Source organism: Pseudomonas sp. MDT1-85 (assembly GCF_054898065.1).
The window spans coordinates 797020-1027705 of sequence record NZ_CM142715.1; the positions used below are offsets into that span (position 1 = coordinate 797020).

At 59.3% G+C, this 230686-nt stretch carries 182 protein-coding genes, 2 tRNA genes, 1 pseudogene and 1 riboswitch (1 of these 186 cut by a window edge); of the genes and pseudogenes, 101 read left to right on the forward strand and 84 right to left on the reverse strand.

Annotated features, from left to right (window positions below; translation table 11 throughout):
• Positions 1 to 28 precede the first annotated feature (28 nt).
• The 8 genes from glnE (at position 29) to ACYZT2_RS03670 (ending at position 10222) form a co-directional block, all read left to right on the forward strand.
• On the forward strand, positions 29 to 2968 hold the full coding sequence (gene glnE, locus ACYZT2_RS03635; RefSeq protein ID WP_461970199.1) for a bifunctional [glutamate--ammonia ligase]-adenylyl-L-tyrosine phosphorylase/[glutamate--ammonia-ligase] adenylyltransferase: 2940 nt from the start codon (positions 29 to 31) through the stop codon (positions 2966 to 2968).
• Positions 2969 to 3263: 295 nt separating this feature from the next.
• Positions 3264 to 4298 (forward strand): lipopolysaccharide heptosyltransferase II, encoded by a 1035-nt coding sequence (gene waaF / locus ACYZT2_RS03640; protein WP_461970201.1) that lies wholly within the window; start codon positions 3264 to 3266, stop codon positions 4296 to 4298.
• A gap of 1 nt (position 4299) precedes the next feature.
• A complete protein-coding gene (gene rfaC, locus ACYZT2_RS03645) occupies positions 4300 to 5361 on the forward strand; it encodes a lipopolysaccharide heptosyltransferase RfaC (RefSeq protein WP_461970203.1) in 1062 nt (353 codons plus the stop codon).
• On the forward strand, positions 5361 to 6482 hold the full coding sequence (locus ACYZT2_RS03650) for a glycosyltransferase family 4 protein (RefSeq protein ID WP_461970205.1): 1122 nt from the start codon (positions 5361 to 5363) through the stop codon (positions 6480 to 6482). Before rfaC ends, ACYZT2_RS03650 begins: the two co-directional genes overlap by 1 nt.
• Positions 6482 to 7288: a lipopolysaccharide core heptose(I) kinase RfaP gene (gene rfaP / locus ACYZT2_RS03655; RefSeq protein WP_461970207.1), complete on the forward strand. Its 807-nt coding sequence runs from the start codon at positions 6482 to 6484 to the stop codon at positions 7286 to 7288. The genes ACYZT2_RS03650 and rfaP overlap by 1 nt, the downstream gene beginning before the upstream one ends.
• On the forward strand, positions 7288 to 8022 hold the full coding sequence (locus ACYZT2_RS03660; protein ID WP_461970209.1) for a lipopolysaccharide kinase InaA family protein: 735 nt from the start codon (positions 7288 to 7290) through the stop codon (positions 8020 to 8022). The genes rfaP and ACYZT2_RS03660 overlap by 1 nt, the downstream gene beginning before the upstream one ends.
• Positions 8019 to 8771, forward strand: coding sequence for a lipopolysaccharide kinase InaA family protein (locus tag ACYZT2_RS03665; RefSeq protein ID WP_461970211.1), 753 nt, complete (start codon positions 8019 to 8021; stop codon positions 8769 to 8771). The genes ACYZT2_RS03660 and ACYZT2_RS03665 overlap by 4 nt, the downstream gene beginning before the upstream one ends.
• The gene (locus tag ACYZT2_RS03670; RefSeq protein WP_461970213.1) at positions 8771 to 10222 is read left to right on the forward strand and encodes a lipopolysaccharide kinase InaA family protein; all 1452 of its coding nucleotides are present in this window, start codon (positions 8771 to 8773) and stop codon (positions 10220 to 10222) included. Before ACYZT2_RS03665 ends, ACYZT2_RS03670 begins: the two co-directional genes overlap by 1 nt.
• Positions 10223 to 10318: 96 nt before the next feature.
• Here ACYZT2_RS03670 and ACYZT2_RS03675 read toward each other — a convergent pair whose 3' ends face one another.
• Positions 10319 to 11131 (reverse strand): hypothetical protein, encoded by an 813-nt coding sequence (locus tag ACYZT2_RS03675; protein WP_461970215.1) that lies wholly within the window; start codon positions 11129 to 11131, stop codon positions 10319 to 10321.
• A gap of 546 nt (positions 11132 to 11677) precedes the next feature.
• On the opposite strand from ACYZT2_RS03675, the gene ACYZT2_RS03680 reads away from it, so the two are divergent.
• From ACYZT2_RS03680 to ACYZT2_RS03710, 7 genes are read left to right on the forward strand one after another with little or no spacing between them, the layout of a single operon-like run.
• Entirely contained in the window at positions 11678 to 13435 is a 1758-nt protein-coding gene (locus ACYZT2_RS03680; protein WP_461970217.1) for a carbamoyltransferase family protein, read from the forward strand.
• Positions 13419 to 14549 (forward strand): glycosyltransferase, encoded by a 1131-nt coding sequence (locus ACYZT2_RS03685; protein WP_461970219.1) that lies wholly within the window; start codon positions 13419 to 13421, stop codon positions 14547 to 14549. The genes ACYZT2_RS03680 and ACYZT2_RS03685 overlap by 17 nt, the downstream gene beginning before the upstream one ends.
• On the forward strand, positions 14549 to 15445 hold the full coding sequence (locus ACYZT2_RS03690) for an antimicrobial resistance protein Mig-14 (protein WP_461970221.1): 897 nt from the start codon (positions 14549 to 14551) through the stop codon (positions 15443 to 15445). Before ACYZT2_RS03685 ends, ACYZT2_RS03690 begins: the two co-directional genes overlap by 1 nt.
• Positions 15446 to 15453: 8 nt before the next feature.
• The gene (locus ACYZT2_RS03695) at positions 15454 to 16887 is read left to right on the forward strand and encodes a PIG-L deacetylase family protein (RefSeq protein ID WP_461970223.1); all 1434 of its coding nucleotides are present in this window, start codon (positions 15454 to 15456) and stop codon (positions 16885 to 16887) included.
• A 52-nt stretch (positions 16888 to 16939) separates the two neighbouring features.
• Complete coding sequence (locus ACYZT2_RS03700; protein ID WP_461970225.1) at positions 16940 to 17824, forward strand: DUF6625 family protein; 885 nt, start codon at positions 16940 to 16942, stop codon at positions 17822 to 17824.
• A complete protein-coding gene (locus ACYZT2_RS03705; protein ID WP_461970227.1) occupies positions 17821 to 18975 on the forward strand; it encodes a glycosyltransferase family 4 protein in 1155 nt (384 codons plus the stop codon). Before ACYZT2_RS03700 ends, ACYZT2_RS03705 begins: the two co-directional genes overlap by 4 nt.
• A complete protein-coding gene (locus ACYZT2_RS03710) occupies positions 18972 to 19856 on the forward strand; it encodes a glycosyltransferase (protein ID WP_461970229.1) in 885 nt (294 codons plus the stop codon). Before ACYZT2_RS03705 ends, ACYZT2_RS03710 begins: the two co-directional genes overlap by 4 nt.
• Positions 19857 to 20004: 148 nt before the next feature.
• Here ACYZT2_RS03710 and ACYZT2_RS03715 read toward each other — a convergent pair whose 3' ends face one another.
• Positions 20005 to 21726 carry an O-antigen ligase family protein gene (locus ACYZT2_RS03715; RefSeq protein ID WP_461970231.1) on the reverse strand — a complete coding sequence of 574 codons (1722 nt, stop codon included), beginning with the start codon at positions 21724 to 21726 and terminating at the stop codon, positions 20005 to 20007.
• Between the two features lie 18 nt (positions 21727 to 21744).
• Between ACYZT2_RS03715 and ACYZT2_RS03720 the strand changes: the two genes are divergently transcribed.
• The 3 genes from ACYZT2_RS03720 to hldE all read left to right on the forward strand — a co-directional run bounded on the left by ACYZT2_RS03720 (position 21745) and on the right by hldE (position 25521).
• Positions 21745 to 21993: a hypothetical protein gene (locus tag ACYZT2_RS03720; protein WP_461970233.1), complete on the forward strand. Its 249-nt coding sequence runs from the start codon at positions 21745 to 21747 to the stop codon at positions 21991 to 21993.
• 33 nt (positions 21994 to 22026) lie between these two features.
• On the forward strand, positions 22027 to 23829 hold the full coding sequence (gene msbA, locus ACYZT2_RS03725; protein WP_461970235.1) for a lipid A export permease/ATP-binding protein MsbA: 1803 nt from the start codon (positions 22027 to 22029) through the stop codon (positions 23827 to 23829).
• A gap of 267 nt (positions 23830 to 24096) precedes the next feature.
• Complete coding sequence (gene hldE / locus ACYZT2_RS03730; RefSeq protein ID WP_461970237.1) at positions 24097 to 25521, forward strand: bifunctional D-glycero-beta-D-manno-heptose-7-phosphate kinase/D-glycero-beta-D-manno-heptose 1-phosphate adenylyltransferase HldE; 1425 nt, start codon at positions 24097 to 24099, stop codon at positions 25519 to 25521.
• 108 nt (positions 25522 to 25629) lie between these two features.
• On the opposite strand, the gene ACYZT2_RS03735 is transcribed toward hldE, so the two are convergent.
• From ACYZT2_RS03735 to ACYZT2_RS03750, 4 genes are all read right to left on the reverse strand, one after another.
• On the reverse strand, positions 25630 to 26598 hold the full coding sequence (locus ACYZT2_RS03735) for a metal ABC transporter ATPase (protein WP_461970239.1): 969 nt from the start codon (positions 26596 to 26598) through the stop codon (positions 25630 to 25632).
• Positions 26599 to 26630: 32 nt separating this feature from the next.
• A complete protein-coding gene (locus ACYZT2_RS03740) occupies positions 26631 to 27443 on the reverse strand; it encodes an aldo/keto reductase (protein WP_461970241.1) in 813 nt (270 codons plus the stop codon).
• Positions 27440 to 28615: an NAD(P)/FAD-dependent oxidoreductase gene (locus ACYZT2_RS03745; protein ID WP_461970243.1), complete on the reverse strand. Its 1176-nt coding sequence runs from the start codon at positions 28613 to 28615 to the stop codon at positions 27440 to 27442. Before ACYZT2_RS03745 ends, ACYZT2_RS03740 begins: the two co-directional genes overlap by 4 nt.
• Positions 28616 to 28749: 134 nt before the next feature.
• Positions 28750 to 29082, reverse strand: a complete 333-nt coding sequence (locus tag ACYZT2_RS03750; RefSeq protein WP_008004867.1) for a DMT family transporter — start codon at positions 29080 to 29082, stop codon at positions 28750 to 28752.
• Between the two features lie 103 nt (positions 29083 to 29185).
• Between ACYZT2_RS03750 and ACYZT2_RS03755 the strand changes: the two genes are divergently transcribed.
• Together ACYZT2_RS03755 and waaA are read left to right on the forward strand one after the other, a co-directional pair.
• Positions 29186 to 30076, forward strand: coding sequence for a LysR family transcriptional regulator (locus ACYZT2_RS03755; RefSeq protein ID WP_461970245.1), 891 nt, complete (start codon positions 29186 to 29188; stop codon positions 30074 to 30076).
• A 22-nt stretch (positions 30077 to 30098) separates the two neighbouring features.
• Positions 30099 to 31376, forward strand: coding sequence for a lipid IV(A) 3-deoxy-D-manno-octulosonic acid transferase (waaA, locus tag ACYZT2_RS03760; RefSeq protein WP_461970247.1), 1278 nt, complete (start codon positions 30099 to 30101; stop codon positions 31374 to 31376).
• Between the two features lie 107 nt (positions 31377 to 31483).
• Here waaA and ACYZT2_RS03765 read toward each other — a convergent pair whose 3' ends face one another.
• Complete coding sequence (locus ACYZT2_RS03765) at positions 31484 to 32923, reverse strand: TolC family outer membrane protein (protein ID WP_461970249.1); 1440 nt, start codon at positions 32921 to 32923, stop codon at positions 31484 to 31486.
• Positions 32924 to 33116: 193 nt separating this feature from the next.
• Positions 33117 to 33222, forward strand: a riboswitch (TPP riboswitch).
• A 166-nt stretch (positions 33223 to 33388) separates the two neighbouring features.
• Here ACYZT2_RS03765 and thiC point away from each other — a divergent pair.
• Positions 33389 to 35278 carry a phosphomethylpyrimidine synthase ThiC gene (gene thiC, locus ACYZT2_RS03770; RefSeq protein WP_123721515.1) on the forward strand — a complete coding sequence of 630 codons (1890 nt, stop codon included), beginning with the start codon at positions 33389 to 33391 and terminating at the stop codon, positions 35276 to 35278.
• Between the two features lie 136 nt (positions 35279 to 35414).
• Here the strand turns inward: thiC and ACYZT2_RS03775 are convergent, their stop codons facing one another.
• Positions 35415 to 36161 carry an RsiV family protein gene (locus ACYZT2_RS03775; RefSeq protein WP_461970252.1) on the reverse strand — a complete coding sequence of 249 codons (747 nt, stop codon included), beginning with the start codon at positions 36159 to 36161 and terminating at the stop codon, positions 35415 to 35417.
• A 252-nt stretch (positions 36162 to 36413) separates the two neighbouring features.
• On the opposite strand from ACYZT2_RS03775, the gene ACYZT2_RS03780 reads away from it, so the two are divergent.
• The 9 genes from ACYZT2_RS03780 to ACYZT2_RS03820 all read left to right on the forward strand — a co-directional run bounded on the left by ACYZT2_RS03780 (position 36414) and on the right by ACYZT2_RS03820 (position 45865).
• A complete protein-coding gene (locus ACYZT2_RS03780) occupies positions 36414 to 37031 on the forward strand; it encodes an NUDIX domain-containing protein (protein ID WP_253546810.1) in 618 nt (205 codons plus the stop codon).
• Positions 37022 to 37474 (forward strand): DUF1249 domain-containing protein, encoded by a 453-nt coding sequence (locus ACYZT2_RS03785; protein ID WP_008004854.1) that lies wholly within the window; start codon positions 37022 to 37024, stop codon positions 37472 to 37474. The genes ACYZT2_RS03780 and ACYZT2_RS03785 overlap by 10 nt, the downstream gene beginning before the upstream one ends.
• Positions 37475 to 37572: 98 nt before the next feature.
• Positions 37573 to 38388, forward strand: coding sequence for a 3',5'-cyclic-AMP phosphodiesterase (gene cpdA / locus ACYZT2_RS03790; RefSeq protein ID WP_461970255.1), 816 nt, complete (start codon positions 37573 to 37575; stop codon positions 38386 to 38388).
• Between the two features lie 186 nt (positions 38389 to 38574).
• On the forward strand, positions 38575 to 39183 hold the full coding sequence (locus ACYZT2_RS03795; protein ID WP_461970257.1) for a YqiA/YcfP family alpha/beta fold hydrolase: 609 nt from the start codon (positions 38575 to 38577) through the stop codon (positions 39181 to 39183).
• 99 nt (positions 39184 to 39282) lie between these two features.
• Complete coding sequence (parE, locus tag ACYZT2_RS03800) at positions 39283 to 41187, forward strand: DNA topoisomerase IV subunit B (protein ID WP_461970259.1); 1905 nt, start codon at positions 39283 to 39285, stop codon at positions 41185 to 41187.
• Positions 41187 to 42176: an esterase-like activity of phytase family protein gene (locus ACYZT2_RS03805; RefSeq protein WP_461970261.1), complete on the forward strand. Its 990-nt coding sequence runs from the start codon at positions 41187 to 41189 to the stop codon at positions 42174 to 42176. Before parE ends, ACYZT2_RS03805 begins: the two co-directional genes overlap by 1 nt.
• Complete coding sequence (locus ACYZT2_RS03810) at positions 42173 to 42694, forward strand: retropepsin-like aspartic protease family protein (protein ID WP_461970263.1); 522 nt, start codon at positions 42173 to 42175, stop codon at positions 42692 to 42694. Before ACYZT2_RS03805 ends, ACYZT2_RS03810 begins: the two co-directional genes overlap by 4 nt.
• 10 nt (positions 42695 to 42704) lie before the next feature.
• Positions 42705 to 44972, forward strand: a complete 2268-nt coding sequence (gene parC / locus ACYZT2_RS03815) for a DNA topoisomerase IV subunit A (RefSeq protein WP_461970265.1) — start codon at positions 42705 to 42707, stop codon at positions 44970 to 44972.
• Positions 44973 to 45148: 176 nt separating this feature from the next.
• Positions 45149 to 45865, forward strand: coding sequence for a PqiC family protein (locus tag ACYZT2_RS03820; protein ID WP_461970267.1), 717 nt, complete (start codon positions 45149 to 45151; stop codon positions 45863 to 45865).
• Positions 45866 to 46224: 359 nt separating this feature from the next.
• On the opposite strand, the gene ACYZT2_RS03825 is transcribed toward ACYZT2_RS03820, so the two are convergent.
• Positions 46225 to 47754, reverse strand: coding sequence for an AhpA/YtjB family protein (locus tag ACYZT2_RS03825; RefSeq protein ID WP_461970269.1), 1530 nt, complete (start codon positions 47752 to 47754; stop codon positions 46225 to 46227).
• 134 nt (positions 47755 to 47888) lie between these two features.
• Here ACYZT2_RS03825 and serB point away from each other — a divergent pair, with 134 nt between their 5' ends.
• On the forward strand, positions 47889 to 49103 hold the full coding sequence (serB, locus tag ACYZT2_RS03830) for a phosphoserine phosphatase SerB (RefSeq protein ID WP_461970271.1): 1215 nt from the start codon (positions 47889 to 47891) through the stop codon (positions 49101 to 49103).
• Between the two features lie 119 nt (positions 49104 to 49222).
• Here serB and ACYZT2_RS03835 read toward each other — a convergent pair whose 3' ends face one another.
• From ACYZT2_RS03835 to ACYZT2_RS03850, 4 genes are all read right to left on the reverse strand, one after another.
• Positions 49223 to 51013: a molecular chaperone gene (locus ACYZT2_RS03835; protein WP_461970273.1), complete on the reverse strand. Its 1791-nt coding sequence runs from the start codon at positions 51011 to 51013 to the stop codon at positions 49223 to 49225.
• A gap of 252 nt (positions 51014 to 51265) precedes the next feature.
• On the reverse strand, positions 51266 to 52126 hold the full coding sequence (gene asd, locus ACYZT2_RS03840) for an archaetidylserine decarboxylase (RefSeq protein WP_461970275.1): 861 nt from the start codon (positions 52124 to 52126) through the stop codon (positions 51266 to 51268).
• Between the two features lie 18 nt (positions 52127 to 52144).
• Entirely contained in the window at positions 52145 to 52960 is an 816-nt protein-coding gene (locus ACYZT2_RS03845; protein ID WP_461970277.1) for a rhodanese-like domain-containing protein, read from the reverse strand.
• Positions 52961 to 53257: 297 nt separating this feature from the next.
• Positions 53258 to 54790: an HDOD domain-containing protein gene (locus tag ACYZT2_RS03850; RefSeq protein ID WP_461970279.1), complete on the reverse strand. Its 1533-nt coding sequence runs from the start codon at positions 54788 to 54790 to the stop codon at positions 53258 to 53260.
• Positions 54791 to 54955: 165 nt separating this feature from the next.
• Here ACYZT2_RS03850 and motA point away from each other — a divergent pair, with 165 nt between their 5' ends.
• From motA to ACYZT2_RS03875, 5 genes are all read left to right on the forward strand, one after another.
• Positions 54956 to 55807, forward strand: a complete 852-nt coding sequence (motA, locus tag ACYZT2_RS03855) for a flagellar motor stator protein MotA (RefSeq protein WP_038978700.1) — start codon at positions 54956 to 54958, stop codon at positions 55805 to 55807.
• Positions 55808 to 55810: 3 nt separating this feature from the next.
• On the forward strand, positions 55811 to 56839 hold the full coding sequence (motB, locus tag ACYZT2_RS03860) for a flagellar motor protein MotB (RefSeq protein ID WP_461970281.1): 1029 nt from the start codon (positions 55811 to 55813) through the stop codon (positions 56837 to 56839).
• A gap of 399 nt (positions 56840 to 57238) precedes the next feature.
• Entirely contained in the window at positions 57239 to 57508 is a 270-nt protein-coding gene (locus ACYZT2_RS03865) for a hypothetical protein (protein ID WP_461970283.1), read from the forward strand.
• Between the two features lie 812 nt (positions 57509 to 58320).
• A complete protein-coding gene (locus ACYZT2_RS03870; RefSeq protein WP_461970285.1) occupies positions 58321 to 59301 on the forward strand; it encodes an ImmA/IrrE family metallo-endopeptidase in 981 nt (326 codons plus the stop codon).
• A complete protein-coding gene (locus ACYZT2_RS03875; RefSeq protein WP_461970287.1) occupies positions 59302 to 59994 on the forward strand; it encodes a hypothetical protein in 693 nt (230 codons plus the stop codon).
• A gap of 250 nt (positions 59995 to 60244) precedes the next feature.
• On the opposite strand, the gene ACYZT2_RS03880 is transcribed toward ACYZT2_RS03875, so the two are convergent.
• The 4 genes from ACYZT2_RS03880 to rsgA form a co-directional block, all read right to left on the reverse strand.
• On the reverse strand, positions 60245 to 60730 hold the full coding sequence (locus ACYZT2_RS03880; protein WP_461970289.1) for a toll/interleukin-1 receptor domain-containing protein: 486 nt from the start codon (positions 60728 to 60730) through the stop codon (positions 60245 to 60247).
• Positions 60730 to 61689 (reverse strand): caspase family protein, encoded by a 960-nt coding sequence (locus tag ACYZT2_RS03885; RefSeq protein ID WP_461970291.1) that lies wholly within the window; start codon positions 61687 to 61689, stop codon positions 60730 to 60732. The genes ACYZT2_RS03880 and ACYZT2_RS03885 overlap by 1 nt, the downstream gene beginning before the upstream one ends.
• A 3-nt stretch (positions 61690 to 61692) precedes the next feature.
• Positions 61693 to 62100 carry a TIR domain-containing protein gene (locus tag ACYZT2_RS03890; protein ID WP_123721499.1) on the reverse strand — a complete coding sequence of 136 codons (408 nt, stop codon included), beginning with the start codon at positions 62098 to 62100 and terminating at the stop codon, positions 61693 to 61695.
• Positions 62101 to 62313: 213 nt separating this feature from the next.
• The gene (gene rsgA / locus ACYZT2_RS03895) at positions 62314 to 63345 is read right to left on the reverse strand and encodes a small ribosomal subunit biogenesis GTPase RsgA (RefSeq protein WP_007902636.1); all 1032 of its coding nucleotides are present in this window, start codon (positions 63343 to 63345) and stop codon (positions 62314 to 62316) included.
• A gap of 107 nt (positions 63346 to 63452) precedes the next feature.
• On the opposite strand from rsgA, the gene orn reads away from it, so the two are divergent.
• Positions 63453 to 63995 carry an oligoribonuclease gene (gene orn / locus ACYZT2_RS03900; RefSeq protein WP_461970294.1) on the forward strand — a complete coding sequence of 181 codons (543 nt, stop codon included), beginning with the start codon at positions 63453 to 63455 and terminating at the stop codon, positions 63993 to 63995.
• Between the two features lie 193 nt (positions 63996 to 64188).
• On the forward strand, positions 64189 to 64800 hold the full coding sequence (locus ACYZT2_RS03905; RefSeq protein WP_461970296.1) for a trimeric intracellular cation channel family protein: 612 nt from the start codon (positions 64189 to 64191) through the stop codon (positions 64798 to 64800).
• Positions 64801 to 64907: 107 nt separating this feature from the next.
• Here ACYZT2_RS03905 and queG read toward each other — a convergent pair whose 3' ends face one another.
• Positions 64908 to 65972, reverse strand: a complete 1065-nt coding sequence (gene queG, locus ACYZT2_RS03910; protein WP_461970298.1) for a tRNA epoxyqueuosine(34) reductase QueG — start codon at positions 65970 to 65972, stop codon at positions 64908 to 64910.
• Between the two features lie 63 nt (positions 65973 to 66035).
• Between queG and ACYZT2_RS03915 the strand changes: the two genes are divergently transcribed.
• The 12 genes from ACYZT2_RS03915 (at position 66036) to ACYZT2_RS03970 (ending at position 81037) form a co-directional block, all read left to right on the forward strand.
• Positions 66036 to 67535, forward strand: a complete 1500-nt coding sequence (locus tag ACYZT2_RS03915; protein ID WP_461970300.1) for an NAD(P)H-hydrate dehydratase — start codon at positions 66036 to 66038, stop codon at positions 67533 to 67535.
• The gene (gene tsaE, locus ACYZT2_RS03920) at positions 67523 to 67993 is read left to right on the forward strand and encodes a tRNA (adenosine(37)-N6)-threonylcarbamoyltransferase complex ATPase subunit type 1 TsaE (protein ID WP_461970302.1); all 471 of its coding nucleotides are present in this window, start codon (positions 67523 to 67525) and stop codon (positions 67991 to 67993) included. The genes ACYZT2_RS03915 and tsaE overlap by 13 nt, the downstream gene beginning before the upstream one ends.
• Positions 67994 to 69421, forward strand: a complete 1428-nt coding sequence (locus ACYZT2_RS03925) for an N-acetylmuramoyl-L-alanine amidase (RefSeq protein WP_461970304.1) — start codon at positions 67994 to 67996, stop codon at positions 69419 to 69421.
• Positions 69418 to 71328 (forward strand): DNA mismatch repair endonuclease MutL, encoded by a 1911-nt coding sequence (gene mutL, locus ACYZT2_RS03930; RefSeq protein WP_461970306.1) that lies wholly within the window; start codon positions 69418 to 69420, stop codon positions 71326 to 71328. Before ACYZT2_RS03925 ends, mutL begins: the two co-directional genes overlap by 4 nt.
• Entirely contained in the window at positions 71328 to 72299 is a 972-nt protein-coding gene (gene miaA, locus ACYZT2_RS03935; RefSeq protein ID WP_461972985.1) for a tRNA (adenosine(37)-N6)-dimethylallyltransferase MiaA, read from the forward strand. The genes mutL and miaA overlap by 1 nt, the downstream gene beginning before the upstream one ends.
• Before the next feature lie 94 nt (positions 72300 to 72393).
• Positions 72394 to 72654: an RNA chaperone Hfq gene (gene hfq / locus ACYZT2_RS03940; protein WP_007902656.1), complete on the forward strand. Its 261-nt coding sequence runs from the start codon at positions 72394 to 72396 to the stop codon at positions 72652 to 72654.
• Positions 72655 to 72666: 12 nt separating this feature from the next.
• The gene (hflX, locus tag ACYZT2_RS03945) at positions 72667 to 73968 is read left to right on the forward strand and encodes a ribosome rescue GTPase HflX (RefSeq protein WP_008009827.1); all 1302 of its coding nucleotides are present in this window, start codon (positions 72667 to 72669) and stop codon (positions 73966 to 73968) included.
• Positions 73969 to 74064: 96 nt separating this feature from the next.
• Entirely contained in the window at positions 74065 to 75237 is a 1173-nt protein-coding gene (hflK, locus tag ACYZT2_RS03950; RefSeq protein ID WP_461970308.1) for an FtsH protease activity modulator HflK, read from the forward strand.
• Complete coding sequence (gene hflC / locus ACYZT2_RS03955) at positions 75237 to 76106, forward strand: protease modulator HflC (protein ID WP_038978712.1); 870 nt, start codon at positions 75237 to 75239, stop codon at positions 76104 to 76106. Before hflK ends, hflC begins: the two co-directional genes overlap by 1 nt.
• 315 nt (positions 76107 to 76421) lie before the next feature.
• Positions 76422 to 77609 carry an ATP phosphoribosyltransferase regulatory subunit gene (locus ACYZT2_RS03960; RefSeq protein ID WP_461970310.1) on the forward strand — a complete coding sequence of 396 codons (1188 nt, stop codon included), beginning with the start codon at positions 76422 to 76424 and terminating at the stop codon, positions 77607 to 77609.
• Positions 77610 to 77663: 54 nt separating this feature from the next.
• Positions 77664 to 78953 carry an adenylosuccinate synthase gene (locus tag ACYZT2_RS03965; protein ID WP_007902666.1) on the forward strand — a complete coding sequence of 430 codons (1290 nt, stop codon included), beginning with the start codon at positions 77664 to 77666 and terminating at the stop codon, positions 78951 to 78953.
• Between the two features lie 149 nt (positions 78954 to 79102).
• Positions 79103 to 81037 (forward strand): methyl-accepting chemotaxis protein, encoded by a 1935-nt coding sequence (locus ACYZT2_RS03970; protein ID WP_461970312.1) that lies wholly within the window; start codon positions 79103 to 79105, stop codon positions 81035 to 81037.
• 92 nt (positions 81038 to 81129) lie between these two features.
• Here ACYZT2_RS03970 and ACYZT2_RS03975 read toward each other — a convergent pair whose 3' ends face one another.
• The 4 genes from ACYZT2_RS03975 to ACYZT2_RS03990 all read right to left on the reverse strand — a co-directional run bounded on the left by ACYZT2_RS03975 (position 81130) and on the right by ACYZT2_RS03990 (position 84380).
• The gene (locus tag ACYZT2_RS03975; RefSeq protein ID WP_461970314.1) at positions 81130 to 82695 is read right to left on the reverse strand and encodes an ABC transporter permease; all 1566 of its coding nucleotides are present in this window, start codon (positions 82693 to 82695) and stop codon (positions 81130 to 81132) included.
• Positions 82695 to 83705: an iron ABC transporter substrate-binding protein gene (locus tag ACYZT2_RS03980; RefSeq protein ID WP_461970316.1), complete on the reverse strand. Its 1011-nt coding sequence runs from the start codon at positions 83703 to 83705 to the stop codon at positions 82695 to 82697. The genes ACYZT2_RS03975 and ACYZT2_RS03980 overlap by 1 nt, the downstream gene beginning before the upstream one ends.
• A gap of 336 nt (positions 83706 to 84041) precedes the next feature.
• Positions 84042 to 84128 (reverse strand) — tRNA-Leu (locus ACYZT2_RS03985).
• A 165-nt stretch (positions 84129 to 84293) separates the two neighbouring features.
• Positions 84294 to 84380: transfer RNA gene (locus ACYZT2_RS03990), tRNA-Leu, on the reverse strand.
• Positions 84381 to 84606: 226 nt separating this feature from the next.
• Between ACYZT2_RS03990 and rnr the strand changes: the two genes are divergently transcribed.
• The 7 genes from rnr to dnaB all read left to right on the forward strand — a co-directional run bounded on the left by rnr (position 84607) and on the right by dnaB (position 91942).
• Positions 84607 to 87237 carry a ribonuclease R gene (gene rnr / locus ACYZT2_RS03995; RefSeq protein WP_461970318.1) on the forward strand — a complete coding sequence of 877 codons (2631 nt, stop codon included), beginning with the start codon at positions 84607 to 84609 and terminating at the stop codon, positions 87235 to 87237.
• Positions 87234 to 87995 carry a 23S rRNA (guanosine(2251)-2'-O)-methyltransferase RlmB gene (gene rlmB / locus ACYZT2_RS04000; RefSeq protein ID WP_461970320.1) on the forward strand — a complete coding sequence of 254 codons (762 nt, stop codon included), beginning with the start codon at positions 87234 to 87236 and terminating at the stop codon, positions 87993 to 87995. Before rnr ends, rlmB begins: the two co-directional genes overlap by 4 nt.
• A 338-nt stretch (positions 87996 to 88333) precedes the next feature.
• Entirely contained in the window at positions 88334 to 88756 is a 423-nt protein-coding gene (rpsF, locus tag ACYZT2_RS04005; RefSeq protein WP_095052890.1) for a 30S ribosomal protein S6, read from the forward strand.
• Positions 88757 to 88784: 28 nt separating this feature from the next.
• On the forward strand, positions 88785 to 89015 hold the full coding sequence (gene rpsR / locus ACYZT2_RS04010) for a 30S ribosomal protein S18 (protein WP_002551829.1): 231 nt from the start codon (positions 88785 to 88787) through the stop codon (positions 89013 to 89015).
• Between the two features lie 36 nt (positions 89016 to 89051).
• Complete coding sequence (locus tag ACYZT2_RS04015; RefSeq protein ID WP_461970323.1) at positions 89052 to 89945, forward strand: hypothetical protein; 894 nt, start codon at positions 89052 to 89054, stop codon at positions 89943 to 89945.
• A 19-nt stretch (positions 89946 to 89964) separates the two neighbouring features.
• Entirely contained in the window at positions 89965 to 90411 is a 447-nt protein-coding gene (rplI, locus tag ACYZT2_RS04020; protein WP_461970325.1) for a 50S ribosomal protein L9, read from the forward strand.
• 136 nt (positions 90412 to 90547) lie between these two features.
• The gene (gene dnaB / locus ACYZT2_RS04025) at positions 90548 to 91942 is read left to right on the forward strand and encodes a replicative DNA helicase (RefSeq protein WP_007902695.1); all 1395 of its coding nucleotides are present in this window, start codon (positions 90548 to 90550) and stop codon (positions 91940 to 91942) included.
• 50 nt (positions 91943 to 91992) lie between these two features.
• Here the strand turns inward: dnaB and ACYZT2_RS04030 are convergent, their stop codons facing one another.
• The gene (locus ACYZT2_RS04030) at positions 91993 to 98367 is read right to left on the reverse strand and encodes an NEL-type E3 ubiquitin ligase domain-containing protein (protein WP_461970327.1); all 6375 of its coding nucleotides are present in this window, start codon (positions 98365 to 98367) and stop codon (positions 91993 to 91995) included.
• A 179-nt stretch (positions 98368 to 98546) separates the two neighbouring features.
• Between ACYZT2_RS04030 and ACYZT2_RS04035 the strand changes: the two genes are divergently transcribed.
• The 4 genes from ACYZT2_RS04035 (at position 98547) to ACYZT2_RS04050 (ending at position 107893) form a co-directional block, all read left to right on the forward strand.
• Positions 98547 to 100850, forward strand: coding sequence for a YgiQ family radical SAM protein (locus ACYZT2_RS04035; RefSeq protein WP_461970329.1), 2304 nt, complete (start codon positions 98547 to 98549; stop codon positions 100848 to 100850).
• Between the two features lie 302 nt (positions 100851 to 101152).
• Entirely contained in the window at positions 101153 to 104428 is a 3276-nt protein-coding gene (locus ACYZT2_RS04040) for a transglutaminase family protein (protein ID WP_461970331.1), read from the forward strand.
• A gap of 88 nt (positions 104429 to 104516) precedes the next feature.
• Complete coding sequence (locus tag ACYZT2_RS04045; RefSeq protein WP_461970333.1) at positions 104517 to 107003, forward strand: circularly permuted type 2 ATP-grasp protein; 2487 nt, start codon at positions 104517 to 104519, stop codon at positions 107001 to 107003.
• Positions 107003 to 107893, forward strand: coding sequence for a transglutaminase family protein (locus tag ACYZT2_RS04050; RefSeq protein WP_461970335.1), 891 nt, complete (start codon positions 107003 to 107005; stop codon positions 107891 to 107893). Before ACYZT2_RS04045 ends, ACYZT2_RS04050 begins: the two co-directional genes overlap by 1 nt.
• Before the next feature lie 222 nt (positions 107894 to 108115).
• Here the strand turns inward: ACYZT2_RS04050 and ACYZT2_RS04055 are convergent, their stop codons facing one another.
• Positions 108116 to 108304, reverse strand: coding sequence for a hypothetical protein (locus tag ACYZT2_RS04055; RefSeq protein WP_007902706.1), 189 nt, complete (start codon positions 108302 to 108304; stop codon positions 108116 to 108118).
• 68 nt (positions 108305 to 108372) lie between these two features.
• Positions 108373 to 108960 (reverse strand): LOG family protein, encoded by a 588-nt coding sequence (locus tag ACYZT2_RS04060; RefSeq protein ID WP_461970337.1) that lies wholly within the window; start codon positions 108958 to 108960, stop codon positions 108373 to 108375.
• Between the two features lie 345 nt (positions 108961 to 109305).
• On the opposite strand from ACYZT2_RS04060, the gene azu reads away from it, so the two are divergent.
• Complete coding sequence (gene azu / locus ACYZT2_RS04065; RefSeq protein ID WP_038978723.1) at positions 109306 to 109752, forward strand: azurin; 447 nt, start codon at positions 109306 to 109308, stop codon at positions 109750 to 109752.
• Positions 109753 to 109943: 191 nt separating this feature from the next.
• Here the strand turns inward: azu and nadE are convergent, their stop codons facing one another.
• The 5 genes from nadE to ACYZT2_RS04090 form a co-directional block, all read right to left on the reverse strand.
• Entirely contained in the window at positions 109944 to 110771 is an 828-nt protein-coding gene (gene nadE / locus ACYZT2_RS04070) for an ammonia-dependent NAD(+) synthetase (protein WP_461970339.1), read from the reverse strand.
• A gap of 4 nt (positions 110772 to 110775) precedes the next feature.
• On the reverse strand, positions 110776 to 112002 hold the full coding sequence (gene pncB, locus ACYZT2_RS04075) for a nicotinate phosphoribosyltransferase (protein ID WP_461970341.1): 1227 nt from the start codon (positions 112000 to 112002) through the stop codon (positions 110776 to 110778).
• A 166-nt stretch (positions 112003 to 112168) separates the two neighbouring features.
• Positions 112169 to 112330 carry a hypothetical protein gene (locus ACYZT2_RS04080; protein ID WP_461970343.1) on the reverse strand — a complete coding sequence of 54 codons (162 nt, stop codon included), beginning with the start codon at positions 112328 to 112330 and terminating at the stop codon, positions 112169 to 112171.
• A 3-nt stretch (positions 112331 to 112333) separates the two neighbouring features.
• Positions 112334 to 112591, reverse strand: coding sequence for a hypothetical protein (locus ACYZT2_RS04085; protein ID WP_461970345.1), 258 nt, complete (start codon positions 112589 to 112591; stop codon positions 112334 to 112336).
• 131 nt (positions 112592 to 112722) lie between these two features.
• Positions 112723 to 114180, reverse strand: coding sequence for an alanine/glycine:cation symporter family protein (locus tag ACYZT2_RS04090; RefSeq protein WP_461970347.1), 1458 nt, complete (start codon positions 114178 to 114180; stop codon positions 112723 to 112725).
• A 177-nt stretch (positions 114181 to 114357) separates the two neighbouring features.
• On the opposite strand from ACYZT2_RS04090, the pseudogene ACYZT2_RS04095 reads away from it, so the two are divergent.
• Positions 114358 to 115165: pseudogene (locus ACYZT2_RS04095) on the forward strand (helix-turn-helix domain-containing protein).
• 97 nt (positions 115166 to 115262) lie between these two features.
• On the opposite strand, the gene ACYZT2_RS04100 reads toward ACYZT2_RS04095, so the two are convergent.
• Entirely contained in the window at positions 115263 to 116174 is a 912-nt protein-coding gene (locus ACYZT2_RS04100; RefSeq protein ID WP_461970349.1) for a LysR family transcriptional regulator, read from the reverse strand.
• A 183-nt stretch (positions 116175 to 116357) separates the two neighbouring features.
• Between ACYZT2_RS04100 and amaB the strand changes: the two genes are divergently transcribed.
• The 8 genes from amaB to ACYZT2_RS04140 all read left to right on the forward strand — a co-directional run bounded on the left by amaB (position 116358) and on the right by ACYZT2_RS04140 (position 126366).
• Positions 116358 to 117848: an L-piperidine-6-carboxylate dehydrogenase gene (gene amaB, locus ACYZT2_RS04105; protein WP_461970351.1), complete on the forward strand. Its 1491-nt coding sequence runs from the start codon at positions 116358 to 116360 to the stop codon at positions 117846 to 117848.
• A gap of 171 nt (positions 117849 to 118019) precedes the next feature.
• On the forward strand, positions 118020 to 119303 hold the full coding sequence (gene amaA / locus ACYZT2_RS04110) for an L-pipecolate oxidase (protein WP_461970353.1): 1284 nt from the start codon (positions 118020 to 118022) through the stop codon (positions 119301 to 119303).
• 365 nt (positions 119304 to 119668) lie between these two features.
• Positions 119669 to 120802, forward strand: a complete 1134-nt coding sequence (locus ACYZT2_RS04115; protein ID WP_461970355.1) for a branched-chain amino acid ABC transporter substrate-binding protein — start codon at positions 119669 to 119671, stop codon at positions 120800 to 120802.
• A 170-nt stretch (positions 120803 to 120972) separates the two neighbouring features.
• A complete protein-coding gene (locus ACYZT2_RS04120; RefSeq protein WP_030128310.1) occupies positions 120973 to 121887 on the forward strand; it encodes an ABC transporter permease subunit in 915 nt (304 codons plus the stop codon).
• Between the two features lie 3 nt (positions 121888 to 121890).
• Positions 121891 to 123174 carry a high-affinity branched-chain amino acid ABC transporter permease LivM gene (gene livM, locus ACYZT2_RS04125; RefSeq protein WP_461970358.1) on the forward strand — a complete coding sequence of 428 codons (1284 nt, stop codon included), beginning with the start codon at positions 121891 to 121893 and terminating at the stop codon, positions 123172 to 123174.
• Positions 123171 to 124046 carry an ATP-binding cassette domain-containing protein gene (locus ACYZT2_RS04130; protein ID WP_461970360.1) on the forward strand — a complete coding sequence of 292 codons (876 nt, stop codon included), beginning with the start codon at positions 123171 to 123173 and terminating at the stop codon, positions 124044 to 124046. The genes livM and ACYZT2_RS04130 overlap by 4 nt, the downstream gene beginning before the upstream one ends.
• Positions 124043 to 124759, forward strand: coding sequence for an ABC transporter ATP-binding protein (locus ACYZT2_RS04135; protein WP_030128307.1), 717 nt, complete (start codon positions 124043 to 124045; stop codon positions 124757 to 124759). The genes ACYZT2_RS04130 and ACYZT2_RS04135 overlap by 4 nt, the downstream gene beginning before the upstream one ends.
• 839 nt (positions 124760 to 125598) lie before the next feature.
• The gene (locus ACYZT2_RS04140) at positions 125599 to 126366 is read left to right on the forward strand and encodes an SDR family oxidoreductase (RefSeq protein WP_030128306.1); all 768 of its coding nucleotides are present in this window, start codon (positions 125599 to 125601) and stop codon (positions 126364 to 126366) included.
• 120 nt (positions 126367 to 126486) lie between these two features.
• On the opposite strand, the gene ACYZT2_RS04145 is transcribed toward ACYZT2_RS04140, so the two are convergent.
• From ACYZT2_RS04145 to ACYZT2_RS04175, 7 genes are all read right to left on the reverse strand, one after another.
• Positions 126487 to 127614: an AGE family epimerase/isomerase gene (locus ACYZT2_RS04145; protein WP_461970363.1), complete on the reverse strand. Its 1128-nt coding sequence runs from the start codon at positions 127612 to 127614 to the stop codon at positions 126487 to 126489.
• 186 nt (positions 127615 to 127800) lie between these two features.
• Positions 127801 to 128373 carry a HupE/UreJ family protein gene (locus tag ACYZT2_RS04150; RefSeq protein ID WP_461970365.1) on the reverse strand — a complete coding sequence of 191 codons (573 nt, stop codon included), beginning with the start codon at positions 128371 to 128373 and terminating at the stop codon, positions 127801 to 127803.
• A 28-nt stretch (positions 128374 to 128401) separates the two neighbouring features.
• Complete coding sequence (gene ureG, locus ACYZT2_RS04155; protein WP_038978736.1) at positions 128402 to 129016, reverse strand: urease accessory protein UreG; 615 nt, start codon at positions 129014 to 129016, stop codon at positions 128402 to 128404.
• A gap of 23 nt (positions 129017 to 129039) precedes the next feature.
• A complete protein-coding gene (locus ACYZT2_RS04160; protein ID WP_461970367.1) occupies positions 129040 to 129714 on the reverse strand; it encodes an urease accessory protein UreF in 675 nt (224 codons plus the stop codon).
• Positions 129711 to 130211, reverse strand: a complete 501-nt coding sequence (gene ureE, locus ACYZT2_RS04165) for an urease accessory protein UreE (protein WP_461970369.1) — start codon at positions 130209 to 130211, stop codon at positions 129711 to 129713. The genes ACYZT2_RS04160 and ureE overlap by 4 nt, the downstream gene beginning before the upstream one ends.
• Before the next feature lie 246 nt (positions 130212 to 130457).
• Positions 130458 to 131090 carry a TetR family transcriptional regulator gene (locus tag ACYZT2_RS04170; RefSeq protein ID WP_217855625.1) on the reverse strand — a complete coding sequence of 211 codons (633 nt, stop codon included), beginning with the start codon at positions 131088 to 131090 and terminating at the stop codon, positions 130458 to 130460.
• Between the two features lie 157 nt (positions 131091 to 131247).
• On the reverse strand, positions 131248 to 131676 hold the full coding sequence (locus ACYZT2_RS04175; protein ID WP_461970371.1) for a hypothetical protein: 429 nt from the start codon (positions 131674 to 131676) through the stop codon (positions 131248 to 131250).
• A gap of 386 nt (positions 131677 to 132062) precedes the next feature.
• Between ACYZT2_RS04175 and ACYZT2_RS04180 the strand changes: the two genes are divergently transcribed.
• On the forward strand, positions 132063 to 134138 hold the full coding sequence (locus ACYZT2_RS04180; RefSeq protein ID WP_461970373.1) for an AsmA family protein: 2076 nt from the start codon (positions 132063 to 132065) through the stop codon (positions 134136 to 134138).
• Positions 134139 to 134276: 138 nt separating this feature from the next.
• Here ACYZT2_RS04180 and ACYZT2_RS04185 read toward each other — a convergent pair whose 3' ends face one another.
• Positions 134277 to 135221: a LysR substrate-binding domain-containing protein gene (locus tag ACYZT2_RS04185; RefSeq protein ID WP_461970375.1), complete on the reverse strand. Its 945-nt coding sequence runs from the start codon at positions 135219 to 135221 to the stop codon at positions 134277 to 134279.
• A gap of 122 nt (positions 135222 to 135343) precedes the next feature.
• On the opposite strand from ACYZT2_RS04185, the gene ACYZT2_RS04190 reads away from it, so the two are divergent.
• The 3 genes from ACYZT2_RS04190 (at position 135344) to ACYZT2_RS04200 (ending at position 137285) form a co-directional block, all read left to right on the forward strand.
• Positions 135344 to 135982, forward strand: a complete 639-nt coding sequence (locus ACYZT2_RS04190) for an FMN-dependent NADH-azoreductase (RefSeq protein ID WP_461970377.1) — start codon at positions 135344 to 135346, stop codon at positions 135980 to 135982.
• A complete protein-coding gene (locus tag ACYZT2_RS04195) occupies positions 135983 to 136288 on the forward strand; it encodes a DMT family transporter (RefSeq protein WP_461970379.1) in 306 nt (101 codons plus the stop codon). It begins immediately after the preceding gene.
• Positions 136289 to 136394: 106 nt separating this feature from the next.
• Positions 136395 to 137285 (forward strand): alpha/beta fold hydrolase, encoded by an 891-nt coding sequence (locus tag ACYZT2_RS04200; RefSeq protein WP_429375487.1) that lies wholly within the window; start codon positions 136395 to 136397, stop codon positions 137283 to 137285.
• Between the two features lie 103 nt (positions 137286 to 137388).
• On the opposite strand, the gene ACYZT2_RS04205 is transcribed toward ACYZT2_RS04200, so the two are convergent.
• Positions 137389 to 138276 carry a DMT family transporter gene (locus ACYZT2_RS04205; RefSeq protein WP_461970382.1) on the reverse strand — a complete coding sequence of 296 codons (888 nt, stop codon included), beginning with the start codon at positions 138274 to 138276 and terminating at the stop codon, positions 137389 to 137391.
• 97 nt (positions 138277 to 138373) lie between these two features.
• Here ACYZT2_RS04205 and ACYZT2_RS04210 point away from each other — a divergent pair, with 97 nt between their 5' ends.
• The 3 genes from ACYZT2_RS04210 to ACYZT2_RS04220 all read left to right on the forward strand — a co-directional run bounded on the left by ACYZT2_RS04210 (position 138374) and on the right by ACYZT2_RS04220 (position 140720).
• Positions 138374 to 139162 (forward strand): AraC family transcriptional regulator, encoded by a 789-nt coding sequence (locus ACYZT2_RS04210; RefSeq protein ID WP_461970384.1) that lies wholly within the window; start codon positions 138374 to 138376, stop codon positions 139160 to 139162.
• Between the two features lie 72 nt (positions 139163 to 139234).
• Positions 139235 to 139540 carry a PsiF family protein gene (locus ACYZT2_RS04215; protein WP_038978747.1) on the forward strand — a complete coding sequence of 102 codons (306 nt, stop codon included), beginning with the start codon at positions 139235 to 139237 and terminating at the stop codon, positions 139538 to 139540.
• A gap of 166 nt (positions 139541 to 139706) precedes the next feature.
• Positions 139707 to 140720 carry an AI-2E family transporter gene (locus ACYZT2_RS04220; RefSeq protein ID WP_063341719.1) on the forward strand — a complete coding sequence of 338 codons (1014 nt, stop codon included), beginning with the start codon at positions 139707 to 139709 and terminating at the stop codon, positions 140718 to 140720.
• Positions 140721 to 140839: 119 nt separating this feature from the next.
• Here ACYZT2_RS04220 and ACYZT2_RS04225 read toward each other — a convergent pair whose 3' ends face one another.
• On the reverse strand, positions 140840 to 142114 hold the full coding sequence (locus ACYZT2_RS04225; RefSeq protein ID WP_461970387.1) for an Hsp70 family protein: 1275 nt from the start codon (positions 142112 to 142114) through the stop codon (positions 140840 to 140842).
• A 298-nt stretch (positions 142115 to 142412) separates the two neighbouring features.
• On the opposite strand from ACYZT2_RS04225, the gene ACYZT2_RS04230 reads away from it, so the two are divergent.
• Both ACYZT2_RS04230 and ACYZT2_RS04235 read left to right on the forward strand, forming a co-directional pair.
• Positions 142413 to 143360 (forward strand): DnaJ C-terminal domain-containing protein, encoded by a 948-nt coding sequence (locus ACYZT2_RS04230; RefSeq protein ID WP_461970389.1) that lies wholly within the window; start codon positions 142413 to 142415, stop codon positions 143358 to 143360.
• 24 nt (positions 143361 to 143384) lie between these two features.
• Positions 143385 to 143693 carry a chaperone modulator CbpM gene (locus tag ACYZT2_RS04235; RefSeq protein WP_461970391.1) on the forward strand — a complete coding sequence of 103 codons (309 nt, stop codon included), beginning with the start codon at positions 143385 to 143387 and terminating at the stop codon, positions 143691 to 143693.
• 180 nt (positions 143694 to 143873) lie between these two features.
• On the opposite strand, the gene ACYZT2_RS04240 is transcribed toward ACYZT2_RS04235, so the two are convergent.
• Positions 143874 to 145001, reverse strand: a complete 1128-nt coding sequence (locus ACYZT2_RS04240) for a sensor histidine kinase (RefSeq protein WP_461970393.1) — start codon at positions 144999 to 145001, stop codon at positions 143874 to 143876.
• Positions 145002 to 145246: 245 nt separating this feature from the next.
• Between ACYZT2_RS04240 and ACYZT2_RS04245 the strand changes: the two genes are divergently transcribed.
• Positions 145247 to 150337, forward strand: a complete 5091-nt coding sequence (locus tag ACYZT2_RS04245; RefSeq protein ID WP_461970395.1) for a dermonecrotic toxin domain-containing protein — start codon at positions 145247 to 145249, stop codon at positions 150335 to 150337.
• Between the two features lie 61 nt (positions 150338 to 150398).
• Here the strand turns inward: ACYZT2_RS04245 and ureC are convergent, their stop codons facing one another.
• From ureC to cbiE, 25 genes are all read right to left on the reverse strand, one after another.
• Positions 150399 to 152099 carry an urease subunit alpha gene (ureC, locus tag ACYZT2_RS04250; RefSeq protein ID WP_461970397.1) on the reverse strand — a complete coding sequence of 567 codons (1701 nt, stop codon included), beginning with the start codon at positions 152097 to 152099 and terminating at the stop codon, positions 150399 to 150401.
• Between the two features lie 139 nt (positions 152100 to 152238).
• A complete protein-coding gene (locus ACYZT2_RS04255; protein WP_030128285.1) occupies positions 152239 to 152544 on the reverse strand; it encodes an urease subunit beta in 306 nt (101 codons plus the stop codon).
• Positions 152544 to 153077, reverse strand: coding sequence for a GNAT family N-acetyltransferase (locus ACYZT2_RS04260; RefSeq protein WP_461970400.1), 534 nt, complete (start codon positions 153075 to 153077; stop codon positions 152544 to 152546). The genes ACYZT2_RS04255 and ACYZT2_RS04260 overlap by 1 nt, the downstream gene beginning before the upstream one ends.
• Before the next feature lie 5 nt (positions 153078 to 153082).
• Positions 153083 to 153616 (reverse strand): GNAT family N-acetyltransferase, encoded by a 534-nt coding sequence (locus ACYZT2_RS04265; protein ID WP_461970402.1) that lies wholly within the window; start codon positions 153614 to 153616, stop codon positions 153083 to 153085.
• Between the two features lie 9 nt (positions 153617 to 153625).
• Positions 153626 to 153928 (reverse strand): urease subunit gamma, encoded by a 303-nt coding sequence (gene ureA / locus ACYZT2_RS04270; RefSeq protein WP_461970404.1) that lies wholly within the window; start codon positions 153926 to 153928, stop codon positions 153626 to 153628.
• A 143-nt stretch (positions 153929 to 154071) separates the two neighbouring features.
• Positions 154072 to 154911 carry an urease accessory protein UreD gene (locus ACYZT2_RS04275; RefSeq protein ID WP_461970406.1) on the reverse strand — a complete coding sequence of 280 codons (840 nt, stop codon included), beginning with the start codon at positions 154909 to 154911 and terminating at the stop codon, positions 154072 to 154074.
• Positions 154912 to 154941: 30 nt separating this feature from the next.
• On the reverse strand, positions 154942 to 155640 hold the full coding sequence (gene urtE / locus ACYZT2_RS04280; RefSeq protein WP_461970408.1) for an urea ABC transporter ATP-binding subunit UrtE: 699 nt from the start codon (positions 155638 to 155640) through the stop codon (positions 154942 to 154944).
• Between the two features lie 155 nt (positions 155641 to 155795).
• Positions 155796 to 156665: an urea ABC transporter ATP-binding protein UrtD gene (gene urtD, locus ACYZT2_RS04285; RefSeq protein ID WP_461970410.1), complete on the reverse strand. Its 870-nt coding sequence runs from the start codon at positions 156663 to 156665 to the stop codon at positions 155796 to 155798.
• A gap of 10 nt (positions 156666 to 156675) precedes the next feature.
• Positions 156676 to 157755: an urea ABC transporter permease subunit UrtC gene (gene urtC, locus ACYZT2_RS04290; protein WP_461970412.1), complete on the reverse strand. Its 1080-nt coding sequence runs from the start codon at positions 157753 to 157755 to the stop codon at positions 156676 to 156678.
• On the reverse strand, positions 157755 to 159257 hold the full coding sequence (gene urtB / locus ACYZT2_RS04295; RefSeq protein WP_461970414.1) for an urea ABC transporter permease subunit UrtB: 1503 nt from the start codon (positions 159255 to 159257) through the stop codon (positions 157755 to 157757). Before urtB ends, urtC begins: the two co-directional genes overlap by 1 nt.
• A 165-nt stretch (positions 159258 to 159422) precedes the next feature.
• A complete protein-coding gene (gene urtA, locus ACYZT2_RS04300; protein WP_461970416.1) occupies positions 159423 to 160688 on the reverse strand; it encodes an urea ABC transporter substrate-binding protein in 1266 nt (421 codons plus the stop codon).
• A gap of 325 nt (positions 160689 to 161013) precedes the next feature.
• Positions 161014 to 161385, reverse strand: coding sequence for a DUF6124 family protein (locus ACYZT2_RS04305; protein ID WP_461970418.1), 372 nt, complete (start codon positions 161383 to 161385; stop codon positions 161014 to 161016).
• Between the two features lie 518 nt (positions 161386 to 161903).
• Positions 161904 to 162914, reverse strand: a complete 1011-nt coding sequence (locus tag ACYZT2_RS04310; protein WP_461970420.1) for a FecCD family ABC transporter permease — start codon at positions 162912 to 162914, stop codon at positions 161904 to 161906.
• Complete coding sequence (locus ACYZT2_RS04315; RefSeq protein ID WP_461970422.1) at positions 162911 to 163858, reverse strand: ABC transporter substrate-binding protein; 948 nt, start codon at positions 163856 to 163858, stop codon at positions 162911 to 162913. Before ACYZT2_RS04315 ends, ACYZT2_RS04310 begins: the two co-directional genes overlap by 4 nt.
• A complete protein-coding gene (locus tag ACYZT2_RS04320) occupies positions 163855 to 164643 on the reverse strand; it encodes an ABC transporter ATP-binding protein (protein ID WP_461970424.1) in 789 nt (262 codons plus the stop codon). The genes ACYZT2_RS04315 and ACYZT2_RS04320 overlap by 4 nt, the downstream gene beginning before the upstream one ends.
• A 236-nt stretch (positions 164644 to 164879) precedes the next feature.
• Positions 164880 to 166259, reverse strand: a complete 1380-nt coding sequence (locus ACYZT2_RS04325) for a PepSY-associated TM helix domain-containing protein (protein ID WP_461970426.1) — start codon at positions 166257 to 166259, stop codon at positions 164880 to 164882.
• Positions 166260 to 166384: 125 nt separating this feature from the next.
• Positions 166385 to 168502 carry a TonB-dependent copper receptor gene (locus tag ACYZT2_RS04330; RefSeq protein WP_461970428.1) on the reverse strand — a complete coding sequence of 706 codons (2118 nt, stop codon included), beginning with the start codon at positions 168500 to 168502 and terminating at the stop codon, positions 166385 to 166387.
• Positions 168503 to 168691: 189 nt separating this feature from the next.
• The gene (locus ACYZT2_RS04335) at positions 168692 to 169117 is read right to left on the reverse strand and encodes a DUF2946 domain-containing protein (RefSeq protein ID WP_461970430.1); all 426 of its coding nucleotides are present in this window, start codon (positions 169115 to 169117) and stop codon (positions 168692 to 168694) included.
• Between the two features lie 21 nt (positions 169118 to 169138).
• A complete protein-coding gene (locus tag ACYZT2_RS04340) occupies positions 169139 to 169618 on the reverse strand; it encodes a copper chaperone PCu(A)C (protein WP_461970432.1) in 480 nt (159 codons plus the stop codon).
• 48 nt (positions 169619 to 169666) lie between these two features.
• On the reverse strand, positions 169667 to 170065 hold the full coding sequence (locus ACYZT2_RS04345; protein ID WP_123718994.1) for a DUF2946 domain-containing protein: 399 nt from the start codon (positions 170063 to 170065) through the stop codon (positions 169667 to 169669).
• 99 nt (positions 170066 to 170164) lie between these two features.
• Positions 170165 to 170455 carry an addiction module antidote protein gene (locus tag ACYZT2_RS04350; protein ID WP_461970434.1) on the reverse strand — a complete coding sequence of 97 codons (291 nt, stop codon included), beginning with the start codon at positions 170453 to 170455 and terminating at the stop codon, positions 170165 to 170167.
• A gap of 3 nt (positions 170456 to 170458) precedes the next feature.
• Positions 170459 to 170761 carry a type II toxin-antitoxin system RelE/ParE family toxin gene (locus tag ACYZT2_RS04355; RefSeq protein ID WP_461970436.1) on the reverse strand — a complete coding sequence of 101 codons (303 nt, stop codon included), beginning with the start codon at positions 170759 to 170761 and terminating at the stop codon, positions 170459 to 170461.
• Positions 170762 to 170967: 206 nt separating this feature from the next.
• On the reverse strand, positions 170968 to 171684 hold the full coding sequence (locus ACYZT2_RS04360) for a cobalt-precorrin-6A reductase (protein ID WP_461970438.1): 717 nt from the start codon (positions 171682 to 171684) through the stop codon (positions 170968 to 170970).
• Positions 171681 to 172778 carry a cobalt-precorrin-5B (C(1))-methyltransferase gene (locus ACYZT2_RS04365; RefSeq protein ID WP_461970440.1) on the reverse strand — a complete coding sequence of 366 codons (1098 nt, stop codon included), beginning with the start codon at positions 172776 to 172778 and terminating at the stop codon, positions 171681 to 171683. Before ACYZT2_RS04365 ends, ACYZT2_RS04360 begins: the two co-directional genes overlap by 4 nt.
• Positions 172771 to 173982 (reverse strand): precorrin-6y C5,15-methyltransferase (decarboxylating) subunit CbiE, encoded by a 1212-nt coding sequence (gene cbiE, locus ACYZT2_RS04370; RefSeq protein WP_461970442.1) that lies wholly within the window; start codon positions 173980 to 173982, stop codon positions 172771 to 172773. The genes ACYZT2_RS04365 and cbiE overlap by 8 nt, the downstream gene beginning before the upstream one ends.
• A 144-nt stretch (positions 173983 to 174126) precedes the next feature.
• On the opposite strand from cbiE, the gene cobG reads away from it, so the two are divergent.
• The 6 genes from cobG to ACYZT2_RS04400 all read left to right on the forward strand — a co-directional run bounded on the left by cobG (position 174127) and on the right by ACYZT2_RS04400 (position 193456).
• Entirely contained in the window at positions 174127 to 175428 is a 1302-nt protein-coding gene (gene cobG, locus ACYZT2_RS04375) for a precorrin-3B synthase (RefSeq protein ID WP_461970444.1), read from the forward strand.
• The gene (locus ACYZT2_RS04380) at positions 175428 to 176054 is read left to right on the forward strand and encodes a precorrin-8X methylmutase (protein WP_007937188.1); all 627 of its coding nucleotides are present in this window, start codon (positions 175428 to 175430) and stop codon (positions 176052 to 176054) included. Before cobG ends, ACYZT2_RS04380 begins: the two co-directional genes overlap by 1 nt.
• Positions 176054 to 176785 carry a precorrin-2 C(20)-methyltransferase gene (locus ACYZT2_RS04385; RefSeq protein ID WP_052965857.1) on the forward strand — a complete coding sequence of 244 codons (732 nt, stop codon included), beginning with the start codon at positions 176054 to 176056 and terminating at the stop codon, positions 176783 to 176785. The genes ACYZT2_RS04380 and ACYZT2_RS04385 overlap by 1 nt, the downstream gene beginning before the upstream one ends.
• Entirely contained in the window at positions 176785 to 178488 is a 1704-nt protein-coding gene (gene cobJ, locus ACYZT2_RS04390; RefSeq protein ID WP_461970446.1) for a precorrin-3B C(17)-methyltransferase, read from the forward strand. The genes ACYZT2_RS04385 and cobJ overlap by 1 nt, the downstream gene beginning before the upstream one ends.
• Positions 178489 to 179214: 726 nt before the next feature.
• Complete coding sequence (locus ACYZT2_RS04395) at positions 179215 to 186300, forward strand: TcdA/TcdB pore-forming domain-containing protein (protein WP_461970448.1); 7086 nt, start codon at positions 179215 to 179217, stop codon at positions 186298 to 186300.
• A 76-nt stretch (positions 186301 to 186376) separates the two neighbouring features.
• Complete coding sequence (locus tag ACYZT2_RS04400; RefSeq protein ID WP_461970450.1) at positions 186377 to 193456, forward strand: TcdA/TcdB pore-forming domain-containing protein; 7080 nt, start codon at positions 186377 to 186379, stop codon at positions 193454 to 193456.
• A gap of 70 nt (positions 193457 to 193526) precedes the next feature.
• Here the strand turns inward: ACYZT2_RS04400 and ACYZT2_RS04405 are convergent, their stop codons facing one another.
• On the reverse strand, positions 193527 to 194123 hold the full coding sequence (locus tag ACYZT2_RS04405) for a MarC family protein (RefSeq protein WP_253552080.1): 597 nt from the start codon (positions 194121 to 194123) through the stop codon (positions 193527 to 193529).
• A gap of 268 nt (positions 194124 to 194391) precedes the next feature.
• On the opposite strand from ACYZT2_RS04405, the gene ACYZT2_RS04410 reads away from it, so the two are divergent.
• From ACYZT2_RS04410 to ACYZT2_RS04420, 3 genes are all read left to right on the forward strand, one after another.
• Positions 194392 to 195183: a hypothetical protein gene (locus ACYZT2_RS04410; protein WP_461970452.1), complete on the forward strand. Its 792-nt coding sequence runs from the start codon at positions 194392 to 194394 to the stop codon at positions 195181 to 195183.
• Between the two features lie 66 nt (positions 195184 to 195249).
• Complete coding sequence (locus ACYZT2_RS04415; protein WP_461970454.1) at positions 195250 to 195978, forward strand: hypothetical protein; 729 nt, start codon at positions 195250 to 195252, stop codon at positions 195976 to 195978.
• Entirely contained in the window at positions 195975 to 196613 is a 639-nt protein-coding gene (locus ACYZT2_RS04420) for a hypothetical protein (protein WP_461970456.1), read from the forward strand. The genes ACYZT2_RS04415 and ACYZT2_RS04420 overlap by 4 nt, the downstream gene beginning before the upstream one ends.
• Positions 196614 to 196641: 28 nt before the next feature.
• Here the strand turns inward: ACYZT2_RS04420 and ACYZT2_RS04425 are convergent, their stop codons facing one another.
• The 13 genes from ACYZT2_RS04425 to gcbA form a co-directional block, all read right to left on the reverse strand.
• Complete coding sequence (locus ACYZT2_RS04425) at positions 196642 to 199416, reverse strand: hybrid sensor histidine kinase/response regulator (protein ID WP_461970458.1); 2775 nt, start codon at positions 199414 to 199416, stop codon at positions 196642 to 196644.
• A 99-nt stretch (positions 199417 to 199515) separates the two neighbouring features.
• On the reverse strand, positions 199516 to 200811 hold the full coding sequence (purD, locus tag ACYZT2_RS04430; RefSeq protein WP_461970460.1) for a phosphoribosylamine--glycine ligase: 1296 nt from the start codon (positions 200809 to 200811) through the stop codon (positions 199516 to 199518).
• A 185-nt stretch (positions 200812 to 200996) separates the two neighbouring features.
• Positions 200997 to 202604 carry a bifunctional phosphoribosylaminoimidazolecarboxamide formyltransferase/IMP cyclohydrolase gene (gene purH, locus ACYZT2_RS04435; RefSeq protein ID WP_461970462.1) on the reverse strand — a complete coding sequence of 536 codons (1608 nt, stop codon included), beginning with the start codon at positions 202602 to 202604 and terminating at the stop codon, positions 200997 to 200999.
• A gap of 81 nt (positions 202605 to 202685) precedes the next feature.
• Positions 202686 to 203006 carry a DNA-binding transcriptional regulator Fis gene (gene fis, locus ACYZT2_RS04440; RefSeq protein ID WP_007907419.1) on the reverse strand — a complete coding sequence of 107 codons (321 nt, stop codon included), beginning with the start codon at positions 203004 to 203006 and terminating at the stop codon, positions 202686 to 202688.
• Positions 203003 to 204013, reverse strand: coding sequence for a tRNA dihydrouridine synthase DusB (dusB, locus tag ACYZT2_RS04445; protein WP_367374022.1), 1011 nt, complete (start codon positions 204011 to 204013; stop codon positions 203003 to 203005). The genes fis and dusB overlap by 4 nt, the downstream gene beginning before the upstream one ends.
• A gap of 184 nt (positions 204014 to 204197) precedes the next feature.
• Positions 204198 to 205418, reverse strand: coding sequence for a DUF3426 domain-containing protein (locus ACYZT2_RS04450; protein ID WP_461970465.1), 1221 nt, complete (start codon positions 205416 to 205418; stop codon positions 204198 to 204200).
• 30 nt (positions 205419 to 205448) lie between these two features.
• A complete protein-coding gene (prmA, locus tag ACYZT2_RS04455) occupies positions 205449 to 206327 on the reverse strand; it encodes a 50S ribosomal protein L11 methyltransferase (RefSeq protein ID WP_461970467.1) in 879 nt (292 codons plus the stop codon).
• 326 nt (positions 206328 to 206653) lie between these two features.
• On the reverse strand, positions 206654 to 208012 hold the full coding sequence (gene accC / locus ACYZT2_RS04460; RefSeq protein WP_461970469.1) for an acetyl-CoA carboxylase biotin carboxylase subunit: 1359 nt from the start codon (positions 208010 to 208012) through the stop codon (positions 206654 to 206656).
• Between the two features lie 17 nt (positions 208013 to 208029).
• Entirely contained in the window at positions 208030 to 208494 is a 465-nt protein-coding gene (accB, locus tag ACYZT2_RS04465) for an acetyl-CoA carboxylase biotin carboxyl carrier protein (RefSeq protein ID WP_253552104.1), read from the reverse strand.
• A 48-nt stretch (positions 208495 to 208542) separates the two neighbouring features.
• The gene (gene aroQ, locus ACYZT2_RS04470; protein ID WP_007937215.1) at positions 208543 to 208995 is read right to left on the reverse strand and encodes a type II 3-dehydroquinate dehydratase; all 453 of its coding nucleotides are present in this window, start codon (positions 208993 to 208995) and stop codon (positions 208543 to 208545) included.
• A gap of 132 nt (positions 208996 to 209127) precedes the next feature.
• On the reverse strand, positions 209128 to 210867 hold the full coding sequence (locus ACYZT2_RS04475; protein WP_461970472.1) for a protein-disulfide reductase DsbD: 1740 nt from the start codon (positions 210865 to 210867) through the stop codon (positions 209128 to 209130).
• A gap of 176 nt (positions 210868 to 211043) precedes the next feature.
• On the reverse strand, positions 211044 to 212993 hold the full coding sequence (locus ACYZT2_RS04480; RefSeq protein ID WP_461970474.1) for a methyl-accepting chemotaxis protein: 1950 nt from the start codon (positions 212991 to 212993) through the stop codon (positions 211044 to 211046).
• A 48-nt stretch (positions 212994 to 213041) separates the two neighbouring features.
• A complete protein-coding gene (gene gcbA / locus ACYZT2_RS04485) occupies positions 213042 to 214712 on the reverse strand; it encodes a diguanylate cyclase GcbA (protein ID WP_461970476.1) in 1671 nt (556 codons plus the stop codon).
• A gap of 289 nt (positions 214713 to 215001) precedes the next feature.
• Here gcbA and ACYZT2_RS04490 point away from each other — a divergent pair, with 289 nt between their 5' ends.
• From ACYZT2_RS04490 to ACYZT2_RS04515, 6 genes are all read left to right on the forward strand, one after another.
• Positions 215002 to 216069, forward strand: a complete 1068-nt coding sequence (locus ACYZT2_RS04490; RefSeq protein WP_008011254.1) for a DUF2333 family protein — start codon at positions 215002 to 215004, stop codon at positions 216067 to 216069.
• A gap of 15 nt (positions 216070 to 216084) precedes the next feature.
• Positions 216085 to 216642: an NUDIX hydrolase gene (locus ACYZT2_RS04495; protein WP_461972987.1), complete on the forward strand. Its 558-nt coding sequence runs from the start codon at positions 216085 to 216087 to the stop codon at positions 216640 to 216642.
• Between the two features lie 182 nt (positions 216643 to 216824).
• A complete protein-coding gene (locus tag ACYZT2_RS04500; RefSeq protein ID WP_461970478.1) occupies positions 216825 to 217196 on the forward strand; it encodes a translation initiation factor Sui1 in 372 nt (123 codons plus the stop codon).
• A gap of 223 nt (positions 217197 to 217419) precedes the next feature.
• Positions 217420 to 219333 (forward strand): arginine decarboxylase, encoded by a 1914-nt coding sequence (gene speA, locus ACYZT2_RS04505; RefSeq protein WP_007907445.1) that lies wholly within the window; start codon positions 217420 to 217422, stop codon positions 219331 to 219333.
• A 233-nt stretch (positions 219334 to 219566) separates the two neighbouring features.
• The gene (locus ACYZT2_RS04510; RefSeq protein ID WP_461970480.1) at positions 219567 to 220889 is read left to right on the forward strand and encodes a contractile injection system protein, VgrG/Pvc8 family; all 1323 of its coding nucleotides are present in this window, start codon (positions 219567 to 219569) and stop codon (positions 220887 to 220889) included.
• Complete coding sequence (locus ACYZT2_RS04515) at positions 220886 to 221683, forward strand: DUF4123 domain-containing protein (protein ID WP_461970482.1); 798 nt, start codon at positions 220886 to 220888, stop codon at positions 221681 to 221683. Before ACYZT2_RS04510 ends, ACYZT2_RS04515 begins: the two co-directional genes overlap by 4 nt.
• Before the next feature lie 23 nt (positions 221684 to 221706).
• On the opposite strand, the gene ACYZT2_RS04520 is transcribed toward ACYZT2_RS04515, so the two are convergent.
• Both ACYZT2_RS04520 and ACYZT2_RS04525 read right to left on the reverse strand, forming a co-directional pair.
• On the reverse strand, positions 221707 to 223047 hold the full coding sequence (locus ACYZT2_RS04520; protein WP_461970484.1) for an MATE family efflux transporter: 1341 nt from the start codon (positions 223045 to 223047) through the stop codon (positions 221707 to 221709).
• Between the two features lie 161 nt (positions 223048 to 223208).
• On the reverse strand, positions 223209 to 223502 hold the full coding sequence (locus ACYZT2_RS04525) for a hypothetical protein (RefSeq protein WP_008011267.1): 294 nt from the start codon (positions 223500 to 223502) through the stop codon (positions 223209 to 223211).
• A gap of 271 nt (positions 223503 to 223773) precedes the next feature.
• Here ACYZT2_RS04525 and ACYZT2_RS04530 point away from each other — a divergent pair, with 271 nt between their 5' ends.
• The 5 genes from ACYZT2_RS04530 (at position 223774) to ACYZT2_RS04550 (ending at position 228276) form a co-directional block, all read left to right on the forward strand.
• Positions 223774 to 224076 (forward strand): MazG-like family protein, encoded by a 303-nt coding sequence (locus ACYZT2_RS04530; protein WP_461970486.1) that lies wholly within the window; start codon positions 223774 to 223776, stop codon positions 224074 to 224076.
• Positions 224076 to 224825 carry a methyltransferase domain-containing protein gene (locus ACYZT2_RS04535; RefSeq protein ID WP_030128232.1) on the forward strand — a complete coding sequence of 250 codons (750 nt, stop codon included), beginning with the start codon at positions 224076 to 224078 and terminating at the stop codon, positions 224823 to 224825. The genes ACYZT2_RS04530 and ACYZT2_RS04535 overlap by 1 nt, the downstream gene beginning before the upstream one ends.
• Before the next feature lie 12 nt (positions 224826 to 224837).
• A complete protein-coding gene (locus ACYZT2_RS04540; protein WP_461970488.1) occupies positions 224838 to 225455 on the forward strand; it encodes a DUF4136 domain-containing protein in 618 nt (205 codons plus the stop codon).
• A gap of 52 nt (positions 225456 to 225507) precedes the next feature.
• Positions 225508 to 226068 (forward strand): DUF4136 domain-containing protein, encoded by a 561-nt coding sequence (locus ACYZT2_RS04545; protein ID WP_461970490.1) that lies wholly within the window; start codon positions 225508 to 225510, stop codon positions 226066 to 226068.
• A gap of 225 nt (positions 226069 to 226293) precedes the next feature.
• The gene (locus ACYZT2_RS04550; RefSeq protein WP_461970492.1) at positions 226294 to 228276 is read left to right on the forward strand and encodes a pilus assembly protein TadG-related protein; all 1983 of its coding nucleotides are present in this window, start codon (positions 226294 to 226296) and stop codon (positions 228274 to 228276) included.
• Here ACYZT2_RS04550 and ACYZT2_RS04555 read toward each other — a convergent pair.
• On the reverse strand, positions 228246 to 230686 hold the 3' portion of the coding sequence (locus ACYZT2_RS04555) for an ATP-binding protein (RefSeq protein WP_461970494.1). 328 nt of this gene lie beyond the right edge of the window; the window shows 2441 of its 2769 coding nt (coding positions 329–2769); its start codon lies beyond the right edge, outside the window — the gene reads right to left on this strand; the stop codon is at positions 228246 to 228248. The genes ACYZT2_RS04550 and ACYZT2_RS04555 overlap by 31 nt on opposite strands.

Below are 230686 nucleotides of genomic sequence, written 5' to 3' on the forward strand. Positions count from 1 at the left end.
CCCTTCACACGCCGATCAAGGATAGACCATGAGCCTCCCTTCGCTTGCCGAACTGCCCGGCGTACTCCTGCCCTTTGTCACCCGTGCCGAGCAGTCGTTCCGTACGGCCGTCGCGGCGCTGGCCGATGATCATGGCCTGTCTGCCTGGACGCCTGAGCGCTGGGCGCAATTTGCCCGCGTCACCGCGGCCAGCGACTTTGTCATTGAACAGAGTGTGCGTGACCCTTTGATGTTGCTTGCGCTGGTGCAGTCCGGCGAACTGGACCGCGTCTTTGCGCCGGGCGAGTTGTGCGCACAGATTGCGACGGCAGTGAGCACCGCCGAAACCGATGACCAACTTGGCCGCGCCCTGCGTCGCCAGCGCGCCCGTCAGCAGGTGCGGATTATCTGGCGAGACCTGACTCGCCAGGCCGATCTGATCCAAAGCTGTCGCGACCTCTCGGACATGGCCGATGCCAGCATCGATCAGGCCTATCAGTGGTTGTATCAGCGCCATTGCCAGCAGTTCGGCACGCCCACCGGGCGACGTAGCGGCGAACCGCAGCAGATGGTCATCCTCGGCATGGGCAAGCTCGGCGCCGTGGAGCTGAATCTGTCGTCGGACATTGACCTGATCTTCGCCTACCCCGAGGGCGGTGAAACCGTCGGCGTGAAGCGGTCGCTGGATAACCAGGAATTTTTCATTCGCCTCGGCCAGCGGCTGATCAAGGCGCTGGACCCGATGACCGTCGACGGTTTCGTGTTCCGCGTCGACATGCGCTTGCGGCCGTATGGTTCGTCCGGCGCGCTGGTGCTGAGCTTCAATGCACTGGAGCAGTATTACCAGGATCAGGGCCGCGACTGGGAGCGCTACGCGATGATCAAGTCGCGCGTGGTGGCCGGCGATCAAGTGGCGGGCGCGCAACTGCAAGAGATGCTGCGCCCGTTCGTTTACCGGCGTTACCTGGACTTCTCGGCCATCGAGGCGCTGCGCACCATGAAGCAGCTGATTCAGCAGGAAGTCCGGCGCAAGGGCATGGCCGACAACATCAAGCTCGGCTCCGGTGGCATTCGTGAAGTCGAATTTATCGCTCAGGCCTTTCAACTGATTCACGGTGGCCGCGACCTGAGCCTGCAGCAGCGTCCTCTATTAAAAGTACTGAGCACCCTCGAAGGTCAGGGTTACCTGCCTGCGGCGGTGGTCAGCGAGTTGCGCGAAGCCTACGAATTTCTGCGCTACACCGAACACGCGATCCAGGCCATCGCCGACCGCCAAACCCAGATGCTGCCGGATGGCGAACAAGATCAGGCGCGCATTGCCTTTATGCTCGGGTTTGCCAACTGGACGGCATTCCACGAACAGCTGATGTACTGGCGTGGCCGGGTGGCCTGGCACTTTGCTCAGGTGATCGCCGATCCCGATGAAGAGGACGGCGCCGAGAGTGAAGTGGTGGTCGGCGGGGAATGGCTGCCGCTGTGGGAAGAGGCCCAGGACGAGGAGGCCGCCTGTCGTCAGCTGGAAGAGGGTGGTTTCGCCGATGCCTCCAAAGCGCTGAAAGCCTTGGCCAGCTTGCGTGGCAGTCCGCAATTGCGCGCCATGCAGCGCCTGGGGCGTGAACGCCTCGATGCTTTTATTCCGCGCTTGCTGGCTCAGGCTGTGGAGCACGCCAATCCCGATCTGGTGCTGGAGCGGGTGCTGCCGCTGGTGGAAGCTGTGGCGCGTCGTTCCGCCTATCTGGTGTTGTTGACCGAGAACCCCGGGGCCCTGCGCCGCTTGCTGACGCTGTGCGCCGCGAGCCCGTGGATTGCCGAACAAATCACGCGCTTCCCGCTGCTGCTGGATGAATTGCTCAACGAAGGCCGGTTGTTCAAGCCACCACTGGCGCCGGAATTGGCCGCCGAATTGCGTGAGCGTTTGACGCGAATTCCCGAAGATGACCTCGAACAACAAATGGAAGCCCTGCGGCATTTCAAGCTGGCGCACCGCTTGCGCGTCGCCGCCTCGGAAATCGCCGGCAGCCTGCCCTTGATGAAGGTCAGTGATTACCTGACCTGGCTTGCCGAAGCGATCCTCGAACAAGTGCTGGCCCTGGCCTGGCGCCAGACCGTAGCCAAGTACGGCACGCCGCTGCGCACCGACGGCAGCTTGTGCGACCCTGGTTTCATCATTGTCGGTTACGGGAAAGTCGGCGGTCTGGAACTGGGGCACAGTTCGGACCTGGATCTGGTGTTCATCCACGACGGCGATCCGCAGGCGGAAACCGACGGGCCGAAGCCTATCGACGGCGCACAGTTTTTTACCCGGCTCGGGCAGCGCATCATTCATTTGCTGACGGCGCAGACCAACTCCGGCCAGTTGTATGAAGTGGACATGCGCCTGCGGCCGTCCGGTGCATCCGGTTTGCTGGTGAGTTCCCTGGGGGCCTTTGCCCGGTATCAGGAAAACGAAGCCTGGACCTGGGAACATCAGGCGCTGGTGCGGGCGCGGGTGCTGGTGGGCAGTCAGGATGTCGGTCAGGCATTCGAGAAGGTTCGCGCGGCGGTATTGGCCAAGCCGCGGGACCTGCCGACCTTGCGCCAGGAGGTCAGCGAGATGCGCGCCAAGATGCGCGACAATCTCGGCAGCAAGAGCACGGGGGCGGGCACGGCGGCAAATGCCTTCGAGGCCACGGCGCCGTTCGATCTCAAGCAGGATGCCGGAGGTATCGTCGATATTGAATTTATGGTGCAATACGCGGCTCTGGCATGGTCTGAGGCGCATCCGTCGTTACTGCGCTATACCGACAATATCCGCATTCTGGAAGGGTTGGAGGAGGTCGGGCTGATGCCCGCCGAAGATGCCAGCCTGTTGCGTGAAGCCTATAAGGCCTACCGCTCCGCCGCTCACCGGGAGGCCTTGCAGAAGGACGCCGGCGTAATACCGGGCGACCAGTTCGTGGATGAACGACAGCAGGTAATGCGGATCTGGCGCGAGCTGGGGTTAAGCTGAGACGGATATTTGTAGCACCTGATACCCCTGTGGGAGCGAGCCTGCTCGCGATGAGGCCGTCACATTCAACATTTATGCTGACTGTCAGGCCGCCATCGCGAGCAGGCTCGCTCCCACACTGGGTCTGCGGTGTCAGGTAGATTGAAGGCGCTAAGCTGTATTGCATGGATGTGCACAAAATTGATCCGACGAGCCCCAATCGGCTCGTCCAAATGACCTGAGGGTTCACCCCCGCAGGTGCTGGATTCTCGAGGCGGGGAGGCGTATGCCTCCCCTGCTCGTTTTTGGAAACCACATGAAAATTCTGATCGTTGGGCCCAGTTGGGTCGGTGACATGGTGATGGCGCAGACACTTTTTCAGTGTCTCAAACAGCGCCACCCGCAGTGCGAAATCGACGTGCTGGCCCCCGAGTGGAGCCGGCCGATTCTCGAGCGCATGCCCGAAGTGCGCCAGGCCTTGAGCTTTCCACTGGGCCACGGCGTGCTGGAGCTGGCGACGCGTCGGCGCATCGGTAAATCCCTGGCCGGTCAGTACGACCAGGCCATCCTGCTGCCCAACTCCCTGAAGTCGGCGTTGGTGCCATTTTTCGCCGGTATCCCGAAACGCACCGGCTGGCGTGGCGAATTCCGCTACGGCCTGCTCAATGACGTGCGCACGCTCGACAAAGAACGTTACCCGCTGATGATCGAGCGCTTCATGGCTCTGGCCTTTGAGCCCGGCGTCGAGCTGCCGAAGCCGTATCCACGGCCGAACCTGCAGATCGACCCGGTGACCCGCGACGGCGCACTGGCCAAGTTCGGTCTGGCCCTCGACCGTCCGGTGTTGGCGCTGTGCCCCGGCGCCGAGTTCGGCGAATCCAAGCGCTGGCCGTCCGAGCACTACGCCAAGGTCGCCGAAGCGAAGATCCGTGAAGGCTGGCAGGTCTGGCTGTTCGGCTCGAAAAACGATCACGCGGTGGGCGAAGACATTCGTGCACGGCTGATTCCCGGTCTGCGTGAAGAGTCGGTGAACCTCAGTGGCGACACGTCTCTGGCCGAGGCCATCGATCTGCTGTCCTGCGCCGATGCGGTGGTCTCCAATGACTCCGGCCTGATGCACGTGGCCGCCGCGCTGAACCGCCCGTTGGTGGCAGTGTACGGCTCGACTTCGCCGGGTTTCACACCACCACTGGCCGAGCACGTCGAAATCGTGCGCCTGGGCATCGAATGCAGTCCATGCTTCGATCGCACCTGCCGTTTCGGTCATTACAATTGCTTGCGCCAGCTCATGCCGAAAGCGGTGAACGAAGCCTTGCAGCGGTTGCTGGGCACTGTGGTCGAGGTCAAATAGTTTGCGGGTACTGTTGATCAAGACTTCTTCGCTGGGCGACGTGATTCACGCGTTGCCAGCGTTGACCGACGCGGCGCGGGCGATTCCCGGCATCACGTTCGACTGGGTGGTGGAAGAAGGCTTCGCCGAGATTCCGACCTGGCACCCGGCCGTGGACAAGGTGATCCCGGTGGCGATCCGTCGCTGGCGCAAGAACATCTGGCAGACCATCAAAAGTGGTGAGTGGAAGCGCTTCAAACAAAGCATTCGCGCGACCAAATATGACTTGGTGATCGATGCCCAGGGCCTGCTGAAAAGCGCGTTGCTGACTCGCTACGCCAAAGCCCCGGTGGCCGGGTTGGACAAGAACTCGGCCCGCGAACCGATCGCCGCGCGTTTCTACTCCCGACGTCTGGCCGTGGCCCGTGGGCAGCACGCGGTAGAGAGAGTGCGTCAGCTGTTCGCAGTGGCATTGGGTTACGACCTGCCCAAAGGCCTGGGCGACTATGGCTTGAACGTCGAGCGACTGGTGGAGTTGCCACGCAAGAATCCGTACGTGGTGTTTCTCCATGGCACCACCTGGGACACCAAGCACTGGCCCGAAGCCTATTGGCGCGAGTTGGCCGAGCGGGTGGGTTACCTCGGCGTGGCGGTGAAGCTGCCGTGGGGTAATCCGATCGAAAAGGCCCGCGCCGAGCGCATCGCCCAAGACATGCGACACGTCGAAGTGCTGCCCAAACTGAACCTGGCGGGTGTCGGCAAAGTCCTGGCCGGAGCGCAAGCCTGCGTAGCGGTGGACACCGGTCTCGGTCACCTCGCTGCGGCGCTGGACGTACCGACCCTGTCGCTGTTCGGTCCGACCAACCCGGGCCTGACCGGCGCGTACGGCAAGTCGCAGATTCACATCGCCAGCGACTTCCCCTGCGCGCCATGCCTGCAAAAGAAATGCACCTATCAACCGACGGCCGACGATGCCCGTCGGTTCGACCTGAAACGCGAGTGGCCCCTGTGCTTCACGCGTCTGAATCCCGAGCGTGTGGCCAGCCGACTGAGCACGTTGTTACTGGCTGAGGAGCTGCGCTGATGCAATTGGCATTTGTCCTGTACAAATATTTTCCGTTTGGTGGCTTGCAGCGCGATTTCATGCGCATCGCCCTCGAATGCCAGCAGCGCGGCCATCAGATTCGCGTCTACACGCTGATCTGGGAAGGCGATGTTCCGCCGGGTTTCGAAGTGCTGGTAGCGCCGGTCAAGGCGTTCTTCAATCATCGGCGCAACGAGAAACTCACCGAATGGATGGAGGCCGATCTGGCCAAGCGTCCGGTGGACCGCCTGATCGGTTTTAACAAGATGCCCGGCCTGGACGTTTACTACGCCGCCGACGGCTGCTTCGAAGACAAGGCGCAAAACCTGCGCAACTCGCTGTACCGTCGTTGGGGTCGCTATCGGCACTTCGCCGAGTACGAGCGCGCGGTGTTCGCCAAGGATGCCAAAACCGAAGTGCTGATGATTTCCGAAGTGCAGCAGCCGCTGTTCATCAAGCATTACGACACGCCGCTTGCGCGCTTCCATTTGCTGCCGCCGGGTATCTCTGCGGATCGTCGCGCGCCGGCCAATGCCGCCGAGATCCGTGCCGGGTTTCGTCGCGAATTCAACCTGAAAGATGATGAGCTGCTGCTGGTACAGATCGGCTCCGGGTTCAAGACCAAAGGCGTGGATCGCAGCCTCAAGGCGCTGGCCGCCTTGCCCGCCGAGCTGAAAAAACGTACCCGGCTGTTTGTAATTGGCCAGGACGACCCCAAAGTATTCCAGTTGCAGAGCGCCACATTGGGGCTCGGTGACAACGTGCAGTTCCTCAAGGGCCGCAGCGATATCCCGCGTTTCCTGCTCGGTGCCGATCTGTTGATCCACCCGGCGTACAACGAAAACACCGGGACGGTGCTGCTTGAAGCCGTGGTAGCCGGCTTGCCGGTGCTGGTGAGCGCGGTGTGCGGCTATGCCCATTACATCGCCGAGGCCGATGCGGGGCTGGTGCTGAACGAACCCTTCGATCAGGCGCAACTGACGCAGTACCTGACCGGTATGTTGAACGACGCAAATGCACGTGCGGCCTGGAGCCGCAACGGTCTGGCTTTCGCCGAGACGGCCGACCTCTATAGCATGCCGCAGCACGCGGCCGATGTGATTCTGGCGGAGCACGCTTAATGAAGTTGATGCTGGCTGAACCGTTCAAGAGCCTCTGGGCCGGACGCGACCCGTTCGCCGAAGTCGAGGGCCTCAAGGGCGAGGTGTACCGCGAGCTTGAAGCGCGCCGGACACTGCGTACTGAAGTGGACGGTCACGGGTTCTTCGTGAAAATCCACCGGGGCATCGGCTGGGGTGAGATCTTCAAAAACTTGCTGACCGCCAAGCTGCCAGTGCTTGGCGCGGGCCAGGAGTGGAAGGCCATTGCGCGCCTGCAAGAAGTCGGTGTGCCGACCATGACCGCTGTGGCTTACGGCGAAAAGGGCAGCAACCCGGCGGACCAGCATTCGTTCATCGTCACGCAAGAGCTGGCGCCCACCGTCAGCCTCGAAGATTTCAGCATCGACTGGATCAAGCAGCCGCCCGAGCCAAAACTCAAGCGCGCCTTGATCGCCGAAGTCGCGCGCATGACCGGCATGATGCACCGCGCCGGGGTCAACCATCGCGACTGCTACATCTGCCACTTCCTGCTGCACACCGACAAACCGGTAACAGCCGACGATTTCAAGTTGTCGGTGATCGATCTGCACCGTGCTCAGACCCGTCCGACGATTACCCAGCGCTGGCGCAACAAGGACTTGGCGGCGCTGTATTTTTCGGCGCTGGATATTGGCCTGACCCGTCGCGACAAACTGCGTTTCCTCAAGGGGTACTTCCAGCAGCCGCTGCGCCAGATTCTGGCTGAAGAAGCGGGACTGCTGGCATGGCTCGAAGGCAAGGCCAACAAGCTCTACGAGCGTAAACAGCGATACGGGGATGCGCTCTGATGTCGGGTTGGACACTGGAACCTGCTTACAACGATCTGGCAGAAGACTTTGGCAGTCTTGACGCGGTGTTCGCGCTCAAGGGCGAGCGACTGACCCGCGATCCACTGTCCGAGGTCATTCGCGTCCAGCGCAATGGCGTCAACTATTACGTCAAGCGCTACGTCGGCGCCGGCAAAGGCCTGCGCCGTTACCTGGGCAAGCCGCGGGTGAAAGCTGAGTGGCAAAACCTCAAGCGTTTCGCCAAATGGGGCATTCCCACCGCCGAAGTAGTGGCCTGGGGACTGGAGCGGCGCGGTGTGGCATACGACCGTGGGGCGATGATCACACGCGAGCTGCCCCATACCGAAGATTTGTCGGCCCTGGCTGATCGGCATGATCCGAAGCTGGCGGACCGCGCCTGGGTCGACAACATCAGTCGACAGCTGGCGGGCTATACCCGGACGATGCACGACCACCGGTTTACCCATAATGATTTGAAGTGGCGCAATCTCCTGATCGACGATGAGGCGCGGCTGTTTCTGATCGACTGCCCCAACGGTGATTTCTGGAGCGGCTTCTGGCTCAAGTACCGGATCACCAAGGACCTGGCTTGTCTGGACAAAGTTGCCAAATATCACCTGTCGGCCACCCAGCGCCTGCGCTTCTACCTGCAATACCGCCAATGCACCCGGCTCGATGCCGCCGACAAGAAACGGATTCGGCACGTGGTGAGATTTTTCGAGGGACGCGAATGACTGATTTTCTGGCTGCTGAAGACCGTGCGCTGCTTGAGCGTCATGGCCTCGGCAACTTCGATGCACTCTGGGCCAAACAACTCGAGGCGGTGGATGAACCCAACATCGTCGGTGATGGCTGGAGCAGCGTGTTTCGGCTGGAGCTGGAGGGTCATGGCTACTACCTCAAGCGCCAGAGCAACTACCTGATGCATACATGGCATTCGCCCTTTGGCGAGCCAAGTTTTGCCCGTGAGTTTCGCAACATCAGTCGTTATCGGAAACTGGGTGTTCCGGCGCTGCAGGCGGCGTTCTTCGGTGAGCGCAAGGTCGGCGGCGAAGTCCGGGCGATTCTGCTGACCCGCGCGCTGGACGGTTGGGATGATCTGGATTCACTGTTGCAGCGTTGGTCCGACCTGAGCGCGGCGCAGCACTCGGCGATTCTGAAAGCCTGTGGGCAACTGGCGCGACGTCTGCACGAGGTGCGTCAACTGCACGGTTGCTTCTATCCCAAGCATATTTTTCTTCAGGCCACCGGTGACGGTTATCAGGCTCAGTTGATCGACCTGGAAAAAACCCGCCCGCTGTTGTTCGGCCAGCGTGATCGGGTCAAGGACCTGGAGCCGTTGCTGCGTCGGGCGCCGGAATGGAGCGAAAGCCAGCTGCGCGAATTGTTGGCGGTTTATCTGGCTCAACCATTGAACAGTTCGCTGGTGGACAGTTGGGTATCGCGCCTGAGTGCGCGACGCAGTCACAAGGAGACGCGTTGATGCGTTTGTCCGAGCTGAAAAACGCGGGCCGCAGCCCAAGCCTGCCGCTGAGCATTCCACTGGCCGATGCCGCGGGGCCTGCAGAGTTGCAATTGCTGAGCCTGCTGCGGGTATTGCCGGGTCAGCGTTATGTGGGCGCCGGCGTCTGGCGCGGCCGGCCGGTGCTGGCCAAATTGCTGGTCGGCGGTAAAGCGGCACGGCACTTTAAGCGTGAACTGGACGGCGTGCGTTTGCTCGCCGCTCAGGGGCTGACCACACCGTTGTTATTGGCTGATGGCCTGAAGGACGGCGAGGGCGGCTGGTTGTTGTTCGATTTTCTTGAAGGTGCCGAGAGCCTGGGAGACGCCTGGAAACAGGTCGAACACTTGCCCGTATTGGCGGATGAACAATCCGCGGTGCTGGCCGAGGCGTTGGGCGCGATCGGTCATCTGCACAGCAAGGGCCTGTGGCAAGAAGACTTGCACCTGGACAACCTGTTGCGCCATGGCGGTCAGTTGTATTTGATCGATGGCGCCGGGATCTGTGCCGAGACGGCTGGCAAGCCACTGTCGCAGCAGAAAGTCCTGGAAAACCTCGGGGTGTTTTTCGCCCAATTGCCTAAATCGCTGGAACCCTTCACCGAAGAATTGCTGGTGTATTACCTGCTGGGGAACGGCGAGCATGCCTTGCCCATGGAAGCGTTGCAGAAGCAGATCGACAAGGTCCGTCGCTGGCGTTTGAAGGATTTCCTGATCAAGGTCGGCCGCGAATGCACGTTGTTCAGCGTCCAGCGCGGAGCGTTCGGCTTGCGGGCGATTCGCCGTGAGGAAGAGGCGGCGATGTTGCCGGTGCTGGAGCAGGCCGATGCCTTGCTCGATCAAGGCCATCTGTACAAGACCGGCGGCGCGGCGAGCGTCGGCAAGGTCGAGGTGGCGGGTCGTACATTGGTGGTCAAGCGCTACAACATCAAAGGCTTTGCCCATTGGCTCAAACGTTTCTGGCGCCCGAGCCGCGCCTGGCACTCATGGCGTGAAGGCAATCGCCTGGCATTCCTGGGGATCGCCACGCCCAAGCCGTTGGCGTTATTGGAGAAGCGTTTTTTCTGGCTGCGCAGCCGGGCGTATCTGGTGACCGAGTATTTGCCTGGGCCGGACATCATCGAGCGGTTTGCACCTTATGTTGAAAGCGGTGAGGCACCGGAAGCCGAGTTGCAGGCGCTGGATCATTTGTTTGCCGAGCTGATTGGCGAACGCATCAGCCATGGCGATTTCAAGGGGCATAACCTGTTCTGGCAGCAGGATCGCTGGGCGCTGATTGATCTGGATTCGATGTGTCAGCATGGTTCGGTGAGTAGCTTTGCCCCCGCGTATGCGCGAGATCGGGCTCGATTCATGCGCAATTGGCCGGAAAACAGCGCTCTCTATCAAGTCATTGATCAGCGTTTGCCCAAGACAATTGATCAGGTGTCGTGACCCCGTAAGTCGGGCGTTGTCCGGTCAACATATAAATGCAGAAGCCCGCTGAGTGCGGGCTTCGGCTTTTCTGGCACAGCAATAAAGCGTCTGATATCACTTCAAAACGAGCTCGGTAATTCCCGTACTCCATATCAATCGTTCATCCATTTCTGCACCGAGCCAGATGGACCATTGAAAAAACGCCGAATAGCCGGGGTAATCCAAATAGTTATCAGGAGTAAGGGTGAAAATGTAGTCTTTATCAGGGTTGCTGAGGCGCACCGTCTTGGAAAACCAGACTACCCGCTCATTTGTATCTGGGTTGAGCACCCCCCAGATGATTTGTAGGGCATTGTATTCGCGGTAATTGGTGATAGGCGGGATGGTTATTTTTAACCCGTCGGGATAGTCAGAAACGTTGAGCTCCCCGTTGACCACGCCTTGGATAATGGCAGGTTGGTAGATAAGCTTCGGCGCGACCGCGATTTTTAGTGTCGGTGAAATTTCTACCTTGTCGTTCAGGGCAATTTGATAGGTGACGTTCACTGTTTTGTCGCTGAATCTCTTGGTTTCTTGCTCGGGTATGGGGACAAACTCCACGTTGCCCGGTTCTGAGATGGGGATCAGTTCGGAGGTGTATTCGGTGGGGTCTTCAATGGCACGCCAGGTAATCTGGATGCTGGCGCCTGCATCTGATTTACGGGTGCTGATCGGCATGATGATTGGGCTATCGGCGGCCTCTTCCGGAATGACCACCCCCCACTTTTCCGATCCCCAAAACAAACGAATCTCGCCCGTAAAGAATGCCCTGTAACCCAGAATCGGAGTGTTCAGTTGGGTCGACGGGGTGCCCCTGACTCTAGGTAGGAACAGTTCCTGGGTGGCGGAAAAGCCATCTTTTTTTTTGCTATAAAACATCGATTTCATACGAAGCTCCAATTTATAGTACTTGTGAGGTGCTTCATTTGAATTGAACGGAGGTTTTTTTACACCTGTCAGAAATGATAGTTATTTAGATCGGTTGCGAATAAAAGGCATGGTCTTAATGTATGCGGTGCGGTTTGTCGGCAGGAGTATGGTCTCGTGAAGTTGTGTGAGTGCCCTACGCAATCTTAGGAGGCCCTGAAGTGTGATCTGAATTGCCACGATCTAGTTTTCCTGACGTGCTCGGAGGGCCGATTTTGATGATGGAAATGGCTGTTGCGGGATCTGACCCTTTCAGGTGTCTCCGACAGTTTCATTTATCGGCAGGCTACGGACAGTAATATCATTATTTGCTGGAGAGCCGGTCGTGGCTGAGCCTTGCCGCGAAGCGTTCGCCTGCTTGATCTTTACAGGGGTAATAACCACTGGGTCATTCCCGCCATGTTTACGCTATAATCCCGCCCTTTAGCTGTCTCTCGCCCCTTGCGAGGGCACATTAATTTTTGAGGCGCCTTGCGCCTGCATGCAGACTAAAGAGGCTAGACCCCTGTGGCATTGACGATTCTTGGCCTGTCCGGCGCCCTTAGCCATGATCCTTCCGCAGCGTTGTACATCGACGGCAAGCTGGTCGCGGCGGCTGAGGAAGAGCGCTTTGTGCGCGATAAACATGCAAAGAACCGCATGCCTTACGAGTCGGCGAAGTTCTGCCTCGAGCAGGCCGGCATCAAGCCATCCGACGTTGATGTGGTAGCGATTCCGTTCGCGCCGATCAGCCTGTTCGGCAAGGCTCGCTGGCATTACGCCAAGCGTTACTGGTACGCCCCGGACCGCGCGCTCGACGCGATCCTGATGGGTAACCGTCGCTACAAGCGCTATCGCAACAAGATTGTCTGGTGTCTCGAGCAATTGGGTTTCGATCCGAAGAAAATCAAGATCGAGCCAGTCGAGCATCACCTGGCCCACGCCTCCAGTGCTTACCACTGCTCCGGTTTCAAAGAGAAAACCGCGATCCTGGGGATCGACGGCAAGGGTGAGTACGCCACGACCTTTTTCGGTTACGGCGAAAACGGCAAGATCCACAAGATCAAGGAATTCTTCGATCCGGACTCCCTCGGCGGCCTGTACGGCGCGATCACCGAGTTCCTCGGTTTCGAGATGCTCGACGGTGAGTTCAAGGTCATGGGCATGGCGCCGTATGGCGATGCCAGCAAATACGATTTCTCGCGCCTGGCTTCGTTCGAGAACGGCGAGTTGGTGATCAACACCGAATACGCCAACGTCATCGGCCTGCGTCGCTATAAAGAGAAGGGCAAGGGTTTCTACTTCTCGCCGAAGCTGATCGAGTGGCTGGGACCGAAGCGCGAAGGCGACATCGCCGACGAGCCGTACATTCATTACGCCGCGAGCATGCAAGCGCTGTTCGAGAAGCTGGCGTTGCAGATGATCGACCACTATCTGGGCGACGTGCTCAAGGAAACCGGCAAACTGGCCTTCGCCGGTGGCTGTGCGTTGAACGTCAAGCTGAACCAGAAAATCATCGCCCGTGACGACATCAAAGAACTGTTTGTTCAGCCTGCGTCCGGCGACGCCGGTACCGCGGTTGGAGCTGCGGCTTACGTGTCCCACGCCCGTGGTGTACCGGTCGAGAAGATGGAACACGTCTACCTCGGCCCGTCCTACAGCAACGAAGACGTGATCGCCGCCTGCGCCCGTCATGCGAACAAACCTGCGTGGCGCAAGCTCGACAACATGCCGGAGCAGATCGCCAAAATCATGGTCGACGGCAACCCGGTGGCCTGGTTCCAGGGCCGCATGGAATTCGGTCCACGCGCCTTGGGCGGTCGTTCGATCATCGGTTGCCCGAGCGCTGTCGGCGTGGCTGACCGGATCAACCACCAGATCAAGTTCCGTGAGCGCTGGAGGCCTTTCTGCCCGTCGATGCTCGACACCGTTGCGCCGCAGATGATCAAGATCGATCACCCGGCACCGTTCATGACCTTTACCTTCGAAGTGGCTGAAGAGTGGAAGACCCGCGTGCCGGAAGTCGTCCACGAAGACGGCACATCCCGGGCCCAGGTACTCAAGCGCGAATACAACCCGCGCTACTACGACATGATGAAGGCGCTGGAAATGCTGACCGGTAACGGCGTGTCGCTGAACACTTCGCTCAACCGTCGTGGCGAGCCGATGATCTGCTCGCCGACCGACGCCTTGAATATGTTCTTCGGTTCCGACCTGCAGTACCTGATCATGGAAGACATTCTGGTGGTCAAAGAAGGTGCGGACGCTTATGACACGCTCGGCTGAACGCCATGTGCTGCAGTTCTGTCACGGCTATGACGGCCCGTTTCTGGACTGCGCCCGGCAATACGCCAGTCTGTTCGCGGGGACCGGTTATCGAGTGACCACGGTGTTTCTGACGGGGGCTGCAGATAGCCAAGTCGCGGCGAGCTGCGCTTCCGATGAAGTGCTGTTCATGGAATACAGCTCCAAGGCCATTCGTGGCCTGAAGCTGGGCGCCATCGGCGATCTGCGCAAGATCGCCGCCTCGCGCAATTTCAGTTTCTGCATTGCTCACCGTTTCAAACCGATCTACATCGCCTTGCTCGGCACTTCGTTGCCGGTCATTGGCGTGCATCACGCGTTTGGCGATTACCAGCGCGGCACCCGCAAACTGTTCGCGAATATTTTCCGCAAGCGCCTGAGCCTGCTCGGGGTCTCCGATGCCGTGCGTGACGACATGCGCCGTTGTTTGCCGAAATGGCCGGTCGAGCGGGTTCAGACGCTTTATAACCGTGTCGATGTGCAGGCGCTGCAGACCAGTCAGGTATCGGTTCGCGAGGCCCGGGAAACCCTCGGTCTGTCGATGGATGCCTGGATTGTCGGCAACGTCGGGCGCCTGCATCCGGACAAGGATCAGGCCACGCTGCTACACGGTTTCGCCGCGGCATTGCCGGGGTTGCCGGCCAACAGTCAATTGGTGATCCTTGGCAGCGGTCGGTTGGAACAGGACCTCAAGGGCCTGGCGCGCGAACTGGGTATCGGCGATCGCGTGCTGTTCCTCGGCCAGGTGCCCGAGGCGCGTCGTTACTTCCGCGCTTTCGATGTGTTTGCCCTGAGTTCCGATCACGAACCGTTCGGCATGGTATTGCTGGAGGCCATGGCCGCCGGTGTGCCGTTGCTCGCGACCGCGTGCGGTGGGGCCTGGGAAGTGGTCGAAGGCGTAGGCATTCTGTTTCCGTTGGGCGATGCCGAGCATCTGGCTCAAGGGTTGCAACATCTGGCCGCGATGGACGAACAGCAACGTCGCCAGTGTGCCGAACTGATGTTCGACCGCTTGCGTGAGCGCTTCTCCGATCGCGCGGTACGCGATGCTTTTTGGCATTTGCCGCACGTCACCGAACTGGCACCGAGGGGCTGATGCTCAACCGATTTCAAGGCTGGCGCGAACGTGGCTGGGCGCAGGTCGACGCCTCGACCTATGCACAAGCCTGGCAACGTTTTGGCGGCAGCGTCGCGACTCATCCTCTAGTGGTTGAGCGTCTGGCACAGTTGGCGGATATTGCGGTGCGCTATCTGGCCTGGGAACAGAACGGCGAAGTGAAAGCCGCCATCCCGACCTGGGGTCGCGACCTGGCGCTGTCCAAGGACGTGCTCAAGCGCAGTGGTAAAAAGGGTCTGTTCGACCTCGGCAATGCCGAGTTGATCCTGCCGGCCGCTGCGGGTGCCCAGGCACCGTTGCGCCATCGCGGCCGTTACTTGTCGGCCTTGAACGAAGGTCATTTCACCGGAATGAAACTGCAGGTCGAACAGCTGGCTATGGCGCGAACGCCTGAAGAGCTGTCGAAGAAGTTTCGCTACAACCAGCGCCGCGAATTGCGCCTGCTGGAAGAGGCGGGCGGTGTGGCGCGGCCGGTTACCGAGTTCTCCAGCAGCGAGCTGGCGGCTATCTATTGCGACTTGTTCCAGCGTCGCTGGGGTTTCCCGGCCACTGGTGCCGAGCGCATGGGCGAGGTGATCGAGCTGTTGCGCGAGTTGCTCATCGGCTCGGTGATTTTCCTCAATGACGCACCGATTGCGATTCAATTGGTGTACCGCGTCGAGGCGCCGGAGTGGATCAGCGTCGAGTACGTCAACGGCGGCGTCGATCCCCAGACCCGGGAATTCAGCCCCGGTAGCGTGCTGAGTTTTCTCAACACCCAAAGTGCCTGGGAACATGCACGCGCGCTGAATAAGCCCCTGCGGTTTTCCTTTGGTCGGACCGACCGTGAGTACAAGGATCGTTGGTGCAACTCTGTGCCGGTCTTCACCGTATGAGCCAACCAATGAGTCGCAAACAGCAACTGCTCAAGCGCCATCGGCGCAACAAACGCATTGGTCTGTTGATCGCGCTGATACTGTTGATCGCTATTGGCGTGCTGGTCGCCTGGTGGCTACCGCTGGTGCTTGCGGTGCTGGGCTGGATTGCCCATGAGGCGTGGTTCGCCGATCATCTGTTTTATTCGCCCAAAGACAATTATCAATACAGCTTCCCGCCGTATACACAGCAGCCAAAAGTTCATCTCGACGGTGAGCGACTGCGGCTGGACGAGGGTGTCATGCTTGTCGATGACGCTACGCTGGTGCTGGCTTTACGAGTGAAAAGCACGTGGCTGGGGCGCTTTATCGATCCGGTGATCGAGTTGTCGGGTGGCGATAATCCCGACCGGCAAACCTTCGAGCGCGGTGTAAATGGCCTGCGTTATCTGAATCTCACGGGTCAGGCGCAGGTACTGTCGCAAGGTGAGTTGCGTTTGCGCGGGCGTTTCTGCCGATTGCTCGGCGAGCCTGTGCTCTGGACGTTCGAGTATCCGGACTACCGCCGTCAGCGGGTGATGGTGATCGCGCCTCACGCCGACGATGCTGAATTGGCCGCCTACGGTTTGTACAGCCAAGCCGCCGAAACCTGGATCGTCACCCTGACTGCGGGCGAAATCGAAGCCGAACGTTATCAACAATTGGGCCTGAACCAGGCCGAAGCGGCTCGCCTCAAGGGGCGTTTACGTGCCTGGGACAGCATCGCTGTGCCGCGCTGGGCCGGGGTGCCCGAGGCACATTGCGTGCAGTTGGGGTATTTTTGTCTGCAATTGGCAGCGATGCAGGCCGCGCCGGGCACTCCGGTGGGTTCGCGGGAAGCGGATTTGAGCGACACCCGCTTGTTCCGTCAATTGAATCCATGTGTCCTGCCGGGTGACATCGACGGTGTGCCGAGCTGGGATAATTTGCTGGCCGATCTGCGTGAACTGCTGCTGCGAGCCCGTCCGGAAGTGATTGTGCTGCCACACCCGACCCTCGATCCGCACCCTGATCATATCTGTGCCCAGCAAGCGGTTCTTGAAGCGTTGAAAGGGTTGGAATGGCAGCCGACCACCATCCTGGGCTATGCCAATCACCTGCACGACAATGATCGTTGGCCAATGGGTGGCGCGGGTCATGGCATCGCTCTGCCACCAGCGTTCGATTCGGTAGCGCCGATGCAGCCATGCTGCCTGCCACTCTCTTTGGAGCGTCAGCGCGATAAAGCGATGGCGTTGGGCATGATGCACGACTTGCAACCACAGCTTCCGTTCAAACGGCGCCTGCGGCGGTTGTTGCAGTGGCTCTTGGCTAGTAGAGTGCCGTCCGTCTACGGTGAGAACGATTTCTTTCGCAAGGCGGTCAGACGCCATGAGTTGTTCTGGGTTTTGAAGCATGATGAAACATCTGCACGGCAGAAATGAAATGTCACGCGGCCTAGCATGGCTGCGTATTTAAGCTGCAATGAGTATTTTTGTGATCAATCCATGCCCGCGTATTCTTTTCCTCATCCCGTATTTCGGTCATTGGCCGTTCTGGATGCCGTTTTTCCTCGAGAGTTGCCGGCGCAACCCCGATATCGATTGGTTGCTGTTCAGTGACTGCGGTACGCCCGAGAATCTGCCGCCCAACGTAACGGTCGAGGCCATGAGCTTCAATGAGTACTGCGCGCTGGTGTCGCGGCGACTGAATATCGACTTTGCGCCTGATGCCGCGTACAAGCTCTGCGACATCAAGCCGGCGCTGGGGCATATCCATGTCGACCGCCTGCAGGGCTATGATTTCTGGGCGTTCGGCGATATTGATCTGGTGTATGGTGACCTGCGAAGTTATTTCACCTCGACTCGGCTGGCCAGTTATGACCTGTTCTCTACTCATGAGCGGCGAGTAGCGGGACACCTTTGCCTGATGCGCAACACCGCGCGCAAGCGTGAGTTGTTCATGCAGATCAAGGACTGGCAAACACGCTTTACCGACCAGGCACATCACGCGCTGGACGAGGGGGCATTCAGTCGAATTTTCCTCTGGCGCAAGAATTTCCCCGAGCCTTTGTTCTCTCTGGTAGGCAAGTTCAATCCTTGGCGCCGCCGCAGCGAGTTCACTGAGGCGTTCAGCACACCAGGTGGTTGCATCAAGTGGCACGACGGCACGGATGACTTTCCGCGTCACTGGTATTGGCGCAATGGCTGTTTGACTAATGATCGCGATGGCGATCGCCGGTTTCCGTATTTCCACTTCGTCTGCTGGAAACGCAATGAATGGTCACGGTTGCCTCCACCCGATCCGGCCGAGGTCAGGCGCATCGCCGCCGAACCGGCCTGGATCATCGATGCGACTGGTTTTCACCGGGGAGAGTTATGAGCCAACGGTCAAAGGTTCTGCAATTGCAGCCTGACTACAACGTCAAAGCCCACGATTTTGCCGACCTTGCGGAGCAGATCGTAAAGGCTCTGCCAAGCGATCGCTATGAAGTGACCGCGGCGTTTTTGCGTGGCAAACCGGGGCCTGGCGAAGCGGTGAGCCGCGCCGACCGTTCGGTGTATTTCGAGTTTTCCGACAAGTCCCTCAAGGGCATGCGCCTGCGGGCGATGTGGCAGGTGTACAAGTTCTGCCGTGCAGAAAAATTCGATGTGGTGATTTGCAACCGCTTCAAACCGGTGAACATGATGCTGGCGCTCAACCGTTGGTTGAAGGTACCGCTATGCATCGGCATCTCCCATGGATTTGGCGAGTACGACCGGTTTTACCGGCGTCGCCAGACCCAGCGCCTGGTCGATCGCCATTGGCGCTTCGTCGGTGTGTCGCCGGCGGTCAAACAGTACCTGCTTGATTGTGACTGCGGCTTCACCGACCAGAATACCTACGCGATCACTAACGCCATCGACATTGAACAGGCAGAGGGTTTGCAGCACAGCCGCGAACAGGCTCGCGAGCTGCTGGGCATTGATCCGTCGGTGCGCTTGATCGGTGCATTGGGCCGGTTGGTGCCAGTCAAGGGGCACACCTATCTGCTGCAGGCCTTTGCCGCCCTCAAGGACAAATACCCCAATACTCAACTGGCAATCATCGGTGCAGGGCGTGAAGAGTCGCCCCTGGCCGGCGAAATCGAGCGCCTTGGCCTGACCGGTCGCGCGCATTTGCTGGGGTTCAAGGAAAACGCTTTGCAGTATGTTCGAGCGTTCGACATCTGGACCATGCCATCCCTGGCTGAAGGCTTGGGGTTGGCGTTGCTGGAGGGCATGAGCGGACACCTGCCGGTGATCGCCTCGAACGTGCCGGCAATGTTACCGCTGATTCAGGGCGCAGGTGGTCTGACGATTACCCCGGCAGACGTGCCGACCCTGGTCGCAGCGCTGGATAACTACCTTGGGCTGTCGGATGACGAGCTCAAGGCAAAGGGCGAACAGGCCTACCGTTATCTCCAGGAACAACACGATATCGAAGTGTTCCGGCAGCAATACCTGGACCTGATCGAATCCGGCTTGAATCAAGCCCACAAGGAACAATCATGAGCGACGCGCAACCCCTCGTCACGATCATCATCGCGTCGTACAACCACGGCCGCTATATCGAGGAAAGCATTCTCAGCGTCCTCAACCAGACCTATAAAAATATCGAGTTGCTGGTCGTCGATGATGGCTCCAGCGATGACAGCGTCGAGCGGATCAACGCCTTGCAGGCGCAGCACGGTTTCGATTTCCGGGTTCAACAAAACCAGGGGCTGACCAATACCCTCAACGGCGCCATCGCTCGTTCGAAGGGCAGCCTGATCGTGCCATTCGGCTCCGACGACGTCATGCTGCCGGAGCGTATCGCCACCCAGGTAGCGTACATGGACGGCAAGCCCGAGGTCGGGATTTGCGCCGGCAACATCGAGCTGATCGACGCCGACGGCAATCTGTACCCGGAGAAACGTCAGAACCGCGATGTGCCTTTCCGTCGCCTGGATTTCGATGACATGTTCCTGGAGCGCAAGCCTTATCCGCCGGCACCTACCCTGATGATCCGCCGCGAAGCGCTGGACAAGGTGGGTGGCTTTGATCCGAACATTCGGCTGGAGGACTTGTTGATCGAGTTGAAGGTGACCCGCGCCGGCTACTTCATCGATGGCCTGAATGTGCTGATGGCGCGCTATCGCAAGCACGCCACCAACTCCTACAAGAATCATCGCTTCATGATTGATAACATCCTGCGCTCCTACGCGCTGTTCAGCGATCATCCGCTGTACGACGAGGTGCGCTACAAGTTTCTCAGCTCGATGTTCCTGAAAACCGCCAATCGCGATCGCAATCTAGCGCGGGAACTGCTGGCGCAGATACCGTTCAAGGCCTGGAACAAGAAGACCTGGCGCGGTCTGGGGCGGCTGTATTTCTCGCCACTGGAAAAAGACTGATTCAGCCTTGACGCGTTCGATGCAGCAGCTGGCGAACCGCTGCTGCATCGAGTGCATTATCAAGCTTTGGCGAGCGATCCTCTCGGTCAGACTCTTGCCGGCCTATCGGTCCAGGCCACCCGCGCAACGAATGGGTTGGTCTCGGACATTAATGAATCCGTGCCGGGTGCCCTCCGGCCAGCACTTGCCTGTGCAGATTGTCAACGGCGGCTTTCGACGCCGTCACGGCATATCCCTGAAGCAGCGCGTCAAAATGATCCTCGAACAGCCAGCGCCGATCCTCGGTGTAACGCTGCATATGGCGCAGATTGCGCTGACGCAGGGACAGGCTCAGTGATGACGGATAGATGCGCATGTCCGCCAGATCGATCAAGCCGAATTCTCCGTCGTTCAGTACCAATACATTCCCCAGGTGCAGGGAGCGAAAGTAGACGCCTTGCTCATGCAGCTGCGCCATGAATTTGCCGAAACGCTCAACCAGTGCCTGACGCACCGCCGGCGCGGTAATGCCTTGAAGCACCTGACGCAAGGTGTTGCCCGGCAGTGGCGAATAGTGCACGGCACTGCTGCCGTCATCGAGTCGGTACAGATCCAGAATCTGTGGGGTCGGGATCCCTTTGTTACGTAGTTGCTCGCTGTTGGCGGCAAAACGTTCGGAATAGGGGTTGAAGCTGCCCGAGGTGTACCAGCGGCGCCGGCGGAACAGCTTGAGGAAGCTGCCATCGGTCAGGCGCAGGACTTTGGGGCCCAGGCCATCTTCTTCGATCACCTGGGCGCTGGCGGTCAGCTGTTGCAGGGCTGTCGAGGTCAACATCTTGACCGGCATCGCCAACAGGCGCCGGGCTCGCTGGTTGATGCTCAGCGCGGCGATCAGTGCCAGTGGAATCCACAGCAGGAACCAGTGCTCCTTGGGTCGAGAGATGATCCCGCCGCCTTCGGTCAGGCCTGCCCCAATGCCGAACATCAGCCAGGTCGAGGCGATGATGAACAGCGGTTGCAGACGATTGCGCCAGCTGCTCAGCAAACCCCAGGCCTGAAAAAACAACCATGGCAGCAAGCCGAAGATGCCTACGTAGTAAAGCACGCCCAAGGCGAAGCTATGAGGCTCCCCCAAGGTGTAACCAATACCCGGGTCGAGGATCAGGCTGGCGTTGTAGCCATGACCTATCCACGGGTGATCGGCAATTTTTTGCAGGACCATCTGCCAGATTTCGAAGCGATAGGAGTCGCCGCGCAGGATGATCATCTGTGAAAACAGCACGGCAACCGCCGCGGTGCTGATCAGTAGGACCCCCAGCAATACGAAAGAACGACGGTTCCAGCAAATGAAACTCAGCCAAAGGGCGGCCAGTGTCAACGCAACCAACGGCGTTCTTGACCCGGTAGCGATCACAGAGGCGAACATGATCGCCATCGCCGGAATGCTCAGCCAGAGCATGTGACGACGCTTGCAGGTCATGCTCAGGCATAGCCAATAGGTACAAAAGAAACCGAATACATGGGAGCTGAGCAGCGGATTGTCGAATGCGCCACCCCCAATCAGGCGCATGCCCGGCTCGTAGATGCGGGCAAACATGAACAAGTTGTAGACCGAAGCGATCAGCCCGATCATTGCGGCGCTGAACAGAAGCGGCTGGACGATCTCGGTGCGGTAGCGCACCAGCAGGTAGCAGCCGGCGACCAGCATCAGGGTATGCAAGGAGGGCTTGATCTGACGTATGACGCCATGCTCTATCGGTGGCCCCCAGCTCAGGCTGAGCATGGCCCAGGCGGCGAATAGCAGTATCGCGACGAAGATCGGTTCGCGGAGCAGTTCCTTGAATTCACGGGGGCGCAAGCACAGCGCGATCAGCGCTGGAATGCTGAACAAACCATAAAAAAGCTTGTGATGCAGGCTGCGGCCCGGGAGAAAGAACAGCGCACACAGAAGCAGAAAATAGCCGAGTGGAAGAATCCAGAGGCAAATGAAATCGAAGATTCGATTGGACGTGCTGTTGAAACCGCTGAGTTGCATGCTGAGAGATTCAATCCTGAAGTTGATCGGCCATTTCGGCGTGATGGCTATTTGATGCTTGATGCGACGCTTAACAATAACAGCCTTTATGCGATTGCCAGAACCCTGAAGAAGCTGTGCTAAAGTCAGCGTCCTTTTTATCGACATTCGCGTGATATGACCGACTCCAGTCCCGCTGCAAGCCCATCGAGCTTGAAAATCTACTTCCGCCTGCTCGGCTATGTCCGGCCGTACATCAGTCTCTTCCTGATCAGCATTGTCGGTTTTCTGATTTTCGCTTCGACTCAGCCAATGCTCGGCTACATCCTCAAGTACTTTGTCGATGGCCTGTCCAACCCCCAAGCAGTGCTGTTTCCAAGCGTACCGTACCTGCGGGACCTGCAACTGCTGCAGGCGGTGCCTTTGCTGATCATCCTGATCGCTGCGTGGCAGGGGCTGGGATCTTATCTGGGCAACTACTTTCTGGCCAAGGTTTCTCTCGGGCTGGTTCACGACTTGCGCGTGCAGTTGTTCAACAATCTGCTGGTCTTGCCCAACCGTTACTTCGACAAGCATAACTCGGGGCATCTGATTTCGCGCATCACCTTCAACGTGACCATGGTCACGGGGGCGGCCACGGATGCGATCAAGGTCGTAATCCGTGAAGGCATGACGGTGATCTTCCTGTTCGCCTCGCTGCTGTTCATGAACTGGCGCCTGACGCTGGTCATGGTCGCGATCCTGCCGTTGATCGCCTTGATGGTGCGCACCGCCAGCAAGAAATTCCGCAAACAGAGCAAGAAGATCCAGGCCGCCATGGGCGATGTAACCCACGTGGCGTCGGAAACCATCCAGGGCTATCGCGTGGTGCGCAGCTTCGGCGGCGAAGTTTACGAACAGAAGCGCTTCTACAATGCCAGTCAGGGCAATACCGACAAGCAACTGCGCATGACCCGTACGGGCGCCATCTATACGCCGCTGTTGCAATTGGTGATTTACAGCGCCATGGCGGTGCTGATGTTCCTGGTACTCTACCTGCGCGGTGATGCATCCGCCGGTGACATGGTCGCCTACATCACCTTGGCGGGCCTGTTACCCAAGCCGATCCGCCAATTGTCCGAAGTGAGCTCGACCATCCAGAAAGGTGTCGCCGGCGCCGAGAGTATCTTCGAGCAACTGGACGTCGAGCCCGAACTCGATAAGGGCACCGTTGAGCGTGAGGCCGTCAGCGGTCGTCTGGATGTGTGCCACCTGAGCTTCACCTACCCGGGCACCGAGCGCCAGGTACTGGATGACATCAGTTTCACGGTAGAGCCGGGGCAAATGGTGGCGTTGGTGGGGCGTTCGGGCAGCGGCAAGTCGACCCTGGCCAACCTGATTCCGCGCTTCTATCACCACGACAAGGGCGAGATCCTGATCGATGGCGTTGAGGTGGAGCAGTACAAACTGCTGAACCTGCGCAAGCATATTGCTCAGGTGACCCAGCATGTGACGCTGTTCAGCGACACCGTGGCCAATAATATTGCGTATGGCGATCTGGCCGGCGCTCCCCGTGAAGACATCGAAAAAGCGGCAAGGGATGCCTACGCGATGGACTTCATCGCGCAGTTGCCCGAAGGCCTGGACACTCAGGTCGGCGAGAACGGCGTATTGCTGTCCGGCGGTCAGCGCCAGCGTCTGGCGATTGCCCGGGCCCTGCTGAAAAATGCGCCGTTGCTGATCCTCGACGAAGCCACTTCGGCCCTCGATACCGAGTCCGAGCGGCATATTCAGGCCGCGCTGGATCAGGTCATGAAAGGCCGGACTACTCTGGTCATCGCTCACCGTCTGTCGACCATCGAGAAAGCTGACCTGATTCTGGTCATGGATCAGGGCCGTATTGTGGAACGCGGCACCCATGCCGAGCTTCTGGCGCAAAACGGTTATTACGCTCGCCTGAACGCCATGGGCCTCGATGCCCCGGCTGAAGACATCGCCTGATCGTTGCGAGGGTGAGCCCGGCTCACCCTCGCGTTCACCAGCGTGCAACGCGTCTGGTGTTTGTATCCAAGGCAACGCTGACAGCGGAGTGCGAGATCGATCCCCCAGGATCAGCAACTCGCGGACGCTTGCCGTCGGCTATCAGTATTCCTGCTCAATAAATGAGCAGGGACCTCCGCCGATTCATCCTGTTGCAGCCGTCACGCAAGCCATCGCCAACCCTGTGCTAATATCGCGTCCCTGTTCATTTTGTATGTGGGTTGCTCCATGAAGTTGTCCATGCCGCGATTCGATCAAGCCCCTGTCTTGGTGGTCGGCGATGTCATGCTCGACCGTTACTGGCATGGTGGTACCTCACGGATTTCCCCTGAGGCGCCGGTACCGGTAGTCAAGGTCGAGCAAATCGAGGACCGCCCGGGCGGTGCCGCCAACGTTGCCCTGAACATTGCCGCGCTCGGTGCGCCGGCTTCGCTGGTCGGTGTGACCGGCGACGACGAAGCGGCCGACAGCCTGGTCAATAGCCTCAAGGGTGCCGGTGTGCGGGCGTTGTTCCAGCGCATTGCGCACCAGCCGACCATCGTCAAGCTGCGGGTCATGAGCCGTCACCAGCAATTGCTGCGTATCGACTTTGAAGAACCTTTCTCCACCGACGCTTTGGCGTTGGGTGAGCAAGTCGACGAACTGCTCGAAGGCATCAAGGTGCTGGTGCTGTCCGACTACGGCAAAGGCGCGCTGAAAAATCATCAGGTGCTGATCCAGGCCGCCCGTGCCCGTGGCATTCCGGTGCTGGCCGATCCCAAGGGCAAGGATTTCTCGATCTACCGCGGCGCGAGCCTGATCACCCCCAACCTCAGCGAGTTTGAAACCATCGTCGGCGGTTGCGTCGATGAGCACGAACTGGTGAGCAAGGGCGCGCAGCTGATGCACGACCTGGATCTCGGCGCCTTGCTGGTGACCCGCGGCGAGCACGGCATGACCTTGCTGCGACCGGATCATCCGGCGTTGCACCTGCCGGCCCGTGCCCGCGAAGTGTTCGACGTGACCGGTGCCGGCGACACGGTGATTTCTACCCTGGCTGCGGCAATTGCCGCTGGCGAAGAACTGCCCCACGCGGTGGCCCTGGCCAACCTGGCGGCGGGCATCGTGGTCGGCAAGCTCGGTACGGCGGCAATCAGCGCGCCGGAACTGCGTCGCGCGATTCAGCGTGAAGAAGGTTCCGAGCGTGGTGTGTTGGGGCTGGAGCAGTTGTTGCTGGCGGTCGACGACGCACGTGCGCACAACGAGAAGATTGTATTCACCAATGGCTGCTTCGACATCCTGCATGCCGGCCATGTTACCTACCTCGAGCAGGCACGGGCCCAGGGTGATCGTCTGATCGTGGCGGTCAACGATGATGCGTCGGTGAGCCGCTTGAAAGGGCCGGGTCGGCCGATCAACAGTGTCGACCGTCGTATGGCCGTGCTGGCCGGTCTTGGCGCGGTGGACTGGGTAATCAGCTTCGCTGAAGGCACCCCGGAAAACCTGCTGCGCGAGGTTAAGCCGGATGTGCTGGTCAAGGGCGGCGATTACGGGATCGACCAGGTGGTCGGAGCGGACATCGTCACTGCTTACGGCGGGACTGTGAAAGTGCTGGGGCTGGTGGAAAACAGCTCGACTACCGCGATTGTCGAGAAAATCCGCCAATCCGAGTGAAGCCTAAAAGATCGCAGCCTCGTTTCACTCGACAGCTCCTACAGGGAATCGCATTCCAATGTAGGAGCTGTCGAGTGAAACGAGGCTGCGATCTTTTGACCTTTTGCTTTAAGAGCTGACTTTCTTGCGCGGCACGATTCTTTTAAGCAGTTGCTTTGCCTTTCCGTGCAAGCGGGCCAAACCGGAATCTTTCTCCGGCGGGCTCAAACCCTGTTGCCGCACCCAGTCTTTCCAGCGAATCCGCTCATCCTTTACCAGCCACCCTTCCTGCCGGGCAAAACTCTCCGCCAGGTACAACCCGCGGGTGCTCGCCGGGTACAGCTGATCCTTTTTCAAGGTATAGAGCTCAGCCAGCGGCTGGCCGTCCTGCAATGGCATGAGATACAAATCGGGACGTTTGCGATCAAGCCGGGCCACCAGTTGATCGCCCTCCAGCCGTTCGTCAACATGGAACAGGCTCAAGGACTTGGCTTCCTTGGGCACGTCCAGGCGCAAGTCATAGATCAATTGCAACGACGCAGTCGGCAAATGCACATAAGCCCGTGGGCGCTCGATCAGCGGTCTGTTGGCGCACCGCACCGGCCGCGCCGAGCCAGACAGCGGCGTCAGGCGAAACGGCAGGGCTTCGCGGTAATGCAGGGCGGACGAGTAGGGCGCCGGCAGCCAGGTGTCATTGAAACGCCCGCTGAGCCAGCCTTCCGGGGTTTCCAACAGGCACTCTTCGGCAATTTCCTGGGTCGCCGTGTGCAGTGGCAGGTTCAGCTCATGGGCCGGCACATAACCGGAGATCAACTTGAGCACCACATCGCCGCGGTCCTGCCGACGCTGACGCACCAATACCCAGTAATCGCGATTCTGCCAATGCAGGGTCAGGCGCACCGAAACCCCAAGGTTCGCCAGCTCCAGGGCAAACCGCTCGCTATCCGGCACCGTCACCGGGCGGCGACGTTGCAGGGTCTGGGAGAAATTCAGCGGCATCCCGACGCTCTGATAACTCAGGCCTTCGGGCGTTGCTTCGACGAATAACGGCAGGGTCTTGAAGTTGCTCGGGTTCTTTCTGATCAGCGTACGCGGCATGTCGACTCCTGCTTAAGGCCGCGTGAGCGGCATCAATGGCTACGAAGGACCTGGGCAACGGTCGCGACGTTGTGGGCGAGGTGCAGCGGATTGATGGTCCCGACAATAGCACTGGCCACACCCGGGTGTTCAAACAACAACTCGAAACTGGCGCGCACCGGGTCCACGCCCGGGCTCAAGCAGACGTGGCCGCTGGCCAAGGCCTTTTTGACCAGGATCGCTTTGCCGTGAGCAGCAGCATAGTCAATGACCGGCTTCTCGTTCTGTTCGTTCAGATTGTAGGTGACCATCGCGCAATCACCTTGTTCCAGAGCCTTCAAGCCGCCCTCGACGGTTTTTCCGGAAAAACCGAAACCGCGAATCTTGCCTTCGCGCTTGAGCTCGGCGAGGGTCGCGTAGACCTCGCTGTCATTGAGGATCGCCAGGTCGTTGCCGTCGGAATGCACCAGCACCAGATCAATAACATCCGTTTCCAGACGTTGCAGGCTGCGTTCCACTGACAGGCGAGTATGGGCGGCGCTGAAATCGTGACGCGACTGGCCGTCGGCAAACTCTTCGCCGACCTTGCTGACGATCACCCAGTCTTGACGCTGACCACGCAGCAATGGGCCAAGACGTTCTTCGCTGCGGCCATAGGCCGGTGCGGTGTCGATCAGGTTGATGCCCAGATCGCGCGCGAGTTTGAGCAGCATGCGCGCGTCGTCATCGTCAGGGATCTGGAAGCCATTGGGGTATTTCACCCCTTGATCGCGGCCAAGTTTCACCGTGCCCAGACCCAGAGGCGATACCAGCAGGCCGGTGCTGCCCAAAGGACGATGCAGATCGTGCAGGGTGGGTTGGCTCATGGCAGCAGTTGCTCCCAGACAGGGACACCCATTGGCGGTTTCGGCAGTTCCGGCAGCGGCACCGGATGGCTCGGCTGAATTCCGTCGCGTTGCAGTGCGGCGAGGACGCGGTCAGCGAAGTCCGGCGCCAGGGCCAGTTTGGTCGGCCAACCCACCAGCACGCGATTCTGCTCGGCGAGGAAGGCATTGTCCGGGCGAGTCAGGCCCGATTGCAGCGGCTCTGCGCGTTCGACCCGCAAGGTCGCCCACTGTGCGGTGCTCAAATCGATCCATGGCAGCAGGTTGCCGAGTTCTTTTTGCGCGCTGGCGATCTGCGCCGCAGGGTCGCGGGCCACACCTTCTGCTTCGGCGATGTCGCCTCCCACGTACCAGACCCACTGGCCATCGGCGGCCGGGTGAGTGGTCACGGTGATGCGCGGCTTCGGCCCTCCACCCAGGCAATGGGCGTACAGCGGTTTAAGGCCCGGGCCTTTGACGATGATCATGTGCAGGGGACGCCGCTGCATCGCCGGTTGGCTCAGGCCCAGCGCCTTGAGCAGGTCGGTGGTGCCGGCACCGGCGCTGAGGACGATGCGCTGGGCGCGGATCTCGCGTTCGTCGATTTTCAAGCCGACCAGTTCGCCGTTTTCCAGCAGCGGTTCGATGTGCTGACCGGCCAGCAGACCATCGCCCGCCAGATCGGCCAGGCGCTGAATCACGCTAGGTACGTCGACCACCAATTCCGCCAGGCGATAGACCTTGCCCTTGAAACGCTTGTCTTGCAGGGCTGGTGGCAGTTGCTCGCCCTTGACCTGATCGACCCGTCCGCGCACGGCTTTGCTGGCGAAAAAACTGGTGAGATTGCCGGCGAGGGTACCGGGGGACCAGAGATAGTGAGCATCAGACAACACGCGTACACCCGACAGGTCCAGTTCGCCGTCGCCGGCCAGCGCTTCACGCCAGCGCCGCGGCATGTCGGCGATGGCTTCCGAGGCGCCGGTCAGGGCACCGTGCAACGCATACTTGGCGCCACCGTGGATGATCCCTTGGGACTTCAGGCTCTGCCCGCCACCGAGGCTGGCGCTTTCCACCAGCACGGTTGAAAAACCTTGGCGGCGCAGGCGCGCATTCAGCCAGAGGCCGGCGACACCAGCGCCGACAATCAGAACGTCGGTGGAAATAACAGATGGCATGCAGCGACCTCAGTGTTCAAGACGAGGGCGCAGTATACAGACTCGAAGAAAAGGGGATTGTTGGAGATCAATCGGATGGATGCAAGACCGCTATCGCGAGCAGGCTCGCTCCCACAATGGATCGTGCTTCGGCTTTAGTGTCCGGCGGTCTTCGAGAACAGCTGGATTACAACCACACCCAGCACAATCAGCGCCATCCCCAGCATCGCCGGCACGTCCAGCTTCTGCCCGTAGATAAACAGCGCCGCGACGCTGACCATCACGATCCCCATGCCGGCCCACACCGCGTAGGCCACGCCCACCGGCACGCTGCGCACCACCAGGGTCAGCATCCAGAACGCAATGCCGTAACCGACGATGACCAGCAGCAGCGGCAGTGGCGTGCTGAAACCCTTGACCGCTTTCATCGATACGGTAGCGATCACTTCGGCGCAGATGGCGATGGCCAGGTAGTAGTAAGCGGTCATGGGTCAATCCTCGTGTGAAGTGTTGCTTTCTGAGGTCGGCATTCTAGAGATTCGCCAGATGCGGTAAAGTCATTACCTATCTGTTATGAAGATGGGTTTGGCCATGAACATGCAATGGAATCTGGAACAGCTGCGCTTGTTTGTCAGCGTCGCGGAACAGCGTTCGTTTTCCGCGGTGGCGCGGGATCAGCGCAAGGCACAGTCGGCGGTCAGTAGTTCGATTGCGCTGCTGGAAGAGGACTTGGGCGTCAGCCTGTTCGATCGCAGCAGTGGTCGTCAGCCGAAACTCACCGAAGCCGGCAATGCCTTGCTGGAGGAGGCGCGGGAGGTTTTGCGCCAATGCGAACGGCTCAACGGCAGGGCACTGGCGATGATGCAGGGCCAGGAAGCGCGCCTGCGTCTGGCTCAGGATGAGGCGATGCCTTTTCAACCGATTATCGACAGCCTTGAAGCAATGGCAGAGCAGTTTCCCAGCCTGGAGGTTCAGCTGTCCAACGGTGCTCAAGGTGATGTGGCGCGCAAACTGGTAGAGCGTAAGGCCGACCTGGGGTTGCTGTTCTACCACGATCAGATCCCTGAAGCCCTTGAACGGCGAGTGTTGGGCAGCATTGAAATGGTCACGGTCTGCGGTGTCGACCATCCTTTGGCGGCCCAGGGTAGCGTCAACTGCCAGCAAATGGCCCAGCATCGGCAGCTGTTGATGGCCACTCAATCCAGTGTCTATCCCGGCAGCGAGCCGGCCAGTCCGCAGGTCTGGCGGGCCGATAGCTTTTACGTGATGGCCGAATTGTTGATGCGCGGCCTCGGGTGGGCCTGGTTGCCGAGAAACGTGGTGCAGTACCCGGCCTATCAGAATCAAATGGTCGAACTGGTCAGCGAATGGACCCCGCCGGCGTTGATCGTGGAGCTGGTCTGGCGCCGCGACGAGCCCCTCGGCCCGGCGGCTCGTTGGCTGGCGGAACGTTTTGCCGTGCACTTGCAGGCGATCGGCTAAAAAACCGATAAACTCCGCCGCCATGAATAGAACTCTCTACACCGCGCTGTTTTACCTGGGGCTGCCATTGGTAGCGATTCGGCTTTGGTTGCGGGCGCGCAAGGCGCCGGCGTACGCCAAACGCATTGGCGAACGTTTCTCCCTCGCGCTGCCCGTGATGAAGCCGGACGGCCTCTGGGTGCACGCGGTGTCGGTGGGCGAAAGCATCGCTGCGGCGCCGATGATTCGTGCCTTGCTGCAACGCTATCCGACGCTGCCGATCACCGTCACCTGCATGACCCCGACCGGGTCCGAGCGCATCCAGGCACTGTTCGCCAACGAGCCGCGCATCCAGCACTGCTATTTGCCTTATGACTTGCCTTGCGCCGCGGCGCGATTCCTTGATCGGGCCCGGCCGAAACTGGCGGTGATCATGGAAACCGAACTCTGGCCCAACCATATCCACCAATGCGCCAAGCGCGGGATTCCCGTGGCCCTGGCCAATGCGCGACTGTCTGAGCGCTCAGCCAAAGGCTATGGCCGCTTCCATAAACTGACCCGGCCGATGCTCGCCGAGATGAGCCTGTTCGCGGTGCAGACCGAAGCCGAGGCGCAGCGCTTCCGGGATTTGGGCGCGCGCCCGGAAACCGTCGAAGTGACCGGTTCGATCAAGTTCGACCTGACCATCGACCCGCAACTGCTGCAGCGTGCGGGCGAATTGCGCGCGCAGTGGCAGGCGCAGGATCGCCCGGTGTGGATCGCCGCGAGTACCCATGAAGGCGAAGACGAGGTGGTGCTGGCGGCCCATCGTCGGCTGCTGGCCAGTCATCCCGATGCCTTGCTGATTCTGGTGCCGCGTCATCCGGAACGTTTCAACCCGGTGTTCGAATTGTGCCAACAGCAGGGTTTCGCCACGGTGCGGCGTTCGACAGGCGAGCCGGTTACCGCAAGCACTTCGGTGCTGCTGGGCGACACGATGGGTGAGTTGCTGTTTCTCTATGCGTTGGCCGACAGCGCGTTCGTCGGTGGCAGTCTGGTGCCGAACGGCGGTCATAACCTGCTGGAGCCGGCGGCCTTGGCCAAACCGGTGCTCAGTGGGCCGCACCTGTTCAACTTCCTCGAAATCGCCGCGCAGTTGCGCAGTGCCGGGGCGTTGGCCGAGGTCGATGATGCCGAAGGTCTGGCGCTGGCGGTGCAGCGGCTGTTCGAATTGCCAAGCGATGCGCAGCGGATGGCAGAGGCCGGGCTGAAAGTGATGCGCACCAATCAGGGTGCGTTGCAGCGGTTGCTGGATGGGTTGGGGCGGTTGATCGAGCGTTAAGACCGAGCTGCGCAAAAAAAGATCGCAGCCTTCGGCAGCTCCTACGGGGTGTACATCAATCCCAATGTAGGAGCTGCCGAAGGCTGCGATCTTTTGACTTTTTGCTGTTATTGGGAAGGATTAGCCCGTAATTGCTCCGCCGCAGTCTTGGCCAGATCCGGTGGCAGGAAGTCCTTGTCCGGGTTGTAGTCGGCTTTGAGATAACGCGTCAGGTCCTGCAAATCCCCCGGGTTCAAGGTGCCGGCGGCCTGCTTCAAGCGCAGGTTGTCGAGGATGTAGTCGTAGCGGGTGTTGTTGTAGTTGCGCACCGAGGTGTACAGCTGACGCTGGGCATCGAGCACGTCAACGATATTACGCGTCCCCACTTGATAACCGATTTCGGTTGCTTCTACTGCGCTCTGGTTGGAGATGATCGACTGCCGGCGGGCCTGCACCTGCTCGACGTCGGTGTTCACGGCGCGGTGCAGGTTGCGGGTGTTTTCCACGACCTGACGACGCAGGGCTTCGCGTTGCTGCTCGGACTGAGTCAGCCGCGAGTAGGACTCACGCACCTGCGAGCTGGTCAGGCCGCCGCTGTAGAGCGGGATGCTCAATTGCAGGCCGACCGTGCGCTGCTCGACATCGCCGCCGTAACGCACGCCGTTCGGGCTCGGGTTGGTAAAGCCGAGGGCGTCGTTGTCACCTTTCTTGTATTGCGCGACCGCATCCAGGGTCGGCGCATGTCCGGCCTTGCGCTGCTTGAGGGTTTCCTCGGCGGCGCTCACCGCGTAGTTGCTGGCCAGCAAATTCAGGTTCTGCTTGGCGGCGGTATCGACCCAGGCTTTGGCGTCGTTCGGTGCCGGCGGCAGGATCGGCAAGGTATGGACGATGCCCTGGATCGAGTTGTACTGGCGGTTGGTCAGGGTGATCAGCGCTTCGAACGCGTCATCCACCTGACGTTGAGCAAGAATCCGGTTGGCCCGGGCCGTGTCGTAACTGGCTTGGGATTGCAGCACATCGGTCTTGTCCGATAGGCCAACGTCGAAGCGCTCGTTGGACTGGTCGAGTTGACGCTTGAATGCCGCTTCTTCGGCCTTGGTCGAGGCCAGGGTGTCCTGGCTGCGCAGCACGTTGAAGTAGCTTTCGGCGCTTTGCAGAATCAGGTTCTGTTCGGTGGCCGAGAGTTGCAGGGCTGCCTGTTCGTTGACATCCTTGGCAGCCTGCAACTGGAACCAGCGGTCGGCGCGGAAAATCGGTTGCGCCAGGGTCGCCTGATACACCGTGCCACTGCGGGTCGAGGTCAGCGATGGCTGGTCGAGTGAGGTGCGGGTGTTGTTCAGGTCGGCACCGGCGGACAGGTTGGGCAACAGTCCGGCGCGAGCCTGGGGCACGACTTCCTTCTGGGCGCCGTATTGAGCGCGGGCGGCGGCGATGTCGGCGTTGTTGTCCACTGCTTCCTGATAGACGCTGACCAGGTCAGTCTTGGTCGATAAGGGCGCTTCAGCTGCCCAGGCCATTCCATTGGACGCACAAGACACGGCAAGGGCCAGTGAGAGTTTGCGCAGCATGAGGCCATCCCTAAAAAATTACACTGATAATTTGAGCGCCAAGGCTACGGCGCGGCGCCCTGCAGCGTCAAGGCGCAGCACGGCGTAGCGAGTGTAGTTGCACGCTCGTACGACAACAATCCTGTAATTGCGCCATTCATCATGGTGTTTGCAGCGGTGTTGGCGTTCTTTGCCGGTTGTGTCTAGACTGACCGGGTTCTTGTCGGGGTGCCTTGCTATGAGGCTGAGATCGAATAATTTCGGATCCCGTTGAACCTGATCAGGTTGACGCCTGCGTAGGGAACAAGATTTCTCGTCACCCGGCGAGTCCTCTTGTGCTTCGTCCGGGATGTTGTTCGACAATCGAACACCCCTCGAGCACCGAGCACAGCACCAGCTGGTTTTTCCAGCGCCCGTGCGTCCATTCGTTTACAGGTTCGCTCCGACAAAAATCCACTGCCTGGATGTGTGTCTGGAGAGCCCGTGATGACTACAAAATCAAAAATCGAAACCAATCTGAGTGACTCGGCCAAGGTCGATCAGCAATCGGTTCAGCCGTTTACCCGCTCGCAAAAAATTTATGTCCAGGGCACTCGCCCCGACATCCTCGTGCCGATGCGCGAAATCAGCCTGGACGTGACCCCGACCGACTTCGGCGGTGAGATCAACGCGCCTGTCGTTGTGTACGACACTTCGGGCCCATACACCGACCCCAACGTCATCATCGACGTGCGCAAAGGCCTGGCCGATGTGCGTTCACCGTGGATCGAATCCCGTGGCGACACTGAGCGTCTGCCCGGCCTGAGCTCGAACTTTGGTCAGGAACGCCTGGCCGATGCGGAATTGACCAAGCTGCGTTTCGCCCACGTGAATAACCCGCGCCGCGCCAAGGCCGGGGCCAACGTCAGCCAGATGCATTACGCCCGTAAAGGCATCATCACCGCCGAGATGGAATACGTCGCCATCCGCGAAAACATGAAGCTCGAAGTGGCCCGGGCCGCTGGCTTGCTGGACCAGCAACACGCAGGCTACAGCTTCGGCGCCAGCGTGCCGAAAATCATCACGCCGGAATTTGTCCGTGAAGAGATCGCCCGCGGTCGCGCGATCATTCCGGCCAACATCAACCACACCGAACTGGAACCGATGATCATCGGCCGTAACTTCCTGGTGAAGATCAACGGCAACATCGGCAACAGCGCCTTGGGTTCGTCCATTGAAGAAGAAGTGGCGAAACTGACCTGGGGCATTCGCTGGGGTTCGGACACGGTCATGGACTTGTCCACCGGCAAACACATTCACGAAACCCGTGAATGGATCATCCGTAACTCGCCGGTGCCGATCGGTACCGTGCCAATCTACCAAGCCCTGGAAAAAGTCGGCGGCGCCGCTGAAGACCTGACCTGGGAGCTGTTCCGCGACACGCTGATCGAGCAGGCCGAGCAGGGCGTCGACTACTTCACCATCCACGCGGGCGTACTGCTGCGCTACGTGCCGCTGACCGCCAAACGCGTGACCGGCATCGTCTCCCGTGGTGGTTCGATCATGGCCAAGTGGTGCCTGGCGCATCACAAGGAAAACTTCCTCTACACCCATTTCGAAGACATCTGCGAAATCATGAAGGCCTACGACGTCAGCTTCTCGCTGGGCGATGGCCTGCGTCCGGGCTCGATTGCCGACGCCAACGACGCCGCACAATTCGGTGAGCTGGAAACCCTCGGCGAACTGACCAAGATCGCCTGGAAGCACGACGTGCAATGCATGATCGAAGGCCCGGGCCACGTGCCGATGCAGTTGATCAAAGAGAACATGGACAAGCAGCTAGAGTGCTGCGACGAGGCGCCGTTCTACACCCTCGGCCCGCTGACCACCGACATCGCCCCAGGCTACGACCACATCACCTCCGGCATCGGTGCGGCGATGATCGGCTGGTTCGGTTGCGCCATGCTCTGCTACGTGACGCCGAAGGAACACTTGGGCCTGCCGAACAAGGATGATGTGAAGACCGGGATCATCACCTACAAGATCGCCGCCCACGCTGCCGACCTTGCGAAGGGGCACCCGGGCGCGCAAATTCGCGACAATGCCTTGAGCAAGGCGCGTTTTGAATTCCGTTGGGAAGACCAGTTCAACTTGGGCCTCGATCCGGACACCGCGCGTTCGTACCACGACGAAACCCTGCCGAAGGATTCGGCCAAGGTCGCGCACTTTTGCTCGATGTGCGGGCCGAAATTCTGCTCGATGAAGATCACCCAGGAAGTCCGTGAATACGCGGCCAACCAGCGGATCGAAACGGTGGATGCGGAAGTTGCCCAGGGATTGGCGGAACAGGCCGAGCGGTTCAAGCAGGAAGGCAGTCAGTTGTACAAGAAGGTTTGATCTGATCCGCTGCGCCAGCCCTCGAGACTGGCGCAGCTCTTGTAGGAGCGAGCGGTGCGGCGATCCGACTTGCCCGCGAAGGCGGTTTGTCTGACACAGCGCCTTCGCCGGCAAGCCTGGCTCCTACAGGTAGTCCTCAGCTACGGCCGGGAAACAGTTCGGGCTTGAGAATACCGTTCAGACGCGGGTAGGGGATCTTCAGTTCGACGTGGCCCAATGCGTAAGGCGCGATGGTGCTCACTTCGTACTTGAGGATCACCCCGCCGTAGGTCAGCGCCACGTTCTGGGTTTTCACGAAAGGCCAGCTCTTTACGAACTCCGGTTCCTGATCGAGTTTGGTGCTGATCAGCCAGCTGTTGTGTGCCACTTGGGCCGCTTTCCAAAACGCCTCTTCCTGCCCCGGGATCAACATGTCCGAGAGGGTCAGCGCTTTATGCTGCTGACGTGAATAGTTGATGAAGCCGCGGCCCGGCGTGCCATGGGCACCGCCGGTATCCAGGTAACTGGACAACTCAACGATCACCAAGCCGTCATGCTGCTCACGTACCTTGGCTTGCAGGTAGCTGCTGTAGCGCGGGCCGGCACTGCTCAAAAACTGCTCGCGATATGCCGCCAGCGTCGGCGCTACCGGGGCTTCGGGTGAGGTGCGGGTCATTTGCAGCAGACGTTTCTCGATGAGGCCGTCAAGCGCAGGCTCGTCCGGGAAACGTAGCGTATCGATATTCACCAACGGGCATTCAGGGTTGGCGCAGCCTGGTTTCAACTGTTCCGATGCGTCGCGGGTAGTTTCCAGCGGCGCCCGATAGTTGGGCTGGAACAAACTCTGGCAGGCGCCCAGGGTCAGGGCGATTGCGGCCACGGAGGCGATTTTAAAAAGCGACATGGGCGTCCTTGATAAAACAGGGAAAGGCGAAAAGTTACCCGCTTCGACTCTCAACGAAGCAGTCAGTTCGCCACTAAGCTAATTAGAGTTGGTTTCGCCCTCACCGTCTATCCCGCTGACTGGAAAGGGGCTGCATCAAACATCGCGGGCGCGTTAGGATGGCGCGAAGTCGAGGTTGCAAGTAACAATGCAAGTAACATTGCAAGTAACAAAAAGGAACCTCGTATCGGATTTGCAGTAATGAGGATTGTCATGACTGATTTTGCCAACGCCATTCCGACCGCCGTCGATATTGTTCGGCGCGAAAAGTGCTACGAGGGTTTCTACAAGCTCGACCGCGTGCACTTGCGCCACGAATTGTTCGCCGGCGGCATGAGTCGCGAGATCAATCGTGAACTGTTCGTGCGCCATGATGCGGTGTGCGTGCTGCCTTACGATCCGCAGCGTGATGAAGTGGTCTTGATCGAGCAGTTTCGCGTCGGCGCCATGGGGAAGATCGACAATCCGTGGCTGATCGAACTGGTCGCCGGTCTGATCGACAAGGATGAGGTGCCGGAAGAAGTTGCTCACCGTGAAGCGCAGGAGGAAGCTGGGCTTGTATTCGGGGCGCTCTGGCCGATGACCAAATATTTTCCATCGCCGGGCGGCAGCAATGAATTCGTGCACTTGTACCTGGGGCGTTGCGAGACAACCGGGGTCGGCGGCCTGCATGGGCTGGAGGAAGAGGCAGAAGATATTCGCGTCACGGTCTGGGCGTTCGAAGATGCCCTGCAAGCCGTACGCGACGGACGTATCGCCAACGCGGCAAGCATCATCGCCTTGCAATGGCTGGCTTTGAACCGCGTTGAAGTGAGGGGGTTATGGTCGTAAACAAGCTGCGCGATCGCTACCGGATCGACCTCGTGGGGCTGCAAGCCTCCTGCGAGGCCAACTACGCGCGCCTGATGCGACTGCTACCGGACATGCGCAACGAGCCGCAGGCGCGGCGCATTGCCGTGACCCACGGCGACCAGATGCTTGGCGTGCTGGCCCTCGAAGTGCTGCAGGTCTGTCCGTACACCACAACCCTGCAAGTGCGCCAGGAACACAGCCTGCCGTGGCTGCCGGTGCCGCAACTGGAAGTTCAGGTGTATCACGACGCGTGCATGGCCGAAGTGGTCAGCGCCGAACATGCACGACGCTTCCGGGGCATCTATCCTTACCCGAACGCCGCGATGCATCAGCCGGATGAAAAGGCTCAGCTCAATCTGTTCCTGGGGGAATGGCTGAGTCACTGTCTGGCATGTGGGCACGAGTACGCAGTCGTTCGGTAGTTGTGAACTGCGTCCGGTTCACAGGTTTCCTCTTTTGATCCTCCCCCAGCATAATTGCGGCACTTATCCATCCCGTGATCACGCCCTGGGAGAACGCCTTGCCGAGCGTATCCACATTGACCACCGCCGATTCGGCGTTGCTGGTGCAACTCTCCGATAGCCATCTGTTTGCCGAGGCGGACGGGACGTTGCTGGGCATGAATACCCGTGACAGCCTGCAAAAGGTCATTGAGCTGGTAAAGCTTCAGCAGCCGCAGATCGACCTGATCATTGCCAGTGGCGATCTTTCCCAGGACGGGACGCTGGAGTCGTATCAGCTGTTTCGTGACCTGACCCGGCAGATCGATGCGCCGGCACGCTGGATTCCCGGTAATCATGACGAGCCGCAGAGCATGGCCGAGGCGGCGGTGCAAAGTGCGTTGCTGGAGCCGATGGTGGACGTCGGTAACTGGCGGGTTACGTTGCTCGATTCTGCGGTGCCGGGTTCGGTGCCGGGGTATTTGCAGGATGAGCAGTTGCAGTTGCTGGCCCGTTCATTGAGTGAGGCGCCGCAGCGGCATCATTTGGTGTGTTTCCATCATCATCCGGTGTCGATCGGGTGTGCGTGGATGGAGCCCATTGGGTTGCGCAATCCAGAAGCGTTGTTCGCGGTGCTGGATCGCTTTCCACAGGTGCGTGCGGTGTTGTGGGGGCATGTGCATCAGGAAATTGACCAGGTACGCAATGGTGTGCGCCTGATCGCATCGCCCTCGACCTGCATTCAGTTCGAGCCGGGCAGTGATGATTTCAAGGTAAGCGAGCAGGCGCCGGGGTATCGGTGGTTGCGGCTGTTGCCGGATGGTCGGCTGGAAACTGGCGTTGAGCGCATCACCGGTTTCGATTTTCAGGTCGATTACGGCTCTAACGGCTACTGAACACTCAGAAAAGACCGAGGTGCGGTCATCGCGAGCAGGCTCGCTCCCACATTGGAATGCATACCCCTGTGGGAGCGAGCCTGCTCGCGATGGCGTCCGCCAAGACAACCTGATTTCCACGCATATCCCCGATTTTCCCGACACCCTGTAAACTGCGCCTCTTTACCCGATGCGCAGGGGGCTCAAATGTCTGGTTCGATCCTTTATATCCACGGCTTCAACAGCGCGCCGGCGTCGAAAAAGGCCTGTCAGTTGATCAATGTGATGGAACGGCTGGGCTTGAGCGATCAGTTGCGTGTGCCGGCCTTGCATCACCATCCCCGCGAGGCCATCGCTCAGTTGGAGCAGGCGATTGTCGAGCTGGGGCGGCCATTGCTGGTCGGCAGCTCACTCGGCGGCTACTATGCGACTCACTTGGCCGAGCGCCATGGCTTGAAAGCCCTGCTGATCAACCCTGCCGTCAGCCCGCACCGGATGTTCGACGGGTTCCTGGGAACGCAGAAAAATCTGTATACCGATGAGACTTGGGAATTGACCCACGACCACGTGACGGCCCTGGCCGAGCTGGAAGTGCCGGCGCCCAAGGATCCGCAGCGGTTTCAAGTATGGTTGCAGACCGGCGATGAAACGCTGGATTATCGCCTCGCCCAGCAGTATTACCGGGCCTGTGCCTTACGTATCCAGGCGGGCGGCGATCATAGTTTCCAGGGGTTTGCCGAGCAATTGCCGGCAATGCTGAGTTTTGCCGGCATCGGCGCAGATTTGTATCAGGCGATTGATTTCACTGCACTGTGATTTGTCGCCTCTTTTTCACCGAACACTTTTTTTCAGAACACTTTTTTTCAGAACTCTCTTTTTCACAGAACACTTTTTACAGGCGGACGACGAGACCCCATGGCCACTCCCAGCGCTAGCTCTTATAACGCAGACGCCATCGAAGTCCTCTCGGGCCTCGACCCGGTGCGCAAACGCCCCGGCATGTACACCGACACCAGTCGGCCGAACCACCTCGCCCAGGAAGTCATCGACAACAGCGTCGACGAAGCCTTGGCCGGGCACGCGACCTCGGTGCAGGTCATCCTGCACGCCGATCACTCCCTGGAAGTCAGCGACGACGGCCGCGGCATGCCGGTGGATATCCACGCCGAAGAAGGCGTGTCGGGCGTCGAGCTGATCCTCACCAAGCTCCACGCGGGCGGCAAGTTTTCCAACAAGAACTACCAGTTCTCCGGCGGTCTGCACGGGGTGGGTATTTCCGTGGTCAACGCCTTGTCGACCGAAGTCCGGGTGCGCGTAAAGCGTGACGGCAACGAATACCAGATGACCTTCGCCGATGGCTACAAAAAGACCGAGCTGGAAGTGATTGGCACCGTCGGTAAGCGCAACACCGGCACCAGCGTATTCTTCGCGCCGGACCCGAAGTACTTCGATTCACCGAAATTCTCCATCAGCCGCCTCAAACACGTGCTCAAGGCCAAGGCCGTTCTGTGCCCGGGGCTGCTGGTCAGTTTTGAAGACAAGGCCACCGGCGAGAAAGTCGAATGGCATTACGAAGACGGTCTGCGCTCCTACCTGGTGGACGCGGTCAGCGAATTCGAACGCCTGCCGGACGAGCCGTTCTGCGGCAGCCTGGCCGGTAATAAAGAAGCGGTCGATTGGGCGTTGCTGTGGTTGCCCGAGGGCGGCGACAGCGTTCAGGAAAGCTACGTCAACCTGATCCCGACGGCCCAGGGCGGTACCCACGTCAACGGTCTGCGTCAGGGCTTGCTCGATGCGATGCGCGAGTTCTGCGAATTCCGCAGCCTGCTGCCTCGTGGCGTGAAACTGGCGCCGGAAGACGTCTGGGAACGCATCGCTTTCGTGCTGTCGATGAAGATGCAAGAGCCGCAATTCTCCGGCCAGACCAAAGAGCGCCTGTCGTCCCGTGAAGCGGCCGCGTTCGTATCCGGTGTGGTCAAGGATGCCTTCAGCCTGTGGCTCAATGCACATCCGGAAATGGGCATGCTGCTGGCGGAACTGGCGATCAACAATGCCGGCCGTCGTCTGAAGGCCAGCAAGAAGGTCGAGCGCAAGCGCATCACTGCGGGTCCGGCGTTGCCGGGCAAACTCGCCGATTGCGCCGGGCAGGACCCGATGCGTTCCGAGCTGTTCCTGGTGGAAGGTGATTCCGCCGGCGGTTCGGCCAAGCAGGCGCGGGACAAAGAATTTCAGGCGATCCTGCCATTGCGCGGCAAGATTCTGAACACCTGGGAAGTCGACGGCAGCGAAGTGCTGGCCAGTCAGGAAGTGCACAACATCGCCGTGGCTATCGGTGTCGATCCGGGCTCGGCGGACATCGCCCAGTTGCGTTACGGCAAGATCTGCATCCTCGCCGACGCCGACTCCGACGGTCTGCATATCGCCACATTGCTGTGTGCCTTGTTCGTCCAGCATTTCCGCCCGCTGGTGGATGCCGGTCACGTCTACGTCGCCATGCCGCCGCTGTACCGTATCGACCTGGGCAAAGAAATTTACTATGCCCTCGACGAGGCCGAGCGCGATGGCATTCTCGATCGTCTGGTAGCCGAGAAGAAACGCGGCAAACCACAGGTCACCCGATTCAAAGGTCTGGGTGAAATGAACCCGCCGCAGCTGCGCGAAACCACCATGGACCCGAACACGCGGCGTCTGGTGCAGTTGACGCTGGAAGATTTCGACGCGACCTCGGAAATGATGGACATGCTGCTGGCGAAAAAACGCGCCGGCGATCGCAAGTCCTGGCTGGAGTCCAAGGGCAACCTGGCCGAGGTTCTGGGCTGATGCGATTTGGCTGGGCCCTGGCGTGTGCGTTGCTGCTGACCTCGGTAACGGTTTCGGCGGAGCCCGCACCCGAGCTGCGCCTGTTGTCCGAGCATGCCGTCGATGGCATGCGCGGCGGTAATCTGTCGGGGCTAGCCCAGTGCGGCAAGGATTTGTGGACTGTTTCGGATCGGGACGATGATCAAATCTATCGACTCGACACCCGCCACACTACCTGGCAGGCCGAAACCGTGCGCATCGACGTACCCCTGACGCCTGACAGCGGTTTGCCCTGGGGCTTGCGTTCGCGGACCTGGGTGGCATCGTTCGTGCGAGGCGGAAGTCTGGATTTCGAAGGCATCACCTGCGACAGCGCCGGCAATCGTTACATCGTCAGCGAAGCGCATGCCGCGGTGCTGCAAGTTCCGCCAATCGGGCCTGCGTCCTGGCTGAAAATCTCGCCGATGCTGGTTCGCGAAGCGCGGGCCAGCGGTATGTTGCTGCACTTCAATGCGTTGTTTGAGGGGCTGACGATCAATCCGGCCGGTGACACGCTGTGGCTGGCCGCCGAACGTGAGCGCCGCGGTTTGCTGCTGATCAAGCGCCAGCAAACGGTCTGGGACTGCAAGGGTGGTTGTGTGCTGTTGAGTGAAGCAGGGGTGGACATGCAGCCAGCGCAATTTCCCAAGGCCCGCGCGCGCTCCCGGGATTTTGCCGATCTGTCATTGTTTGACGGCAAATTGTTTACCCTTGAGCGCAATGCCTTTCAGGTTTGCCGTCGTGATGCGGCGACGACCAAGGTCGAGCGCTGCTGGTCATTTGTCGCTGAGGCCCTGCAGGAAAACCGTCGTTATCCACAGCCCTTTGGCTTGGCGGAAGCGTTGATCGTGGACGCCGACGGTGCCTGGATCGGTATCGACAACAATAATGGTTCGCGCGTCGACGGCGAGAAACGCCCGATTGTCTGGCGCTTTGCCGCACCTGAAGGTGGCTGGAGTGCCCAGCCATGAGTCAGCAACCGCCGGGCAAACGCGCCGGTCGAGTGTTGATGGTGTTGGCCTGGTGCGCCGCGCTGTTTCTGGCAACGCGGTTTTTCGCTCAGTGGGAGGCGCGTCAGCAAAATCCCAACACCGTCGTCAGCTCCGAGCAGGGCGAAGGTTTTATCGAAGTGAAGCTGATCAGCAACAGTCAGGGGCATTTCATCGCCACTGGCCAGATCAACGGTCAGCCGGTGGATTTCATGCTCGATACCGGCGCGACCGACGTGGCGATCCCGGCCGAAGTGGCCGAGCGGCTGAAACTGGAAAAAGGCTTTGGGGTGACCCTGAGCACGGCCAATGGCTTGAGTGAGGGCTATCGAACCCGCCTCGACCGGCTGCAATTGGGCGACATCGTGCTGCGCGACGTTCGCGCGCTGGTGGCGCCCGGTTTGCACGGCAATCAGGTGCTGCTCGGCATGAGCGCACTGAACAAACTTGAATTTACCCAGCGCGGTGGCACCATGCTGCTGCGCCAGACAACGAACTGATGAGGCCCGCATGAGCGACTCCCTTGATCTCAGCCTGGACGGTGTAGAACGCCGGTCACTGGCTGACTTCACCGAAAATGCCTACCTCAACTACTCCATGTACGTAATCATGGACCGTGCCTTGCCGCATATCGGCGACGGCCTGAAGCCGGTACAGCGGCGCATCATCTATGCGATGAGCGAGTTGGGGCTGGACGCCGATTCCAAGCACAAGAAGTCGGCGCGTACCGTCGGTGACGTGCTCGGTAAGTTCCACCCTCACGGCGACTCGGCGTGCTACGAAGCCATGGTCCTGATGGCCCAGCCGTTCAGCTACCGCTACACGCTGGTCGACGGCCAGGGTAACTGGGGTGCGCCGGACGATCCGAAGTCCTTCGCCGCCATGCGGTACACCGAAGCCCGGCTGTCGCGTTATTCCGAAGTGTTGCTCAGCGAACTGGGCCAGGGCACCGCGAACTGGGGCCCGAACTTCGACGGCACGCTGGAAGAGCCTTTGGTGTTGCCGGCTCGTCTGCCGAACATTCTGCTCAACGGCACCACCGGTATTGCCGTGGGCATGGCCACCGACGTACCGCCGCATAACCTGCGCGAAGTCGCCACCGCTTGCGTGCGCTTGCTGGACGAGCCGAAAGCCACGATCGAGCAGCTCTGCGAACACATCCAGGGCCCGGATTACCCGACCGAAGCGGAAATCATCACGCCGCGCGCCGACTTGCTGAAAATCTACGAAACCGGCAAGGGCTCGGTGCGCATGCGCGCCGTGTACCACATCGAAGATGGCGACATCATCGTCACCGCGCTGCCGCATCAGGTTTCGGGCGCCAAAGTGCTGGAACAGATCGCGGCCATGATGCAGGCCAAACCGTCGAAAGCCCCGCAGATCGCTGACCTGCGAGACGAGTCCGACCACGAAAACCCATGCCGCATCGTGATCATTCCCGGTGCGCGGAAAAACTTCGATCACGATGCGCTGATGCAGCACCTGTTCGCCAGCACCGAGCTGGAGTCGAGCTACCGGGTCAACATCAACATCATCGGTCTGGACGGCAAGCCGCAGTTGAAAAACCTGCGGGCGCTGCTGGTCGAGTGGCTGGAGTTCCGGGTGCAGACCGTGCGTCGCCGCCTGCAATTCCGCCTCGACAAGGTCGAGCGTCGCCTCCACCTGTTGGACGGTTTGTTGATTGCCTACCTCAACCTGGATGAAGTGATTCACATCATCCGCACCGAGGAGCACCCGAAAGCCGCGTTGATCGAGCGTTTCGCCCTGAGCGAAATCCAGGCCGACTACATCCTCGACACCCGTTTGCGTCAGTTGGCGCGACTGGAAGAAATGAAGCTGCGTGCCGAGCAGGATGAACTGCTCAAGGAACAAGCCAAGCTGCAAGCCCTGCTAGGCAGCGAAGCCAAGCTGAAAAAACTGGTCCGCACCGAGCTGATCAAGGACGCCGAAACCTACGGTGACGACCGTCGCTCGCCAATCGTCGAGCGCGCCGAAGCCAAGGCCCTGACCGAGCACGATTTGCTGCCGAACGAGAAAGTGACGGTCGTGTTGTCGGAAAAAGGCTGGGTTCGCTCCGCCAAAGGCCACGAGATCGACGCCACCGGGCTTTCCTACAAGGCCGGGGATGGTTTCAAGGCCTTGGCGTCCGGTCGTTCCAACCAGTTTGCAGTGTTTATCGACTCCACTGGTCGCAGCTATTCGGTGGCTGCACACACGCTGCCATCGGCCCGTGGCCAGGGCGAACCGCTGACCGGCCGCCTGACGCCGCCGCCAGGGGCGAGTTTCGAATGCGTGCTGATGCCTGAAGACGATTCGCTATACGTGATCGCGTCCGACGCCGGTTACGGTTTCGTAGTCAAGGGTGAAGACCTGCAAGCCAAGAACAAGGCGGGCAAGGCCCTGTTGAGTTTGCCGAACAACGCCAAAGTGATTCTGCCGCGCCCGGTAGCCGATCGTGAGCACAACTGGCTGGCCTCGGTGACCACCGAAGGTCGGCTGCTGATTTTCAAAATCAGCGATCTGCCACAATTAGGTAAAGGTAAAGGGAATAAGATCATCGGGATTTCCGGTGAACGTGTTGCCAGTCGCGAAGAATATGTCACGGACATTGCCGTTTTGCCGGAGGGTGCCACGTTGGTGTTGCAGGCCGGAAAACGCACCTTGTCGCTGAAGGCGGACGACCTCGAACACTACAAAGGTGAGCGTGGGCGTCGCGGTAACAAACTTCCACGGGGCTTTCAGAGGGTTGATGCGCTGTTCGTCGAAAACCTCAATTAAGCGTCCTAGAGCGCTCGATCTACGATTTAACGCGTAGATCGACGCTTTGCCGCTGGAGTCGGAACGCATATTCACGGATGATATGGCCTTTCAAGCGCCGGCGTGGCCGAGCGTTCTTCATATTTTTTGAGTATTTTCACTGTGGTTAGCCTTGTGGCAGCCACCTGGATGGGACGATGACTGCTCTGCGCCTTCCTTTTATTTTGATGCTCGCTGGCGTTCTTGGCCTGGCGGGTTGCAGCGTTCACCAACCGGTGTCGCTGTATCAGCTGGACAGCGGAAGTCCGGCTCAGCCTGCGCAAAGCGCGGGCATGGCGGTATTGCTGGGCCCGGTAACGGTTGCCGATTACCTGCAACGCGAAACCTTGTTGCAGCGTCAGCCCGATGGCAGCCTGCAAGCTTCGGTTGATGGTCGTTGGGCGGGTAGCCTGTCGTCCGACATCGATCAGCTGTTGCTGCGTCAGGTGGCCGGCCATCTGGACAGCCAGCGCGTTGTCCTGGCACCGGCGACATTAGGCTTCACGCCGGATGTTCAGGTTCTGCTAACGATCACGCGTCTGGACTCGGGTGTGTCGCAACCGGCAATCCTTGATGCGCAATGGCGCTTGATTGATCGTCGTGGTCAGGTGCGCGATAACCGCATCATTCATCTGCAGGAGCAGCACGCCGGCGGAACTGCGGCTCAGGTTCAGGCTCAGGGTGTATTGCTGCAGCGTCTGGCTGAGCAGCTGTCGACGGCGCTCAAGCCACTGGCCAACCAGCCGCCGATTGCCGAAGCGCCGCCACGCAAGCCGGCTAACAAGCCTGTGGCACCGACAGCCGAGCCGGAGAAACAACAGAAGATTCCGATGGCTTCGCCGATTCGCACGGATATGGAAGTGTTCAGGTTCTGAGCCTGGATTGATCCAAAGCAAAACCCGCCTTTGCGGGTTTTGTTGTTTCTGCGGATTGAGATATCTAGCGCTGCTGTTGGCCTCTTCGCGGGCAAGCCTCGCTCCTACAGGAATGCGTCAGTCCTCGCACGGATCCGTAGGAGCGAGGCTTGCCCGCGAAGGGGCCGGGCCAGGCAACAAAAAGCCGGATCAAAAGATCGCAGCCTTCGGCAGCTCCTACAGGGACCGTGAAGACCGCGGCCTTGCAGGTGCATGCGAACTTTGTAGGAGCTGCCGAAGGCTGCGATCTTTTCAGACAGTCCTCAAAAAGCCCGCAGACGAACACTCATTTGCGGGCTTCTTTACAGCAGGGCTCAGCCTTACGCCCGGCGTTCGTGCATCCGCGCCAACTGCCGCTCCAGCATCGACGGATAAGGCTCCATCAAGCGCTCTACGCAGCATGCACCCTCCGGGCTTGCGATCGGCCGGATCCGCGCACGCTGGCGAATCAGCGCGTCGTCACTGATCTTGCGCTCCACCAGCAACAGGTTGCGGCTGTGTTGCGACAGGGCGAGTGCATCCTGAGCTGCTTCAGTCAGCAGCAGGTCGATCTGGCTCAAACCGAACAGTTCGTCACCCAGCGTCAGGCCCAGCTGCAATTGCAGGGTGATGCCGCTGTCGGCGACTTCGATCTGCAACTGATGACCCAGGGCGCGCAGCAACTCACCGCAGCAGATGGCGTTGGTCAGGTAGTCGTCGCCGCTGTCTTCGGTGTGGAACAGCATCAGCGTGCTGCCATCGTTCAGGGTGTGCAGTTCGCTCTGGTACAGCGACGCAGCCTGATCGAGGCAATCGCGATAGCGCTTCAGCAACTCTTCCAGGCGTGCGCGGGGCAGGCGGCGCAGCTGATCTTGCGCGCCCAGTTGCACGGCCAGTACCGCGCTGTGCTGCGGCAGGTTCGATACCTGCGGCTTTACGACTGGTTTTGGTGCGCTGTCTGTCGAGTCGTCACGCAGATCGGCAAACGGATCTTCGTCGTCCTCATCGTCTTCGACGGTGCTGACAATGCGCCGTGGCGCAGGCTTGAGCCCGGCTACAGACTTGGTTTCATCGAAGCTCGGATCACGCAGGTTGCGCACTTCGAAAGCCGGATCGGCTTGCTCGTCGTAATCATTGTCGTCGAACTCGGGTTCCGGCACGGGCTCGGGCTCGGCCGGCTCTGGCGCAAAATTGGCGTGCAGCTGGCGAGCGAGGTCGCCGACCTCATCCTGACGCTCGGTGGCCGGGGTGTATTCGTCGATATTGCGCAACCACACCCGCAATTGCATCAGCGGTGTGGAGAGATTGCGTCCCAGGCGCAGGCTCAAGGCCAGGGACAGCGCCAGCAGAATCGCACTCAGAATGCCCATGCTTTGCAGGCTGATGGTCATCGGCTGCTGGAACTGATCCATGTCCAGGCTGATGCGCAGTTGCCCGGCGGTCACGTCCTGGAAAGTGATCTTGCTCTGGTACATGCCTTCGGCTTCGCCCAGCAGGCTATGCTTGGGACGCTGACCGGCTTCGGCGAGGATGCGGTTATCCACGCTGTAGATGGCGGCGTGGGCCACCAGTTTGTTCTTGGTCAGGTTGTTGAGCAGCACGTTCAGGCTGAGGATGTCGTTGGACACCAACAGTTCCGTGGCCGAGGTCGCGGTCTGGGTGGTCAGGCTTTCGCCCAGGGCATCCGCCTGCTCGTGCATGGCCTGCTTGAACTGCAAACCCATCACGCAGGCATAGATCACCAGGGCCAGAGCGACCAGGATCACGTTATGGCTGGCAATGCGCAATGCGATCGGTACACGGCGATGACGCAGTGCCCGGAAGATCAGCAGAAAGAAGTTATCGGTTTTTACTGGCGTGGGCCGGTTCACTTGAGCTCGGCTCTTTGTCCGTGAAGTTGACGCGCAGTATAGCGACAGGCCTTAGGCCGTCAAAGCGCTCACGGTGCCCGATGGTCACTGAAAATGGGTAGAATGCGGTTTTTTTCCACCTGCGGGGGTGCGCCTTGCGCGAAATCGTCCTGATAAACATCACGGGAGTCGACCGTCCGGGTCTGACTGCGGCCATTACCGGCGTTCTGGCCCAGGGTGGTGTGAACATTCTCGACATCGGTCAGGCGGTGATCCACGACACCCTGTCGTTTGGCATCCTGGTTGAAATTCCCGATACCGAACAAGGCAGCTCGGTGCTCAAGGACATCCTGTTCACGGCCTACAAGCTGGAGCAACAGGTGCGTTTCACACCGGTATCCGAAGAAGATTACCAGTTGTGGGTCGGCAATCAGGGCAAGAAACGCCACATTGTCACCCTGCTGACCCGTAAAGTGACCGCCGAGCAATTACAGCGCGTGAGTTCGATCACCGCCAAATATGGGCTGAACATCGACCATATCGATCGCCTGTCCGGGCGCATGCCGCTGGACACCCCGGCCGACAAGGGCAAGGGCTGCATCGAGTTTTCCGTGCGCGGCGAGGCGGCGGATCCGCAAGCGCTGCGGGCCGAATTCCTCAGCGTCGCGCAAGAGCTGAACGTCGACATCGCCTTCCAGGAAGATTCGCTGTTCCGCCGTAACCGCCGTCTGGCGGTGTTCGACATGGACTCGACATTGATCGAGGCCGAAGTCATCGACGAACTGGCCAAGGCTGCCGGTGTAGGCGACCAGGTGTCCGCGATCACTGAACGGGCAATGTCCGGCGAGCTGGATTTTCGCGCCAGCTTCAAGGAGCGCCTGGCCTTGCTGCAAGGGCTGGATGTGAGCGTGCTGGACTCCATCGGCGCCTCGCTGCGCCTGACCGAAGGCGCCGAAACCCTGTTCGCCGAACTCAAGCGTCTGGGCTACAAGACGGCGATTCTGTCGGGCGGCTTCACCTACTTCGCCAAGCAATTGCAGGCCAAGCTGGGCATCGACTACGTGTTCGCCAATGAACTGGCTGTGGTCGATGGCAAGGTTACTGGCGTGGCGGTCGAGCCGATTGTCGATGCGCAACGCAAGGCGGATCTGCTGCGTGAGCTGGCGCATAAGGAAGGTTTGCGTCTGGAGCAGACGATTGCCGTCGGTGACGGTGCCAACGACCTGCCGATGCTGGCGATTGCCGGTCTGGGTGTGGCGTTCCGTGCCAAGCCGCTGGTCAAGCAATCGGCGAAGCAGGCGATTTCCACCCTTGGGCTGGATGGCGTGCTGTATCTGCTGGGCTTCCGGGATCGCGACGGGCAGCTCTGAGTTTCAGGTTGTCTGGGCGGGCCTCTTCGCGGGCAAGCCTCGCTCCTACAGGATTTGCGCGGACCCGTAGGAGCGAGGCTTGCCCGCGAAGGCATCACCGCCAATCAAATGCCTGACGCTCAAAGCGACTTCCACAACGAATCAAACTCTTCCACTGCCCCGACCACGCCGCTCCCCGCGGCGTTTTCGTTTCTGGCTGCCTCAAGCGAACGGTAGGCAAACTGATTGAAACTGTTGGTGCTCGCCACCCGACGCTCCAGCCCGGCCCGGCGCTCCTCGCCGTTGGTATTGATCAACACTTTATTGCCTTCCTGGAACGGCAGGCGTGGCGTGAGCAGGGTGGCCGGCAGGTCGATGGCGCTGATGGCGGGCAGCATCAGCCCGCGCAAGTACTGACTGTGCTCGTCGCCGGGGCGCATCAGTTGCAGGCCGCAGGGTTCGGCGCAAGGCGCGACTTGCTCGATGCCCATCTGCGTGCCGCCGCCCCGCACCTGGCGGATCCAGCGCACCACGGCAATGCTCCAGCCTTGACCGGCAGCATCCTCGATTCCGACCATTTCGCCAGCCTGCAGCTCGGCGGGCACCGCGCCCGGCCAGGCCAGGCAATAGCCACCAGGGCTGTGATTGATCACCGGCAGCGCATAGGTCGGGAAATGCTGTTGGCGGTCGGCCGCCTCGTGGCTGTCATCGTTCTGAAGGGGCGGGTATTCGATCTCTTCGTAGGGCAGCAGCGTGTCTGCCGTGCCATGGGGGGCGGCGTCGAAGGCGTGGCGCCATTGGTCTTTGGCGCGACTTGTCGGGTCGGTAGCCGAGAACTGCGCGGGGCGGGCGCCGGGTTTCTTCAGGATGTCGTTGAACGAGCGTTGCCCGCCGAGATAAAAGTGCAATGCGCTCATGCCCACGCACAGGGTCAACGTGCCGTGGCCGAGGGTGCGCTGGAAACTGCGCTCGGCGGCCTGACCCCAGGCGGCATGCAGGTGTTGCAGCGTATCCAGATTCAGCCCCGCCGGAACGGGCAACGGCGATACCTTGTCGGCCGACAGTTGCAGATGGATTTCGATGGCCGCGACCAGAGGTTGCGGGTCGATCCCCAGCAAGCGCTCCTGTTCTTCGGCGCGAAATTTTGAGCGGTAACGCGGCCCGGTGTCGAGATCCGGGGCGATGGCAAACAGCCCGTTGTCCGGTTTGGCCGGTTGCAGCTTGATCCACTGGCTCCAGGGTTCGAGCACTTCGGCGAGCCGGGCGATCTGGTTCTGGCGCAGTTGATTGCAGCGTGAAGCACCCAGCAGAAGGGCGACGACGTAGGTTTGCTCGGTGCTCAGCTTTTGCGTCTGGCTGGCCAGTTCATCGCGCACGCTTAGGTGTTGCAGCTGATGCTGACAGCCAATCCGATACAACTGATGCAGTTCCAGCCACAGACCTTCGGGCGCCGGGCAATAGAGTTGAGTGGTACGGATCAACGCGCCGTTCAGACAATGGATTGCCCGTTGCAAAGCCTGGGTCAGCAGCGGTGCACGGTCCTTGCTGAAGCGCGGTGCGATACGGATGACGATTTGCTTATAGCCGATCGCCAAGTGGCTCTGCAGCGCTTGGCAAAGGTTGGCGATCTTGCGCGAACGCTCATCGAGCACAATCGCCTGATGCAGGAAATGCCGCTCCAGGTGCTTGCAGACGTAATACACCTCGGGCCGCAGCAGCTCGAGCAATTGCAGGCGATTGTCGCCGGGTATGAGCAGTTGGTTGAGTTCGCTCAAGCCTTGATACAACTGGCGAGCGGTTTCGCCGATGTTGGCTTTGGGCAGGTTGGCGATCCAGCGCTTGAGGTCGCGAGGCGTGGCTTCGCAGAAAGACAGACGCGACTGCGTCGGAATCGGTGCGCGTAGCAGCAGGACAGGATTGGTCTCATTCATGCCAAGGACAAACTCCGACCGGGAAATGGGCAGTGAATGACTTTGACTGTAGCAGCTATGAACACGGGCGGGAGTGTCGCGATGTTTACGTCACGCATTCCCCTGTAGGAGCTGCCGCAGGCTGCGATCTTTTGATTTTGCTTTTTGACAGATTTGGCGTCGCCGAAGATCAAGATCAAAAGATCGCAGCCTTCGGCAGCTCCTACAGGGGAATGCGCCGACCGGAAGAAATTCCGGGTGGCGCATCCGGGATCAGGCGCTTGGCAAGCCGATACCCTGGCCCATCTGCACTGGCGAAAGGGCGTCCAGCCCTTCAGCCCATTTCACTTGATCCGGCCCGAACAGCACGACCGCCGTGGAGCCGAGCTTGAAACGACCCAGTTCCGCGCCTTTTTCCAGATGGATCGGCGCACGGGCGGATTCGTCGTAACGGAAGGTTTTCAGCTCGCGTTTTGGCGGCGTGATCAGCCCGGCCCAGACCGTTTCGATCGACGCCACAATCATCGCGCCCACCAGCACTACGGCCATCGGGCCACGTTCGGTGTCGAAAATGCACGCCACACGTTCGTTGCGAGCGAACAGTTCCGGTACGTTTTCAGCGGTGGTCTGGTTGACCGAGAAGATGCGGCCGGGGATGTAGACCATCTCGCGCAGAGTGCCGGCCAGCGGCATGTGTACGCGGTGGTAATCCTTGGGCGACAGGTAAATGGTGGCGAAATCGCCGCCCATGAATGGCGCTGCGTTGGCCGCATCACCACCGAGCAGTTCCAGCACGCTGAAGCTGTGGCCCTTGGCCTGGAAAACACGACCGTGTTCGATCGGGCCGAGTTGGCTGACGGCACCGTCGGCCGGGCTGAGGATCGCGCCTAGGGTTTGGTCCAGCGGGCGAGCGCCGTCTTTCAAGGCGCGGGTGAAGAACGCATTGAAGTGCTCATACGCCGTCAGGTCTTCGACCAGCGCTTGGGACATGTCCACTTGATAACGCTTGGCGAACCAGGCGGTTAAGGCGTTCTTGAACCAGCGCACGCGGCATTCGGCAATGCAGCCGGCCAGTCGCGAGAGCAAGTGATGGGGCAGCAGGTATTGGCTGAGGATAAACAAACGCTTATTCATTAACTGTCCTTAAAAACCTTAAATTTCTACGGGCGTGTCGGGATGGTTGCCCCATTCGCCCCAAGAGCCGGCGTAGCCTTTGACTCGCGGATAACCGAGCGACTTGGCGACTAGATACGTGAAGCCAGAGCGGTGGTGTGTCTGGCAGTGGGTAATGACTTCTTTGTCTTTGCTGATACCGAGTTGTTCCAGGATTTTCGGCATGTCGGTGCGGATGCGCAGGTTGCGCGCCTGATCCATGCCGGCTGTCCACTCGAAATTGACCGCGCCTGGAATGTGCCCGCCCTTGGCCGCCAGCACTTTCTCGCCGGAGTATTCCAGCGGCCCACGAGCGTCCCAGATTGCCAGGTCGGCGGCACCGAGACGGCTTTGCAGGTATTCGCGGGTGGCGATAGGTTCGTCGTGCAGTGTCAGGGCAACCGGGCCGCCGACCGCTGGGGGGATCTGGATCGACATGGGCAAGCCTTCTGCCAGCCAGGCCTTCAGGCCACCGTCGATATAGTGATACTTGCTGTGGCCGATGACATCCAGCAGCCAGATAAAGCGCCCGGCCCAACCGCCGCCTTCATCGTCATAGACGACGTAGACCGCATCGGGGTTGTGGCCCAGTTCGCCGAACAATGCTTCAAGCGCGGCGTGGGTCGGCAGCAGGCCTGGCGCAGGCGCCTGACCCAGTTGAGTGCGTTTTGGATCGACGAAGCGTGCCCCGGGGATATGCCCTGCGGCATAGCGGGCGCTGCTGGTCAGGTCCACCAGAATCAGTTCGCGGGAGTCGAGACGCGGGAGCAGGTCGCTCGGCTCGATCACCAGCGCCAAGCCAGAGAAGTCAGACATGTGAGGTCTCCAGAGCACAAAGGGGGGGATTGTAGCGCAGCGTCATGAGGGCCTGTTATCAGTTATTTCGGCGCAGGAAATAACTGAAAACAGTTAAGCCGTAATGCGATCTGTAGCAGATGCCGCGTTCGGCTGTAGCAGCTGTCGAGCCCCAGCGAGGCTGCGTTCGGCTGCGAAGCAGGTGTGAATCTGGCTGATGCGATCTGCCTGATGCACCGTAAGCTCTGCTTTGACGACTGCTGCGCAGCCGAACGCAGCCTCGCTAGGGCTCGACAGCTGCTACACCGGCATCAGCCCCTAGCGCTGGCTAAAGCTGTGCAGGGCTTTTTCGATGCATTGTGCGGTTTTGCCAAAAGCCTGCACGGTGATTTCCGAGAACGGCCCGCCGCCCTGATCCGCCACCACGATCATGATCACCCGACCGTTGTTGACCAGGGAGCGCAGCAGCAGGTGTTCGCCGCTGAACTGTTTACGCAGGCTGGCCGGCAATAGGGCGGAGAATTGTGCGTTGTTAGCTGGCGTCAGGCGCACCTGAGCCTGTTGCGCGAGCAGGCGCTGCAGCACGGTACTCTGGCTGACCACCAGGTTCAGGCCGGCCACTTCTTTGGGCAGCCCGGCAGTCTGGTGCACGCGCAGATTGGCGTGAGTGCGGTCGGCCATCAGGATCATCACTCGCCGCATGCCACACGCCACCAGAGCGTCTCGGGCCGATGTGGTCAAGTGCATGGCATTGGTAAATCGGCTCGGCTCCACCAGCAATTCGGCGCATTGTTTACGCCACTTCGCCAGGTCTTCGGCGGTGGGTGCTGGGGCTGGCAGGAGGCCGGCGTGAACGCGGTTCATGCCCTGCGGCCAGATCAGCGCTTCGGCCGGGTGCCAGAGGTCAGGCATGGCATGTTGTCGGGCGCTGTTGGCGGCCTGTTGGTGCAACTGTTGCTGCACCTCATCCATCGGCATTTGCAGGTAAAGGCTGGTCAGGTACTGCCAGCGTTCACAGTGAGGACTGTCCCACGCCTGTTGTGCCGACAATGCCAGACCATTGGCCAGCAGCACGGTATTGGCGGGCTGATTGAGCCAGCGCCGCAGTGCCGGGTCGTCATCGAGGCGGTTCTGTTGGCGCAGCGGGTGTTCGCTGTCACGCGCGATGCGCAGGACTTTCACCAGCTCGCGTTGTTCGCTGCGCAGCAGCCGATAACCCTGCTGGACCCAGATCGGTAAACGCCAGACATCCACCAGCGCCAGACAGATTTCCAGGAGGCGCACGCCGAACAATTGCTTTTCGACTTTGCGCGCCGACTCACCTTTATGGATGACCCGCAGCTCCCACTCTTCAAGCAACTGCGGATGGGTCAATGCCATGGGCCACAGTGGCGAAAGAAACAGCAGGCTGCCCCAGTGGATGTCCTGCCACAACCGCGCCAGGCGACTGGCAAAAAAACCGTTGGCCTGTTGAGTGGCGTGCTGGCTGATCAGCTGAAGCTGGCGCAGGGCGACGGGGATCTCCGATTGGGGTTCGGCGGGCAAGCGCTCGAGCAATTCTTCGGTGCGTTTCAAACCGAGGCGATTAATTGCCACTTCAAGATTTTCAGCGGGTTCGCTCATGCTGCCATGGGTGTGGCGGTTGGCTTCGCGAATCACGCTCAAGGCCAGGGCCGGGCTGTCCTGCATCATTTCGGCGATGTCGCGCAGCGAGCTGCGGCTATCGCGGATGGCTTGGCAGACACGGTCGTGACTGGCTTGCGGAACCGGCAGGCGCACGCTATCGAGCAGTTTGACCCAGCCTTTGAGCGTGGTCGGTTTTGGCGTTGGGACGTTCGTTTCGTTAGCCATGACTGGACGCGATCATCGTCTGCTTTACCTATCCCTGCGTGGGCCAAATTGGCTTTTCGCCTTAACTGGCTATAGTCTGGCGCAGTTTTGCCGATAAGGAGAAGAAGAGATTTTTTAACTTCCGAATATGACCTTGAACCCGACTCAGTAAGTGCTCTCCTACCTATGGCTAAAATTATCGGCATCATCGTCGTATTCGCGAGCGTGCTCGGCGGATACGTGCTTTCCCACGGCAAGATTGCTGCCCTCATCCAGCCTTTCGAGGTGATGATTATCGGCGGCGCGGCCCTTGGTGCATTCCTGCAGGCCAACCCCGGTCATATGACGATGCACGTGCTCAAGAAGTCCTTGAGCATGTTCAGTTCGCGCTTCAACCACACCTTCTACCTGGAAGTGCTGGGGCTGATTTACGAGATTCTCAACAAGAGCCGCCGCGAAGGCATGATGGCAATCGAAGGCGACATCGAAGATGCAGCCGCGAGCCCGATCTTCGCCAAGTACCCGGCAGTCCTGAAAGATGACCGCATGACCGCATACATCTGCGATTACCTGCGCATCATGTCCTCTGGCAACATGGCACCCCATGAGCTTGAAGGCTTGTTCGACATGGAACTGACCAGCCTCAAGGAAGACCTGGACCACCCCTCCCACGCAGTCAACGGCATCGCCGACGCCATGCCGGGTTTCGGTATCGTTGCGGCGGTATTGGGTATCGTGGTGACCATGGCCTCCCTGGGTGAAAGCGACCAGAAAATGATTGGCTTGCACGTAGGTGCGGCTCTGGTCGGTACCTTCTTCGGTATTCTCGCCGCCTACGGTTTCTTTGGTCCGCTGGCCCACGCCCTGGGCCACGATGCCAAGGAAGAACTGAACGTCTACGAAGCCATCAAGGCCTCGCTGGTGGCTTCGGCTTCCGGCATGCCGCCATCGCTGGCAGTGGAGTTCGGCCGCAAGGTTCTGTACCCGGCGCACCGTCCTAGCTTCGCTGAGCTGGAACAAGCGGTTCGCGGTCGCTAAGTCATGGAAAATAACCAGCCGATAATCATCAAGCGCGTCAAGAAATACGCGGGCGGGCATCACGGGGGGGGCTGGAAAATCGCCTTCGCTGACTTTGCGACAGCGATGATGGCGTTCTTCCTGGTGCTCTGGCTGTTGTCCACGGCAACACCGGAACAGAAGATCGCCATTGCCGGTTACTTCAAGGATCCGATCGGCTTTGCCGAAAGTGGCACCCCCTACATCATCGATCTTGGCGGCTCCCCGACCCTGGCGCCGGAGAACACCCTCAACCCCGAGGTGAAATCCCAGCCTCAGCCGGACAAGGTGACTGTCGACACCGAACAGGTCGAAGGCATGGCCGAACAGGTCGAGAAGGAACGCCTGGAATTGCTGCTGCAAGAGTTGCAGAACAAGGTTGAAGAGAATCCGCAGCTGCAGAAGTTCAAGGATCAGATCCTCTTCGAGATCACCCAGGACGGTTTGCGCATCCAGATCGTGGACGCCGAAAACCGCCCGATGTTCGACTCCGGCAGTGCGCGTCTGAAGCCGTATTTCGAAGACATCCTGCTGGCCATGGCCGACACCATCAAAGCGGTGCCAAACAAGATCAGCATCAGCGGCCACACCGATGCCAAGCCATACTCGAGCACCGGCGATTTCGGCAACTGGGAGCTCTCGGCCAACCGCGCCAACGCGGCTCGCCGTGCATTGATCGCCGGCAGCTATCCGGACGCTCAGGTAGCGCGAGTCGTGGGTTATGCCTCGTCAGCGCTGTTCGACCGGGAGAACCCGTTCAACCCGGTCAACCGCCGAATCGACATCGTCGTGCTGACCAAGAAAGCCCAGCGTGCCATCGAAGGTTCGCAAGGTGCCGAACCTGCGCCAGTGCCGACGCAAGGGCAGGGTGGCCCGGGCGAAGTGCCCGCGCCGCCAGTCGATCCGAATGCCTTGCCGGCGGATAAGGAACCGCTGCCGGCTCATGAGCTTCGGGAGCGGTTGAATCTGTTTGATGATCCTGTGCCGAAAGCGGGTGAGCCGCCCAAGCAGTGATCCACGAAAAAGCCGCGAATGATCGCGGCTTTTTTGTTCGTGCGAAGGCATGTCGCTGCTGGCGGTAAAGATCAAGAAATTAGGATCGTTCGGAGAATGGTGTAGGACGGCTCTGAGGCATATCAACCGGGTTTTACTTCACCTAATGGCTCGCTTATAGTTCGCCCGTTGCCGACGAATCGGTGATCGATCTTAGCCGGTCGAACAAAGAGTGCACAGGCGCCCCCTGAAAGGAGGCGCTTTTTGCTGCCTATCTTTTTATGTTTATGGCGGCTGTGCGTGGGACACCTTCGGGTGTGCCGGAGTTCTCTTTGTCCGGTCGGCTAACCCGCGTACAGCTGTCACCTAAATTTGCTTAGCCGCAAACGGTGGGAGCTCTTCACTCAAAGAGAAATTCCCATGTCCAAATACCATCCGCTCCAAGGTAACTTCAGCGTCGGCCCGACGCTGTACATCGACACAGAAGCAAAAGTCTCCGACCTTTTGGAAACCGCAACACACCGGATCAAAGCCGCCCGCAATCTGCTCAACAGCATCACTTGTCTGTGCGTGAAGGATGCCGAAGGTCACGACTTGGAACATTTCGCCAATGCAGCACACATGTTAATTCAGGACGGTTGTGACGCCTTGGATGCGCTGGGTTGGAAGCTGGAAAAAGCCGCACACTGAAGACCAGAAAGCCGCGATCATCGCGTAATTCAGTTTCGGCCTACACACCTTCTTGATCCCAACGCTTAGGGCGATGGTGTCCCCCTATTTATGGACACCATTTTTAGCCTCGACAGCGGTCGCCATGCGCCAACGCGTGCGGCAGTAACCTTGAGTTTGATTCAGCCTTCAGCCTTCAGCCTTCAGCCTCAATTGATTCATTTTTTTCGCACGCTATCACTAGCGCTGATAGCGTGCGTAAATCCTGATATGGGGCCGTTAAGAGGGCTCTGTAAAGCAGATTTTGGGACGGGGTGTGTTGTTGGCTGGGCGGTTACTGCTCAACTGCATCTCCTGCCTGTGCGTCAAAGACGCTGAAGGTCATAACCTGGAGCATTCGCCAATGCTGCACACATGTTGATTCAGGGCTGCTGTGACGCCTTGGACGCGCCGGGCTGGAAGCTGGAAAAAAACGCACATTGAAGATTGGAAAGTCGCGATATTCATGCTTTTTTTGTGTGTCTAGGGGACATTGGTGCCAGCGGCGGTCACCGTAAATGTTTAGCGGACGGGGCATCCATACCGAATCAACCTAAATCGTGGAGGCCAGCGTGGATGCTGGCTAAAAAGGGGGCGCGCACCCACGTCAACTCGAAGAACCTGTGCCCCGGTGGTTCGCTGACTGACTCCGACGAGCAGCATGGTCCGCATCTCTGCATAACTTGCAACTGCTACAAAGAATCTATACTGTCCCGTGAGTTTTGCGGCAAGACATGATGTCTACTGCGTGAGCTACCCATTTCATGTGATGCCATTCTAGGGAGGAGGGATCTATGACCACAGTTCAGAATCTTTACTCCGCCTTAGACAAGCAGGGCATTTCGAAAAGAAAGCTCGCACTCCTGCTGCCTGACTGGTGGACAGATGAGGTAGAGGCGTCACCGTCAGGTGTGCAGCAAGCCAAGGTTTATTTGGCCAAAGCATTGAGTCTGCGTATGCGTCCTTTCAGCGAGACGCCTCCTCGAATCGAATTCGACTTACCGGCAGATAAACGATTCAAAAAGTCTGCCAGAACCTCTGAAGCAGATGTGAATCTTGCGGTTGCCTTGGCTCGCAGTGCTTCGCGCCTCGCGCTTTCTGCGCTCGATACTCAATTCGCACCGCCTCCACCGGACGCACTGGCGATTCGTGAGCACTTGCTTTCGTCAGAGGCTCCCTGGGTGGGGTTGTCTGCGTTGCTCGACTATTGTTGGAGCATTGGGATTCCAGTCATCCACTTGGCTACGCCTCTGCTCGGTCGAAAAATGGACGGCATAGCCATGGCGATCAATGGTCGGCCATCGATCGTCCTTTCTAACAATCGAAAAAGTGGCTTCTTGCTTTTCCATTTGGCACATGAGCTTGGGCATATTGCTTTGGGTCATGTCGGCGCAAATGGAACGATTGTCGATGATGAAATCAAGAAAGATGATGCGCTAGGCAAAGATGCCGATGAACTTGCCGCGGACCAGTTTGCGATCCAGTTATTAACCGGTAATGCTCATGGCAATTTAAAGCTTCAGCAACTGGTCAAAGCGCCTGTGCTGGCGCGAATGGCAATGCAGTATGGAAAAGACCATCAAATCGATCCTACGCATATCGTTTTGAATTGCGCTCATAACAACAAGAGCATATTTGCACTGTGTGTTTCTGCCGCAAATTTCATCGCTGGAGAAAGCACTGATCAGGCGATGGTTGCAGATTTTGTTTTTCGGCAGCTTCAAGAGAATCTCAAAGACGACAGTGAGCATTTACTGCGGAAACTGATCGCATAAATGATTCTCCTCACCGACAACGACATATTGGTAAAGCTAGCTCAATGTGACTTGATTGAAGAAGCTTTATCAGTTTTTCAGTGTGGACTTGCTGATTGCTACGTTCTAGACAGTGCCAAACACTCTCTCTACTTAAATGATGTGGAAAAGTGCGTATCCAGGCGCGTCGGCAGCTACCAATCCTATGATCGGCTTTGTAGTCTCGTCCATTCATGCCGCGTGCTTGGTGCGGCCGATGAAGACTTGGATTTCATGGACGAATTGCTTCAAATCGACAGCATCGACGGCGGCGAACTTTTGCTGTTGATGCATGCTTTCTCTCTGTACCAAAATCAACAGCCGTACTCATTTACCACGGGTGACAAGCGCGCACTCGTGGGTATCTTGATGTCGCAATCAGATAGAGCAAAGCAGATACTTTTCCAGCGGGTGGAATGTGTCGAGTCAATCATTTTGAAAGCAATTCGAATATACGGTTTCACGCATATCAGCACGAAGCTCATACAAGCTCAGGCTCTTGTTGCTGCGGAAAAATATGACAAGGTTCTAAGAATGGCTTTCGGAGCTGGGCGTGATGAACATCACTCTAATAACTGTCTTTCTCAATACCTCGCGCCCATAGGTCAATTCATCAAGCCCTCGGCAGCCCTCCAGAGCACTGCTAAATACTCAGAAGGGCTTCTCGATAATTAATCAGACAAAAATGGCATAGGCGGACCAGAAGGCTCTTCGGTCATCTCGGCGCCAAATATTGCGTGCTGCAACGAATCATGAGCATGTGAGCTGAACACCAACCCCATCCCCAAAATACTCTTCAACATGCTTAATCGTCATGTTCGCTCCGCCACTTTTCAATTGTCGAAAACCCGTTACCGAAACCGGTTGAACCATCCAAGCAGTGACCTGCAAAAAAGCCGCGATCATCGCGGCTTTTTTGCGTCTGTCAGAAACCGCGTCGGATGCGGTTCTTGAGCTGGTCGTGGAACAGGTCTGCATTTCCTTTGTAGGTGCCGCGAACCGACTCACTGATCGATTCCAGCCCTGTCGAGCGTTTGGTTATCACCTCCTCACGATAAGCATCAATGAAAAAATTGATGTCCGTATCGCCGCTCAGTTTCGGCCATTTGTCGAGGTACAACGGTAAAGCGCTGGGGCCAACCTGGTACGAGCAGATGCGGCGATTGCTGATGGTCGCTTCTCCGATTTCGAACGGTACCCACCAGGACTGTGCGGTGTTCTCCGAAATCACGGCGAGCAAGTGCGTGCACGCGGTGATGTTGCGGGTGATGACCCCGGTGATGTCGTCAGTGGTCTGTGATTCCGGATCCAGAACGTCGAAGTACGTCTTGATGTTGGCCTGAATAAGACGGGTGTTGATGGCGATGGCGTGGGGCCGATCGCTATGGCGGTAACTGATAAACACAGGCATCAGAAATGTCCCTTGATCGCGAGTTCGCGGTAATAGGCGCCGAGGGCGGTGAGGCGGCAACCGGTGGAATGGATGGCGGCGTAGTACATGTGTTCGGCGTCCACCGGTTCGATCAGGCTGTGGCGGTTGCACTTTTGCAGTTGGGAGAAGACTTCGCCGTGCTCCGGGTCGAACGTGGCTTCGGTCGGTTCGTAGCTGGGATCGAGGGCAAACATTGACTCAGCCTCTTCGAACCAATCGGGCAGTTTGCGCAGAATCTCTTTGGGGATCAGCGGCGAGACTTCTCGCAATGAAATGAACTGCGACACATTGGTCTTGAATACCGGGCGCTGCTCCCACGCGTCGAGAGCGTTGTCGACGAATGAATAGAGGCTGCCGGGGGTAATCTTACCCAATATATTTGCGGCGCCGCCGTGCAGTGCTTGCAGCAACAGCCCCGTGAAGACCCCGTGGTTGGCGCCTTCCATTGCCGGTTCTTCCTTTTTGCACGCGGTGAGGATGGTCATGCCTTCGCACACCATGCTGCTTTCGCTGCGTAGCGCCCGCACTTCGCCCGCCGAGCCCGCCTGGCAGCAGTCGAGAATAATTACTTTGTTTTTGATTTTTACGGCTTTGGTCGCCCAATTCAGGATGTCGCTGATGCGAATTCCATCCTTGGCGGATTTGTAGTCCTGGGGGATCAGCATGCCTTCGTCCGTATCGACGTCGAAGTTGCCGTGACCGGCGAAGTACAGCAGCGCAACGCTGCAATCGCCTGAAAACAAATCCTGGATATGCCCTTCGAGCTTTTCACGGCTCAGATAATCTTCGGCGGAGGTCAGGACCAGGTTCTTGAAATTCGGATCGCCATTGGCGTCGGTTTTCAGCACCGAAGCCATGGCCATCGCATCGTTGTTGCAGCCACTCAATTGCGAAACATGGCTGTAGTTATTAATGCCGATGAACAGTCCCTTGCGCATGGTTCAACCCGCCGCGTGAGTGCGAATGGCACTGATGATGCTGTTGGTGTTCCACGCACACTCCGCGTGCGCCGCCCGGCGTACCACCGTGGAAATCCGCTCCGCACCAAACGGCTTGACCGCGATAATCACCTTGTTCATGCGTTTGGCGATCTCGATTTCCTTGTTGATCCACTTGCTGTAGGTCGAATACATCCCCGCCATGATCAGCACTGCCGAGCAGAGCCGAATCTTGTTTTCGATGGCTTCTTCAAGTTGTTTGTCGGTTTTCGCGCCGATGATCGGGTTGTCCGGTGGCACCGAAAAATTCTTGAACGTGAAGTCGGGCTTCGCATTGAGCAGGCGGACCAGATTGTCGTGGGCGTCTGAGTAGTTCCACGAGTGGCTGATGAACAAATGATAGGTTTGCATGGCTGTCCCTCGGTATCGCCAGAGATGCGATGAGGGCTCGAATGTATGCACTTGAGTGGCCGCAACAAGGCCTTGGCGGTTAAAGAGACGCGTCCTTCAGGCAGGCGCGAAGAAGCCTTACAGAGATGTCTGACGTTTAACTGAGGGAGTTTTTGTAGGACGCCACGAACGACCTACCGCCCCGTAAGAGTCAGGGGCGGCTGGCACGTCTGTTTAATAGCTGCTTTCAGGCAAACTGGCGATGATCGAGCGGTAGCTGTTCATCCGTTGCTGTTGCACGCGGCCCTCTTCCAGGGCCTTGAGCAGTGCGCAACCCGGCTCGCGGTCGTGCTTGCAGTCGCGGAAACGGCAAGTGCCGATCAGGTCGTTGAACTCGATGAAGCCGGCTTCGACGTCGGCACGGCTGACGTGACCCAGGCCGAATTCCCGAATGCCCGGGGAGTCGATCAGTTCACCGCCACCGGGGAAGTGGAACAACCGCGCGGTGGTGGTGGTGTGGGTGCCCTGGCCCGACAGCTCGGACAGCGGACCGACGCGGGTGTCGACTTCCGGTAGCAGGCTGTTGACCAGCGACGACTTGCCGACACCGGACTGACCGACGAACACACTGATGTGCCCATCCAGCTGCTTCTGCAACTGCTCCATGCCATTGCCGTGATGGGCCGACACTTCCAGTACCGGGTAACCCAGCGTGCGGTAAACCGCCAGCAAGGCGTTCAACGCCGGGGCGTTCTGCTCGTCGATCAGGTCGAATTTGTTCAGCAACAGCAGCGGCCGAATACCCGCGTGTTCCGCAGCGACCAGATAACGGTCGATCAGGTTGGCGTGAGGCTCGGGCAGCGGCGCGAAGACGATAACGATCAAGTCGACGTTGGCCGCCACCGGCTTGAGCTGGCCACGGCTGTCCGGACGGCAGAGTTCGGTTTTACGCGGCAGTTGCGCCACGATCACGCCAATGCCCTGGTTGCCGGCACGCCACACAACCTGATCGCCGGTCACCAGCGCTGGCAGGTTGGCGCGCAAATGGCAGCGGAACACCTGGCCGGCCAATTCGCCATCGAGGGCCTCGACTTCGACCTGCACACCGAAGTGCGCGATCACCAGGCCCGTCTGTTCCGGACCCAGGTCGCCGCCTTCGAGTGCCTCGACAGCCGAGGACTCGCGTTTGGCGGCGCGGGCAGCGCGCTCGCCCTGAATCTTTTCGATGCGCCAGTTTTGACGACGATTGAGTTGGCGTTTGGCCATGGGTGTTCCGTATCGAGAATGCAGCGATTAGGTAAAACGGCCGCGAGTTTAGCACGCCCGGTGGCTTCCCTAGGCTAAACTGCGCACTTACGCCGAGGAGCCGACTCATGCAAAACCCGCTGAACCTGATCTGGATCGACCTGGAAATGACCGGTCTGAACCCTGATACCGACGTCATCATCGAGATGGCCACTATCGTCACCGACAGTAATTTGAACACCTTGGCCGAAGGTCCGGTGATCGCCATCCATCACAGCGACGAGATCCTCGCCGGCATGGATGAGTGGAATACCCGTCAGCACGGCGGCTCCGGCTTGACCCAACGGGTTCGCGACAGCCGTATCAGCATGGCCGAAGCCGAAGCCGAGACCATCGCCTTCCTGGAAAAATGGGTGCCGAAGGGCAAGTCGCCGATCTGTGGCAACAGCATCTGCCAGGACCGTCGCTTCCTTTATACCCACATGAAGTCGCTGGAAAGCTACTTCCACTACCGCAACCTCGACGTGTCGACCCTTAAAGAGTTGGCCGCGCGCTGGGCGCCGGATGTGCTCAACAGCTTCAAAAAGGGCAGCACCCACCTGGCCCTGGACGACATCCGCGAATCGATCGCCGAGCTGCAGCACTACCGCAAGAATTTCATCAAGTTCTGATTGGGTGGTGCCTGCTCTGGCGCCTTCGCGGGCAAGCCTCGCTCCTACGGGGGCGCGATGCTCTTGTAGGAGCGAGCGGTGCGGCGATCCGACTTGCCCACGAAGAGGCGACGCGGTCTATCGGAGTAAATGCCCCCTTTTGGTGCCCTGACGATCTGAGTAGACTGCGCGCCTTCCTGCAAGGACCGCCACCATGTTGCTGATGCTCTACCTGATCGCCATTACTGCCGAAGCCATGACTGGCGCCCTGTCTGCGGGCCGTCGCGGCATGGACTGGTTCGGCGTGGTGCTGATTGCGTGCGTCACGGCGCTGGGTGGCGGTTCGGTGCGTGACGTGCTGCTTGGCCACTACCCGCTGACCTGGGTCAAACACCCGGAATACCTGGTGCTGACCTCCGTCGCGGCGATGCTGACGATCTTCATCGCCCGCTGGATGCGCCATCTGCGCTCGCTGTTTCTGGTGCTTGACGCGGTGGGCCTGGTGGCATTCACCCTGATCGGCTGCATGACGGCCCTGGAAATGGGCCACGGCATGCTGGTGGCCTCGGTCAGTGGCGTGATCACCGGCGTGTTTGGCGGCATCCTGCGAGACATCTTCTGCAACGATATCCCGCTGATCTTCCGCCGCGAGCTCTATGCCAGCGTCTCGTTTGCCGCGGCGTGGTGCTATCTGCTCTGCATCTACCTGCAATTACCCGCTGAACAGTCGATCCTGATCACCTTGTTCGGCGGCTTCCTGCTGCGCTTGCTGGCAATCCGTTTCCACTGGGAAATGCCCAAGTTCGTTTATAACGACGAAGCCTGATTTACACACGGTCCCTGTAGCAGCTGCCGAAGGCTGCGTTCGAGGCCGCAGGACTCGCTTTGCGGAATGACGACTGCTGCGCAGCCGAACGCAGCCTTCGGCAGCTGCTACAGGAGTCCGTGTTGTTTCAAGGCCCATTCGACGTGCTCGCGCACCAGTTCCGACGGATAGTCCCGCCGTGCCTTTAGCGCTTCCAGCACCGGAATGCTTGACGGTGCATTGCCCAAGCCGACCGCCAGATTGCGCAACCAACGCTCGTAACCCGCGCGTCTGAGCGGTGAACCCTCGGTGCTGCTGAGGAATTTCTGTTCGTCCCACATGAACAGTTCGGCCAGTTCGGCGTTGTCCAGATTGTGCCTTGGTTTGAAATCGCTTTCGCCGGAAGGTCGGGCGAAGCGGTTCCATGGGCAGACGATCTGGCAGTCATCGCAACCGAATACCCGATTACCAATCAGCGGCCGTAAATCTTCAGGAATCGCACTTTTCAGTTCGATGGTCAGGTACGAAATGCAGCGCCGGGCGTCCAGTACATACGGACCGACGAAGGCGTTGGTCGGGCAAATATCCAGACAGGCAGTGCAGCGGCCGCAGTGTTCGGTGGCGTGAGGCGGGTCCACCGGCAGCGGCAGGTCGACGAACAGTTCGCTGAGGAAGAAGTAGCTGCCGGCCTTGCGATTCAAGACCAGCGTGTTTTTGCCGATCCAGCCAAGGCCAGCCTGTTCGGCGATGGCTTTTTCCAGCACCGGGGCACTGTCGACAAAGGCGCGATAGCCGAACGGGCCGATCACTGCCTGAATTTTTTCTGCCAGTTGTTGCACGCGTTTACGGATCAATTTGTGGTAATCGCGGCCCAAGGCATAACGCGAGACGTAGGCCTTTTCCGGTTGGGCCAGCCTTTGCGCCATTTCGGTGTCGCCCGGCAGGTAGTCCATGCGCAGAGAAACGACGCGAAGCGTGCCCGGCACCAGTTCTTCCGGGTGTGAGCGTTTGCTGCCGTGGGCGCCCATATACTCCATTTCGCCGTGGTAGCCGGCCGCGAGCCAGCGCTTCAGGTGCTGCTCATGCTCGGCCAGGTCGAGGCCGCTGATGCCGACTTGCTGAAAGCCCAGCTCGCGGCCCCAGTCCTTGATGGATTGGGCGAGAGCGGGCAGGTCTGTAGTAATAGCGGGCATGAGGCGAGAGAAACCGGAGCTGAGGTGCGTATAATTCTGCCAGACATCGGAGCCTGAAGACGCATGCCGCACACTAAAGATGAATTACCCGACGCGCTGTATAGCGCCGCGCAAGTCCGAGGGCTCGATGCGAGCCTGATCGCGGCCGGTACACCGGGCTTCGAATTGATGCAGCGTGCGGCGCGGGCGACCTGGCGTGCGCTAGTCCGTCATTGGCCGACGGCGCATGAATTGAGCGTGGTGGCCGGCCACGGCAATAATGCGGGCGACGGTTACCTGGTGGCCGTGCTGGCCCGACGTGCCGGTTGGCATGTTCGGGTGCTGGCCGCCGGTGATCCCGGTCATTTGCAGGGTGATGCCGCGTCAGCCCATGCCGAGGCGGTAGCCGAAGGCGTTGCCATTCAAGGCTGGAGCGCACAAGCAGAATTGCGTGGCATTGTGCTGGATGCCTTGCTCGGCACCGGCCTGACCGGTGAAGTGCGCGAGCCATACGCCAGTGTCATTGCCGCGATCAACGCCAGTGGGCTACCGGTTGCAGCGGTGGATATCCCTTCGGGGCTGTGCGCCGATACGGGGCGCCAGCTCGGCATTGCGGTTCGAGCGGATCTGACGGTGACGTTCATCGGTTTGAAGCTGGGTCTGTTCACCGGTGATGCTGCGGATGTGGTTGGTGAGTTGGTGTTCAATGATCTGCAAGTTGCCCCCGAGACGTTTATCGGGGCCACGGTCAGTGCTCATCGCCTGACGGCCGGTAATGTGCCGCGTTTGACCGGTCGTGCTCCTACTTCCCTCAAAGGCAATTTTGGCCACGTATTGCTGATCGGCGGTGATCGCGGTTTTGGCGGTGCCATCCTGCTCAGTGCACAAAGCGCCCTGCGCAGCGGTGCCGGCATGGTGTCCGTGGCCACTCGCAGCGAGCATGTTCCGGCTGCATTGGCGCGTTTGCCTGAAGCGATGGTGCTCGGCATTTCGTCGGCCAATCAATTGATGGGGCTGCTTGAGAAGGTCACGGTGCTGGTCGTCGGCCCGGGGCTGGGGCAGGCCGCTTGGGGGCGCAGTCTGTTGTCGGCCGCGGCCAATGCGCCGCTGCCGCAGGTCTGGGACGCGGATGCATTGAACCTGTTGGCCGAAAGTGGTGTGAGTTTGCCCGCACGTTGTGTTATCACGCCGCACCCTGGCGAGGCGGCGCGATTACTGGGGGTATCGACGGCCGATGTTCAGGCCGATCGTCCGGCCGCTGCCCATGCGTTGAGTAAAAAATATACAGCGGTGGTGATCCTCAAGGGCGCTGGCAGTTTGATCGCCAGCCCCGACGGGCGCCTAGCGCTGTGTCATCAGGGCCATCCGGCCATGGCATCTGCAGGTTTGGGCGATGTGCTGGCCGGGCTGGTCGGCGCCTTGCTCGCTCAGGAAATGGACGCATATGACGCGGCGTGCCTGGCGGTCTGGCTGCACGCCAATGCCGGCGAGCAACAAGGTAAATTCGGCCGCGGGCTGGCGGCCAGTGATCTGATTCCAGCCATTCGTCAGTTGTTGGAGGAGCAAGCACCGTGTCTGAAGTAACCCTGTACCTGGCTGATGAAGAGGCGATGACCGCGTTTGGTGCGCGCATCGCACAAACCACTGAAGGGCACGGTCTGATTTTTCTCGAGGGAGATCTGGGCGCGGGGAAAACCACGCTGTCCCGGGGCATTATTCGTGGCCTGGGACATACAGGCGCGGTAAAAAGTCCGACCTTCACCCTGGTCGAGCCATACGAGATTGGGGTGGTCCGCGCCTTCCATTTCGACCTGTATCGACTGGTCGATCCGGAGGAACTGGAGTACCTCGGTATCCGCGACTATTTCGAAGACGACGCACTGTGTCTGATCGAATGGCCCCGGAACGGTGCAGGCTTTTTGCCAAAGCCCGACCTGACCATTACCATTAGCCCGCAAGACAGCGGACGTTCGCTGAAAATTTTGCCCCAGGGTTCGCGTGGCGAGTCGTGGTGTGCCGCTTTGGCATTGGAATCCAAATAAATGATGGGGTTAGGTATGCGCTTTCGCGCGTTGGTTGCTGCCGTAGGATTGTTGTTTCTGGCGGTGACCGTCGACGCTGTGGCCGAGACAAAGGTCAACAGTGTTCGCCTGTGGCGGGCGCCGGACAACACGCGACTGGTGTTTGACCTGACGGGGCCTGTCCAGCACAGCGTCTTTACCCTGACCTCCCCGGATCGGTTGGTGATTGACATCAATGGCGCATCTCTGGGGTCGCCGCTGAACGTCAATACTTCGAACACTCCGATCACCGCAATGCGCTCGGCTCAACGTACGCCGACCGATCTGCGAGTGGTCATCGACCTTAAAAAGGCCGTCACGCCGAAAAGCTTTACCTTGGCGCCGAACGCCCAGTACGGTAATCGCTTGGTGGTCGACCTGTTCGATAACGCCGCCGATGCCGCGCCAATTCCTGTACCAACTAATGTCGTGACCGTGGCTCCGGTGCCGGTCACTCCGGTAGATCCGCCGGTCAAGCTGCCGCCCGCCCCGGCCGGCAAGCGCGACATCATTGTGGTGATCGATGCCGGCCACGGTGGCGAAGACCCAGGCGCCTCGGGCTCTCGCGGTCAGCGTGAAAAAGACGTGGTGCTGGCGATCGCCCGTGAGCTGCAGCGTCAGGTCAATGGCATGAAAGGCTTCCGCGCCGAACTGACTCGCACCGGCGACTATTTCATTCCGTTGCGCGGCCGTACCGAAATCGCCCGTAAGAAGGGTGCCGATCTGTTTGTCTCGATCCACGCCGACGCCGCACCTTCGGCTGCCGCGTTCGGTGCCTCGGTGTTCGCCCTGTCCGACCGCGGCGCTACGTCGGAGACTGCCCGTTGGCTGGCCGACAGCGAAAACCGTTCCGACTTGATCGGTGGTGCCGGCAACGTCAGCCTTGATGACAAGGACCGCATGCTGGCCGGCGTGCTGCTCGATTTGTCGATGACTGCTTCCCTGACATCCAGCCTCAACGTTGGCCAGAAAGTCTTGAGCAACATCGGTCGCGTCACGCCGCTGCACAAACAGCGCGTGGAGCAAGCCGGGTTCATGGTGCTGAAGTCGCCGGACATCCCGTCGATCCTGGTGGAAACCGGGTTTATCTCCAACGCCAACGAGGCTTCCAAGCTTGCCGCTGTGAACCATCAGCAGGCGCTGGCGCGTTCTATCAGCAGCGGCGTGCGGCAGTTCTTCCAGCAGAACCCACCGCCGGGCACCTACATTGCCTGGCTGCGAGATTCCGGCAAAATCGCCCAGGGCCCGCGTGACCATCGCGTCAACCCCGGCGAAACCCTGGCGATGATCGCCGTGCGTTATCAGGTATCGCCCGCCACTCTGCGTAGCGCCAACAATCTGTCGAGTGATGAGCTCAAAGTCGGTCAGCATCTGACCATTCCCGGCACTGAACTGGCGGCCAAAGAATGAACCAGGTGCTGACCAATACCGCGCGCATCGAGCTGCTCAGCCCGCGGCTGGCGAACCAGATTGCCGCCGGTGAGGTGGTTGAGCGCCCGGCCTCGGTGATCAAGGAGTTGTTGGAGAACAGCCTCGACTCCGGTGCCAAACGCATCGACGTCGATGTGGAGCAGGGCGGCGTCAAGCTGCTGCGGGTGCGCGACGATGGCAGCGGCATTTCTGCCGATGATCTGCCCTTGGCCCTGGCCCGTCACGCCACCAGCAAGATTCGCAATTTGGAAGACCTCGAACAGGTGATGAGCCTGGGGTTTCGTGGTGAGGCGCTGGCGTCCATCAGCTCCGTGGCGCGCCTGACCCTGACATCCCGCACTTGCGATGCCGATCAGGCCTGGCAGGTCGAAACCGAAGGCCGGGACATGGCGCCTCGCGTGCAACCGGCGGCCCATCCGGTGGGGACTTCGGTGGAAGTGCGCGATTTGTTCTTCAACACCCCGGCGCGCCGTAAATTTCTCAAGACCGAAAAAACCGAATTCGATCACCTGCAAGAAGTGATCAAACGTCTGGCGCTGGCGCGGTTCGATGTGGCATTCCATCTGCGCCACAACGGCAAAACCATCCTCAGCCTGCACGAAGCCCACGATGACGCAGCCCGCGCCCGGCGTGTGGCGGCGATCTGCGGGGCGGGTTTTCTGGAGCAGGCGCTGCCGATCGAAATCGAGCGCAATGGCCTGCATCTGTGGGGCTGGGTCGGGTTGCCGACCTTCAACCGCAGCCAGGCAGACTTGCAGTACTTCTTTGTGAATGGCCGCGCGGTGCGCGACAAACTGGTGGCCCACGCGGTGCGCCAGGCTTATCGCGATGTGCTGTTCAACGGTCGGCACCCGACGTTCGTGCTGTTTTTCGAAGTCGATCCGGCGGGCGTTGACGTCAACGTGCACCCGACCAAGCACGAAGTACGCTTCCGTGACGGGCGCATGGTTCACGATTTTCTCTATGGCACTTTGCACCGCGCCCTCGGCGATGTGCGGCCGGAAGATCATCTGGCCGCGCCTGTTGCGACGGCGATTGTCCCGCCAACCGGGCTCGACGCTGGTGAGTTCGGTCCGCAGGGCGAAATGCGTCTGGCGGCCAATGCGTTGCTGGAACAGCCTCAGGCCCAACCTTCCTTTAATACGACGGCGGGCTCGGGTGCTGGCGCCGGTTATCAATATCAGTACTCGCCGCGGCCTCAGTCCGGCGTGCCCGTCGCTGAGGCTCAATCGGCCTACCGTGAGTTCTTCGCGCCGTTGCCCGAGGCCAACGCGGTAGCGCTCCCGGCCGGGCAGGACGACATTCCGCCACTGGGTTACGCGTTGGCGCAGCTCAAGGGCATCTATATTCTTTCGGAAAACGCCCAAGGCCTGGTGCTGGTGGACATGCACGCCGCCCATGAGCGGATCATGTACGAACGCCTGAAAATCGCCATGGCCAGCGAAGGCCTGAGCGGTCAGCCGCTGTTGGTGCCGGAGTCCCTGGCAGTCAGTCAACGCGAAGCCGATTGCGCCGAAGAACACGTCGCGTGGTTCCAGCGACTGGGCTTTGAGTTGCAGCGCCTTGGTCCGGAATCTTTGGCGATCCGGCAAATCCCCGCGTTGTTGAAACAGGCGGAAGCCAATCGACTGGTCAGCGACGTTCTGGCGGACTTGATGGAATATGGCACCAGTGACCGGATTCAGGCACACCTGAACGAACTGCTCGGCACCATGGCCTGCCACGGCGCGGTTCGCGCGAATCGGCGTCTGGCGCTGCCGGAAATGAACGGTCTGCTGCGGGACATGGAAAACACCGAACGCAGCGGTCAATGCAACCATGGCCGACCGACCTGGACCCAACTGGGCCTGGACGATCTGGACAAACTGTTTTTGCGCGGTCGTTGATGAGCCAGTTCCCTCCTGCGATTTTCCTGATGGGGCCAACGGCTGCCGGCAAGACCGACCTAGCCATTGAACTCGCCAAGGTCATGCCCTGTGAGCTGATCAGCGTCGATTCGGCGCTGGTTTACCGTGGCATGGACATTGGCACCGCCAAGCCTTCCAAAGAAATTCTGGCCGAATTCCCGCATCGGTTGATCGATATTCTCGACCCGGCCGACAGTTATTCGGCTGCGGATTTTCGTCGTGATGCGCTCGAGGCCATGGCCGAGATCACCGCGCGGGGCAAAATTCCGCTGTTGGTAGGCGGCACAATGCTCTACTACAAGGCTTTGCTCGAAGGTCTGGCCGACATGCCGGCGGCCGATCCTGATGTGCGCGCGCAAATCGAAGAAGAGGCCGCACGCCTCGGCTGGCAAGCCCTGCACGATCAATTGGCGATAATCGATCCGCAATCCGCGGCGCGAATTCATCCGAACGATCCGCAGCGCCTTAGTCGAGCACTGGAAGTTTATCGCGTCAGTGGTCAGAGCATGACTGAGCTACGTTTGCGACAATCTGCGCAAAGTACTGAAGCAGCCGCTTCGGGACTGCAACAATTGCCCTATACTGTCGCGAACTTGGCTATCGCCCCGGCAAATCGCCAGGTACTGCACGAGCGTATTAAACAAAGATTCACAAATATGTTGGAACAGGGATTCATCGACGAGGTCGTAGCCCTGCGAGATAGAGGTGACCTGCATTCGGGGATGCCGTCTATACGTGCTGTAGGTTATCGACAAGTCTGGGATTACCTGGATGGCAAGCTGACGCAAGCCGAGATGCAGGAGCGTGGAATCATTGCCACGCGCCAATTGGCAAAGCGCCAGTTCACCTGGCTACGCAGTTGGGCTGATTTACACTGGTTGGACAGCCTCGATTGCGACAATCTGCCGCGCGCCTTGAAATACCTTGGGACCATCTCCATATTGAGCTGAGTCCTTGCAATTGCCGTCTATCCTTGGGGGTGTGACGGCCCCAAGCCATTTGTTTACCTATTTTTTATATTGAATCCTTAAAGGAGTGCGGCACATGTCAAAAGGGCATTCGCTACAAGACCCTTACTTGAATACTTTACGTAAAGAGAAAGTGGGGGTTTCCATCTACCTGGTCAACGGGATCAAGCTGCAAGGCACGATCGAGTCTTTCGACCAGTTCGTTATCCTGCTGAAAAACACCGTTAGCCAAATGGTTTACAAACACGCTATCTCTACAGTGGTGCCGGTTCGTCCAATTCGTCTGCCTAGCGCAACCGAATCCGAAGCAGGTGACGCTGAGCCAGGTAACGCCTGATAGGAGTCTCCTTTGTTCTTTGAGCGCCACGGTGGTGGTGAACGGGCAATTCTCGTTCACTTGGATGGTCAGGACCCTGAGGCGCGCGAAGATCCGCAGGAGTTTCAGGAGTTGGCAATTTCGGCTGGCGCCGAGACCGTCGCGTTTTTTAACGTGCCGCGTCATCGGCCAACCGCCAAAACCCTGATTAGCAGCGGCAAGGTCGAAGAGTTACGCGACCTGGTCAGCGCCGAACAGGTCGATCTGGTGATTTTCAATCACATCCTCACGCCCAGTCAGGAACGTAACCTCGAACGTATTTTCGAGTGCCGCGTGATTGACCGCACGGGTTTGATTCTCGATATCTTCGCCCAGCGCGCCCGCACCCATGAAGGCAAGCTCCAGGTTGAACTGGCCCAGCTTGAACACATGAGTACGCGGCTGGTTCGTGGCTGGACTCACCTTGAGCGGCAGAAGGGCGGTATCGGTCTGCGCGGCCCGGGTGAAACCCAGCTGGAAACCGACCGGCGCCTGTTGCGGGTTCGCCTGCGGCAGATCAAGGGACGCCTGGAAAAGGTCCGCAGCCAGCGCGAGCAATCTCGTCGCGGGCGCAAACGTGCTGACATTCCGACGGTTTCACTGGTGGGTTATACCAACGCCGGCAAATCGACGCTGTTCAACTCGGTCACCGATTCCGACGTCTTCGCCGCCGACCAGTTGTTCGCTACCCTCGACCCGACCTTGCGCCGACTCGAACTCGACGACCTCGGGCCGATCGTACTGGCCGACACTGTGGGCTTTATTCGTCACTTGCCGCACAAGCTGGTCGAGGCATTTCGGGCTACGCTCGAAGAGTCGAGCAACTCCGACCTGCTGCTGCATGTGATCGATGCGCATGAGCCTGAGCGTATGGCCCAGATTGAACAGGTCATGGTGGTGCTCGGAGAGATCGGGGCACAAGACTTGCCGATCCTTGAGGTATACAACAAACTCGATTTGCTCGAGGGTGTTGAGCCGCAGATCCAGCGCGATGCCGATGGCAAACCGCAGCGGGTCTGGTTGTCGGCCAAGGACGGTACCGGCCTGGACCTGCTCAAGCAGGCTGTGGCCGAACTGTTAGGCAGTGATTTGTTTGTTGGCACCTTGCGCTTGCCGCAACGTTTTGCTCGACTGCGTGCGCAGTTTTTCGAACTCGGTGCGGTGCAGAAGGAAGAACACGACGAAGAAGGCATCAGCTTGCTGGCCGTTCGCTTGCCACGGATCGAATTGAATCGACTCGTGAGCCGCGAAGGTCTGCAACCGATGGAATTCATCGAACAACACACTTTGCAATAAAAGCCTGAGAAAGCGGTTGTGCCGCGGTGACAGGCATTCTGTAGCATTGGTCGGCGCGCCGTGGGTGCGTCTTTGCTTTATCAGATGGAGAGCGCTATGGCTTGGAATGAGCCGGGTGGCAACTCGAATAATCAGGATCCTTGGGGTGGCAAGCGCCGCAATAACGGCGACCGCAAGGGACCACCGGATCTCGACGAGGCCTTCCGAAAGCTGCAGGAAAGCCTGAACGGGTTGTTCGGTGGTGGTAAAAAACGCGGTGACGAGGGCGGTGGTTCGGGCAAGCGTGGCGGCTTCGGCGGCCTGCTCGGCATCGGCCTGGTCGTGCTGGCGGCTGTGTGGCTGTACAGCGCTGTCTACGTGGTCGACGAGCAGGAGCAGGCGGTAGTGCTGCGCTTCGGCAAATACTATGAAACCGTCGGCCCGGGCCTGAACATCTATTTCCCGCCGATCGATCGCAAGTACATGGAAAACGTCACGCGTGAGCGTGCCTATACCAAGCAGGGTCAAATGCTGACTGAAGACGAAAACATCGTCGAAGTGCCGCTGACCGTGCAGTACAAGATCAGCAACCTGCAGGACTTCGTGCTGAACGTCGATCAGCCGGAAATCAGCCTGCAACATGCGACCGACAGTGCCTTGCGTCACGTGGTGGGTTCTACCGCCATGGATCAGGTGCTGACCGAAGGCCGTGAATTGATGGCCAGCGAAATCAAGGAGCGTCTGCAACGCTTCCTCGATACCTATCGCACCGGTATCACCGTTACCCAGGTCAACGTACAGAGCGCAGCTGCACCGCGTGAAGTTCAGGAAGCCTTCGATGACGTGATCCGCGCCCGTGAAGACGAGCAGCGTTCGCGCAACCAGGCGGAAACCTACGCCAACGGCGTCGTGCCGGAAGCCCGTGGTCAGGCCCAGCGCATCCTCGAGGATGCCAACGGTTACCGCGACGAAACCGTCTCTCGCGCCAAGGGTGAGGCCGATCGCTTCACCAAACTGGTTGCCGAGTATCGCAAGGCCCCTGAAGTCACCCGCCAACGTCTGTACCTGGACACCATGCAGGAAATCTTCAGCAACACCAGCAAGGTTCTCGTGACCGGCAACAAGGATGGCCAGAACAATCTGCTGTACTTGCCGCTGGACAAGATGATCGACAGTGGTCGCAGCCCCGGCGCTCCGGTGACCGGTGCGGCAGCCAGCAGCAATGAAGTGAATGCGCGTGCGGCAGCTGATCTGCAGCAACAGCAAGCACGTACCAGGGAGAGTCGCTGATGAGCAATAAATCGCTGATCGCCCTTATTATCGGCGTCGTCGTGGCGATCGTTGCCTGGAACTGCTTCTACATCGTGGCTCAGACCGAGCGCGCGGTGATGCTGCAGTTCGGTCGCGTGGTTCAGGCCGATGTTCAGCCGGGCCTGCATGTGAAAGTGCCTTACGTGAACAAGGTGCGCAAATTCGACGCGCGCCTGATGACACTGGATGCACCGACACAACGCTTCCTGACGCTGGAAAAGAAAGCCGTAATGGTCGATGCCTACGCCAAGTGGCGCGTGAAAGATGCCGAGCGCTTCTACACCGCGACTTCCGGCCTCAAGCAGATTGCCGACGAGCGTCTTTCCCGTCGTCTGGAATCGGGCCTGCGTGACCAGTTCGGTAAGCGCACCCTGCACGAAGTAGTGTCCGGTGAGCGTGATGCGCTGATGGCTGACATCACCAATTCGCTGAACAAGATGGCGGAAAAAGAGCTGGGCATCGAAGTTGTCGATGTCCGGGTCAAAACCATCGACCTGCCGAAGGAAGTGAACCGCAGCGTGTTCGAACGTATGAGCACTGAGCGTGAGCGTGAAGCTCGCGAGCACCGCGCCAAGGGTAACGAGCTGGCTGAAGGCATCCGTGCCGACGCCGATCGTCAACGCCGCGTGTTGCTGGCTGAAGCCTATCGTGAATCTGAAGAGGTTCGCGGTGACGGTGACGCCCAGGCTGCTGCGATCTACTCCAAGGCATACGGTCAGGATCAGGAGTTCTACGCGTTCTACCGTAGCCTGCGTGCCTACCGTGAAAGCTTCGCGAACAAATCCGACGTCATGGTCCTGGACCCGGGCAGCGACTTCTTCCGTTACCTGGAAAAAGCCAAGCCTTGATACGACGTTGACCTGAATCATCCCCCGCCGGGCGGCTAAAACCTCGGGCGGGGTGATCCTTTGGGAAAACGTGTGTATGATGCGGCAGCCGGGAAATTCCCGGCTTTTTTGCGTCTGCACCTTTGATTGCTGTTTTTATGCAGGCGCCCGAGTTGAATAACTCGACAGGTTTTTCGAGGAAAGTGATTGGCGAAGCCGGTTTCAGGCTTTTCGCCCCGTTGTTCATGCGCGTGGTTTGCACATGAGCCGATCATTTTCTGCTTCACTCAAGGCTCGCCCAAAGGCTTGTCGCCCGGATCATAGGGGAATGGCGTAATGGCAACGGTAGACCGCTGGCTGCTGCCAGATGGCATCGAAGAAGTACTGCCACCAGAAGCTGCGCGCATCGAAGTAGCGCGTCGCCAGGTGTTGGATCTGTTCCAGAGCTGGGGTTACGAGTTTGTCGTGACCCCCCATATCGAGTACCTGGAATCCCTGCTGACCGGCGCGGGTTCGGACCTCGATCTGCGTACCTTCAAGGTCATCGACCCGCAGTCGGGTCGGCAGATGGGTTTCCGTGCCGACATCACACCGCAAGTGGCGCGCATCGATGCGCATACCCTGCGTCGCGAAGGCCCAAGTCGTCTGTGCTATGCCGGTAGCGTGCTGCATGCTCAGCCACGTGCCTTGTCGTCCTCGCGCAGCCCGATTCAACTAGGTGCCGAGTTGTACGGCGATGCCAGCCCGAGCAGCGACGTGGAAGTCATCAGCCTGATGCTTGCCATGCTGCAACTGGCGGATGTGCCGGATGTGCACATGGACCTCGGCCATGTCGGTATCTACCGCGGCCTGGCCCGCGCCGCCGGTTTGTCGGGCGAAGTCGAGCAACAGTTGTTTGATGCGTTGCAACGTAAAGCCATCGACGAGGTCATTACCTTGACCGAAGGCTTGCCTGACGATCTGTCGGGCATGCTGCGAGCGCTGGTCGACCTGTGTGGCGGTCGTGAAGTGTTGAGCGCTGCCCGCGAGCGACTGGCCAATGCGCCGGCGCCCGTGCTGGCGGCCCTGGACGATTTGCTGGCGATTGCCGAGCGTCTGTCCACGCGTTTCCCGCAATTACCGCTGTATTTCGACCTGGGCGAGTTGCGCGGCTATCACTACCACACCGGTGTAGTGTTCGCCGTGTTCGTCCCGGGCGTTGGCCAGTCCATTGCTCAGGGCGGTCGTTACGATGACATCGGCGCCGACTTCGGTCGTGCCCGTCCGGCGACTGGTTTCTCTACCGATTTGAAAACCCTGGTGACCCTGGGGCGTGCTGAAATCGAGCTACCGTCTGGCGGTATCTGGATGCCTGACAGTACGGATGCAGCACTCTGGCAGCAGGTTTGCCAGTTGCGCAGTGAGGGGCAGCGTGTCGTTCAGGCATTGCCTGGGCAACTTTTGGCCGCCGCCCGTGAAGCGGACTGCGACCGGCAATTGATTCAGCAGAACGGGCTTTGGCAAGTATTGCCGCTGGCTTCTTGAGTTTTCCTGCCGGCCGCCGCCGGCACCAAGTTTGCGCGAATGAGGACAAGTGTTATGGGTAAGAATGTCGTAGTCCTGGGCACCCAATGGGGTGATGAGGGCAAAGGCAAGATCGTTGATCTGCTGACCGAACATGCTGCCGCCGTAGTGCGCTACCAAGGTGGCCACAACGCTGGCCACACCCTGGTGATCGACGGCGAAAAAACCGTCTTGCACCTGATCCCGTCGGGCGTGCTGCGCGAAGGCGTGCAGTGCCTGATCGGTAACGGCGTGGTGGTTGCACCCGACGCCCTGCTGCGGGAAATCATCAAGCTGGAAGAGAAAGGCGTACCGGTGCGCGAGCGCCTGCGTATCAGCCCGTCCTGCCCGCTGATCCTGTCCTACCATGTAGCGCTGGACCAGGCCCGTGAAAAGGCCCGTGGCGAGCTGAAGATCGGTACTACCGGTCGCGGCATCGGCCCGGCTTACGAAGACAAGGTTGCCCGTCGCGGTCTGCGCGTAGGCGATCTGCTCAACATGCCGCGCTTTGAAGCCAAGCTGCGTGAACTGGTGGAATACCACAACTTCATGTTGGTCGGTTTCTACAAAGAGCCAGCCATTGACTTCGACAAGACCCTGGCCGAGTGCAAAGAATACGCTGAACTGCTCAAGCCGCTGATGCTGGACGTAACTGCCGAGCTGCACGACCTGCGTCGCGCTGGCAAAGACATCATGTTCGAAGGCGCCCAAGGTTCGTTGCTGGACATCGACCACGGCACCTACCCGTACGTGACCAGCTCTAACACCACCGCTGGCGGCGTTGCTACCGGTTCGGGCGTTGGTCCTATGTTCCTGGACTACATCCTGGGTATCACCAAGGCTTACACCACCCGTGTAGGTTCGGGTCCATTCCCGACTGAGCTGTTCGACGAAGTCGGTGCGCACCTGGCTAAACAAGGTCACGAGTTCGGCGCTACTACCGGCCGTGCTCGTCGTTGTGGCTGGTTCGACGCTGTTATCCTGCGTCGCGCTATCGATGTGAACAGCATCTCGGGCATCTGTCTGACCAAGCTGGACGTACTCGACGGTCTGGAAACCATCAACATCTGCGTCGGCTACAAAGATGCAGAAGGTAAGGACGTTGCCCCGACTGACGCTGACAGCTACATGGGCCTGCAGCCGGTGTACGAAGAAGTGCTGGGCTGGACAGAGTCGACCGTGGGTGCCAAAACCCTGGAAGAGCTGCCAGCTAACGCCCGTGCTTACATCAAGCGCGTTGAAGAGCTGATCGGTGCGCCGATCGACATTATTTCGACGGGCCCGGACCGCAACGAAACCATCGTTCTGCGTCACCCGTTCGCTTAATAAGTCGTTGATGTAAAACACGAAGGCCCCTTAATTGGGGCCTTTGTCGTTTATGCCTGTCGAACGGCATGACCTTTGCTGTGAACATTGAAAAAGCATCGTTTCTGACGTGCTATCAATTTGATGGCGTCAAAGCAGAGGGATTTTCAGTGTCGGCCGTTCTCTCACTGTTACAAAGCCGTCTCTTGCGGCCCGTGTTCGTTACCCTTGGTATCGCCCTTTTGGTGCAGGTGCTGGTAGCTGTCGCTCTGACCCGGAGCACAGTGACTGCGCTGGAAGCTGATTTGGGTATGCGGTTGGACGCCGACAGCCGAAAGCTCTCTGGTGAGCTTGAGCAGGCAGGGCGTGAAGTCACGTCGAGCCTGGATAACCTGTCCACCAGTACCCGTCAGCGCCTGACGGCCGGGCTGTCTTCGCGTCTGAAGGACGAGCAGGCGCAACTGCGTACGACGCTGGAGAAGGACCTGAAGGATTCGGCCAACGACATGGCGCAGCTTCTGGCCTCGGTCGCACCCCGCGCCATGTGGGACAGCGACATTCCCACCCTGTCCGAATTCGCTCGCCGTGCCCAGCGTAATCCCAATGTGTTGTTCGTGGTCTACGACGACGCCACGGGCCAGCATCTGACGCGCTACCTCAACCGGGAGAACCCGATCAACAAGGCGCTTCTGGAAAAAGGCCAGGGCGAGCGGGCGCTGGACAAGGTGCTGGATGCGGCGAAGAACGATCCGTCGGTCTACTACCTTGAAGCTTCGATCAACCCCAATGGGGTGGAGATCGGCAAGGTTTTGATGGGCGTCTCGACCGCTTCCGTGGAAACCGATCTGGCGGCGCTGGACAAGCGCTTCTCGGCGCTGATCGCCAGCAGCGATCAATTGGTGGGTGACAGCCTCAAGGGCGCGGCAGCTGACAGCGCAACGGCGATGCGCGGGCGTCTGCAATCGGCGCAGTCCACTGCCACTGAAATGAAAGCCAATACCACCAGTGCCGTGCAGGAAGCTGCCGGGACTTTGCGCTGGCGCATTGGCATGGGCCTGGCGCTGGTGGGTTTTGGTGTGCTGCTGTTGCTGGCGGTGGTGCTGGGCCGTCGAGTGGTCAATCGCTTGAAGCTGCTGATCGCCGCCATGGATGACCTGGCGGCAGGCGAGGGCGATCTGACCAAACGTGTGCAGATCAACAGCCAGGATGAGATTGGCGATATGGCTTCGGCGGTCAATCGCTTTGTGGATAAGTTGCAGCCGATCGTACGTGAGGCGGGCGATGTGGCCCAGCGTACCGGCGTGGAAATCGGCGCCATGACCCTGCGCAATGCCGGTGCGGATGCAGCGGCGGGCATGCAGCGCGATGAAGTGGCCGAAAGCTTGCGGGCGTTGTCGCAAATGGCTGACGAAGCCCAGTCTGAAAGCCACGCCATGCAGGCCGCTTTACAGCAGGTGGTGGGCATTCGTCAGGCCACGGATGAAAACACTCGGACCTCGGCGAAAGTCGGCAGCCTCATTGAGGCGTTGGCCGGACAGGTCGATACGGGGGCGAAAGTCATCGAGCGCCTGGCGCAGCAGAGTGAGCAGATTGAAGTGGTGCTGACGGTGATTCACGGGATCGCCGAACAAACCAACTTGCTGGCGTTGAACGCGGCCATTGAGGCGGCGCGTGCCGGCGAGACCGGTCGCGGGTTTGCCGTGGTGGCGGATGAGGTGCGGGCACTGGCGAGCAAGACTCAGAGTTCAACCGGCGACATTCAGGCCCACATCGTTGCGCTGCAGCAGGGCGCGCGCGAGGCTGTTGCAGCAATCGGGCAAGCTGGACGTCAGGCCAGCGAAGGTTTGCTGGTGTTGCGCGACAGTGCGCGGTTGCAGCAGTCGGTGCAGGCGTCGGTCGAGCAGGTGCATGCGGCGATCGGTCTGGCGACCCAGGCCGCGGCGCATCAGGCGCAAGGTGCACAGGCCGTGCGGGGGCGGGTTGAGACCATTCATGCGCAGGCTGAGAAGGCTGCTCAGGCGGTGGTGGAAACTACGGCGAGTGGCAAGGTGCTGGATGGCTTGGCGGCGCAGTTGAAGGCGAGCCTGGGGCAGTTCAGGGCTTGATGTTTTGTCAGGGCCGACGCCTTCGCGGGCAAGCCTCGCTCCTACAGGGATGGCGCAATCCTTGTAGGAGCGAGGCTTGCCCGCGAAGCTTTTCAACGGCCCAAATACATCCGGGTTGTTAACAAATAAACCGGCAACCCCGATACCAATATCAACAACGCCGCATAAGGCGCTGCCGCCGCAAACTCCACATTCGCGGTATGCGCCCAGACTTCCGTCGCCAACGTATTGAGCCCGGTCGGACTCAGCAGCAGCGTCGCTGTCAGCTCCTTCATCGCATCCAGAAACACCAGCGCAAAGGCTGCCCCCAAGGCGGGGAAGATAATCGGCAACGTCACCCGACAAAACGCGCTGAAGGATGAGGCCCCCAGCGTGCGTGCGGCCTCCTCCAGTTGTGGCGCTGCCTTGTTCAGTGCGGTGCGAATCGGTGCCTGGGCCAACGGCAGAAACAACAGCGCATAAGCGATCAGCAGCAGCGCCGAGGTCTGGTACAGCACCGGCACATAATGCAGGGCGAAATACACCAGGGTCAGCGCAATCACCAATCCCGGCAATGCATGCAGCAGATATGGCAGACGCTCGGCCCAGATTGCCAGTCGGCCTTTATGACGCACCACCAGTAATCCCACCGGCACCGCGAGCACCAGGCACAGCGCTGCGCCACCAAGCGACAGAGCCAAGGAAGACAACAGAGCCTCGCTGATAGCTACCACCGGGAATGCTGCCGACGAGCCAACCGCCAGCCAATAGGAAAGCATCCCCAACGGGATGCCACTGCCAATGATCGCCAATGCCAGGCAATAAAGTTGTCCGGCGCCAGACCAGTGCCCCAGGTGAACCTGTTGCGCATGTCGCGCCGCGCCTTGGCCGGTGCGCACATGTCGGCCCTTGCCACGCACGCGTAGCTCTAGCCACAGCAGCACCAGACACAGCGCCAACAGCACCGCCGAAAGCATTGCTGCGTTAGCGTTGCTGAACTCCAACTCGAACTGTTGGTAGATCGCTGTCGTGAAAGTCTGCAGGCCGATGATCGACAGCGCGCCGAACTCCACCAGCATGTGCAGCGCAATCAGCAGCGAACCGGCCAGCAGTGACGGCCAGAGCAGCGGCAGGGTGATTTTAAAGAACACACCCCAGCGATTCTGCCCCAGGGTTCGTGCGGACTCCTCCAGGGACGGATCGAGATTGCGCAGGGTTGCCGCCACCGGCAGAAAAATCAGCGGGTATTTGGACAGGGTCATCACCAGGATCGCCCCGCCCAGCCCTTCGAAGTGAGCGCTCAGGGAGACCCAGCTGAAGCTGCTGACAAACGCCGGCACCGCGAATGGCAGACACAGGATCACGCCCCATAGCCGTCGCCCCGGCAGATTGCTGCGTTCCAGCAACCAGGCGAGCGACAAGCCAATCACACCGCAGGCCAGCGTGACGCCCATCATCAGCGCCAGCGTATTACGCAGCAGGCCAAACACGTAGGGGCGCCACAACAGATGCAGCGCCTCAGCCCAGCCGGCCTGCCAGGTCTTGAGGCCGACATAAGCCAGTGGCAATAGACTGAGCACCACCAGCAGCAAAACCGGTAGCAACAACCAGATCGACGGACGCTTGCGCCGTGGCACGTAGCCCCCGCGCAAGGCGGGGGCAGATAACGATGCGCTCATCAGTTCAAGCCAACGTCACGTTCCAGGTCCAGGGCTTCTTCGGCATTGCCGAGATCGGCTGGCGTGACTTTTGGTGCTTGTAGTTCGCTCAACGGTTTGAGGCCGCGATCCGATTTCATGCCTTTGTGCAGCGGGTATTCGGCGGTGGTCTGGGTGATCACTCGCTGACCTTCTTCGCTCGCCATGTAGGCGAGGAACTGCTGGGCTTCTTTTGGATGCTTGCTGGATTTCAGTACGGCAGCGCTGGAAACGGTGATCAACCCGCCGACGTCGCCGCCGGTGAAGTAATGCAGTTTCGAATCGAGCTGGCCTTTTTCACGCTGCAAGGCGAACCAGTAGTAATTGTTCACCAGCACGGTGGCGACTTCACCGTTTTCCACAGCCTTCAGCGCGACCATGTTGTTGCTGTAGGTCTTGCCGAAAGCGCGCAGGCCGGTCAGCCATTCTTCAGCTGCATCCATGCCGTGCACTTTGATGATTGCTACGGCTTGTTCCTGAAATGCGCCGCTGGTGGGCACGAAGCCGACCTTGCCTTGCCATTTCGGATCGGAGAATTCCATTACCGACTTAGGCAAGTCTTTTTCATCGATCAATTTTGGATTGAACGCAACCACGCGGACTCGCGCAGTGATACCGATCCAGGTCCCGTTTCCGGCAACGTAGTCTTTTGGCAGAACGGCGAGGGTAGCGGCGTCGGTCTGGGCCAGCAGGCCTTGTTCGCCGAGTTTGTTCAGCGGTGGGGATTCTTCGGTGTAGATCACGTCGGCGGGGGAGCGATCGCCTTCTTCGACGATCTGGCTGGCGAGCTGGTTGCTGCTGCCCTTGCGCACATTGACGTGAATCCCGGTCTTGGTTTCGAAGGCTTTGGCGACAGCGTCGCCGACTTCCTTGTGTTGGCCGTTGTAGAGTGTCAGGGAAACCGGATCGGCGGCTTGGATGAGGGGAGTGGCAAGTGTCAGGCCGAGCAGAGTGATGGTCAGGCCGCGGCGCAGGGTATTTCGAAACATCATTCGCAGGGTTCCTCACTGTCGCATTGCAAAATCTTGTAACAATGATAAACGATATTGTTTCTCAAGTGCGTCTTGCGGGTCTGAGGAGTGTTTGCTAGAGGGGGTTGGAGCGGGCCTTTGTGGTGAGGGGGCTCGCCCCCGTTCGGCTGCGAAGCAGTCGCAAAATCTGATAATAAGGTGTGGCTGGAAGAATGAAGAGGGCCGCTTCGCGACCCAGCGGGGGCAAGCCCCCTCGCCACAGGGAAGTAATGGCTTGGGTTTTTCGAAAGCCAGAAACGCAAAAACCCGCTTTCGCGGGTTTCTGTGAAATTCAAGATCGTGACCTTGAATTTGAATTGGTGCCCAGAAGAAGACTCGAACTTCCACGACCTTGCGGTCACCAGCACCTGAAGCTGGCGTGTCTACCAATTTCACCATCTGGGCAGTATCGCAAGCGTTGCCGCTGTTGATGTGGCGCACTATACGGAGAGCATTTTGATCTGTAAACCCCTGATTTAGTTTTAATAAACCGGAAGCCTGAAATGCAAAAACCCGCTTTCGCGGGTTTTTGTGTGAGCCTTGAAATTGTTCTAATCTCAAGCTCGAAATTGGTGCCCAGAAGAAGACTCGAACTTCCACGACCTTGCGGTCACCAGCACCTGAAGCTGGCGTGTCTACCAATTTCACCATCTGGGCAGTATCGGCAGCGCGTGTGCGTCGTCGATGGCGCGCACTATACGGAGCGTCTTTTTAACTGTAAACCCCCGACATCGAAAAAACCTGGAAAATTTCTCCAGTGGTATTCAAATCAGCTTTGCGATGTCGATAAAGGGCTTTAGATGGGCTGTCATAGCCTGAAATTTCCCGTTTCATTACGCCTATGCCAAACTAACCCGCATATAGACAAGGTGAAAACTCTCTAATGGCCGATTGGCAGTCCCTCGATCCCGAGGCCGCTCGTGAAGCGGAAAAATATGAAAACCCTATTCCTAGCCGCGAACTGATCCTTCAGCACCTTGCTGATCGAGGTTCGCCTGCTAACCGCGAGCAGCTGGTCGAAGAGTTTGGTCTGACCACAGAAGACCAGATCGAAGCCCTGCGTCGCCGCCTGCGCGCCATGGAGCGCGACGCTCAACTCATCTATACCCGTCGTGGCACTTATGCGCCGGTGGACAAGCTCGACCTGATCCTGGGCCGCATCAGCGGTCACCGTGACGGCTTCGGCTTTCTGGTCCCGGATGACGGCAGTGACGACCTGTTTATGAGCCCGGGGCAAATGCGTCTGGTGTTCGATGGCGACCGTGCCCTGGCCCGTGTTTCCGGCCTCGACCGTCGCGGTCGCCGCGAAGGCATGATCGTCGAAGTGGTGTCCCGTGCCCACGAGACCATCGTCGGTCGTTACTTCGAAGAGGGCGGTATCGGTTTCGTCGTCGCGGACAATCCGAAGATCCAGCAAGAAGTGCTGGTGACTCCGGGCCGCAACGCCAACGCCCAGGTCGGTCAGTTCGTCGAAGTGAAGATCACCCACTGGCCGACGCCACGCTTCCAGCCGCAAGGCGACGTGGTCGAAGTCGTGGGTAACTACATGGCGCCGGGCATGGAAATCGATGTCGCCCTGCGCACCTACGATATTCCTCACGTCTGGCCTGAAGCGGTGCTCAAAGAAGCCGCCAAGCTCAAGCCGGAAGTCGAAGAGAAAGACAAAGAGAAGCGCATCGATCTGCGTCATCTGCCGTTCGTGACCATCGACGGCGAAGATGCCCGCGACTTCGATGACGCGGTCTACTGCGAGGCCAAACCGGGCAAGCTGCGCCTGTTCTCCGGTGGCTGGAAGTTGTATGTGGCGATCGCAGACGTTTCCAGCTACGTGAAAATCGGTTCGGCGCTGGATAACGAATCCCAGGTTCGTGGCAACTCGGTGTACTTCCCCGCGCGCGTCGTGCCGATGCTGCCAGAGCAGCTGTCCAACGGCCTGTGCTCGCTGAACCCGCACGTCGATCGCCTGGCCATGGTGTGCGAGATGACCATCTCCAAATCCGGCGAGATGACCGACTACTGCTTCTACGAAGCGGTGATTCACTCCCACGCTCGCCTGACCTACAACAAAGTCAGCGCCATGCTTGAGACGCCGAAAGCCACCGAAGCGCGTCAGCTTCGTGGTGAGTACACCGACGTCCTGCCGCACCTCAAGCAGCTGTATGCGCTGTACAAGGTTCTGCTGGCAGCCCGTCACGTGCGCGGCGCGATCGATTTCGAAACGCAGGAAACCCGGATCATCTTCGGTTCCGAGCGCAAGATTGCCGAAATCCGTCCGACCGTTCGCAACGACGCCCACAAGCTGATCGAGGAATGCATGCTGGCGGCCAACGTGGCCACTGCCGAATTCCTGAAAAAGCACGAAATCCCTGCGTTGTATCGCGTCCACGACGGCCCGCCACCGGAGCGTCTGGAAAAACTGCGCGCCTTCCTTGGCGAGCTCGGCCTGTCCCTGCACAAAGGCAAGGATGGTCCGTCGCCGAAGGATTACCAGGCTTTGCTGGCAAGCATCAAGGACCGTCCGGATTTCCACCTGATCCAGACCGTCATGCTGCGTTCGTTGAGCCAAGCGGTGTACAGCGCTGATAACCAGGGCCACTTCGGCCTGAATTACGAAGCCTATACGCACTTCACTTCGCCGATTCGCCGTTACCCGGACTTGCTCACGCACCGAGCGATCCGCAGCGTCATCCACTCGAAAATGGATACCCCGCACGTTCGCCGTGCCGGCGCGATGATCATTCCGAAAGCGCGCATCTATCCGTACGACGAAGCGATCCTGGAGCAGCTCGGCGAGCAGTGCTCGATGAGCGAGCGCCGTGCTGACGAAGCGACCCGCGACGTAGTGAACTGGCTCAAGTGCGAGTTCATGAAAGACCGCGTGGGCGAATCGTTCCCGGGTGTGATCACCGCTGTGACCGGTTTCGGCCTGTTCGTCGAACTGACCGACATTTACGTCGAGGGCCTGGTGCACGTCACTGCGCTGCCGGGTGATTACTACCACTTCGATCCTGTACACCACCGCCTCGCCGGTGAACGTACCGGTCGCAACTTCCGCCTTGGCGACACCGTTGAAGTGCGCGTGATGCGCGTCGACCTCGACGAGCGCAAGATCGACTTCGAGATGGCTGAAAAAACCATCAGCGCGCCAATCGGCCGCAAGAAGCGTGGGGCTGAAACCACCGCTCCAGCAGCTAAAACCGCTGCAGAGCCGGCACCGGCGAAAACCGGCCGTCGTCCTGCGAAGGAAAAGGCTGTCGAAGCCTATCGCCCGAGCGATGCCGCGGCAAAAAATGCCGAGTTGCGCAAAAGTCGTGAACTGAAACAGGCGTTGCTGTCTGAAGCGAAAAGCGGCGGTAAAGCGGCGTCTGGGGGAAAGACCGGGCGGTCGGCGCCTGAAAAGGCCTCCGGCGGCAAGCCAGCCAAACCAAGCAAACACCGTAAAGGCCCGCCAAAAGCGGGTTCCGCTCCAGCCGCCAGAAGCGGCGGGGCGCGTAAACCTAAGGCCAAGTCATGAGTCAGTTGGAAAAGATCTATGGCGTGCACGCTGTAGAAGCGTTGCTGCGTCACCACCCAAAACGCGTCAAGCAGATCTGGCTGGCTGAAGGCCGCAGTGATCCGCGGGTGCAGACGCTGATCGAGCTCGCTGCCGAAAATCGCGTAGCGGTCGGTCAGGCTGAGCGTCGTGAGCTGGATGCGTGGGTAGATGGCGTGCACCAGGGCGTGGTCGCGGACGTGAGTCCGAGTCAGGTCTGGGGCGAGGCGATGCTCGACGAATTGCTCGATCGCACTGAAGGCGCACCGCTGTTGCTGGTGCTCGACGGCGTGACCGATCCGCACAACCTCGGCGCTTGCCTGCGTTCGGCCGATGCGGCCGGCGCGCTGGCGGTGATCGTGCCAAAGGACAAGTCAGCCACCCTGACCCCGACGGTGCGTAAAGTCGCTTGCGGCGCGGCGGAAGTGATTCCTTTGGTGGCGGTGACCAACCTGGCGCGCACCCTGGAAAAACTCAAGCAGCGTGGCTTGTGGGTCGTCGGTACGGCGGGCGAGGCTGAGCAGGAACTGTATCAGCAAGACCTGACTGGCCCGACCATCCTGATCATGGGGGCTGAGGGCAGCGGAATGCGCCGCCTGACTCGCGATCTTTGCGACTATCTGGTGCGCTTGCCGATGGCGGGCAGTGTCAGCAGTCTCAACGTTTCCGTGGCGACTGGCGTGTGCCTGTTCGAGGCCCTGCGCCAGCGTGGCGTCAAAGCTGCCACCAAAAAGTCCTGACACGCCCCTGTAGGAGCTGTGTAGGAGCTATGTAGGAGCTGTCGAGTGAAACGAGGCTGCGATCTTTTGATCTTGAAAAATCAAAGTCAAAAGATCGCAGCCTCGTTTCACTCGACAGCTCCTACAGTCCAGCAGTCCTACAGGTGTTCGGATTTGAGTTCAGGTGATTGTTCAAATAATCACCAATTGCCTTGCGCCTGTTCTGTCCCTTCTCTACAATTGCGCCCCTTGCTGTGACGGCAGGCACGCATGTGTCTATCGCAAGCAAGTCCATAAGTGTCATTCACTCCTTGTCTGACCGCTTTTGAGCGGCAGGCTACAACCCGTAAGGAGCATTCATGCGTCATTACGAAATCATCTTTTTGGTCCACCCGGATCAAAGCGAGCAAGTCGGCGGCATGGTTGAGCGTTACACCAAGCTGATCGAAGAAGACGGCGGCAAAATCCACCGTCTGGAAGATTGGGGCCGTCGTCAACTGGCCTACGCAATCAACAATGTTCACAAGGCTCACTACGTGATGCTGAACGTTGAATGCACCGGCAAGGCCCTGGCCGAGCTGGAAGACAACTTCCGCTACAACGATGCAGTGATCCGTAACCTGGTCATCCGTCGCGAAGAAGCCGTTACCGGCCAATCCGAGATGCTCAAGGCTGAAGAAAACCGCAGTGAGCGCCGTGAGCGTCGCGACCGTCCTGAGCACTCCGACGCTGATAGCGTTGATGGTGATGACAGCGACGCCAGCGATAACGCTGACGAGTAATCCACGGACCTTTTGAGGAGCCTATTACATGGCACGTTTCTTCCGTCGTCGTAAATTCTGCCGCTTCACCGCTGAAGACGTGAAAGAGATCGATTACAAAGATCTCAACACTCTGAAAGCTTACGTATCCGAGACCGGCAAAATCGTTCCAAGCCGCATCACCGGTACCAAAGCTCGTTATCAGCGTCAGCTGGCCACCGCTATCAAGCGCGCCCGCTTCCTGGCCCTGCTGGCCTACACCGACAGCCACGGCCGCTGAGACCGGGCAGTCGACACGTAGCAAAGGATTGAATGCATGCGCGCCTTAGCTGAGTTCATCATGCGCGGCCGTATGCAGGCCACTCTGGTAGTGGCCGGATGCGCAGCGTTGCCGTTGTTGTATTGGTTGGGTGCTGCCGCAGGATGCCTTGTGCTCCTGCGGCGCGGATTGAAGGACGCCTTGGGCGTTCTTGCTCTGGGACTGCTGCCGGCATTGGGCTGGTGGCTTTACTCCGACGACCCACGGGCACTTCTGGTGCTGCTGGGGTCTTCGAGCCTTGCGTTGGTTTTGCGCGCAAGCGAGTCCTGGAACCGCGTGCTGCTGGTCAGCATAGCGATGGGATTGGTGTTTTCAGTGGTGCTGGGGGCGGCTTTTGCGCCCCAGATCGAGATGCTGGCGCAGGCTTTGATAAAAGTCATGCCGTCGCTACTCGGTGATGTCTACCAGCAATTGTCGGTAGACGAGCAAGCGCGTTTCGCGTCCCTGATTGCACCGGTCCTGACCGGCCTGATTGCGGCTTTGTTGCAAATCGTCAGTGTGCTGAGCCTGATTGTCGGGCGCTACTGGCAGGCGTTGTTGTACAACCCGGGTGGTTTTGGTCGCGAGTTTCGCGCCATCCGAATCCCGCTTTTACCGGCGATGTTGCTGCTGGTGTTGATGCTTCTGGGGCCTAACTTAGGCTCGCAGATGGCCATGTTGACACCGTTGTGCAGCGTACCGCTGGTGTTCGCCGGGCTGGCCCTGATTCACGGGCTGGTGGCGCAAAAGCGACTGGCCAAATTCTGGCTGGTGGGGTTGTACGTCACGCTGTTGCTGTTCATGCAGCTGATCTATCCGTTGCTGGTGGTCTTGGCCATCGTCGACAGCCTGATTGATTTTCGCGGTCGTTCGGCACCGAAAGATGCCGATAACGCGAACGGTGAAGGTTAAAAGTTAAGAGGATTTTCACATGCAACTGATCCTTCTGGAAAAAGTCACCAACCTGGGCAACCTGGGTGACAAAGTGAACGTTAAGGCTGGTTACGGTCGTAACTTCCTGCTGCCTTACGGCAAAGCTACCGCTGCGACCGCTGCCAACCTGGCTGCGTTCGAAGAGCGTCGCGCTGAGCTGGAAAAAGCCGCAGCAGACCGTAAAACTTCGGCTGAAAGCCGTGCCGCCCAACTGGCTGAGCTGGAAGTGACTATCACTGCCACCGCTGGTGACGAAGGCAAGCTGTTCGGTTCGATCGGCACCCACGACATCGCTGATGCACTGACCGCCTCTGGCGTTGAAGTTGCAAAAAGCGAAGTTCGTCTGCCGAACGGCACCATCCGCAACGTAGGCGAATTCGACGTAGCCGTGCACCTGCACGCCGAAGTTGAAGCCACCGTACGCGTTGTCGTGGTAGCAGCTTAAGCAGCACTTGTCGGCTGGCACCCTCGGGTGCTTGCCGGTAACATCGGGCACGATCCTGTTTACAGGTCGTGCCCTTTGTCTTTCTGCAGTTCCTGATTTTTCATAATCCCTGCTTTTCCTGATAAACCAAGTGGCCATGAACGATATCTCCGCTCCCGAGCAATATGATCTGCAAACCGCTGCCCTGAAGGTGCCGCCGCATTCCATCGAGGCCGAACAGGCCGTGCTCGGTGGTTTGATGCTGGACAACAACGCCTGGGAACGCGTGCTCGATCAGGTCTCCGACGGCGATTTCTATCGACATGACCACCGCCTGATCTTCCGGGCCATCGCCAAGTTGGCGGACCAGAACTCCCCGATCGACGTCGTGACCCTTGCCGAGCAATTGGACAAGGAAGGTCAGACCTCGCAAGTCGGTGGCCTCGGTTACCTCGGCGAGTTGGCGAAAAACACGCCGTCCGTCGCCAACATCAAGGCCTATGCGCAAATCGTTCGTGCACGGGCGACGTTGCGGCAGTTGATCGGCATCGCCACCGAAATTGCCGACAGCGCTTTCAACCCGGAAGGCCGCACGGCTGAAGAGATTCTCGACGAAGCTGAGCGGCAGATCTTCCAGATCGCCGAGGCCCGGCCAAAAACCGGCGGCCCGGTGAGCGTGAATGACTTGCTGACCAAGGCTATCGACCGCATCGACACCTTGTTCAACACCGACAACGCCATCACCGGCCTGTCCACCGGTTATACCGACCTCGACGAGAAGACCAGCGGCTTGCAGCCTTCCGACCTGATCATCGTCGCCGGTCGTCCGTCCATGGGTAAAACCACCTTTGCGATGAACCTGGTGGAAAACGCCGTGTTGCGCAGCGACAAGTGCGTACTGGTTTACTCGCTGGAGATGCCAGGCGAATCGCTGATCATGCGTATGCTTTCGTCCCTTGGGCGTATCGACCAGACCAAAGTCCGGGCCGGTCGCCTGGACGACGACGATTGGCCACGCCTGACCTCGGCGGTCAACCTGCTGAACGATCGCAAGCTGTTCATCGACGACACGGCCGGTATCAGTCCGTCGGAGATGCGCGCGCGGACCCGGCGTCTGGTGCGTGAACACGGCGACATCGCCCTGATCATGATCGACTACCTGCAGTTGATGCAGATTCCAGGTTCCGGCGGCGACAACCGGACCAACGAAATTTCCGAGATTTCCCGTTCCTTGAAAGCCCTCGCCAAGGAATTCAACTGCCCGGTAGTGGCGCTGTCCCAGCTCAACCGCTCCCTGGAACAACGACCGAACAAACGCCCGATCAACTCCGACTTGCGGGAATCCGGAGCGATCGAGCAGGATGCTGACGTGATCATGTTTGTTTATCGGGACGAGGTCTATCACCCGGAAACCGAGCACAAAGGCATCGCCGAGATCATCATCGGTAAACAGCGGAACGGCCCGATCGGCACGTCCCGGCTGGCGTTCATCGGCAAGTACACCCGCTTCGAAAATCTCGCGCCGGGTAGCTACAACTTCGACGACGAGTAAAGGCTGGCCAACAACCATTCGGCCAGCCTTACCGATGTTGGTGTAAACGCTTACTGCTGCGACGGTATTTGTTCTTCGGGCGGATTGCTGGCAACTGCGGCCTGCGCATACTCGGCCAGCTCTTGCCGAGTCAGCGTCTGGATCAACTCGGCTTCTGCAATGGCCAGCTGCGCCTGCTGGTCATTGGTTTGCGCCTTGTACTCGGTCTCTGATAGTTCCTGTGCTGCAAAACTGTCGCGCAAGACGTCAAGTCGTTCCTGCCAAGGCTGGCGTTGCGCTTCAAATTGCGGCCGATATTTGTTTGTCACGTAGTCCTGCCAAAACTCTCTCGAAACCAGTGCTTGAAACTCTTCGGGGGAATTGTCCAGCGCGACGACTTTTTCATAGGCGGCATCCAACATCGTTTGGCTCACCCCGACCATATGGGTGAAGGCCACTCGCGGAGGCTGCCCCGGCAACTGGAGCCGGTCCTTGAGTCCGTGGCGATAGGCCAGCCTGATCTCGACCTCTTCGTTCAGACGAGTGCGGTGGCTACTTTTCTCCGCTTCAGGTACAGCCGGATCGTTGATCACTGCTTCGCTGCGTTGAATGTCGGCCGATGCGATCTTGTCGACTTCATGCAATCGAAGCAGGCCTCTGGACAGGGTCGACAACTGCACGCCTTGCGATTGATCCATGGCTTGAGTACCGGCCCTGTAAACCATCACCGTTGTCTCAAGGTTACTGAAAGAGAACGCCGCACGGTCACAGCATTTCGGTTCACCTGCGCGATCAAAAATTTCGTTGCGCAGGCGCTCGGACTCCATATTGTTTTCGGTGATGGCGTCAATGACCTCCCAGACCCGACGTTGAAGGTCTGCCTGGCCGGCGCCGAGCGGTTCCAGTCGTTCAAGCAAGATAAAGAAAGCATCCGCGCCCTGCTGTTGGCGAAGCGCATGCCACTGAGTGCTTCTGAGAGCAATCTGGTCGGGATCAAATCCTGCCATCCATTGGCGAAACGGTGTTTCTACCTGAGCGGCTGGCAATAGTCGTCGCCCGCCATTTGCGGCGGTGACCACTAACCTGTTTGGTCTGCCTATTACGGTCAATCCCGCCTCCAGCAGTCGCACCGCATAATTGGCGACTCGCTGCATTGTCTCCACGGACAGGGGATTGCCGGACACATCGGTGAGGTGATTGACTCGCGACATTCGCGCACGATCATTGTCCGGCGGATCAATAACGGAATCCGGAATCGTCGTAATCATGTTATCGGCTAATTGTATGAGTTCCAGCGCAGGCTGCGCGCCCACACCAGTAGGCCAGGATTCGATACCCGTATTTCTCATGTTGATTACCCGCAGATCCGTCATCTGGCTGAAGTCTGGTGTTGACTCGATTGGATTGCCGGCGAGCGAAATCGCTCTCAGTGTCACTCGTTCGGACAATATTCGGGCCGTATCAGGTGTCAGGCGGATCTGATTGTTTTGTAGGGCCAAACGCGTGAGACCATTCATTTCACCGAGCGCGGGAGGTAATTCCCTGAGCTGATTGCTTGCCAAGTTGAGCCAGCGAAGATGCCTGTAGCGGGTCAAAAACCCTTCGGGGGATGCGCTCAGATTCATATTGTTCAAATTGAGCGAACCGACATGGCTGAAGTCCGCATCCAGGTCTGGCAGGTTTGGAAGGTTCAACCCCCCCAAATTGAGCTCCAGACCAATTGGCTCACCGTTGGCAGCTGAAATCTGCTGCGGTGTTTCCCGTCGCCAACAGCGCAGAATACGATCCCTGGCGGTGTATCGGTCATCTCGCGCAGCCGCGTTGATACCCACCTGATTGGACCGAACGTATTGATGGCGGGCGCCGCTGCCCCCTGAGAATGACCAGGAGTCCAACTGACTTTGCAGCGTAGTGAGTTCCTGTTCCAGCCGGGCCAGCTCAGTAGCCGCTCCTTCACCTAGCCCAGCGATAAATACATTGGCTTCCTCAATGCTTTTCGTCGGATAGAGGCGCTGAACCCTCTCCACGCTGGGAATTTCCTTGTCAGCGGCTTCAGCGGGCGAGTTCGTCATCAGATCCGGCACTTGATTGGAACGTCGCACGTTGATTTCAAATTGTTCCAGGTGACCGGGAGGAAAATCATTGCCGTCGAGCAGAGTGGCGGCATTGATCATGGCGATCACCGCGAGCTGATCCGCAGCGGGATTGAGGTGAGTTTGCGGCATTTCGCGCAATCGATTGAACCGCAAATCGATGGTTTGCAGGCTGGTCTGATAGTGCAATCCCGTCGGCCATTGGTCGATGCCGGTGCGATGCAGGTCGACGATTCTCAATCCGGACATGGCGCTGAAGTCAGGCGTCATTGCCAAGGGGTTGTCCGACAGATCGATGTTCTGGAGCTGGCTGAGGTGACTCAGCCTGGCGGAATTTTGAGCATCGAGGGTGAGGTGGCTTGAATGCAGATCCAGAGAGACCAGTTGGCTCATTTCGCCGACCGCAGCGGGTAAACTTTCGAGCGTCGAATTGGCAATCGTCAGACGTTCCAGGCGAGAAAAATTCGCAAGAAATGTATCGGCTGTCTCGGACCAGATGACGGACCCTAGATCAAGGTTGCGAACATGGCTGAAATCCGCAGTGAGTGCCGGTAGCGTTCCGCCGCCAGCTGGCAGTTTGAGTACTGTTCCGGTTTCCCGGCGCCAACAGCGTCTGATTTCCAGCGCGACGAGCTGCGCCCATGCTCCTTCGGGTCCTGTCGCAGTTGAGGCGGATGCCTGCGTATTTGCTTGAGCCCAATCCTTCAGCGATCGCTTGAGCGTCGCGTATTGGTTTTCATGGCGAGTCAGACCGTCCTCTCCCAATGAGCGGATAAATGCGGTGATCTGCTCTTCGCCAAAGGATGGAAACAGTTTACGAACGCGTGCCTGTGGATTACGCAAGAGTCGATTGGCTGCCGCGGTTGCCCGCTCGGCTAGTTGCCGGTGAAAGGACCAGTCATGTCCTGCCCGCCGCATGCCTCCCGCCGCACCGACGAGGGTAATGACCCAGAGGTTAGCCGCATTGCGGGTAATGGCCCGCGTTTCGCCGACCCGGCTACTGTTGTAAAGGTTGCCACTATCGATAGCGACCGGATCCTTTGGCTTGACGATGCGCCAAACCTTGCGTTCCGGCGATGAGGCGTCGCTATCCAGCATGACCTGATAGGCGGCGTTGTCGATATTGACGTATTTGCGCGCGCCCACTTCATGGATGCCATCGCCATCAGCATTGGGTGGCAACCGCGTATTAATTGCCCGAAAACCGTTGAGGCTTTGTCTTGAGAGAGGTAACTCACGCGAGGGAATCAGGAATGCTTGCAAGAAATCATAATGGGCTTTCGCCTGCTTGAGCACATCTTGGGTAAGGCCGCCTGTATCGCCACGCTCAAGACCCAAGGCTTTGCGTTGGCTGTCGGTAAGGGTGCGCAACATCACGCTGATCAGATTGTTTTCGCCTGCGGTGGAAGGTTGCAAATCGCCGTTGCCCTGAGGATACCCTGCATAGCGATTGCCTGATTTGACCAGCATGACGAAGGTGTCGGCGGTTTCGCTTCCGTAGCTGTCCAGCAAGGGACCGCGGTCGGTAATGCGGCCTCCAGCATCAATATTGCCTTGATAGACCATGACTGCGACGTCGCTTTGCCAGCCCGGCAGTAGCGTCAACAGATTGCAGAACAAGGCTTCGCTTTGCGCATTGAACCCGCGGCCGCTCGAGTCTGATAAAGCGCCCAGCGCCTCAATGATCGTGCTCTGCTCCAGACTTTTGTGAATAGCTTCGCGTATGGGAAGATCCAGCGCGGAGTATTCACTGACGTTACGTAATGAAGTGTGCCGCTGAAGCAGGTCAGCGGCCATGGCGCGTGAAAGATACGGGAAGCGGCGGCGCACTAGGCCAATGGCCTGTTCATTGTGGGAGGACTTTTCGATTCTGGTGGTCGGTGCAAACCGAAAAGCGTTGCTTGTTGCGGTCAGATGTTGGCGCAGTCGATCACTTCGTAACGCCTCATAAACAGCGTTTTGGTGAGCGTCGAGGTGCAGAGCCAGCTTTGTCCTGAGCGCAAGCAAGCGATTCGCCCAACGTTCTTCGCGGTTTGGTCCTGTCTTGCCCAACGAGCTCTCCAGGTTGTTCCGTTCATGTTCGAACAACACCTGATGCATCAGCGAGGCCACCGGTGAATCGGATGCAGGCGTGCGGTAATGATCGCTGCCGTCCTGCCGCAGCTCTATCGGTAGGTGTGGCAGTTCGTTGGCGGCCAGCAACGGGACATGGCTGGACAGCAACCCCGTTCCATCGGAGTTGTACAGTTTGATTGTGCAGCGGCCGAGGTCTGCCAGCAGCGCGGGCAATACCCGGTCGGCGATGTCAGGCATTGCGCTTTCGCTGCGCGAGAGCGCCGTTTGCAATTGGCTGAGGCCTTCACGCAGGTATTGATTCTCAAGGGCCTGGGTCAGTGACGGCGGAATGGGCCGGTGATTGAGCCAGACATCCAGTAGCCCCTGACGGTCGAGACCGGCTACATTCAGCGCGCGTTGGCAGGCAGTCGGGCTCAGCGATAACTGGCTGGGTGAAATCATGTGCTGAAGCAGCTGGGCGTCATTCAGAGCACGGGTGTCGACAGGATCCAGTGTCCAGCGATTATGTTTTTGTGAATACGTGACGAAGGGCTGAATGCTTGAGGAGGTGTCAGTCAATCGATAACGTCCGGTGCCGCTTTCCAGCGTGACTTTGACAAACTTGCTTTGTCCGCTAACGTGCAGCTGGATATAGAGTTGGTGGTCTTTTTCAAACAGGCCCTGACTGTTCTGTTCAACCCCATCCAGCACGTGCGGATCGACTCCAGCATAAGCATCGATGTACCAGAGCTTCGGTTTGCCGTCGGCGCCGATCGCATAATTTGGGTTGCCCAATGCCTCCATCAATTTTCGCGTACGACGTGCCGACAGTTTGCTTGCTGCACCCTGCAACCGCAGGCCTACCAGCAAATCCAGAATGTCCCCCGCAGCTTGCACCAATTCTGCCTGTTGGCCCCGACGCAAAGCCGAAATGGCTTCGGTGGTCTGATAGACGAGGGTGCCCAGCATCGCGACCAACATCACTTTGCTCAGGCCTGTCACGCCACCGGGGACAGGGATTAGGAGCATCGATAACGTTTCACTCACCAGGTAGGTGAGCAAGGCGACCGCGGCGTCACGGTCGGCGAGCTTATTGGTGCGTGCCAGTCGTACAAGATCCGATTGTATGGGCCATGACTGATGGATGGGTAAGGTCTGGGCCAGACTGCGGAAGTCCTCGCCGTACTTTTCGACGGTCAGTTTTTGTCGGTTAGGGGTCTTGCTGGCGAACAGGTCATAGAGGATTCGGGCATGCCAGTAGAGCTTGTCCCTGTTGACGCTGAGCGGTTTGATAAAGGTCCTGATCTTTTCCTGGTTGTTCAGGGAAATGGCCTTCATGAACCAACTGAACTGCTTGAGCCCTACGTCGTTGCGAATCTGGCTCTGCAGAGAATCCACTGCCTCCTGATGCGAAGAATGCCTGCGCAGGGCGCCATTGGGTCGATCCGGAAAATAACTGAAAACCCGCGGCCCGTCCGGGGTGTCAAAACGCCGGGTAAAAAACGGCATGGCGATTTTGTCGCCGCCGGCATCCAGTTGGTAGAGATCCCAGTGAATACTGTTGTCGAACAGCCAATCCTTGAAATTGTTGAACTCCTGCGTGCCGATACTCCAGGACTCATTCGTGCGATAGGCATCGTAGAGGGCGATCATCAGTTTTGTGCTTTGCAGACCGAACAGCGAAGTCAAAAGGCGTTTGTTGAACTCTTGCTCGATGAAATCATTGATCTGCTTGCCGGTATCGACGCTACGGGCAACGGCTACGAAATCTTTCACGCTTATGGCATTACCGCTGATGTGACTGGCGCGCTGTTCTTCAGTGGAAAAATACGCCGTGAAACCGAAATTCCGGTACGCCGCTTCCAATAGGGTGAGCGAGCGTTCGTACTCGCGCACACTGAGATCTTCCTTGTAGATGCGCCCCTTGTCGCTGAGCTGGTCGTTGGCAGGAAGATCGCTCAGTGAAATGGGCAATTGCCTGACGCGGGTTTTAAGGTAAGTGGTGCGTGCGTTGATCGGCTGGCCAGCTTTCGCCTTCAACGCGTTTTCCAGCGCATTGACCAGTTGCAGGTTAAGGTCTTTGTAAAAATCGTTGAGGGTATCGTTTAGAGATTTCTCATGCTTGATGTGTTCTTTACAAAAACGCAGATATTCCTTTTGGTCATCCGGGTCAAGTTTGCCCATAAAGGCCGTCAGGTTTTCCTGCATGATCTGCAAGACCTGGATTTCGGACCAGCGTTCGCTGGTCAGTAAAACCGGTTGTTCAGCCTCGGGGGCCGCAACGGGGGAGTTCGTCATAATTTGTGTACTCGATGCGCTGGTCAAAGATCGAGCGACGTTACGGCGAACAGGGCCTTGAGGTGCGGTACATATGTATAGGTAGGCGCGGAGAGAAACCGACCGCCGTTGTCGGAATTGGTTAAATTTTGTGCTATATTCCGCGCCCGCGATTTTTCATCTCAACACCGGTCATCGTCATGCAAACAGCCAAGCCGTTATTTGACTATCCCAAGTACTGGGCCGAATGTTTCGGTCCAGCGCCATTCCTGCCGATGAGCAGGGAGGAGATGGATCAGCTTGGCTGGGATTCCTGCGACATCATCATCGTCACCGGTGATGCCTACGTCGACCACCCGTCGTTCGGCATGGCGATCATCGGCCGACTGCTGGAGGCCCAGGGCTTTCGCGTCGGCATCATCGCGCAGCCTGACTGGCAGTCCAAAGACGACTTCATGAAGCTCGGCGAGCCGAACCTGTTCTTCGGCGTCGCGGCCGGCAACATGGACTCGATGATCAACCGCTACACCGCCGACAAGAAAATCCGTTCCGACGACGCCTACACCCCCGGTGGCCTGGCGGGCAAACGTCCGGACCGCGCGAGCCTGGTTTACAGCCAGCGCTGCAAGGAAGCCTACAAAAACGTGCCGATTGTGCTCGGTGGCATCGAAGCCTCCCTGCGCCGCATCGCTCACTACGATTACTGGCAGGACCGGGTGCGCAACTCGATCCTGATTGACGCCTGCGCCGACATCCTGCTCTACGGCAACGCCGAGCGTGCGATCGTCGAAGTCGCTCAGCGTCTGTCCTACGGTCACAAGATCGAAGACATCACCGACGTGCGTGGCACCGCGTTCATTCGTCGTGACACGCCGAAAGACTGGTACGAAGTCGATTCCACGCGCATCGACCGTCCGGGCAAGGTCGACAAGATCATTAACCCGTACGTCAATACCCAAGACACTCAGGCCTGTGCCATCGAGCAGGAAAAGGGTCCGGTTGAAGATCCAAGCGAAGCCAAGGTTGTACAGATCCTGGCCAGCCCTAAGATGACTCGCGACAAGACCGTGATTCGTCTGCCATCGGTAGAAAAAGTCCGTGGCGACTCGGTGCTCTACGCCCACGCCAACCGCGTGCTGCACCTGGAAACCAACCCGGGCAACGCCCGTGCGCTGGTGCAGAAGCATGGTGAAGTCGACGTCTGGTTCAACCCGCCGCCGATTCCGATGACTACCGAAGAAATGGACTACGTGTTCGGCATGCCTTACGCACGGGTTCCGCACCCGGCGTACGGCAAGGAAAAGATCCCGGCCTACGACATGATTCGCTTCTCGGTGAACATCATGCGCGGCTGCTTCGGCGGCTGTACGTTCTGCTCGATCACCGAGCACGAAGGCCGGATCATCCAGAACCGTTCCGAAGAGTCGATCATTCGCGAGATCGAAGAGATTCGCGACAAGGTCCCAGGCTTTACCGGTGTCATTTCCGACCTCGGTGGCCCGACCGCGAACATGTACCGCATCGCCTGCAAGACGCCGGAAATCGAGTCTGCGTGCCGCAAACCTTCGTGCGTGTTCCCCGGTATTTGCCCGAACCTGAACACCGATCACTCGTCGCTGATCCAGCTCTATCGCAGCGCCCGTGCCTTGCCGGGTGTAAAGAAGATCCTGATCGCGTCCGGCCTGCGTTATGACCTCGCGGTCGAGTCGCCGGAATACGTCAAGGAGCTGGTGACCCACCACGTCGGTGGTTACCTGAAGATCGCCCCGGAACACACCGAGGAAGGTCCGCTCAACCAGATGATGAAACCGGGCATCGGCAGCTATGACAAGTTCAAGCGCATGTTCGAGAAGTACACCAAGGAAGCCGGGAAAGAGCAGTACCTGATTCCGTACTTCATCGCCGCTCACCCGGGCACCACCGACGAAGACATGATGAACCTGGCCCTGTGGCTCAAGGGCAACGGTTTCCGTGCCGACCAGGTGCAGGCGTTCTACCCATCGCCGATGGCCACCGCCACCGCGATGTACCACTCGGGCAAGAACCCGCTGCGCAAGGTCACTTACAAGAGTGACGGCGTGACCATCGTCAAGAGCGAGGAGCAGCGTCGTCTGCACAAGGCGTTCTTGCGTTATCACGACCCCAAAGGCTGGCCGATGCTGCGTGAAGCGCTGACCCGCATGGGCCGCGCCGACCTGATCGGGCCGGGCAAGAACCAGTTGATCCCGCTGCATCAACCGGCGACCGACAGCTACCAGAGCGCCCGTCGCAAGAACTCGACACCGGCCGGCAGCCACAAAGTGGCAGGGGAAAAGACCACCAAGATCCTGACCCAGCACACTGGCTTGCCACCGCGTGCCAGCGATGGCGGTAACCCGTGGGACAAGCGTGAACAGGCCAAGGCTGCGGCATTCGCCCGCAACCAGCAGGCGGCCAAGGAACGCAAGGACGCGGCCAAAGGCAAAGGGCCGAAGCCTGCGCGTAAGCCGGTAGTGCCGCGCTAAACATCGCTTGAGCTGAACAGAACGCCAACCTTAGGGTTGGCGTTTTGCGTTGTGCCTGAAGATCAAAAGATCGCAGCCTTCGGCAGCTCCTACATTGGCATGACGAGCACCCGTAGGAGCTGCCGAAGGCTGCGATCTTTTGATCTTCGCCACATTTGCGTGCAACGGCGTCAAACCAATTTCCCGCATCGCCCGATTTTGGTGCTGTACTGCCCTGAGCAAATCTGTGAAAGCGCCAGGCTGCTGGATGGCATAAGTCTTGCGCGCTTTCGATAACGCTTAAGGCTCGCAGGAGGCACGCCGTGTCGATTCATGTCGCATTGCATCACGTCACGCATTATCGCTACGACCGCGCCGTCGAGCTCGGTCCGCAGATCGTTCGCCTGCGCCCGGCTGCCCATAGCCGCACGCGGATACTGTCCTATGCGCTGAAAGTCTCGCCCGAGCAGCATTTCATCAACTGGCAGCAGGATCCCCAGGGCAATTACCTGGCGCGGTTGGTGTTCCCGGAGAAAACCGATGAGCTGCGGATCGAGGTCGACTTGCTGGCGGAGATGGCGGTCTTCAATCCGTTCGACTTCTTCCTCGAGCCCTACGCCGAAAAGATCCCTTTCGCCTACGCTGCGGATGAGCGCAAAGAGCTGGCGCCGTACCTGGAAACCTTGCCTCTCACGCCGACATTCAAGGCCTATCTGGAGGGCATCGATCGCACGCCGCTACCGAGCGTGGATTTTCTGGTCGCGCTCAACCAGCGCCTCAGTGAAGACATCGGTTACCTGATCCGCATGGAGCCAGGCGTACAGACCCCGGAACACACCCTCGAGCATGCCTCCGGTTCCTGCCGCGACTCGGCGTGGTTGCTGGTGCAATTGCTGCGCAACCTCGGCCTGGCGGCGCGTTTCGTGTCCGGTTACCTGATTCAGTTGACCGCCGACGTCAAAAGCCTCGACGGCCCCTCGGGCACCGAAGTGGACTTCACTGACCTGCACGCCTGGTGCGAGGTCTATTTACCCGGGGCCGGCTGGATCGGTCTGGACGCGACTTCAGGACTGTTTGCCGGTGAAGGACACATTCCGTTGGCGTGTAGTCCCGATCCGTCCTCTGCGGCACCGATCAGTGGCTTGGTGGAACCGTGCGAGGGCGAATTTACCCACGAGATGTCGGTCGAGCGGATTTTGGAAGCTCCCCGGGTAACAAAACCCTACACCGAAGAGCAATGGCTGGCGATTCAGACATTGGGCCGGCAGATTGATGCCGACCTGCTCGAAGGCGACGTGCGCCTGACCATGGGCGGCGAGCCGACGTTCGTTTCCATCAATGACCCGGACGGCGCCGAGTGGAATACCGCAGCCCTCGGGCCAGACAAGCGTCGGCTGTCGGCCGAACTGTTCCATCGCCTGCGCAAGCATTACGCGCCCAAGGGGCTGGTGCATTTCGGTCAGGGCAAGTGGTACCCCGGCGAGCAACTTCCGCGCTGGTCGCTGAACTGCTACTGGCGCCGTGACGGCGTACCGATCTGGCACAACAGTGCGCTGATCGCCGACGAGCAGGAAGACTATGGCGCCGATGGCGAGTTGGCCGGGCGTTTTCTGGCGAGTGTCGCCGAGCGCTTGAAAATTCCGACACGCTTTGTGTTCCCGGCCTACGAAGACAATTTCTATTACCTCTGGCGCGAAGGCGCTTTGCCGCAGAACGTCAGCGCCGAAGACTCACGGCTGGAAGAACCTTTGGAGCGGGCGCGCCTGCGCAAAGTCTTCAGTCAGGGCCTGGACAAGGTGATCGGTCAGGTCCTGCCGCTGGCGCGCACCGCCAAGGGCGATCAGTGGCAGAGCGGTCGGTGGTATCTGCGGGAAGAACATTGCCGATTGGTGCCGGGGGATTCGCCGCTGGGGTATCGCTTGCCACTCGGTTCGCAGCCCTGGGTGAAGGCCGCGGAGTATCCGTTCATTCATCCTGTCGACCCGAATCAGGATTTCCCTGAGTTGCCGGGCACCGACCAGCTACAGAATCACGCTCAACCGAAAACCACCGACGAACGTGCGCCCAAGATCGACGAGTCCGCCGACTGGCTGACCCGCACCGCGTTCTGCGCCGAAGCGCGAGAAGGCCGGTTGTACCTGTTCATGCCGCCACTGGAGCGGGTCGAGGACTATCTGGAACTGGTCGCCGCCATCGAAGCCACCGCCGAGGAATTGCATTGCCCGGTGTTGCTGGAAGGCTATGAACCACCGAGCGATCCGCGCCTGAGCAACTTCCGTATTACTCCGGATCCGGGGGTGATCGAGGTCAATGTCCAGCCGTCCGCCACTTGGGATGAGTTGGTGGAGCGCACCGAGTTTCTTTATGAAGAGGCGCGCCAGACTCGACTGACCACCGAGAAGTTCATGATCGACGGCCGGCACACCGGCACCGGCGGCGGCAACCATTTCGTATTGGGTGGCGCGACCCCGGCTGACTCACCGTTTCTGCGCCGTCCCGATCTGCTGCGCAGTCTGATCAGTTACTGGCACAACCATCCGTCCTTGTCCTACCTGTTTTCCGGATTGTTCATCGGCCCGACGTCCCAAGCGCCACGGGTGGACGAAGCGCGCAACGATTCGCTGTATGAGCTGGAAATCGCCTTCGCACAAATGCCGAAGTCGGGCGAAGAATGCCCGCCATGGCTGGTGGATCGACTGCTGCGCAATCTACTGATCGACGTGACCGGCAACACCCACCGCGCCGAGTTCTGTATCGACAAACTGTATTCGCCGGACGGCGCCACCGGACGCCTCGGGTTACTGGAACTGCGAGCCTTTGAAATGCCGCCCCATGCGCGCATGAGCCTGGCTCAGCAATTGTTGTTGCGGGCGTTGGTGGCGCGGTTCTGGCGCGAGCCTTATGCACCGCCGAAACTGGCGCGCTGGGGCACAGAGCTGCACGACCGGTTCCTGCTGCCGCACTTTATCGAGCAGGATTTCGCTGATGTGATCGTCGACCTCAATGCCGCCGGTTATCCCGTGCGGGCCGAGTGGTTCGCCGCGCATTTGGAATTCCGTTTTCCCAAGGTCGGTGACTACGCCATCAGCGGCATCGAACTGGAATTGCGTCAGGCGCTGGAGCCTTGGCATGTACTCGGCGAAGAGGGCGCGGCGGGTGGCACGGTGCGTTACGTGGATTCGTCGCTGGAGCGTTTGCAGGTCAAGCTCAGCGGCCTGCCGCCCCAGCGTTATCTGCTGACCTGCAACGGCATCCCGGTGCCGTTGCAACCCACGGGGCGGGTTGGCGAGTTCGTCGCCGGCGTACGCTTTCGCGCCTGGCAACCGGCTAACTGCCTGCAACCGACCATCCCGGTCCACGCGCCGCTGGTGTTCGACGTGCTCGACACCTGGATGGGGCGTTCGCTGGGCGGTTGTCAGTACCACGTCGCCCACCCGGGCGGGCGCAACTACGACAGCCTGCCGGTGAACGCCAATGAAGCCGAGAGCCGGCGGATGGCGCGTTTCTTCCGTATCGGACACACGCCAGGGAAACTTCCTATACCGAATCTGGAAATGAACGACGAGCTACCGATGACTCTCGATTTGCGACGTTTCTAAACCCTACGCGACGCTCGGATTTTTCGTCTATCCGGGCGTCATGAGCCTGCGTTAGTCTGACCGTTCTTTGCTGTCTGCCGAGCTTTCCATGCCTGATCTGCTTGACCGCTACCCGCTGACCGCGGGCACTTATCACGAACTGCTCGACGACAGCGGCGCCGTGCGCCCGCACTGGCGGCGGCTGTTCGATCAATTGCAACGCAGCACGCCAATGCAATTGGTGCAGCGTCAGGCACTGCTGACCCGGCAGATCCAGGAAAACGGCGTGACCTATAACGTCTACGCCGACCCCAAGGGCGCTGATCGGCCTTGGGAACTGGACCTGCTGCCCCATGTGATTGCCGCCGATGAATGGGAACAGTTATCGGCCGGGATCGCTCAACGGGCGCGCTTGCTCAATGCTGTGCTGGCGGACTTGTACGGCCCTCAGCGCCTGATCGCCGAAGGCCTGCTGCCGGCTGAGCTGGTGTTCGGTCACAACAATTTTCTCTGGCCCTGTCAGGGCATTTCGCCGCCCGACGGGGCCTTTCTGCATCTGTACGCCGTGGATCTGGCACGCACGCCTGACGGTCGCTGGTGGGTGACGGCGGACCGGACTCAAGCGCCATCCGGTGCCGGTTACGCGCTTGAAAACCGCACCATCGTGTCCCGAGCCTTCCCCGAACTGTACCGCGATTTGAAAGTGCAGCACCTGGCCGGATTCTTCCGCACCCTTCAGGAAACCCTCGCTCGTCAGGCGCCTAGCGATGACGAAGCGCCACTGGTGGTGCTGCTGACGCCGGGGCGTTTCAACGAAAGCTATTTCGAACACCTGTACCTGGCTCGCCAACTCGGATATCCGTTGGTGGAGGGCGGCGACCTGACCGTCCGGGATGCCACGGTCTACCTGAAAACCTTGAGCGGCCTGCGTCGGGTTCACGCGATCATGCGTCGGCTCGATGATGATTTCTGCGACCCGCTGGAACTGCGTACCGACTCGGCCCTCGGCGTGCCGGGTCTGCTCGAAGCCGTGCGCCAGGGCAGGGTGCTGGTGGCCAACGCCCTCGGCAGCGGCGTGCTGGAGTCACCGGGGTTGTTGGGCTTCCTGCCGAAGATCAATCAATTCCTGTTCGGTGAAGAATTGATCCTGCCGTCCATCGCGACCTGGTGGTGCGGCGAAGCGCCGGTGCTGGCCCAAGCCCTCGAAAAACTGCCGGAGCTGTTAATCAAACCGGCGTTTCCGTCGCAGAGCTTCGCCCCGGTATTTGGTCGTGACTTGAGTGAAAAACAGCGCCAGGCCCTGGCCGAGCGCATGCAGGCACGGCCTTACGCCTATGTTGCGCAAGAATTGGCGCAACTGTCCCAGGCGCCGATCTGGCAGGCCGAAGGCAGCCAGTTGCAACCGCGAGCTATCGGCATGCGCGTGTATGCGGTGGCCAGCCGGAAAGGTTATCGGGTGCTACCCGGCGGGCTGACCCGGGTTGCCGCCGAAGCCGACGCCGAAGTGGTGTCGATGCAGCGCGGCGGTGCAAGCAAGGACACTTGGGTATTGGGCGATCGCCCGCCCAGCGGCGAACAATGGAAAGCCCAGCGCAATATTGGCGTTCACGATCTGGTACGACGCGATCCGTATCTACCATCACGGGTGGTCGAGAACCTGTTCTGGTTCGGCCGTTACTGCGAGCGCTGCGATGACAGCGCACGACTGCTGCGGATTATGTTGGCGCGCTATGTCGATGGCGATGACCCGCAAGCCCTGGAGGCGGCGGTCGATCTCGGTGAACGCTTGAATCTTTTGCCCGAGGAGGGCGAGTTGCCGGAGCGATTGCTGGCGGCGCTGCTCGGCGATGATTGGCCATTCAGCCTGCGCTCCAATCTGCAACGCTTGCAGTGGGCGGCGTCACAAGTACGCGGCAAGCTCTCGCGAGAGAACTGGCAAGCACTGGTGGAATTGCAGCGCGAGGCCATGGAGCTGGAAACTGAAGAGCCGGATTTCGGCGAGTTACTGGATTTCCTCAACCGACTGGTGATGTCGCTGGCGGCGCTGTCCGGTTTTGCCCTCGACGACATGACCCGGGACGAAGGCTGGCGTTTCCTGATGATCGGGCGACGGATCGAGCGGCTGCAGTTTCTCAGCGGCAGCTTGGCGGCGTTTCTGCGTGGCGCCGGGACTTTCGATCAGGCCGGACTGGAATGGCTGCTGGAGCTGGGCAACAGCAGCATCACTTACCGCTCGCGGTATCTGGCGGTAGCGCAATTGATCCCGGTGCTGGACCTGTTGTTACTCGATGAGCAGAACCCTCACGCGGTGCTGTTCCAGTTGAAACTGGTGACCCGCACGCTGAAGCGCTTGAACGATGACTTTGGTGCGCCGCGCGAAACCGGCCTGCCGCAGTTGGTGGATCGGCTGGCGCGCTTCGATCTGGGTTGCCTGGAAAACTCATTGTTTGGCGAGGCCAGTGTTCGCGCCGCCCTAGAAGGGTTGGCCGATCTGCTGCAAGAAATCGCCGATGCCAGCGGACAAGTATCGGATCGCCTGGCCTTGCGCCATTTCGCCCATGTCGATGATGTCAGCCAACGCACGGTGTCCGTCTGATGAGTGCCCATTACCAGATTTTCCACGACACCCATTATCACTATGACAGCCCGGTATCCCTGGCCCAGCAGCTGGCGCACCTGTGGCCGCGGGCCTGTGTTTGGCAGCGCTGTACCGATCAGCAATTGCAGATCAGTCCCGATCCGACCTCGCGCCGGGATGAGCTGGATGTGTTCGGTAACCCGCTGACCCGATTGGCATTCGAGCGGCCGCACGATGAGTTGCTGGTCAACGCCAGCCTGACGGTCGAAGTGCTGGCCCGACCATCGTTGGACTTCAATCAATCGCCAGCCTGGGAAGAAACCTGCAATGCGCTGACCTACAGCAGTCAGCCGCTCTCTTCTGAATTGCTGGAAGCCTGTCGTTACCGGTTCGAATCGCCTTACGTGCATTTGAAGCGCAACTTCGTCGAGTTCTCCGAAAGCTGCTTTCCTCCTGGCCGGCCATTGCTGCTGGGGGTTCAGGCGTTGATGGAGAAGATCTTCAGCGAATTCACCTTCGACGCCGAGGCGACCCAAGTGGCAACGCCGCTGGTGGAAGTGCTGGAGAGGCGGCGCGGCGTTTGCCAGGACTTTGCGCACTTGATGCTCGCTTGTGTGCGCTCCCGTGGATTAGCGGCGCGCTACATCAGCGGCTACTTGCTGACCCAGCCACCACCGGGCCAGCCACGGCTGATCGGCGCCGATGCGTCTCATGCCTGGGTGTCGGTGTTTTGCCCGGTACTGGGCTGGGTGGATTTCGACCCGACCAATAATGTGCAACCGGCGCTGGAGCACATCACCCTGGCCAGGGGCCGGGATTTTTCCGATGTGTCGCCATTGCGTGGGGTGATCCTGGGCGGTGGAAGCCATGATCCGGAGGTTCGGGTCACAGTAATGCCACTGGAGTAACAAAGATCAAAATGTAGGAGTGGGTTTGCTCTGGCCTAATGAAATTGGACACATCAATATTGACTGTATCGCCGTCTTCGCGGGCAGCCCGCTCCTACAGGGAACTGTATTTTCTGTCGGGGATTGGTTTGTTTCAGACTGGACTGTGAGGGTCAGCAACATCGTTGCTGACCCTGGACACAGATCCGGTGGGCCTGATCAGATCATCGGGCCCTGAGGGTCTCAGGCGTCGGGCGCCTGATCTTTCGGTGCTTCAGTTTCGTCTGTAGCCACTTCGCCTTCGGTATCCGGGTTCAGTGCTGCTGCTTCTTCTTCAGCTGTAGCTTTCTTGCGCTGAAGCTTTTCCTCTTTCTTCTGCTCCTTGGCCAAGTCTCTCTGACGTTTGGCGAAGGAATAATTAGGTTTAGCCATGGGCGATCCTCTGGGGTCGAAGGTGAGGTTGAGCGGCGCATATTCTGCCCTGTATCGATGCCGAGCCGTTAGCTGGGTTTTTCCTCGGTCCATTTTGGCGGTACCGAGGGTTGCCAGGCATCCAGTGCATCGAGCAGGGTTTGCGGCGATTCGCTCATTTGCAGCATGTCACGGTGCGCTTCGCGAACGAAGCTTTCGCCGACGATATGATCAAGAAAAGACGTCAACTTGCTGTAGAAACCGTTCACTTCCAGCAAACCCAGCGGTTTTGCGTGATAGCCGAGCTGGCCCCAGGTCCAGACTTCGAACAGCTCTTCCAGCGTGCCCAAGCCGCCGGGCAGAGCGATGAAGGCGTCGCTGAGCTCGGCCATTCGCGCCTTGCGCGCATGCATGCCGTCGACCACTTCCAGGCGAGTCAGGCCGTTGTGGCCGATTTCCTTGTCTTTGAGGCTCTGCGGGATGATCCCGATCACCTCACCACCGGCCGCCAACGCGGCATCGGCCACAATCCCCATCAGCCCGACGGCGCCGCCGCCGTAGACCAGAGTCAGCTTGCGCTCGGCCAATGCTCGCCCCAGGGCGACAGCCGCTTCACGATAAGCCGGGTTAGTGCCAGTGCTGGCACCGCAAAATACACAAACGGACGCTAAAGACATGCCTTACTCCATGGTCATCAGGGCCACAGAGTAAAGGCAGGCTTGCCTCGTTCCAAGGGTTTAAACCTCGTGTTCAGGTGTTTCACAGGTACCGCTGGCGCCACAGGCATAAGCGGCGAGCAAACTGCTCAATAAACGGTTGAAAGACATGACAGACGCTCCGGATGAGAGATGACGGCCCTGATGATAGGGCCGTGCCAGACACTTGGCCGGTAGATTGTTTCGATGAGTGTCATAGCCCGAAAGTTGTATACAATTTTTGATTCAGGTCATAGGAACTTGCGAAGATTTCAGGCAGTCTTCTGTCCATTAGCACTTTTGTTAACCCTGCCTTGGAGATTCACCATGTTTGCCAAACTTGTTGCGGTATCCCTGCTGACACTGGCCAGCAGTCAATTGATGGCTGCCGAGTGCAAGACGACCATCGACTCCACCGATCAGATGTCCTTCAACACCAAGGCCATTGAGATCGACAAGAGCTGCAAGACGTTCACCGTTGAGCTGACCCACTCCGGCAGCCTGCCGAAAAACGTCATGGGTCATAACTGGGTGCTGAGCAAAGAAGCCGACATGCAGCCGATCGCTACCGATGGTTTGACTGCCGGCATCGACAAGGACTACCTGAAAGAAGGTGATGCCCGCATCATCGCTCACACTAAACTCATCGGCGCCAAGGAAAAAGACTCGGTGACTTTCGACGTGTCGAAGCTCAATGCTGCTGAAAAGTACGGTTTCTTCTGCTCGTTCCCGGGCCACATCTCTATGATGAAAGGTACGGTTACTCTGAAGTAATTGAATCAAGCGCATAAAAAAAGCGTCCGCTCGGGACGCTTTTTTTGTGTCTGACGATAGACCGCGTCATCGTTCTTCGCGGGCAAGCCTCGCTCCTACAGGATTTGCGTCGTGCCTATTACCGGCGTCCGACACAAAACCTGTGGGAGCGAGGCTTGCCCGCGAAGGCGCCAGTACAGGCACGAAAGGCCTCACGGCGCGAACGGCATCACGCGCTTGTGATGGGTCTTTTTATACGTATGACAAATGATCTTGAACGCTTCCTCACGCACCGGTTCGCCGTGCAGGAAGGCGTCGATCTCGGCGTAGGTCACGCCGTGGGACGCTTCGTCCGGTTTGCCCGGCGACAGGTCTTCGAGGTCGGCGGTCGGGATTTTTTCCACCAGCGATTCTGGTGCGCCGAAGCTGCGGGCAATCGCCCGGACCTGATTCTTCACCAGGCCGCTCAACGGTGCGAGGTCGCAGGCGCCGTCACCGAATTTGGTGAAGAAGCCCATCACCGCTTCTGCCGCGTGGTCGGTGCCGATCACCAGGCCGTGAGCCGCGCCAGCGATGGTGTATTGCGCGACCATGCGCATCCGCGCCTTCGTGTTGCCCAGTACGAAATCCTTCTGCACCGCCTCCTTGCCCTCGAAGGCCGCCACTTCGCTGGCCAGGGATTTGACCGCCGGGCCGATGTTTACGGTGTGGCGCTCATCGGGAGCAATGAAGTCCACTGAGGCCTGGGCATCATGTTCGTCGAACTGGACGCCATAAGGCAGGCGCACGGCGATGAACTTGTAGCTGCTGTCCCCGGTGCGCTCGCGCAGTTCACGCATGGCGCGCTGGGCCAGCAGCCCTGCGGTCAGGGAATCGACACCACCGCTGATGCCCAGCACCAGCGTCTTGAGCCCGGCATTTACCAGGCAGTCCTGAATGAAGGTAATCCGCCGGGCAACTTCAGCCTCGAGGGCGAGTTGGTCCGCGAAGGGCGGTTGGACCTTGAGCTGTTCAGCAATCTCACGCTGTACGGCTTGCATGAATTCACTCCTTGCTAGATGGGCTGGAAATGGCGGCAGGTACTTGGAAAACATGTCGCAAATAGGCGACGAAATTCGGGTCTTTGCAGTGAGTCTTGCCAGGCTCATCAGAAATCTTGGCCACTGGCTGGCCGTTGCAGGCCGTCATTTTAAGCACGATGCTCATCGGTTCGACACCCGGAATATCGCAGGTCAGGTTGGTGCCGATACCGAAGCTGACATTGATCCGACCGCGCAATGCCCGAAAAATCTCCAGAGACTTGGGCAGCGTCAGGCTGTCGGAAAACACCAGGGTCTTGCTCATCGGGTCGATGCCAAGCTTGTGGTAGTGGGCGATGGCTTTTTCCGCCCACTGCACCGGGTCACCAGAGTCGTGGCGCAAGCCGTCGAAGAGCTTGGCAAAGAACAGATCGAAATCGTTGAGGAAGGCATCGGAGGTAATACAGTCGGTCAGGGCGATTCCCAGCAAACCCCGGTATTCACGGACCCAGCAGTCGAGGGCGGCAATCTGGCTGTCGATCAGCCGCGGACCGAGTTGCTGGTGGGCCATGATCCATTCGTGGGCCATGGTGCCCAGCGGCTTCATGTCCAGCTCCCGGGACAGGTGTACGTTGCTGGTACCGACGAAGCGACCGGGGAAGTCATGCTTGAGCACGTTCACCACTTCTTCCTGTACACGGTACGAGAAGCGACGGCGGGTGCCGAAATCGGCTACCTGCAATTCGGACAATTCGTTCGCGCTGGCGTTGGCGGTCAGCCAGTCGAACTTGCGATAGAGCTGCTCGCGGGCCTGTTCCAGAACGATTTCCCGGTAGCGATAGCGATTGCGTACTTCGCTGACCATGGCCAGCAGCGGCACTTCGAACAGAATCACGTGCAGCCACGGCCCGCGCAGGCGGATGAACAACTCGCCGTTTTCAATGCCGGTGTGGATATAGCGCAGGTTGAAGCGGAACAGCCCGAGAAAGCGCAGGAAATCCGGCTTCATAAAGCTGATGCGCTCCAGGAAACTCAATTGATCGGCACTCAGGCTCAACTCCGCCAGGCGCTCGATCTGAAAACGGATCTCCGCCAGGTACGGGCGCAGATCCTCACTGTTACGGCAACGAAACTCCCATTCGACTTCCACGTTCGGGTAGTTGTGCAGCACCGCCTGCATCATCGTCAGTTTGTAGAAGTCGGTGTCGAGCAGGTTCTGCACGATGCGATCGGCAAACACACTCTCGCTCATAGCGGGTCTCTCCATGCTGGCGCGGCCCGTGGCAGCGACGTTGCAGCTGTTTCAATGAATGGGGCTAGTGGCGCATATCAATGGTGAGGATTGCCAGCTTTTTTTGTGTTCATGATGGAATAATCACAGGTTGCTGGTACCTTCAAATGCGAACACCTGTGGTTCCTCAATTATCTGCTGTTGCCTCAAGCGCTGCCTGGATGACGAGCGTCAGGCTTTCCCAACTTCTTATATAGCCATCAAGGTGGGAGTGACGGGAAATAAGCCCGGTTTCAATTGCCTTGATCATTGCTGCTTTTATCATTTCATGGGTCGCTGATTTGGTCATGAGTTACACTCCTTTAAATGTTATTTGGTCCAGCACGTCGACACCGTCCTGTAGCAATAAATAGGCTGGAAGTATCAGGCGGAAAAAATCAGCATCATTAGTATGTTTAACGGTTACAGAGGTCAATGCCTCTAAAAGGCTCGTGGCAGCGCGTATTCTGAAGCAGGCATCTTCAAATAACAGGTGGGGTGCGACGTGCGAGTCTATATAAAAAGTTGCAGTGTCAGATGCGTTGGATTTAAGAGGCTGATAGCGATTCACAGGCGAGCTCCTTGAGCGTGCTTGGGGTGTGAGGGCGCGAGTAATTGTTTTTTTATGGGTGTTGATATTGCCGGACATTGCTTATCGGCTGAACCACCGCATAAGTGCAATGGCTCAGCGTTCATTGAAATTTATGCGATCTGAGCTTTAGCGGCGTGCCGATCCGCACAAACAGGGTTCTTCGGTGGGAGAGGATTTGTTATCGCGGGCCAAGCTATCAAATCGAGATCCAGATCGCTGAATTTACTTGAGTCAAAAGCGGGGGTTTTTGTTCCTGCGCGACGTTGTTCATCATAGTCGCCCAGGATTCGCATACAGACTTTGAATAGCAGTGTCATCGCAACAAGGTTGACCAAGGCCAAAAGTGTCATGGTGATGTCGGCAAACGCGAGCACCGTGGAAAGGTCTTCAACCGAACCCCAAAAGACCAGCATCAATACGGATAGGCGGTACGCAATTAATGATTTATGGGGCGCTGCGAAGATGAATCGCAAACTGTTTTCTCCCAAGTAGTAGTTGTAGAGCATTGCCGTGAACACAAACAGGGCAAGTACCACGCTGATAAACATCCGGCCCCAATCGCCTACTACCTCAGCCAGCGAGTTTTGTGCCAACGCAATGCCGTCGCCTTCGAAACCGGGAGCATAAAAACCGGAAAGCAAAATGATCAACGCGGTACACGTGCAAATAACGATGGTATCGATGAAGACACTGAACGCCTGCACCACGCCTTGTGCTATCGGATGGGCGATTTTCGCCGCAGAGGCGACGTTAGGCGCACTACCCAGTCCTGCTTCATTGGAGAACACTCCGCGCCTCACCCCCATAATGATTGCACTGCCCACCAGCCCGCCAAAAGCCTGATCCAGTCCGAAAGCGCTTTTGACAATGCTGAGCAGCACTCCGGGGACCTGGTCGATTTGCAACACGATCACGTAAAGCGTTACACCGATATAGGCGACAACTTTAAGGGGAACCAATAAATCGGCGACCGCCGCGATGCGCTTTATACCGCCCACGAACACGATGCCCAGCAACAAAGACAGCGTGAGTCCGGACCATGTCGTCGATAAACCAAAGGCATTGTTGAGGGAATGCGATACGGCATGAGACTCAAGGCCATTGATGGCAAACCCGAAGGTCACCAAAAGCAGGAGCGCAGCAATCGTTCCGAGCCAGCGTTTGCCCAGGCCGTGCTGGATGTACCAGGACGGGCCCCCACGATATTGACCGTTTGCATCACAGCGCTTGTAGAGTTGGCCCAGTGAGCATTCGAAAAAGCTACTCGACATCCCCAATAGAGCGGTCATCCACATCCAGAACACTGCACCGGGTCCGCCCATGCTCACGGCAATGCCGACGCCAACGATATTGCCGGTTCCGACCCGCCCGGCCAGGCTGAGCGTCAATGCCTGCAACGAGCTCAAGTGGTTGTTTCCGGTATGCGAACTGCCACGTAATACAGAAATCATGTGTACGAAGTAGCGAAGCTGTACGAATCGCGACCGGATGGTGAAGTAGGTTCCAAGTCCAAGAACTAAAGGTATCAAAACCTTTCCAGAGAGAAAGTCATTGATGACGTCAAGCATTCAAAGCTCCTTGCTATTTTAAGAGTGCTAGTGAATCGATGGTGGGCGAAATCCTGAAGCCCTTCAGGTCCCGTAATATCAGGTCATCTATCATTTTTCGCAATTTCGCAAGTTGATTAAATGTGATGCGAGTAGCTGCTATGGTTGCGCCTTCTGATGCTGTTGTGATGGCTTGATATGCGTGATTTCCTACCTGCTAACTTAAGGCTGCTGTGTAGTCACTACCGATCTGTCGCTGAGGTCTGTAGGAAGCTTCGGATTAATCGTGGGCAATTTAATAAATACCTGTGTGGGAACAGCGTTCCAACAGCTTTTAACCTAAAGCGTATTTGTGATTTTTTTGGAGTGGAAGAGTTCGAAATAGGTCTGCCGACAGATCAGTTTGTCAACCTTATTGGTGGCAAGGTGGCGCATAAACCCTTCTCGCGAGGTGTCGGCGCCGGAACGAATACTTGAACACCTTCGGCAACAGTCCTCTTTGCAAATAAAAGCCTACACGGGTTACTACTATGAGTATTACCACGCGATGACGGAGCCTGGCTCTATTATTTGCGCTTTGGTGTATGTATATGAAGAAGATCAGCACTTCGTGTACGAACGAAATGAGCGTTTACAAATAGTCGGCGCGGAAGAGGAGTATGAGCAGTATCGGTATGTGGGGGTAGCCTACTACCTACAGGATCGCTTGTTTCTCATTGATTACGAATCGCTGACCTCCAACGAAGTCAGCCAAACCATCCTTATTCCTAGCTTCAAAAGCTGCATTACTCGGCTCAATGGTTTGAAAATGGGCGTTTCCGCTGCTGACCATCGCACTCCTGCGTGTTCGCGTGTTGTTTGGGAATATCTCGGTCAGGAGATCAATCGAGTCGATGCGTATCGCAAGATGCGGTTATACAGCATGGATGACCCCGTCATCGACGATGATTTGCGAGGACGTCTCGCGCAAACCAGCGTTGTCGACGGCCTCTTTGTTATGTCGTGAGGCCGCAGTGATCCTGACAAACCAAGTTGTCAGATTGAAGGGCCGCTGCGCGACCCAGCGGGAGCAAGCTCCCTCGCCACAGAAATTGTGTGCTATCTCAATTTTGCGGCGTAGCCGGACTATCAATCTGCTCCAGCATCCACTTCACAAAATCCCGCACTTTAGGTACTTCCGCCGAATGCTCCGGATACGCCAGGTAATAGGCGTCGGTGCTGGGCATCGCATGCTTCCAGGGAATGACCAGTTTGCCGTCGGCCAATTCCTCTTCCACCAGAAACTTAGGCAGCAGCGCCACGCCACAGCCGACCTGGGCGGCGCGGATGCACATATAAAAGGTTTCGAAACGCGGGCCGTGGTAGCTGTGTTCGGTGTGGTAACCCTGACTGTCGAACCAGTCGTGCCAGGCCTGGGGCCGGGAAGCATTTTGCAGCAGGACCAGGTCGGTGAGTTGCGTAGGGTCGGTGAACGGCGTGTCTGGCAGGCTGCCCGGCGCGCAGACCGGCACCAGCTCCTCGCCAAACAGCTTCAGGCATTCGGTGCCGGGCCGTGAGCCCTGGCCAAAGTAGAACGCCAGGTCACTGCGACCTTGCAGCAGATCATCGGCTTCCTGTTCGCTGCACAGGTCCAGATGGATCGATGGATGGCGCAGGCGCCAGCCTTTCAAGCGCGGCACCAGCCAGCGCGCACCGAAGGTCGGAGGTGTCGAGACTCGCAAGACTTCGGTATCACCGCCGTAGGAGCGCAGGTAATGGGTGGACATCTCGACTTGGGTGAGGATTTTTCGTACTTCCACCAGGTACAAATCGCCGGCGGGGGTCATTTGCAGGCGTCGGCGCACCCGGCGGAACAACAGGTGTTGCAGCAATTCTTCGAGTTGCGCGACTTGTTTACTGACGGCGCTCTGCGTCAGGTTCAGCTCTTCGGCGGCACGGGTGAAGCTCAAATGCCGGGTCACGGCCTCGAAGCACTGCAGAGCGGTGATCGACGGCAAGTAGCGTTTATTCAGCATGGGTGGTCCTTTTCTTGTTTCTCTATGCTCTTTTTTACCGGCAGATTCGCAGCATGAATAAACGGAATGATATCTCTCTTAAAGGTCGTTTGTTGGGTAACCTCCGGGGAGCTAAAACTACAGGTCTGATCAGCCGGGTTAATCCGGCTGCACGTTTACTGTTTTTTGCTTGAGGAGTGACCCATGGTTGCCGCATTGCTTGATCGTCTTGGTGTGAACCCGGCCCTGTATCAGAACGGCAAAGTGCCGGTGCATTCGCCTATCGATGGCAGCCGTATCGCTGCCGTGAACTGGGAAGGCGCCGCTGAAGTCGAGCAGCACATCAGTCGCGCAGATCATGCGTTCGAACTGTGGCGCGAGGTTCCGGCACCGCGCCGTGGCGAATTGGTGCGCCAATTGGGCGATATCTTGCGCGAGTACAAGGCCGACCTCGGTGAGCTGGTGTCCTGGGAAGCCGGCAAGATCACGCAGGAAGGTTTGGGTGAAGTTCAGGAAATGATCGACATCTGCGACTTCGCCGTCGGTCTGTCCCGTCAGCTGTACGGTTTGACCATTGCTTCCGAACGTCCTGGCCACCACATGCGCGAAACCTGGCACCCGCTGGGCATCGTTGGCGTGATCAGTGCGTTCAACTTCCCGGTCGCCGTTTGGGCCTGGAACGCCACGCTGGCGCTGGTCTGCGGTAACCCGGTGATCTGGAAACCGTCGGAGAAAACCCCGCTGACCGCGTTAGCCTGTCAGGCGCTGTTCGACCGCGTATTGAAAAACTTCAGCGACGCCCCGCCGCACTTGAGCCAAGTGATCATCGGTGGTCGCGATGCCGGCGAAGCCTTGGTCGATGACCCACGTGTCGCGCTGGTCAGCGCTACCGGCAGCACCCGCATGGGCCGCGAAGTGGCGCCGAAAATCGCTGCACGTTTTGCCCGCAGCATTTTGGAGCTGGGCGGCAACAACGCGATGATCCTCGGCCCAAGCGCCGATCTGGACATGGCCGTACGGGCGATTCTGTTCAGCGCCGTCGGCACCGCCGGACAGCGTTGCACCACTCTGCGTCGCCTGATCGCCCATGAGTCGGTGAAGGAAGAAATCGTCACCCGCCTGAAAGCCGCTTACTCCAAGGTGCGCATCGGCCATCCGCTGGAAGGCAATCTGATCGGGCCGCTGATCGACAAGCCCAGCTTCGAAAACATGCAGGACGCGCTGGAGCAGGCCTTGAGCGAAGGCGGCCGGGTGTTCGGCGGCAAGCGTCAACTGGAAGACAAATTCCCTAACGCTTACTACGTTTCGCCCGCCATCGTCGAAATGCCGGAGCAGAGCGACGTGGTGTGCAGCGAAACCTTCGCACCGATTCTGTACGTGATCGGTTACAACGATTTCGAAGAAGCGCTGCGCCTGAACAACGCCGTCCCACAAGGCCTGTCGTCATGCATCTTCACTACCGACGTGCGTGAAGCCGAGCGGTTCATGTCGGCGGTAGGCAGCGATTGCGGCATCGCCAACGTCAACATCGGCCCGAGCGGCGCGGAAATCGGCGGCGCGTTTGGCGGCGAGAAAGAAACGGGCGGTGGTCGTGAATCCGGTTCGGATGCATGGCGTGGGTACATGCGTCGTCAGACCAATACCGTGAACTATTCGCTGGAGTTGCCGTTAGCTCAGGGGATTACATTCGACTGACGGCCTCTTCGCGGGCAAGTCGGATCGCCGCACCGCTCGCTCCTACAGGTTTTGTGTTTGTCCGCGACTTGCGAGACGACACAAGACCCGTAGGAGCGAGCGGTGCGGCGAGCCGACTTGCCCGCGAAGCTTTTGCTTGTTGTTTGTTAGGTTTCGGATTGGAGTCTGGCAATGCCGTTACGCGAAGAGTGTCTGTGGGAAAAGCTGACGCCGCAAAGGCCCGACAACGTGGCGCTCAAGGGTGAGGTGACGGTGGATGTCTGCGTCATCGGTGCCGGTTTCACCGGTCTGTCGGCGGCGGTGCATCTGCTGGAACAAGGTAAAAGTGTCTGTGTGCTGGAAGCGCATCGCGCCGGGCATGGCGGTTCGGGGCGTAACGTCGGGCTGGTCAACGCCGGGATGTGGATTCCACCGGATGAAATAGAAGCCGGTTTCGGCGAGGCGGTCGGCAGTCAGCTCAACCGGATGCTGGGTGCGGCGCCGTCTCTGGTGTTCAGCCTGGTCGACAAATACAACATCGATTGCCAATTACGCCGCGAAGGCACGCTGCACATGGCGCACAACGCGCGTGGCGAAGCGGATCTGCGCGGTCGCGAAGAACAATGGAGACGTCGCGGTGCGCCAGTCGAACTGCTGACCGGTCAAGCCTGCGAGCAAGCCACGGGCACAAAAAAGATCGCCGCCGCCTTACTTGATAGACGTGCCGGCACGATCAACCCGATGGCCTACACCACGGGGCTGGCCAACGCGGCCATCAGTCTCGGCGGTCAGCTGTTCGATCACTCCCCGGTCACCCGACTTGAACGTCAGGGCCAGCGTTGGTCGGTGCAAACCGCCCTGGGTTCGGTGCTGGCCGAGCAGGTGGTCATCGCCTCCAACGCCTATACCGAAGGTGACTGGACAGAGTTGCGGCGCAATTTCTTCCCCGGTTATTACTATCAAGTGGCCTCGGTGCCGCTGACCGAAGAGGCCGCGCAGCAAATTCTGCCCGGCGGCCAGGGTTCCTGGGACACACGGCAGGTGCTCAGCAGTATCCGTCGCGATGCCGAAGGGCGGTTGTTGCTCGGAAGTCTCGGCAATGGCAATCAGAAACCGACCTGGTTCCTGAAAGCCTGGGCCGACCGGGTTCAGCAGCATTATTTCCCGTACCTGAAACCGGTGGAGTGGGAGTGCACCTGGACCGGTTGTATCGCCTTCACGCCGGATCATTTGATGCGCCTGTTCGAGCCGGCGCCGGGTCTGGTGGCCGTCACCGGGTACAACGGTCGAGGCGTGACCACTGGCACAGTGGTCGGCAAAGCCTTTGCCGATTATTTGTGTAATGGAAATCCTCAAGCCCTGCCGATTCCCTTCGCACCCATGCAGCCATTGGCGGGTGTGGGTCTGCGAAGCTGTCTATATGAGGCTGGATTTTCGCTGTATCACGCGGGCCAGTGCTTGCGGATCGTGATTTGATTGCTGAAATATGTTACTGAAAAGCGGCGCTTTTGGGCGAAGCGGCTAGCCTGTAATGGTGCGGGTTGTAGCAGTCTGCGCACCAGCAGTGTGCAGTTCGGTGACGCGAGCTGTTACAGGTTGGTTGCACATCGTTTGGCGCTGCGGTTGCAATGATGGCGCGTGCGGGTTGCGCCTTTAAAAGTAAATGGTTTTACCTCCCGCGGTTTAGACGGTTGCACGCCCAATGAAAATGGGCCCGAAACAGTCGAAAAAACAATAAGGCAGCGACTTTTTTAAGAATAAAAAACCGATGGCACGGCCCTTGCTCTGAGCATTCAGTGAAGTCGCAGTGCCAACTAAAAAAAACCTTGGAGCACCACCTCATGTCCCAGACGTTTTACAAGAAAGGCTTTCTGGCCCTCGCAGTGGCAGCTGCGTTGGGTGTTTCTGCGTTTGCCCAGGCTGATGTGAAAATTGGTGTGGCGGGGCCGATGACAGGCGCCAACGCCGCATTTGGCGAGCAGTACATGAAGGGTGCGCAGGCAGCCGCTGATGCGGTCAACGCCGCTGGCGGTGTCAACGGGGAAAAAATCGTACTGGTCAAAGGCGATGACGCCTGCGAACCGAAACAGGCTGTGACGGTCGCCAAGGACCTGACCAACCAGAAAGTCGCTGGCGTAGTCGGTCACTTCTGCTCCTCGTCGACCATTCCGGCCTCCGAGATCTACGACGAAGCGGGCATCATCGCGATCACCCCAGGTTCCACCAACCCGGCTGTTACCGAGCGCGGCCTGAGTGCCATGTTCCGTATGTGCGGGCGTGACGACCAGCAAGGCATTGTGGCCGGCGACTACATCGTCGACGTGCTCAAGGGCAAGAAAGTGGTGGTCCTGCACGACAAGGACACCTACGGCCAAGGTCTGGCGGATGCCACCAAGGCCCAGTTGGCCAAGCGCGGCGTGACGCCGGTCCTGTACGAAGGTCTGACCCGTGGCGAAAAAGATTTCAGCACCATCGTCACCAAAATCCGCGGCGCTGGCGCCGACGTCGTTTACTTCGGTGGCCTGCACCCGGAAGCCGGTCCTCTGGTTCGCCAACTGCGTGAGCAAGGTCTCAAAGACATCAAGTTCATGTCCGACGATGGCATCGTAACCGACGAACTGGTGACCACCGCTGGCGGTCCGCAATTCGTTGACGGCGTGCTGATGACCTTTGGCGCCGACCCTCGCATGCTGCCAGACAGCAAGACCGTAGTGGACGAGTTCCGCAAGAAAGGCACCGAGCCTGAAGGCTACACCCTGTACGCCTATGCTTCGGTCCAGGCTCTGGCCGCAGCCTTCAATGGTTCCAAATCCAACAGTGGCGAGAAAGCCGCCGAGTGGCTGAAGAAAAATCCGGTCAAAACCGTGATGGGCGAGAAGACCTGGGACGCCAAGGGCGACCTGAAAGTCTCCGACTACGTGGTTTACCAGTGGGACAAGGATGGCAAATACCACCAGCTGGAAAAACAGAAGTGATATGACTGGCTGATTGCCCGGCGTCTTGTGCGCCGGGCAATCAAAGAACATGTCCGTGCTGTACCTGTCTTTTCTCGTAGAGCTGCATATCACCGTGTTGCGTCGGCGGCTGAACCCCGGTCCGGCGCACCCGGTTTTTGTGCAGTCTCTCAAATGCGTGAGATTGCGTTATGGATGGTATTTTCCTGCAGCAACTGGTCAACGGCCTGACCCTCGGGTCGGTCTATGGCCTGATCGCCATCGGCTACACAATGGTCTATGGCATCATCGGCATGATCAACTTCGCCCACGGCGAGGTTTACATGATTTCCGCTTACCTGGCGGCGATCAGTCTGGCTCTGCTGGCATACTTCGGTATTGAATCCTTCCCCCTGCTGATGCTTGGCACACTGGTCTTCACCATCATCGTCACGGCGGTGTATGGCTGGGTCATCGAACGCGTCGCCTACAAACCGCTGCGCAACTCCACCCGACTGGCACCGCTGATCAGCGCCATCGGTATTTCGCTGATCCTGCAAAACTATGCACAGATTTCCCAAGGGGCCCGTCAACAGGGCGTACCGACACTGCTGACCGGTGCATGGCGAGTTGAAGTCGGGACCGGCTTCGTCCAACTGACCTACACCAAGATCTTCATTCTGATCGCAGCGTTTGTCGGGATGGCCCTGCTGACCTACGTCATCAAGTACACCAAGCTCGGCCGTATGTGCCGCGCCACCCAGCAAGACCGCAAGATGGCCTCGATTCTGGGGATCAACACCGATCGCGTCATTTCCTACGTGTTCATCATCGGTGCCGCGATGGCAGCCCTGGCTGGCGTGCTGATCACCATGAACTACGGCACATTTGACTTCTACGCGGGCTTCATCATTGGTATCAAGGCGTTCACCGCCGCGGTGCTCGGTGGGATCGGCTCGCTGCCTGGGGCGATGCTCGGCGGGATCATTCTCGGGATCTCCGAGTCGCTGTTCTCCGGATTGGTCAACTCGGACTACAAAGACGTTTTCAGCTTTTCGCTGCTCGTTCTCGTTCTGGTCTTTCGGCCTCAAGGCCTGCTCGGCCGTCCTCTTGTGTCGAAGGTGTAAGCGATGTCTTCAACCACTAAAAAAACCATTGATCTCAAAAGAAGCCTGGTTGACGCGATTCTTGCCGGCCTTGTGGCCCTGATTGTGTTCGGCCCGATTGTCGGCGTAGTCCTCGACGGCTACGGCTTCAACCTGGAAACGACCCGGGTGGCATGGATTGTCGCCATCGTCATGGCCGGCCGCTTTGCCTTGAGCCTGTTCCTGCAAACCCCCAAGGGTCTGAGCATTCTTGAAGGCTTTGAAAGCACCAGCTCCGGGGTTCATGTACTGCCGCCTGATTACAAATCCCGCTTGCGCTGGATCATCCCGGTGATGATCGTTATCGCCGTGGTGTTCCCGTTTTTCTCCAACTCCTACCTGCTGGGCGTGGTCATCCTCGGGCTGATCTACGTGCTGCTGGGCCTGGGGCTGAACATCGTGGTCGGCCTGGCCGGTCTGCTTGACTTGGGTTACGTGGCGTTCTACGCCATCGGTGCCTACGGACTGGCGCTCGGTTATCAATACCTGGGGCTGGGTTTCTGGACGGTGCTGCCGCTGGCGGCAATCATTGCCGGGTTAGCCGGTTGCATCCTGGGTTTCCCGGTGCTGCGTTTGCACGGTGACTACCTGGCGATCGTGACCCTGGGGTTCGGTGAAATCATCCGGTTGATCCTCAATAACTGGCTGTCCCTGACTGGCGGCCCGAACGGTATGGCAGCTCCGTTGCCGACGTTCTTCGGCCTGGAGTTCGGCAAAAGAGCGAAGGAGGGCGGCGTCCCGTTCCATGAGTTCTTCGGCATCGCCTATAACCCGGACGTGAAGTACTACTTCATATACGCGGTATTGTTCCTGGTGGTTCTGGCCGTGCTGTACGTCAAGCACCGCTTGACCCGCATGCCGGTCGGTCGCGCGTGGGAAGCCTTGCGTGAAGACGAAATCGCCTGCCGTTCCATGGGCCTGAATCACGTACTGGTCAAGCTGTCGGCATTCACCATCGGTGCATCGACTGCCGGTCTGGCCGGTGTGTTCTTCGCCACCTATCAGGGTTTCGTCAACCCGACCTCGTTCACCTTCTTCGAATCGGCACTGATTCTCGCCATCGTGGTGCTCGGCGGCATGGGCTCGACCATCGGCGTGGTGATTGCAGCGTTCGTACTGACTGTCGCCCCGGAACTGCTGCGCGGCTTCGCTGAATATCGCGTGCTGCTGTTCGGCATCCTGATGGTGTTGATGATGATCTGGCGACCGCGCGGCCTGATCCGGATCAGCCGCACCGGTGTGACCCCGCGTAAAGGAGTGGCGCCATGAGCGAAGAAATCGTTCTCTCGGTCGAAAATCTGATGATGCACTTCGGCGGCATCAAAGCGCTGAATAACGTGAGCCTGCAAGTCAAACGCAACTCGATCTTCGCGTTGATCGGTCCCAACGGCGCGGGCAAGACCACGGTGTTCAACTGCCTGACCGGGTTCTACAAAGCGTCCGGCGGGCACATCGAACTCAATGCCCATGGTGTGAAAACCGATGTCATCAAAATGCTTGGGGAACCGTTCAAGGCAATCGATTTCGTTTCGCCGAAAAGCTTCGCCAGCCGGCTCCACTACAAGATGTTCGGTGGCACGCACCTGATCAACCGTGCCGGTCTGGCGCGGACTTTCCAGAACATCCGACTGTTCAGGGAAATGTCGGTGCTGGAAAACCTGCTGGTGGCCCAACACATGTGGGTCAACCGCAACCTGCTTTCGGGCATCCTCAACACCAAGGGTTACCGCAAAGCCGAAAGCGATGCGCTGGACCACGCGTTCTATTGGCTGGAAGTGGTGAATCTGGTGGACTGCGCCAACCGCCTGGCCGGTGAACTGTCCTACGGTCAACAACGCCGTCTGGAAATCGCCCGGGCCATGTGTACCCGGCCGCAGATCATCTGCCTCGACGAACCGGCCGCCGGCCTCAACCCTCAGGAAACCGAAGCGCTGAGCGCGATGATCCGGCTGCTGCGCGACGAGCACGATCTGACCGTGGTGCTGATCGAACACGACATGGGCATGGTAATGAGTATTTCCGACCACATCGTGGTGCTGGACCACGGCGTTGTCATCGCCGAGGGCGGGCCTGACGCGATTCGACACGACCCGAAAGTGATTGCCGCCTACCTGGGCGCCGAAGAAGAGGAAGTGGTATGAGTGCACCCATCCTCGAACTCAAGGATCTGGACGTGTTCTACGGGCCGATTCAGGCTCTGAAGAAAGTTTCGTTGCACATCAATGAAGGTGAAACCGTCAGCCTGATCGGCTCCAACGGCGCCGGTAAATCGACCCTGCTGATGTCGATCTTCGGCCAGCCTCGGGCCGCTGACGGGCAAATCATCTATCAGGGTGTGGATATCACGCACAAGTCTTCCCACTACATCGCGTCCAACGGTATCGCTCAATCGCCAGAAGGTCGGCGGGTGTTCCCTGACATGACCGTTGAGGAAAACCTGTTGATGGGTACGATTCCAATCGGTGACAAGTACGCCAAGGAAGACATGCAGCGCATGTTCGAGTTGTTTCCACGGCTCGAAGAGCGGCGTACCCAACGAGCCATGACCATGTCCGGCGGCGAGCAACAAATGCTCGCCATCGCCCGGGCGCTCATGAGCCGGCCGAAGTTGTTGCTGCTCGATGAGCCGAGCCTGGGGCTGGCGCCGATTGTGGTGAAACAGATCTTCGCGACCCTGCGGGAACTGGCCAGCACCGGCATGACCATCTTCCTGGTGGAGCAGAACGCCAACCACGCCCTCAAGTTGTCGGATCGGGCGTATGTGATGGTCAACGGCGAGATCCGCCTCAGCGGCACCGGTAAGGAGCTGCTGGTGAACGATGAGGTGCGTAACGCCTACCTCGGCGGCCACTGAGTTCTCCTTTGCAACAACGAGCCCCGACGAGCAATCGCCGGGGCTTTTTTCTATCTATAAAACGCCACCAACCCCTTGTGGGAGCGAGCCTGCTCGCGATAGCGGAGTGTCAGCCGACATGCTTTTCATTGACCCACCTTTATCGCGAGCAGGCTCGCTCCCACATGGGCGGTGTGTGCTTTCGGGGAATTGTGGAAAACAATATTCATGACCTCTTGAAGCGCGACATAAAGCCGCTGCAAATTGCTGTTTTGTCAGGGTTTTGACTTGTCCCCGTTTGCTGTGGAGCTGGCTGTGAATAACGTGGGAGTAGCTGGCTACAAGCCTTTGAATCCGTGCCTTGCAGCGATGTGGTTGTTTTTTGATCAGGTGTTTTTGCTGGACCTCGAGCCGGCTTTGTCAACCTTTTTGTTAGGGAAAAACTTGGTATGAATCGAGGTGTACAAGCCTGTGGATAAGTCTGTGGTTAAACTCTGGAAAGAGTCGGCTGAAGGCCGTAGTTACTGGCTTGGAGCCATCGTCGGTTTGACCGCCCGGTCGTGCAAATTGCCCGGCGTTACACAGCAGGCACCCGAGGGTCAAGCAAAAAACTTTCTAATCTGCCCGCAAAGCCTTGTGGACAGCGGCTTGCAGCTTTTGCACTTGCCCCCGGAAACTGTGGACCGGCCTGTGGATAAGGTGCGCGTACATGGCTGCAAGCAACAGTCCATATGGCGTTGCTGGTATTGATTGTTTTCTGTACGGTTTTTGCGATGGTTGCCGCTGTGGACAAGGCCGGGCATGCTGGCAACTGATTTTCTATTCCAAGGGCTGTCATCAGCCCAAGCAAGGAGAACACGATGTCCAACACCCTGTTTATTACCGGCGCGACCGCAGGTTTTGGTGAAGCCTGCGCCCGTCGTTTTGCCGAAGCCGGCTGGAAACTGGTGCTGACAGGTCGTCGTGAAGAACGCCTCAACGCCCTGTGCGCCGAGTTGTCGAAGCAGACCGAGGTTCATGGCCTGGTGCTCGACGTCCGGGATCGCAAGGCCATGGAGGAGGCGATTGCCAACCTGCCGCCATCCTTCGCCAAGCTGCGCGGGCTGATCAACAACGCCGGCCTGGCCTTGGGCGTCGACCCGGCCCCCAAGTGCGATCTTGATGATTGGGACACCATGGTCGACACCAATATCAAAGGCCTGATGTACAGCACTCGTCTGTTATTGCCGCGTTTGATCGCTCACGGTCGTGGCGCCAGCATCGTCAATCTCGGCTCCATCGCCGGCAACTACCCGTACCCGGGCAGCCACGTGTATGGCGCGAGCAAGGCGTTCGTCAAACAGTTCTCCCTGAACCTGCGTTGCGACCTGCAAGGTACGGGCGTGCGGGTCAGCAACATCGAGCCGGGCCTGTGCGAGAGCGAGTTCTCGCTGGTGCGTTTCGCCGGTGACCAGGAGCGTTACAACGCCACTTACGCCGGCGCCGAGCCGATCCAGCCGCAAGACATCGCCGAGACCATTTTCTGGGTGCTCAACGCACCGGCGCACATCAACATCAACAGCCTCGAGCTGATGCCGGTGAGCCAGACCTGGAGCGGGTTTGCCATTGAGCGTAATGCCAAGGCGTAAGACCGGGTAACGGCTATTCGCGGGCAAGCCTCGCTCCTACAAATCATGTGTCGTTCGCAGAATCGCGATTCAACATAAAACCCGTAGGAGCGAGGCTTGCCCGCGAAAGCAATCTCTCAGTCAGCGCAAATACTCAGCCAACCCGCGATAACAGGTCGCCAAATGATAAGGCGTGGTCGAAGGCATGTCCTTGCGGCTCACTTCGCCCTGTTCATCGCGACACTCATACCAGCCGCCCGCATGCAAAAAGCGCTGTTGCAGTGCCAGCAATTGGTGCTGCACAGAGTCTTCGCTGCCTGGGCGCAAAGTCAGGGCACGCAGGTATTCAGCCTGGGCCCAGATGCGTTGGGTCGTATCACGAGGATTGTCGTCCAGCTCCAGCATCGCGCGCACAGCACCGGTCTGCTGATCCACGCCCAGTTGCTCGGTAAACGTAAAGGCGCGGTCCAGCGACGCATGCAGTTTGGAGCCGCGCAGCAGCGGTGAGGACTCCAGCAGGAAATACCATTCGAACTGATGGCCCGGTTCGAACCAGTTATCCACAGCGCCCAGCGGTTTTTCCATCAATACCGCGTGTTGCGGGTCAATGAAGCGCTTCTGCATGGCTGTGCATAACTCGACAAGCGCGCTCTGCACAGCAGCGTCTTCGCGCACCGAAAGAATGGCGAGGAAGGCTTCGGCCAAATGCATCAATGGATTCTGCAGCGGCCCAGAGTTGAGCGAGGACCAATCACGTTCCAGACTGGCTTCGTACAGGCCGTCGCCTGTGGCGAAGCGCTGCGCCAACACTTCCAGCGTGGCGTTGAGCACCGACTCCACCAGCGGTTCGCGAACCTTGTCCCAATAATGGGCGCAGGCGAACAGGATGAAGGCGTGGGTGTAGAGGTCTTTGCGCTGATCCAGCGGCGCACCTTGCGGGTCGATGCTGTAGAACCAGCCGCCATGCTCGGCATCGTGGAAATGCTGTTGCAAGGATCGGAACAGTGCCGCCGCACGTTCTTCGGCCTCAGGCACTTGGCCGATCAGGCTGGAAAACAGGTACAACTGCCGCGCGCAAGCCATGGCCCGATAACGCTGAGGGGGCAGTGGTTGATGCTCGGCGTCCAGCGCTTCATACGGCAATGCCATGTCGGCATTCCAGCCGGGGCCTTGCCAGAGCGGCACGATCACGTCCTGGAAGTGCTGTTGCACCGAGGCGAACAGGGCGGTCAATTCAGGCTGGGAAGCAGAGCGGGAAACAGAGGGCATTGGCTGGCGTCGTCACGGCAGGGTTAATTGCGCGACATGTTAGCAGGCCTGAGAGACGCGGTGTCTGTCAGGCCCGCCTTCGCGGGCAAGCCTCGCTCCTACAGGGATTGTGGCCGGATTACGTACGACGAATAACCTGTAGGAGCGAGGCTTGCCCGCGAAGAGGCCAGTTCAGACACTAGAGAGTCAACCCGCCAACAACCAAACCCCAGTCGCCGCCGAAGCCGCACCCGCCAACCGAACCAACGGTGCTGCCGCTTGAGGCAGCACTCGAACCATCGCATAACCCGCTGCATGCAAAGCTGCCGTCGCCACCACAAACCCCGCCGTATACGCCCAAGGGCTCGACATCTCCGGCAGCTCCAGACCATGCGCCACACCATGAAACAGCGAGAACAATGCGGTCGCGGCCACTGCCACGCTCAACGGCGGGCGCACCGCCAGAGCCACCGCCAGGCCCAACGCCAATACCGATGCCGCAATCCCGCTTTCCAGCGCTGGCAGGTTCAACCCTTCAAAGCCCAGCAGCCCGCCGATCAGCATGGTGCCCACGAACGTGCAGGGCAGCGCCCAGCGCGCGGCACCTTTCTGCTGCGCAGCCCACAACCCCACGGCAACCATTGCCAACAAATGATCGAGGCCGCCGATCGGGTGGCTGATGCCGGCCATCAAGCCATTGACGCCGTGGCCCGGATGTGCAAAGGCGATGGCCGGGGTCAGCAGCAGGGCCATGGCGCCCAGAATGCGTTTCAGTGTCATGGATAAGCTTCCTTGTTGATAAGTGTGATCAGGCCGCAGTCAGCAAGCCCTGGCGTTCGATGAAGGCAATGATTGCTTCCAGGCCCTGGCCGGTTTTCTGGTTGCTGAAGACGAACGGTTTGCCGTTGCGCATGCGTTGGGTGTCGCTGTCCATCATCTCCAGCGAGGCGCCTACCAGCGGCGCGAGGTCGATTTTGTTGATCACCAGCAAATCGGATTTGCAGATCCCCGGCCCACCCTTGCGCGGCAGTTTGTCGCCGGCTGAAACGTCGATCACGTAGATCGTCAGGTCGGACAATTCCGGGCTGAAGGTTGCCGAGAGATTGTCGCCACCGGACTCCACCAGAATCAGGTCCAGCCCCGGGAAGCGCCGGTTCAGTTGATCCACGGCTTCGAGGTTGATCGAGGCGTCTTCACGGATCGCCGTGTGCGGACAGCCGCCGGTTTCCACGCCGATGATCCGCTCGGGCGCCAAGGCTTCGTTGCGCACCAGGAAGTCGGCGTCCTCGCGGGTGTAGATGTCGTTGGTCACGACGGCCAGGTTATAGCGGTCGCGCAGGGCCAGGCACAGGGCCAAGGTCAGAGCGGTTTTGCCGGAACCGACCGGGCCGCCAATGCCGACGCGCAGGGGTTGTGCGTTCATATGATTCTCCAAAGTAAAAGGCCCTAGGAACGGAACAGGCGGCTGTACTGGCGCTCATGGGCCATGCACGCCAGAGACAGGCCGAAAGCGGCGCTGCCAGAGTGTTCGGGGTTGATTCGGGTAGCGTCTTGCTGCGCCTGTTGTAGCAACGGCAGCAGGTCACTGGTCAGGCGCTGGGCGGCTTGCTGGCCCAAGGGCAGGGTTTTCATCAGCACCGCCAATTGGTTTTCCAACCAGCTCCAGAGCCAGGCGGCCAGCGCATCTTGCGGGCTGATCTGCCAGGCGCGGGCCGCCAGCGCCCAGCCAAGGGCCAAGTGCGGTTCAGGGCATTGGTCGAGAAAGTCCCGGGCCGACGCATCCAGTTCCGGTAAACCGTTGAGCAGTTGCTTCAACGAATAACCCATCTGCCGACTTTCCTGATGCAACTCGCGGGTTTCCCGGCTGGCGCGATGTTCTTCGCAACGTTGCAGCAGTTCAGCCCAGTTTTCTTCGACCGCAGCGGTGCAATGGGTGAGCAGTAGCGGTGCTTCGAATCGCGCCAGGTTCAACAGCAACTGATCGCTGATCCAGCGCCGCGCGCTGTCGGGATCGTTCACGCGGCCGTTATCCACAGCCATCTCCAAACCCTGGGAATAGCTGTAGCCGCCAATCGGCAGCTGCGGGCTGGCCAGACGCAGAAGCGCCCAAGCCGGGTTCATAAGCGCACGCCGAACTGGTGCAGTTTCGGCGGGTAGTTGAAATCCTCGTCACCCTGGCGCGAATGGTGATGACCGCCGCCGTAAGCACCGTGTTCCGGCTGGAACGGCGCTTCGATGTTCTCGGCATTGGCGCCCAGTTGTTCGAGCATGGCCTTGAGCACGTAATCGTCGAGCAGGCGCAACCAGCCATCGCCGACTTGCAGGGCCACATGGCGGTTGCCCAGGTGATAGGCGGCGCGGGTCAGTTCGAAAGCGTTGGCGCAGGTGACGTGCAGCAGTTGTTCGGGGCGAGCGCAGACGCGAACGACGCGCCCGTCTTCGGCTTGCAGGCATTCGCCGTCATACAGCGGCGGCTGACCGCGCTCCAAAAACAACCCGACGTCTTCATTCTCGGCACTGAAACAGCGCAAGCGGCTTTTGCTCCGGGCTTCGAAAGTCAGGTGCAACTCGGCGGCCCAGACGGGTTGGGGGTCGATTCTGCGATGAATCACCAGCATCGGAAGGCTTCCAGCAATGGGCAATGCTCAGGGCTAGAGCAAGGGGCTTGCCAATCGGGTGAGAGGTAGGAAATGCCTGTCGGAGCGTAGGGGATGTTTCAGAATTTTGGATCATGTTGGTGCATGTGGAGTTTTCGCGCACCAATGTGGGAGCGAGCCTGCTCGCGATGGCGGAGTATCAGTCACATCAAGTGTTGACTGTGGCGACGCTATCGCGAGCAGGCTCGCTTCCACTGGAGGGCTGTGTCACTCGGTACTGCCGAGGCCTTGCCAGTGTTTGAGGCCGATGAAGATAAACCGCAACTGCTGCGTGATTTTCGCCTGTGGCGTCAGATGCTCCGGCAACGCCTGCACCGGCGGGTCGATAATGTCTGGCAAAGTGGCGAACACGCTTTTGACGATCAGATCAGCCATGACACTCAAACCTGCGATGTCCAGATGTTGCAGTTTCGGCATCAGCGACAAGTCCGCCGCCAGGTCCGAGCTGATGTCTTCGCGCAAGCGGCCAATGGCTTGGCGCACCGGCAGCGAGCCGCCGTACTGCTCGCGGGCAAGAAACAGGAACTGCGAGCGATTGGCCGTGACCACGTCGAGAAAGATCCGTACCGAGGCATCGATGATGCCGCCCATGACGAACTCGTTATGGCGCACCAGCCGGATGGTTTCACGGAAGGTCTGACCGACTTCGCTCACCAGCACCAGGCCCAGTTCATCCATGTCGGCGAAATGCCGGTAGAAACCGGTGGGTACGATCCCGGCGGTTCTGGTCACTTCGCGCAGGCTCAGGCTGCCGAATCCTCGGCCGCTTTCCATCAAGTGGCGGGCAGCGTCCATCAGGGCGTTGCGGGTCTGTTGTTTCTGTTCGGCGCGGGGCAGCATCGCAAGGGTGTTTTCTGGACAGGGACAGCGGCGCACTCTAGCAAATCGGCTTCGCTGGCGTCGAACGACTATCGGGAGATCACGCGGGGAAACGCAGCTTCTATACAGTCAAAAGCCCAATCCGGGGATTGGGCTTTTTTTCGGGGCCGCCATGGGCTTAGCTCGCAGCGCTGTTGCGTTCGATCACACGGTCACCACCACCTTCGGCAAGGGTTTGACCTTGTGGAGTGCGATCGGAACCGTCGGCAGCAAGGGTTTGGCCTTGTGGGGTGCGGTCGGACCCGTCAGCCGCCAGAGTCTGGCCTTGTGGGGTGCGGTCGGAACCGTCAGCGGCCAGAGTTTGACCTTGTGGAGTGCGATCCGAGCCATCTTGAGTGATCAGGCCTTTTTCTTTCAGGCGATCATTACCACCTTCGGCCAGAGTCTGACCCTGTGGTGTGCGGTCGGAACCATCGGCGGCAACGGTCTGGCTGAACACCGAGTGGCTATCTTTGATTTGTGGAGTGGCCTGATCTGCGGCCGGCAATGCAAAAGCGGTGCTGGCTAACATCGAGAGGGTCAGGCCAAGCAGTAATTCGCGTTTCATGATGGGTTGCTCCTTGGGAGGGCGATAAAGTGGGTACGAGAGCAATGCTACTCTCGATAAGTCGATCTAAAAGTTCATAAACGCAATGGTAATAATCAATGGAATTGATTGTTTGGCCGCGGCGCTCTAGAACGGGCGTTCCGGCGAGCTTTTTTGCACTGGGGTGGGTATTTTCGACCCACTCTCGCCTCGCAAAAGTGCGGGTGCGGTAACGCCGGATGAAGGAGCAGAGTGTCCCCGGCCGATTATTTGAGTGTTAAGCGCCTATTTGGCTAAACCTGCGCGCCATTTCCCAGTCCTAGATTTCATGGCAGGCCGGTTCTGGCCTAACGTTTCATCAATGCGTCGCTGTCGGGGCGCTCAGTCGTATTCAGGAGCCCTGTGCAATGACGCGCACTCGTAAAATTCTTGCCTGGACCTTCGCCAGCCTCGTTGCCTTGCTGGCCGTCCTGGTGTTGATCATCGCGTTCTTCGATTGGAACCGGATCAAACCGCCCCTGAACGCCAAAGTGTCCGAAGAACTGCACCGTCCATTCGCCATCAATGGCAACCTTGCAGTGATCTGGCAGCGCGAGCCGGACGAGGGCGGCTGGCGAGCCTGGGTGCCGTGGCCACATGTGGTGGCTGAGGATTTGAGCCTGGGCAACCCGGACTGGTCGAAGCAACCGCGGATGGCCACCCTCAAACGCGTTGAACTGCGCATTTCGCCGCTGGCCTTGCTGGCGCAACGGGTGATGATCCCGCGCATCGACCTGACCGAACCCGACGCCGACTTGCAGCGTCTGGCCGACGGCCGTGCCAACTGGACGTTCAAGTTCGACCCCAAAGACCCGAACGCCGAGCCTTCAAACTGGGCGCTGGACATCGGTGCCATCGGCTTCGACAAGGGCCACGTCACGCTCGACGACCAGAAGCTGAAGACTCAGCTTGATCTGCTGATCGATCCGTTGGGCAAACCGATTCCGTTCAGCGACATTGTTGGCAACAAAGCGGCAAAAAAAGCGGTTGAAAAGGGTGGTTCGCCACAGGATTACGCCTTCGCATGGAAGGTCAAAGGCCGATATCAGGGTCAGAATCTCGCGGGCCAGGGCAAGACTGGCGGTTTGCTGGCGTTACAGGACGCCACCAAGCCGTTCCCGCTTCAAGCGCAAATGAAGATCGCCGACACCAGCGTCGAGCTGGCCGGTACGCTCACCGATCCATTGAACCTCGGCGCCCTGGATTTGCGCCTGAAACTGGCCGGGGCCAGCCTGGGTAATCTCTATCCGCTGATCGGCGTAACCCTGCCGGATACTCCGCCTTACGCCACCGACGGGCACTTGATTGCCAAGCTGCAAGAGCCTGGCGGGGCGGTGTACCGCTATGAGGCGTTCAACGGCACCATTGGCCAGAGTGACATCCATGGCAACTTGACCTACGTGGCGAGCCAGCCGAGGCCCAAACTCAGCGGGGCGCTGGAGTCCGATCAACTGCTGTTTACCGATCTGGCACCGCTGATCGGTGCCGATTCCAACGCCAAGCAAGAGGCCCGCGGCGGTGAAAGCAAGCAACCGGCCGACAAGCTGCTACCGGTCGAGGAGTTCAGGACTGAACGTTGGCGCGACATGGACGCTGATGTGGAATTCACCGGCAAACGCATCGTCCACAGCGCAAAACTGCCGTTCAACGATCTCTACACCCATGTGGTGCTGACCGATGGTGTGCTCAGCCTCGCGCCCCTGCGTTTCGGTGTGGCTGGCGGCAATCTGGATGCGCAGATTCGTCTCAACGGGCGCACCGAGCCTTTGGAAGGCCGGGCCAAACTGACGGCGCGCAAGTTCAAGCTCAAGCAGCTGTTCCCCACCTTGGAGCGGATGAAAACCAGTTTCGGTGAGCTCAATGGCGACGCCAATCTTGTCGGTCGTGGCAACTCGGTGGCCAAGCTGCTGGGCACTGCCGATGGCAATTTGAAGATGCTGATCAATGACGGTGCGATCAGCCGTGAGTTGATGGAGCTGGCGGGGCTCAACGTCGGCAACTATGTAGTGGGCAAGATCTTTGGGGACCGGGAAGTGAAGATCAATTGCGCGGCGGCCGATTTCGATATCAAGAGCGGTTTGGCGACCACACGGCTGTTCGTCTTCGATACCGAGACCGCGATCGTCTACGTCGACGGCACGGCGAACATGGCGACCGAGCAACTGGACCTGACCATCTCCCCGGAATCCAAGGGCTGGCGTTTGATTTCGCTGCGTTCGCCGCTGTATGTGCGGGGCAAGTTCATCAAGCCGGATGCGGGCGTGAAAGCGGTGCCACTGATGTTGCGTGGGGCCGGGATGGTTGCACTGGGTGTGATTGCCGCGCCGGCAGCGGGCTTGCTGGCGCTGATAGCGCCCAGCGGTGGTGAGCCCAATCAGTGTGCGCCGTTGCTGGAGCAGATGAAGGCTGGGAAGGCGCCGGTGACGGTTAAGCCAACAAAATGATTGGGTGTCTGTTTTGACGCCATCGCGAGCAGGCTCGCTCCCACAATGGACCTGTGTTTACAGGTGAAATGTGGGAGCGAGCCTGCTCGCGATGAAGGTATGCCAGGCGCTACAGATCTTTCAGAATGCAATCGAAGCCTACAGGGGAATGAGTTCTCCTGTAGGCGCTGCCGCAGACTGCGATCTTGGCAATAGACCAGACAATCGAGCTTCCTCCTGCAACCACGCAAAAAATGCCCGCACCGGCGGATGCCGTTCACGGCCCGGTACGCACAGCGCGCTGTATCCGGCCCCGTCGACCTGAATGTCACCCCGATAAGGCAACAGCAAGCCGCTGGCCACACTCTCCGACACCAGAATGTTGCTCGCCAGCACCAGACCTTGCCCGGCGATGGCGGCTTGCAGGGCGTAATGCTCTTCATCGTATTCACGCACCGCCGGTTGCGCGGCCAGCCAGGTTTCGCCGGACTGTGCGCACCAGGCCTCCCAGCCATGGGCGTACAGCTTGGAGTTGTGCCAGCGCACGCTGATCAGCGTTGGTACCCGACTGGCCGCCAGGGCCACTTGTTCAGGCGAGCCATAGACCCCGAAGGACTCGTCGAACAGGCACAAACCATAAAGGTTCGGGTAATCGTCGAGGCTGTAACGCACCACCAGATCGACGCTGGCGTCTTGATGCAAATCGATCACTTCGCAGTGAGTGTCCAGGCGCAGGCTGATGTTCGGATGGCGGGCGTAAAACCGGCCGAGCCTTGGTACGAGCCAAAGGGCAGCGAAGGCGGCCGTGGTGGAGATCGTCAGGCTGGTGCCACTGCGTTGCGGGCGCAAGGTATCGACGCTTTGCGCCACTTCCAGCAGGGCGCCGTGCAGGCTGCGGAACAGTCGTTCGCCGCACTCGGTCAGGCGCACCTGTCGTGGCAGTCGTTCGAACAACGGCACGCCGAGCCAGTTTTCCAGGGCGCGGATCTGGTGCGAGACCGCCGTCGGTGTCACGGAGAGCTCTTCGGCGGCGGCCTTGAAACTCAACAGGCGCGAGGCGGATTCGAAGGCGCGCAGGGCGGTCAGCGGCAACGAGGCAAACATTTTAAAACTCCATGGATGAAATAGATTCATCCAGACTGATTTTTGTTCATTTGAGGAGGAGCAGCTGCAAGCTTCAAGCTGAAAGCCACAAGCAGTTTGAGTTTAGTCTTCAGGAGATTGAGATGAGTAAAATTCTTGCCATTCACGCCAGCCCCCGTGGCGACCGTTCACATTCGCGGCGTTTGGCCGAGGTGTTTCTTTCCGCTTGGCAGGTGCGCAACCCGCAGTCGCAACTGACCCGCCGTGAAGTCGGTCGGGCGTTGATTCCGGCCGTCAACGAAGCGTTTGTGGCGGCCGCTTTTCATCCAGAACCTGAAGCGCGACCGCTGTCGATGCAGGCCGACCTGGCACTCAGCGATGAATTGGTAGGGGAGTTGCTCGGCCATGATCTGTTGGTGATTTCCACACCGATGTACAACTTCAGCGTGCCCAGCGGCCTCAAGGCCTGGATCGACCAGATTGTGCGGCTCGGGCTGACGTTCAATCACACCCTGGACAACGGCGTCGCTCAGTACGAACCGTTGGTGCAGGGCAAGAAGGCTTTGATCGTCACCAGTCGCGGCGGGTTCGGCTTCGGCCCCGGCGGTGAACTTGAAGCGATGAACCATGCCGATCCGTTGCTGCGCACTGCTTTGGGGTTTATCGGCATCACCGACGTCACCGTGGTCGCCGCCGAAGGTGAGGAGTCCGCCGAACGCACGTTCCAGGTGTCCGTGGCCGAGGCCGAGCAGCGTTTGCTGGCGCTGGCCAGGGAGTTCTAGATGGCCTGGTTGTTCTTGCTGATCGCCGCCGGGTTCGAGGTCACTTTCGCCATGGGCATGAAGTACGCGGAAGGCTTCACCCGGCTTTGGCCGTCAGTGATTACAGGGGTGGCCGCGGTGGGCGGGGTTTACTTTTTGACCCTGGCCATGCGCGAATTGCCGGTGAGCATCGCCTACCCGATCTGGACCGCGATCGGTTCACTGGGTACGGTGTTTCTCGGCTTTGCGCTGCTGGGCGAAAGCCTGACCGCGCTCAAGCTGGTTTCGGTCGGGCTGATTGTGGCGGGCGTGGTGGGGTTGAAGTAAGCGATGTCATAGACTGGTGGTTGAGTTGTCATCTTGGGTGGCGATGCTTGGCCGATGCCTTGCATCCTGCCTTGCTTCATCTCACCGATCACAAGGATGTTCATCCATGTCGCAAGGTTCCGCCACGCGTTACCCCTTGGTGCTGGTCCCGGGAATGCTCGGGTTTATCCGTCTGCTGCTCTATCCCTATTGGTACGGAATCATTTCGGCGCTGCGCCGGGATGGGGCGACCGTAATTGCGGTGCAGGTCTCGCCGCTCAACTCCACCGAGGTGCGCGGCGAGCAATTGCTGGCGCGGATCGAGGAGATTCTGCGCGAAACCGGGGCCGAGAAGGTCAACCTGATCGGCCACAGCCAAGGCTCATTGACCGCCCGTTACGCCGCGGCAAAACGCCCGGATCAAGTGGCTTCAGTGACTTCGGTGGCCGGGCCGAATCACGGCTCGGAGCTGGCGGACCATCTGCACACCCATTATCCCGCTGACAGCGCCAAGGGCCGGCTGCTGAGCTTTTTACTGTGGCTGATCAGCGCGTTGATGTGCCTGCTGGAAACCGGCTATCGCGGGCCGAGACTGCCGGTGGATATCCCGGCTTCGCACCAATCCCTGACCACCGCCGGCGTGGCGCTGTTCAATCAGCGTTATCCACAGGGCCTGCCTGAGACCTGGGGCGGGCACGGCCCGGAAGTGGTCAATGGCGTGCGGTATTACTCCTGGTCCGGAACTTTGCAGCCGGGCAAGACCGATCGCGGCTGCAACCTGTTTGACGGGACCAATCGCAGTTGCCGGTTGTTTGCCAGGACTTTCGTGCGTGAAGCGGGGCATTGCGACGGGATGGTCGGGCGTTACAGCTCGCATTTGGGGACGGTGATTGGCGATGAATACCCGATGGATCACTTTGATATCGTCAACCAATCGCTCGGGCTGGTGGGCAAGGGCGCAGAGCCGGTGCGGTTGTTTGTCGAACATGCGGCGCGGTTGAAGGCGGCCGGGGTTTAGCCGTCACACCGCGTCATCGTTCATCGCGAGCAGGCTCGCTCCCACATTTACCCTGCGAATACTGGCCCATTGTGGGAGCGAGCCTGCTCGCGATGGCGCCAGATCAGCCAACGGTGACCTTACGGCCCAGCACGGTGGTCCAGCGCTCGGAAAGAATCACTCCACCCAACGTCAACACCCCACCCACCAGGTGATACAGCGCCAACTGCTCATGCAGCACCGCCGCCGCAATCAGTGCCGTAAGCAACGGCAGCAGATTGAAAAACAGCGTGGTCCGGCTCGGCCCCAGGCGCACCACGGCCTGCATCCACGCCAACGGCGCAAGCATTGAGGCCAGCAGGCAGGCGTAGAGCACCAGCGGAATGTTCTGCAGGGTCGGGCCGATTTTCGGTGAGGCGAGGAACAGCGGAAACAGCACCACCACCGCGACCAACACCTGCAAATACAACAACACCAGCGGCGGCAAACGCAGCTGCCATTTTTTCAGCAGGGTGCTGTAAATCGCATACGCCAGCGTGGCGATCAACATCATCGCGTCGCCCAGGTTCACCCCGTGTTCCAGCAACGCGCCAAGGCTGCCGGACGACACCACCACCAAAACCCCCGCAAACGACAACATCGCGCCGGCCAGTGCGCCGGCGGTCAGGCGTTGGCCGAGGCTGACAATTGCCATGGCCAGCGACATCAATGGCATCAGCGACAGAATGATCCCCATGTTGGTGGCCGAAGTCAGCGTTGCAGCAAAGTAAGCCAGGCTCTGATACACCGCCATGCCAAGCACGCCGAGAATGAAAATCCTGCCCAGATTCGGGCGGATCAACGGCCAGTGGGCGATCACCGGTTTAAGCATGAAAGGCGTGAACAGCATTGCGGCCAGCAGCCAGCGGTAGAAACCGATTTCGGCGGGAAAGATCGCGCCGACCGCCAGTTTGTTGATCACGGTGTTGCCAGCCCAAATGAAAATGGCCAGCAGGGGATAAGCGTATTGCATCGGGAAAAACCAGAACGTTAATGAAGGGGGATTATCCGCTTGTCTGTATCAATGCCTATACTTCGATCCAGACAACCTGCCTCTGATTCCGGACAGCATGAACAGCAAACACATCGATCTGCTGGATTTCAGCGAACTGCCGGCCCCGGTCTATTTCCGTTATGCCGACTTCAACACCCACGAGTACGCCTCGGCCCACCATCACCCTTGGGGCACCCTCGAGTACTCGGCCAGCGGGGTCTTGCACATGGAGATCGGCAGCCGCCGCTTCATGTCGCCGCCGCAATACGCGGTGTGGGTGCCGCCCGGGACCGAGCACAGTTTCTATAGCAATCAGCCGATCAACTATCGCGCGGTCTGCCTTGCGCCGGCGCTGTGCCGTGATCTGCCGCAGCAGGCCTGCACCCTGGCGATCAGCGACATTCTCAAGGCGATCCTGAAAGACTTCGCCGCCCGCGATGTGAAAATTCCCGAGCACGATGCAGACAAGCGACTGGCTCAAGTGCTGGTGGACCAACTGCAACAGGCGCCGATGCATGAGTGTTACTTGCCCTACGCCAGCAGCCCCGGGCTGCTCGCCATCCTTGAAGCCTTGCAGACCGAGCCTGGGGATAACCGGCCATTGGCGCACTGGGCCGCGCAAATTCATGTCAGCGAACGCACGTTGGCCCGGCAGTTTGTTCGTGAGTTGGGCATGAGTTTTGGAGAGTGGCGGCAACGGTTGCGGTTTCTGGCGGCGATCGAGGCGCTGGACAGCCAGCGCAGCATTCAGGAAATCGCCTTCGACATGGGCTACAGCACCGGCTCGGCCTTTATCGCGATGTTTCAGCGCCAGGCCGGGTGCACGCCTGAGCAATATCGACGCAGCCACCTCGATAGCAGGTGAACGTGTAACAGGCTTTGTCTACACTCCGAAACGAGGCCGCATCCATCGGTGCGGCAACAAGGAGAAGACTTCATGAAGATGTTGCGTGCCCCGTTGTTGATGGTCGGTTTGCTGCTCTGCTCCCAGGGTTTCGCCGCCACTGCCCAACAGAACAAGATGACCACCTGCAATGCCGACGCTACCGCAAAAAGCCTCAAGGGCGACGAGCGCAAAGCCTTCATGAGCACCTGCCTCAAAGCCGCGCCGGCCGCCGATGCCGCCAAGCCCATGACACCTCAACAAGAAAAGATGAAAACCTGCAACGCGACTGCCGCCACCCAGGCCCTCACGGGTGATGCGCGCAAAACGTTCATGAGCGATTGCCTGAAGAAAAAATAAGCATTGTGAGAGCGAGCCTGCTCGCGATGCAGGCGACTCAGTATCACGGAGGACCGCGGTGATGCTATCGCGAGCAGGCTCGCTCCCACAGGTTCGTGTTCGCTCGCTTCGGCGCCGGAACGCTGGCAGACTGCCAATCCTTTTACGTCGTTCGTTTTGAGGCTGTATGTCAGCGTTTTCTCAGCGTCAGGTCTTGTTGCTTATCAGCTGGGTCATCATTTTTGGTGGTTTGCTGCTGGTGCTCCCTCTGCGATTACTGCCCAGCCTGCTGGCCGGGTTGTTAGTGTTCGAACTGGTCAACATGCTCACGCCGCAATTGCAGCGGCTGATCGAAGGCCGCCGTGCGCGCTGGCTGGCGGTGGCGTTGCTGGGGACATTAGTAGTCAGCGTGCTGGCGCTGATCTTTGCGGGCGCGATCAGTTTTCTGCTGCACGAGGCGGAAAACCCTGGCGCTTCCCTCGACAAATTCATGGTCGTGGTCGACCGCGCGCGCGGGCAGTTGCCGCCGTTCATCGACGCTTATTTGCCGGCCAGTGCCGCCGAGTTCCGTGTGGCCATCGGCCAGTGGATGAGCAAGCACCTCAGCGACTTGCAACTGGTGGGCAAGGACGCGGCGCACATGTTCGTGACGCTGCTGATCGGCATGGTGCTGGGGGCGATCATCGCCTTGCAGCGAGCGCCGGATGTGACCAAGCGCAAGCCCTTGGCCGCAGCGCTGTTCGACCGTTTGCACCTGTTGGTCCAGGCGTTTCGCAACATCGTTTTCGCCCAGATCAAGATTTCCCTGCTCAACACGTTCTTCACCGGGATTTTCCTCGCGGTGGTCCTGCCGATGTTCGGGATCAAGCTGCCGCTGACCAAAACCCTGATCGTGCTGACCTTCCTGCTTGGCTTGTTGCCGGTGATCGGCAACCTGATCTCGAACACCTTGATCACCATCGTCGGTTTGTCGCTGTCGATCTGGGTGGCGGTGGCGGCGCTGGGCTATCTGATTGTTATCCACAAGCTCGAATACTTCCTCAACGCGCGCATCGTCGGCGGGCAGATCAGTGCCAAGTCGTGGGAGTTGCTGCTGGCAATGCTGGTGTTCGAAGCCGCGTTCGGCCTGCCGGGGGTGGTGGCGGGGCCGATTTATTACGCGTATCTGAAGAGTGAGTTGAAGCAGGTGGGGATGGTTTGATCCGGCAGATGTATCGCCTGAACTGACCCCATCGCGAGCAGGCTCGCTCCCACATTGGAATGTGATCCCCTGTGGGAGCGAGACCGGCTTGCCGGCGATGGGCACAACTCGGTTTCGGATCAGTCCATCGAACCGTAGCGCTTCATCGCTTCAATCGCCAAGCCGCTGCCGATGCTGCCGAAGATGTTCCCTTCCACATGCCGCGCATTCGGCAACATCGCTGAGACGCTATTGCGCAGCGCCGGGATTCCGCTCGAACCGCCGGTGAAGAACACGGTGTCCACCTGATCGACCCGCACGTTGGCGTCGTTCAGCAACTGGGTCACGCTGTTGCGCACCCGCTCCAGCAGGTTGTCGATGGCCGATTCGAACAGTGCCCGGCTCAGCTCCACGCTCAAACCCGGCTCGATTCGGTCCAGCGGCACATGGCGGCTGTGGGCGTGGGTCAGCTGGATCTTGGTTTCTTCCACTTCCATGGCCAGCCAGTGGCCGGCGCGCTGGTCGATCAGCTTGAACAGGCGATCGACGCCGCCGGTGTCTTCGATGTCGTAACGCATGCTGCCCAGGGCCAGGGTCGACTTCTGTGAGTACACCGAGTTGATGGTGTGCCAGGTCGCCAGGTTCATGTGGTGGCTGGTCGGCATATAGGCGCCGCTCTTCATCCGGCTGCCGTAGCCAAACAGCGGCATCAGGCCTTGCAGGCTCAGCTGTTTGTCGAAATCGGTCCCGCCGATGTGCACGCCACCGGTGGCGAGAATATCGTCGTGACGATTGTCGTGGTTGCGGCGCTCAGGCGACAGACGCACCAGAGAGAAGTCAGACGTACCACCGCCAATGTCGACAATCAGTACCAGCTCTTCTTTTTCGATGGTCGACTCATAGTCGAACGCCGCCGCAATCGGTTCGTACTGGAACGAGACGTCCTTGAAGCCAATGGCGCGAGCCACGTCTACCAAGGTGTTTTCTGCTTCCTGGTCGGCCATTTCATCGTCATCGACGAAAAACACCGGACGGCCCAGCACCACTTCCTCGAATTCCCGACCGGCAGCGGTTTCGGCACGCTTCTTCAACTGGCCGATGAACAGGCCGAGCAGGTCCTTGAACGGCATCGCCGTGCCGAGAACGCTGGTGTCGTGCTTGATCAGTTTGGAACCCAGCAGGCTCTTGAGCGAGCGCATCAGTCGGCCTTCGTAGCCTTCCAGGTACTCGTGCAGCGCCAGCCGGCCGTACACCGGGCGACGTTCTTCCATATTGAAGAAGACCACCGAGGGCAGGGTGATCTTGTCGTCCTCCAGCGCGATCAGCGTTTCCATGCCGGGGCGCAGCCAGCCGACGGTGGAGTTGGACGTGCCGAAGTCGATACCACAGGCACGGGCTGGAGATGCGTTTTTCATGTCTTTCAAGTTCCGGTTAAAAAACGGCCGCGCAGTGTATGTCAGAGCGGCGAAGATTCGAAGGCCGACTATCCGTTAAATCGCAGCGCTCAGCGCTTGAAAGATGCCCTATCACCCCCAAACTCCCCTGCATAGACTTGGCAACCCCCAGGGGCGACTGCAAGAACCGCGCCCCGCTGCCGATAAACTTCTGATGCGCTGCCCGGTCACAACGTTGAGATCGGTCGATCCAAATGCTGCAAACAAGAGCATGCTGTGCCTGGCTGCGCGATTTCGATAATGGATGGTGATTCCCTCGATGGACTTCAAAGACTATTACAAGATTCTCGGTGTGGAGCCGACCGCGGACGATAAGGCGATCAAGGCCGCCTATCGAAAGCTGGCGCGCAAATACCACCCCGACGTCAGCAAGGAAAAGGACGCCGAGTCCAGGTTCAAGGATGCCTCGGAAGCCTATGAAGCGCTGAAAAGCGCCGACAAGCGCGCCGAATACGACGACTTGCGCAAATACGGCCATCACGGTCAGCCCTTTCAGGGCCCACCGGGTTGGCAGAGCCGCGGTGGTTTCGGGGGTGGTGGTCAGGACACGGGCGATTTCTCGGACTTTTTCAGTTCGATCTTCGGCAACCGTGGTCCGGGTTTTAACGGTGGTGGACGGTCGGGCCATAGCGCCGGGCGTCGAGGGCAAGACGTGGAAATGGAATTACCGGTTTTTCTGGAAGAAACCCTCTCGACCGAATCGAAGAAGGTCAGCTTCCAGGTGCCGCATTACAACGCTGCCGGCCAGCATGTCAGCAACACCAACAAAAGCCTGAACGTGAAGATCCCCGCTGGCGTGACCGATGGCGAGCGAATTCGCCTCAAGGGCCAGGGCGCTCCGGGTATCGGTGGCGGGGCCAATGGCGACCTGTACCTGACCATCCGTTTTGCGCCGCACCCCAAATTCGACGTCGAAGGCGAGAACCTGATCATCACCTTGCCACTGGCACCGTGGGAGCTGGCGCTGGGGACCGAAGTCGCGGTGCCGACCCTGACCGGCAAGATCAACCTCAAGGTTCCGGCCGGCAGCCAGAATGGCCAGCGCATGCGCGCCAAGGGCCACGGCCTGCTGCACAAGGCCGGTCACCGTGGCTACCTGTTCGTGCAGTTGAAGGCAGTGATGCCGCAAAAACTCGGCCATGACGTCAAAGAATTGTGGGAGGAGCTGGCAAAAAAAGCCGCTTTCGATCCGCGAGAGAACTTTTGATTTTAAGATAAGGAGTAGCCAATCATGAGCGACCCCGTGATCGTTCTATTGGACCTGGCAGAATTCTGTGAGGCGACCGAACTGTCGGACGTGCACGTGATCGAGATCGTCGAACATGGCATCCTCGAACCTCAGGGCAGTCAGCCCCAGGATTGGCGTTTCACCGATTTCGAACTGGTGCTGGCCAAGCGTGCCGCCAAATTGCGGCACGACCTGGAGCTGGAGTGGGAAGGCGTTGCGCTGGCGCTGGACCTGCTTGAAGAAGTCCAACAATTGCGGGCCGAGAACAGCATGCTCAAGCAGAGGCTGGGGCGGTTGGTGGTTGATCTATAGAGGGCGTACCTACCCGTCGGAGCTTGTAGGAGCTTGTAGGAGCTGACGAGTGAAACGAGGCTGCGATCTTTTGATCTGGCCTTTTTGATCTCAAAATCAAAAGGTCGCAGCCTCGTTTCACTCGACAGCTCCTACGGGTCCTACGGCCTACGGGTCCACGGGTCCTACGAGGGTCTGATTTCAGCTTTTGCGGGGCAACACCACGGTAAACAGCGTGCCGTCCGTCTCATTCGAGCTGACCTCGATCAAGCCTTTATGCGCGTTCACCACTTCCTTGACAATGAATAGGCCCAAGCCAAGGCTGGTAGTCGGCTGACCGGGTTCTTCGTCGGTACTGCGTATCAGCGGATCGAAAATGGTCCCGAGGGCGTCTTCGGGAATCGGCGTTCCAAAGTTATGAACTGTAAGGCGCACCGCGTCAGGCTCGCCCGAGAGCGTCAACGTGACGTCACTCTTGCTTGCGCCGTGCTGCAAGGCATTGCCGATCAGGTTTTGCAGCATCTGATTCAGCCGCCCGGCGTCCCAGACGCCGCGCGTGTCGCCCTGCACGTTCAGCGTCGGGTCACATTCCGGGTTACCGGCACAGGCTTCGGCTACCGCCGTGTGGACGGTATCGGCCAGGTCCATCGGCGCAGGTTCGATCGGCAGGGTTTTACCCAGTCGGCTGCGGACCAGTTCGAGCAAATCCCCGACCATCACCGCCATATGCCGGGCGCCACGCTTGATATGAAGTGCGCAGGTCAGCGCATCGCCTTCAAGCTTTACTTTGCGCATGAGCAATTCCGTGGACATGCTGACCGCTTGCAGCGGCGCACGCAGGTCATGGCCGAGGATGGCCAGAAAGATGTCCCGTGAGTGGTTGACCTGTTCGGCATAGGCCGCCGTCGACTCCGCCAGCGCTTCATCGATGGCTTCATTGAACCGGACCATGTCTTGAAAATAGGCGAGGTCCGGTGATTGCAGGCTGTCGACCCACTGGCGAATCACGCAGGCGCGCAAGTGGCGAAATTCACTCGTCATTTGCACCAGATCAAAACCTACGGTATGCCGCAACTCGCCATGACTGGCGGCTGCTTCGTCCAGGCTCGGGGTGTTCTCGGGTCCTTCACCCTTGGCCTTGGCGGCTTGCTCGCTGGCCGTCTGTGCGGTGGTCATGTCACGCGCCGCGGCCAGCAAAATCGCCGAGGCGTGATCACGCAGCGCCTCCCGGTCCATATGCTCGGCAGCCGGCTTGATAGTCCGGGCGAACGCTTCCCACTCATCGACGATACGTTCCACATGTTGCCTGATGAAATCGGGTAGGCGCATGGCCGGGTTCCTATGCATGTGCAGGGGGGATGTGACGCATGGTAGCGCCTTCAGGCCGGAAATAAACCTGCTTCGAGGGGCAGCATACTCGCCACTTTTCAAGGTGGTATAGATATATATCAATCCCCTTGTTTTTCGAAGGATGCCCGCCTTTATCCTTCATTTATCCAGCAGTAAATCAGGCTTTTGTTTTGCTGGTGTTTGAATAATCTGGTAGCAGGATTATTCATTGAAAGGTTTGAACCATGTCTGATTTGCAAGGAAGCAATTCGGCGAATGCTATGGCAACTGGCGAAGTTGCCAAAGGTGTTCACGAAGATCGAGTGACCCGGGTCATTCCCGACGCGGTAAAAAATGCAGGCCCTGCCACGCTGAAATCACTGCTGGCGACGGATGCCAGGATGCCGGATTGGTATCAGCAGGCGTCGGCAACCCAGCGCCAACATCTCAAAGAACTGATCGACGAGCACTGGCGATCCACACATGCACTGGATGAAGTCCTCGGTGACTTGCAGAGCGATATCGAAGCCTTTGCCAGGCCGCTGCTGGCGACGGCCATCAAGAAACAATTAAAGACGCTCGACGCTCCTGAAGCGCTGACGCTGCAACTTTACATCCCGGACACGATCATTTTCGGCCTGGATACCGGCGCCAGCCGCCTGCGCCGCACTTCGCTGCTCGCGGCGGCCCTGCATAATTTCGAAGAAGCGGAAACGCAACCAGGCCATTTCAGGGAGGGCTCGGGGGTTTTTCAAAAAGATGCTCAAGGCGCTCCGGTCCGCGTTGATGCCATTACGCCGGAGCAATTCGCGGGCATCGCCCGCAAGCTGGACATCGGTGCGCACTACCAGAGCCATATCAACGAGATGTTACAGCCGCAGGACCCGGCCGCCCGCCGCGCATTGCAGGCGCGCTCGATCGCCAGTGAGAAAGCGGCGTTCAGGTTGGCGGCGCTCATCGCCCGTTTGAAAGGTGATGTCAGCGCTGGCGCTTACGATCGCCTCCAGGAAATTGTCGAGGGTAAACGAGACGTGAAATCTTCCGGGCGCCCTTTGCTCAATCATCGATTAACGGTGATGGGTTTCAGACTGAAGGGGATTGTCCTGTTCAGTGCCGTGAGTGAACCCTGCGAGATAAAAACCGCACTGCAAGCCCTGACGCCGCCAACGCTGAAGTTCTGGACCGATTGGTCTCGCCGAATACCTGGGCTGTCGGGAAACATTTACGAGCGGTACAAGTTGCTTCAGAACTTTTTTGCCAATGGCCCGCAAGGTGTTATCGAAGAGGCCCTGCGCAACGAAGATGTCTATAACCAGAGCCGTCTGACCGGCCCCCTCATCGCCTATATCCCCGACGACCCCGAGCAGCCACTGAAAGAATACGCCTCGCTGGCTGAGTTCATGACCACGCTGATCAGCCAGCTTCGCGAATCCGAGTACCAGCAATTCTTCAGCCGTTTCGTTGACCAGAAGGACAAAAGCCGATTTTTCGCTCGCACCAATGAACGCTTGAAGACGATCACCTGGCAGCAACGCAAACCCTTGGACATGGGGCCATGGTGGCGCGAAACCGCAATCGAGAACCCCAATGCCGAGCCCATCACCAACGTCATTAGCGACGACCTGTGGGGCGCTCTTTTTCGTCAGCGGCGGGACAAGGCCATCGCCGACGCGCGCAGAATCGCCGTGCCGACCGGCGATGAAGACGCTACAACCCGGTGGAAGCGCCTTACCAGCATTCTGGACATCGGCTGGACCGTGTTCAATTTTGGCGCGATGTTGGTGCCGGGTCTCGGTGAAGCGGTGCTCGGGATCATGGTCGCGCAAATGCTCGCTGAAGTGGCCGAAGGCATTGAGGACTGGAGCGCGGGAGACAAAGAGCAGGCCTCGGCTTACTTCACGGGTGTACTGCTTAACTTTGCCCAGCTGACATTGATGGCCGCGGGGCATGTGCTGCCGACACGCGTGCTGCCCGTCGAGCCGTCTACCTTCGTCGAGCAATTGAAACCGGTGCAGATCAACGGTGAAGAACGCCTGTGGAACCCGGACCTTGGTGCGTACGAACATCCGGCTGTTCTGCCAGAAAAAGCGCAGGCCGATGACCTTGGCATCTACCGGCATGACGGCCACAATTTGCTGCCCATGGACGGCAAACACTATGCGATCACTCAGGACGCTGAAACCGGTCAGCACCGTCTGCAACACCCGACCCGCCCCGAGGCTTATCAGCCACCGCTGGAGCATAACGGTGCAGGAAGCTGGAAGACCGAGCTGGATGATCCATTGACGTGGGACAAGACGCGTTTGCTGCGCCGACTGGGCACTGGCGCCGAGCAATGGCCTGTCGAAACCCTTGAACAGATTCGCACCGTGGCGGGTGTTTCCGAAGATGCGTTACGCCGCGCCCATGTCGAGCTCGATCCGCCACCGCTGATGCTGAGCGATACGCTCGAACGCTTCAGGCTTTACGCCGAAGCGGGCGAAGTCGGCCAACAGATTTTGGCCAGTCAAGTGCCGGAGCGCTTGCTGGATGACGTCGCCAGGCTCATGACCGACTTACCGCGCTGGCCGCAGACCCGTGCCGTGGAAGTGTTTGATGGCCCGCAGCTGAAGGGACCATCGACGCTCATCGGCAACATTGACGTCGCCAGTGCCGACCGCATCAAGCTGACCCGTTCCGAATTGCGCGCCGGACAATTACCCCAGCGCACGATCGAAACCCTGAGTGAGCGGGAAATCCATGACCTTTTGGGGCAAGCTATTTCCAGTCAAAAAGAACCACGCATCCAGGCCTTGAAGGAAACAATGGCCAGTCAGGCGACGCGCAAACGTAAAAATCTGTTTGAGACCCTGTACAAACAAAACGATCTGGCCGACGGGGCGCAGGTGCAACGGCTGACCAACGAGTACCCCGATTTGCCCAGCGCGGTTGCGGCCCACCTGCTGGAAGAGGCCACCCCGGCCGATCTCCAACACCTGGCGCAGAAACAGACGCTGCCCCTGCGCTTGCGTGAACAGGTCCGCCAGGCCCAACACCGTGTGCGTGTCAGCCGCGCCTACGAAGGGCTTTATCTTGAGGGACTGGAGAACAACGACACGCGACGACTGGAACTGGCCTCGCTGGCAAAATTGCCCGGCTGGTCGAGCGATGTGCGCATCGAAATCCGTGAGTACTCCCACACTGGCAAGCTCCACGCCAGTGTCGGTGCGCAAGATGCGCCCATTCGCAAAGTGCTGATTCTCGAAGAGGACGGCAGTTATCAGGCGCGGGATGACAGGGATCAACACCTGCATGGCTCCGATGATTTTTTTGCTTCGTTGCTGCATGCATTGCCGGATAACGAACGCCAGGCGCTGGGTTACGACATTTTTGAAGGCCCGCGGCTTAGGGCGGACCTGCAACGTTCACCGCTGGACGTCGAGGCATTCGACTCGGTGCTCAATGAGCATCCGCTGCGTAAACCCGCCTATGATGCCGAAACCATGCGCCTGCGCGGCGGCATGCGCGGCTATCGACAGGTCGTTGATCAGCCCGCGCTGCAGCGTCGGCTTCGCTCGCTCTACCCCGAACTGACTGTTGAACAATTCAGTTCGATGCTCGAAGAGTTCGGCAGTGAGGCGCGCATCAGTGCCTTGGAAGCCGAATTCAACGAGCTGAACAAAACGCTTCAGGGCTGGATGAATTCGCCCACCACACACCATCGTTTTAGCCCCTTGGGCGTCGCAGAGTGGAACTCCCGAAACAACCTCTGTACGGCGCTCAGGCAATGTTGGCAAAGGACGGGGCCGTCAGGCATCGAAGCCCCAGGCATCATCGGTGCACAGCATCTTGATTTGAATGGCATTTCCATGGGCAGGCACCTAGCGACTTTCCCAGGGTTGGCCGCCAATTTTGATCACGTCACCAGCCTGAGCATGCGTCAAGTCAACGTTCTCGGTAGCCAAGGCGCGTTTCTGGAAAAATTTCGCGGGCTTCGCTCGCTCGACCTGGGTGACAACTTGTTGAACCGGGTACCGCCGGTCATCGGTGATTTGCGTCATCTGACCCACCTGGCGCTGGAGAACAATCGAATCGTGCTGACCCAACAAGCGGTTACGCGTCTGAGAGGTTTGACTGGATTGGAGGTGCTGCACCTGTCGGGAAATCCTTTGTGGCTGGTACCTGACATCAGCCAGATGCCAAGACTGGCCGTTCTCAATCTTGAGTCAACCGGGATTGACCAGTGGCCGGTCGGCCTGTTTGGCCAATCCCGCCCGCGGCATATTTATCTGAATCTCAGGTTCAATCCATTGGCGGAAATTCCGGATGTTGCACCGGGCTCGTTCCGCGCCGAACTGCTGGTGCGGACCCTCGTCAGCCGAGACCCTGAGTGGATGCCGTCGAGCATTCTGGAAAAATTGAAATTCTATGCGGAATCTCTCGGCATGGACCCTGACCGTCCTTACCCGCCCCGAGGTTTGCTGGACAGTCTGAAGTGGGCGCAAGGCATGCCGGAATCATTGTTCAAGGAACGGTTGATCATCTGGGACGAGATCGAAGATCAGATCGGCTCGGAAAAGTTTTTTGATGTCGTACGCCGGCTGACAGAATCGGCTGACTTCAATGCCTCGGGAACGACTTATCGCAGCGAACTGACGGCCAAGCTGTGGCGAATGCTTGAGGCCATGTACGAAGATGCCGCGTTACGCGAAACGGCATTCTCCGAATCCATCGTGGTGACCGAGTGTTCCGACGGTGCAAGCCAGTTGTTCAATGCACTGGGCGTCAAGGTTCTGATCAAGGAAGCCTACGCGCTGCAACAGCCAGACCTTATCGAAGCTGAACTGGTGCGGTTGGCCAGGGGAAAATCCCGACTGGATGAAATCGGTGCGATTGTGCGCCGGCGTATTGCCGAGCGTGTCGCGAAGGGAGAGCAATTCAGGCGGGTCAATGCCCAGGGCAATGTCACCGGCACGATCGACGAAGTGGAAGTGCAACTCGCCTTCATGACGGACCTGGCGGAAAGCCTGGATCTGCCGTGGCAATCACGTGGCATGTTGTTCAGGCCCATCAGTGGCGTTTCACCCGAAATGATCGAGGCGGCCCGTCTGCACGTGTTGGCCCAGGAGCAGGGTGACCTGCTTGTGGAAGGCATCCTTGATCAACCCATCTGGGATAAATACCTGGACGAAACCTATCGGGCTGATATCGACAAGATAAAGCTCGAACAGGGCGAAGATGAGATGGTCGCCTTCAATGCGATCAAGGACCTGAAAAAAACGGTCACCAGCCAAGCCATCGAGCGTGCTCAGCTGCTCAGAACGTGGATACCGTTCACCGTAGAATCCGGTAGTTGATGAGTGATCTTCTGTGCCCCGAATGCGGCGCCGCATTCGGGGCTTGTTTGATCAGCGGCCGTCAGAACAGGAAATAACGCTGTGCCATGGGCAAAGTGTCGGCCGGCTCGCACCACAGCAAAATCCCATCGGCTTTGACCTGATAGGTTTGCGGGTCGACGTCGATCGCCGGCAGGTAATCGTTGTGGATCAGGTCGGTTTTCTGCACGTCGCGGCAGCCTTTGACCACGGCGATTTCCTTCTTCAGGCCCAACGCTTCGGGCAAACCGGCGTCCTGTGCTGCCTGGCTGATGAAGGTCAGGCTGGTGGCGTGTAACGAGCCGCCGTAACTGGCGAACATCGGGCGGTAGTGCACCGGTTGCGGTGTCGGGATCGAAGCGTTGGCGTCGCCCATCAGGCTGGCCGCAATGGCACCGCCCTTGAGAATCAGCGTCGGTTTTACCCCGAAAAACGCCGGGCGCCACAGCACCAGATCGGCCCATTTACCCACTTCCACCGAGCCCACTTCATGGCTGATGCCGTGGGTGATCGCCGGGTTGATGGTGTATTTGGCGATGTAGCGTTTGGCGCGGAAGTTGTCGTTGCCTTCGCCATCCAGTGGCAGCGGGCCGCGCTGCTTTTTCATCTTGTCGGCGGTCTGCCAGGTGCGCGTGATGACTTCACCGACGCGGCCCATGGCCTGGCTGTCGGAGCTGATCATCGAGAAGGCGCCGAGGTCGTGAAGGATGTCTTCGGCGGCGATGGTCTCGCGGCGAATACGGCTTTCGGCGAAGGCCACATCTTCGGCAATGCTCGGGTCCAGGTGGTGGCAGACCATCAGCATGTCGAGGTGTTCGTCGATGGTGTTACGGGTGAACGGCCGGGTCGGATTGGTCGAACTCGGCAGCACGTTGGTCAAACCGCAGGCCTTGATGATGTCCGGGGCATGGCCGCCACCGGCGCCTTCGGTGTGGTAGGTGTGGATGGTGCGGCCCTTGAAGGCGGCGAGGGTGGTTTCGACGAAGCCCGATTCGTTAAGGGTGTCGGTATGGATCGCCACCTGCACATCGTACTGATCGGCCACGTTCAGGCAGTTGTCGATGCTCGCCGGGGTGGTGCCCCAGTCTTCGTGGAGCTTGAGGCCGATGGCGCCGGCCTTGACCTGTTCGATCAACGGCTCCGGCAGGCTGGCGTTGCCCTTGCCGGTGAAGCCGATGTTCATCGGGAAGGCATCGGCGGCCTGAAGCATGCGCGCCAGGTGCCATGGCCCGGAGGTACACGTAGTGGCGTTGGTGCCGGTGGCCGGGCCGGTGCCGCCGCCGATCATGGTGGTGACGCCGCTCATCAGCGCTTCTTCGATCTGCTGCGGGCAGATGAAGTGGATATGGGTGTCGATGCCGCCGGCGGTGAGGATCATGCCCTCACCGGCGATCACTTCGGTGCTGGCGCCGACCGCGATGGTGACGTTGGGCTGGATATCCGGGTTGCCGGCCTTGCCAATGGCCGCGATGCGCCCGTTCTTGAGGCCGACATCGGCCTTGACGATGCCCCAGTGGTCGATGATCAATGCGTTGGTGATCAGGGTGTCGACCACTTCCGCGGCCAGTAACTGGCTCTGGCCCTGGCCGTCGCGAATGACTTTGCCGCCGCCGAACTTCACTTCTTCGCCGTAGGTGGTGAAGTCCTGTTCCACTTCGATCCACAACTCGGTGTCGGCCAGACGGACCTTGTCACCGACGGTGGGGCCGAACATGTCGGCGTAGGCCTGACGGGAAATCTTCATTCGTTCGCCTTGAGATTCAATTGAATTTGAAATCGTTCGCTGCGCTCACTTTCGCGAGCAGGCTCGCTCCCACAGTTGATCGCATTCCCCTGTGGGAGCGAGCCTGCTCGCGAAGGGGCCGGTGCAGACGCCGGAATATTTAGAGATCACCCATGATCCGCCCGGCAAACCCGAACACCCGGCGATGCCCGGCCAGGTCCACCAGCTCGACCTCGCGGCTCTGTCCCGGTTCGAAGCGCACGGCGGTGCCGGCGGGGATGTTCAGGCGCATGCCGCGGCTGGCGGCGCGGTCGAACGTCAGGGCGTCGTTGGTTTCGAAGAAGTGATAATGCGAGCCGACCTGGATCGGCCGGTCACCGCTGTTGGCCACCTTCAGGCTGAGGGTGCGGCGGCCGACGTTGAGTTCGATGTCGCCGGGCTGGATCTGGTATTCACCGGGAATCATCAATGGGCTCCCTGGAGAATCTTGTAGTAAAGGGCAGTCGGTTTGTAGCGACCGTTGGGGTCGCAGGCGTAGTCGGGGATTTCGCCGGCGCGGGTGTAGCCCATCGCCTTGTAGAAGTCTTCGGCGGGGGAGCCGGCCTCGGTGTCGAGGTAGAGCATGCCGCGTTTGTGCTGGCGGGCCGCGAGCTCAAGGGCACTCATCAACTGTTGGCCCAGGCCCCGACGACGGGCATGTTCGCGCACCAGCAGTTTCTGCACTTCGGCGCGGTTCAGCCCATTGGCTTTCTGGCACAACGTCAATTGCACGCTGGCCTGTACCTGTTCGTCCTTGACCACCACCCAGAGCAGCACGTTGCCTTTGTTCAGGTTCTCCTGGACATCATCGAAATAGTCTCGGGCCTGGGTCGCATCCAGATCCGCCATGAACCCGACACTCGCGCCATAGCCGACGGCGTCGAGGAGCAAATCAATCAAACCCTGACGATAGTGCGCAAAGCTTTCAACATTGACGCGGCGCAGTTGGGCGGCGTTCATGGGTATCACTCCTTGTGGGGACCGGGCGGCATTGCGCCCGGGTCGAGAATCAGTTGCATGAAGGTCAGGTCCAGCCAGCGGCCGAACTTGGTACCCACCTGCGGCATTTGACCGGTGACGACGAAACCGGCCCGGTCGTGCAGCCGAATCGAGGCGCCGTTACCGCTTTCGATGGCGGCGACCATCACGTGTTTGTTGCAGCCTTTGGCGCGTTCGATCAGCGCTTCCATCAGTTGCGGCCCGAGGCCATTGCCCCGCTGGTCGTTGCGCACGTACACCGAGTGCTCGACCGTGTGGCGGAACCCATCGAACGGGCGCCAGTCACCGAATGAAGCGTAGCCGAGTACGCTGTTATCGCCGTCGACGATCACCAGGATCGGATAACCCTGATCTTGTCGGGCGCTGAACCAGGCCTGGCGGTTGCCCAGGTCTACGGCCTGTTCGTTCCAGATCGCCATGGTGCTCCGTACGGCGTCGTTGTAGATGTCGCGGATCGCTGGCAGGTCGGCGAGCAACGCATCGCGGATGTGGTAAGTCATGGCGCGGCCTCAGGCGATCGGTTGGTGAACGGTGACCAGTTTGGTGCCGTCGGGAAACGTCGCTTCGACCTGGATCTCCGGGATCATTTCCGGGATGCCTTGCATCACTTGTTCGCGGCTGAGCAGGGTGGTGCCGTAATGCATCAGCTCGGCCACGGTCTGGCCGTCACGCGCGCCTTCGAGCAGCGCCGCGCAAATGTAGGCCATGGCCTCCGGGTAATTGAGCTTCACGCCGCGAGCCAAACGCCGCTCGGCCACGAGGCCGGCGGTGAAGATCAGCAGCTTGTCTTTTTCGCGTGGGGTCAGGTCCATCGTTTGGAATCCATAATCGGCAGTTAAAAAGTTCACTCACCCTGTAGGAGCGAGGCTTGCCCGCGAAGGGAGCGCCTCGGTTTAACGGGAAGACCGCGTTATCGTTCTTCGCGGGCAAGCCTCGCTCCTACAGGAAACTGTGTTCAGGTGCTCCATATTCTTGGTGGGACGGCTTCTCGCCCCAGCAACGCCGGGCGCAATAACCGCCACAAATCAATCAGCCAACCACGTGCCAACAACGCCTCACTGGCCAGGCATCGGGCGACCAACAGTCCCGGCAATTGCGTCAGATCTCCGCGCACGTCATTGGGCAGCGAGCGGCACTTCTCCAGCAATTCGCTATCAATTTCACCCGTCACCAGTAACGTCGCAAACACCGGTTGGCCATCCAGCCCTATCGGCGAATCCAGCAAACCATCATTCCCGACAATGCGCTGGCGTTCGTGCCAGAGCAACTGGCCGTCGCGGCGGATATCCAGGTGCGCCTGAAAGTGCCCGAGATCGAAGCGCTCGCCGCTGGCAGGGCGACCCAGCGCCACCACGTCCCAGTAGAACAGCCGGGCATCGCCCTCAAGGTCGATACTGGTGCTGAGTTCTGCCTGAGCGTCGCTGAAGATAATCGTCTCTTGCGGCAGCCACTCCAACGTAGCACCGGCGGCCACGTGCAGGTCGAGTTTCTGATAAGCCGGCCCGGCCGCGCGATACCACTTGGCGGCGCCGGGGCTGGTGATTTGTGCCCAGGCGTGCGTGCCGACGCTGGCCGAGATGTCCAGCCGATCACCACCGGCGATCCCGCCCGGCGGGTGAACGATGATGTGCTGACACACCTCGGGGCCTTCAGCGTACAAATGCTTCTGCACCCGCAGCGGGCCTTTGTGGCGACGCTGCACCGGGCGTGTGCTGTCGCCGAAACGGGCGTAGCCGAGTTCCAACTCGGCATGCCAGCTGGGGGTGAACAGCGTGATGGGGGCAGGTAAATTCATGATTTCTGATTATCGTCAGGAAGGCTCAGGTTAGATCGTAACCAGTCCACGGACACCCTCGGCTCCCATATTTTCACCGCGACCCTGCTGCACGATCTCGCCCCGGGACATCACCAGGTACTGATCGGCCAGTTCGGCGGCGAAATCGTAGAACTGCTCCACCAGCAAAATCGCCATGTCGCCGCGCGCTGCAAGCTGCTTGATCACCGCGTCGATTTCCTTGATCACCGACGGCTGAATGCCTTCGGTGGGCTCGTCGAGAATCAGCAACCGTGGACGGCTGGCCAGTGCTCTGCCGATCGCCAGCTGCTGTTGCTGACCACCGGACAAGTCGCCGCCGCGCCGTTGCTTCATTTGCAGCAGCACCGGGAACAGCTCGTAGATGAACGCCGGAACTTCCTTCGCTTCAGCGCCCGGAAACCGTGAGAGCCCCATCAGCAGGTTTTCTTCCGCGGTCAGCCGACCAAAGATTTCCCGGCCCTGAGGCACGTAAGCGATGCCGGCATGCACCCGTTGGTGCGGCTTGAACGTGGTGATCGGTTTGCCCTCCCAGTTCACCGCGCCTTCTTTGGCCGGCAGCAAACCCATCAGGCATTTGAGCAGGGTGGTCTTGCCCACGCCATTGCGCCCGAGCAGGCAGGTGACTTCGCCGACCTTCACCTCAAACGTCAGGCCCCGCAGGATGTGGCTACCGCCGTAGTACTGGTGCAGCTTGTCGACTTGCAGCATGTTCAAAATTCCTTCTGTGTGACACGGTCCCACTTTCGACACGCCTCTGCCCTTGTAGGAGCGAGGCTTGCCCGCGAAGAACGATGACGCGGTCTCGCAGGTGAACGGAGGCGTCCCTTTCGCGGGCAAGCCTCGCTCCTACAGAAGCGCGAAAATCATCGGCCGAGGTAAACCTCGATAACCCGCTCATTGTCCTGCACCTGTTCCAGCGACCCCTCGGCCAGCACGCTGCCTTGGTGCAACACGGTGACGTGGTCGGCGATCGAGCCGACGAAACCCATGTCGTGTTCCACCACCATCAGCGAATGCTTGCCCGCCAGGCTCTTGAACAACTCGGCAGTGAATTCGGTTTCGGCGTCGGTCATGCCGGCCACCGGTTCGTCGAGTAGCAACAGTTGCGGGTCTTGCATCAGCAGCATGCCGATTTCCAGAAACTGTTTCTGACCGTGGGACAACAACCCCGCCGGGCGGTTGACCGAGGCGGTCAGGCGGATGGTTTCCAGCACTTCGCTGATGCGATCTTTCTGCTCGCCACTGAGACGAGCCTGTAGGCTGGCCCATACCGACTTGTCAGTCTTCTGCGCCAGCTCCAGGTTTTCGAACACGCTCAGGGCTTCGAACACCGTCGGCTTCTGGAATTTGCGACCGATGCCGGCCTGAGCGATCTGCACTTCACTCATCTGAGTCAGATCGAGGGTTTCACCGAACCAGGCCTTGCCGTGACTGGGGCGAGTCTTGCCGGTAATCACGTCCATCAGCGTGGTCTTGCCCGCGCCGTTGGGGCCGATGATGCAGCGCAATTCGCCGACGCCGATGTACAGGTTCAGATCGTTCAGCGCCTTGAAACCATCGAAGCTGACGCTGATGTCTTCGAGGGTCAGGAGGGTGCCGTGTCGGGTGTTCAGGCCTTTGCCGGCGCTCTGGCCGAGGCCGATGGCGTCGCGGCTGGTGCCGGCGTCCCTGTTGGGCTCCGCTGGAAAAAAGGCCGGTTCGAGCATGAATTCAGCCGTTGCAGTGGTTCTCATTTTACAAGCCTCATTGTTCACCCCTTTTCTTCAGCAACCCGATCACACCTTTGGGCAGGTACAACGTCACGACGATGAACAGCGCACCGAGGAAAAACAGCCAGTACTCCGGAAACGCCACGGTGAACCAACTCTTCATCCCGTTGACCACACCAGCGCCGAGCAGCGGACCGATCAGCGTGCCGCGACCACCCAGCGCCACCCAGACCGCCGCTTCGATGGAGTTGGTCGGCGACATTTCGCTCGGGTTGATGATCCCGACTTGCGGCACATACAGCGCGCCGGCCAAGCCGCACAACACCGCGCTCAACACCCAGACAAACAACTTGAAGCCGCGTGGATCGTAGCCGCAAAACATCAAGCGATTTTCCGCATCTCGCAATGCAGTCAATACCCGGCCGAACTTGCTCTGCGCCAGCCGCCAGCCAATAAACAGACTTGCCACCAGCAATACCACCGTGGCGAAAAACAGCACCGCGCGAGTCCCCGGTTCCGTAATGCCAAACCCGAGAATGGTGCGGAAGTTGGTGAAGCCGTTGTTGCCGCCAAACCCGGTTTCGTTGCGGAAAAACAGGAGCATTCCGGCGAAGGTCAGGGCTTGGGTCATGATCGAGAAATACACGCCCTTGATCCGCGAACGGAAGGCGAAGAAACCGAACACCAGCGCCAGTAATCCCGGCGCCAACACCACCAGACACATGGCCCAGAGGAAGCTGCTGGTACCGGTCCAGTACCACGGCAATTCGGTCCACGACAGGAACGTCATGAACGCCGGCAAGCCGTCCCCCGAAGCCTGGCGCATCAGGTACATGCCCATCGCATAACCGCCGAGGGCGAAGAACAGGCCGTGGCCCAGTGACAGCAAACCGGCGTAACCCCAGACCAGATCGAGGGCCAGGGCGACGATGGCGTAGCAAAGGATTTTGCCCATCAGGGTCAATGTATAAGCGGAGACATGCAGTGCGCTGCCGGCAGGCAACAACGACAACAAGGGCAACGCCAGCAGCAAAACGAGGATCACCGCACCGACGGCGATCGTGACCTTGGGGCCGGCCTTTTGTGTGGCCGTGAGCATCAGAGGCTGGTTCATCAGTCGATCACCCGTCCTTTCAGTGCGAAGAGGCCTTGCGGACGTTTCTGGATGAACAGAATGATCAGCGCGAGGATCAGGATTTTGCCCAGCACCGCACCGATCTGCGGCTCGAGAATCTTGTTGGCGATGCCCAGACCGAAGGCGGCCAATACGCTACCGGCCAATTGACCGACACCGCCGAGCACCACCACCAGGAACGAGTCGATGATGTAGCTCTGGCCGAGGTCCGGGCCGACGTTGCCGATCTGGCTGAGGGCTACACCGCCGAGGCCAGCAATGCCGGAGCCGAGGCCAAAGGCGAGCATGTCGACGCGCCCGGTCGGTACGCCGCAGCAAGCGGCCATGTTGCGGTTCTGGGTGACGGCGCGCACGTTCAGGCCCAGGCGAGTCTTGTTCAGCAGCAGCCAGGTCAGCACCACCACAAACAAGGCGAACGCGATGATCACGATGCGGTTGTACGGCAGCACCAAATTCGGCAGCACCTGAATCCCGCCCGAGAGCCAGGCCGGGTTGGCCACTTCAACGTTCTGCGCGCCGAACAACAGGCGCACCAACTGAATCAGCATCAGGCTGATGCCCCACGTCGCCAGCAGGGTTTCCAATGGGCGGCCGTAGAGATGACGAATTACCGTGCGCTCCAGCGCCATACCGATCCCGGCGGTGACGAAAAACGCTACCGGCAAAGCAATCAGCGGGTAGAACTCGATGGCTTGCGGGGCGAAGCGCTGGAACATCAACTGCACCACATACGTCGAGTAAGCGCCGAGCATCAGCATCTCGCCGTGGGCCATGTTGATCACGCCGAGCAGGCCGAAAGTGATCGCCAGCCCCAACGCCGCCAGCAGTAGAATCGAACCGAGGGACATACCGCTGAAGGCCTGCCCAAGCATCTCGCCGATCAGCAACTTGCGTTTGACCTGGGCCAGGCTGGTTTCGGCGGCGGTGCGCACAGTGGCATCGGCTTCGACGCCGGGTTCAAGCAATCCTTCCAGACGGGTGCGGGCCAGCGGGTCGCCGGTTTCACCGAGCAGACGCACAGCGGCGAGGCGTACGGCCGGGTCAGTGTCGACCAGTTGCAGATTGGCCAACGCCAGGCTCAGGGCGGCGTGAACGGTTTCATCTTTTTCGCCAGCCAGTTGCTGGTCGAGGAATTTCAGTTGAGCGGGTTTGGCGCTTTTCTGCAATTGCTGCGCGGCGGCCACGCGGATTTGTGCGTCGGCGGCGAGTAATTGGTGACTGGCCAGCGTGGTATCGATCAGACCCCGCAAGCGGTTATTCAGGCGCAGGGTTTTCGGCTGGCCATCGATGGTCAACTCGCCTTGTTGCAAGGCGTTGATCAGTTCGATACGGGCCGGATCGGGCTGCGCGGCCCAGGCTTCCAGAAGTTTTGCTTGTTGCACGGGATTAGCTGCGACGAAGTCTTCGGCGTCGCCCGCGTGGGTGGCCATCGGCAGTAACAGCGCGATGGCGAGGATGAGACGGTAAAGGGCGGTGGGCATATGCATGGCCTTGCACAGACTAAATGTGGGAGCGAGCCTGCTCGCGATAGCGGTCTGACATTCACCATCAATGTCGACTGTCGTGGCCTCATCGCGAGCAGGCTCGCTCCCACAGGGATTTGTGTCGGCTTCGGGTCTGGTGCCCGAGGCCGACACCCAGTGGCTTTAGTTGCTCTTCACCGCATAGTCCGGCTTCTTGTCGTTACCCGAGATAAACGGGCTCCACGGCTGGGCGCGGATCGGCCCTTCGGTCTGCCACACCACGTTGAACTGACCGTCGGCCTGAATCTCGCCGATCATCACCGGTTTGTGCAGGTGGTGATTGGTCTTGTCCATGGTCAAGGTGTAGCCGGACGGCGCGGCGAAGGTCTGGCCGGCCAGGGCTTCGCGGACTTTGTCGACGTCGGTGGACTTGGCTTTCTCGGCTGCTTGCGCCCACATATGGATGCCGACGTAAGTGGCTTCCATCGGGTCGTTGGTCACCGCTTTGTCGGCGCCCGGCAGGTTTTTCTTCTTGGCGTAGGCTTTCCAGTCGGCAACGAACTTCTTGTTCTGCGGGTTCTCCACCGACTCAAAGTAGTTCCACGCCGCGAGGTTGCCCACCAGCGGTTTGGTGTCGATGCCGCGCAATTCTTCTTCACCCACGGAGAACGCCACGACCGGAACGTCGGTGGCTTTCAAACCCTGGTTGGCCAGCTCTTTATAGAACGGCACGTTGGAGTCGCCGTTGACGGTGGAGATGACTGCAGTCTTGCCACCGGCGGAGAATTTTTTTATGTTGGCCACGATGGTTTGATAGTCGCTGTGGCCGAACGGGGTGTAGACCTCTTCGATGTCCTTGTCGGCCACACCTTTGGAGTGCAGGAACGAGCGCAGAATCTTGTTGGTGGTACGCGGGTAAACGTAGTCGGTGCCCAGCAGGAAGTAACGCTTGGCGCTGCCGCCTTCTTCGCTCATCAGGTATTCCACCGCCGGAATCGCCTGCTGGTTAGGTGCCGCGCCGGTGTAGAACACGTTCGGCGACATCTCTTCGCCTTCGTACTGCACCGGGTAGAACAGCAAGCCGTTGAGCTCTTCGAACACCGGCAGCACCGATTTACGCGACACCGAGGTCCAGCAACCGAACACCACCGCCACCTTGTCCTGAGTCAGCAGCTGCCGGCCCTTTTCGGCGAACAGCGGCCAGTTCGACGCTGGGTCAACCACCACCGGCTCCAGCATCTTGCCGTTCACGCCGCCCTTGGCGTTGATTTCGTCGATGGTCATCAACGCCATGTCTTTGAGCGAGGTTTCGGAGATCGCCATGGTGCCGGACAACGAATGCAGAATACCGACCTTGATGGTCTCGGCGGCCTGGACCGTCCAGGCCATGCCCATCGCGGCAATGCTTGCCGATAGTGTGAAAGCCTTGATCAAACTGCGACGCTTCATTGTGCGATCTCCATGAACGTTAAAGTTTTTTATGGTTGGCAGATGCGGACGACTGAAGGCTGTTTTGCAAGGGCTGTGCCCGGTCGGGAAAGGGCAAGGAAATGTCGTATTAGAGCGGTTGCGCGGGGTTGGCGGCGCACCATGAAGGACCGCGTTTGGCGCACTGGTGCGAAGAGGTGCGCCACATTGGGGCGCAGGCAGTGCAGGCAACACAGATCAACTGTGGGAGCGGGCTTGCTCGCGAAAGCGGTGTGTCAGTCACGGTGATGTTGAATGTGCTGCCGTCTTCGCGAGCAAGCCCGCTCCCACATTGTTTGCGGTGTGTCTACGCCGGATCGACGTTATCCAGCGCCCGGTTCACCGCCAGCTCCGCCAGCATGATGCTCTGTTGAATCGCCAGTGCCGTGTAGCGCTGCGGGCCGGTCAGGTCGTTGGCGAAATCGCTGGCCAGGACACTTGCTGTGGCCAACGATTCGTAGGCGTGGGCCAGGAGGCTTTCGGTATCCATATTAGGGGCGACGATGAACATGGTGCTGGGGCGGCGGGGTTTTTCGGTGTATTGCACCGGGGGATCGAGGTAGTAGTCGAGGGCGCGTTTTATGGCTTCGCGGTCTTTGAGTAATTCTTCGGTGCGCGAGGCTTCGGCGGTGGGTGTGGTGGTGTTGAAGGGTGGATCGGGAACGATTTTTTTATTCATTAGGGGCACCAAATCAAATGGAGCCACCACTTGTCGTTTCTCACGCGACGAAGGGGTGGCAGCTATGTGCGGAGTGAGAAACCGGTCAGCACCCCAAACCCGGCCGGACCGAAGTCCGCCCGCACACAGCCGCCATAGAACATTGCAGGCAGCGGATAAGCTGGCGGCAATTATGGTGGTACTGATGTTGGATTAACAGTGCTACCGGGTTCTCACGCCCGATCGCTGAGTTGTCAGCGACAGCCCAAGACTAGTGGGCTCGCGTCCGACGAACAACCTGAAAAAGGCGTGGGAAAGTTCCGTGTTTTGACACATCCGTTAAACATTCAAAAGCGGAACGCGGAGCGTCCCTGGCGGCATTCCCACGCGGGAGTGTGGGAATGCCGCCAGGGTATGCAGGATCGCAAATCCCTGTGGGAGCGAGCCTGCTCGCGATAGCGGTTTGTCAGGCGCGGTGATGTTGGATGTGCCGCCGTCATCGCGAGCAGGCTCGCTCCCACAGTTTTGAACGGGGTGTGTCAGCGGCGGCGCATCAGGCCGATGAAGAACAACCCACCAATCGCGGCGGTGGCGACGCCGATGGGCAAGTCTTCCGGGGCGATCAGGGTGCGGGCGGCCACGTCGACCCAGACGAGGAACAGGCTACCCAGCAACACGCACACCGGTAGCAATCGCCGGTGTTCAGCCCCAACCAACCGCCGCGCAATGTGCGGCACCATCAACCCGACAAACCCGATAGACCCACTGATCGACACCAACACCCCAGTCATCAACGACGCAATCAAAAACACCCGCAAGCGCACGGTGCGAGCATTCAGGCCGAGGGTCACAGCAGTCTGCTCACCCGCCATCAACGCATTCAACGGCCGGGCCATCCCCAGCAACAGCACCAACCCAAGCAACACACTCGCCGCCGGCACGGCGAGCAATTCCCAACGCGCCAACCCGAGCCCGCCAAGCATCCAGAACATCACCGCAGAACTGGCGCGGTGATCACCGAGAAACAACAGCAAATTGGCGATCGCCATCATCACGAACGACACTGCGACGCCGCACAACAGCAGCCGATCACTGTCCAGCCGCCCATTGCGATTGGCGATCATCAGCACGATCAACATGCTCAACAGCGCGCCGATAAATGCCGCGATGGGCAAGGTCAGCAACCCGACAATCTCACCAACATGCAGCACTACAATCACCGCGCCAAGGGTGGCGCCGGAGGTCACGCCGAGCAGGTGCGGATCCGCCAGCGGATTGCGCGTCACCGCTTGCAGCACCGCGCCGATCAACGCCAGACCGGCGCCCACCAGTGCACCGAGCAACATGCGCGGCACGCGGATCAGCCAGACGATGTGTTCCTGGCCGGCAGCCCAGTCCGCAACACCGAAACCAAAAATCTTGTGCAGCAATATTCGCCACACCACCTCCACCGGCACCCGCGCCGGGCCGAAGCCCAGCGACACCACACACGACACCAGTAACAGCGAGCCTAGGGCGATCAGCAACAAGGCATAGCGACGATCGATCATTCGCCGTGGAAACCCTTGGCCAGGGTTTCGACCGCCAGCACGTTGTCGATCCCAGGCGTGGCCTGCACGTACGGAATGACGATGAAGCGCTGGTTCTTGATCGCGTCCACCGATTGCAGGGCCTGGTTGTTCAGCAGGAATTGCTCCTTCTGCTCAGCGGTGACTTCACCATAGTCGACGATCACGATCACCTGTGGATTACGCTCGACCACGTTCTCCCAATTCACCCGCGTCCAGCTCGCCTCGATATCGTCGAGAATGTTGCGCCCACCAGCGGCATCGATCAGCGCTTGAGGCATGCCGAGTCGCCCGGAGGTCATGGCCCGATCTTCACCGCTGTCGTAGAGAAATACACGTGGCTTGTCTGCCGGCAGATCTTTGCGGATGTCGGCCACTTGCGCCTGCATCTCGGCGATCACGGCGTTCGCGCGGTCCTGCACGTCAAAGATTTTCCCGAGGTTGCGCAGGTCGCTGTAGGTGTCTTCCAGACTCGCGGGCGGGCGCTGCATGACGAAGGCGCAGGACTCGGTGAGTTCGTAGACGTTGATGCCCAGCGGTTGCAGGGTTTGCGGCGTGAGATCACCGCCGACGCGCATGCCGTAATCCCAACCGGCGAAGAAGAAATCGACGTTGGCGTCGAGCAGGGTTTCCACCGACGGGTACTTGGCCGCCAGCTCCGGCAAGCCATCGAGGATGGTCTGCATCTCGGGCGTTACCGACTTCCAGCCTGTGACGCCGCTATACCCCGCCATCCTTGGTTTGAGGCCGAGGGCGAGCATCATCTGGGTCATGTTGATGTCGTGGCTGACCGCGTGTTTCGGTGCTTGCTGGAAGGTGACTGCGCGGTTGCAGCTCTGGACAGTCAGCGGGTATTTCGTAGCCTCGGCGAAGGCTTGGGCACTGCCCAGCAACAGAACGACGCAAAGCAGGGAACGCAAAGTCATGGTTGGGTTATCCAGGTGATTCGTGGGTAGCCGTGCAAGGGGTGGTCATCGATCAGGGCGTCGACGCCGAACACGTTGTGCAGCAGTTGTGCGGTCAGGACTTCTTTGGGTGGGCCGCTGGCCACGATGCGACCGTGATTGATCACGTACAGCCGATCGCAGAAAGCCGCCGCCAGATTGAGGTCGTGAATACTCGCCAGCGTGCCGATCTGCAAGCGCTTGACCAGTTGCAACAGCTCCAGCTGATAGCGCGGGTCGAGGTGATTGGTCGGTTCATCGAGGATCAGCAATTGCGGTTGTTGAGCCAGCGCGCGGGCGAGGATCACACGCTGTTTTTCACCACCGGAAAGGGTGGCGAAGGCGTGGCCTTCGAAGCCCTTGAGGCCGACCGATTCGAGGGCGTGGGTCGCGAGGTTTCGGTCCTCGATAGTGTCGCCATCAAACAGGCCTTTGTGCGGCGTGCGGCCCATGGCGACCACTTCCTCGACGGTCAGGCCGAAGGTGTCGGGGAATTCCTGCAACACCACGGCGATGCGTTGCGCGCACCAGCGTGAGGACTGCTTCCATACGTTGTAATGGTCGAGTTTGACCTCACCGCTTTCCGGTTTGCTGAAGCGATAGGCACAACGCAACAGGCTGGTTTTGCCGCTGCCGTTGGGGCCGATCAACCCGACGAACTCACCGGCGGCCACGTGCAGCGATGCGTCACGCAGCTGGAACTGGTGATGACAGTGGCCGTGGCCCTGGGGTGTCCAGGCGAGGTTCGTGAGGTTCAGCGAGGTCATGCAGTTCTCTTGGGATTTTTTGTGTGGCTGATGACGCCTTCGCGGGCAAGCCTCGCTCCTACAGGTTTTGTGTCGTACGCAGTATTTGTGATCGACACAAACCTTGTGTGTCGTACGCAATATTTGTGATCGACATAAACCTTGTAGGAGCGAGGCTTGCCCGCGAAGAGGCCCTATGCTTCAGAGATAATCGCCAGAAGTCTATAGATCCCTCTAAAACGCGCATCTCACCTGCTTCATGATGAAGGTGAGGTGGATTCAGTTTGCCGGCTCAAGCGTGACAGCAGCACCCGATCCAATACCCACACGACAATCAACGAAGCCCCCACCAACGGAAACATCACCGCCAGCCCAAGCATGATAACCATCGCGGTTTTCCATTTCGGCAGGTCGTGACGCAACGGTGGTACGCCGAACTTGCCCTGTGGCCGGCGCTTCCACCAGATCACCACACCACTGATGGCGCTGAGCAAAATCATCAGGCAGATCAGCAGCACAATGATCTGATTGAACGGGCCGAACATCTTGCCTTCGTGCAGCATCACGCCGACTTCGGTGGCCCGGGCGACGTTACTGTAATGCTGCCAGCGCACGTCGGCGAGGACGTCGCCGGTGTACTGGTCGACGTGCAGGGTGGCGTCGTTGCGCGGGTCGTCGGCGAACACCGCGATGGTGAACACGCCGGTGGCCGTGGTGGGGAAGGTGATGCTGTAGCCGGGCTCGACCTTGCGTTGCACGGCGATGTTTTGCACGTCTTGCAGGCTGATGGTCGGCGCCGCCGGACCGGCTTGCGTGCTGGCGTGAGCCATGTGTTCTGCGTGATCGCCGGACATCGGCATCGGCGTGTTTTCCATGGCCCATGGCACGGTCTGGCGCGTGACGCTGTTGAGGCTGCGGGCCTCGACGTCGGACTTCGGCACGTCATTCCACATGGCTACCGGGAAACGGTTCCAGAGGTCGGCGTATTGCTTGCCCCAGAAACCGGTCCAGGTCATGCCGCTGAGCAGCATCACCAGCAGCAATGCCGCGCCCCAGAACCCGGTCACCGCGTGCAGGTCACGCCAGAGCACTCGGCCACGACTGTTCAAGCGTGGCCAGAGAATCCCGGCGGACTGGCCACGCGGCCACCACAAAAATACCCCGGAAACCACCAGCACGACGCCCCAGCCGGCGGCCAGTTCCACCAGTCGATCACCGACGGTGCCGATCATCAACTCGCCGTGAATCGAGCGCGCGACTGCTTGCAGATTCTTCTTCGCGTCTTGCTCGCCAAGGATGTCGCCGTGGTACGGATCGATGAACACGTTCAGTTCATGACCTTCGTTGATCACCACAAATTGCGCACTGCGTTCGGCGTTGACTGGCGGAAGGTACTGTTTGATCTGACCTTGTGGGTACGCCTCTTTCACCCGTTTGAGCAGGTCGTCGGCGGAGACTTTGTGATGAGCGGCGGGGACGTTCAGCAGGCTGCCGTACATCAACGGATCGAGTTGCGGTTTGAACAGGTAGATGATGCCGGTCAGGGCCAGCATCACCATGAATGGCGCTACGAACAGGCCGGCATAGAAATGCCAGCGCCAGGCCAGGTTGTAGAAATTCGGTTTGGGTTGTTTCATTTTGTGTGCTCCGCCAGGCGTAGGTTTTTGTTGTTTAGTACGGTTGCTGCGCAACCGATCGCGAGCAGGCTCGCTCCCACAGGTTCAACACTGTTCATGTGGGAGCGAGCCTGCTCGCGATGCTTTTAGAAACTCATATCCACCTTGGTCCAGAGCGTGCGCCCCGGTTCGTTGATGGCTTGCGGATCATTGGCCGGGAAGCCGAAACCGGCGTTGCCCGCCAGGTTCAAGTGTTCGGCATAAGCCTTGCCGAACACATTGTCGACGCCGCTGCTGACCTTCCAGTGCTTGTTGATCCGGTACGCGCCGTTGAGCGAGAACACGCCGAACCCAGAGCTCGTGTCGAAGTCTTTGCCGACCACGTTGCCCTTGTTCTGGTCGATGCGGTTTTGCGCCGCCACCACGCGCCACAAGGCGCCGGCGCTCCAGTTGTCTTCGCTGTAGGTCAGGCCGAAACGTGCATCCAGCGGTGGCATCTGCGGCAGGGCGCTGCCGTCGCTGCTGTTCTTGCCCCAGGCGTAGGCCAGGGACGCGTCGGCTTTCCAGTTGGCAGTCAGCTTGTAGGCCGCACCGAGTTCGCCGCCCATGATTCGCGCGTCGATGTTCTCGGCTTGCGAGGTCATGCCCATCATCCCCTGCGTGTAGTTGAACAGGATGTAGTCACGCACCTGCCCGACGTAACCCGAGGCCCAGGCTTCGAGGTCTTCGGTCTTGTATTGCAGGCCGAAGTCGAGCTGGGTGGTTTTCTCCGGTTTGATCGAGTCGAAGGCATTCACCGAACCGGCGGGGCCGGACTTGGGCGAAAACAGCTCCCAGTAATCCGGGAAACGTTGGGAGTGACCGAGGCCCGCATACAGCGTGGTGGGGCTGTCGGCCAGGTCATGCTCGTAACGGACGAAACCGCTGGGCAAGGTATCGGCGCGGGTGTCGTCGGCCGTCGGGTTCGGGCGGGCCATCATCCCGGAGCCGAGGGTCTGCCGATAATCTTTGGCCGACGCGCGATCCAGTCGTGCACCGGTGATCAACCGATCACGGTCGGCGGCGTACCAGGTCAGTTCGCTGAACACGCCGTAGTTATGGAAGTCGGCGTCCTTGTTGCGCGGCACATCCTTGTAGGCGTCGACGCCCATCGCGCTGCGTTGGCGATGTTCGTTGGTTTGCGCATCCAGGCCGCTGATCAGTTGCACATCGGCCCAGCGCCAGGTGGCTTTGATCCGCGCGCCGAGGGTTCGACGATCGACGTTGGAGGCCATGGGGCCGGCCATCATCCCGGTGCCGGACGGTGTGCGCAGGGTGTAGTTGTCCATCACGTGGTCGGCGTAGTTGTAGTAGACCTGTGCCTCGACCTTATCCAGTACCTCACCGATGTTCGACTGCTCGAAGCGCAGGCCCAGGCTTTCGCGCAAGAATTGCGAGCCGTCCATGCCACGCCCGGCGTAACGGGCTTCGCCATCGCCTTTGCCGGCGGTCAGTTCCAGCAGCGTGTCGGCGCTCGGGGTCCAGCCGACAGCGACGTCACCGTTCCACTTGTCATAGCGCGAGGGCACGGTGTCGTTGTTGCCGTCCTTGTAATCGTCGGAATGCGCGGTGTTGCCAATCACTCGCACGTAACCCAGCGGCCCACCGGCAGCGGCGTCCACTACTTTGTCGAAACGGCCGTTGGAACCGGCCAGCACACTGGCGTTTACCCGGGTGCCGAGTTCGCCGAAGCTTTCCGGCTCACGGTCGAACAGGACGGTGCCGGCCGATGCTCCGGGGCCCCAAAGCACGGTTTGCGGGCCTTTGATGACGGTGAGTTTGTCGTAGGTTTCCGGTGAAATGTACGAGGTCGGCGCGTCCATGCGGCCAGGACAGGCGCCGAGCATCATGCTGCCGTTGGTGAGGATATTCAGTCGCGAGCCGAACATGCCGCGCAGCACCGGATCGCCATTGGTGCCGCCGTTGCGCACCAGCGCGAAGCCGGGGATGGTCTTCAGATAATCGCCACCGTCGCTGGCCGGCACCGGTTGGCGCGGGTCCTTGGGGTTGGTGACGATGGTCAGCGGCGAACTCGGCGCAATGGCGGTGATCACCGTCGGGCTCAGTTCTTCGGTGTGGTCGGCGTGTTCATCGGCCAGCACCATTGGTGTCAGCAGCAAGCCGCAAAGAACGGCGGTGGCCCGCCTGAAACGAACGCGAGATTCGTTCAGGGCAAAAGAAGCCTGGGCAGCGCCCAAACGTGTGTCAGCAGAAAACCTGGACATGACAATTTCCATCGAACAGTCGTAAACGACACGGCCGGCAGCCGACACAATCCTGTGGGAGCGGGCTTGCTCGCGAAAGCGGTGTGCCAGACGACATTAATGTTGACTGACACTCCCTCTTCGCGCGCAAGCCCGCTCCCACAGGTTGCTTGGCTGTCTTGCGGACCGTGTGAAATCGGAGGCGGGTATTTACGCGACGATGGGCGGGGCGCGGGTGCGGGCGCCGGGGAAGAAGGTTTGCCGGGCGTGGCCCAGGCGGGTGGAGGGAGTGCTGAAAGTGGTTATCTGGGGACTGTCGAAAGCGACGAAGGACTGACCGCCAGTGAGCGCCGGGCAATTGAACAGCAGGCTGCAATAACCGCATTTTTCCCACAGCGCGTGATGGTCGGCTTTCGGTGGACAGTGCTCGGTGGCGGGTTGCGCGCCATGCTCCATGGCCGGCATGTCCATCGACATGGTCATGCTCATGGACATCGAGGCGCGTTGATCCATCGGCATCGACTGAGAAATCAGCGGACCGATAAAGATCATCAGCATGGCGAACAGGCTGATCCAGCTGCCGCGCGTCATTGACTGACGGCGGTGCACGGGCAACCTGACGCTAAGCGGGCGCATGGGCGATTCCAGCTTGGACGATTACTGGGCGTGCATGTGCTCTTGCATGGTTTCAGGCGCTTTTTTCTGCACCGCGACATCGACCGTCACATCACCAGCCTTCTCGAAATGCATCGTCAGCGGGAAGCGCTTGCCGTCGCTCAACAGGCTGCGGTCTTTCAATTCCAGCAGCATCACGTGGTACGCCATCGGTGCGAACGTGACTTCGCCGCCAGTCGGAATCTCGACGCTGGGCACTTGCTGCATTTTCATCAAATCGTTTTGCATCACGTGCTCGTGCAGCTGGGCAACGCCTGCGATCGGCGAGTCGACGCTCAGCAGTCGGTCGGCGGTTTTGCCGTTGTTGTGAATCACGAAATACGCGGCGACTGTAGGCGCGTTAGGCGGCAACTCTTGAGACCACGGATGGGCGATCTCAAGCTCTCCAGCCTTGTATTCGTGAGCATTGGCAAAACAGGCAGGCAGCAGCAATACAGCCAGAACGATGAGTTTGTTCAACATGGCAGTTCTCCAGAACGATTCAAAACGCAGGTCAATTGCGAGAAGGAATCACACCAGAGGGGACGCGCGGGGGTTGAGACTCGGCCATTGCTGGCGCGGTGTAGGGGTGTCGAGCGTGGCGGGCGGCAGGCTTCGATTGGCCTCGAAACGCGCAAAATACAACTGCGGCGCATGCCCCGGCAACGCCACCAGCGGCGCGGAACCCGAGCAACACCAGCAATGCTGCATGTTGGAATGATCGTCGCTCTGCGGGGCTTTCTGCTCAATGTCGCCCAAGGAAATCGCCACCAGCTTGGTGCCGTTGGAAGAGCAGAAGCTGCCCCACAACAATTGCTCTGCAGGCGATTTCGCCGTCTGCGCCATCGCTCCAGACATCGGCATGGCGAGCATGTTGAACAGCACTGCAAAGCAGGCGATCCAGGCAAATGCGAGCCGTTGTCGGGACATGAGGGCAGATCCGGTTGAGTGAGCAATCAGTCGCGGCTATTTAGCCTGATCAGGGGCGATAAGTAAAAAGGCCGCGTGCGGTGTGGTGTCGCAGCGTACTCAGAGAGCGACGGCATGCAAGCGCAGGCCTAAGGCTTTCATCACTTTCATGATAGTCGCGAATTCCGGATTGCCAGTGCTGCCTAACGCTTTGTACAGACTCTCGCGACCCAGGCCTGCATCGCGGGCGACTTGTGTCATGCCTTGTGCTCGGGCGATGTCGTTGAGCGCAGCGCGTATGAGGACACCATCGCCTGCATCTTCGTCAAAGCAAGCATCCAGGAAAGCAGCCATTTCTTCTGGTGTCTTGAGAAACTCGGCAGCGTCGAAGCGGGTGAATTGTTCGGTCATGACTTACTCCTCATTACCGATGTTTTGCGCCATTTGAATGGCACGTTTGATATCTCGTTTTTGAGTCGACTTGTCACCGCCCACCAGGAGTAGATAAACCACTTCACCTCTACGGGTGAAGTACATCCTGTAGCCGGGACCGTAATGCACGCGCATTTCGTAAACCGCCGTCCCTACGGGCTCGCAATCACCAAAGTTTCCATATTCTGCCGATAAGATCCTGGCAATAATGCGGGCCTTTCCGATGGTGTCTTTCAATGAGTCGAGCCAATCGGCGAATGCACGGGATCGTTCGAAGTCGATCATGTCGGATCGTATTCCTTGGGATACAAGTTGGCAAGCAGCACTTTTCTGGGGATGAAACGGGCCGTCCCCCGTGAGTGGCGGGCCTGTGTACTTGATAGGATTAGAGGAACCTGAATATAGGGTTGAAGCTATTAAGAGGAACAGCCGGCTCCTTCCTGAAAAGTTGCCGGTAAATTCGTAGGTTTCAGCAGATCTAAGGAATGGTCTTACAAGTACAAGGCTTCCAGTATTTGCTCGACAGACCCAAACTCCCGCTCAACCCCCGGCAACACCGGCCGCTTCAACACCAGCACCGGCACTCCACGCTCCCGTGCCACTTCCAGTTTCGGCTCGGTGGCAGTGCTGCCGCTGTTCTTGCTGATCAGTACATCGATCTGCCGACGCTCGAACAGCTCGCGTTCATCCTCGATCAGAAATGGCCCACGCGCGCCGATCACTTCGCAGCGCTCGTTGCCCGGATAAACGTCCAGCGCACGCAACGTCCAGAATTGCTCTGGCGGGATTTCGTGCAGGTGCTGCAACGGCTCGCGGCCGAGGGTGAACAGCGGTCGCCGGAAGGGTTTCAGTGCTTCGATCAGTTCGGCCCAGTCGCTGACTTCGCGCCAGTCATCCCCGGCTTGTGGTTGCCAGGCCGGACGTCGCAAAGCCCAGCACGCAATGCCGCTCAACTTCGCGGCGGTGGTGGCGTTCTGGCTGATTTGCGCTGCGTAGGGATGGGTCGCATCCAGCAGCAGGTCAATGCCTTCATCCCGAATGAACTGCGCCAGACCTTCAGCGCCGCCATAGCCGCCAACCCGAACCTGGCAGTTCAGATCCGTCGGCACGCGACCGACACCGGCCAGGCTATAGATGTGTTCCGGGCCCAGAGTCCGGGCGATGGCCAGGGCTTCAGTGACGCCGCCGAGCAACAACACACGCTTCATTGAAAAACTCCTGCATGGCCGACAATCCCGCCCTGGCGATCAATGGCGAATACTTCGACCTGAACCTGCGCCGGCACCACGCTGCGAGCAAAGTCCAGAGCGTGCTGACACACCGCGTCGCCGAGCGCGATCCCGGCAGCGCTGGCCATCGCCAGCGCCTGCTGACTGGTATTGGCTTCGCGGATCGCCTGTTGCAACGCCTCATCCGCGCCGACCGCCGCGGCCCATTCGGCCAGTTGCGACAGGTCGATGCTCGAATGCCGACTGTGCAAGTCCATGTGCCCGGCCGCCAGTTTGCTGATCTTGCCGAAGCCGCCGCACAGGCTGAGTTTATCCACAGGCACTTTGCGCAAATGTTTGAGCACCGCGCCGACGAAGTCGCCCATTTCTATCAGGGCAATTTCCGGCAAGTCATAGACTCGGCGCATGGTGTCTTCGCTGGCGTTGCCGGTGCATGCGGCGATGTGCAGGTAACCGTTGGTTTTGGCGACGTCGATGCCTTGATGGATCGAGGCGATGTAGGCCGCGCAGGAGAATGGCCGGACGATGCCGCTGGTGCCGAGGATCGACAAGCCGCCGAGAATCCCCAAGCGCGGGTTCATGGTTTTCAGCGCCAGGACTTCGCCGTCCTCGACGTTCACCGTGACCTCGAAGCCGCCCGGGTAATCCAGCTCTTCGGCCAGCAGCGTCAGGTGCTCGCTGATCATCTTGCGCGGCACCGGGTTGATCGCCGGCTCGCCGACGTTCAACACCAGCCCGGGCCGAGTGACGGTGCCCACGCCACGGCCGGCGCTGAAGCGAATGCCCGGCTCACTGTGCAAGCGCACCTGGGAAAAGAGCAGGGCGCCGTGGGTCACGTCCGGGTCGTCGCCGGCGTCCTTGATCGTTCCGGCTTCGGCGCCGTCGTTCATCAGCCGACAGAATTCCAGGCGCATCTGCACCCGTTTGCCTTTGGGCAGAATGATCTCGACGGCGTCCGCTTCGACGCCACTGAGCAGCAGGCGTGCCGCCGCGAGGCTGGTGGCGGTGGCGCAGCTGCCGGTGGTCAGGCCGCTGCGCAGCGGTGCGGGTTGTTCGGCGGTTTCGTCACGCATCGAGGGGTTTCGTCACGTCCAGCAAGGTAATCGGCAGCGCCTGACGCCAGGTGTCGAACTCGCCCAACGGTTGCGCCTGGGCGACATGGATGCGGGTCAGTTCACCGCCATGCCGTTCGCGCCAGGCCATCAGGGTCACTTCGCTTTGCAGGGTGACGGCGTTGGCGATCAGTCGGCCGCCGGGTTTGAGTTGCGCCCAGCAAGTATCGAGCACGCCTTCGCGGGTGACCCCGCCACCGATGAAAATCGCGTCCGGACGTTCTAGCCCATCCAAGGCTTGCGGCGCGCTGCCGCGAATCAATTGCAGACCGGGGACGCCCAAGGCATCGCGGTTGTGTTCGATCAACAACTGCCGACCTTCATTCGCTTCGATGGCTAGCGCCCGGCAACTCGGGTGAGCGCGCATCCATTCAATGCCGATCGAACCGCTGCCAGCGCCGACGTCCCACAGCAGTTCGCCGGGTGTCGGTGCGAGGCGGGCGAGGGTGATGGCGCGCACATCGCGTTTGGTCAGTTGGCCGTCGTGCTGGAAGGCTGAGTCTGGCAACCCGGCGAGGCGCGACAGGCGAGGTGTGTTCGGTTCGGCGATGCATTCGATGGCGATCAGGTTCAGATCGGCGATCACCGGCTCGCTCCAGTCGTTGGCGACACCCTCGATGCGTCGTTCGGTTTCGCCGCCCAGATGTTCCAGCACGGTGAGACGACTTGGCCCGAAACCGCGCTCGCGCAGCAACGCCGCGATGGCCGCCGGACTCTGGCCGTCGTTGCTCAACACCAGCAAGCGCATACCACTGAACACATGGGCGTTGAGCGCGGCGACGGGGCGGGCGACCACAGACAGGGTCACTACATCCTGCAATGGCCAGCCCAGGCGAGCGGCCGCCAATGACACGGAAGACGGGGCGGGCAGGATCAGCATTTCCGCGCCGGGCAGTTGCCGCGCCAGGCTGGCACCGACGCCATAGAACATCGGGTCGCCGCTGGCCAATACACAAACCGGCTCGCCACGCAGTACCAGCAATGGTTCAAGGGAAAACGGACTTGGCCACAATTGCCGCTCGCCGCGAATGCACACCGGCAGCAAATCCAGTTGTCGCTGACCGCCAATGATCCGCGAAGCGCCCAGCAGGGCGCGACGGGCATTCTTGCCCAGGCCCTTGAAGCCGTCTTCACCGATACCTACTACTGTCAGCCAGGGTGACATCTGCCGTCCTCAAAAAAAGTCCACAAACGGACTGTTCCGACGGGCAGGCTTTTCATGCCGTCGGACAAAGCAGGCATAATACCGCGCCTTCGCCCGCGAAGCGCCTTTCCCACACAGCCGGTCGCCCCTTTGAACGAACGCCCGATGTCCACCGCCTTACGCCCCTCGGCCTGCCCGGGGTTACTGCGTATTGTCCCGGCGCTGGATGGCGGCATTTGTCGGATCAAATTGAACGGCGGCTCAATCAGCGCTGCCCAGGCTGAAGCGGTGGCCAGCGCAGCAGAACGGTTTGCCGGGGGCGTGATCGAGGCAACCAACCGCGCCAACCTGCAGATTCGCGGGATTGGCAGCGAGCAGACGGCCTTGATCGACAGCCTGCTCGCCGCAGGATTGGGCCCGCGTACCGCGGCGGGTGACGATGTGCGCAATCTGATGCTCAGCCCGAGCGCCGGGATCGACCGGCAGATGTTGCTCGATACGCGCCCGCTGGCCGAACAGATCCTCACCAGCCTGCAAAGCCATGAGCGTTTTCACCAGTTGAGCGCCAAATTTGCCGTGCAACTCGATGGTGGCGAAGGCCTGGCGATGCTCGAGCATCCTCACGACCTGTGGTTGAGCGCTGTTGAGCAAGAGGGTGAGTGCGTGCTGGCCTTCGGTCTGGCGGGTTGCCCGACCCAGACTCCGTCGGGCGCGGTGCGACTGGAAAACGGCCATGCGCTGGTGATTGCGGTGCTTGGGTTGTTCCTCGATCTGGCGCGTCCGGACCAGACGCGCATGCGTCATCTGCTGGCCGAATACTCGGTTGCCGGGTTGGTCGCTCAAGTGGCCGAACGTGTGCCGCTACTGTCCATCGTGAGCGGGTCGCGCGTTATGAACTCGAGCGTTCTACACATTGGCGCTCATCCTCAGCGTGAAACCGGCCATGTCTATGTCGGCGCGACACCGCCTCTGGGCCGACTCGATCCCGCCATGCTTCGGGGCGCGGCACAACTGGCCCGTGAATGGGGCGATGGCAGTCTGCGCTTCACGCCTTGGCAAAGTCTGCTGTTGCCCGATATCCACGAACGCGATGCCGCTGAAGTTATCCACAGCCTGGAAAATTTGGGCCTGCGCTGTTCAGCAGAGGATGCCCTGGCGCATCTGATTGCCTGCACGGGTTCGGCGGGTTGCGGCAAAGGCCAGTCCGACACAAAGGGCGATGCGCTGCAACTGGCGGCGTTGCTGCAACGTCACGGTCAAATCCTGAATGTGCATCTGTCTGGCTGCGCACGTTCCTGCGCGGCGGCACACATCACGCCAGCGACTTTGCTGGCCGTCTCACCCGGTCACTACGACCTCTATTTTCGCGATGCAGTGCAGCCGGGTTTCGGCGCGCTGCACGCACGCAATCTTACTATCGAAGCGGTCGCGGCCTTGCTCGACGCCCGCTCACGGAGCTCCCTTTGATGCTTGATTACATCCGCGACGGTCAGGAGATCTATCGCAACTCCTTCGCGATCATTCGCGCCGAGGCCAACCTTGCGCGCATTCCGGCCGATCTGGAGAAACTCGCGGTGCGGGTGATCCACGCCTGCGGCATGGTCGAGGCCATCGACGGTCTGCAATTTTCCGAAGGCGCCGGCAAGGCCGGGCGCGATGCGCTGGCGGCCGGTGCGCCGATTCTGTGCGACGCGCGGATGGTCAGCGAAGGCGTGACCCGCGCGCGTTTGCCGGCCAATAACCCAGTGATCTGCACACTGCGCGACGACAGCGTCCCGGAGCTTGCCCGCGAGTTGGGCAACACCCGTTCCGCTGCCGCGCTGGAACTGTGGCGTCCGCACCTGGAAGGCAGCGTGGTGGTGATCGGCAATGCGCCGACCGCGCTGTTTTATCTGCTGGAAATGCTCGACGCCGGCGCGCCGAAACCGGCGTTGATCCTCGGCTTCCCGGTGGGTTTCGTCGGCGCCGCCGAATCCAAGGCGATGCTCGCTGCGGACAGCCGTGGCGTGCCTTTCGTCATCATGCAAGGCCGGTTGGGCGGTAGCGCCATGGCCGCCGCCGCCGTCAACGCCCTCGCCACGGAGATTGAATGATGCAGCAACCTGGACGTTTGATTGGCCTGGGCGTCGGCCCCGGTGATCCGGAACTGATTACCGTCAAAGCCTTGCGCCTGTTGCGCGAATCGCCGGTGGTGGCGTACTTCGTCGCCAAGGGCAAGAAGGGCAACGCCTTCGGCATCATCGAAGCGCATCTGCAAGACGCACAAACCCTGCTGCCGCTGGTTTACCCGGTGACCACCGAAGCGCTACCGGCGCCGCTGTCGTACGAACAAGTGATCAGCGATTTCTACGATGCGGCCGGCGAAGCACTCGCCGCGCATCTGGACGCCGGCCGTGACGTGGCGGTGATCTGCGAAGGCGATCCGTTTTTCTACGGCTCTTACATGTACCTGCACGATCGTCTGGCCGAACGCTATGAAGCCGAAGTGGTGCCGGGTGTCTGCTCGATGCTTGGCGGTGCGTCGGTACTCGGTGCGCCGCTGGTGTATCGCAATCAGAGCCTGTCGGTGTTGTCGGGTGTGCTGCCGCACGAAGACCTCAAGCGACGACTGGCCGATGCCGATGCGGCGGTGATCATGAAACTGGGGCGCAACTTTCCCAAGGTTCGTCAGGTGCTCGAAGAGCTCGGTCTGGCGGAGCGTGCGCTGTACGTGGAGCGCGCGACCATGGCCAATCAGAAAATCGTGCCGCTGGATCAGGTCGAGCCGATGTCCTCGCCTTATTTTTCGCTGATCATCGTTCCCGGTGAGAGGTGGCAAGGCTGATGGCCCATTCCGCTCCGGCGATTGTCATTCTCGGCAATGGCAGCCTCGCGACCGCGCGCAAGATTCAGCAGGTGTACCCGGGCGCGCTGATCCATGGATTGGCCGAACGGGTCGAAGGCGCGGACCGTGTTTATCACGAGTTCGGCGCGACCCTGCGCGAACTTTATCAACAGGACACGCCGATCATCGCGCTGTGCGCCGCCGGGATTGTGATCCGCACGCTGGCGCCATTGCTGTTGGAAAAAGGTGCTGAGCCACCGGTGCTGGCCGTGGCCGAAGACGGCAGCGCCGTGGTGCCACTGCTCGGCGGTCTCGGCGGGGTGAATGTCATGGCGCGCGAGATTGCCGCTGGCCTCGACGTCGCGGCGGCGATCACCACCAGCGGTGAGTTGCGTTTCGGCACGTGCCTGCTCAATCCACCCAGCGGCTATGCCTTGGGCGATCTGGAGCTGGGCAAGCGCTTCGTCTCGGACTTGCTGGCCGGTGAACACGTGCGCATCGAAGGCGCTGCGCCCTGGTTGGCGCAAGCACAGTTGCCGCAAGATCCTCAGGCGCATTTGTCGATCCATGTCGGCAGCGCCGAGCGGCCGCCGGCCGCCAATGAACTGTTGATCTACCCGCGCAGTGTGTTGTTGGCGGTCAGCGTCAGTGTGGCGGATTTGCCCCAGGCGATTCGCGCGGCGCTGCGTCAGGCGCGAGTCGCCGTTCAGTCGCTGGCGTGCCTGCTGGCTCCGGTCACGGAGATGGCCAGTCCGGCGTTGCGCGAAGCGGCGCTTGAGTTGGGTGTGCCGTTGCGTTTTGCGTCATCCGCCAGCGATGCCAGCGAGCTGGCTCGCGCGGTCGTTCCCGGCGCGACAATTATCCCGATCGACGCGAACCTGGCGCTGGCGATTGCTGAACAGCCACTGGACATCGCACAGATCGGCCGCCCTCGCGGTCGACTGGCCGTGATCGGCCTGGGCCCGGGTGCTGCCGAATTGACGGTGCCTGCGGTGAAGGCTGAACTGGCCAGAGCCACTGATGTGCTCGGTTACGAAACTTATGTGCGCATGGCCGGCCCGTTTCGGCCGGATCAAGTGTTGCATTGCACCGACAACCGCGAAGAGATGCAGCGTGCCCGTCACGCCTTCGAACTGGCGGCCCACGGGCGGTCGGTGATTGTGGTTTCTTCCGGGGACCCCGGCGTGTTCGCCATGGCAGCCGCGGTGCTGGAAGCGTTGCACGAGTCGAGTGAGCCGGCCTGGCATAGCGTCGATCTGGAGATTCTGCCGGGGGTTTCTGCTTCGCTGGCGACCGCCGCTCAGGCCGGTGCGCCGCTGGGACATGACTTCTGTGTGATGTCGCTGTCGGACAACCTCAAACCATGGTCGATCATCGAGAAGCGTCTGGACCTGGCCGCCGAAGCCGATCTGGCGCTGGCCTTCTATAACCCGATTTCCCGGTCTCGGCCGTGGCAGTTGGGCCGTGCTCTGGAAATCGTCGCACAGCACCGTACGCAGCAAACCCCGGTGGTTCTGGGTCGTGATATCGGTCGTCCCGGCCAGACGCTGCGGGTCACCACGCTCGGAGCGCTCACGCCGGAGCAAGTGGACATGCGCACCATGGTGCTGATCGGCTCGTCCACCACTTGCGTGTTCCCTCGCGCCGAAGGTGGGGACTGGGTCTACACACCGCGCTGGTATGGCATCAAGCCTGCCTCTTGAATTACAGCGGCCCATCGCGGCCGCTTGTGCTTAAAGTCGCTCCCCTTTGGCCAATGCCAGTCAGTTAAGCGAGCAAACCGCTTTTCGTAGGAGCCAGGCTTGCCGGCGAAGGCGTCCTTAAGTGCACTTTCGCCGGCAAGTCGGATCGCCGCACCGCTGGCTCCTACAGGTCCGATTTATCCTTAACTGACTGGCATTACTACCCTTTGGCGGCCCTTTCGCTTCGATTGTTTCGACGTTTGATCGTCGTCTATTTCAACAGTTGTTGTCGGATTTATTACTCTTGGTGGGAAGAAGTTCGACGGTTGCTTGTTGCTACCTGCCACTGTTCATGTAGTCCTTTTCTACAGTTGCATGCCTAAGTCTGCGCATGAATGGCAGAGTCGCCTGTTTGTCGTAGGGTTCAGGCGTGTCGGCTTGTGTGTGCGCTTATGTAACTACTGCAATACGAAGTTTTATTTTTTCATAAGTTTTATTGTATTGAAATTAATTGAATTTCTTCGCATTTGAAGTGGCCGTTCGCACGATTTAGTTTTGTCTCGTGCGAAGCGCTTGCTTTGCCCTGTTTGTTTGGCTTTGTTCGAAATGAAGGCGAGATGTTTGGCGTGATTGTCGAGCGGTAGTTGTGCGCCTGACAGAAATAACCTTATTACTGGAGGTCGGTTGCCTGTTTTGTGTGTCTGGCTTTCAGAATTCATGTGCATGTATTGATAGCAGGAGAGCATTTTGCCTAATAATCATTTTTATACCCCGCACGTGGCGGGCTACGTGAAGTTCATTAACCTGTTTAAAGTTGCTGACCTTGAACACGCATTGATTTCGCACAAAGGGACGGCCGAATACGACGCCGTCTTCAGGTATTACTTCGGTTGTATCGGTTTGCTGGATTCCCCCAGGCTGCTGGAACCGCTCGGCCTGTTAAAGCAGGCTTTGGCTTCTTTCATCGGGCCTGTCGGCCGACAGCGGCGAACCACAAAATCACTTCCCGAGAGCGCAGCCCCCAACCTGTCAGATATCTACGAACGCCTTGACGGTTTTGAGACTCGTCTTGCGAACGGGGTTCAGCAATTACGAACTCCGGCAACCCCAGTGCCTGACAATTTGCACTTCGTCTGGCTCGGCGGCGGTATTGGAGATGTTCAGTGCGACTATATAAATATCTGGAAGCAGACGCTGGTCGGGGAGGGTTACACCCTCAACCTTTGGTATGACAGCGATGCGCTGCTGGCGTACGAAGCCAATCGGATTATTGTCGAAGCGGTAAAGGCTGATGCCATGCTTAGTGGTGGGCAGGCCAGTAGCAATGCTATTGAACTGGGCGACAAGTATGAAGAGCGGTTCATCGCCCTCAAGCAACAGATGTTTACGCACATTAATAAAGCGGTAGAAAGCGGCGAGAACGCCGACGACGCCAGAATCGGACTGTTGGTTCGAGGCTATGGCCAAAACGAAGACCGTTTAAAAGCCCTGAGGGAAAACAACCGCCGCAGTCTGTTGGCATTAAGTGAGGGCGGTATTGTTCTGCGCGATCTCGCCACTGCGGCGACACCGCTGTACTTGCAAGCTATCTACGAACGTGAAATCAGTTTGCGTGGAAATTTTGCGGCGGCCTCAGATGTTGTGCGCGCCGAGGTGCTGTTCGCCGAAGGTGGTAGCTATGCCGATGTGGATAACCTGCCACCGCTGTTGGAAAACCTGGGTGGGGTGGATATCAGCCGGTTTGGCCTGGATGCCCGCACGGGCGTTCTGCAGTTGATACTTGACCACAGTCCTGAGTGGATGCCGGGTCGGCAGGTTATACGCAGCAAGTACACCAGCTATTTCGAGCAAATTCCCTTGGAACACCGTGAGGCGCTAGAGAGTTTTGCCCAAAGCAGCCCTGAGATCAGCGATGTTTTCCGGCGCCCGGTGGAGCGTCAGGTGCGACCGGATGGGCTGCGCGCAGTCGCCGAGCAAAGCACGTTGAGCAATGCGTTCATGATGGCTCATCCCGGCTCTGCGATGCTCAAGGCCGTTCTTGACCGCTTCAGGTTCAACTATGAGGTGGTCGATGCCACCGCCCGGTTGGCCATTGAAAGAAAGATTGCGCTTATCGACGCTGAAGCAGTCAGTGGTGTGGCCAAAGAGGTAGTCGAGAAAAGGTTCGGTCCCTTGAATGAGCTGTCGATGGAGGAGGAGATATCGATCAGTTTCCTGGTTGAGGCTGCCGCTACGTACTACAGCGACGGTATCCGTCCGCAGAGTGAGGTGACGATCTATCTGACCGGGCCTGCTGCGATGCGCGATGGACTGGCGGACTACGAAAAGATGCATTTCACCCCCCGGGGCGCTGAAGCCTCGCGAGCTGAAGTCTTTATTCCACCCCTCGCAACCGTCAACCGGGCGACCGAGGAAGAGTTGAACCACTCCTGGAAGGAGAATGAGAGCAACACTACTCAATGGTTGAGTAAAGAAAAGCAGCGTTGGGAGTCGGGGCAGTTCAAGGCGCGCTATGTTGGCAAACTGGACCAGCTACTCAATAACCAGGCAATCCTTTTCGACAATGGCTGGCCAGTGATCGAAGGTCGGCATGTGTTGTCGACGGACCTGCTGCAGTCCCTGGCGGATAGTCTTGGCGAGCCATTTTTGCAGGCAATGAGCCAACGTGCCGATGGTGAAGTAACGTTCACGCAGCAACTGCAGCTGGGTTTCGATGAGCGTCAATCGATCCTCGCCCAAGAGATTGAACTCCCGCCGTCGGCGTCTCCCAATGAGGCGGCGACTCGTGATTTGCCGATCGATGAATTGCTTCGCCAAATAGGCAAGGGATCCTTGCGGGTCGAACAACTGAACCCTCTGCAGCGCTTGTTGATTGGTGCGCTGGTGGGGGCAAAGGCACTGGATCAACGCAGCTTTGATGTGGTCAGCGCGCGGTTGGAGAACCTGGCCAATACGGTGTCCGAATTGGGCGTTTCTCATCGTTATGGAGCCATTGAGCAGGAGCTGTTCAAGCAAAACCATCCAGCGTTCCTGGCAGGCCTGGCGGGTACTTCCAACCCGCACGCAACCCTGTCCGAAACCAGTGTCGACCTCAAGCGGCGGGCGCTCGACCAGCCGCTGAGCCTGATTGAATGGGGGCGTAGGGTCGCCAAAATTCAGCACGTGGCGAAACTCGAATACCGCGACTGGATCAGCGAGCAAATGGACGAAGTGTTGGAGAGCTTCGATCATGGCAGTTTCAAAATGGTGCCACAGGATTTGTTGCTCGAAGGCGCGGGCGATCGGGTCGCGGGGCGCTGTTACCCATTGGCGCTGGCCATGGCTGCTGCGCTTGATCAAGGCAATAGTGCGGCAAACACTCTGCGGGAACGTTTTTACCTGGCCGTCACAGAACCCGAGGCCAGGGATTCAAGGGTGTTTGTGAACATGATTGAAGAGCTGCGTGATGTCCCTGTCGATGAGATAGGTGAACCATTGGAGCGCTCTGATCTGACTCGGATCGTAGCGATGCTGGAAGAGAAAACAGCCACCACTAGCCTGATGCTCAACTCGGACAACCACTCGATGTTGGTGGCGAAAGTCTTCGAAGGCGAGCACAGCATTTATCTTTTCTACGATCCGAATTTCGGAATCTGCGAGTTTGTTACACCGTTGGCGTTCAATGACGCATTGACACATTTTTTCATCGGCAAACAGAGGGCCAGGCATTACGCAGCTTTTGGCGATGAGCAGAGGCCGACCTTTGATCTGATCGAACTCGACACCGTCAGCCTGAACAAGAGGGTGCTTGCATCCGGTATCGAAGTTTCAAGCTTGTCCGCGCCAGGCGCTTTGCCTGAACAAACGCTGTCACGGGTTCGACAACGTGTGGCCAGTGCCCGGGGACGATCGCTGGTGAACAATGTAGCGCTGGGCAGCTCTTTGCGGGAACTGGATGCGCACTGGTGGGGAGAGCAGATCGCCCAGGCGACAAGGCAATTGCAGACCCAACACCAATTATCGGCGGATGCCGTCCCGTTGTTCGAGACGCTGGAGGTTACGCCTGGCGGGGAATACAAGATCAGTCTGGTCGATCCCAAGGCTGGGCAGACCATGGCGCATGTCACGACTGATGATCACCGGATTCTCAGGATAAAGGAGTTTCTCTCCGGGCTTTTCGAGACGTTGGTCAGCAAACAACAGTCGCCAGTCTCCGAGTTCGATCCGACTGACGCTGGCAGTGTCCATACGCTCAATGCCGGTTTCACCCTACAGGCTTTGATGAATACGCTGCGACATCATGAAGGCGCGGCAAGCGGTGGTGACAATGCGCTGACCACCGCTATTCGCCTGCATGCTTATGTGAACTATGCCCAGCTTGCCCATGGCAATGTCGTGGATGTCATTGGCATTGTAAAACTGGTTCGCCAGGCACTGGACGATGAAAAACTGATCGCCCGAACCAGCGCGCCGCTCGTGCAACGAGCCTTGGGGCATATTGCCAACGAGGGGGTGGGTACGGTGTTGGGACTGGTGAATGTCGGCTTTGATATTTACCAATTGAGCCACGCAACCAATGACATTGAAAAGGCGCAGTTCGGGACGCAGTTGGCGTTCGACTCCGCCAGCGTGGCATTGGCCGCTGCCGGCCTGGGCGCCGCACTGGCAGGTGCGGGTACGGTTGCTGCGGTATTGGGAGGCGGCGGGGTGATTCTGGGCGGATTGGCGGTGGGTGTTGCTGCACTGGCCGAAGGTTTTGCCACCATTGCGGAGGAGGCCAAGGAGGTCGCGCTGTTTTTTGATGGGCTGGAAAAGGCTTATTTGCAAGGCGGTTATCACTTGGACAAGGCGTCGAATGCCTGGATTGCACATCCATCGCTGGTATTCGCCGATCTGGATTTGCACCAATCCACTGTCCGTTTCGACAGCCCGAAACTGTTTCCGCTTCGGGACCATTTTGGGGTTCCGGATTTCGATGTGGATTACGCTCGTGCCACCGATATTCGCCAGGGTCTTGAATTGCCCGGTTCGGCACCTTTCTCACCACAGGCGGAGCAAACGATCGTTCTGCCTTGCACACCCAGGACGTGGTACGGCTACGAATACAAGTTGCTGCCGTTTGTCACGTTTCGTCATGCCGGTGGATTCGACACGGCACGCCGGCTGGAGAAAAAGAACGAACAGGGGCAATGGCAGTTTCTGTTTTCGTTCTACTCGTTTCCCGGTGAGTACGTGGTCAACCGGTTGTACCCGGTATACAAGCCAACGATTTTCAACGTTCGTCTCGACAACAGCGAGCGCTCTCTGGTGGTGCCTGCGCTGCCGAAGGCGTGGCACGGCATGGTTTCCTACCGGATAGAAGGGGCAGGCGCTCAATGTTCCGTGTTGCTCAACCCGGGTGTGAGCCTCGAACTCGACGCACCGGGTCACATTGCAATGCGCTGGGTGCTGCTGGCTCCGTGGTTGGCTGAGGCAGACATCCGGATAGAAGCCGCGGGTCGACTTGTTTCAAACACCTTGGGTGTGAAATTCAGTGGCAATGGCGCTCACGATGTATTGCTCAAGCTGGCTGGCAACAAGATCATGCGCGTTGATCTTGTTGCCCTGCGGTTGGAGGTGGTCGAAGAGGATGCAGATCCGGCGCTCGGGGAGCAAGCGTTGCTGGATCATTTCAAGTCACTGGCCCGGGAACATCGGCTGGCCATGCCATATACCCCCGTTCATGAATTTGTCGTTCCATTCGAAAAGCCGGAGGAGCCCAGGACGGTGGCCGCATATTACGACTCGGCTCGGGATCGCTTTCTGTATATCCGCGATCCGGAAGTGATATTGGCCGATGAGTCCATATTGGGAGCAGTGGTGGAGGACTTTGCCTACTTCTATCACCCCGAGAGTTTTGATGTCTGGCAGGTCGACGCGACCACTGGCACGCTGGTTCAGCGCTATCGTCTACTCACACCGCAGGGCAAAGCGACCATCATCCGATGCGAGGTGACGGCCCATGGTGCCGTTCAGATCGTGCAGCAGATCCTTCGAAATGATGGTCAGCATGAGGAACTGACCTACCTGATCCATGACCGTGCGGTGTGGCTAAGTTCGATCACTCTGGGCCTGGTTCCCGCACTCCAGCCAGCTCTGGATGCGGACATGCTGACTGACTGGAAGCAGGTGCTGGGCAACTATGTGTTGCTGAGAGAATCATCGAATACCGTGAACTGGCGCCCCGGTGCACTGGTATCGGTTTGTTGGCAGCTGGATGACAAGCGTCGAGATCTGATCTGGGTCCGGGACAGTGATGGCTTGATCATCCGTGCACCCGCCAGGCGTCACCATTCGCGGGGATGGAACGACTCGATCAAGGCTTTGGCCGACCTTCTGCTCATCGCTCCCGATGGGGTCGAGGGTGAAGTGTTTGTCACCTTCGACAAAACTGACCGAAGTCTCGTGCGACAGCAAAGGTCGATAGTGGAGGGTCGCGCGCAATGGACCTCCAGCGGGTTCGGCCCTCTGGAGGTGAAAAATGTTGTCGCCGTTGAGCAGGGCTACCTTGCGCTGACCGACTCCGGCCTGTTCTTTAATATGACGCCGGACGGGCATCTGCGATTGGGCGGGGTGACTGAGTCCTGGCTCAAAGATCGAACCCAATGGTGGCCCGCACTCGCCACGGTGGCGACACAGTACCCGGTGTCGAGCTTTGCCATCCTGGGTTTGACAGGCTTGCAGGGCGATGCCGGTTTGTGTGCCTGGTACCTTGATGATCGACTGCTGCTCGCGGACCTGGGGCAGGGGAAAGAAGTACGGTTGCTGAGTATTACTCCGGACAACCAGACCGTCTGGCTGTTCGATCTTTCAACCGGCAAGATTGTCCGCCAGGGTTTTATCGATCCGGACCGCCTGCACGCGGCATTTGCCCAGGGAACGAAGCTGTTACAGGCTGACGCATTGCCGGCCCCCATGCAGGAGTGGGCGTCCTGGACCTTTGTCGACGTGACGGTGGAAGGCGCTGGCCTGAGGGCAACGACTCGTGAAGGCGTGGAGCTGGATTTACAGCACAACGAACCGGCACGGATTACGGGCGTTGACAGCCGTTGGGTCGCTGCACAGGAAGGTGAATTACGTGACGGATTGGCAGCGCTGGCGAACGAACATCGATGCGCTGACTTTCTTTGCGTCAAAGACCCTGACTACTTGCAATGGTACGTGGTCCGGACCGGACGGTTGATCCGGATTCCGACAATCGCCACCGACGCGCAGTACGCGCTGGTGGGCACTCAGAAGCAAACCAATGTGATGCTGCACGAACACGCGGATGGTTTCGTGCACACCTATCCGCAAGAAAACAAGATCGGGCCCTTTGTCTATATTCAGCGCAATGACGAAGTACTAACGGTTGAAGGACCGAAGATGGGCAAGGACCTGCTCCCGTTGATTGCCGATGATGTCAGCATCCTGGTTCTCAAAATGGGTCAAGGTTCGATAACCAGCCGGCTTACCAGGGCGGCGTGGTTGAAACTTGAATCGGTCATCATCGATTGCCGCTATTCACTCGATCACCCGCCTACGGTTCCAGGCAAACTGATCTGGGATAGCGTAGCTGTGGATCGGTTGTGGGTGAACCGGGTCGATGAGCACTTGGTGATTGTTGATGCCGACAGCGGACACAGTTTGATCTTTCGTCAGGTATTTGCGGTGGACCCAGCCTTGCGCGGAGATGTGTTTGTGGCATTGGGCCGCTATCAATCCTTTGCGGTGTCGAGACTGGTCAGCACCCTGCTCGCCAGAAAGGACACCTTCAGTAGCGTATTGCTCAATAAGCTTTTGTCGGGCGAAAAAGTTGAAGCAGCAGGAAGCTGAATTCTGAAAGCCACTCACACATTGGACCTGTTCAGTGTGTGGATGGCTGTCGGTTTGTTTTCATAAGGAAATGATAATGAACAGTAAAATCTCTGTGACGCTTAATCAAGCTAACGCTCTTTCGACATTGTTTGAGCGTGGCGAGTTGGAGTCGGCGTTGAGTGGCTTCAAAATCATGCCGGAGCATGATGCAGCCTTGCGTTACTACAACGGTGCTGCCCAAGCATCGAGTCCGCAAGCCCGGCTGACCCCAGTAAGTCTTTTAAAGGAAACACTTGAGTCAATAAGTACGAGGAGTTCAAGTGCCGCGCTGCAAACAGTTCAGGATAAGTTGACGGACTACCTTCGGCGTTTAAATACAACCGTCGAACTGCTGAACACCGCCAAACCTGTACCCAAAAAGTTGCACTTTGTCTGGGTGGGTGGCGGCATTGGCGCTGTTCAGGGAGATTACATTAATGTCTGGAGGCAACTGCTGACCCCAGAGGGTTATAGCCTCAATCTGTGGTATGACAGCGATGCGCTGCTGGCGCATGAGACTAATCGCATTATCGTCGAATCAGCCAAAGCACATGGGATGATTTCTGCACCACCGGGGGCCGTCGATACGGCTTCTGCTCTGGCTCGTCGTTATATCGAACGGACTCGCGTGTTGCGACAGCAGATGTTCGATCATATCCAGTCCGTCACCCAGGCGGGTGGGAGCGCCGACCAGGCGCGAATTGATCTTTTAGTCAGTGCCTATGGCCAGGACGAAGTCAGACTCAAGGCACTCAAGGCTCGCAATCTTCAATCTCTGGAGCACGTGGGAATAGCACATCGGGACATTCGCGTTGAGCTTTTCGATCAACCGTTATTCGATATTTATGAGCGTGAAATCTCTTTTCGCACCAACCTGGCGGCCGCATCCGACATCACGCGGTTACAGGCTTTGAATATCGAGAGTGGAACCTACCTCGATACGGATTTGTTGCCGGCTCTGCATAAAAAAATCGGTGGCGTGGATCTCGCTGGCTTCAGTGCCGAAGAGCGTATAGGCGTGATGCAGGTACTGCTCGACCACAACCCGAAAATCCTTCCGAGTCGTGGCGCGGTGTATGCGGATTTTCGCCCCATGGTGCCTGAACAATATAGAGAGGCGTTGATAGCCTTTGCCAAAGGCATGCCGTCCCTCAGTGATATTTTTGCGCCGTTCAATGACGTCATGGTTGCAGCGAACGGTGTGCGCGTCGGGAACAAAAACACACCCGATTTGATGACGAATCAAATAAAAACGCCATTTAACGGTTTGTCCAATGCACTGTTGAGTAGTCATGCGGGCTCTGCGCAATTGGCGGCTATTATGGAAAAAATTCGGAGCAATTATCAGTTTCGAGATCAGGTAGTTGTGCAGGCTTTAAGCAGCAATGTATCGCTTCAGGATCGCCAGGCATTTCCCGATCTGATTGTCCGTGAGCTGGAAAAGCAATACGGTCCGATTTCAGGCTGGACCGCTAATTTGCAAAGCATCAACAGCTTTTTACAGGCGATCAATGATTATGATGCCGATGGCATCAAATTCGGCGCCCAATCGGCCATTGTGATGAGTGGGCCAACGGCGGTATCCAGCGGATTAAGTGATTTCGTCGACGACCACGCGGTGCTTGAAAGCCGTCAACCGATCAGCGATCAGGTTGACCTGTTCGACGGCTTCAACCTCGCCACTGAAGAAGAAACCCATCACAGCTGGAAAGACAATGCGAAGACTGAAGAAGCCTGGTTCGGGCTTGAAACAGAAACGGCAGCCAGAGGCGGCTATAAGTTGTTTTACAAAGGGGATGTCAATGAACTGCTAAAAGGTCAGCTTTTGACCTTCGAGAAAGGTTGGCCGGTGATTGAAGGTCGTCCGGTGCTGCTGACCGAGGTCTTGCAGCAATTGCTGGATCAACTGGGAACTCCCTTCATCCGCGCCATGAATGAAAAACTCAGCGGCGACCTGAGTTTCGATGCGCCTTGGTCCCTGAGCTTCGATGAGCGTCAGCGGATCCTGGCGCAAGGCAATGTCGAGCTTCCGACCGCTCACGGCTTTGAGCCGATCGGTAACTTGAACGAAATGGTTGTCCGCATTGGTCACGGTTCTCTGCCGCTCGATCAGCTCAGCCCGGTGCATCGAGTGCTGCTCGGTGGCCTGTTCGGCGCGCAGACGCTGGATAACACTGGTTTCGACAGTGCCTGGCAGCAAACCCTGACTCTCGCGCAGAGCACCGTCGATCTCGGTTTCTGCGAGCGTTATACGGCCATCGAGCAAGCCTTGCTCGCACGTAGGCATCGCGAATTCGAAGCCGGTTTTGCAGCTGCCCGGGTCACCGTTGAGCCATCGAAGCACAGCGCTCAGGTGCTTAAGGTACTTGCATTCGAGAAACCGCTGACCTTGCGCCAATGGGGTGAACACGTTGCCAGGATTAAGTCCCAGGCCCAATACGAGTTACGTCATGTTATCTTCGAGCGTAGCGCTACGGTGCTGGAAACCTTCATCGCGCAGGGCGCTTCCAGCGGGAGGTTGATGCCTCAGGGGTTGCTGATCCGGGGCGAAGGCGACCCCGGAAGACGCTGTTACCCACTGGTGTTGGCCATGGCAGCGGCCCTTGAAAAGGGCTCCTCGGCCGTGGATGCTTTGAGCGGCAGGCTGGCCAATGCCAACCTCTCGCCTGACGCCAATGAAACCCATGCGTTTCTTACGACCCTTGATGAGCTGCGCACGGTGCCAATGGCACGGTCAGGCACTTTATTAGGAGCATCCCGGCTGGATCGGGTCATGCAGACACTGGAGGCCAGGACCTCTACCAGCACCTTGATGCTCAATACCGAAAGCCATTCCCTGCTGGTCGCAAAAATCGTCCATGGGGCGTCGAGTGCCTACCGCTTCTACGATCCAAATTTCGGTGTCTTCGGGTTTGAACAGGCGCAGGACCTGCATCGTGGACTTGAGCAATTTCTGAGCAGCCCTGAGCTGGCTAAACTGTATGACATCAGTCACTTGATGGAAGCGACTTTCAACGTCATCGACCTCAATGGCCCGCGTATCGCCGATCAGCCTCTGCCATCGCACAGTACTGTGTCGGGATTGCTGAGTCATGATCCGATCAGTGCCGGAGTGACGGTGACCCCGTGGGAGCATCATGCCGCCTTGAGGGCCCGTTCATTGTCGGAAAATGCCCGACTGGGGCGTGGACTGAGCGAACTGGATGCTCGCTACTGGGCACGACAGATTCAGCACAGCGCTGCTCGTCTACACACGGAAAACAACCTTGGACGAGACTTTGCTCCGGTGTTCGACAGTGTCCGAGAAATGCCTGGGGGGCACTATGAAATCAGCCTGGTCAATCTCAAGGATCCCGAGCGCACCGTCAGGGTGTCGAGCACTGACAGTGTTCTGTCGCGAATCCGCTCTTACCTGACGGAGACTTTTCAGACGCTGTCGGTCAAGCCGTCAGTACCGGGTAAGGTTGACCCGACCGACGTCAGCGCCGTGCATACCTTGAATGCGGCTTTTACGGTTCAGGCGTTGCTGATGGCGCTCAAGTCCCATGAGCAAGTCAGCGACATCAATGAAAACCGGAGCCTGACGACTGCCGTGCAAATGCATGGCTACCTCAGTTACGCGCAACTGGCTCATGGCAATCTGCTCGACGTTGTGGAGCTGGTCAAGTTGTTCCGGGTGGCGTGGAGCGACGCACCGCTGGTGGCCCGGACCACCTCCTCGGTGGTGGTCAACGCGTTGGGACATATTGCCAGGGACGGTCTGGCTACAGTGCTGCAACTCGCCACTCTGGGTTTCGATATCTATCTGCTGGCCAATGCCAAGGACGATTTGCAACAGGCGCAATACGGCACGCAGTTGGCGTTCGATTCGGCGGGGCTGGCACTGTCGGTAGCCGGCGTGGGCGCCGGGCTGGCGGGTGCCAGTACGGCCGCTACGTTCCTTGGCGGGGCCGGAGTGATCCTCGGCGGATTGGCCATTGGCGTGAGCGCATTGGTCGAAGGGTTCAACGGCACGCTGGAACGAGGGCGCAGGATTGGTAAATACCTGAACCACGTCGCTAAGGCATATCGCACGGGCGGTCACTCGGTCAGAGTGGGCGTGTTTTATCCGAATCCTTACGCGGCCATCCGCAAGATTGATTTGCGCAACAAGCAATTGACGTTCGACAGCCAGGAAATTCTCTCGGCCAATACCTCCGCACTGCACCCGCCGGAAGAGAATCCCGATCGCTCAAAAGCCATCAACATTCGACAACACCTCGGGTTGTCGGAGTATGCCACGATTACCGATCCGACGACCTTTCAGGCCCTCGTGCTGCCTTGCGTGGCCAAGACCTGGTTCGGGTTCAATTATTCGGCGCTGCCGTTTTCGACCACGCGTTCCGAGCATTTCGAAACCGCACTGAAGCTGGAGTACGACGCAGCAGGCAGTCGCCAATTCTGGTTTACCTTTTACAAGTTTCCCTCCGAGTACATCCTGCATAATTTGTATCCGGTGGAAGTCGAAACAACGATCAGCATCTTGCTGGATGAGGAACCGCGTTCGTTGCTGGTGCCCGAGCTGCCAAAAATATTGCACGGCAAGCTGTCCTACAGCATTGAAGGATTGGGTGGCCATTGCGCATTGACACTCAACCCGGGTGTGCGATCAGTCAGTTTGTCACAGGCTCAGAAATCTCGTCCGATGGCCTGGACGCTGCATGCGCTTTGGTTGAGCGAAATGGATATTGTTGTCGGCGAGGGGCAGCTGAAGCTGGGGGCTATCGATATCCAGGTCATGGGTACGCCTGAATTGATTATCCAGACCTCGCATAACTCGTTTCGTGTTGACTGGACAGAGCGGCAGGTACTGCTCGAAGAACTGGAGGCTGACCCGACTGTCGACACTGCAATTATCCAGACCCGGGTCAGGGAGCTGGCCCGCACCAATCGTTTGTCCAGCCTGTTCACTGCGGTGCAGAACTTCCCGGTTCCGTTCGCAGACCCACAAGACCCACAATTCACCACGGCTTTTTATGAGCAGGCCCGTGATCGTTTTATCTACGCTCGTGACTTACCGTCAGCGCTGGCAAACCAAGCCAGACTGGGCGCGGTGATGGGTGGGCAGGCGTATTTTTATTGCTCCCGGGAAGCGCTCGTCTGGCGCTCTGATGTGGTCACTGGGCAGGTCAATCGATTCTATCGTCTGATGGATCCGGTGCCCGGTTCGAGTATTTCGGTGTTTCAAGACCTCGGACACGGAGTCATCCGCATTGTTCAGCAGGTGACCCAGCGCACCGGACGTGAGGCCGAGGTGATCTACCTGTTGGGCGAGGATGAAGTAACGCTGATGGCAATCGCAGGCCATCTGACCGAACGTCAGCACAGTCTGCTGCTCAAGGATGTGATGAAGGGCTGGTCTGACTTTTTGTGGGATTACGAACTGTTGGTCAAGGATTCGAAACTATGGCCTTTGACCAACGTGAAGGTCGTGGAATATAAGCCGGCAGCGTTTGCATCGATCACACCGCTGACTGAGGGTAAAAAGGATCCGGTCAGCACTTGGGTTCGTGGTACCGATGGGCTACTGATCCGTCCCGATATATCGCAGACAGAAGGGCCAGGGGGACCGGTGAGCCCGTTATTGCTGACACCGACGGCGAGTGTGGGCGATATCTTCCTCTTCTTCGACAAGCGCAATCGCACCCTCTACCGCCAGAAGATAGGGCCGACGGTCATTGGCGCGGATGCACAGGCCAAGCGCGTCGATCCCTACAATGTAATCGAGGTCATTGCCAATAACGGGCGCTACGTCGTGTTGACCGGGCAGGGGCTGTATTTCGATATCGATGACCAAGGACAATTGCAGCTGGCCGGGATAACTGAAGACTGGCTGGATGATGCCAGGGGGCCGTTGGGCATTGGTTTTGAATGGTGGACAGAGGTTGAGGCTGTTGCCAAGGACTACCAAGCGTCGAGCTTTGCGATTCTTGGTCTGGGTAACGGCAAGGGTGCGGCAAAGCTGTGCGCCTGGTACACAGACCATCGGTGGTTGATTGCCGACTGGGGAGCGGAAAAATTGATGCGGTTAGTGGCAATGACGCCAGATAATCAGGCGGGCTGGGTGCTGGATGTGACCGCTGGCCAGCTCTATCGTCAAGCGTTTCTTGAACCTGAAAAACTACCGACACTCTTTGAAAATGGCCTGCAACTTCTGCGGCCGGATCTGCTCCCAGCGCCACAGAAGGAATGGTCGCAATGGTCTTTTGCACAGATATGGGCATATGAGGGCGGTCTGCGGGGGCGGACGCATGATGGGGTGGAGATCAATATGGTCTTCAACGAGCCGGCCCGTATTGCCGGGGTTACGGAGGACTGGGTTCGGGCGAAGCAGGGAACGAATTACCCTCATGATGCGGGTGTGAAGCAGGCCTTGAAAGCGCTGGTGAGCGAGCATCCCCACGAAGCATTTGTTTCGGTTGGATCGGTTGGCGGAAATTGGGGGTATCAATGGTACGTCGCGGACATTGATCGTGTGGTGGGCGAGGTCAATACAAGTCTGGAAACCCGACTGCTGGGCGTTCGACAGAAAAAGATCGCCTTGCTCCATGAAGTGCCCAGCCAAATGACTTACAGCGCGTCGAGGGACGTGTGGCTGGAACACAGCGTTGCCCATCGGGAGGCCGAGGTGTTGATGCTGGCGTTTCAGGGTGAACTCAATGACCTGATGCCGTTGATACCTGACAACGTCACTCAGTTGATTTTGAGTTATGGGCCGGAGACGATCAGTTGCAACGTGTCGAGTGCTGTCTGGCAGCGGCTTGAGTGCATTGTGCTTGATTGTCGTCGTCGTTCATTGAGCGCTGAGTCATTGATGCCTGGCAGATTGACGCTGGAGACCGGAATCCAGGATACCTGGCGGGCCCGGCTGGTCGAAGGGCAGTTGCTGTTGACTGATCCCGACACTGGCCACAGTCTGGTTATTCGTAATGTGCGTGCTGAGGATTCAGCGTCGTTCTATCCGTTGACTCTGCGCCTGCAGATCCTCGGCGGTACCGTTGAAGTCACCCTCGATGAATTGATGCAAGCCATGGATGCCGGTAGTGAAAGTGGAGTTGAGCTCCGAATCCTCGTTGGCAAGTTGAACGAGGTGTAAGACGCGCAGGAATCGACCGGACTGCACGGGGCCGCGGGTTTTCGAATTCGCGGCCCCGTGCATTCCGGTATCAGGGAACCAGATACCCTTTAACCCCGGTAAAAATAATCTGCGCCGCCAGCGCGCAAACAAACAACCCCATCAACCGACTGACGATCTGCAATCCCTGATCGCCGAGAATGCGCTCGATGCGGCTGGACAGATAAAGCACCACGCCAACGGTAAAACTGGCCAGCGCGATACTGATGATCGCGGTGAGTTTGTCGTCCCAGTGTGGCTGGCTGACGCCCATCACCAACAGCGCACCGATGGTTCCGGGGCCGACGGTCAGCGGAATGGTCAGCGGGACGATAGTCACGTCCTGTTGCACGTTGTCGGTCTGCACCGCCGATTTGCCTTGAGCCATGCCCAGTGCCGAGATGAACAACACGCTGCCGGCGCCAATGCGAAAGGCGTCCACGGTAATGCCAAAGACATTGAAAATCACCCGCCCGAAGAGATACAGCAAGACGCTCGAAACCAGGGTGGCGGTTGCCACTTTCCAGGCCAGGCGTCGTTGCTCCTTGCGCGAATAGCCGCGGGTCAGGCTGATGAAACAGGACAACACGAAGAACGGGCTATAGAGCACCAGCATCTTCAGGTAAACGCTGAACAACACGTGGAGCATGATTTCGGCTCGCGGCAGGAGAGGGTCGAACCGGAGTCTATCAGTCGGCCAATTACCTGTCGGCATTTGATTGAAAACAGCTGATTTTTTGTTTTATTCAATCTGAAGTTTCGTTTTTTATATTAGTTGTTTTTGTTTGAATATTTATAGGTGTTGTGGCTTTGCTTATGTGGCGTTACAAGTCTGGAGTTGTGGTGTTTTGTGTGTTTGGATAATGTTGTTTGGCAAGTTATGGAATGACTTGCTCAATTTAATAAAGGAGAAATTCATGAGTGTAAATATGATCGATAGCGTTACTGTCGCTGCCTGTGTAAGACGTCTGGAAAGTTACGAGATTGATGAAATGCCTGTTGTACGTTCTCGTGCATTTGCTGCCAGTGAGATTGTTGTTGAAGAGCCTTCGAAGGGGGCTGTCGTTGGCGAAGGCATTTTGTCCTTTACAGGCAACCTGTCCGCGCAAAATCAGGAAGATGCGATGCACGCCTTTCTTTTTGCCAGCCTTGTCGCGAATAAGCAATTTCCTCACGAATATCAGGGCAAAGAGTGGTACTACAAATTTGTCGAAGTGATGACCTCTGCGGGTTGGCTGACGAGCCAAAAGTATTACAACGACATGAATATTAGCGGAAATACCGTTCGGATGGATCAATTGGTACTGGAAATCCTTGGCTCGGTGGTCGCCGGCCTCGCTATACCGGGCACTGCTTCTGCACTGATGCTGAAGGTTGCCGGTGATGCCATTACCGCCTTGAAAAAGAAAGAAACGGCTTTAACGCTGTATGAAAAGAATATGTTGGAACATGGCGTAGGCGGTATGGCTGCTGGCACCTGCACCGAAGTCAATGGTGAGGTAACCCTGGCACTAGGGACTGTACGTTTTATTCGAAAAAACACAGCGACCCAAGTCCTGTTCATGGATTGGGATAGTCGTGAGGTGAAGTTGTATAAAGGTGAATCTGTTTTCCGGAAGGTTCCCTATATAGCGGATCAAACCCGAAACCTGATTCGGACAAAACTTGGGATGAATGCGGTCAGTAAAATCGAAGACTACGAGATCTGATCTCGCGCGTTCGATGGGGTAGCTGTGTGTCGGCTACCCTTCTTTCTATTATTGAAGGAATTCTACATGGCAAGGGAATATTCGGTATTTGTTAATGCCGCTGCTATCGTTTTATTACCGTGCAACTCAGTGGAGCCAGCAACTAACGACCTGATGAATTCAGTCCTGCTTGCGCAACTGGTCGCCAATAAACGTACCGAAACCACGAGCGCGGTCGATTGGTATGACACTTATGTGGGGGTGCTGGGTGATTTCTGGTTAACGAGCGCCAGAAGCAGGCAAGATATCCAGCTGGGAAAAGACGATACCGCTTCACCGTTTGAATGGATCGCTGCGGTACTGGAAAGTAGCGCTGAGGATGAGGCGCGGCTGGTGATGGCGTTGTTGAAGGGTATCGCACGGCTATCCGATTCTTTGCCCGCGGTGAGCTTGCTGCGCAAGCATGTGCAAAAAGAATCCGATGATGAACCGGCAGAAATCCCTTTGCAGTCGAAGCCTGTTCGCTTGCTCGTGATCGTGGCGCAAGACAACGCTTCGATGACCAGCGTCTGCCTCCAATTCAAAACACGGCAAATGCTTGACCCCAATCCCTGGGGGCAGCGATTCCATTTCGAGGATATGGAGGGCTGCGTTTCAACCCATTTTTTCCATGCGCACCTGTCCGAGACATTGTACGCCCCCGTCCGTGAAGTGATCGCCCGCAAGGTTGAGGGCGTTTTGAGCGACAACATCGTGGATATCACGGAGGCCATCAATGCTTTGGCCTTTCTGCCCACCGAGGAGGCTGGCTCATGATGAGTGCTGTTCCACAGGCAGCGGTGGTAGGCGGCGGTGTCGTTGCGTTTGCTGCCGGTCTGCCCGAGTCACACAGGGAAGATGTTTACTTGAGTACGATATACGCGCAAAGGGCCACCCGGGCTGCCTACAACGACGGTTTGTCGGGCGATTGGTTTGACTACTATTGCAAGACGCTCAAATTCATCGGCTGGGACGTGCCGCGTCCGGAAGGGCTAGCGCCCGTTCAAGGCGGGTCGATGGGGAAGGCTGCGTCTCGACATATTGCGACTCGTCTTGGTGAGGCCTTTTCCGATCCGGCCAATCGTGCTCTGGCAGCGCTGGAGAGGAATACACAGGCACTTGAGCTATTTGAGTCGACGAGCCTTTCGCAGGATGCAGGTTTCTTTCAGATGATTCCTTGCGTACAGAAAGACGCTCACCGGGTCGAAATGGGGATTTATCACCGTCAATTCCAGCTTCGGCGAAAGACGTCGCGATTTCTGTTCATCAGTCAAGATGACCTGATGCACAGCAGTACAGAGCAAATGTCTGTCATTACATTCAATACGCTCTATTACGCGCAGTTCCGGGACAAGGTGAAACAATCGGTGTTGTCTCAGACATTCAAGGAACTGAGCGCTCTGGAAATCTGAACGCCGTCTGTCCTTCAGAAAGCACTACTCAGAATGTCGACGCGGTGTGATTCTGATGATCACGCTGGGCAACCCAATGCTCGATCAGGTCGCGCAGTTGCGACAGCTCGACCGGTTTGGCCATGTGCCCGTCCATGCCCGCCTGGCGCGCGCGCTCTTTGTGTTCGGCGAGGATGTGTGCGGTCAACGCCACCACGGGGGTGCGAATCCGCTGATTGCCGACTTCCCAGGCACGCAGTTGCTGGGTGGCGGAGAAACCGTCGAGGATCGGCATTTCACAGTCCATCAGCACCAGGTCGTAGCGCTGCGCTTTCATCGCCACCAGGGCTTCTTCGCCATTGCTGGCGGTGTCCGGTTGCAGGTTGAGCTTGCCCAGCATGCCGCGTATCACCTTGGTCGAGATGCTGTTGTCTTCGGCCACCAGAATGCGGAAATCGCTGGGCACCTTGACCGGAAGGGTAGGGCCGGTGGGCAGGTGCTGCGAGACGGGCAGGCCTTTGTTGCGCTGGTTCAGCTCGTCCGCCAGTGTGGTCTTGAGTGTATAGCCGGCTACCGGTTTGGCGAGAATGCGCTTGATCCCGGAGTTGCGCGCGATGATCTTGCTCGGGGCGTTGCTGATGCCGGTGAGCATGATCAGCAGAATGTCATGGTTCAGGCTCGGGTCTTCCTTGATCTTGGCGGCCAGTTGCATGCCGGTCATGCCGGGCATGTTCTGGTCCAGCAGGACGACGTCGAAGTAATCGCGCAGATGGGCCTTGGTGCGCAGCAGCGCCAGGGCCTCCTTGCCGGATGGCACGGCGCTGACATTCAGGCCCCAGGCGCTGCATTGCTGCACCAGTACCTTGCGACAAGTGTCGTTGTCGTCCACGACCAGTACGCGCGCGCCTTGCAATGGGCTGTCCAGGTCCGAGGTCGGATGTTCGAGACGGTCCGGGTCCAGCGGCAGAGTCAGCCACAATGTGCTGCCCTGGTTGGCGCCGCTCTTGATGCCGAACTCGCCTTGCATCAAACGGATCAGTTGACGGGCGATGACCAGCCCAAGATTGCCCCCCAGGCTGGTGGCCGAGAGGAAGTGTTTGCTGTGCAGTTCGGCATGCATCAGCGCGTCGCGTTCTTGCGCCTCCATGGGCTGGCCGCTGTCCTGCACGGCGATGCGCAACCGCGGTTTGGCGCTGCGCTCATCCAGGGCGACGACGATCAGGATCTCGCCTTCGTCGGTTTTCTTCAGGGCGTTTTCCAGCAGGCTCAGCAGGGTCTGGCGCAGACGTGTCGGGTCTCCGCTGATGACGCGTGGTACCTGCGGCTGGATAAAGCTGATCAGCTCGACGTTCTGCTGTTCGGCCTTGGCGCGGAAGATGCTCAGGCAATCTTCGATCAGGGCGTTGAGGTCGAACTGCACGTCGTCCAGTTCGATCTGCCCGGACTCGAGTTTGGAGATGTCGAGAATTTCGTTGATCAGTGTCAGCAGCTCGTTGCCGGCGCTATGGATGGTCTGCACATAGTCACGTTGCTTGACCGACAGCGGTGTGCCCAGCAGCAGTTCGGTCATGCCCAGCACGCCATTCATCGGGGTGCGGATTTCATGGCTGATCTTCGCCAGGAATTCGGCTTTGGCGTTGATCTCGGCGTTGCTCGCGGCCAGGTCGCGACTGACGCTGAAACGGTCTTCGGTGATGCTGCGCTGTCGCTCGCCCAGGGCAATACTCATCAACAGGCCACTGATACAGATAAACACCAGCAGAATAATGATCAGGCCTTGCGGAGCGACAAGGGTCAGCCCCTGCAGCGCCGGCAGGATAATCAATGTGCCGAGGTTGAATATCACCATGGCCGCCACGAACAGGCGCGCCGGGCGATAACCTTTTTGCCAGTGATGGGCACTGACGAACAACATGCTCAGACCTGCCAGGGCAACCAGCCCATAGGTGATCAGGTTCAGCGGCAGTGTATTGACGAACAGCAACAGCAGGCCGCAAGCCACGATGACCAGGATGTCCCCCAGCAGCAGCTTGTTCAGCGGGTGTGGGCCGAGCGGGGCGAAGAAACGGTAGGCGAACATCAGACCGCAAGGCGCGGTCATCAGTAAGGCGAGGTAGGCACCGGGTGTTTGCACGGCAGACCAGTTCGGCAACCATGGCCGGGCCAGGTTCAGCAGCAACACCAGACTGAGCATCAATAGCCCTTCGCACGCTGCCAGCCAGAGGCTGCTGCGCGAGCGGGTGTAGATGTAACGGGTCAGGTTATGCAGGATCAGCATCCCGAGGCAGCCAAAGAGCAGGCCGTAGATCAGCGTCTGGTACTGAATGGCCGCGGTCATGACCGCCGATTGCAGGGTGATGTAAGGCCGCAACTGGTGTTCGGAGACCAGCCGCAGGTAGACGTCGAGAGTTTTGTCGCTTTGTGGCAGCGGCAACATGAAGTCGCTGCTGGGGAGGGGGCGCGTAGCCTGGAGCTGCCCGCCACCGGTATTCAATTGATCGATCAACTGGTCGCCGTCGAGCACATACAGATTGAGGTGCGACAGGTCCGGTGCGAACACTCGCAGCAACTGTTCATGCTTGCCGGGCGCGAGTCTGAAACGCAGCCATAGCGCACCCTCGGGCGCGGCCGCGGTGAGGCGGTCGAGTTCGATGGGGCTGAATTGATTGGTGTAGCGGCTGGAGCGGATGTCGCTCAGCTGCAGGTCGCCCTGTTCGTCGAGCAATACCGCCCAGCCACTGCCTTGCGCGGCCTGGGCCGGAAGCATGCAGAGCAAGGTCAGCAGAGTGACGGTGAAGCCTATGGCAATCCTGAGCCAGCGCACGGCGAAATCCCTTCGTAGGTTGATGCCAGAGTATAACTATGCGCGGCGCCGGAATAGTCAGGCAAGGGCCGTAAGCCCTTGCCTGGCCGGATGGATGGCTTATTCCTGATTTTCGCCACGCTCGCGGGCAATGGCGCGGTAGCCAATGTCCTTGCGATAGAAGCAGCCTTCCCAGTCGATTTTAGCCGCCAGTTTGTAAGCCTGCTGCTGGGCTGCATCGACGCTGGTGCCCATGGCGGTAGCGCACAGCACTCGACCACCGGCGGTCACCACTTGACCGTCCTTGAGCGCAGTACCGGCATGGAAGACTTTGCCTTCCAGTGCTGCAGCTGCATCGAGGCCGTTGATGGCAACGCCTTTAGCGTAGTCACCAGGATAGTCGCCCGCCGCCAGCACGATGCCGACGCTCGGACGCGGATCCCATTGTGCTTCGACCTTGTCCAGGGCTTGTGCCAGCGCCGCTTCGACCAGCAACACCAGGCTCGACTGCAAACGCAGCATCACCGGTTGGGTCTCAGGGTCGCCGAAACGGCAGTTGAATTCGATGACTTTTGGGTTACCAGCTTTGTCGATCATCAGGCCGGCATAGAGAAAGCCGGTGTAGACGTTACCTTCATCGGCCATGCCACGCACGGTCGGCCAGATCACCAGGTCCATGACCCGCTGATGGACTTCGGCCGTGACGACCGGGGCCGGGGAGTAAGCGCCCATGCCGCCGGTGTTCGGGCCGGTATCGCCGTCGCCGACGCGTTTGTGGTCCTGGCTGGTGGCCATCGGCAATACGTTCTTGCCGTCGACCATAACGATGAAGCTGGCTTCTTCGCCGTCCAGGAACTCTTCGATCACCACGCGAGAACCGGCGTCGCCAAACGCGTTGCCTGCGAGCATGTCGCGCACCGCGTCTTCGGCTTCGCCCAGGGTCATGGCGACGATCACGCCTTTACCGGCGGCCAGGCCATCGGCCTTGATCACGATCGGTGCGCCTTTTTCACGCACGTAAGCCAGGGCCGGCTCGATCTCGGTGAAGTTCTGGTAGTCGGCAGTCGGGATCTTGTGACGAGCCAGGAAGTCCTTGGTGAAGGCTTTCGAACCTTCCAGCTGAGCAGCGCCAGCGGTCGGGCCGAAGCAATCCAGGCCACGGGAGCGGAACAGATCGACGACACCGGCGACCAGCGGCACTTCCGGGCCGACGATGGTCAGGGAAGCGTTCTTCTGCGCGAAATCTGCAAGCTGCTCGAGGGCGAGCACGTCGATGGCGACGTTCTCGCACTTGGCTTCAATGGCGGTGCCGGCGTTGCCCGGGGCAACGAAAACTTTCTGCACGCGCGGATCCTGAGCCACTTTCCAGGCCAGGGCGTGTTCACGGCCACCGCTGCCAATGATCAAAACATTCATTTCAAAAACCTCGGATGACGCTAATTCTGTGGAGGCAGCCTGAGCTGCCTGGCTAACGGTACGCGGCATCCGCCACTGCACCAAACCTGTAGGAGCGAGGCTTGCCCGCGAAGGGAACGCCTCGGTGCGTCAGCCAGACCGAGGTGAGGCCTTCGCGGGCGAGCCTCGCTCCTACAAGAGCAAAATCAGTGACGGAAGTGGCGCATGCCGGTGAACACCATGGCGATGCCGGCTTCATCAGCGGCCGCAATCACTTCGTTGTCACGCATCGAGCCGCCCGGCTGGATCACCGCAGTGATGCCGACCTTGGCCGCGTTGTCGATACCGTCACGGAACGGGAAGAATGCATCCGACGCCATGACCGCGCCCTGCACCTGCAAGCCTGCGTGTTCAGCCTTGATCGCGGCAATACGCGCGGAGTTCACGCGGCTCATCTGGCCAGCGCCGACACCGATGGTCTGACGGTTCTTGGCGTAGACAATGGCGTTGGACTTAACGTATTTGGCGACTTTCCAGGCAAAGATCAGGTCGTGGATCTCTTGCTCGGTCGGGGCGCGTTTGGTCACGACTTTCAAGTCGTCGGCACCGATCATGCCGATGTCGCGGCTCTGTACCAGCAGGCCACCGTTGACGCGTTTGTAGTCCCACGCAGCGGCGCGATCAGCCGACCACTCGCCGCAAGCCAGCAGGCGCACGTTGGCTTTGGCAGCCACGATGGCACGAGCTTCTTCGCTGACGGACGGGGCGATGATCACTTCGACGAACTGACGCTCGACGATGGCCTTGGCGGTTTCAGCATCCAGCTCGCGGTTGAAGGCGATGATGCCGCCGAACGCCGACTCGGTGTCGGTGGCGTAGGCCAGTTCGTAAGCCTGACGGATACCGCCTTCGGCGTCCGGGCTAACCGCCACGCCGCACGGGTTGGCGTGCTTGACGATCACGCAGGCTGGTTTGACGAAACTCTTCACGCATTCCAGCGCGGCGTCGGTGTCGGCCACGTTGTTGTACGACAGCTCTTTGCCTTGCAGTTGGGTCGCGGTGGCGATGCCAACTTCGGCGGGCTTGGCTTCCACGTAGAACGCCGCGCTCTGGTGCGGGTTCTCGCCGTAGCGCATTTCCTGGGCCTTGATGAACTGGCTGTTGAAGGTGCGCGGGAATTTGCTGCGACCTTCGGTGCTGAGGGTGTCAGCCGCCTGGTTCACGGTGCCCATGTAGTTGGCGATCATGCCGTCGTAGGCGGCGGTGTGTTCGAAGGCCTTGAGCATCAGGTCGAAACGCTGAGCGTAGGTCAGGCCGCCGGCCTTGAGGCTTTCCAGGACGTTGGCGTAATCGCTGGCATTCACCACGATGGCCACGTCTTTGTGGTTCTTGGCTGCCGAACGGACCATGGTCGGGCCGCCGATGTCGATGTTTTCGATGGCGGTCGGCAGGTCGCAGCCTGGCTTGTTGATGGTGGCTTCGAACGGGTACAGGTTGACCGCGACCAGATCGATCGGCTTGATGCCGTGCTCGTTCATGATGGCGTCGTCGATACCGCGACGACCGAGGATCCCGCCGTGGATTTTCGGGTGCAGGGTTTTCACCCGACCGTCCATCATTTCTGCGAAACCGGTGTAATCCGCGACTTCCACTGCGCCAACACCGTTGTCGCGCAGCAGCTTGAACGTTCCGCCGGTGGAGAGGATCTCGACGCCCAGGGCTTCAAGCTCTTTGGCGAATTCGAGGATCCCGGTCTTGTCGGAAACGCTGATCAAGGCGCGGCGGATCGGCAGGCGGGTAGTCTGGTCGGTCATTTCAATTTCCATCAAAAGCAAAGGAGTCAGCAAAAAAGGCGACCGGTTTTACGCGGGCGCCTTTCTGGTTTGATTGAATGCTTACAGCAAATCGTACTGCTTGAGTTTCTTGCGCAGGGTGCCCCGGTTCAGCCCGAGCAGCTCGCTGGCCTTGGTCTGGTTGCCCTTGACGTAGTTCATTACGCATTCGAGCAGGGGAGCCTCGACTTCGGAAAGCACCAGGTTGTACACATCCGTGACGGCAGCGCCCTCAAGGTGGGCGAAATAATTGTGCAGCGCCTTCTCGACACTCCCGCGAAGGGTCTGACCTTCTTCGCTCGGCGTATTGAGGTGCTGTTTCAAATTCACGTTGTCGCTCACGGGTGTTGTTCCACTCACTAAAGTCTCGGTCATCATCGTCATGCAGCCACCCCTTCTCCGTCCCCTGTCAGGCTCTTGTAGCGTTCGGCGAAGAAGGCCCGAACGTAGGCGCATTGTGCTTCCGTCTCTTGCAAACGATTGAAGTGGGCGCGGAACTCCCTGGCGCCCGGCAAGGTTGCGAGATACCAGCCCACATGCTTGCGAGCTATGCGCACGCCCATGACGTCGCCATAGAAGGCATGCAGCGCAGCCAGATGCTCAAGCAGAATACGTTCCACCTCGATCAGTTCCGGTGCCGGGAGTTTTTCGCCGGTACGCAGGTAATGGTCGATTTCACGAAAAATCCATGGCTGCCCCTGGGCAGCCCGACCCACCAACAGGCCATCGGCACCGGTCGCGTCCAGCACGTACCGGGCCTTCTCGGGCGAATCGATATCGCCATTGGCGAAGACCGGAATCGACACTGCCTGCTTGATCGCGGCAATGGTGTCGTACTCGGCTTCCCCGGTATACAGATCGGCACGGGTGCGGCCATGCACCGCCAGCGCCGTAATGCCTGCCTGTTCGGCGATCTTCGCCACGGTCAGGCCGTTTTTGTTCGCCCGGTCCCAGCCGGTGCGGATCTTCAGGGTGACCGGCACATCGACCGCGGCCACCACGGCCTGCAGGATCTCGGTCACCAATGCTTCATCTTTCAACAGGGCGGAGCCGGCGGCCTTGTTGCAGACCTTCTTCGCCGGACAGCCCATGTTGATATCAATAATCTGTGCGCCCAGTTCGACGTTGGCCCGGGCTGCATCCGCCAGCATCTGCGCATCACCACCGGCGATCTGTACCGAGCGGGGCTCGGGATCGCCTTCGTGGATCATGCGCATCCGCGATTTGCGGGTGTTCCACAAGCTCATGTCGCTGGTGACCATTTCCGAGACTACAAGGCCCGCGCCCAGTCGTTTGCACAGCTGACGAAAGGGCTGATCGGTGACGCCCGCCATGGGGGCGAGAATCAAGCCGTTGTGCAATGTATATGGACCGATGCGTACCGCCGACATAGGACTTCCCTGTAGTGGGGCCGGATCATGAGAGTTCGAAAAAGGGTTGGCATGATACCCGCTCTCGATGACTGGATAAAGGCTGAATTGAACAAAATCTGAACAGTTATTCCGTTATCGCCAGCGGTTTGGTTGAGCCGTCAAAGTCAGAAAACTGCCGTCAAGCCTGTAACGCTTGAACGTTTCACTCGGGGGAATGGAAGCTCAGGCTGTAGTTCACCGCTTTGGGGCCGGGATCGAGAATGTCCAGCGCGATGTGGATCGGCGTTTGCGGCGGCATTTCCGCCAGGCCTTCGAGGTCGCCGTTGAGGTACTCGCCGGGCTTGAAGCGACGACTGGCGATCAGGTGGCCGTTGAGGTCGGCAAAGCGCAGTTCCAGTAGCGGGAAGGGCTGGGAGAAGGGCGCACGGTTGTAGATGATGGCATCGACCACTAGGGCGCCGTTGAAGTCCGGGTGGCTGCGGACCACCAGGTTACTGCTTTTGACTTTCGCGATGTCGACCTTGGATGGCACGGTGCAGCCGATGTGCGGGCACAGTTGCTGGAACCATGGACGGTACTGGTCCTGACGTGCCAGTTCGTCGAAGTGGTAAGCGACATATTGACCGGCGAGGCCGGCGGCGCCGAGCAGGATCAGCAACAGCCAGAAAAAGCGCCGGCCCCAGGGGGAGCGACGTTTTTGCCAATCCAGTTGCAACGGGTCGTCAGTCAGATCCTCGAATGCTTCCGCCCGCAGGGCTGGTTCGCTGCGTTCGCGCCGCTTGCGCAGAGGCTCGACCGAGGGCAGGTCGTTGTCGACTTCATCGGGAGTCGCCGACAGGTTGCCAAAGGGGATCGGGGCGTCGAGCGGGTCGTGCAGGCGCAGCTGTTGGATCTCGGGTTCGTCGTCCAGTTCGGCGGGCTCCAGCGACAGCGAAGGCTCGGTGCGCGAGTGTTTGTTCGGCTCGATCGTCGGTTCTGGCGTGGGTGCCTCGGCGGTTTTTGCACGATCGGCGGCCGATTCACTGAAGAGGCTGTCGGACCAGGGATCCTGATCGGGCTCGGTGGTATCGCGGCGAGCGCTGAGGCTGTCTTCGCGGGGCCGGGTGAATTCCGTTGTTGGCTGGATTTCCCGCTGTTCGAGCCGGGCGAGCTCTTCGTCCAGGTCCAGGCTGTCCAGGTCCATTTCGGCAGCGGTCCATTGCTTTTGGCTGATGGCTCGCTGCACGGGCGGTTCGACGGGCGCCGGTGCAACCGGTTTGACCGTTTCCTTGCCGGCCCGCTGCTCGAGTAACTGCTTGGCGGCGTTGAACACCTGCAAGCACGAGCCGCAACGAACCACTCCACGGGCCACGCTCAACTGAGCATGGCTGACGCGGAAGCTGGTTTGGCAATGCGGGCACTGGGTGACGAAGCTGTCGGTCATGCGGCAATCCGGTTTATGCAGGCGCTCATTCTAGCGCCGACGGCCAGTAATGCGTACCCAGCCGTCGCGATTGGCAATCGGGTCCAGATCAAAGTCCTGGGCGTAGGCCGCAGCGACTTCCTCACCTTGTTCGGCGAGGATGCCCGACAATGCCAAACGACCGCCTGGCTTGACCAGGCTGGACAGTTGCGGCGCCAGCGAAACCAGCGGGCCGGCAAGAATGTTGGCGACCAGCACGTCGGCCTGAACCTGTGGCAGGTCTTGCGGCAGATACAGCGGGAAGTGTTCGTCAGCAATGTTGTTGCGCCCGGCATTGTCGCGGGAGGCTTCCAGCGCCTGCACGTCGATGTCGGTGCCGACGGCTTGCTTGGCGCCCAGCAACAGCGCGGCAATCGCCAGAATCCCCGAGCCGCAACCGAAGTCGAGCACATTGCAATTTTTCAGGTCCTGACCGTCGAGCCATTCCAGGCACAGCGCGGTGGTCGGGTGAGTGCCAGTGCCGAACGCCAGGCCCGGATCCAGCAGCAGGTTCACCGCGTCCGGCTCAGGCGCGGCGTGCCAGCTCGGGACGATCCACAGGCGCTGGCCGAAACGCATCGGCTGGAAACCGTCCATCCAGCTGCGTTCCCAGTCCTGGTCTTCGATGACTTCGCTGTGATGCTCGGGCAGCGGGCTGCCGGTCAGCAGCTCGAGATGGGCCAGCACGCTGGCGGCTTCGGTGCCGCCTTCGAACAGCGCCAGCAGGTGCGTGTGCGACCACAGCGGGGTGGTATTGAGTTCCGGCTCGAAAATCGGCTGATCTTCGGCGTCCATGAAAGTCACCGACACGGCGCCCACTTCAAGGAAAGCGTCTTCGTAGGTTTCGGCTTGTTCTGGGCTGATGGCGAGACGGACTTGCAGCCAAGGCATGGCGGGCACCTTTGAAAAATATTGATTGCAGCCTGGCGGGCTGCGAGAAGCGCGCAAGTTTACGCGAGCGCGAGGCAGAAGACGACCGGGTAGCCACGCATCGGGAGTCATCCAATACCTGTGGCGAGGGAGCTTGCTCCCGCTGGAGCGCGAAGCGGTCCCAAAATGGCCGAGCCGGATCTGTCTGATACCGCGCAGTTGAATGGTCTTGCGGTCGCTACGCAACCGAGCGGGAGCAAGCTCCCTCGCCACAAGGGTTTTGCGTGCAGCAATCCCCAGAAACAACAAAGCCGCTCGAAAGCGGCTTTGTCGGTATGGATCACAGCTTAATGCTTTTCGCCAGCCAGCTTGTGCTCGAGGTAGTGAATGTTCACACCACCTTTGCAGAAACCAGCATCACGGACCAGATCGCGGTGCAGCGGGATGTTGGTCTTGATCCCGTCGACAACGATTTCGTCCAGCGCATTGCGCATCCGCGCCATGGCTTCGTCACGGGTTGCGCCGTAGGTGATCAGCTTGCCGATCAACGAATCGTAGTTCGGCGGAACGGCATAGCCACTGTACAGGTGCGAATCGACGCGAACGCCGTTGCCGCCTGGAGCGTGGAAATGCTTGACCGTGCCTGGGCTAGGCATGAAGGTTTTCGGGTCTTCGGCGTTGATCCGGCATTCCAGCGCGTGGCCGCGGATAACGACGTCATTCTGGGTGTACGACAACTTGTTGCCAGCGGCGATGCTGAGCATCTCCTTGACGATGTCGATGCCGGTGACCATTTCCGAAACCGGGTGCTCTACCTGGACACGAGTATTCATCTCGATGAAGTAGAAGTGGCCGTTTTCGTACAGGAACTCGAACGTGCCAGCGCCACGGTAGCCAATGTCGATACAAGCCCTGACACAGCGTGCGAGGACTTCCTCGCGCGCGTTCTCGTCGATGCCCGGTGCCGGCGCTTCTTCGAGAACCTTCTGGTGGCGACGTTGCAGCGAGCAATCGCGGTCACCCAGATGAATCGCATGGCCCTGGCCATCGGAAAGCACCTGAACTTCCACGTGACGTGGGTTGGTCAGGAATTTTTCCAGATAGACCATCGGGTTGCCGAACGCTGCGCCCGCTTCGGAGCGGGTCAGTTTCGCCGAGGAGATCAGGTCTTCTTCCTTGTGAACTACGCGCATGCCGCGACCACCACCGCCGCCAGCGGCTTTGATGATCACCGGATAACCGACTTCGCGACCGATGCGCAGAGCGGTTTCTTCGTCTTCAGGCAGTGGGCCGTCGGAACCCGGAACGGTTGGAACGCCGGCAGCGATCATGGCGTGCTTGGCCGATACCTTGTCGCCCATCAGGCGGATGGTCTCGGCTTTCGGGCCAATGAAGGCGAAGCCGGAGTTCTCGACCTGTTCGGCAAAGTCGGCGTTTTCCGCAAGGAAACCGTAGCCTGGGTGGATGGCGGTAGCGCCAGTCACTTCAGCGGCGGCGATGATGGCCGGGATGTGCAGGTAAGAGTGCGCGGCCGAGGCCGGACCGATGCAGACGGATTCGTCTGCCAGGCCCAGGTGCATCAGCTCTTTGTCGGCCTTGGAGTAAACGGCGACAGTCTTGATGCCCATCTCTTTGCAGGCACGCAGAATCCGCAGGGCAATCTCACCGCGGTTGGCGATCAGAACTTTTTCCAACTTCGCAGTCATCAAAGTTTCTCCGCGGTTCAAACGATGGTGAACAGCGGTTGGTCGTACTCAACCGGCTGGCCGTCTTCGACGAGGATGGATTCGATCACACCGCTGGCTTCAGCTTCGATGTGGTTCATCATCTTCATGGCTTCGACGATGCACAGAGTGTCGCCTTTCTTCACGGTCTGGCCGACTTCAACGAAGGACGGCGAGGACGGCGAAGATTTGCGATAGAAAGTGCCGACCATCGGCGAACGGGCAACGTTGCCGTTCAGCACAGGCGCGGCCGGAGCTGCAGGAGCAGCGGCAGCAACCGGGGCAGCAGCGGCGACAGGCGCCGGCGCCGGAGCATGCATAGGAGCGGGAGCGTAGTACTGCTGAGCCGGCGTCTTGCTGTGACGGCTGATGCGTACGGACTCTTCGCCTTCCTTGATCTCGAGCTCGTCGATACCGGACTCTTCCAGCAATTCGATCAGTTTCTTAACTTTACGGATATCCATGAATCATCAACTCCCAAGGGTCGGTCAGGGGCGTTTAACGCTTGTTGTTCAAGCCGTTGCCTGTCTTTCAAGCTGCTCTAGTGCGGCCTCCAGGGCCAGTCGATAACCGCTGGCGCCAAGGCCGCAGATCACTCCCACCGCAACGTCGGAGAAGTAAGAGTGATGGCGGAAAGGTTCGCGTTTGTGCACGTTAGACAAATGCACTTCGATGAATGGGATGCTCACTGCCAGCAGCGCGTCACGTAATGCGACACTTGTATGTGTAAAAGCTGCTGGATTGATCAGAATGAAGTCCACACCTTCGCCGCGAGCAGCGTGGATGCGATCGATCAATTCATACTCGGCGTTGCTTTGCAGGTAGAGCAAATGGTGGCCGGCATTGCGCGCCCGCTGTTCCAGATCCTGATTGATCTGCGCCAGTGTCGTAGCACCATAGACGCCCGGTTCCCGGGTGCCGAGCAGGTTCAGGTTGGGGCCGTGTAAAACCAATAGGGTCGCCATCTGCTGCTCCTTTGTCATCTGTGTGCAATTGTCAGAACCCGGCGACTATGCCGCAAAGCCTTTGTGACTGTCCAGTTCTATGCAATAGCCAGCACGATGGCCGATGTTTACGAGAAATATGTGACCGGGTCATTAAATCTGGTCATTTGCTTTCGCAACACGTTCGGCGAAGTTCTTCGCGCTGATCTCACCGATCACCCGCACATCGGCACGTTCTACCCCATCTTTGCCAAAAAACATCAGCGCCGGAGGACCGAACAGCTTGTAGCGGTCGAGCAGGGCGCGTTGTTCGGCGTTGCTGGCGGTGATGTCGAAACGGATCAATCGATAGCCTTTGAGGCGTTCGACGACAGTGGCATCGTTGAGAACTTCGTGTTCGATGACTTTGCAGCTGATGCACCAGTCGGCGTACCAGTCGAGCAGCAGCGGCGTACCGGAGGATTTGGCTTCGGCGAGGACGCGGTCCAATTCGGCTGGAGTGGTAATGGTTTGCCAGTTGCCGACGATTTGCGGTTGACTGTTGCTCGCGACATTACGCGGTTGACCAATGGGGTTGAACGGATCGGTTTGGCCGCTGAAGGCGCCGTACCAACAGGCCAGGGCATAAAACAGCAGGAACATCCCGAGCAATTGCCCCAGGCGTTTTCTCGGCGGTTTATAGACGAATTCCAGAGCGCCCATGAACAACCCGACGCCACCGGCGAGCAAGCCGATCAACAGCAAGGTGATCTGGCCCGGCAATACCCGACTGAGCAAAGCAATCGCCAGCCCCAGCAGGAGCACCCCAATCGCGTTTTTCACGTAGATCAGCCACGGACCGCTTTTCGGCAGCCAGGCCGCGCCACCGGTCGCCACCAGCAACAGCGGCGCGCCCATGCCCAGGCCGAGCATGAACAGTTTCAAGCCGCCGCCCAGAGCGTCGCCGCTGGCGCTGATGTACAGCAGCGCGCCGGCCAGTGGCGCCGATACACACGGCGAAACCAGCAGGCTCGACACCACGCCCAGCACCGCCGCGCCCCACAACGAACCACCCTCGGCACGTCCGGCAATCCGGTCCAGGCGGCTGCTGATGGCGTGGGGCAGTTTCAGTTCGAAGACGCCAAACATGGCCAGGGCAAATACCGCGAAAAACATCGCGAACGGCACCAGCACCCAGGCCGATTGCAAGCGTGCCTGAAGATTGAGCTGCGCGCCGAACATTCCCATCAAGGCACCGAGCAGGGCGAAACAGACAGCCATCGGCAGTACGTAAGCCAGCGACAGATTAAAGCCGCGTAACCCACCGACCTGCCCACGAAGAACCACCCCGGAGAGGATCGGCAGCATTGGCAGCACGCAGGGGGTGAAGGTCAGGCCAACACCTGCGAGGAAAAACAACGCCAGTTCGCGCCAGCTCCAGGATGTGGTCGCGGCGCCGCTGCCATCAATACTCAGGCGTTCGGTCTCGGGCGGGTAACACAGGCCTTTGTCGGCACAGCCCTGATAGGTCACGGCCAGCGTAAAGGCGCGGGAATCGGTGCGCGGCAGTTCTATATCGAGAATGCCGTGGTAAACCTCGACATCGCCGAAGAACTCATCGTGCTTTTGTTCGCCCTTGGGCAGTTGCGCCGCGCCGAGACCAATGTCGGCCGGGTCGGCGCGAAACTGGAAGCGATGGCGATAGAGGTAGTAACCCTCGGTGGCAACGAAGCGCAGCTTGATTGATAGTGGCGTACTTTCTACCAGGCTCAACTTAAAGGCTTCGCGCACCGGCAGGAAATCAGCGCTGTTGTTGATCGAACCCAGCGTGGAACTGGGCCGACTGTCCAGCAACCCGGCGGCAGAGGCCGGCAGGGCGAGCACTAAAAACAGCAGGCAGAGCAAACGGCGCATGACAATCTCGCGTATCGAAAGTGTGGGCATGATAGCGGACAGCGAGGCGTGTTGCCTCGTAACCCCATCCTGTAGGAGCGAGGCTTGCCCGCGAAGAACGATAATGCGGTTTAACAGGGGACTGTGTAATTGTTCTTCGCGGGCAAGCCTCGCTCCTACGGGAACGGGGCGGTTTGTCAGACGCGGAAGGCTTGGACTGCTGTGTGCAACCGTCCACCCAGCACTAACAAATTCTCCCCTTGCTCACGCCCCTCGCCAATGCGCAGTAAGTTATCCCCACCCAATTGGTGAATCCGCTCACTGTGATCGCGGATTTCGCTGACAGCGCCGCTCTGCTGGGCAGTGACATCGGCGATGCGCACGGCGGTGTCGGAAATGGTCTGGATCGCCCCGACGATTTTATCCAGCGCCCCGTCAGCTGCCTGAGCCTGATTGGCCGTGGCTTCGGCATGTTCGACCTGAGCACGCATGCCTTCGACTGATTGCCGCGCGGCGGTTTGCAGGCCGGCGATCAGCGTCTGGATCTCGGCCGTGGCCCCGGCAGTACGTTGCGCCAGTGAGCGAACCTCTTCGGCGACTACCGCAAACCCTCGGCCCATCTCCCCGGCGCGGGCCGCTTCGATGGCGGCATTCAGGGCCAGCAGGTTGGTTTGGTCGGCTATCGAGCGGATCACCGTCAGCACACCGCCGATGGTCGCTGACTCCTCGGCCAGATGTTCGATCATCTGCGCGTTGCCTTGCACTTCATCCACCAGCGCATGCAGCCCGGTGAGGCTCAGGCCGATCACTTTCTGACCGTGTTCCACCGCCAGTCCGGCATGGCGGCTGGCGTCGGCAGCCTGGCTGGCATCACCGGCGACTTGTTGAATCGTCGCCTCGAGTTCACCAAGAGAGTCGCGGATCAACGCGGTGTCGCCAGCCTGATGCTCGGCGCTGCTGTGCAGGTCATTGCTCAATTCGGCCAACGTTCGGCTGCTGCCGGCGACTTGCTCGGCGTTGAGGCGAATGGTGCCTACCAGGTCGACCAGATAGGCGCGCAAGCGATTGAGCGAGGCTTGAATGTCAAGCAGTTCGCGGTTGGTCGCGCCCAGTTGAATGTCGCGGCTGAAGTCACCTTCGGCCCAGGTCGACAGCGCCGGGGCAAGGTTTGTCAGGGTTCGGGCCAGACGTCGCTGCAAGGTATCGATGAGCAATGCGATCAGCAGAATCAGCCCGATCATCACCCCTTGCATCAGCCGCACTTCGCTCTGGATCTGCCCGTGCTGGGCGCGCACCACCGGTTCCAGCCCGGCGATGGACTGCTGCACGGCGGCGATTTTCAGATGAGTCGCGGTGCTGAGGTCAGCGCGTTTCTGGATCTGTTCGCGAGTGCGCGCCAGTTCCGAAGGGTAGCGGGTGAGCAGGCTGTTGAGTTCGCGCTTGAGACCGACGCCGGCATCTTCAGCGACGGCTTTCTCGGTGTTATCCAAACCCATCATCGCGGCGAAATCATCGGTGTTCGATTCAGTGCTGGCGATCACACCAAGCAGCGGTAAAGCGTCCAGTTGCTCGGCTTGAGTGCGGATGTTGGCGACTTCGCGTTCGACATCGGTGGCCAGTTCGCTGCGACCACTGCTGACCAATTTGTCCCGAGCCAGAGACAGTTTGCCCAAGTGCTGGGACGCAGTGAGCAAGGGCGTCAAATATGCCGCGTTGCCGCTGGCGTATTGGCTGAGCTGATCGAGGCTGGCACCGAGTTCGCGTTCGGCTTGCAGCAGCAGTGCTTGCGGGTCGCCAGCGAGTTTGCCGGCGGCCAGCAGGTCGGTTTTGCTGAATTCAGCCAAATTCGACAGGCTGGGGCGCAAGGTCTGGGCCAATGTCGGTGGCAACTCATCGAGCTCCTTTTGCAAGGCGTCGAGGGCCTGGCTGGCGTTGCTCAGGCGCAGGGCATTGCCGCTGGCCAGGTAATCCTCGACGTTGCGCGCCACTTCATTTTGAAACTGCTGAGACAGGCCCAGATAACGCTCCATCAACAGATAGGGGCGTTCCAGGGCTTTTTGCGACCACCAGAGCGTGGCGCCAAGGGCCACACAAACGGCAACCAGAAGGAGGGTATTGAGATTGGTCAACAGCTTCAGGCGCATCATGGTCTACCAACGGCAGAATGGTAAGTGCCTGAAGTTATTGCGTTTCTGTTACAGAGTTATGACCAAATGGGTCGATTCCGATGAAAAAGTGGCACTTTGCTTTGACTCCCGCGCGGCTTGTACGCGGTTACGTCCGGCGTTCTTCGCACGGTACAGCGCTTCGTCCGCCTGGCTGGCCATCAGCAGGCTGTCAGAGTCTTCGCGCAGTTCGACGACGCCGGCGCTGAAAGTGCACCAAAGGTCTTGAGGTTGAGCGGGGTAGTGAATTTCGGAGAAGCGCTGACGGATTTCATCGAGCACCTTGTAGGCCGATTCGATATCTGTGTCCGGCATGACGATGGCGAATTCTTCACCGCCGTAGCGACCGATGAAGTCGGTCTTGCGCAACCGTTGCTTGAGAAACAGCGCCAGGCTCTTGATCACGCGGTCGCCCATGGGGTGGCCGTGGCTGTCGTTTACCCGTTTGAAGTGGTCAATGTCGAGCATCGCAAAACTCAGTGGCTTGTTTTCGCGGCGGGCGCGGAACGAACAGTCTTCGAGCAATTGCAGAATGTGGGTGTGGTTGTACAAACCGGTCAGGCTGTCGCGCACCATCCGCGCTTTCAGATTGCGCGCCCGCGCCGCGCGGTTGCGCACGGTAGTGATCAGGTGTCGTGGCTTGATCGGCTTGGTCAGGAAGTCGTCGCCGCCCTCGCTCATGGCGTCGAGCTGCTTGTCCAGGTCGTCTTCGGCCGACAGATAAATGATCGGCACGCTGACATAGCGGTCGTTATGGCGGATCACCTTGGCCAGTTCGGTACCGGTGCAGGCCGGCATATACATGTCGAGGATGATCAGGTCCGGCTGGAAATCCGCCAGTTCGGCCATGGCCTGGATCGGTTCGATCAAGGTCCGCGTGACGATCCCGGCGCTGTTGAGCAGACGTTCGGTATGTAATGCCTGAGCGCGGGAGTCGTCGATGATCAGCACTTTATAAGGTTCGTACTGGGCGACGCAGGTCAGGACTTCGATTTTTTCCAGCAGGCTCGAGGCTTCAAGAGTGCCGGTGAGAAATTCCTGGCCGCCGGCACGCACGGCGGCGAGGCGGGTCGGAGTATCGGTTTCGTGCAGGCTGAAAAACAACAGCGGCAAGGGCTGATCGAGGCCTTCCTGGGCTTCGGCCGCCAGTTTCAGGCCGATGCCGGCGCCACTGAAATCGACGTCCATGACAATCGCCGCCGGTAGACGCTCGACCATCGAGGAGCGGAACGCGGCGACACTGTCGAGGGATTGAGCGCTGAGCCCGAAAAATTCAAGTTGCTTGGCCAGCCGCTCGGCCCGGTCGTGATCCTGCAGCATCACGTAGATCGGCTTGCGCAGCGGCGGCAGGAAGGTTTGTTCGAGCTGATCGCCATGACGCAAGCCGGTGCGGGACAGGCGCTGCATCAGACGATTGAGGTCAGTGATCAGTCCGCTACTCAGGCGTCCGCGATTGGCATCGACCGCTTCCAGCGACTGGCCGATGTGGCGCGCCAGCTGGGTGTGTTCCGGTTGCTCGAAACGTTCGGCAAAACGCAGCAGGCGCAGATTGGCTTCACTCAGTTCCGACAAGTCGCTGGTGGACCATTCGTTGCGTTGCAGGCGTTGCCATATCTCAAGAATTTGACGTGCCTGATGAATTACCCGCTGGGCAAAGTGGTGCTTGAGGCGCTCACGGCTGGGGTCTTCTGGCTCGGTCATATCCTGACTACTAGTTAGGGTGCATGCTGAGATCGACTGGTGGCTCTATGCTAGCACCTCTTTTCGATTGCATGAGTGTCGTACGTCAATAATCTGCAAAGCGACTTCATTCAGTTTATGACCGACTGGTCGCATAGGCTCAACGCTGTGCTTCATCTATAGTGGCAGCTCGATCGCGGTCATTATGTGGCTCGCTGTGTCTCGCAGGATTTAATGCGCGGCAAATGACGCACGATGGCGTAGGGTTGTGGTCGAACCGATGAACTCAAGTGATTGAAAGGATACCGCCATGCTGGACTGGAAGAACCGCACAGGCAGCGCGCCTGAGCGTGCCGCTGAACCGAAATCGGCCACCCGCAGTTATTTTGGCGGCCTGCTGTTCAGCCGGGCGCTGGCTACTCTGATTGTTCTTTACCTGTTGGTGGCGATCGCGCTGGGCTGGTACTGGAGCCAGGAGCCGGCGCTGTTCCCGGTTCAGCAGAATGCCCAAGTGGCGGCCGAGAAAGAAGGCAAGCAGATGGTCGTTGGGTACACCACGGTGGAAACCCTCAAGACCGTCGCCGGCACCTTGCTGACCAAACCGGGTGGCTATATTTCCAACGACCGTTTCCCGCCGGGCCTGTGGATGGACAACATGCCGAGCTGGGAATATGGCGTGCTGGTCCAGGTCCGTGACCTGAGTCGTGCGCTGCGTAAAGACTTCGCCCGTTCCCAGTCGCAGTCCGCCGAAGACGCTGACCTGGCCAAGGCCGAGCCGCGTTTCAACTTCGACAACAAAAGCTGGGTGCTGCCCTCCAGTGAATCCGAGTACCAGGAAGGCATCAACTCCCTGAGCCGTTATCAGGCGCGTCTGTCGGGGCCTGACCAGAAAAGTGCGCTGTTCTATGCCCGCGCCGACAACCTGAACAACTGGCTGGGTGATGTCGGAACCCGTCTGGGTTCGCTGTCGCAACGGCTGTCGGCCAGTGTTGGCCGGGTCAAGCTCAACACTGCGCTGAAAACCGAAGTGCCGGCGCTCGGTCAGGTGCCACAGGTTGACGAAGAAGTCGTCGAAACCCCGTGGCTGCAGATCGATAACGTGTTCTACGAAGCCCGCGGTCAGGCGTGGGCGTTGTCCCACCTGCTGCGTGCCATCGAAGTCGATTTCGCCGATGTGCTGGCGAAGAAGAACGCCACGGTCAGCGTGCGTCAGATCATTCGTGAGCTGGAAGCCTCGCAAGAGCCGGTCTGGAGCCCGATGATCCTCAACGGCAGCGGCTTCGGTGTGTTGGCCAATCACTCGCTGGTCATGGCCAACTACATTTCTCGGGCCAACGCCGCGGTGATCGATTTGCGTCAACTGCTCAATCAGGGCTGAGTCATGGCCGATAACTTGGTCGATAGCATGCGGGAGGCCGCCCATCGCGCGGCTTCCGATGCCGAACAAATCGCCTGGGTCGACGAGCAGGACAACCTGCTCGGCGCTCTGGTCCGCTCCGACCTGCGCGAACGCGAGCTGATCGGGCGCGGCACCTACATCATGCTGTTCAATTCTGCCGGTGAGCTGTGCGTACACCGGCGCACCCTGAGCAAAGCGATATACCCCGGTTACTGGGACGTGGCGGCCGGCGGCATGGTGTTGGCCACCGAGACTTACGCCGAATCGGCGGCCCGTGAGCTGGAAGAGGAATTGGGCGTGAGCGGTGTGGAACTGACCGCCCATGATCACTTTTTCTTCGAGGACACCGGCAATCGACTCTGGTGTTCGGCGTTTTCGGCGGTATGGGACGGCCCGTTGATCCTGCAGCCGGAAGAAGTGCTTGAAGCGCGCTTCATGCCGATCGATCAGGTCCTGCTGGAAATCACGCAGAAGCCTTATTGCCCGGACTCTCTGGCGGCCTTGCAGCGCTATCTTCGGGCCCAAGGGAATAACGTCGCAAAAGAGCTATAAATTGGCGCCGATTGGCTCTTAGCAAGTCGGCTTTTTGCCGTTACACTGCGCGACCTTTTCAAACTGAACCGGGGGTGTTGTAACGGTTCAGTAGCGCTGCCCCTGCCTGAGTGGGGCTTCGCGGTCGATGGCACCCTCCCGGGTTGCCGCGACCAGTCTTTGTCCTCCCAAGAGGATTGCCGGTGGCCAAAAAAGCCGCATCCTTCGCCGCCCTTGGTGGCCTGGTATTTTCCACCGACGCAGGTCGTCATTGCCCGGATTGCAGTAAACCGGTGGATGCCTGCATCTGCAAACAGACCGTTATCCTGGCTGGCGACGGCATTGCTCGCGTGCGTCGCGAAAGCAAGGGTCGTGGCGGCAAGACGGTGACCACCATCACTGGCGTGCCGTTGGCCGAAGAGGCGCTGAAAGATCTGGCCACGACGTTGAAAAAACGTTGCGGGACCGGTGGGGCGTTGAAAGACGGAATCATCGAAATCCAGGGTGATCATGTCGAGCTACTCTTGGCCGAGCTGATCAAACACGGTTTCAAAGCGAAGAAGTCCGGCGGCTAGCAGCCTCTGTGAAAACCACCCTCGGCTTGATCCGGTCCCGATTCAACTCTGGCCTGGCGTCGTCTACATGGTTTTCACAGAGCCTGTTCTGACCGGTTTCTAAACTCAGCGCTGAATGCGAGGTCTATGCCCCTTGCATGCAGGCTAATCGTCATTTTCATTCTTTAGACTGCGCCGGCCTGAACCCAGGCGACGCTCTATGACTTCTTTATAGGGGACTTCAATGTCCGTACGACGCACACGCAAAGACGATGGCAGCCAATGGACAGTTGCGGACAGCCGCAGTGTTTACGGGATTCGCCATTGGGGGGCCGGGTATTTCGCGATCAATGACGCCGGTCGCGTCGAAGTTCGTCCGAACGGTCCGACCAGTTCGCCTATCGACCTCTTCGAGCAAGTCGACCAACTGCGCAAAAGCGGTTTGTCCTTGCCGTTGCTGGTGCGTTTCCCTGACATCCTGCAAGACCGCGTGCGTCAGCTGACCGGTGCGTTCGACGCCAACATCGAGCGCCTGGAATACCAGAGCAAGTACACCGCGCTGTATCCGATCAAGGTCAACCAGCAAGAAGCGGTGATCGAAAACATCATCGCTACCCAGGACGTTTCCATCGGTCTGGAAGCCGGCTCCAAGCCGGAACTGCTGGCGGTACTGGCGCTGGCGCCGAAGGGCGGCACCATCGTCTGCAACGGTTACAAGGACCGCGAGTTCATCCGTCTGGCGCTGATGGGCCAGAAGCTCGGTCACAACGTGTTCATCGTGATCGAGAAAGAATCCGAAGTCGGTCTGGTGATCGAAGAAGCGGCGTCGCTCAAGGTCAAGCCGCAGGTCGGCCTGCGCGTGCGTCTGTCGTCCCTGGCGTCGAGCAAATGGGCAGACACCGGCGGTGAAAAATCCAAGTTCGGCCTGTCGGCGGCGCAACTGCTGTCGGTGGTCGAGCGTTTCCGCGCGGCTGGCCTGGATCAGGGCATTCGCCTGCTGCACTTCCACATGGGTTCGCAGATCGCCAACCTGGCGGACTACCAGCATGGTTTCAAGGAAGCGATCCGTTACTACGGCGAGCTGCGCAACCTTGGCCTGCCCGTGGATCACATCGACGTCGGCGGCGGTTTGGGCGTGGACTACGACGGTACCCACTCGCGTAACGCCAGTTCGATCAACTACGACATGGACGATTACGCCGGTGTCGTGGTCGGGATGCTCAAGGAGTTCTGCGACGCGCAGAGCTTGCCGCATCCGAACATCTTCTCTGAAAGCGGCCGCTCCCTGACCGCCCACCACGCCATGCTGGTGGTTCAGGTAACCGACGTCGAGAAACACAACGACGACGTGCCGAAGATCGATAACAAGGAAGAGCTGCCGGAAACCGTGCAGTGGCTGGTTGACCTGCTCGGCCCCACCGACATCGAAATGGTCACCGAAACCTACTGGCGGGCCACGCACTACATGAGCGACGTGGCCACTCAATACGCCGATGGCAAGCTGACCCTGGCGCAAAAAGCCTTGGCCGAGCAATGCTACTTCGCCGTTTGCCGCCGCCTGCACAACTCATTGAAGGCCCGTCAGCGTTCCCACCGTCAGGTGCTCGACGAACTCAACGACAAGCTGGCCGACAAGTACATCTGCAACTTCTCGGTATTTCAGAGCCTGCCGGACACCTGGGCCATCGGCCAGGTCCTGCCGATTTTGCCGCTGCACCGTCTCGACGAAGAGCCACTGCGCCGTGCGGTGCTGCAAGACCTGACCTGCGACTCCGACGGCAAGATCAAGCAGTACGTCGATGAGCAGAGCATCGAGACCAGCTTGCCGGTGCACGGTTTGAACGAAGGCGAAGACTATCTGCTGGGGATCTTCCTGGTGGGTGCCTACCAGGAAATTCTCGGCGACATGCACAACCTGTTCGGTGACACCGACTCGGTGAACATCTACCAGAACGCCGATGGCAGCGTGTACCACGCCGGTATCGAAACCCACGACACCATCGAAGACATGCTGCGTTACGTGCACTTGTCGCCGGAAGAGTTGATGACCCACTACCGCGACAAGTGCGCCAGTGCCCGCATCAGCGCCGCCGAGCGCACCCAGTTCCTCGACGCCTTGCGTCTGGGTCTGACCCGTTCGTCTTACCTGTCTTCTTGAGGTAAGGCTCCGTTCTCATCGGGTTGTCTGAAAATTCTCCATTCGTTGGGGAAATTTCAGATGGCCCGGTGCGGGGCTTCTCTTTTTTCAAGCGAAATGAACCACGCACCGGGCTATCCAAGCGATGTGGTCTTCTTTTCACGTAGGTCATTTCCTAAGTTGTATTTCGGCACTCTACTCGGCCATGTCTCTCAGCGAGAATCCCCGGCCGCCCCTCCTGTAGAGAATCGCCGATGTTCGATCCAGTCAACGAGCCGTCATTTCGTCTGGATATAGCGGGTCTGCCCGACTCCTTTGAGGTCTTGGCCTTTACCGGTAGTGAAGCGATCAGCGAGCCCTTTGTGTTCGACGTGGAACTGCTGAACGATGACCCAACGCTCGACCTCGCCAGCCTGCTATATCGCGCAGCCTTTTTGCACTTCGGGCCCCCAGGGCAGGGTATTCACGGGCAGCTGCTTGGCCTCATGCAACTCGGCCATGGCGGTGAACCCAGATTATGTCGTGTGCGTCTGGGACCCAGGCTGGCGTGTCTGGCCCAACGCTTCAATCAGCGAATCTTCAGCCAGCGCTCGGTGCCGGAGATTCTCGCTCAGGTGCTCAAGGAGCACGGTATAGCGGGCAAGGATCGGCGCTTTGACCTGAGCGGCGATTACCCGTCCCGTGATTTCTGCACGCAGTACCGAGAATCAGACCTGCAATTTCTCCAGCGTCTGTGCGCACAGGAACGGCTTCACTACTACTTCGAACACTGCGCACGCGGACACTGTCTGGTTTTCGGCGAGGGCCTGGGGCAGTTCAGCCGTGGCGAAGAGAGCGTCTTCGAGGGTGAGCACGAACGACCCGGGGTGCACCAGTTCAAGCTGTACGGCTGCGGGCAAATCGCCGAAGGCCAGACTAATCTGGCGGCCCTGCGCAGCGGCCAACTGATGCCGCTGTCCGGCCATCCGTGTGTGGACTGGAATCGTCTCTGGCTACTGACTCATGTCGAGCATCAAGGGGGGCAGGAACCGGGGCTTCCTTATAGCAATCAACTGCGCGCCATTGTGCAGGAAGTGCCTTTGGTGGCCGCTCATTCGGTCATGAAACCCAGGATGCACAGCCTGCAGCGGGCGTGGGTGGTCGAGGTCGATGAGTCTCAACCGGATCTGTCCAGACCGGTTGCCGTGCAGTTTGACTGGCTTTACCAGGGGGAGGGAGCAGCGCCCAGCCACTGCTGGTTGCCGTTGGCTCCCGAGCTGGAAGGCGCAGGCACACTGCCGTTGAGTGAAGGGGTGCAGGTGCTGGTGAGCTTTATCGAAGGCGATCCGGATCAGCCCTTGATCAGCGGATTTCTTCCCGGCGCAACGTCGAGCGCACAGGCAGTCATACCCGACCTGCAACCCTCCTTGACGACTGATGTCAGCCCGGTGCTCGAGGGCTTGCTGGGCTTGCTGCAATCCAGCGAGCCCTTGGTGCTCCTGTGCTTGCTACCCGGGGGCGGCAGTTTCAGTCATTGCGCGCAGTCCTTTTGTACCTGTCGGGCGGCGATGCAGCTCGGCCAGAGCGGTGCGGCATGATCGCCGCTCAAGCGGTCGACCCGACCCCGCAATGGTTGTTGCTCGATGTACCGGGCGTGCCTCAGGCCGGTGCGAATTTGCGGCAACAGTTTGCTCATGCCCGATGGTTCCGCCTGTTCGAAGGCACCGAATTTCACCCCTTGCGTGAGCACGGGCCGGTGTTGGTCGACCTACGCGAATGCCCGGCACTGGCCGAGCTGTGCCAAAGTGCGCCATGTACCTGGAGCGGGTTGCTGCTGGTTAGTGAAGCATCGCCATCGCAGCTGCTGGAGCATTTGCGACGCATGCTCACAGCCACTTTGGGTCTGCATCACCGGGCCTTGTTGAGTTACTACAATCCACACACGGCGAGTTATTTTTTCGATGCCTGCGATGCACAGGAGCTGAGTCGCTGGCTCGGTCCGATCGATCAGTTGCGCTGGTTCGGTGGCACATGGGCCGACCGGGCCATTGGCTGTCAAGGCTGGCAGCAGTTGTTCAATCCGCGGCTTGCCGTCCGGCCGCTGGCCATCGAAGAAAACCTCAGTGTGCGTCAGCGAGACACCTTGCAAACCTGCCTGCTGGAACAACACGCCTGGCGCTGGAGCCGATCCACCAACATCGACTACAACAGCTTGTGGGCTTACCTGCTGGAAGGGCTGGCGCTGGGTTTCAGCGAGCGCACGGTGCTCGATGGCTGGTTATGGCTGCGCTTGCAGCATCCCGACGCAGTGGCCGGGCAGCCGTTGTCGGGAGCCACCCAGCAGGAGCGTCTCGATAGCCTGCGCAACCTGTGGCGGAGCGATCAACCCTGAACGTGGTGAAGGCCGGCCCCTCGTCATCCTTTTAGCCAGCTGTCGTGCTTGCGCAAATACCAGGCGAACGCGCCAAGGGTCAGGCTGCGCAGCAACATGAACAACAGGAAGGTTATCCACAATCCATGATTGCCCAAGCCTTGCAGCGCCCAGGCGAAGGGCAGCAGCAGGATCACCGTCAGCAGCATGCCGTTGCGCATTTCCCGGGCGCGGGTGGCGCCGATGAACAGGCCGTCGAGCAGGTAACTCCAGACGGCAATCAGCGGCAGCACCGCGAGGTAAGGCAGGTAAAGGAAGGCGGTGTCGCGCACGCTCTGGATGTCGGTCTGCATCTCGATGAACAGGTGCCCGGCGAACAGAAACAGCAAGGCAAACCCCAGACTCGCCAGCAATGACCAGCCGCACGCCACAACCAATGAGCGGCGCAGGGCCTCTCGGTCGCGAGCACCGATGGCGTGTCCGCACAGGGCTTCGACTGCGTGGGCCAGACCGTCCAGCGCATGGGCGGTCAGCAGCAGGCCGTTGAGCAGTAATGCGTTGGCGGCGACCGTGGCATCGCCCAGCCGCGCGCCTTGCACGGTGATCAGGAAAAACACCGACTGCAACGCCAGGCTGCGGATGAAGATGTCGCGATTGACCGCCAGCAATGGGCGCCAGCTCTGCCACAACGCCAGCGCGGCCCAGGCGATGTGGCCGGGGTAGGCGCGCAGGGCTTTGCGGGTCATGAACAGGCCGATCAGTGCGCCGGTCCACTCGGCAATCACCGAGGCCCGCGCCGCGCCGACCACGGCCCAATCCAAGCCAAGCACGAACCACAGGTTCAACGCGATATTGACCAGGTTGGTGCTCAGCAGAATCGCCAGCGGAGCCCGAGCGTTCTGGGTGCCGAGGAACCAGCCCACCAGCGCGTAGCTGGTCAGCGCCGCCGGCAAGCCGAACAGCCGCGTGTGGAAGAACTCGCGGGTGAGCTGATCCAGCTCCGCCGACGGTTGCATGAAGTGCAACGCGACCCCGCTCAACGGCACGCCCAATGCGCCCAACAAAATAGCCAGGCCCATGGCCAACAACAGACCCTGAAGCAAAATCTGCCGCAACGCTGCGCCATCCCCGCGCCCGGCAGCCTGGGCGGCGAACCCGGTGGAGCCCATGCGCAGAAAGCCCATGGCCCACGCGAGAAAGGTATACAGACTGGCGCCCACCGCGACAGCACCGAGCTGATGAGCATGGGGCAGGTGGCCGACGACGGTACTGTCGACCAGCGCCACCAACGGTACGGAAATATTGGAGAGAATCATCGGGGCGGCAAGCGACCAGACTCGACGATGGGTCGGACGGTCGCGCCAGTCGGCAATCAGGTTGGACATGCAGGCTCCTTGGGGGCGCCTGCATTGTATCGACACATTCGCAATCTACATCGATCCATTGTGGGAGCGAGCCTGCTCGCGAAAGCGCCCGTCCAGTCGATATTGATGGCGCCTGACGCTACCCCATCGCGAGCAGGCTCGCTCCCACAGGAGGGATGGCGTTAGTGCACGATCCAGCTCAGCAACCACAACCCCAGCAACAACCAGATAATCCCCATGATGATCGACGCGTTCATGAAGGCGCGGATCGCCGCCCACAGCAGCATCAGCCCGATGATCAGTGTGATGATGCTGACGATCGAAGTGTCCATGCCCAGCGCCTGGGCCAACCCTTCGACAAAATTACTGCCAGCGTTGCTCAACAGATTGAACAGACCACTGAGGGCATCGATGATGAACCGGATGGCCGAACCGATTATCTGGCCGAGCCATTCGAAAAAGCTTTCTACCTGCATGTGTACGTCCTGATGGAGTAGTGGCGTGGTTGCCGGATCCGAGCCTTGGGCAATCGGTCGTGCTCCCGGGTTCCCCACAATCATAGAGGGTTGCGCTATCCCTGTGGGAGCGAGCCTGCTCGCGATGATCTGTCAGCCTACATCTACGTTGAATATCAGCGCGCATTCGCGAGCAGGCTCGCTCCCACAAAAAATCGCTCCTGTTGCTCAACCGTTGTCACTTGCCTTCACCCTCCATCCCCCTGAAGCTATACGCCTTCAGGAGAGCCCGATGAACCTTGTTGAACTGACCGAACGCCTGCACGCCATTCGCGACCGCAATGACTGGCGGCAATTTCACAGCCCGAAAAATCTGGCCATGGCCGCGAGCGTGGAAATGTCCGAGCTGGTGGAGATTTTCCAGTGGCTGACCGAAGACCAGTCGCGTCAGTTGTCGGCAGACAAACTCGCCCATGCCGGGCAGGAAATCGGCGACATCGTGCTGTATCTACTACTGCTATGCAGCGAGTTGGGGTTGGACATGAATGAAGTGGTGCGCAGCAAACTCGCGGACAGCGAACGGCGGTTCAGCTGATGAGCGACCGTCATTTCGATCAGCTGGCGACTCGCTTCGCCGAAAAAATCTACGGGGGCGCCAAAGGTGCGATCCGGCTCGCGGTGCTGCAGGCCGACCTGGCCGAAACCTTGCCGGACCGCCCGTTGCGCGTCCTGGACATCGGCGCTGGCCTGGGCCACATGTCGTTGTGGCTGGCCGAGCGCGGTCATCAGGTGACCCTCGCCGAGCCTGCCGAACCGATGCTTGAAGGCGCCCGCCAGCGCTTCGCCGAAGCGGGGCAGACGGCGACGTTCATCCAGGCGCCGTGGCAGGATCTGCTCGGTCAGCTCACCGAGCCCTACGATCTGGTGCTGTGCCACGCCGTGCTGGAATGGCTGGCCGAACCCCATGCGATTTTGCCGGTATTGCATCAGTTGACGAAGCCGGACGGCTGGTTGTCCCTGGCGTTCTACAACCGCGATGCGTTGATTTACCGCAACCTGCTCAAGGGCCATTTCCGCAAGATGCGCAAGAACGACATGGCCGGCGAGAAGCAGAGCCTGACTCCGCAGCAGCCACTGGATCCACGGGAACTGGCGGCGCAACTTGAGAGCATGTGGCAGGTCGAAACCCAGAGTGGGGTGCGGGTTTTTTACGACTATATGCCGGTGGAATTCCAGGCCCGCGTCGAACTGCCGGACTTGCTGGAAATGGAACTGGCTCACCGCCGTCACCCAAGCTTCGCCGGGCTTGGGCGCTATTTGCACTGGATCTGTCGGCCGATCTGAGCGGAGTGCGAAATGAAAAGTCGTTCAGGGTTGCTGGTGATCTGTCTCGGGTTGGCGGCCTGTCAGGGCAGCAACCCTTATGTCGCGACGTCCAATCCCTTGCCGCCGGCACCGCCTCAAGCCGCCACCACCTTCGACCGCAGCGCCTACCCGGCGGCGCCACGGGATTACGGGCGCTATCGCAGCTGGGCCTGGCTCGACGGGCGCCTGCCACCGGGCACGGCCTGGGCAGACTCGGCGCAGGTGGCCGAAGCGGTCAGTAATGCCCTTGATCAACGCGGCTTGCGCCCGTTGCACGACAACCGCCCGGCGGACCTGTTGGTCAGCGCCGACCTGCATCTGGAAACCCGCTTGCGTCAGGTCCAGGACGACTATGGTTACGGCGGGGGTTATTACGGCGGTGGTTACAACCGCTATGGCAGCGGTTACGGCATGTACAACACGGTGCCGGTCATCCGCACTTATCAAGTACAAGTCGTTGTGGTGCGCGTCGATCTATTCGACGCAGGCACCGGCCAGCCGGTATGGAGTGCCAGTGCCGAAACCAGCAGTCAGGGCAGCCAGAGCGAGCGTGCCGATGCCATACGCGAAGCTGTCGAAAAGGCTATGTCGGCGTATCCTCCTAATTAGCTTCCCGTAAAGAAGCCTCCCGCAGGTGCATGTCTTCTATCGGAGAAAAATCATGTTCCGCCGTCTCGCTTTACTGGCCATGGCCGCACTGCTCACAGCCTGCGTCGCCAACCAGGTCAATCATGACTTCGATGCCAGCCGCGATTTTTCCGCCTATCGTAGCTGGAGCTGGAAAGAGCCCGCCGTGCAATACCGTCCCGATGATCCACGGATCAAGAGTGACCTGACCGAACAACGTATCCGCCAGTCCGTTGCCGATCAGCTGGATCAGCGTGGCTTGCGTCCGGCCGCCGGTGCCAGCTCGGATCTGAAGGTGCAGGCCTACCTGATCGTCGAAGATCGCCAGCAACAGGTGACCACTAACTATGGCGGCGGCTGGGGTGGTCCATGGCACGGCTACGGCTATTGGGGCGGGCCGATGTACAACGAAACCCGCAACATCAGCTACAAGGTGGCGACCATTCAGGTCGACCTGCTCGATGGCAAGGACGGCAAACTGGTGTGGCGCGGCAGCGACGAGCAAACGCTCAGCCGCACACCGAATCCGCAGGATCGCAGCAATAAAATCCACGAGACGGTCGGGCGGATATTGACTAACTATCCACCGCGCTAACTAGCTGACACCACGGATCCCCTGTGGGAGCGAGCCTGCTCGCGATGACGGCGGCACAGCCGAACTTGATGTGACTGACAGACCGCTATCGCGAGCAGGCTCGCTCCCACATTGAGTTTTTGTTGTTCTGGGTGGCGAGTTGCCAGCAATCTGGCGAACCCTTGTCTACACTGCTTCTCACCAATGGAGGTAGCCCTCGGCAGTGCGCCGGCAAAGGAGTGTGCCATGTCTCCCTGCTCGCAGTTTCGTAGCCCGGCCCGGCAACGGGGAGCGATCGGTTTGATGGCGGTGCTGGCTCTGGGCATGGCCTTGGTGTTCTTGCTGGTCGTGGTCGACAGCGGCCGCCTGTACCTGGAAAAACGCAGCTTGCAACGGGTGGCGGATATGGCCGCGCTGGAGGCTGCCACGCGCAATGGTGATTGCGCCGTGGGAGCCACCGCTACCGCTTATGCCACCGCCAGTGCAAACCGCAACTATTTCACTCTTCCTGACCCCACACGCAGCCTGGCGGTAGCCTGTGGCACCATGAGTCTGGACGCCAATAATCTTCGGGTTTTTACGGCTAATCCGAGCAGCAGCGAAGCCATCAGGGTGACTGTCAGCCATTCGATCCTGCAAAGTTTCGCCGGTGGTATGGGTGCCGTGTTCGGCGGTGCTCCGGCCGGGGCGACCCTCAACCTGACCGCGACCGCCGTCGCGGCGTTGCCGCCACCGCTGGCATCGTTGACCATTCGCAGTACGGTGTTGACTATCGATACCAGCCAGTCGACCACCCTCAATGGGCTGTTCGGTGGTTTGTTGGGCGGCAATCTGAACCTCTCCGTGGCGGGCTGGCAGGGTCTGGTGAATACCAACATCAGCCTGCTCGGTTACCTCGATCGACTGAAGGTCGATCTCGGCCTCAACGCCGCCGGGTATGACCAGGTATTGGGCACTTCGGTGGCCGTCAGTCAGTTGATCCAGACTGCCGTCAATGTGCTGGACCCCGGCGGCACTCTCGGTGCGACGGCGACCATCGTCGGTCTGCAAGCACTCAAGGTTGCCGCTGGCTCAACGACCGTGGTGCTGGGCAATATGCTGCACGTCGAGAACGGCAGCAATATGTCGGCGTTGGCGACTAACGTGAGCGTGTTCAACCTGATCGAAGGCATCGTGCAACTGGCCAACAAGAAAAACGGTCTGGTGGCGACGCTGCCGATCAATCTGGCGGGGCTGGCACAAATCACGGCTCGGGTGCAGGTACTGGAGCCGCCGCAACTCTCCGCGGTAGGCAATCCGAAAAACGCGGCACTGAACCCACTGGGGCCCAATCGGATCTACGTGAGAACCGCGCAGGTTCGCACATTGTTGTCGATCGACTTGCCTGCACTCGACGCCATTATGGCGCTGGTCAATGCGGTGGCCGATCTGGCAGGACCGCTGACCAACACCCTCAATGCCTTGCTCAATCTCAACCTGGTGGCGGTACTCAATTCATTGACCTGTGCCTTGGGCGTGCCCTGCCAGACGCCCGACATTATGGTGTTGCCGGGGCCCATACGGCTCGACGTGGCGCTGGAGGTCGCCAGCGCCAGCAGTTACGTCACGGCCTACAGCTGCGTCAGCAACACCAATAAAACCCTGACCACCAACACCAGTACGTCGCTGGTGAACCTGAAAATCGGCCGGATCGATGGGGCCAGTATGTTCGGCAGCAACACCACACCGCCGGCGGTCACGGTGCAGCCGTTGAAGGTGATCGATATCGGGATCAAAACCTGTCGCAGGCTTCTGTTCTTGCCCATCACTTGCGATCCGCGTGTGCCCGGCGTCGGTGGCGGCATCGATATCGTCGCCGACACCAGCGTGGCGGCGAACACCAATATTTCCCACATCTACTCCGCACCACCCGCCACCAGCCTGCCGGAAATCAACCAGCCACCGTTCTACTACTCGTTTACCACCAGCAGCATCGTCAGCAGTCTGCTCAACACCCCGCTTAACATTCACGTGGACATGTATGGCCCGTCGGGCAGTCTCGTCAGCGGTCTGGGGACGATCCTGAGCAGCGTCACTACCTTGCTGGTCAGCGCGATCAACAGCGTGCTCAGCCCGTTGCTCGACAGCTTGATCAACACCTTGCTGTTAAGCCTTGGGATCGACTTGAACAAGGTCGACGTTGGCGCCAATCTCAGCTGTCACTCGGGGCGCGCGACGCTGGCGATCTGATCGTCCGTGGCAATCGGCAACTCGATACAAAACCGCGCGCCCTCAGTCGAGTTTCTAACACTCAACTTACCGCCCATGTTTTCGACGATGCCGTAACTCACCGACAACCCGAGCCCGGTGCCGACGCCCACCGGTTTGGTGGTGAAAAACGGTTCGAAAATCCGCTCCAGCAGGCGTGGATCGATACCGCCGCCGTTGTCCTCGACCCACAGTCGCACCGAGTATTCATCACGTTCGGCGTACACCGAAATCCATGGTTTGAACTCCCGGTTGGCCTCGCGTTTGCTCAGCAGCGCATCCCGCGCATTGACCATCAGATTGATCAGCACCTGTTCCAGCTGATCGACGTAACCGCGCACCTGCACTTCAAATCCGGTCTCGCTGACCCGCAGCTCGACGCCTTTGCCGCGCATGCCTTCGGACAGCAGTGACAGCGTGCCCTCGATGGCCTGTGCCGGATTGAACGGGTGCTGCTCGATCTCCGAACGCCGACCGAATACCCGCATGTGATCCACCACCCGCGCGGCGCGCTGGACTTGCGCGTCGATGCGGTTGAGCTTGTCTGTCAGGTAATCGATTTGCGCATCGCCATTGCTCAGACGCTTGAGCACATTGACGATGGCCATGCGCATCACGTTCAGTGGCTGATTGATTTCATGGGCCAGCCCGGTGGCCATTTCGCCGAGGGTGGCCATTTTCGCGCTCTGGGTGAGCTGTTGCTGGGCACGCCGGACCTCGGTGTTGTCACGGCCCACGGCTTGAATCTCAAGCAAGCGACCCTGCTCGTCGAACACCCCGCGATCCGACCAGACCCACCACGCATGTTCCCGTCCCGGCAGTTGCAGGTTGATTTCCGCGGTGCTGACCGGGAACTCCGGGCTCAGTCGACTGAGGCGCTGGAGAAACGCTTCGCGCTGTTCCGGCGACATCCAGCTGCCCAGGTTCACCCCCGGCAGTTGCTCGGGCTGGCATTCCAGATAAGTCGCCAACGGGCGGTTGCCGAAGGTCAGTGTCAGGTCTGGAAGGTAGCGGCAGATCATCGCCGGGGAATCTTCCACCAGAATCCGGTAGCGCTCTTCACTCTGTTTTACTTTCTCGGCGGCCAGTGTCGCTTCAGTGACATCCAGCCACAGCCCCACAGCTTCCACCGGCAGCCCGAGATCGTCGCGCAGCAGTTTGGCTTCGTCGAGCAGCCAGTGATAATCGCCGCGACTGTCGCGCAGCCGATAACGGGCACGCACTGAGCCTTCGCGCAGCAGTTGTCGGGTGCGCTCGAAATAGCAATCGCGGTCCTCGGGATGGACCCGTTCCACCAGCGCGCCAGCGGCACAATCGGCGAGCGACCAACCGAGCAGCGGCAACAGGCTGTCGCTGAAAAATGTCGGTTGCAGTGCACCTTCGACATAGCGCTGTACGTAGATCACCGCCGGCGAACTGGCGATCAGATTGTCCAGCCGGGCATGGGCGGCCGCGGCGTTCTGCTCTTGATTTTTGATGTCACTGATGTCGAGCATGAAACCCACCAGCCGCCGGTTTTTGCCGATGCCCAAGGCCTGCCCTTGCAGTCGATACCAGATCGGCGTTTGCGCCGCGTCGGGGTGATGCAGGCGTACACACAGCAGCAACGGCGCGCCTTCGTCCTGCAAGGTTTGCAGGCGAATCGTCAGCTCTTCACGGTCGGCGGGGTGGATCTGTTCGAGCCAGTCGTGCAGCGGCAAACGAGTACTCGCAAGGTTCAAGGTATCGGCGAGCGACGGCGCCAATTGCACCTCGGCGGCGTCGCTGAAGACCTCCCACCAGCCAGTGCCCAGCAAGGCTTGCAGAGATTCGAGCCGCTCCAGTTGCAGGTGGTGCTGATGCTCGCGCAAACGCTCAAGCAATGGGCCGGCCAAGGCTGCGGTGAGTTGCAACCAGTCGCGCTCGCTCAGGTCGGGGGCACGCTGTTGCACCGGGTAGAAACCACAGAGCAACCAGGCGACCACGCCCAGGGCATTGTGGTAAGGCACCGCGAACCCTTCGGCATTGCCGAAGATGCCTTGCAGGCGCGGGTGTTCGCTGGGGATCAGTTGCTGAGGGGCGGAGCCATTCAAACTGTCGAGGCCGGTGCCCAGGCGTTGATCGATTTCCCACAATAGAGGCGCATCGAAGGCCGCGTAATGCTGGTGGATCAGCCAACCCTCTGCCTGTTCATCGAGCAAGGCCATGGCGATGCACGGGATCTGAAAACGCTGGGCCAAGCCTTGCAGTTGCTCCGCCAGCACCTCGGGCAAGCGCGTCAGGCTGCACAGACGCAACTGTTCGCTGATCTGCGTCGCGAGTAATTGGCATTGTTCGCGGCTGCGCGCTTGTCGACGTTCGAGCAGTAGGTCGCCGATGTCGATCAACTGCAACAGCCAGTTTTCGCCCAATG

Bases quoted from the DNA above. Each gene is read 5' to 3' on its own strand.
- glnE (WP_461970199.1), top strand. From the start codon at position 29: ATGAGCCTCCCTTCGCTTGCCGAACTGCCCGGCGTACTCCTGCCCTTT.
- waaF (WP_461970201.1), top strand. From the start codon at position 3,264: ATGAAAATTCTGATCGTTGGGCCCAGTTGGGTCGGTGACATGGTGATG.
- ACYZT2_RS03650 (WP_461970205.1), top strand. From the start codon at position 5,361: ATGCAATTGGCATTTGTCCTGTACAAATATTTTCCGTTTGGTGGCTTG.
- rfaP (WP_461970207.1), top strand. From the start codon at position 6,482: ATGAAGTTGATGCTGGCTGAACCGTTCAAGAGCCTCTGGGCCGGACGC.
- ACYZT2_RS03660 (WP_461970209.1), top strand. From the start codon at position 7,288: ATGTCGGGTTGGACACTGGAACCTGCTTACAACGATCTGGCAGAAGAC.
- ACYZT2_RS03665 (WP_461970211.1), top strand. From the start codon at position 8,019: ATGACTGATTTTCTGGCTGCTGAAGACCGTGCGCTGCTTGAGCGTCAT.
- ACYZT2_RS03670 (WP_461970213.1), top strand. From the start codon at position 8,771: ATGCGTTTGTCCGAGCTGAAAAACGCGGGCCGCAGCCCAAGCCTGCCG.
- ACYZT2_RS03675 (WP_461970215.1), bottom strand. From the start codon at position 11,131: ATGAAATCGATGTTTTATAGCAAAAAAAAAGATGGCTTTTCCGCCACC.
- ACYZT2_RS03685 (WP_461970219.1), top strand. From the start codon at position 13,419: ATGACACGCTCGGCTGAACGCCATGTGCTGCAGTTCTGTCACGGCTAT.
- ACYZT2_RS03690 (WP_461970221.1), top strand. From the start codon at position 14,549: ATGCTCAACCGATTTCAAGGCTGGCGCGAACGTGGCTGGGCGCAGGTC.
- ACYZT2_RS03695 (WP_461970223.1), top strand. From the start codon at position 15,454: ATGAGTCGCAAACAGCAACTGCTCAAGCGCCATCGGCGCAACAAACGC.
- ACYZT2_RS03705 (WP_461970227.1), top strand. From the start codon at position 17,821: ATGAGCCAACGGTCAAAGGTTCTGCAATTGCAGCCTGACTACAACGTC.
- ACYZT2_RS03710 (WP_461970229.1), top strand. From the start codon at position 18,972: ATGAGCGACGCGCAACCCCTCGTCACGATCATCATCGCGTCGTACAAC.
- ACYZT2_RS03720 (WP_461970233.1), top strand. From the start codon at position 21,745: ATGCAGGCTGCGGCCCGGGAGAAAGAACAGCGCACACAGAAGCAGAAA.
- msbA (WP_461970235.1), top strand. From the start codon at position 22,027: ATGACCGACTCCAGTCCCGCTGCAAGCCCATCGAGCTTGAAAATCTAC.
- hldE (WP_461970237.1), top strand. From the start codon at position 24,097: ATGAAGTTGTCCATGCCGCGATTCGATCAAGCCCCTGTCTTGGTGGTC.
- ACYZT2_RS03735 (WP_461970239.1), bottom strand. From the start codon at position 26,598: ATGCCGCGTACGCTGATCAGAAAGAACCCGAGCAACTTCAAGACCCTG.
- ACYZT2_RS03740 (WP_461970241.1), bottom strand. From the start codon at position 27,443: ATGAGCCAACCCACCCTGCACGATCTGCATCGTCCTTTGGGCAGCACC.
- ACYZT2_RS03745 (WP_461970243.1), bottom strand. From the start codon at position 28,615: ATGCCATCTGTTATTTCCACCGACGTTCTGATTGTCGGCGCTGGTGTC.
- ACYZT2_RS03750 (WP_008004867.1), bottom strand. From the start codon at position 29,082: ATGACCGCTTACTACTACCTGGCCATCGCCATCTGCGCCGAAGTGATC.
- ACYZT2_RS03755 (WP_461970245.1), top strand. From the start codon at position 29,186: ATGAACATGCAATGGAATCTGGAACAGCTGCGCTTGTTTGTCAGCGTC.
- waaA (WP_461970247.1), top strand. From the start codon at position 30,099: ATGAATAGAACTCTCTACACCGCGCTGTTTTACCTGGGGCTGCCATTG.
- ACYZT2_RS03765 (WP_461970249.1), bottom strand. From the start codon at position 32,923: ATGCTGCGCAAACTCTCACTGGCCCTTGCCGTGTCTTGTGCGTCCAAT.
- thiC (WP_123721515.1), top strand. From the start codon at position 33,389: ATGACTACAAAATCAAAAATCGAAACCAATCTGAGTGACTCGGCCAAG.
- ACYZT2_RS03775 (WP_461970252.1), bottom strand. From the start codon at position 36,161: ATGTCGCTTTTTAAAATCGCCTCCGTGGCCGCAATCGCCCTGACCCTG.
- ACYZT2_RS03780 (WP_253546810.1), top strand. From the start codon at position 36,414: ATGACTGATTTTGCCAACGCCATTCCGACCGCCGTCGATATTGTTCGG.
- ACYZT2_RS03785 (WP_008004854.1), top strand. From the start codon at position 37,022: ATGGTCGTAAACAAGCTGCGCGATCGCTACCGGATCGACCTCGTGGGG.
- ACYZT2_RS03795 (WP_461970257.1), top strand. From the start codon at position 38,575: ATGTCTGGTTCGATCCTTTATATCCACGGCTTCAACAGCGCGCCGGCG.
- parE (WP_461970259.1), top strand. From the start codon at position 39,283: ATGGCCACTCCCAGCGCTAGCTCTTATAACGCAGACGCCATCGAAGTC.
- ACYZT2_RS03805 (WP_461970261.1), top strand. From the start codon at position 41,187: ATGCGATTTGGCTGGGCCCTGGCGTGTGCGTTGCTGCTGACCTCGGTA.
- ACYZT2_RS03810 (WP_461970263.1), top strand. From the start codon at position 42,173: ATGAGTCAGCAACCGCCGGGCAAACGCGCCGGTCGAGTGTTGATGGTG.
- parC (WP_461970265.1), top strand. From the start codon at position 42,705: ATGAGCGACTCCCTTGATCTCAGCCTGGACGGTGTAGAACGCCGGTCA.
- ACYZT2_RS03820 (WP_461970267.1), top strand. From the start codon at position 45,149: ATGACTGCTCTGCGCCTTCCTTTTATTTTGATGCTCGCTGGCGTTCTT.
- ACYZT2_RS03835 (WP_461970273.1), bottom strand. From the start codon at position 51,013: ATGAATGAGACCAATCCTGTCCTGCTGCTACGCGCACCGATTCCGACG.
- asd (WP_461970275.1), bottom strand. From the start codon at position 52,126: ATGAATAAGCGTTTGTTTATCCTCAGCCAATACCTGCTGCCCCATCAC.
- ACYZT2_RS03845 (WP_461970277.1), bottom strand. From the start codon at position 52,960: ATGTCTGACTTCTCTGGCTTGGCGCTGGTGATCGAGCCGAGCGACCTG.
- ACYZT2_RS03850 (WP_461970279.1), bottom strand. From the start codon at position 54,790: ATGGCTAACGAAACGAACGTCCCAACGCCAAAACCGACCACGCTCAAA.
- motA (WP_038978700.1), top strand. From the start codon at position 54,956: ATGGCTAAAATTATCGGCATCATCGTCGTATTCGCGAGCGTGCTCGGC.
- motB (WP_461970281.1), top strand. From the start codon at position 55,811: ATGGAAAATAACCAGCCGATAATCATCAAGCGCGTCAAGAAATACGCG.
- ACYZT2_RS03865 (WP_461970283.1), top strand. From the start codon at position 57,239: ATGTCCAAATACCATCCGCTCCAAGGTAACTTCAGCGTCGGCCCGACG.
- ACYZT2_RS03870 (WP_461970285.1), top strand. From the start codon at position 58,321: ATGACCACAGTTCAGAATCTTTACTCCGCCTTAGACAAGCAGGGCATT.
- ACYZT2_RS03875 (WP_461970287.1), top strand. From the start codon at position 59,302: ATGATTCTCCTCACCGACAACGACATATTGGTAAAGCTAGCTCAATGT.
- ACYZT2_RS03880 (WP_461970289.1), bottom strand. From the start codon at position 60,730: ATGCCTGTGTTTATCAGTTACCGCCATAGCGATCGGCCCCACGCCATC.
- ACYZT2_RS03885 (WP_461970291.1), bottom strand. From the start codon at position 61,689: ATGCGCAAGGGACTGTTCATCGGCATTAATAACTACAGCCATGTTTCG.
- ACYZT2_RS03890 (WP_123721499.1), bottom strand. From the start codon at position 62,100: ATGCAAACCTATCATTTGTTCATCAGCCACTCGTGGAACTACTCAGAC.
- rsgA (WP_007902636.1), bottom strand. From the start codon at position 63,345: ATGGCCAAACGCCAACTCAATCGTCGTCAAAACTGGCGCATCGAAAAG.
- orn (WP_461970294.1), top strand. From the start codon at position 63,453: ATGCAAAACCCGCTGAACCTGATCTGGATCGACCTGGAAATGACCGGT.
- ACYZT2_RS03905 (WP_461970296.1), top strand. From the start codon at position 64,189: ATGTTGCTGATGCTCTACCTGATCGCCATTACTGCCGAAGCCATGACT.
- queG (WP_461970298.1), bottom strand. From the start codon at position 65,972: ATGCCCGCTATTACTACAGACCTGCCCGCTCTCGCCCAATCCATCAAG.
- ACYZT2_RS03915 (WP_461970300.1), top strand. From the start codon at position 66,036: ATGCCGCACACTAAAGATGAATTACCCGACGCGCTGTATAGCGCCGCG.
- ACYZT2_RS03925 (WP_461970304.1), top strand. From the start codon at position 67,994: ATGATGGGGTTAGGTATGCGCTTTCGCGCGTTGGTTGCTGCCGTAGGA.
- mutL (WP_461970306.1), top strand. From the start codon at position 69,418: ATGAACCAGGTGCTGACCAATACCGCGCGCATCGAGCTGCTCAGCCCG.
- miaA (WP_461972985.1), top strand. From the start codon at position 71,328: ATGAGCCAGTTCCCTCCTGCGATTTTCCTGATGGGGCCAACGGCTGCC.
- hfq (WP_007902656.1), top strand. From the start codon at position 72,394: ATGTCAAAAGGGCATTCGCTACAAGACCCTTACTTGAATACTTTACGT.
- hflK (WP_461970308.1), top strand. From the start codon at position 74,065: ATGGCTTGGAATGAGCCGGGTGGCAACTCGAATAATCAGGATCCTTGG.
- hflC (WP_038978712.1), top strand. From the start codon at position 75,237: ATGAGCAATAAATCGCTGATCGCCCTTATTATCGGCGTCGTCGTGGCG.
- ACYZT2_RS03960 (WP_461970310.1), top strand. From the start codon at position 76,422: ATGGCAACGGTAGACCGCTGGCTGCTGCCAGATGGCATCGAAGAAGTA.
- ACYZT2_RS03965 (WP_007902666.1), top strand. From the start codon at position 77,664: ATGGGTAAGAATGTCGTAGTCCTGGGCACCCAATGGGGTGATGAGGGC.
- ACYZT2_RS03975 (WP_461970314.1), bottom strand. From the start codon at position 82,695: ATGAGCGCATCGTTATCTGCCCCCGCCTTGCGCGGGGGCTACGTGCCA.
- ACYZT2_RS03980 (WP_461970316.1), bottom strand. From the start codon at position 83,705: ATGATGTTTCGAAATACCCTGCGCCGCGGCCTGACCATCACTCTGCTC.
- rnr (WP_461970318.1), top strand. From the start codon at position 84,607: ATGGCCGATTGGCAGTCCCTCGATCCCGAGGCCGCTCGTGAAGCGGAA.
- rlmB (WP_461970320.1), top strand. From the start codon at position 87,234: ATGAGTCAGTTGGAAAAGATCTATGGCGTGCACGCTGTAGAAGCGTTG.
- rpsF (WP_095052890.1), top strand. From the start codon at position 88,334: ATGCGTCATTACGAAATCATCTTTTTGGTCCACCCGGATCAAAGCGAG.
- rpsR (WP_002551829.1), top strand. From the start codon at position 88,785: ATGGCACGTTTCTTCCGTCGTCGTAAATTCTGCCGCTTCACCGCTGAA.
- ACYZT2_RS04015 (WP_461970323.1), top strand. From the start codon at position 89,052: ATGCGCGCCTTAGCTGAGTTCATCATGCGCGGCCGTATGCAGGCCACT.
- rplI (WP_461970325.1), top strand. From the start codon at position 89,965: ATGCAACTGATCCTTCTGGAAAAAGTCACCAACCTGGGCAACCTGGGT.
- dnaB (WP_007902695.1), top strand. From the start codon at position 90,548: ATGAACGATATCTCCGCTCCCGAGCAATATGATCTGCAAACCGCTGCC.
- ACYZT2_RS04030 (WP_461970327.1), bottom strand. From the start codon at position 98,367: ATGACGAACTCCCCCGTTGCGGCCCCCGAGGCTGAACAACCGGTTTTA.
- ACYZT2_RS04035 (WP_461970329.1), top strand. From the start codon at position 98,547: ATGCAAACAGCCAAGCCGTTATTTGACTATCCCAAGTACTGGGCCGAA.
- ACYZT2_RS04045 (WP_461970333.1), top strand. From the start codon at position 104,517: ATGCCTGATCTGCTTGACCGCTACCCGCTGACCGCGGGCACTTATCAC.
- ACYZT2_RS04050 (WP_461970335.1), top strand. From the start codon at position 107,003: ATGAGTGCCCATTACCAGATTTTCCACGACACCCATTATCACTATGAC.
- ACYZT2_RS04055 (WP_007902706.1), bottom strand. From the start codon at position 108,304: ATGGCTAAACCTAATTATTCCTTCGCCAAACGTCAGAGAGACTTGGCC.
- ACYZT2_RS04060 (WP_461970337.1), bottom strand. From the start codon at position 108,960: ATGTCTTTAGCGTCCGTTTGTGTATTTTGCGGTGCCAGCACTGGCACT.
- azu (WP_038978723.1), top strand. From the start codon at position 109,306: ATGTTTGCCAAACTTGTTGCGGTATCCCTGCTGACACTGGCCAGCAGT.
- nadE (WP_461970339.1), bottom strand. From the start codon at position 110,771: ATGCAAGCCGTACAGCGTGAGATTGCTGAACAGCTCAAGGTCCAACCG.
- pncB (WP_461970341.1), bottom strand. From the start codon at position 112,002: ATGAGCGAGAGTGTGTTTGCCGATCGCATCGTGCAGAACCTGCTCGAC.
- ACYZT2_RS04080 (WP_461970343.1), bottom strand. From the start codon at position 112,330: ATGACCAAATCAGCGACCCATGAAATGATAAAAGCAGCAATGATCAAG.
- ACYZT2_RS04090 (WP_461970347.1), bottom strand. From the start codon at position 114,180: ATGCTTGACGTCATCAATGACTTTCTCTCTGGAAAGGTTTTGATACCT.
- ACYZT2_RS04100 (WP_461970349.1), bottom strand. From the start codon at position 116,174: ATGCTGAATAAACGCTACTTGCCGTCGATCACCGCTCTGCAGTGCTTC.
- amaB (WP_461970351.1), top strand. From the start codon at position 116,358: ATGGTTGCCGCATTGCTTGATCGTCTTGGTGTGAACCCGGCCCTGTAT.
- amaA (WP_461970353.1), top strand. From the start codon at position 118,020: ATGCCGTTACGCGAAGAGTGTCTGTGGGAAAAGCTGACGCCGCAAAGG.
- ACYZT2_RS04115 (WP_461970355.1), top strand. From the start codon at position 119,669: ATGTCCCAGACGTTTTACAAGAAAGGCTTTCTGGCCCTCGCAGTGGCA.
- ACYZT2_RS04120 (WP_030128310.1), top strand. From the start codon at position 120,973: ATGGATGGTATTTTCCTGCAGCAACTGGTCAACGGCCTGACCCTCGGG.
- livM (WP_461970358.1), top strand. From the start codon at position 121,891: ATGTCTTCAACCACTAAAAAAACCATTGATCTCAAAAGAAGCCTGGTT.
- ACYZT2_RS04130 (WP_461970360.1), top strand. From the start codon at position 123,171: ATGAGCGAAGAAATCGTTCTCTCGGTCGAAAATCTGATGATGCACTTC.
- ACYZT2_RS04135 (WP_030128307.1), top strand. From the start codon at position 124,043: ATGAGTGCACCCATCCTCGAACTCAAGGATCTGGACGTGTTCTACGGG.
- ACYZT2_RS04140 (WP_030128306.1), top strand. From the start codon at position 125,599: ATGTCCAACACCCTGTTTATTACCGGCGCGACCGCAGGTTTTGGTGAA.
- ACYZT2_RS04145 (WP_461970363.1), bottom strand. From the start codon at position 127,614: ATGCCCTCTGTTTCCCGCTCTGCTTCCCAGCCTGAATTGACCGCCCTG.
- ACYZT2_RS04150 (WP_461970365.1), bottom strand. From the start codon at position 128,373: ATGACACTGAAACGCATTCTGGGCGCCATGGCCCTGCTGCTGACCCCG.
- ureG (WP_038978736.1), bottom strand. From the start codon at position 129,016: ATGAACGCACAACCCCTGCGCGTCGGCATTGGCGGCCCGGTCGGTTCC.
- ACYZT2_RS04160 (WP_461970367.1), bottom strand. From the start codon at position 129,714: ATGAACCCGGCTTGGGCGCTTCTGCGTCTGGCCAGCCCGCAGCTGCCG.
- ureE (WP_461970369.1), bottom strand. From the start codon at position 130,211: ATGCTGGTGATTCATCGCAGAATCGACCCCCAACCCGTCTGGGCCGCC.
- ACYZT2_RS04170 (WP_217855625.1), bottom strand. From the start codon at position 131,090: ATGCTGCCCCGCGCCGAACAGAAACAACAGACCCGCAACGCCCTGATG.
- ACYZT2_RS04175 (WP_461970371.1), bottom strand. From the start codon at position 131,676: ATGAAACGCGAATTACTGCTTGGCCTGACCCTCTCGATGTTAGCCAGC.
- ACYZT2_RS04180 (WP_461970373.1), top strand. From the start codon at position 132,063: ATGACGCGCACTCGTAAAATTCTTGCCTGGACCTTCGCCAGCCTCGTT.
- ACYZT2_RS04185 (WP_461970375.1), bottom strand. From the start codon at position 135,221: ATGTTTGCCTCGTTGCCGCTGACCGCCCTGCGCGCCTTCGAATCCGCC.
- ACYZT2_RS04190 (WP_461970377.1), top strand. From the start codon at position 135,344: ATGAGTAAAATTCTTGCCATTCACGCCAGCCCCCGTGGCGACCGTTCA.
- ACYZT2_RS04195 (WP_461970379.1), top strand. From the start codon at position 135,983: ATGGCCTGGTTGTTCTTGCTGATCGCCGCCGGGTTCGAGGTCACTTTC.
- ACYZT2_RS04200 (WP_429375487.1), top strand. From the start codon at position 136,395: ATGTCGCAAGGTTCCGCCACGCGTTACCCCTTGGTGCTGGTCCCGGGA.
- ACYZT2_RS04205 (WP_461970382.1), bottom strand. From the start codon at position 138,276: ATGCAATACGCTTATCCCCTGCTGGCCATTTTCATTTGGGCTGGCAAC.
- ACYZT2_RS04210 (WP_461970384.1), top strand. From the start codon at position 138,374: ATGAACAGCAAACACATCGATCTGCTGGATTTCAGCGAACTGCCGGCC.
- ACYZT2_RS04215 (WP_038978747.1), top strand. From the start codon at position 139,235: ATGAAGATGTTGCGTGCCCCGTTGTTGATGGTCGGTTTGCTGCTCTGC.
- ACYZT2_RS04220 (WP_063341719.1), top strand. From the start codon at position 139,707: ATGTCAGCGTTTTCTCAGCGTCAGGTCTTGTTGCTTATCAGCTGGGTC.
- ACYZT2_RS04225 (WP_461970387.1), bottom strand. From the start codon at position 142,114: ATGAAAAACGCATCTCCAGCCCGTGCCTGTGGTATCGACTTCGGCACG.
- ACYZT2_RS04230 (WP_461970389.1), top strand. From the start codon at position 142,413: ATGGACTTCAAAGACTATTACAAGATTCTCGGTGTGGAGCCGACCGCG.
- ACYZT2_RS04235 (WP_461970391.1), top strand. From the start codon at position 143,385: ATGAGCGACCCCGTGATCGTTCTATTGGACCTGGCAGAATTCTGTGAG.
- ACYZT2_RS04240 (WP_461970393.1), bottom strand. From the start codon at position 145,001: ATGCGCCTACCCGATTTCATCAGGCAACATGTGGAACGTATCGTCGAT.
- ACYZT2_RS04245 (WP_461970395.1), top strand. From the start codon at position 145,247: ATGTCTGATTTGCAAGGAAGCAATTCGGCGAATGCTATGGCAACTGGC.
- ureC (WP_461970397.1), bottom strand. From the start codon at position 152,099: ATGAAGATTTCCCGTCAGGCCTACGCCGACATGTTCGGCCCCACCGTC.
- ACYZT2_RS04255 (WP_030128285.1), bottom strand. From the start codon at position 152,544: ATGATTCCCGGTGAATACCAGATCCAGCCCGGCGACATCGAACTCAAC.
- ACYZT2_RS04260 (WP_461970400.1), bottom strand. From the start codon at position 153,077: ATGAACGCCGCCCAACTGCGCCGCGTCAATGTTGAAAGCTTTGCGCAC.
- ACYZT2_RS04265 (WP_461970402.1), bottom strand. From the start codon at position 153,616: ATGACTTACCACATCCGCGATGCGTTGCTCGCCGACCTGCCAGCGATC.
- ureA (WP_461970404.1), bottom strand. From the start codon at position 153,928: ATGGACCTGACCCCACGCGAAAAAGACAAGCTGCTGATCTTCACCGCC.
- ACYZT2_RS04275 (WP_461970406.1), bottom strand. From the start codon at position 154,911: ATGAATTTACCTGCCCCCATCACGCTGTTCACCCCCAGCTGGCATGCC.
- urtE (WP_461970408.1), bottom strand. From the start codon at position 155,640: ATGCTGCAAGTCGACAAGCTGCACCAGTACTACGGCGGTAGCCACATC.
- urtD (WP_461970410.1), bottom strand. From the start codon at position 156,665: ATGAGAACCACTGCAACGGCTGAATTCATGCTCGAACCGGCCTTTTTT.
- urtC (WP_461970412.1), bottom strand. From the start codon at position 157,755: ATGAACCAGCCTCTGATGCTCACGGCCACACAAAAGGCCGGCCCCAAG.
- urtB (WP_461970414.1), bottom strand. From the start codon at position 159,257: ATGCCCACCGCCCTTTACCGTCTCATCCTCGCCATCGCGCTGTTACTG.
- urtA (WP_461970416.1), bottom strand. From the start codon at position 160,688: ATGAAGCGTCGCAGTTTGATCAAGGCTTTCACACTATCGGCAAGCATT.
- ACYZT2_RS04305 (WP_461970418.1), bottom strand. From the start codon at position 161,385: ATGAATAAAAAAATCGTTCCCGATCCACCCTTCAACACCACCACACCC.
- ACYZT2_RS04310 (WP_461970420.1), bottom strand. From the start codon at position 162,914: ATGATCGATCGTCGCTATGCCTTGTTGCTGATCGCCCTAGGCTCGCTG.
- ACYZT2_RS04315 (WP_461970422.1), bottom strand. From the start codon at position 163,858: ATGACTTTGCGTTCCCTGCTTTGCGTCGTTCTGTTGCTGGGCAGTGCC.
- ACYZT2_RS04320 (WP_461970424.1), bottom strand. From the start codon at position 164,643: ATGACCTCGCTGAACCTCACGAACCTCGCCTGGACACCCCAGGGCCAC.
- ACYZT2_RS04325 (WP_461970426.1), bottom strand. From the start codon at position 166,259: ATGAAACAACCCAAACCGAATTTCTACAACCTGGCCTGGCGCTGGCAT.
- ACYZT2_RS04330 (WP_461970428.1), bottom strand. From the start codon at position 168,502: ATGTCCAGGTTTTCTGCTGACACACGTTTGGGCGCTGCCCAGGCTTCT.
- ACYZT2_RS04335 (WP_461970430.1), bottom strand. From the start codon at position 169,117: ATGCGCCCGCTTAGCGTCAGGTTGCCCGTGCACCGCCGTCAGTCAATG.
- ACYZT2_RS04340 (WP_461970432.1), bottom strand. From the start codon at position 169,618: ATGTTGAACAAACTCATCGTTCTGGCTGTATTGCTGCTGCCTGCCTGT.
- ACYZT2_RS04345 (WP_123718994.1), bottom strand. From the start codon at position 170,065: ATGTCCCGACAACGGCTCGCATTTGCCTGGATCGCCTGCTTTGCAGTG.
- ACYZT2_RS04350 (WP_461970434.1), bottom strand. From the start codon at position 170,455: ATGACCGAACAATTCACCCGCTTCGACGCTGCCGAGTTTCTCAAGACA.
- ACYZT2_RS04355 (WP_461970436.1), bottom strand. From the start codon at position 170,761: ATGATCGACTTCGAACGATCCCGTGCATTCGCCGATTGGCTCGACTCA.
- ACYZT2_RS04360 (WP_461970438.1), bottom strand. From the start codon at position 171,684: ATGAAGCGTGTGTTGTTGCTCGGCGGCGTCACTGAAGCCCTGGCCATC.
- ACYZT2_RS04365 (WP_461970440.1), bottom strand. From the start codon at position 172,778: ATGCGTGACGAAACCGCCGAACAACCCGCACCGCTGCGCAGCGGCCTG.
- cbiE (WP_461970442.1), bottom strand. From the start codon at position 173,982: ATGTCACCCTGGCTGACAGTAGTAGGTATCGGTGAAGACGGCTTCAAG.
- cobG (WP_461970444.1), top strand. From the start codon at position 174,127: ATGTCCACCGCCTTACGCCCCTCGGCCTGCCCGGGGTTACTGCGTATT.
- ACYZT2_RS04380 (WP_007937188.1), top strand. From the start codon at position 175,428: ATGCTTGATTACATCCGCGACGGTCAGGAGATCTATCGCAACTCCTTC.
- ACYZT2_RS04385 (WP_052965857.1), top strand. From the start codon at position 176,054: ATGCAGCAACCTGGACGTTTGATTGGCCTGGGCGTCGGCCCCGGTGAT.
- cobJ (WP_461970446.1), top strand. From the start codon at position 176,785: ATGGCCCATTCCGCTCCGGCGATTGTCATTCTCGGCAATGGCAGCCTC.
- ACYZT2_RS04400 (WP_461970450.1), top strand. From the start codon at position 186,377: ATGAACAGTAAAATCTCTGTGACGCTTAATCAAGCTAACGCTCTTTCG.
- ACYZT2_RS04405 (WP_253552080.1), bottom strand. From the start codon at position 194,123: ATGCTCCACGTGTTGTTCAGCGTTTACCTGAAGATGCTGGTGCTCTAT.
- ACYZT2_RS04410 (WP_461970452.1), top strand. From the start codon at position 194,392: ATGAGTGTAAATATGATCGATAGCGTTACTGTCGCTGCCTGTGTAAGA.
- ACYZT2_RS04415 (WP_461970454.1), top strand. From the start codon at position 195,250: ATGGCAAGGGAATATTCGGTATTTGTTAATGCCGCTGCTATCGTTTTA.
- ACYZT2_RS04420 (WP_461970456.1), top strand. From the start codon at position 195,975: ATGATGAGTGCTGTTCCACAGGCAGCGGTGGTAGGCGGCGGTGTCGTT.
- purD (WP_461970460.1), bottom strand. From the start codon at position 200,811: ATGAATGTTTTGATCATTGGCAGCGGTGGCCGTGAACACGCCCTGGCC.
- purH (WP_461970462.1), bottom strand. From the start codon at position 202,604: ATGACCGACCAGACTACCCGCCTGCCGATCCGCCGCGCCTTGATCAGC.
- fis (WP_007907419.1), bottom strand. From the start codon at position 203,006: ATGACGATGATGACCGAGACTTTAGTGAGTGGAACAACACCCGTGAGC.
- dusB (WP_367374022.1), bottom strand. From the start codon at position 204,013: ATGTCGGCGGTACGCATCGGTCCATATACATTGCACAACGGCTTGATT.
- ACYZT2_RS04450 (WP_461970465.1), bottom strand. From the start codon at position 205,418: ATGACCGACAGCTTCGTCACCCAGTGCCCGCATTGCCAAACCAGCTTC.
- prmA (WP_461970467.1), bottom strand. From the start codon at position 206,327: ATGCCTTGGCTGCAAGTCCGTCTCGCCATCAGCCCAGAACAAGCCGAA.
- accC (WP_461970469.1), bottom strand. From the start codon at position 208,012: ATGACTGCGAAGTTGGAAAAAGTTCTGATCGCCAACCGCGGTGAGATT.
- accB (WP_253552104.1), bottom strand. From the start codon at position 208,494: ATGGATATCCGTAAAGTTAAGAAACTGATCGAATTGCTGGAAGAGTCC.
- aroQ (WP_007937215.1), bottom strand. From the start codon at position 208,995: ATGGCGACCCTATTGGTTTTACACGGCCCCAACCTGAACCTGCTCGGC.
- ACYZT2_RS04475 (WP_461970472.1), bottom strand. From the start codon at position 210,867: ATGCGCCGTTTGCTCTGCCTGCTGTTTTTAGTGCTCGCCCTGCCGGCC.
- ACYZT2_RS04480 (WP_461970474.1), bottom strand. From the start codon at position 212,993: ATGATGCGCCTGAAGCTGTTGACCAATCTCAATACCCTCCTTCTGGTT.
- gcbA (WP_461970476.1), bottom strand. From the start codon at position 214,712: ATGACCGAGCCAGAAGACCCCAGCCGTGAGCGCCTCAAGCACCACTTT.
- ACYZT2_RS04490 (WP_008011254.1), top strand. From the start codon at position 215,002: ATGCTGGACTGGAAGAACCGCACAGGCAGCGCGCCTGAGCGTGCCGCT.
- speA (WP_007907445.1), top strand. From the start codon at position 217,420: ATGTCCGTACGACGCACACGCAAAGACGATGGCAGCCAATGGACAGTT.
- ACYZT2_RS04510 (WP_461970480.1), top strand. From the start codon at position 219,567: ATGTTCGATCCAGTCAACGAGCCGTCATTTCGTCTGGATATAGCGGGT.
- ACYZT2_RS04515 (WP_461970482.1), top strand. From the start codon at position 220,886: ATGATCGCCGCTCAAGCGGTCGACCCGACCCCGCAATGGTTGTTGCTC.
- ACYZT2_RS04520 (WP_461970484.1), bottom strand. From the start codon at position 223,047: ATGTCCAACCTGATTGCCGACTGGCGCGACCGTCCGACCCATCGTCGA.
- ACYZT2_RS04525 (WP_008011267.1), bottom strand. From the start codon at position 223,502: ATGCAGGTAGAAAGCTTTTTCGAATGGCTCGGCCAGATAATCGGTTCG.
- ACYZT2_RS04530 (WP_461970486.1), top strand. From the start codon at position 223,774: ATGAACCTTGTTGAACTGACCGAACGCCTGCACGCCATTCGCGACCGC.
- ACYZT2_RS04535 (WP_030128232.1), top strand. From the start codon at position 224,076: ATGAGCGACCGTCATTTCGATCAGCTGGCGACTCGCTTCGCCGAAAAA.
- ACYZT2_RS04540 (WP_461970488.1), top strand. From the start codon at position 224,838: ATGAAAAGTCGTTCAGGGTTGCTGGTGATCTGTCTCGGGTTGGCGGCC.
- ACYZT2_RS04545 (WP_461970490.1), top strand. From the start codon at position 225,508: ATGTTCCGCCGTCTCGCTTTACTGGCCATGGCCGCACTGCTCACAGCC.
- ACYZT2_RS04550 (WP_461970492.1), top strand. From the start codon at position 226,294: ATGTCTCCCTGCTCGCAGTTTCGTAGCCCGGCCCGGCAACGGGGAGCG.